This is a genomic window from Micromonospora sp. NPDC005252 (genome assembly GCF_042872475.1).
Classification (GTDB): domain Bacteria; phylum Actinomycetota; class Actinomycetes; order Mycobacteriales; family Micromonosporaceae; genus Micromonospora.
This window is the reverse complement of the sequence record NZ_JBIAKN010000005.1, coordinates 254,304-482,775: the sequence shown is the minus strand read 5'-3', so window position 1 is coordinate 482,775 and position 228,472 is coordinate 254,304. Positions and strand designations below refer to the sequence as shown.

Below are 228,472 nucleotides of genomic sequence, written 5' to 3'. Positions count from 1 at the left end.
AGACCCGCGACGGCATCTACGAGACGTCCCGGCAGTGCGTCGCCTGCCTGCTCGACCCGGAGATCCTGGCCTGGGTCAGTCCGGACCCGGACCGCCCGGAGTTCGTCCCGGAGGAGCACGTGCTCAGCCGCGACACGCTCTACCTGCTGTCCAAGGACGGCGGCGGCTCGGCCGCCGGAGTGATCGCCGGCCTGGCGGACGCCGTGGTCCGGGCCGGCGTGGTGGCCGCCGAGCGGATGGGCGGCCGGCTGGACCCGCCGATGACCGCCGTGCTGGACGAGGCGGCCAACGTGTGCCGCATCGCCGACCTGCCCGACCTCTACAGCCACCTCGGCTCGCGGGGCATCAGCGTGGTGACGCTGCTGCAGAGCTACCGGCAGGGGGTACGGGTCTGGGGCGAGGCGGGGATGGACGCGTTGTGGGGCGCCGCCACGGTCAAGCTGCTGGGCGCCGGGCTGGACGACGCCGATTTCGTGGACAAGGTGGCCCGTCTGATCGGCCAGCACGACGTCCGTACGCCAACCTACTCCCGGTCCCGCGACGGCTCGTCCCGGTCGGTGTCGTACCGGCAGGAGCAGGTGCTGCCGGCGGACCGGATCCGGGCGCTGCCGAAGGGCACCGCGCTGCTGCTGGCGACCGGCGTGCGGCCGGCGGTGATCCGGTTGCGTCCCTGGTACAAGGAGCCGGACGCCGGGCCGATCGCGGCGGCGGCCCGCGTCGAGGCGGAGGCGATCACCACGCGGGCGCGGGCGGCGGCCGGGCGCCAGCGGGCCGGGTGACGTGGTGTCGAAGCTGGCGGCCGCGCGGGCCGCGCACCAGACGGCGACGAACCGGTTCGGCGCCACCCAGATCACCTGGCTGATCATCTCGATGGTCGGGATGCTCCCGCTGGCCGCGATGGCGGCGCTGGCCCTGATCGTCCTGGTGGTCATCATCCTGCTCAGCGGTTCGCAGATGACCTCGTACTCACCGGACCCGGACAGCACGCTCGGCCCGGGCGCCGGCGGCAGCGTCCTCACCGAACTCGCCGGCGGCGACGGCCGCGGCGGGTTCAAGGAGTCGGGCGTGCCCGACGCGGACCTGGTCGCGCCGATCCGGGCGGCGGCCCGTGAGTGCGACCTGCTCACCCCCGTGATCCTCGCGGCCCAGATCGAGTACGCGTCGGACTTCGACGCGGACAAGGAGGGTCAGGACGGCCGCAAGGGGCTGTCCCAGCTCACCCCCGACGTGTTCGAGCGCTACGGCAAGGACGACGACGACAGCGGCGAGGCCTCGGCGCTGGACCCGGAGGACTCGATCCACGCCCACGCCCGGTGGTTCTGTCACCTGGCCGAGGAGACCCAGCGGATGCTGGACGAGAAGACGGTCGTCGGCGACCATCTCACGCTGACGTTGATGGCCTGGGACCAGGGCACGGAGGCGGTGAAGGCGCTGGGCGGCATGCCGGTCATCGTGCTGGACAGCTACCCGTTGCGGGTGCGCGGGCTGTTCGCCCGCTACACCATCGGCGGGACGGACACGTCCACCGCCTTGCCGACACCGACGGCGTCGCCGGGGGCCGGGGCGAAGAAGCGCGTGGTGACGGGGGACGAGGGCACGCTGCTGACCGGGTCGACGTTCGACACCATGTTCCCCGACCGCAACACTTTCTACACGTACGCCGGGCTCACCGACGCGATGGCCACGTTCCCCGACTTCGCCGGCACCGGCGACGAGGCGACCCGCAAGCGGGAACTGGCGGCGTTCCTGGCCAACGTGGACCACGAGTCCGGCGGCCTGGTCCACGTCGAGGAGATCGACCGGGCCGCGTGGGGCACCTACTGCGACGGCGGCCAGCCCTACGGCTGCCCGGCCGGCCGTAGCGCCTACCACGGGCGGGGGCCGATCCAACTCAGTTGGAACACCAACTACAAGGCGGCCGGCGACGCGCTCGGGCTGGACCTGCTCGGCAACCCGGACCTGGTGGCCACTGACCCGGCGGTGGCATGGCGTACCGCGCTCTGGTTCTGGATGACCCAGAGCGGCGCGGGCACGACCACCCCGCATGCCGCGATCACCGGCGGCGGGGGGTTCGGCGAGACGATCCGCAGCATCAACGGGGCGTTGGAGTGCGGCGGCGGCAACGCCGCGCTGGTGCGGGCGCGGGTCGACGCGTACCGGCGGTTCACCGCCGCGCTCGGCGTCGACCCCGGTGACGAGGGGACGCTGACGTGCTGACCGACGAGCCGCCGCCGAGGCCGTTCTTCATCCTCTACCTAGACGGACCCGAGTACGCCGAGGAGCTGCGCCGGCTCACCTCCTGGGTGGAGGGCCTGCTGCTCCCGGTCTACGGCGGCGAGGTCACCTCCGGCGCGCCCTGGTGCCCCCGCTGGCGGGAACACCCGGAGGCGATCGCCTACCTGCACGGGCTCTGGCTCGCCTGGCAGGAACGTACCGGCCCCCGGGCGGCGCCGACCGACCCGGCCCTCTGGCACCAGAACCACCTCTGGCCGACCATGGACGCGCTGCGCAACCCCAACGGACCGTTCGCCGGCTGCAAGCCCGGGGGACACCGGCCCAAGGACCGGCCCTACGTCGAGCGCGACGACTGAGCGACCCGCCGGGAGAACCGTCCGAAGGACGGCCGCCGGGGCGGCCGGCCGTCCTTCGGGCCGATGCCGCCTAGGTAGCGGTGGCGGCGAGCGTTGGTTGGATGCTCGGCATGACTGAGATCTGACCCGTCGCCTGGCCGCCCCAACCGATCCGGGCCGAGCGACTGGTGCTTCGCGCGTCCGAGGCCCGGGACCGGTCGACGTTCATCGAGCTGTTGGCGTCGCCGGAGGCACACCTACCTCGGTGGCCCCGGTCGTCGGACGAGCTTGAGTGCGAGCTGCCCGAGGTGCCCGCACGGTGGCGAGGGAGTTTCGTCGTCGACCTCGACAGGGCGATAATCGGCCGGGTCCCGCTTTGGCGCGCGACGGAGCATCGTCGTCCGGCGGCCCGTGGGAAAGGCCGATCTCGGTTACCTGTTCCTGCCGCCTGCCTGGGGTTTCGGGTACGCCACCGCGACGTGCGTGGCGGCGCTCGACTGGTTCGGCGGTGTCCTTCCCGGCGAGCCGGTGGTTGCTTACCACCCAGTCCGCCAGCGTCAACTCGATGCGCCTCGCGGCAAAGCTGGGGTTCACCGAGGTGGAACGGTTCCACGCCTGGGACGCCGAGCAGTGGCTCGGCGTGCGGCCCCCGGTGAAGCCGTCGGCCTGAGCCCGTCGTGGGGGGTCAGCCGGTGGGGCCGATCCGCTTGGCCAGGTCCACGAAGGACCGCCAGGACGCGGCGTCGACGTCGAACGCGAGCAACGGCAGGTCATCCTCGGTGGCGGCTTCGGCTTTGGCGCGTTTGACGTCGAGTTCGGCGATGACCGAGGTGTAGACGTCGGTCATGGCGGCGGCGAAGGAGTGGTCGAGGAGTTCCTGGATGTCTTTGAGGTCGGCGCCGGCGGCTTTGAGGTAGGTGGCGGCGCAGTGCCGCAGGTCGTGGGCGCGCAGGATGACGCGGGTGATGCTGGCTCTGGCCATGATCCGGTTGCCGGACTCGGACTTGACCTTTTTGATCACGGGTGTGTAGCCCTGGGTGGCCATCTGTTGGGTGACGCTGATCAGGGAGTTGTCGAGGTCGACGGCGGTGTCGGTGAGTCCGACGGCCTCGCCGCGGCGCAGGCTGCGGTGAAGGATGAGCGCGAACAGTGGGTAGAGGGCGATGTCGTGCTCCTCGGCGTGGTCGAGGAACGCGCCGCCTGTTGCGGGGTCCACACCATGACCGGTCGCTCGGAAGCCAAACACCGCAGCCTTCGACGTCCGCACCTGCCGCGAACCGAGCGCTACGCATTGTCGCCGCCGGGCTCGTTAATGCCTGCTCACAGTGTCACGCCCCGGTTGAGACTGTCAGGATCGTGTTTAAGAGGCCGGTTCGCGGAGGCAAGGAGAAGTCCACGGGCGGGCGAGGGTCGCAACAGGAAGAACTAGTACTCCAACGTCACTTGGCTTCGGCGTTGGGCGTGGCGCGGGCATGAGGACAGCCACCGCGTTGATCATCGATGGTTTGTGAGGACAACCGAAGATCGTGCGGTGGCCGTGTGCCACAGCGTAGACCCGACCGGGTGGCGGGTCATCCTGGACGAGGCGGTGACACGTGTCGCGGACCGGTTCGTGCGGGCGGAGCCCCGTCGGACCGCCGGGCAGTTCGTGGAAGGGCTGCTGTCGGGCGTGGAACGTAAGACCTGCTGGTCGTTGGCCGAACGGGCGGGTCACGACGATCCGCAGGCGATGCAGCGGCTGCTGCGTACGGCGGTGTGGGACGCCGACGCCGTCCGCGATGACGTGCGTGATTGGCTGATCGAGCAGCTTGGCCACCCCGAGGCTGTGCTGGTCACCGACGAGACCGGCTTCCTGAAGAAGGGCGTGTGCTCGGCCGGGGTGCAGCGGCAGTACACGGGCACCGCCGGCCGGGTCGAGAACAGCCAGGTCGGGGTGTTCCTGGCCTACGTGTCACCGGCGGGGCGGGCGATGATCGATCGCCGGCTCTACCTACCCGAGACATCCTGGTGCGATCGCCCCGACCGTCTCACCGCCGCCGGCGTCCCGGACGACGTCGGGTTCGCTACGAAGCCTGCCCTGGCCCGGCAGATGATCGCCGCTGCGCTGGACGCCGGTGTCCCGTTCGGGTGGGTGACTGGCGACGAGGTTTACGGCGCCGACCCCGGCCTGCGCGCTGACCTGGAACACCGCGGGATCGGCTACGTCCTGGCCGTCGGCTGCGACCGACGCGTGCACGTCAACGACGGCCGCACTTTGATCCGCGTCGACGACCTCGCCGACCGGATACCCACCGCCGAGTGGCAGCAGCACAGCTGCGGACCGGGAGCGAAAGGTCCCCGCGACTATCTGTGGGCCTGGGTCACCACCGCCACCAGCCCCGGTGAGCACCGGTGGCTGCTCATCCGCCGCAACCGAACCACCGGCGAGCTGGCCTTCTACCTGTGCGGGTCACCTCGCCTGGTGCCGCTGCACACCCTCGTGACCGTCGCCGGATCCCGCTGAAGCGTCGGGGAGTTGTTCCAAACCGGCAAAGGCCAGGTCGGCCTTGACCACTACCAGGTCCGCGGCTGGACCGGCTGGCACCGGTTCATCACCCTGGCCATGCTCGCCGTGGCCGTCCTGACCATCCTCGCCGCCACCACCGCGCAGCAGCCCGACCCCGACCCGGAGATCATCGCGTTGACCGTCGCCGAGATCCGCCGACTCCTCAACGCCTTCGTCCTCGCCCTGCCACTACCCCCAGCGCACACCCTGTACTGGTCCACCTGGCGACGAACATCCCAAGCCCGAGCCCGGCGATCCCACTACCAGCGCAGACTCGGCCACTTAGCTTGAGACTTACTCGTCTAGGGCTCGAGCGTGGCGGGCATGCTGAAGGCGGCGACGTGACGGGCACCGATGAAGGCGTTGCTCTCTACGATCTTCCCGTTCTCGATCCGGAGTACGTCGACGACCAGCGCCTCATAGTGCGGGCTGCCGGGCCGGCGGAGATAGTTGATCAGTGCCGGGCGCCCGTTGGCCGAGGTGGGGAAGGTACGCCAGTCGAGCGGTCGGCCGAGGAACTCCGCGGCCGCGTCGATCCCGACGACCGGCGGCTCGGGCGGCATCGTGATCCGTACGTCCTCGGCGAGAAGTGCCCGGACCGTCTTCGGGTCCCTCGCGTTGGCGTAGCGGCGCAGGATCTCTTCGTCCTCGCTGGTGAGCTGCGGGCGGCGCCAGTCCTGTGGGTCCGACGGAGCGCGCCGCCGGAGGGTGTGGCGGGCCCGCTGGAGGAGGCTGTTGACGGCCGCTACGGCGGTGTCGAGCGCGCCGGCGATCTCCTGCGGCGTCCAGCCGTAGACGTCGCGCAGCACGAAGGCCGCCCGCTGCCGCGGCGGCAGGTACATGAGCGCTGCGATCAGGGCCAGCTCGACGGTCTCCCGGGCGGCGAGACCGGTCTGCGGATCGTCGGCCAACAGGGCGTCTGGATAGGGACCGAGCTCAGTGGACCACTCCAGCGGGTCACCATACGGAACTGTCCGGTGACCGGCCGCCTTGCGGCTGTCGAGGAAGACGTTCGTGGCGATCCGGTAGAACCAGGTGCGCGCCGACGCCCGACCCTCGAAGCGGTCGCGAGCCCGCCAGGCATGCAGGAAGGCCTCCTGCACCAGGTCGTCCGCGTCGGTGACGTTCCCTGCAAGGCGGTAGCAGTGCACGTGTAGCTCGCGCCGGTGCTCGTCGAAGGCGCGCTGCAGCCAGACCGCCTGCTCGTCAGGCGAGTCGGACATGTGATCTCCCCGGGGCTGAATGGTCCTCACAACCGTACTGACGACCGCGGACCCCATCCGTCATCGGTCACCGATGACGATCGCCGACTCGGTCGTCTGTACCTGTGACCAATCCCCACCCCACGAAGGAGACAGCCATGACGGCAACCCCCGCGTCCAGCGCAGCCACGCCCCCGGTCGCCGACCGGGAGACCTGGCTGCGCGAGCGCAACGAACTGCTGGTCCGGGAGAAGGCCCATACCCGCGAAGGAGACGCGATCGCAGCCGCTCGTCGTCAGCTGCCGATGACCTTGATGCCGACGGTGACGGTCCAGGGCCCCGGCGGGGACACCCCGCTGGTGGAGGTTTTCGAGGGCCGCCGGATGCTCATCGCCTACTTCCACATGTGGCACGACGGCAAACCGTACGGGGATCAGTGTGAGGGGTGCACCTTCTCGACCTGTCACATGCAGATGCTGGACTACCTGCATGCCCGGGACGTCACCTACGCCGTGTTCTGCCAGGGCCCCTACGACGAAAGTGCCCCGTTCGCGGAGTTCATGGGCTACCCGTTCCCCTGGTATTCGGCGAAAGACTCCGACCCGGCTCTGGCCGACGGTCGCGAATTCGGGTTCATCGCCTGCTACCTGCGCGACGGCGACCAGGTCTACGAAACCTACTGGACCACCGGGCGGGGCGTGGAGGCGTTGACGACCAGCTACCACGCCTTGGACCTCACCGTGTACGGCCGGCAAGAGAACTGGGAAAACTCACCCCAAGGTTGGCCGCGGGTCAGTGGTCACCCGTGGCGGCTCAACGGCCGCCCCACCGCCCAATGGTCACGCCCCGCCGTTACGCCGGCGGTGACGTCCTGACGCTCACCGGTTGTGCAGTACGCGGGCGCGCTGCTGCTCCTCGCCTTCGCGGCGGCACTCGTCACCAGCGGTCCGACCGAGCCCGGCCCGGAGGTGGAGTGGCACCGTACGGCCGGGGCCGTGCTCATGGCGCTCGCCGTGCTGATGCATCAACACGGCGGGTCGATGGCTATCCACCACATGGCCGCCGGGTCCCGGATGGACCACGGCATCGTCACCGGCCATGACGCGGCGCTCGTGTTGCTACGCGCCGCCACGGCGGCTTACCTCTGCTGGATGGCGGCCGCACTCGTCCGGCTGCGCAATCGACCGATCACGGACCTGCTCCGTTGGGAGCACCTGGCCATGGGGGCAAGCCTCGCGGCCATGATCTTCTTCATGAGCTAGCCGAGTAAGCCAGCCGGCAGATCAAGTGACGTTGGAGTACTAGGCCGTAAGAGCGGGGGCTGGCACAATATGAGCACGGCCCGGAGGGATGTAACCCCGGTACTCAGACGATGCCCCGTCTGATCAGCGGAAACTATGTTCCGCCTCGCCCCGCAGGCGTCCATGACTCGCACTCCGGGCCGCGCCGAACCAGGATATGTCGGCAAGACAGCGCGCGCGGCGGGCGGAGCTTGCCGAGGCGAAATGATGACAGCCTGATCCGCAAGATCCGGAACATGTGCGGAATGACCGAGCGGCCCGTCAGCGACTCACTGCACATACACCGTGGTAGAAGAAGGGCGTGCGTGCTGAGGCTACTGCCTTTGAAAACCGTGTGTCGCGGCGGCAAGTCAGCCGAGACCGAGCGAGGGCCACGAACCCGCGCACCGACCGGTCCCAGCCGGGTACTTCGGCATCGAAGTCCGAGCTGCGGGCGTCGGTGAGGACGTCGAGGGCGAGGTCGGGTAGCTGGTCGCCGAGCCTGTACGCCAGCCCCACCGCCGCCGTGACCCGGACGACCGCAGCGTTCGCGGACAGCAGCTCGCGGAGGCGGGCGTCGACCCGCTCCGAGCCGACCGGGCAGTGGGCGAGGGTCAGGTTGGCGCTGGCCCGGGTGGCGGCGCGGGCCGCGTCACCCGGGACCGCCATGAGACCGGCCAGCGCTGCCTCGTCGGGCGCGAACCAGGCGAGTAGTTCGGCGGCGTACCCCACCAGCTGCGGGTCCGGATCGGTGAGCCAGCGGACGTACCGGTCGGTGTGCCGGGCTCCAGCATCGAAGGCGTTGGCCTCCCACGGGTGTGACCCCTTCGGGTCGATGGGCGTGAGCAGGGCGGCCAGTTCGGCACGCTGTGCGGGTCGTAGTGATCTACAACGAACAGCACGCCCGCACGGTGCTCCGTGACTATGAGGACCACTTCGACTGGCACCGGCCACACCAGGGCCTGGAGCAGCATCCACCCGACTACGACCCCGGCGGCGCGGTCGTCGCGATCGACAAGCCGATCCGCCGGCGCCGCATCCTTGGTGGCCTCATCAACGAGTATCACGGGGCCGCTTGATCCGCTCACAAATCCGCAGCTCATAGCCTGCAACACAATTTTTGGCACGGTACCGGGTGACACTCGCAGGGTCGGCCGCGTCCACGTCCACGCTGCCGCAGTGGGCACCACCGTGTTCGCCGGATCACCGCGGTGGGCCCGGACCGGACCCTTTCGTACGTGGGTCAGATGAGCCTGGTCTGCTTCGCTGTTAGCGCCTGGTGGAGCGGGTCGCCGCGCATGACGTGGATGGTGCCAGGGTCGACGATCGGTGACGGTGCACCGTATGCAGCGCCGAGGGGGTGCCCTCGGCGGCGAGCTGGGCTACCAGCTCGTCCGCGGCCGCGCCTGGTCCGCTCGACCTGGTCCGGGTGGCAGAAGATGTGCGTCAGGAAGTAGTCGATGTGGGGGTGCGGGTGGAACGCGGTCAGCGCCGGGACCCGGATGCCGAGGAAGCGCCCACCCATGCCCCTTTTAGCCTCTCCTCGCGCGATGCCCGGCGTGACCGCTGGTGATGTGAGAGTCGAGAGGCGCGTCAGCTTCTTTGTACCGTGGTCCCGGCTCGAATCGCCCGCGGTATCTCGGCGACATCGTCGACACGATCCAGCAGCGTGGCAAGTTCGTCGCCGGACGCGGGCGAGCTCAACTCGACCTGGTAGGTGATGCCGCTCGATATCCACGTCTGCGTGTCGAAACCTCCCTCGGCCGATACACGTACCCCGTCGATCCGGATGCCGAGTTCGCCTGCCTCCCGATATATGTCATTCAGGACGCAGCCAGCCGCGGCGAGGTGCAACAGGTGTGCCCCGGTGAAGTCCGCCTCGACCGTGACGCCCTCAGGTGTCCAGCGGTGAGGGAACCCGATCGCACCACCGTCATCTGATCTGAACGAGCCGGCGCCGACCACGACCGCGAATCGCTCCACCGGTTGCCCCTGTCCGTTTTGCCTCACCCGACCGGCTCATTGTCGCCCGTCACCAGCATCACCACCAGATACCGAGACATCCGCTTCTGCCGCGATCCGGCGCGAGCGCGACCACCCCAGCGGTGACGGATTGTAGTCGGCAGGGCGGTCCGTCATGCGACATGGGAAGGTGCTCGACAGACGTCGTCGCCCCTTCTGGAGCGTCGACCTCTGTACGCTCCAGCCGTACCTGCTTGTGCATTTGGACCCGTACGCCGACAGGACTGGTTGGCTGCCGGATGGGGCCTGTTCGGTGGGGCTGCTACTTCGGCTGGCCGGTGGCGGGCACCGGGACGGCCTGGCCGGGCACGCCGCGGGGGAGCAGGGGAGCCGGGCCCAGCAGGTGCTCCGGCGGCACATGGATGCGCAGGCTGTTGCACAGGTCGACCAGCTCCTTCTGCGTCACATTCATTCCGAGCACCTCGAAGTTGTAGCCCAGTCCCGTGAGCTGCTCCTGCATGTTCCCCACCGGCACATCCCTGGGAAGTACACCGAAGACCTTCGTGTCCTTCGGGGAGACCCGCACCGGCAGGAACTCCTCACCGACCTGGATCACTGCCGCGGTACCGTCCTCATTGGACGCCAGCCGCTCGATGTCGCGGCGGACCTGCCCGCCCTCCTCGCTCAGCACGACCTCACGCTCGATCCTGTCCAGGGCCGCGTCGACCTCGTCGGCCCTGGTGGGGAACTTTTCGCCGCGCAGCCGGGCCCGGTTGTTGCGGGCGCGCAGCACGTCACGGGCGTACGCGCGCAGCTCGGCGCGCTCAGCCTGGGACAGGGAACTGATGCCACCGGAGGCGATCTTCAACTCCCGGGCGGCGTGCCTGCCTGCCTTGGCCTCGAAGATGGCGACGATGATCAGCTCACCGTTCTGCCGGTGGGCCAGGATGCCGTCGGTGAGCTGGCGTCCCGACGCGTCGCGGATCATGTGGCCCGGGATGAACTCCAGCGTCTGGGGCGCGGGGATGTGGATGCCCAGGGCACGCGCCCCGGCGGGATCACGCAGCCACGCCGCGATCCGCGACTCCAGGAACTCCTCCAGCAGCTGCCCCTTCATCAGGTTAATGTTCGGGCCCTTCTCAACGACCCGCATCAGCGCCAGATGGTCCAGCTCGCTGAGCACTGCCGTGCCGCTGACGAGCTTCTTCAGTGAGTCGGCGACGTACGTGGCGATGGACATGCCCCGCGGGCTGCCCCGCTTGACGCCCATCCTCTCCAGCGCGGTGACGGCCCTCGCCGCCAGCGCCGAATCGACCTTCTTTCCCGCCGCGATCAGGGTCCGGGCCTCGGAGATGGCGAGGCGCCCAGTGACGTCCGAGCTGACCTTCTCACCCGCAGCCAGGGCGAGGCTCCACCGTGCGGCGCCGCGCCCGTACAGCCGCTCCATCCGCGCTGCGGTGTAGAGCGCCCGACCGCCCTTGACGAACCGGGAGGCGAACGGCAGCAGCACGCCCGCGGCGATGATGCACCGGTCGACCTCGGTCAGCTCGTAGCCGAAGATGTCGTACCCGAAGGCCGCCTCGAAGATCGCAACCGCGGTGCCGACGACCGGGATGAAGGCGATGCCGAACTCGACGACCTCCAGCACCGCCGGACGGTGTTCGACGGGCAGCGGGAAGGAGTTGGTGTCGGTGGGCTGCTGCTGGGCTATCCGCAGCGTGACCAGCAGGTCCTGGCGCTGTGCCAGCATCCGGCTCATACCCTCGGCCGCGGGCAGGGTGAGAAAGTCGTCGTCGCCCTGGTGTGCCATCACCCACGCGGCCAGGGTCTCCGCAATGGCGTCGAGGGCGTCGGGAACAGAAGGCGTGGGAGGCACCGGAGATCCTGGCACCGCCGACGCCCGGTTGTGTTCCTGTACCAGCAGTACGCGCTTGCGGGTGCGATCGACGACCAGGTGCGTGGGCATGGTGGCGCGTTCGCGCAGCATCCGCATCAGCGCCAGGTATTCGTTGTTCTTGGCGGTGAAGGCCTCCGGGGTCAGCTCACGGCGGCGCAGCGGGGCTGCCGCTTGCCGCCGCGCGGTGACCTTCCACAGCTCCGGGCCGGAGAGACCGCCCTCCTTGCGATGCTCGTATGCGGCAAGGGAGTCAGGCCGCCGAGCGAGATCCTCGGCCATGATGGCGACCCCGCCGCGCAGCACGGCCAGCTCGAAGGCGCTCGCCCTGCCGCCGGTCATGCCGGCCTCGAACTCGACACGAGCCGAGGTCAGCATTCGCCGGTAGGGGCCCAGGTCGATGGCCATCGAGTCAGGCTGGGTAGACGGGGAGTTCGGGGCCTTCCTGCAACCACACCAGCGTGGTCGGCACGGTGAACTCCCACGGGCTGCCCTCGGGCAACGCGCCGGCCAGGTCGTCGGTTTGCGCCCGCACCTCGTCGGCGACCGACTTGTACAGCGGGTCGTCGATGGTTGGCGGCTCGCCGCCGAGCCAGACCCGGTCGGCCAGCCGAGGGCTCCTGCGAGCCAGGAAGTACGCGACCGCCAGGTTGTATGCGGGCGATACCGGGACCACCACCCTGGCCGCGCCTGCCTGCTTGAACTGGGCGAACAACGGGTCGATGTCGGAGCGGTTGCTGGCCTCGGTCCACTTAGTCTTACGGCCCCAGAAGTACGGATAGAACAGGTAGGTCATCTGCGGCCAGTCGAAGGCCTGTTCGAAGAACTGGATGACCGGGCCCTCTGCCATCGCCTCGTACACGTCGACCTCGGGCAGCTTCGCCGGGGCGTCCGCCGGGTCCGTCATCGCGTTGTAGTCGCTGAGGTGACTGCCGGTCATCATGGTGACACACAGCTTCTTTAGCTCGGTGCGCTCGATCTCCCGATTGGTGGCCGGGTTGCGGCCCTGGATCACCACGGCCCCCTCCTGTGCGCCGGCCTGGGCCACCTTCTGGTCGTACGCCGTTTTCATGGCCAGGTAGGCTGTGCTGATCTTCTCGAAGGTTTTGTTCTGCCAGTCCTGCAGGTGCGCGTCGTTCCGGTAGCAGTTGATGCCGACGTTGACCGAGTACGCGTTGATGTCGTACCCGATGCAGCTGACCGCCATGGGCCCTGTCGGGTTGTCGAAGGTCTCCGAGGACTGCGCCCACCCCAGGGTGTGCACTCCGCCCTGCTTGACCGCGGTGCTGGCGATGAGTTCGGCGGCGTCGTCACCGATTTGGATCGAGAACCGTGGCCCGCCGACCACGTAGATCAGCGACACGTTGGCGATGTAGTAGATCATGGTGTAGCCGTCCGGCACGACCAGGTCCTTGAGCATCTTCGATACGGTCTTGCCGTTGTCGACGCCACTCTGCTCGAACGACGTCGCCGCGTACGTCCATTCCAGCGGCGGCGTGGTGATTCCCTGGGCGTTGTAGCGGCTGGCGAACGTCTGGTAGTTCGACTCGTCGAGGTCGGCGGCGGTCAGCGGCTGGTTCTTAGCGTTGACGAGCGGTATCGGCGGCTCAGCGCCCACCACGGTCTTCGGTCGCAGCTGCGAGGCGAGCCAATAGGCCGCCGGCTGCGGCACGATGAACTCCAGCATCAGCCGCCGGCCGTAGTTGTAGACCTGCGCCCGGTAGCGCTTGTCCACCCAGCGGTAGACGCCGGTGATGTGCGCGGCGCCCTGGGCGTTGTCGACGCCGTGGGTATTGGTCTCCTCGACCTCGTGGAAGGTCTTGGTGGTGCGCTCGGTCTTCACCTTCTTCTGAATCTTTGTGACGGAGCGGTCGACCACATCGCGGGCGAAGTTCGAGCTGCTTCTGGTCGACTCCTGCTTGGATGTCGCGTAGGCGAAGTCGCCGTGCGCGGTGGTGACGACCGGCCCGAAGGCGGCGGTCACCGTCACTCCGGCTTGCACGCTCATGTCCTCCTTGACGGTCCGGTCCGCCTCCTTCTTCAGCTCGAACCGGTCGGTGGACTGCTGGTCACGCTCGGTCTCGTTCACCTCCTCCGACGACTCGAAGTAAGTGGTCTCGACCCGGTCCAGCATGCGGTGCACCCGCTCGCGGTGCTCGCCCTTGAGCACGTTCTCTATGTGTGCAACTTCTCCCGGGGCGTACCCGAGCAGGGTCTGCTTGACCACCTTCAGGTCGCCGACGCCCAGTGGCCGGATCCGGCCACTGACATCCACGTCGGGGCTGGTGCCCGGGTCGGGGTCGGCATCGAAGATCGGAGGGAGGTCCAGGCCCGGCGCGATGGTGCCCACGTCGTGCAGATCGAGCGTGCCCGACAGCGCCCGGAACTCGCGCCGCAGCGCCGGGTCGTCACGCAGAGCGTCCACCCTCCGCAGCAGCGTGGTTAGGTGCGTTTGAGCGGTCGCGGTCGCCGTCGGCACCGCGGTGGCCTCCCCGATCCGTAGACGGGCCGCGACGCTCCGCGCTTCCTCGGGCAGGTTGCCATCGAATATCCGGGCCATGCTCGCCACGCGTCCCAGCGTGATCCGGTTGCGGAACACGTCGCCGTGCTGGGTTGGCTCCTCCGACAGCACCCGCTCGCGGATCGGCGCGGCGTTCGCCCGTACGGCGTCCAGCAGTGTGCGGGTCGCCGCGACCTCCCGCAGAAGCGCGCGGACCGGCTCGTCGGACACCTCGGCGTGCCCTGCCACCGAGGCGGAGCCGCGCCAGCGTGCGGTCTCGGGCGCCTCGACGACCGCGAGCTCCGCGGGCACAACCGGGGTGGCGCCCAGCGCGGTCACCGCGTCGGCGGCGGTGGTTGCCGCGTCGGCGCGCCACAGTGCGGCGAAGTGCAGTGCCCGCAGCGCGGCCGTCGGCGTCTCCAGGTCGGGTCCGGCCGCCGGGCCCTGACGATACGCCCGGTACAGCGCGTCCCAAGCCGTCCCGGCCAGCTCGGCGGCATCGCGGTCGGCCAAGGCGCGCACGTCACGCAGTTCCGCGTCCGCGTCGCCCAGCGGGTCGCCGCCGGGCTGCGCGCCGAAGTGGTCGGCCAGCGCGCGGGCCGCTTCGGCCAGCGCGGCCAGCCGCGGGTCCGGGTGCCGCGTGGACTCGCCATCATCGTTGCCGGCGAGCGACCCGCCGCCGGGGGCTCTGCGCTGGTCGGTGATCAGGCCGAGGGCCGCCTCACGTTGCCCGACCAGTTGCGGCGGACGTACAGCGACGAACTTGAAGGCATCGACGGTCTGACTGTCTGGCATAAGTCTGTTGTAGGACGTCGCGACGCGTGCGCACAGTGTCTGTCGGATAGCGGCCTCGCCGAGCCGACAACGGGCGAGGTCACCAGCGACGTGGACGGCACTGCCTGTCGTGCTCGACGGCCTTTCGCGATGATACTGACCGACCTGCTCGGAACGGCTCAGGTGCCAGGAATGACGCGCCGCCGCTGGTTGGCGAGGCTCAGGTCGGACCACTGCGTGACGGGTACTCCATCGGCGGTGGACCGATCGGACACCTCGAGGACCTTGTCGGCCGCAGTGGCCGCCAATTCGTCTGGAGCGTGCCGCGGCTCGCGGCGGTGCCTTCGCTGGCCCCGGGGGACACCGGACGCCCCAGCACCGCGGACGCGTCGGTCTACAGACCGGTGGTTGGAGCCGCTGGCGGTCGTGCAAGACAAGAGTTCGTCCGGACTTCTTGGCACGGGAAGCGCTTGACGATCCGCGGTAACGAGCCCGGTAGCGGAGGGGATCGCCATAGGTGGATGAGGCGGTGATCCACGGCATGGAACGGCATTTGTGTCCGCCGTTCTTGTCCCCTTCTAGGAATGTTTCAACCTATCCTGGCACGGCGTGACAGAATCGTTGTAAAACTGGGGGTCAAGGGGTCGTCGGTTCGAATCCGGAGGTCCCGACAAACTTAAAGCCCTGACCAGCGGAAACGCTGGTCAGGGCTTTAAGTTTGTCCATGGGATTTTGAACCGCCGCGGGCCCGCTGACGCCTCCATCCTCGTTGTGGGTCCGGATGCCGGTCAACGGCGCAGATCCCAGGGGCCGGAAAGAGTCGTGCAGCGTTCGTGGATGTCTAGGCGATTCCGAGGCCGCGGCGGCCGGTTTCGTTGAGGTCTTCGGGCTGGAAGCGGTTGGGCCATTCGCGCTCGTAGTCCTCGGCGGGGAAGTCCGAAGGGCTCGATCCGCTGAGGAACGCCTCGCGGACGTTGGCGGCGTACTTCTCGTTGCGGGGGCACCACGGTGCGGCGGGGATGTACATGACGTTGCCCCAGCCCTTCTGCGACTCGACCGGCGCGACACTATGGATCATGTCGGCGTGCCACCAGACCGAGTCACCGGCCTGCACGTCGGGGATGCCGGCCAGTGCCTCCATGAGCGGAGCGTGCCACTTGTGGCCAGCCGGGAAGACCTGGTTGACGGTGACGCCACACATGTCGTCGTCGGGGACGTCAGACAGCAGTGGGCGCAGCATCAGGTACGCCATAGCCTCGGGAATCGGCACGGTGTGCAGCACGCCCTGGTCGTGGGCCATGTCAGACAGGGCGGTCCAGCCCTGGAAGGTGCGGAATGCCGAGCACATGGTGGTGCCGGGGTACTGCGGGCCGTCGGTGCGGTGCGCGGCGTCCCACGGGTCGTACTGTTCGACGCTGCCGTCGAACAGGTGCCGGAACGCCTGCTGGTAGGCCCTGGTCATCCACAGGTCCAGGGTGCCGGGGTCGAGGTGGGTGCCTAGGCCGGCGGAGTCGGCGCCCTCGGGGCGGCGGCGGATGCGGTCGGGGTAAAGCGAATCCCTGTTCGGGTCGAACCACTGCACGCCGTCAGACTCCGACTTCCACTGGCTGTTGAGGAAGGCCTGGACGGCCGCCATCCGGTCGCTCTGGCGGGCCTGCATCTGTGCGGGCGACCAGTAGATCGGGTAGATCTCGGGCTTGGAGCCGACGCTGCCGAAGAAGTCGTCGCCGGGGCCGCGGTAGTTCTCGAAGAAGTTGTTGCTCTCGACGTAGTCGACGATGTCCTGGTCCCACGCGAGGGCCTGGTCGCGGTCGAAGTGGCCACGCACGACCAGGCAGCCGCGGCGGCGCAGCAGGTCGAGTTGCCCGGCGGTGACGGTGCAGTTCGCGATGTCGGCGTAGTCGATGACCGGCCAGACGCTCTCGCCGCGACGGCGGGCGGCGTTGATGTCATCGACGGCGGCCTGGACCCGCTGTTCGACGACGGCGAAAACCTCATCGACCGTACGCCCGGAGGCCTCGATCCGGGCGCGCAGCGCGGCCTTGATCTCCCGGGTGGCCGCTTTGAGGTCGGCGGGGGTCTGCTCCCAGTGCGGCAGTGTGGTGCTGGTCGACACGGCGTCTCCTTCTAGTTAGCCCCCATTACTTGAAAGACTTTACTGGGTCGAGCCTCTTCTAGGCAATAGCCCTGACTAGAATGTTGGCGTGGAGCCCACCTTGCCGTCGCAGGAGATCGTCCGGTCGCTCACCGACGAGCACGTGCTTCGCGCGTTGATGCAGCACCGTCGACTTACTCGCGCCGAGCTGGCCGTCGAGATCGGCATCTCCAAGCCGACCGCGGGGGAGAGCGTGCGCCGGCTGACCGAACGCGGCCTGGTGGCCGACACAGGTGAGCGCACCCCGGGTGGTCGCGGTCGCGGTCGGGTGGGCTCGTACTACGCGCTCGCGCCGGCGGTGGGCGTGGCGCTGGCCGTCGTTATCGCTCCGGAGGGTGTCGTGGCGGAGTGCCTGGACATCTACGGTGACACGGTGTCGCGCGCGGTCCGGCCGATCGACCGGCCGGCCCGCCCGAGCCAGGCTGCCGATGCGCTGGCCGCCGCGACCGTCGAGGTTCTCGCCGCAGCCGGCCGGCCGGCCCGGCTGGCCGTCGTCAGCGCGGCTGACCCGGTAGATCGCGCCACCGGCCGCCTGGTGCAGCTGCCCGACTCACCTTTCCTGGTCGGTGACCTCGACCCGGTCGCCGTCCTCGCGCCGCACGCGGGCGGCCCGGTCGTCGTCGACAACGACGTGAACTGGGCGGCGCTGGCCGAGCGGAACACCGCCCGCGACTTCGCTTACCTCTACTTGGGTGAAGGGCTGGGCTGTGCGATCGTCAGCGACGGCGAGGTCCGCCGCGGGCATACCGGCCTGACCGGTGAGATCGCCCACCTGCTGACCGTCGGGCCGGGTGGTCGCGCGGTCCGGTTGATCGAGGTCTTCGGCGAGCTGGGTCTGCGCCGCGACGGCTCGACCGCGATCGACGTCGAGCGGCTCCTCGACAGCGACCCCGCGACGCGGGAGCTCATCGGCCAGGCCGTTGCCGGTGTCGTCGCCGCCGTGGTCGCGCTTGCCGACCCGCAGGAGATCGTTGTTGGCGGTTCGTGGGGCCCTGCCCTGATCGGTAGCATCCGCTCGGCGACAACACCGATGCCGCGCGAGGTCCCCGTGCGGCCCGCCGTGCTGACCGGCGAGCCGGTTCTGGCCGGTGTGCGCGCGGAGGCGCTCAACCGCCTCCGGTCAGCCATCACGACGACCGACTGACCGGGCGTCCAGCCGAGCGGCGTGTCATCCAACACCGTGAACGTTCGTGGTCAAGGCACTAGATAGGCGCGGCAGCCTACGGTTGCGGGGTGAAGCTTGCCTACTATTCTGCCGCCGAAGGCGTCGACGTCGCGAGTGGCCGGGCAGACCTTTGTCACCTCGCTGACCTGGTAGCAAGCGGAGGCGAGCTGAGCCTTGCGCCGTCCGCTCACCCTCGGCATCTACGGGGTGTGCTCATCGAAGTGACGCAGGGCCCGGTCGTTATTGGTGTCGACGATCGCAGCTATCTCGGCATCCACGGTGGCGCGGAAAGCCGGTCGCTCCTCGCCGACCTGCTACGCGATGTAGCCAGCATGGACGACGGCGGCCACGTTCACCTGGAGTACTTCGAGGGTCACCATTTCCTGGCACCAGACAGCGTGCCGCTCATCGTCAACAGTCCGCATGGTGGGATGCCTCGGAGCTGATCAAGCGATGCCACGCACGAAACCGCCCCACAACATCATTTTTATTAGGAGTTGTAAGGCTACGTTTGTAGGCGTGCTGTAGATCGATGTGGAGCGTTGCGGGTCAGCTTGATGGGGTTCGCCGTAGTTCCGTCATTCGAGACCGGGCGCTGACCACATGGCCAGTTGAGCATGTTGAGGTTCTCGATGTTCAGGTACTGCTACCACGTCTCATCGTCGACGGCGCAGCCCGCTGTTTGCTCGCTGAGCGCCTACCGATCGGCGTGAGCGGCCGACGCTCCGCTCCTACCGCTCGGAGCGGCGACGCCGCTGCCTTCGTCGTGCCCCGGTCAGGCCCTCGAAAAGCCGAAGCAGTTCACGATGGTGCTAAGCGAGATTAAGGCAGCCCCTGGTGCCGCCGTTCGGGCGCGGCACCGTCGCCTCGGGCCGGCAGCAGACCGGGCGACGTGAGCGGGCGCTATCAGCTGTGTCGGCGACGCGTGAGCGACGACGGCGAGGTCAGCCGGCCGGGGTGGGGCTTGCCGGGACAGGTAGCAGGTTGCGCTCTGCGAAGACCTTCTTGGCGACGAGCGTGGCGTTGACGGCCCGCGGCACGCCGCAGTAGACCACCGCCTGCAGCAGCGCCTCGACTATCTCCGACGGCGTCAGGCCCGCGTTGAGTGCCCCGTTGACGTGCACTTCTAGCTGGGCCCCGGCATCACCGAGGCCGGTCAGAATGCCGAGGGTGAGCAGCTCCCGGTCCCGGCGCGCGAGCTGGGGCCGGACGTAGAGATCCCCGTAGGACCAGGCGACGGAGCGACGGCTGAGCTCGGGCGAGACGTCGGCGAGGGCTTCCAGGAGTCTTTGCGCGGCGCCGCCGTCGGCCTGTCGCAGCGCCTCAAGACCCCGCTCGTACTGCTCGTCCTCCGCCATGCTCACGCCCCACCTCTGCCAATCGTCCTGTCGGCTGGACCGGCGGGTACCCATTGCCGTGCCGGACAAACGGGTCGCGTCCCGCGCGTCGGTCGATAGGGGGCGCGGCCAGTGAGATCAAGGAGGAGGTCCTCCAAGCTGCTTTGCCGAACCAGGACGCCGCCCGAGATGAGGCCGACGCGCTCACCTCAGCCTGCGCGGCGTCGCGATGGCACCTCGAAGCAGGAGGCCGGCCCGACCCAAGGGCGTCAGGCGCTGATCAAGTTGACCGTGCTCGCTGACGGCTGCCGGCGGTGGCGTGCCAATATTAGGGGAGCAGGCTGGGGAGCAGACGGATGCACTGAGGAGTCGGCTGCTGGCCGAGTGTGCGGACCTCCCCGATGCCCGCCAGGGGCGGCTCGGCAGGGGCCGCCGCGCACCACGGCACAGCGGAGCATGTCGCCGCCTTTGGTCCGGGACTACGTCACCTCCACCTGACCGACGGCCGTCGCGACTGACAGGCCTCCGTGCCTGTCGCAATCAGCGCGATTGCAGCTCGGGCTCGTGATGGTTGAAGGGGGCGAGGCGGTGGTCCTGCTGAGGACGACCGGGCCAGCGCAAGACGTGTGTCCGTCGGGTCAGTGAATGCGGGGCGACGCGGTACGTCCTCAGCGGTACCCGTGTGGACGCCGTGCGCGAAGGAACACCGTGGCCATCGTGCGCCGCGTCGGCGTACCGGCCGCGGCCAGGGCGGTCATGTATGTGTCGAGACGCTCGCGATCGTCGTCGGTCAGGGCGGCGGCGATCGCTTCGCCGTACGTGGGGACCAGGGGGTTGGGTGCCACTCGCTTGAGTGCCTCCCAGTCCCCGATCGGGTCGGCGGGCACGTCGACCTGGGCGCGGTAGCTCAGCTCCACCGCCTCGAAGCCGGCGGATACTGCCCAGTCGACCAGGTCACGCTCGTCGAAGTCCATCATCGGTCGGGTGGTTTCCGCGGTGGTGCTCCGGTAGACGTCGCTGACCTTGGCGATCAGGTCGTTGACGGGCGAGTTGCCCAAGCCGAACAGATCATCGGGCCGGAGCCGCTCCGCGAAGCCGTTGATGGGCTCGAACAGGGACATCCGTCCGCCCGGCCGCAGGACCCGGAAGAACTCCGCGAAGGCGGCGGTCTTGCGGTCGGAGTAGATGAGCACCGAGCGAGTGGTCACGACGTCGACAGAGGCGTCAGCGATTCCGGCGAGGTCATCGGCCGGCGCGACCACAAAGTTGCACCGCTCGTCGCCACCGGCGGTGCGCCGGCACTCGTCGAGCACATCCGGTGAGACATCGCTGAAGATGACTCGGCCGTCCGGGCCGAGCCGATCCAGCGCGCCGAACGCGATCAGTCCCGTCCCGCAGCCCACGTCGAGGACCACGTCGTCGGCCACCAGCCCGGCTCCCTCAAGGACGCCATCACGGAACGCCGCCAGTTCCAGGGCGTTACGGGCGCGCAGGCCCGCGCTGTTGCCGTCCCGGCGGGCAAGGAGCCACTGGGCCCACTTGTCCCTCGCCACCGGGTCAGCGTAACCCCCGACGCATACCCGGACGATCGTTCGCGAACAGCGAGAACGTGGAGTCGGGCAACGCCACGCCGTCGTCGGTCGCCGCCAGGCGGTGGCGCCGGACGCTGTGACGCGGCATCACGTTGTGGCGCGGATCGTTGTCTCCGGCCGGACGACAGGCGTCAAGCCCGGCTCAGGCCGAGCGCCTCGTCCACCCGGTCCAGCACCGTCATGTCGTCGTGGCCGACGCCGCGCAGCAGGTCGATGGCGGTCGCCCGGATCTGTCCGACGATCATGGTGACCGGCAGCGGCGGATCGGACCGCAGCAGGCCCGCGGCGATCCGGACCGCTTCCAGGGCCACCGCGTCGGCCCGCTGCGCATGCCGGTCGGCGTCGGCGCCGCTCAGGTCGCTGGCCAGCGCCTCCCCGGCCGACCGTACGGCGGCGGTCAGCGCGCCAATCGCGGCGGCCAGCTCCGGCGGTGTGGCGGTGTGCCGGCGGGTCAGGGTCACAGCGGCCCGGGCCAGCACCCGGATGTTGCGGGCGGCGTAGTCGAGCTGCCGCAGCGTCCCTTCCACGTCGGCGAGCTTGCCCAGGTGCCGGCGGCGCAGCCCCAGCCGCAGCGTCTCACCGGTGGCGAGCACGGCGGTCTGCAGCTGGGCGACGCAGTCGTCCACCTGCCGGGCTTGGTCCAGCGCGGCGCGGGCGGCATCCTCGTCGCAGCCCTGCAGCGCCGCGTTCACCTCATCGAGCAGGTCGGCCAGGTCGGTGTAGCTGCACCGAGCCTGGGCCACCAGCGGCGCCAGCGGGTCGCGGGCGGTCATCAGCTGGCTGGCGGCCAACGCGACCGCGCCGCCGATGAGCGCGTCGACGAAGCGGAACGGCATCAGCGTCCCGTGCGGTGCGGCGACCACGACCAGGTACATGGCCGAGACGGTGGCCTGCACGACCAGGGCACGGCGGGCACCGATCACCACGAGCGTCGTGGTGGTCAGTACCAGCACCAGCAGGACCGTGCCGGTGCCCGGGCCCAGCGCGTACACCAGCAGCTCCGCGACGAGCACGGCGGCGGCCACGGCGAGCAGGATCTCGACGGTCTGCCGCAGCCGTCGACCGCGGGACTCACCGAGCACGACGAGCGCAGCGGTCGGGGCGTAGAACGGGTCCGGGTGACGGATCACCACCGCTGCCACGATCCAGGCGACCACCGCGGCGGCGGTCAGCTCGACCACGGTCATCCCGTCGCCCCGCAACCGCGCGACGGCGTCGCGCCCCCACGTCCGCACCGGTGATACCCCTTCCGCCCAGCGGACCGGGGACGGCCGCCGCTTGATCTTCCGCGAGAACGGGCACTACCCCGCCCGTGACCTGCTCAATCGTCAGGTGGTGGGCGGCACTTGGGATGGAAGGCCGGTCGCGGTCAGTCGTCTCCGTCGAACTCGGCCGCGTCGACGAGGCCGCCCAGGAACGTCTCGAAGTCGGGGGCGATGACGGTGATCTGGTAGTCCCACTCCTGGTCGACGTGTACGACCGTCGGCTCGCCGGGGGATCGGTAGTCGAGAGCGATCATGTCGTGGCCCGCTGAGGGGCAGTCGGCGATGTAGACGCCGATGTCGGGGTAGCCCCACTCCGTCGTCCAGAACGCGTTCCCGAGTTCGCCGCACAGGCTGAAGGAGGCGGTGTCACCGATCGCCGCCAGTGTGTACACCGCCACGTGGCCTGCCGACCAGGAGGTCCGGCTGGGCGAGGGGTGGGCGTCCCGGGCCAGCACCCCGCCGTTGTGGCGCCCGGCCAGGTCGACGTACGCAGCGGGTAGCTTGTGTCCGAGCTGCGCCTGCACCTCACGCAGAAGCTCGTCGGTGAGCGGGTTTTCCAACGGACCGGAGGTGTCGAAGATGATCGTGGGATCGAGCACTCGTCGACGGTAGTCGCTCTGCCAGGCTGAATTGACGGGCCCAGCTGGACGTCCGGCATGAGCGTGCCTGAACCTCGACGACTCGGCGTGCCAACGCCAGCGCGTCCACGCCGGGGCGGTACAGCGACGCCCACAACTGGGCGTCAAGCTCTACTGCGGCCCTCTCCCACGGCTGCGCTGGCTCCGCCGGCTTTCCCTTCTCTTCCTTGACCCGTCGGTACACCGCTCGCTCCCGGGCTCTCCTCGCGAGGCCCATGAGGTCCGTGATCAGAATGAACGGCCGACGGTCGATCGGAAACGCCCAGGGCATGGTCCGGTGTCGTCCTCCACCACCAGCAACCTGCTCACCCCGAAAATTAGCCTTTCCCCCGGATATCCGCCCGTCGTGGTCCTCAGCAAGTTTTCAGGCCGCATGCCGCACCTTGGTCGACGTCACCGGCCGCCGACCGCGGTCGTCCGAGCGTCGACTGGAGTTTTCATGGAGTACCTGGCAACGCGTTCGCGGGGCTGGCTGACCAAGGTGCCGGCGATCACCGCCACGTTCTGGGTCATCAAAGTCCTGTCGACCACGATCGGGGAGACGTTCGCCGACTACCTCTCCGTCAACGTGGGGCTCGGCCCGCTCGTCACCACCGCGGTGATGATCGCCGTGCTCGCCGCCGCGCTCACCGTGCAGTTCCGAACGCGCAAGTACACCCCGTGGATCTACTGGCTGTGCGTGGTGCTCGTCAGCATCGTCGGCACCCAGATCACCGACTTCTTCACCGACACCCTCGGCGTCAGCCTGTACGTCAGCACCGCGGTCTTCTCGGTCATCCTGGCCGTGGTCTTCATGATCTGGTATCGCCAGGAGCGCACTCTGGCGATCACCTCGATCGACACACCGCGGCGCGAGGGCTTCTACTGGGCCGCGATCCTCACCACGTTCGCACTCGGCACCGCGGCCGGCGACCTGGCCACCGAGGCGCTCAGCCTGGGCTTCCGCAACGGCACACTGATCTTCGGCGGCCTCATCCTGCTCACCTGGATCGGCAACCGCGCCGGCGCTTCCACCGTGCTGACGTTCTGGATCGCGTACGTCCTCACCCGCCCGCTCGGCGCGTCCCTGGGCGACCTGCTGACCCAGTCCAAGGACTTCGGTGGCCTCGACCTGGGCGCCAGCGCGACCAGCCTGCTGTTCTTCGCGGTCATCCTGGTGCTGGTTGGCCGGGAGCAGGTGCTGGCCAATCGGCACGGGGTGGCGGCCAAGGGTGACGGTCCGCTCGGCGGACGCCGCCCGGACTACGCCTGGGCGGCCGCCGGTGTCGCGGCTGTCGTCATCGCCGGCTTCGGCCTCAGCGCCCTCCGCCCGGGGGCAGGCAGCACGGACGCGCAGACCGTCACCGTCGCTCAGCCCGACGGGGCGACGCAGGCTGCGGCCCAGCCGGTGCACCCCACTACCCGCCTGGGAGACCTGACCGGCTTCGCCAGGATCGCCGGCGACATGCAGGCCATGGTTGCCCGTAACGACCTCGCGGGTGGCCGGACCCGCGCCAAGGACCTGGAGGTGCGCTGGGACGACGCCGAGGCCGGCCTCAAACCCCGCGATCCGGCGAGTTGGCACAGGCTCGACAGCGAAATCGATGCCGTCCTGACCTCGCTGCGAGCCGGACAGCCGAGCCCAGCCGACTGCTCCGCCAACCTGCGGGCCCTCACCACCACCCTGAACCAATTCGACGGCGTGTGACTCCACGCCGACCCAGGCCGCCGGCCCATCTCAGTGCCCCCGCTGGGATGGGCCGGCCCACGGCTTTCAGCACCTCTTAAATGCGCCACCCAGGGAGATTGGCCAGCGTGAACTATCAGCTCGTCGAACTGATCAACGGCGCCGCGGGTCGGGCCGACAGCGTAGACGACGTGATGGAGTTCGCCGCGACCTGGTTGATCTATCCGGGTCTCGCGGTCGCCGCCGTGCTCGGGGGCCGGGCCCTGCTCGACCGTCGGATCCGCCCGGTGGTCCAGCTCGGCGCCGCGCTCGTTCTGGCGTTCGGGTTCGCCGTCGTGCTCTCACACATCAGCGCCCAGGGGCGGCCGTTCCAGAGCCATCAGGTGCACCAGCTCATCGCGCACGACCCCGGTGTCTCGCTGCCCAGCGATCACGCAACGGCGGCGTTTACGCTGGCGTTCGGCGTGTACGCGTTCCTGGGCCGCCGCTGGGGTGTCGTGCTGGCCGTCGCGGCGCTGGCGATCGGTTTCGCCCGGATCTGGGTCGGCGTGCACTACCCGAGGGACATCGTCGCTGGGGCAATCATCGGCGGTGTGGCGGTCCTCGAAGTGGTGGCCGCCGCGCGGTTCGGGCTCGCGTTCGCGGCCACGAACAGGCAAGCGCACCAGAACGTAGAGCCCGCCTCTTCTCTCAATGCGTGGGTGCTCTGGTGAATCAGGGAACGATCTCCGCCGGACCCACGCTGGCCCGTCGTGCTGGTGGCGCTGGTCGCCCGGCTCGGGGAAAGCCGTGGGGGCGTGACGGCGTCGCTCCGGGCGATCCTGCAGCTGGTGGTCGTCTCGTTGCTGATCGCCGCCGTGCTGCGTTCCTGGTGGGCCACTGCCGGGTTCGTCGCGGTGAAGCTGCTGGTCGCCGGCGTCACCGCGGCCCGCAGGGTGAGCACGTTCCGGCTCGGGTGGCTCGCGATCATCCCGATCACGGCCGGGGCGCTGCCGGTCGGCGCGCTGATCGTCGGGGCCGGAACGATGCCGCTGACCGAGGTGGCGGTCCTGCCGATCGCCGGCATCCTGATCGGCGGCGCGATGACCGCGACGTCGCTGTCTGGCCGTCGGACTCCAATGAGTTACGGGATCGGAAGGGCGAGTACGAGGCGGCGTTGGCGCTCGGCTTCCTGCCTCGCGAGGCCGCGCTCGAGGTGTGCCGGCCTGTCGCCGGTCAGGCCCTGGACCAGACCCGGACCGTGGGTCTGGTCACGCTGCCCGGTGCTTTCGTCGGAGTGCTGCTCGGCGGTGGCTCCGCCGTGCAGGCCGGCGCCACTCAGCTGCTGGTGCTGATCGCGTTGCTGGCGGCGGAGGCGATCGTCGTCGGGCTCACTCTGGAACTGGTTGCCGGCGGGATGCTTCGTCGGCCGGTGGCTCCATAGCCGTCCGCGGCCGGGCCGGGCGGAGTTACAGGAACAGCACACCGGCCGCGTACGCCACCCAGACCGCGACCTCGAGCCAGGTGGCCGTGGGTGTGATGTTGGCTGAATACGGGCGACTCTCCACCAACTAGAGGTGCTCGCAGTATGGAGAACAGCGACGGCCAAGTGCGTGGCCCAGGTCCCGCAGGAGGGTGCCCAGCCGCTCGGTCTCCTCGGCGGTGGGCGGAGTGATGGCTGCGCCAGCCGCAATGTGCTCTCCGGCCTCGTGCAGCGTGACGTACAGATCTTCGGCGGTTGCGCGGTCCAGCCGCAGAACGATGTCATCCCGCATCCGCAGACCCTAATCGCGCTTCACGCTCCACCGCTTTGGCAGGGCCGGAATGCGCGGCTTTGCTGCTGACAACGCGCACGGCTGACAACGCGCACGGCGACGTCCACATATGCGGAGCCCCGCGGAGAGGCTTGAGTTGCTCGTGGGCTGGGGCGGCCGCAGCCGCCCCGATGACCCTACTGGCGTATCGGTGCGGATCGGGTTGGAGCTACGGGCGCGCTCGCAGGCGGCAGCGCCTGCCACGCAGCCGAGGGTCGACGCCGCGTGAGCACGGTTAAAGATCAGGCTAGGTCCCGCTCGTCCTGCCAGGTGCCGACCGGTGTGGCTTTCTGTGGTCCGTCTCTTGACTTCCCCTAAAGTCGGGCGTAAACAAAGCACAAGCAAAACGAAACGGCGGTGAAACAACAACATGTACGCCGAAGAACGACAGCAGGAGATCCTCCGCATCGCCCGAGAGATGGGCCGGGTCGAGGTGGCGGGCTTGGCCGACGGGCTCAACGTGACGTCGGAGACCATCCGCCGCGATCTCACCATCCTGGAGCGGGCCGGGGTGCTGCGTCGAGTCCACGGTGGAGCTATTCCGGTCGAACGGCTCGGGTTCGAGCCCGCGCTGGCGGCGCGTGACGCGGTGCTCATCGAGGAGAAGGAGCGCATCGCCAAGCTCGCCTTGAGCGAGGTGCCGGAGGAGGGCGCGATCATCCTCGACGCCGGCACCACGACCGCCCGGCTGGCCCAGCTGCTGCCGGTGGACCGAGAGCTGACCGTCGTGGTCAACTCGCCGGTCATCGCCACGACCCTCGGTACCTATGCCAACCTCAACGTCCTGCTGCTGGGTGGACGGGTCCGCGGGAAGACCCTGGCGACCGTCGACGACTGGGCGCTGTCGCCGTTGGCGGACCTCTACGTCGACGTCGCGTTCGTCGGGACCAACGGCATCTCGGTCGAGCGCGGGCTGACCACCCCGGACCCGTCCGAGGCTGCGGTGAAGCGGGCGATGGTTCGTGCGGCCCGCCGCACGGTGGTGGTCGCCGATCACACCAAGCTCGGCAACGATTACTTCGCCCGGTTCGCTGAGCTGGCCGACGTCGACCTGCTCATCACCGACAGCCGTGCCGACGTCGACCTGGTCGGTGACCTGGAGTCCGCGAATGTCCGGGTGGTACGCGCATGATCGTCACCGTCACCCTCAACCCCAGCCTCGACCGGGCCGTGGAGGTCGACTCACTCACCCGGGGCGAGGTCATCCGGGCTGCCACAGCTCACCTTGACCCCGGCGGCAAGGGCGTCAACGTATCCCGTGCACTGCTGGCCAACGGGGTGCCGTCGGTAGCGGTGTTGCCGTCCGGCGGTGACGAGGGCAATCAGCTCATCCGCCTACTCCAGGCGGAGGGTGTGGAGGTCCTCGCCGTGTCGATCTCCGGACGGACCCGTTCCAACATCACCCTGGCCGAGCCCGACGGCACGGTCACCAAAATCAACGAGCCTGGCCCGGCCATGTGCCGCGCCGAGTTCGACGAGGTGATCGACCGTGTGCTCGCCCGCGCCAGCGGTGCCGACTGGGCCGTGCTGTGCGGCAGCGTCCCGCCCGGCCTGCCCGCCGACGCTTACGCTCAGTTGTGCCGGAAGCTGCGCGCTGCCGGCGTCAGGGTCGCCGTCGATACCAGCGGTCCTGCCCTGCGCGAGGCCGCTCTGGCTGGGGCGACCCTGCTCAAGCCCAACCGCGACGAACTGGCCGAAGTGGTCGGCACCCCGCTGAAGGACCTCGGCGATGTGGTCGATGCCGCTCAGTGCCTGCGGGCATGGGGAGCCGGCACCGTCGTGGCCAGCCTCGGCGCTGACGGCGCTGTCCTGGTCAACGCCGAAGGGGTCCGCACCGGCACCTGTCCGGTCGCCCGGCCCCGTAGCACCGTCGGTGCCGGCGATGCGCTGCTCGCCGGGTTCCTCGCTGCGGGGGCGCAGGGTGCCGCCGCCCTCGCTGAGGGCCTGGCCTGGGGCGCCGCCGCGGTGAGCCTGCCCGGCAGCCGGATGCCCGGGCCGGCGGATCTGTTCCGCCACGACGTCACCATCCACACCTAGCCGGACGACCTTCTTCCCCCTGCGGCTGTCTGGACCGCCCCTCATGAAGGAGATACCCCCGTGACCTCCTCTTCCTACACACCAGAAGTAAAGGGCCAGGGCCCCAAAGCCACCGTGCAACGCCTCGGCGGCTACCTGGCCGCGATGGTCATGCCCAACATCGGCGCGTTCATCGCCTGGGGCCTGATCACCGCACTGTTCATTCCAACCGGCTGGCTGCCCAACAAGACCCTGGCGGAACTGGTCGGCCCGATCATCAGCATCCTGCTACCGGTGCTCATCGGCTACACCGGCGGCCGGCTGGTCCACGGCCAGCGCGGTGCCGTCGTGGGCGCGGTGGCGACCATGGGCCTCGTCGTCGGCGCGGACGTGCCGATGATCCTCGGCGCGATGATCATTGGGCCGCTCACGGCCTATCTCCTCAAGCTGTTCGACAGCCTGGTCGAGAACAGGATCCGCCCCGGCTTCGAGATGCTTGTCGACAACTTCAGCGCCGGCATCATCGGCGCCGCGATGGCCATCGGCGGCGTCTACGGCATCGGCCCGGTGGTCGAATGGCTCACCAAGCAGGCCGGCGCAGGCGTCGACTGGCTCGTCGGCAAGGACCTGCTGCCGCTGACCTCGGTGCTCGTCGAACCCGCCAAAGTGCTCTTCCTCAACAACGCCATCAACCACGGCGTATTCGGCCCGCTGGGCATCGCCGAGGCCGCCGACAAGGGCAAGTCGATCCTGTTCATGATCGAGTCGAACCCCGGCCCCGGCCTCGGTCTGCTGCTCGCCTTCATGCTCTTCGGCCCCCGCGCGCTGCGCCCCAGCGCTCCGGCCGCGATCATCGTGCAGTTCCTCGGCGGCATCCACGAGATCTATTTCCCGTACGTGCTGATGAAGCCGAAGCTGATCCTCGCCATGATCGCCGGGGGTGCGGCCGGCGTCGGCACCTTCGTGATCACCGGTGCGGGCCTGGTCGCCACCCCCTCGCCGGGCAGCATCTTCGCCTACCTCGCGGTCACTCCCAAGGGCGGCCACTTCGGGGTCATTCTCGGCGTCGTGATCGCCGCCGCCGTCACCTTCGCGGTCGCCTCGGCCCTGCTCGGCTTCGGGCGCGGCGAGCCCGCAGCGGACGCTGTCGGCCCGGACGAAGAGGTGGCTGTCCGCCCAGAGCAGGAAAGGGCTGTCGACCCCGACGAGACCCTCGACAAGCCGGCGAAGCAGGAGGTCTGAACAGATGCCCACCATCAACGGCACCGAAATCAAGAAGGTCGTCGTCGCCTGCGACGCCGGCATGGGCAGCAGCGTGATGCTGGCCAGCCAACTTCGGCGGCAACTGGCGAAGAACGCGGTGACCGTCGAGCACACCCCGGTCAACTCGATCCCGGCGGACGCAGACGTGGTCATCTGCCACCAGGGGCTCGCCGCGCGGGCCCGGGTCAGCGCACCCGACAAGGTGATCGTGCCGATCCAGGTGTTCATCGGCGACCCGGCCGTCACCAGGGTCGTGAACGCGGTACAGCGCGGTGGTGAGCTGAGTGGCTGAACTGCTGGCCCGTGACGCGATCCGGCTCGACGAGCGGGCCCGATCGCGGGACGAAGCGATCAGCCGCTGCGGCGCGGTACTCGTCGAGGTCGGCGCGGTCGCCCCGGCGTACGTGGACGCGATGCTCGCCCGCGAGCGGAGCGTCTCCACGTACATCGGGGAGGGCGTCGCCATCCCGCACGGCACGCTGAACAGCAAGGAGTCGGTCCAGCGCGACGCCCTCGCGGTGCTGCGCTTCCCGGACGGCGTCGACTGGGACGGCTTCGACGTGCGGGTCTGTGTCGCCATCGCCGCGGCCGGCGACGGGCACGTGGACATCCTGGCCCAACTCGCCTCGGTGTTGATGGACCCGGCGCAGGCGCAGCGGCTACGAGAGTCGACGAGCGCCGATGACGTGATCGCTATCCTCGAAGGGAACCCCTCGTGAAGGTTGTCCGATTCCACGCACCCGGTGACGTCCGCATCGAGGACGCGCCCGAGCCCACGCCGGGCCCCGCCGACGTGAAGATCCGCGTCCGCGCATGCTCCACCTGCGGCACCGACGTGAAGATCTCCCGCTTCGGCCACCACCACATCGCCCCGCCGCGCGTCATGGGCCACGAGATCGCCGGCGAGATCACCGAAGTCGGTGACGACGTCACGGGCTGGCGGCCGGGGGACCGGGTCCAGGTCATCGCCGCCATCCCCTGCGGTACGTGCGCCGAGTGCCAGCGCGGCCGGATGACCGTGTGCCCCAACCAGGTGTCGATGGGATACCACTTCGACGGCGGGTTCGCCGAATACGTGGTCGTGCCCCACAACGTCCTCGCCGTCGACGGGCTCAACCGGATCCCCGAGGGACTCAGCTTCGCCGAGGCGTCCGTCGCCGAGCCCCTCGCCTGCGTCCTCAACGGCCAGAACCTCGCCGGTGTGGGGGAGGGCGACGACGTGGTCGTCGTGGGCGCCGGGCCGATCGGCTGCCTGCATGTCCGCCTGGCCCGGGCGCGCGGCGCGGCCCGGGTGCTCCTCGTCGACCTCAACCGCGAACGCCTCGACCTGGCCGCCAACCTGGTGCAGCCGGACGCGGCGATCTGCGGCGCCGAGACCGACGTCGTCGACGCGGTGCTCAAGCTCACCGAGGGCCGGGGTGCCGACGTCGTCATTACCGCCACGGCCGCTGGCGCCGCCCAGGAGCAGGCGGTGCAGATGACCGCGCGGCAGGGCCGGATCAGCTTCTTCGGCGGCCTGCCGAAGGACAAGCCGGTCATCTCCCTGGACTCCAACCTCGTGCACTACCGCGAACTGACCATCGTCGGTGCCAACGGCTCCAGCCCGGAACACAACAAGGAGGCGCTGCGACTCATCGCCAACGGCTCCGTGCCGGTCGCCGATCTCATCACCCACTGCCTGCCGCTCGACCGCGCCCTCGACGCCTTCGGCATCGTGGCGCGCGGCGAAGCGATCAAGGTGACGATCGAACCGTAGGAGGATCCGTTGCCCACCAGAACAGTCCTCGTCGGCTCCGCCAGCGGGCTGCACGCCCGCCCGGCGGCGCTGTTCGTCGCCGAAGCGGCGAAGCAGCCGGTGCTGGTCACCATCCGCACCGGCGACAAAAAACCCGTGCCGGCCCGCAGCATGCTCGCCGTGCTGTCGCTCGGCGCCAGGAAGGGCACCGAGGTCACCCTGGAGGCCGACGGCGACGGCGCGCAGGCCGCCGTCGACACCCTGGCCGACCTCCTCGAACGTGATCTGGATGCCGTCGATGCGTGAACTTCGGGGAATCGGGGCCAGCCCTGGCGGTGCGGCGGGGCCGGTCTACCGGCTGGCTCCGCCGCCGGCCCTGCCGCCGTTGGCGGAGACCGTTGATCCCGCAGCCGAGAAGGCGGCCGTGCGGGAAGCGGTCCTCGCCGTCGCCGCCGACCTGACCCGTCGCGCCGACACCGCCCTGGACGCGACCGCCGCCGAGGTCCTGCGCGCCCAGGTGATGATGGCGCAGGACGAGACGCTCATCGACGCGGCCGACATCGCCATCGACGGCGGTGCGGACGCGCCGCACGCGATCACCGACGTGCTCGCCGTGCATCGGGCCGCCTTCGAAGCCGCGGGCGGGTACCTCGCCGAGCGGGTCAGCGACCTCGACGACCTGCGGGACCGGCTCGTTGCGGCGTGCCTGGGGCAGCCGATGCCGGGCGTGCCGGACCCTGGCCATCCGTACCTGCTCATCGCCCGCGACCTGGCACCCGCGGACACCGCCGGCCTCGAACCGGGCCTGGTGCTGGGCCTGGTCACTGCCGAGGGCGGACCGACCAGCCACACCGCGATCCTGGCCCGGACACTCGGTATCCCGGCCGTGGTCCGCTGCGCGGGCATCCTGGACGTGACCGACGGCACGCTGGCCACTCTCGACGGGGCGAGCGGCGTCGTGGTGGCCGGCGTCTCCGCCGACACGGTGACCACTGTCAACGCGGACCGACTCGCGGAGATCGAACGCCGCGCCCGCTCCCAGGGCCCGGGGCGGACCGCAGACGGCCATCCCATCGCGCTACTGGCCAACATCGGCTCCGCCCGCGACCTCACCGGCGAGGTGGAAGGCGTCGGCCTGTTCCGCACCGAGCTGCTCTACCTCGACCGCAGCGACCCGCCGTCGCACGAAGAGCAGGTCGCCGCGTACCGCGACGTCTTCGCCGCGCTGCCCGGCCGCAAGATCGTCGTACGCACCCTCGACGCCGGCGCTGACAAGCCGCTGCCGTTCCTGCGTCTGGCCGATGAACCCAACCCTGCGCTGGGCATCCGCGGCCTGCGGGTCGCGCGGCAGACACCCGCCGTACTCACCACGCAGCTGGCCGCGATCGCGACGGCGGCTGCGGCGGCGGACGTCGACGTGTGGGTGATGGCGCCGATGGTCGCCACGGCGGCGGAGGCGGCCGCGTTCACCGAGTCCTGCCGCGAGCACGGCCTGCCAACCGCCGGCGTGATGATCGAGGTGCCGGCCGCTGCCCTGCGTGCCAGCCAGGTGCTTCGCCACGCGGACTTCCTCAGCATCGGCACCAACGACCTCAGCCAGTACACGTTCGCCGCTGACCGCATGTGCGGCGACCTCGCTGACCTGCTCGACCCGTGGCAGCCCGCGCTGATCGCGCTCCTCGCCTCCTGCGCGGCAGCCGGCGTCGAGGCGGGCAAGCCAGTTGGCGTGTGTGGAGAGTCCGCAGCGGATCCCAATTTCGCTCTGGTGCTGGCAGGCCTGGGCATCACCAGCCTGTCCATGGCGCCCCGCAGCATTCCGGCGGTGCACGAGTCCCTGGCCGCGCACACCCTGGACGAGTGCCGCCAGATCGCCGGGGCGGCCCTTGCTGCCCCCAGCCCGGAGGCAGCCCGGGCGGCGGTGGCCGCGCTTCGCGCCAGCTCCGGTTGGGCGACGGCGTTTCCGTGCGGCGAGCCGGTCGTGGCCACCGGCGATTCGTCGTTCAGATCGTCCAGCCCCAGGGATCGCTAAGGGATGTCTCGTGACCCGACCTCCATCTCGGAAGTGTGACCGCTGAACCATCTGGTCGGGGTGGAGGGCATGGCCGGTCGTCAAGGACTGGTGCCGGCGAGGCCGGATTGGTGGGGCCGGATCGTCGGCAGGTACTCATCCGACGCCTGCGCCGCAGCCGAGGTGATCGGCTGCTCTACAGTCGGCTGCATCGGTCGACGGGAGGGCCCTTCATGGACGCAAGCGACGGGACGATGTTCCGTACGTCCGCCCGCCTCATGTTCCTGTTCAGGCTGGTGATCGGCTTGCTGGCCTGGGCTCTTGTCCAAGTCGTTCTATCACTCGTTGCTGGGCGGCCGCCTGCCGACCTGACGAACATCGTCGCGTCAGGCGTCCTCTACGCCGTCCTCCTCAGTGCTTTCTCGCTCGCCCTGCACCGAAGGAACTGGTCATCGGTCGACGTAACCGGTCCGGCGTTGAGGCTCGCCGAGCGGGGGCGGATGGCCGCTCTCCCGTGGCAGGCCATCCAGTCGGCGATGGTCCGCCGTCCTGGTCCGTTCGCCGTCCTTGAGGTCACTCTGCTCCCCGCAGCGGTCGTGCCGTCTGCCACGACACTTCGTCCACGGCTCCGTGCGGGACAGCCTGTCTACACGGTCAGCGTCGGCTTGCTTAGGCCCGCGACCGGCGTCCTGCGCGCCGAACTTGCCCGGCACCTGCCCCAGGTAGCCTCCCAATCCTGAATCCTGCCAAGCGAACGCCCCGTAACCCCGATGATCATCCGGTAAGGACGATCATCGAGGATGCCTGTGTGCAGGTGATCTCCGCAGCCCACCCGGAGTGGATCTTCCCGTTCACGGGTCTGCAGCCGGCCCCTTAGGTCGCCCGCAGCTGGGCTCTGCCGTACGGTCGACGCAGCAGGTCGCCGGGTCCGCGCCGGCGGATCGGGTGCGGGCCTGGGCGCGCTGGTGCTCTGGGGGACTCCAGCGGTACGCCTCGGCGAGCGTCTCCCGGCGGCGCCGGCGGAGGCGCCGATCAGCGGGACGCGGCGACGTCGCTCAGGATCCTCGCCAGCTCGTCCGGGGCGTCGCGCATGAGGTTGTGGCCGCCGGCCAGCGCGTGCGTGGTCCAGCGGGGGTCCTCGCTCAGCCTGCGGTAGGTCGGGGTGAACGGCGACTGGTCGGCCCACCCGGCGGCGTACACGTAGTCCCGGCGGCGGATGTGCGCCAGGTCGCCGGCGAGCCGTAGCGGTTGGAGCACGGAGGCGATCGGGTGTGCCGTCGCCCGGGCGTCGAAGAACGGCAGTGGCCGGGACGCACATCCCGTCTCGTCCACGTCTGCATACCATCTCCGAGTTGACCGAGCTGCGGCGGGATCGGGTTGGATTCGTCTTCCAGGCGTACAACCTGCTGGGCGCGCTGACCGTGGAGGAGGGAGAACGTCACGCTGCCATTGCGGCTGGCGGACGGGAAGACCGACAAGACGTGGCTGAGCCAGGTGCTCACCGCGCTCGGCATCAGCGAGTACGGCGGGCGGCGCCCCAGCGAACTCTCCGGCGGCCAGCAGCAGCGAGTCGCGGTCGCCCGCGCGCTGATCACCCGTCCGGACATGGTGGGCAGCGGACGAGCCGACCGGCGCGCTGGACACCCGATCCAGCAAACGGGTTCTGGAGTTGCTGCGAAACGTCGGTACGCCGGGAAGCTCGCGTCGCCGGCACGGCGTCGTGCCCTGCCCTGATTGTCGCCGCCCACGCCACGACAGCCGCTCTACCTGATGCCCGATGGTACGGGGTAGCGGTCCACCAGAGTGCCGACGCACAGGCGGCGGCACGGCGACGCCAGGGGTTGTGGCGGGTCGACACGGCCTGATGCGCGGGGCCGACCGTGGCGGTGCCGCGATCGAATTCGGTGGCGGCGGTCGCAGCGGACGTGCGAACCTCAAGACGCCGCACCGCTGCACCCAGGTGGAGCACGTCGGCCACAACGACCATGACGAGGAGTGACAATGCGAGCAGCTTCCACGCTCCGGACCCTTGACCGTCCTACCGTGGAGTTCTGCTTTGGCCTTGTTGAACCTTGGAATCGTCGCCCATGTTGACGCCGGAAAGACCAGCCTGACCGAGCGCCTGCTCTACGAGGCAGGCGCCGTGTCCCAGTTGGGCAGCGTCGACGCCGGCACGACACGGACCGACTCGATGGAGCTGGAGCGCCGGCGCGGCATCACCATTCGGGCGGCCGTCACGTCGATCGCCATTGGTGATCTGAGCATCAACCTGCTGGACACCCCCGGCCATCCGGATTTCATCGCGGAGGTCGAGCGGTCGCTGGCAGTGCTCGACGCCGCCGTGCTCGTGGTGTCCAGCGTCGAGGGGGTCCAGCCGCAGACCGTCGCCATCTGGCGGGCGCTGCGCCGCATCGGCGTACCGACGGTCTTCTTCCTGAACAAGGTGGACCGCCGCGGCGCCGACGTCGACCGGGTGCTGACCCAGGTACGCCAGCGGCTCGGGGCGCGTCCGGTCCTGCTCACCACGGTCACCGGCCAGAGCGGGCGCGACGTCCGGGTGCGGGCCGTCGGCCTCGACGCCGAACCGGTGCTGGAGGCGGTGGCGGAGGTCGACGACGCGGTGGCGGCGCGGTGGCTGACAGACGAGCCGGTACGCATCCGCGACGTCCGCCGTGCGATCCGGAACGCGGTGCGCCGCGCCGAGCTCACCCCGGTGGCGTGCGGTTCGGCGATCACCGGAGCAGGGGTACGGCAACTGTGCCACCTCCTCGCCGACCTGCTGCCGCGTGGCGAGCAGCGGGACGGGCCGCTGGCGGGCACGGTCTTCGCCGTCGATCGGGACGGCCACGGCCGGCGGGCATGGCTGCGATTGTGGTCCGGCCGTCTGCGGGTGCGAGATCGGGTGCAGCTGGCCGGGGCCCGCCCGCAGACGGTGACCCAGATCGCCGTCATCGAGCCCGAAGGCGTGCTGGTGCGCCCCTCGGTGTCCGCCGGTCAGATTGCCGCGGTGCGTGGCGTCTCGGCCCGGATCGGCCAGCACATCGGGGACCCGCCTCGGCGGCACGGCTATCGGTTTCCGCCGCCCACCCGGCAGGCGGTCGTCGAGCCGGTGAATCCGGAGCAGCGCCTGGCGATGTTCGCCGGCCTGGCCGAGCTGGCCGACGAGGACCCGCTGGTGGACCTGCGGCTCGACGAGCAGCAGGCGGAGGCGGTGATCCGTCTGCACGGGGAGGTCCAGAAGGAGGTGCTGGCCGCCCTCCTGGAGGACCGGTACGGCGTCCGGGTGCGCTTCTCCGGCACGCTGACGGCCTGCATCGAGCGGGTCGTCGGCACCGGAGCCTTCGAGGAGCGGGTGCACGAGCGCGGCAACCCGTACCTGGCCGGGCTCGGGCTACGGATCGAGGCCGCCCCGGTCGGGCACGGCATCGACTTTCGTCCCGGTGTCGAACCCGGCCGGCTGCCACCGGCATTCGTCGCCGCCACGGAGGAGGGCGTGCGGGCCGCGCTGCGGCAGGGTCGGCACGGCTGGCCGGTCACCGACTGTGTGGTAACCATGACGGCCTCCCGGTACCTCCCGCGACAGAGCAGGCCGCATCAGAAGTTCGACAAGTCCATCTCGACCGTGGCGGCGGACTTCCGCAACCTCGCCCCGGTCGTGGTCGCCGCGGCGCTGCGCCAAGCCGGTGCCCGGGTGTGCCAGCCGATCGAGCGGTTCGACGTCAACCTTCCCCAGCACGCGGTGGAGGCGGTGCTGGCGCTGCTCGTCAGGCGGGGAGGGGTGGTCCACGAGACCGCCGTCGCCGGCGGTTACCTCGAGGTGAGCGGCACCCTGCCGTCCTCCCGGGTGCCGCAGGTCGTCGCCGCTCTTCCCGACCTCACCGGCGGGGAGGCTGTCCTGACCACGACCTTCGACCACTACGCGCCGGTCACCGGCGAGGACCCGCCGACCTTGCCCCGGCGCGGACCGGACCCGGGCGACCGGGAGGCGTGGTTCCGTGCCGTACCGCGGTAGGCCGGCCGTTCCGACCGCGAGCGGGTTTCCACAGGTCAGGGCCTGTGGAAACCCTCCGCCGAACCGGTCGTCAGCGCTCCGCCGGTGATGCCAGCGCCGGCGATCGGGCAGGGCTGTCGTTCACTGCCCGAGAGGGCGGTAGCGGAGGTGTACGACGCCGTTTCGGAATCGGCGCTGATCGATCAGCTCAAGGTCGGTGCGTGTGCCGGTCGGCAGCCCTGGCTTGCCCCCGCCGACGACAACGGGCCAGATGAACAGCTGGCACTCGTCGACCAGCCCGGCCTTGAAAGCCTGCGCCGCGAGGTTGGCACCTCCTACGGTGAGATCGCTGCTGGCCGTCGCCTTCAGTTCGTGTACCGCGGCGGGGTCGAAACGGCGTTCGAGTCGGGTGTCGGCAGTTGACACCGCGGCGAGGGTCGTCGAGTAGACGACTTTGTTCGCCGCCTTCCAGACGCTCGCGAAGTCGGCCGTGAGGTCAGACTGCGCGGCCAGAGCCGGGTTGGTCTCCCAGTGGGCCATCGATTCGTACAGGCGCCGGCCGTAGAGGAACGTGCCGACGGACCGAAGGAGGTCGGTGTAGAGCACGAATAGCTCATCGTCCATCGGCAACCAGTTGAACGCGCCGCTTTCGTCCTCGATGTAGCCGTCAAGCGATACGTTGTTCACGTAGATCAGCTTCGCCATGCCTCTACCCCTCAATGATCAGCTGCAAGGACCTGGACATTCGCCAACGCGGCGTCCAGCTTGGTGAACGCCTGGCGCCAACCCTCCTCGCTGGGCTGTGTCAGGTGCTCGGGCAGCCACTGGCGGATCTCCAGTCGCGTCCGCCCGTCGGATTCGTCGTGGAACTCGACCCGCAACCTCGTCTCGAACGGCTCGATGCCCTCCTGCAGCCGGCCACTGACGTGCATGACGCCTTCGAGCAGTTCGCCGTCGGCGACGTCGGTGAGGTCGACGTGGACGTGGACGCGAAGGTCGGGTGTGGCCGCATTGACCTCCGTCCACCGTTGAAAGCCCCCGGGGCGTACGTCGAACTCGATCTCGTCGCGCGGTAGTGAGTTGCCGATCGGGCCCCACCACGCCGCCAGGTGGTCAGGGTCGATGAAGGCTTGGTAGACGAGCTCCCGTGGCGCGTCGAACACGCGAGAGATGACGAGCTGCGGAGTTTCGGCGTTCATTCGAGCTCCCGGGTGTCGTCGGCCATCTGATCCGTTGCCCGTCCGGCGGCCTGCACCGCGGCAAGGTGGGCATCGAGGCGGGTGAGGGACGAGTCCCAGAACCGCCGGTAGTGCTCGATCCAGTCGGCCGCCTCGCGCAGCGGGGCCGCCTCGAGGCGGCTCTCGCGCCACTTGCCCGACCGCGATCGCGAGATGAGCGCGGCGCGTTCGAGCACCTTCAGGTGCCGTGACACCGCTGGCATCGAGATGGAGAAAGAAGCGGTCAGATCGGTGACCGTGGCATCGCGTTCGGCCAGCTCGGCGAGGATTGCCCGTCGAGTCGGGTCGGCGAGCGCCGAGAACACCGCGCTGAGCTGGTCGGTGCCACCCACCCGAACCGCCTCCCTTCACTTAACGGACCTGTTAAGCGTATTGAGGTGCCGATGATGTTGTCAACGGATTCGTTCGCCTGGGCCGGCTCGGCTCCCGCCACCAGCGCTGACGTACGCCGGACGCGGACAGCCCCTTCAGTAGAGGTGGCGACTACTGCGTGAGGATCAGCTGTCCGAGTTCCTGGGTGCATCGGGTGAGCGCGACGTAGAGGCCGTTCCAACCGCGCGGCTCAGCGGCGATGCCCTGGGGTCAATGAGGAGCGTCGCGTCCCATTCCAATCCCTTGGACTGGGTCGCGGTGAGCACTGGCACATCACTCAGCACGGCCAGGAGTTCGGCGATGCGGTCGGCGGGAGCGATGACGCCGACCGTGCCGCCGTGCCACCGCTGCTGCAGCTGCCGCACTGCTTCGACGGCAGCACCAGCAAGATCAGCGGGTGCGATCGTGAGCTCCCAGGGGGCGATGCCGGAGGAGCGTACCGCCCGTGGCGGCGTGTTGTGGCTGCCAGCCTTCTTCAAGACCGGTTCGGTGAGGTCCATGACCTCGCGCGGGGTCCGGTAGCAGATGGTGAGTTCCGCGGCGGTCCAGCGGTCTCCGAAAACGGCCCGCACCGCTTGTGCCCAGCTGGTGTGCCGGTGGGCTGCCTCCGCCTGGTCGATGTCACCGACGGCGGTGATGGAGCGGCTGGGACAGCGCCGCAGAACCATCTGCCACTGCATCTCGGACAGCTCCTGCGCCTCGTCGATGACGACGTGGCCGTACACCCAGCCACGCTGCCGGCGAGCGCGGTCGGCAACGAACTCGCCCTGTGGTTGCGGGGCGTCGACCTCGCCGAGCAGGTCGGCAATGGTGTCGAGCAGGGGAATGTCGCTTGATGCCCATCCGGCGGGCTCGGCCGCGACGGCGGTGATCTCCTCGGGGGACAGCTGCGGGGCGAACCGGGCCAGCAGGGTGCGGTCGGTCAGGAGATCACCCAGCAGGGTTTCCGGGTCGAGGGTGGGCCACCATGCCTCGATGAACCGGGCGATGGTGGCGTCCTCGGCGATACGACATCGCGCAACTGTTCGATCTCCTCCTCGGAGAGCAACCCGTCGATGTCACTGCCGGTGGACGTCCGGGCGGAGTGGTGGTCATTCCCCATGTCCCTGTCGACGCGAGCGAGGATGTCCTCGAAGCCCTCCTCCATCTCGTCCATCAGCGCCTCGCGCTGCTCGGCGACGACATCGGCGAGTAGGTGATGCAACTGCTCGGCGAACGCCGCGCGGGCGCGGTGGTAGGGGCGTCCCTGCACCGCCGAAGCGAGGGCGTGCGCCACAGTTGTGGCTGCGATGACGTAGAACTCGCCCTCCCAGCGCAGCTTCAGCTCGCGGGGCCGGGGAAGCAGCGACGTGACGTAGTTTTCGAGCGCGGGCTGCCAGAGGGCGCGGCCCTTGATCTCGGCGAGAGGCCGGCTCTCGTCGCGGCCCACCTGAACGTCGGTCAGCAGGGTGTCGCAGGTCGCCGAGACGACGGCGGTCTCACCGAGCGCGGGTAGCACCTGGGCGATGTACTTGAGGAACCGCGGCGAGGGGCCCAGAACCAGGACCGCCTGGTCGGCCATCTTGCGGTGGGTGAACAGCAGGTACGCGACGCGGTGCAGGGCGACAACGGTCTTGCCGGTGCCGGGACCGCCCTGAACGATCAGTGGGCCGGTCGCCTCCGCCCGGACGATGTCGTCCTGTTCGCGTTGCAGCGTGGAGATCGCTGTCGACATGCGACCGGTGCGCCGCTGGTCGAGGGCGGCCAGGAGAGCGCCTTCGCCGACGAGTTCCGCCGTCGTGGTTCCGTCCAGAGGCTCGTCGTCCACGCCGACGACGACCGATCCCGTCGTACGGATGTGTCGGCGCCGTGCCTGACCCTGTGGGTCGACAGCCGTCGCGGTGTAGAACGGCCGAGCTGCGGGAGCGCGCCAGTCCACCAGCACTGGCTCGCTGCCCTCGCCGTCGTCGCGGAGACCGACACGGCCGACGTGGCGCACGGTGCCGTCAAGACCGTCGAGGCGGCCGAAGACCAGCCCTTCCTCTGCTCGCTGGAGCTCGTCGAACTGCTGGCGGAGCATGCGCTGCCGGGCCAGCGCCAATGCGTCCAGCGCCTCCGACGAAAGCTCGACCTGTAGCTGGTCGACCAGCTTGTCGCGCCGGGCCGTGGCCACGTCGAGAAACGCCTGTTCCTCGGCTATCGCGGATCGGCGCGCGACGCCCTCCGCGGTAGAGGTCGGTGGTTCGCTGACGCCAGCAGTGCCGTTGTTCAGAGCAGACTTCCGGCGCATTCGCAAGTCCTTGTATGGGTGTCCCTCGGCCCGGACGAGCCGCAGTGCGGTCGGCGGCAAGCATAGGTTTGTGTTTCCGTCATCGGCCAGGAAATCCGCCGGCAGGGAGGGGAATCTCAATACCTTGCAGTTCGGGTTCGCGTGTGCCCTCAATGAAGTGATCTCAGCAAAGGGTTGGACGGCACTGACGCTTCGCGAGCTGCTCGTCTTCGGGGCTGGTGGAGTCTGGCCGTGGGCCGGACTGGAGAGACGCTGCTGGTGACATCGGGCATGCTGTGGGTATGACTGAGGAACTGAGAGATCGTTCCGTGCCGTCCGGCGACACGGTGTCCGCTTCGCCATCAGTGATCTCTGTGATGCTGATCGTCGCGGATGCTGACGCTGCGGTCGCCTGGTACAAGGCTGCGCTGGGCGCGACAGAGCTGTGGAACCTTGGTGGCGTCGCCGGCCTTGAGATCAGTGGCGCGGCCTTCTTCCTCCATGAGGTCAATCCCGAGAACCCCACAGAGACCAGTCCCGGCCAGGCGGGGGTCACGAGCACCCGCATTGAGGTGTTCGGCGATGATCCCGACACCTTTATCGAGCGCGCCGTGGCCGCGGGCGCGATCGCCGGAGCGGGAATCGAGGATCACCACGTGCCCTGGGGGACGCACCGTCAAGGTGGCTTCACGGACCCGTTCGGCCACAAGTGGTCAGTAGGCGACAAGTCACCTCTGGGTCCGTTCCCACGCTGATTGGGCCGGCCCTTCGAATGCGACGCAGGATCGCGTACGGCGGCATGGCCTGCGGTCTGGCCAGCTCTTTAGCGAAGTGTCAATGCCGGAGCTGGAGTCCGGAAATGGGTCGACACGGAACCAACCGTCCAGAGCGGACGGTGCTGGACTCGGCGTGGAGTCCTCGGTAGAAGAAGGTCTGCCAAGATCTACTTCACCAGTCAGGACTCCACGTGATCGCTTATCGTGCCATGCTCGACGTCCCCAAGGGAACTCGTGCACCACCTTGCCCGGCTGCTGGCCACCGAACGCCGCGCCCGCGGCACCCGAAAGGGCACCAGGGCGATGACCTGCTTTCGTCAGGCGCTGATGGCGCTGGTCTGGTTCCGCAAAGGCGGGGACAAGACCCTGCTCGGCGCTGGATTCGCCGTGTCGAGGGCCACGGCGTACCGCTACATCGCCGAGGCCATCACGGTCCTGTCCGCTCAGGCCCCGGACCTACACACCGCCCTGCGGCGGGTCGCGGACGAGGGCTGGTCCCACGTGATCCTCGACGTCGGCGACATCGTCCGCGCCAGCCTCGTATTGACCCATTTCGAACACCGATACCTGCCCGATTCCCGCTGAGATCACCTCAATCAATCTCGATTCGTTCATTGACAGTCCGAGGGTCATCTGATCTCGCAGGAGTTTTACGGCACGGACGCCTTCGGCCGCAGCCTGGGCTACCTCAGCCAGCGGCCTGTGTAGCCACCGCGACCCACTCGGTACGGCCCGGCGGGTAGCCTGACACCGCAGCGCCCCTGTCCCTCGAAACGGGTCAAGCCCGTCAGCCGATCGTGGAAAGAACACTGGAGGTTCCGTGGCCAAGGGCTACTGGGTCAGTGCCTACCGCACCATTTCAGACCCTGAGAAGCTGACTGCCTACAACAAGCTGGCCGCTCCAGCCGTCCAGGCCGGGGGCGGGCGGGTCCTCTCCCGCGGCGGTCGAGTCGTCGCACACGACGCCGGAATCGCCGAGCGCACCGTCCTGATCGAGTTCGACAGCTTCGAACAGGCCGTCGCGGCACACGAGAGCGAGGCCTACCAGGAGGCGCTGGTCGCCCTCTCCGACGGCGTCGAGCGCGACTTCCGCATCATCGAAGGCATCGACTGACCGGGTCGACCGCGCCAACGCCAGCGATTTCACCTTTCTGAACGACTCCTGCGCGCGCGCGCCAGGCGTCGTTGCGGCGGGATGAGGGCTGACGCAACTCCTCTGGCGACCGACTCGTTGGTGACAAGGGGCGGACGGAGGCGGACGATGGCGGCGGGGCGGGGTGCCGAGCTGCTGCGCCCTCCCACCAGTTCGGGCCGTGCCACCTTCCTGGAGCTGTTCTTCGATCTGGCCTTCGTCGTTGCCCTCACCCGGGTCTCGCAACGATTCGCCACCTTGAGCGATGACACTGGCTGGGCGCTTGTCACCGGGTTCGGACGTACCCTGCTGCTCTTTCTGGCGCTCTGGCTGATCTGGTCGCACACCGCCTGGATCACCAGTCGCTACGAACCAGAGCAACCGATCATTCAAGCCGTCGTGGTCGGCACCATGTTCGCCGGCCTGATCATGGCGGTGACGTTGCCACGCGCCATGGAGGAGCGAGCGCTGCCGTTCACGGCCGCGTACCTGATGGTGATGGTGGTGCGGCCAGTGGTGATCGCCGCCGCGCTGCGTGGCCACCCGCGACGGCTGGTGCCGTTCCGGCTTGCCGTGTGGGCCTCGGCGAGCGCGCCGCTGTGGCTGGCCGGCGCGCTGGGCCCGGACCGACTCCGCCTGCCGCTGTGGGCTGCCGCACTCGCCATCGACTACCTCGCCTGGGCCCTGGGCTGGCCGCTGCCGTGGCTCGGGGTGTCGAAAGTAGGTCGGTGGCGGATCGAGGGGACCCATCTCGCGGACCGTTATCAACAGATGTTTCTCATCGCACTCGGTGAGTCGATTCTGGTTATCGGCGTGGTCTTCAGCGGCGCGGACTATTCCGCGGAGCGGGCCGCCGCCTTCGCGGTCGCGTTCGTCACCAGCGCGCTGCTCTGGCGGATCTACTTCTACCGCGCCGGTTTGCTGTTGACGCAGGCGTTCGGCCGAGCGGGTATGCCGGGCCGGCTGGGCGCGGTGTTGGAACGGACGCATCTGTTGATCGTGCTAAGCGTGCTCGTCACGGCGGTCGGCTACGAGCTGGTGATCGATCATCCGTTCGGGCAGCCGCGGCCCAGTTGGCTGCTGTTCGTGGTGGGCGGTCCGATGCTCTTCCTCGTCGCCCGTATGCGGCTGGAGTACGAGATCTTCGGCCGGGTTTCCCGACCCCCCATGATCGGCTTGGTGGCCCTGCTGCTGTTCACGCCGGCGTTGGCCCGTTGGACGCCGATGGCCGGGCTGAGCGTGGTGGCCGGAGTGCTGGCCCTGGTCGCGCTACTCGACGCGCTGCGAAGCCGGGGGCAGCCGCTGGAGGGTCCCGCCTCGCCGATCGGACGGGAGACGTCCCGAGATCGCGACTCCGAGGCGTGACGCGGCGGTCCTGCGCACCTGCTGCGCGGGCGGAACCACGTGGCGAGGACGGCGGCTGACGCGATCTCCGTGTCCAACACCGCCACGGCCGAAGCGGAGGCGAGGCGGTCGATCGCCGCGATGACCCGTGTCGCCGGGTAATCGCCCGGCGTGGCACGCACCGGGCGCGGATGCCGCACCTGCGCTGCTGTCACGGGTAGTGGCGAGCCCCACTCGATCAATAGTGGCCAGATAGAACGGTCGGTCTTGACGGCAGAAGTGTCGGTCGGTACGGTTCTCAGGGACAGAACGTTCGTTCCACCTGGCGCAGCCGGGTGCGCGGCTGTCCCTGAAGGAGAGCGCCATGCCTACCAAGATCACCCTCGTTATCGGTAATCCCGCCGACCCTGCCGAGTTCGAGAAGGTCTACGCCGACGTGCGTCGGGCCGCGGAGACATTCCCGAAGGTTCAGCGGGTCGAGTCAGCCAAGGTGTGGCCGAAGGAGGACGGCACGCCTACTCCCGCGTACCGGACGCTCGACCTGTACTTCGCCAGCTACGAGGACGCCTCCGCCGCGGTCGCGACGCCCGCTGCCGGCGCCGTCTTCGGTGGGCTCCAGGGCGCTCAGGTGGAGATCACGGGGCTGTTCTCCAACATCGAGTAGCACCGCCGTCTTGTCCCGGCGGTGGCCCGCACCCGCTGGGCGTCCCTCCGCTCCGGAATCACCGAGAGGATGACCATGACCACCCTTGCCGTTCCCGGCATCTCGACGACGGCCGCTGTCTTGCGGCGGTTGTATTTCGGCCGCTTCGCCTTCGCAATCGTCTGGGCTGCCGTGACGTTTCCACTCGCCCAGCACCTCAACCCCCTCACCGTCGCGCTGCTCGTGCTCTACCCGCTGTTCGACGTGGCCGCCGCCATCGTCGATGTCCGCGCGTCGCGGGCCACCGGATCGCCCACCCTGCTGTACGTGAACGTCGCGATCAGCCTGCTCGCCGCGGTGGGCCTGGGCATCGCCGGCGCGTCCGGCATCCCGGCGGTCCTGCGTGTCTGGGGCGCCTGGGCGGTCGTGGCCGGGCTGGTTCAGCTGATCGTGGGCGTCACCCGCCGCAAGATGGGTGGCCAGTGGCCGATGATCATTAGCGGTGGCATCTCCGTCATTGCCGGTGGATCGTTCTTCGCGGCTGCCTCCGCGGACAACCCGGCGCTGACCAACGCGATCGGCTACGCCATCCCCGGCGCTATCTTCTTCCTCATCGCAGCCATCCGCCTCGGCCGCGCCGCGAAGGGGAACTGACGTGCAGAACGCCACGTACGACGTCATTGTCATCGGCGCGGGGCCGGTGGGGGAGAACGTCGCCGACCGCGTCGTGCGGGGCGGCCTGACCGCCGCGATCGTCGAGCGGGAACTGGTGGGTGGTGAGTGCTCGTACTGGGCCTGCATGCCGACCAAGGCGTTGCTGCGCAGCCAGACGGCGCTCCGGGCGGCTCGTCAGCTGCCCGGAGCGCGCGAGGCGGTGACCGGCGATCTGGACGCGGCGGCCGTGCTGCGCCGCCGGGACTCCTTCGCCTCGCACTGGAAGGACGACGGCCAGGTGTCCTGGCTGAATTCGGCGGGGATCGCGCTGTATCGGGGCCAGGGGCGGATCAGCTCCGACCGGTTCGTCGAGGTGACCGGCGCGGACGGCGCCCCGACCTCGCTCACCGCCCGACACGCGGTCGTCATCGCGACCGGAAGTAGCGCGCTGGTGCCGGACATCGCCGGCCTGCATGAGGCGGCGCCGTGGACCAGCCGTGAGGCCGCCGCCGCGAGCGAGGTTCCCGGCCGGCTCGCCATCATCGGTGGTGGCGTGGTGGCCGCGGAGATGGCGACGGCGTACGCCGGCCTCGGATCGTCGGTGACGGTCCTCGCGCGGGACGGAGTGCTCACGCTGGCGGAGCCGTTCGTCGGCGAGCGGGTCACGCAGTCCCTGCGAGAAGCCGGCGTGTCCGTCCAACTCGGTGCCGAGGCCACCTCGGTGAGCCGCGGCGGCGACGGCACGGTGCACATCACGCTCACCGACGGCGACCAGGTCGAGGCCGACGAAATCCTCGTTGCGATCGGCCGTACGCCGAACACGCACGACGTCGGCCTCGACCGGATCGGCCTGAAGCCGGGCGCCTGGCTCACGGTCGACGACACCCTGCGAGTGGTCGACGGTGCCGGCGCGTTGATCGGCGACGGATGGCTGTACGCGGCCGGGGACGTCAACCGGCGGGTGCTCCTGACCCACCAGGGCAAGTACCAGGCTCGAGCGGTGGGCGACGTGATCGTGGCGCGGGCCAGGGGCGAAGCGCCAGACGAACGCCCGTGGGGTCGGCACGTCGCCACCGCCGACGCGCGCGCCGTGCCGCAGGTCGTCTTCACCGACCCGGAGGTCGCGTCGGTGGGGCTGACCGCAGCCGCCGCCGAGGCCGCCGGGCTGCGGACCCGGGTCGTCGACTACGACCTGGCCGCCGTCGCCGGGTCCGCGCTGCATGCCGACGGCTACCAGGGGCATGCCCGGATGGTCGTGGACGAGGACCGGCGGGTCATCGTCGGCTTCACCCTCGTCGGCCCGGACGTCGCGGAACTGCTCCATGCCGCGACGATCGCCGTCGTCGGTGAGGTCCCCCTGGAGCGGCTGTGGCACGCCGTTCCCGCGTACCCGACCGTGAGCGAGGTCTGGCTACGTCTGCTCGAGGCGTACGGCCGCTGACCCGAGCCGTTCGGCCGTGCTCGCCACCGCCGGCCGGGCACCCGTTGCGACGAGGCTCACGAACGGGCTCAACCGGTGGTGGCAACACGAAAGGAGCTGGGTCATCCCCTCACCGGGGGTGGCCCAGCTCGACGTCGTGCGGCAACGGTCGCGCGAGGACTAGCGGGCCGACTCTGCCGACTGACGCTCCGAGTTGATCCTGAGGAGTCCTTCGACACCGCGCAGGAAGGTCTCGGACACCAACGTGGGGTCGGAAAGGCATCCGGCTGCCATGGCGCCGTCCCGGAGCATGACGAAGTGGCGTGCCGCGGGATCCGCCGTTTCTTCGTGGACCTGTGCCATGAGCATGGTGATGGTGTCCAGGAACCATTGCCGGTGGGCCGTGAGTTCTTGGTGCACGGGATGGTTCGTGTCGGGGTATTCCGCTGCGGCGTTCAGAAAGGCGCACCCGCGGAACCCGGGGGACTGGATGTTCTGAGCGATGGAACCCGCGATGGCCAGGAGTGGATCGACCGGCGATCGGTTGGCGGCGATGGCCTCGTCGACCATGCCGCGCTCCAGCTGATGCACCTTACGTAGGTAGGCCAGGATGAGGTCGTCCTTGCTGGGGAAGTGCCGGTAGAACGTGGCCCTGGTCACCTTCGCCTCGGCGATGATCCGGTCGACGCCGACGGAGTGAATGCCCTCCGCGTAGAAGATTCTGATCGCCGTGCGGAGAAGCCTGAGCCGTGCCTCAGAGGGCCGGGCATCGGGTTCGTCGCGCGTCATCCCACCATCTTAGCGACAGAACGTTCGGTCTGATCTGTGCCTGCGATATTGGACGAGGCCCTCCGTTCGTCGATCCCACTGACGGCGCCCTCGTCGATGCGGGATTCTGGATGCGGCAAGCCGGAGCCGGGATCGCGGGCTGACGCGTATTGCCGGGGAAATGCTCCGTTGACCGTCCTTGTCGGCCCGGTCTGCGTATCGCCGGCGGTGGGCAGTGCGGCCTCTCGTGGCTGGCGGTCTGGCACTCTGTGCGGATGCGACGGGTCACCGTGCTGGGCAGTTCTGGCGCCTTCCCGAGCCGGGCCGTGCCTGTAGCGGTTTCGCGGTGGACTGGGACGGCTACCGCCTGGTGCTCGACCTGGGCTACGCCACGCTGCCGCGGCTGCTCGGGCACTGGCCAGACGGTGCGGTCGACGCTGTCGTCATCACCCATGAGCACCCCGATCACTGCGTCGACCTGCACGGACTGTTCCGGATGCGGTTCTACGGATCCTCTGCTGAACCACGGCTGGCGTTGTACTGCCCGCCGGGCGTGCTCGACCGGATCAGCGGCCTGGAGCCGGACGTCGACCTGCACGCGGTCTTCGACGTGCATCCGCTGCCCGGCACCTACCGGGTGGGACCCTTCGACCTGACCGGACTGTCCCTTCCGCACCACGTGCCCAACGCGGGCATTCGGATCGAGGCCGACGGGACAGCGGTGGCCTACTCCGGGGACACCGGCCCGACCCCCGTGCTGGCCGAGCTCGGCCGCGACGCCGATCTGTTCATCGTCGAGGCCACCGACCGCGACGGCGAGACCGACCGACCCACCCGCCATCTGATGACCTCCACCGAGGCCGGTCACTGGGCTCGCCGGGCGGGCGCCCGCCGCCTGCTGCTCACCCACTTCTGGCCGGGCAACGACCGGGCAGCCGCAGTGGCCGCCGCACAGCTGGAGTTCGACGGGCCTGTGCTGGCGGCCGAAGAAGGCCTCACCGTCCTGCTCGGCACACCAGATCCGGTGACGACCGGAAGCAGGTAGCCGGGATGAGTGCTCGTACGGTGGGATTCATCGGGCTCGGCATCATGGGCGTGCCCATGGCGACGAACCTCGTCAACGCGGGCGTCGACGTGGTCGTCTGGGCACGTACGCCCGGGCCCGTCGCGGAGCTCGTCGCCGCCGGAGCGCGCGCGGCCGACGACCTTCCGGGAGTGTTCGACGCGGCTGGGACGGTCATCCGAGGTCGAGGGCGCGACAGCGCGTAGTTCGTCGCACCGTGAAAGGGGTCCGGCGCGCTGCGGGCTCGCCGAATAGGCTTTGGCCATGAGTGGCGTGCTGAACCCTCCGCGCGACGCGGTGAATCCCCTTCGTCAGTTCACGATCGACCAGCTCCGGCAACGGACGAGCCTCAAGTGGCGGGAGTACCCCGACGACGTGCTGCCGCTCTGGGTGGCCGAGATGGACGTGCCGTTGGCCGAGCCGGTCGCCACCGCGATCACCGACGCTGTCGCGCGCGGCGACACCGGTTACACCGCCGGCACGGCGTACCCGCAGGCGCTGGCGGAGTTCGCCCGGCGGCGGTGGGGTTGGGACGGGCTGGCGGTGGAACGCACGGCGCTGGTGCCCGACGTGATGCACGGCGTCGTCGAGGCGTTGGGGTTGGTCACCGAGCCGGGGGACGCGGTGGTCGTCAACTGCCCGGTCTACCCACCGTTCTACGAGTTCGTGGCGCACGCCGGCCGCCGGATCGTGGAGGCACCGCTCGGCGGGGACCTGCGGATCGATCTCGGCACGCTTCAGGACGCATTCCGGCAGGCTCGTTCCGGTGGGCGGCCGGCGGCGTACCTGCTGTGCAGCCCGCACAACCCGACCGGCGTCCTGCACACCGCGGACGAGTTGGCCGCCGTCGCCCACCTGGCCGAGCGGCACGGGGTGCGGGTGATCGCCGACGAGATCCACGCTCCGGTGGTGCTCGGGGGAGCGCGCTTCGTGCCGTACCTCTCGGTGCCGGGTGCCGAGAACGGCCTGTCGCTGATGTCCGCCTCCAAGGGGTGGAACCTGGCCGGCCTGCGCGGTGCGCTGCTGATCGCCGGCCCGGCCGCGGCGGGAGACCTCGCCCGCGTTCCGTTCGGGGCCAGTGTCAGCACCAGCCACCTCGGCGTGATCGCCCACACCGCCGCCTTCCGCGACGGCGGCGAGTGGCTCGACGCCCTGTTGACCGGCCTGGACGACAACCGTCGGCTCCTCGCGGCGCTGCTCGCCGAGCATCTGCCCGCCATCGGCTACGAGCCCGGTCAGGCCACCTATCTCGCCTGGCTCGACTGCCGCGCGCTGGGCCTCGGTGACGACCCCGCGGCCGTGTTCCTCGACCGCGGCCGGGTGGCGCTCAACTCCGGTACGGCCTTCGGCACCGGGGGCGGCGGTCACGTCCGGCTGAATCTGGCCACCGCGCCGGAGTTGATCACCGAGGCGGTACGCCGAATGGCCCTCGCCGTCGCGGGATAGGCCACCCGCGACGCGGCCGACCGGAGGGTGCCCGTGCTACCGGCGGTTGCGGGCCTCGGCCTCGGTGTCGAGCAGGTCGTTGAGTGTCAGCGCGGAGTTGATCAGCGACAGGTGGCTGAACGCCTGGGGGTAGTTGCCGATCTGCTCCCCGGTCACGGCGATCTCCTCGGCGTAGAGGCCGAGGTGGTTGCTGAAGGTGAACATCTTCTCGAACGTGAGTCGGGCGTCGTCGAGGCGACCGGACCGGGCCAGCGCCTCGACGTACCAGAAGGTGCACATGTTGAAGGTGCCCTCATGGCCGGGGAGACCGTCGGGGGAGTGGACCGGGTCGTACCGGTGGACCAGGCTGTCGGAGACCAGCTCGCGTTCGATCGCCTCCAGGGTGGACTGCCACAGTGGGTCGCTCGGCGTGACGAAACCGACGGAGGGCATGGCGAGCAGCGCCGCGTCCAGCACGCTCTCGTCGTACGCCTGCACGAAGGTGCCGCGCTCCCGGTTGTATCCGCGGGCCATGACCTGGTCGTAGATCCGGTTGCGCTGCTCGGTCCAGCAGGTCATGTCCCCGGGCCGGCCGGTGCGGGTGGCGAGCCGGATGGCCCGGTCCAGCGCCACCCAGGACATCACCCGCCCGAAGGTGTAGTTGCGGGGGTGGTGGCGGCTCTCCCAGATGCCGGCGTCGCGCTGATCCCAGTTGTGGCAGAGCCAGTCGACGAGCCGGACGGTGCTCTTCCACACCTGGTGCGAGACGCGGATGCCCTGTTCGTCGGCGAGGTGCATGGCGTAGAGCGCCTCGCCGTGGATGTCGAGCTGAAGCTGGTCGGCGGCGCCGTTGCCGATCCGCACCGGCCGCGAGCCGCGGTAGCCCTCCAGATGGTCCAGCACCTCCTCGTGCAGGTCGGAGGAGCCGTCCACCCGGTACATGAGCTTCAGGGGATCCTGGTGGTCGCCGGCTTCGCGGATCCGCTCGTCCAGCCACGTCATGTACCGGCTGACCTCCTCGGTGAAACCGAGCCCGAGCAGCGCGTGCACCGAGAACGACGTGTCGCGTACCCAGGTGTAGCGGTAGTCCCAGTTGCGGGTTCCGCCGACCAGCTCGGGCAGCGCCGCCGTGGGCGCGGCGATCATCGCGCCCGTCGGGGCGTACGTCATGAGTTTCAGCGTGATGGCGGAGCGCTCGACCATCTCCCGCCACCGGCCGGTGTAGCGGGAGCGTTCGACCCAGCGCCGCCAGTAGTCCCGGGTCCACTCGAACACGCCCTGGATCTCCTCCGCCGGGATGACGCGCGGCTCGGTGCCGGCGGTCTCCAGGACCACGCCGCCGGTGTCGCCCTCGTTCAGGGTGCCGTACCCGACGAGGTCGTCGCCCTCAAGGCGGATCTCGCCGCGTTCGGAGATCAACCGGCCAGTGGGGTCCACCGGGTTGAACGTCAGCGTCGCCGACCGGCTGCGAAAGACGTAGCCGTTGCGGTAGCGCTCCAGCTGATGCGCTTCCCGGGCGTAGTCGAATCGCGGCCGGCACTCCACGCGGAAGCGCATGCTGCCGCGGACCATGGTGACGATGCGGACCAGGCGGTGCGCGTCGGTGACCCGCTCGCCCGTCACCGGCATGAAGTCCATCACCTCGGCCACGCCGTCCGCGCTGATGAACCGGGTGATCAGGATGGGCGTGCCGGGGAGGTAGAGCTGTTTGGTGACGTACCGGACGTCGTGTGGCGCGATGCGGAAGTAGCCGCCCTTGTCCTTGTCCAGCAGGGCCGCGAAGATGCTCGGCGAGTCGAAGCGCGGCGCGCAGAACCAGTCGACCGTGCCGTCACACGTCACCAGCGCGGCGGTCTGCAGGTCGCCGATGAGTCCGTGATCCTCGATCGCCGGATAGCTGTCCACGTCTCTCCCCGGTTTGGCTGCGTCCTGCGCATCGAACCTAGGGGGAGAACTGTCGGCTCAGGCGAGATTCACGTTCAGCCACCCTGTCGTGCGGGCAGGGGATCTCGGGCCCTGGGACACGGGAAGCCACCCCTCTCGCCAGGGCGGCCTGACCCCCTGGGCGGCGGCGTGCTACTCAGGGGCGGGGTCGTGGTGCGGGCCGAGGTGGCTGATCTCGTACCCGTCGGGGTAGCTCCTGGCTCTCATGCCCTCGGCGAACAGCGGTGTCGTCCGTGGCGACCCGCACCACCGCTGCAGCCGCGAGCGCGTCTTCAGCGCCACGTGCAGGCCGGCCCGGACTGGCCACGGCGGCGCGTCGACCCGCGTCGCGCGTCGCAGCGGCGCGTCGTACATGGCGCTGACCAGCGCGTCTCCCAGCGGTGCGAGCAGCCGGGGGAGCCGCGTGAGCAGCAACATCCGGGTCGCCCGCTCGATGGCCGCCGCCTCGTCGTTGGGCTGCAGGTGAACCTCGTCGTGCGCGTCGAACCAGGACTCGAACTCGGCGTACGACCCGGGGATGTCCGTGATGCCCATCCGCCGGCCCAGCTCCCGGTAGAACAGATACGTCGCCTGCCGCTCGTGGCAGCAGGGCGGGCGCCAGCCGTACTCCTGCAACCAGCGCGTCGGAATCACGACCAGGCAGCCGAGGACGTAGCGGAAGTCGTCGTTGCCGATGTCGTACGGGCGGTGGATCTGGTTGACGCGCCGCAGCGCGTCGCGGCCACGGGGTTGGTCGAAGCCGTTGAGCACCATCTCGTACATCAACAGGCCGGTGTCGTCGATGCGCTTCTGGGTGCGGTCGGTCAGCTCGCCGGTGGCGGTGTGCACGGCGGCGATGGCGGGGATGGAGAAGGACCGGTTGAAGGCGAGGTTGAGCCCGAGCTTCATGTCCCAGGGGAACTCGCGGCGCAGCATGGTCTGGTAGATGTCCAGGTAGTCACGCTGCGGTTCCAGCGTGCGGGTCCGCTTCAGGTTGTCGTAGCGGCCTCTCATCGGCGGGCCTCTCCAGACATCGGCACGGAACGTGAGTGTAAGCTCGCTCCAGTTTGGAACACAGACGGGCGGGGTGGGCATGGCGCACGGCGCCCGCGATGAGGTGCTCGGCCGCCTGGCCGAAGCGGTCGGGTCCGTCGCCGTCGCACACCCGACGCGGGTCGCCATCGACGGACCGCCCGCCGCCGGCAAGACCACCCTCGCCGACGAGCTGGCCGTCGTCCTGCGCGCACAGGGCCGCGACGTCATCCGCGCGACGATCGACGACTTTCTCTTCCCCCGGGCACAGCGCTATCCGCGCGGCGAGTACTCGGCCGAAGGCTGCTACTTCGACACCCACGACCACGAGGCGCTGAACCGGGTTCTGCTGGATCCGCTCGGCCCGGACGGAGACCGACGCTTCCAACACGCGGTCTACGACTCCACCACGGACACCGTGGTGTCCCCGCCGGTCGCGACCGCCTCGACCGACGCGGTGCTGCTCTTCGACGGCGTCTTCCTCATGCGCCCGGAACTGATCGACCGGTGGGACCTGCGCGTCTTCGTGTCGGTCGCGCTCGAGGCGACGGTGGATCGTGCCGTGGTCCGAGAGAGCCGGGTGTCATCCCGGGCCGACGTCGAACGGCGCTGGCGGGAGCGTTACATCCCCTCCCAGCAGCTCTACGACGCGACGGTCCGTCCGACCGATCATGCCGACATCATCGTGCACAACGACGACCCCCGGCAGCCGGTCTGGGAGACGCTGGACCGGTTCGCGAGCCGCTCTGAGCGCCCGCACAGTCGGTCAAGTCCACGCCGATAGTTGACTTGACGGCGGCGGCGCCGAGCCGCTGGTGATCTGACAGACGTGCCCCGGTCTGGCCCGAGTTTGCGTCAGTCCTCGTCCGTCGGGCTGGGGCGGTTCTTGGCGATCCAGGATCGAACAGCCTTGCCATCCCAGACGCGGCCCATGCTCAAGGTGGCGAGGGGGTCAGGGAATCCCTTGCGGCCCACGATGATCGTGGCACGCTGCTTGCTGATCCCGCCAAGCAAGTCGCGGATCTCATCCAGCCCAAGCAGCTCCACAATCTGACGGTATGAGCCCTGCGAATTGAACGAGGCCATACAGGGTGGGACAACGCCTTTGGGGGTTGCCCTCGTACAACCCCTTGTGATGCGATAGGTGAATACCCGACGCGTCACTTTTGCGGAATATCTGACGGCCGTTGCCCTGACCCTGGCTCGCAGACATAAGCCGGTGTGGTCGTGGATCAAGTGGCGCAACGTCTGCAAGTGCGGGAATGAGCTGCCCTGTCGAGCCAGGCACAAGGTTCCGACCAACCGGGGTCACTGGCCAGGTGAGAGCCGATGACCGCGCACGGACCGGTCCTCCCGCTGTGGCTGTGCGAGGCGTGTGACCGCCCCTGGCCATGTGCCATACGCCGGGTGGAACTGCTGGGGGAGTACGCCACGTCGCCGGTGGGTCTCCGGACTTACATGGGATCGCACCTGGTGGCAGCCGAGCAGGACATGTCCTGGGCTCCCACCGACGCTGTGTACCGCAGGTTCCTCGGATGGCTCGCATGAAGGCCGGCGACTTGTTGATCCTGGGGCGAGAAGCCAGCGGGCAGTTCATCCGCCCCATCCGGTTCCGCGTGATCCGCGTACTCGATTGGATCACCTACGACGGGTGGGTCTGGCTCGACGGGTACCAGCTCGACGATCGAGGCGACGCGGTGGCGCGACGGTCGATCTTCGTCATGGAGGAGGGGCTGCGATCCGCCCCGGCACCCGTCACGATCGGGCAACCGGGGCGGAAAAGGGTTCCCAGCCGTCGCGTTACGGCCTGAGCCGCATCGCCGGGTGTTGATGGACAGGTCCGGGCGTCGGGGTCGCCTCCGGGCCGCCCTCAGTACGGATAGCCCGGGACGTTGAGCCGCACGCTGTAGAGGCCGGAGTCGCCCCACGCACCCGAGGTGATGTAGAGGGTCTGCCGATCGGGCCCGCCGAAGGCCACGTTTGTCGTCCCGGAGAAGCCGGGCCGGATCGTGCCGAGCTGGGTGCCCGTGGGGGAGTAGACGTGGACCAGGGAGTCCCCGCCCGAGGCCCAGTACACGTTGCCGGCGCAGTCGATCGTGACGCCGTCCGGGCCGCCGATGTAGTTCACGAACACGCTGCGCGCGCCGGTGCTGCCGTCGGGCTGGACGGCGTACTTGTAGATCTTGTTCTCGGAGTAGGCGCCCACGTACAGCGTGGCTCCGTCCGGCGAGAGCGCGATGCCGTTGGGCTGGCGCAACTGGTCGTCCACCAGCGACACCTGGCCGCCGGAGACGCGGAAGACGCTGGTACGGCCGTTCATCTGGTCCGGGCGGTTGCCGCGCTGGAAGTTGGGGTCGGTGAAGTAGGTGACGCCATCGGACCGGACCGCGACGTCGTTGGGCGAGTTGAACGCCCGGCCCTGGTAGTTCGCCGCGACGGTGCTGCGGCTCCGGTCGCTCAACCGGTACGCGGACACGCTGCGCTGGTCGTGGGTGGCCGCGATGACCTGCTGGCCGTCGGCGCTGAGCGCCAGACCGTTGCTGCCGGCGTTGGCGATGAACGTGTCGAAGGTCGACGGCGGGGTGAACCGGCGGATCGTCGACGGCTGCACGTTGTACGGCCCGGTGCCGGCGGCCATGTCGGAGAAGAGCAGATAACCACCGTCGGCGACCCAGACGGGTCCTTCAAGGAAGTTGAAGCCGCTTCGGATCTTCGTCGCCGTCACGGAGCTGGACGGCAGCGGTGACCCGGACCCGGCCCCCGTCAGGCACGCTCCGGGCGGTGTGCCGGGCGGGCCGGCGAGCGCGACGGCGGCCGCGGTGTGAGCGCTCACAGGTGCGGCGGCGGGCAGCGGGGCGGCGCTGGCCGCGAGGCAGAGTCCGGCCAGGACGGCGATGGTGGGACGCCGGATCATCGGATGCTCCAATCGGCGTCGGCGGGTCGCGAGGACCGGCCGACGATCTCGGGGTCGCGGGGCGGGCACGGTGCTGGTGGGGCAGCCGGCCCGGTCCAGCTATTCCAGGTGGAAGGTGGCGGAGGCGCGTTCGGCGCTCGAACTGACCGCCTCCAGGTAGAGCAGACCGTCGCGGTGGCGGACGTAGCGCCCCGGGTAGTTCTGCGACTCCAACGAGAGCCCGGCGCTGTCCGCCAGGCCCGACCGGCGCTGGAAGCTCGCGTCGCTGGAGAAGACCGACGAGCCGTCGTTCCGCGCGATGGACAGGGCGAAGCCGTAGTGACGCAGGTAGTAGCCCGGGAAGTTGGTGGATTCCAGCGACACCGTTCCGCCGCCGGCCAGGCCGCTGACGATGCGGAACTGGCTGTCGGCGAGGTTGGTGACGTTCGGCTCGACTCGGGCCCGGTAGTCGTAGTGTCGGATGTAGCTGGTGGTCAGGTCGTGCGACCGCAGCCGGACCGGGGTAACCCCGTCGGGCACCGGGATGCCGAAGTTGGGGGTGCCGTCGGCGTTCCAGTACAGCTTCTGCACCCTGGTCCGTCGGTTCGGGTCGTTGAGCGGATCGCCGCTGATGTCCCGGTAGTTGCGGTCGTGATAGACCAGGATGTCGCTCTGCCCGTCCTCCGAGACGGTGAACGAATTGTGACCGGGACCGTACTGGCCGGTGGCCGCGCTGCTGGTGAACACCGGGTTGGGGCTCTTGCTCCAGGCGGCGGGGTCGAGCAGGTTCGCGGTGGCGGAGGCGCTCAGCATCCCGAGGCAGTAGTTGGCGTCGGTGGCGCTGGCCGAGTAGGTCAGGAAGAGGCGGCCGTTGCGCTGGATCACCGCGGGGCCCTCGGCGACCCGGTAGCCGCGGGTCTCCCAGTCGTACGTCGGCACGACGAGTCGGGTCACGGTGCCGGTGATCTGCCACGGGTTGGCGCCCATCCGGGCGAGGTAGACGTTCGAGTTGGTGGAGATGCCCGGCTCCTGCTGCGCCCAGGTCAGGTAGCGCACGCCGTTGGCCACGAAGGTCGAGGCGTCCAGGCTGAAGGTGTCCCAGGGTGTCGTGATCCGGCCGCGTTCAATCCACGAACCGGTCAGCGGATTCGCGTTGGCGTTCTCCAGCACGTACATCCGGATGCGCCACACGTCGTCGGTCCGGCCGGCGGCGAAGTAGACGTACCACCGGTTGTTGATGAAGTGGATCTCCGGCGCCCAGATGTGGGCGCCCATCTCTCCGCTGGTGTGCCGGCTCCAGATCGTCGTCTCCGCGGCCGTCGCCAACCCTTGCAGGGTGGTCGCACGCCGCAGCACGATCCGGTCGTACTGCGGCACGGTCGCGGTCAGGTAGTAGTAGCCGTCGGTGTGCCGGAAGATGTGTGGATCGGCCCGCTGGTTGGCCAGCGGGTTGGTGTAGCTCACGGCGGCTGCGGCGTGCGCCGGCCCGGCCATCGGCAGGCCGGCCGACACGGCGAGCACCACCAGCACCGCGGCCAGGACCGATCGGGGGCGTCGGGCGCCACCGCGGCCGGTACGCCCCGGGCCGGTGACTCGGCCGGCGGCGGCATCGGCTCGGTGGAGTCGCAGCGGCATCTGTCCTCCGTGACGTCTGTGCGCGAGAGCCGATCGGCCGCGAAAGCGGCGATCAACCCGCGGCACCCGCTGGGAAGGAACGCCCGCGGGCCGGGATCATGTCGAGCGCGTTGCGCCCACGTAACGGCCCTAAGTGTTGGCGCTAACATCGATGAGTGTCAAGATGTTCCGGACGCTGCGGCAGAGGGCGGTGCCGACCATGGCATCCAACGCGGCGGACAGATCACCACGATCGAGCGCGACGTGCGGCGGAACGGGACGTTTCGCGGTCGCGGAACGGGTAATCAGGCACGCCGGCGTGGCCGGCGGATGAACACTGTCACGGAGCAAGGGAGCGCGTGTCATGCCCGATCCGGAGCCCACCATCGTCCTCGTGCACGGCGCGTTCGCCGAGTCGGCGAGCTGGAACGGCGTGATCGAGCGGCTGGGCGCCGCGTACAACGTGGTGGCCGCCGCGAACCCGCTGCGCAGCGTCGCGGGCGACGCCGCGTACGTGCGGGACGTGGTACGTGGGATCGGCGGCCCGGTCGTCCTCGTCGGTCATTCGTACGGCGGCATGGTTATCACGCAGGCCGCGGCGGGCGACACAACGGTGCGGGCCCTGGTGTACGTCAACGCCTTCGCTCCGGACACCGGCGAATCGGCGCTGTCGCTGTCCGGGAAGTTCCCCGGCAGCACGCTCGCCGACACCCTGGTGCAGTACCCGGTGTCGACCGGCGGCAACGAGGTGGCGATCGGCCAGGACGCCTATCACGCGCAGTTCGCCGCGGACGTGTCGGGCGACCTTGCCGCGCTGATGGCCCGTACCCAGCGGCCGATCACCGAGCAGGCCCTGAGCGACGGGCTCTCCGGCGACCCCGCCTGGCGAGCCCTGCCCAGCTGGTTCGTGTTCGGCGACGCCGACATGAACATCCCGGCCGCCGCGCACCGGTTCATGGCCGAGCGGGCCGCCCCGCGGGGCCAGCGCGAGATCGTCGGTGGCTCGCACGCGATGGCGGTGGCCCGGCCGGGTGAGGTCGCCGAGTCGATCATCGAGGCGGTCCGGGCCACCTGAGTGGCCGACGCGACGCGACGGGTCACGTCGTAGCGAGCCGACCCGGGCCGGGCGCAGCGACTGATCAACCGCCGCGGCCGGTCGTCTCCCGGTTCGTCGTGGACGCACGGCGACGCCTCGGTGGGAAGGCGGCTATGGTGCCCGGGTGGTGATCGAGGGGTGGCACGGCTGGGTCGGCTCGTTCACTGGCGTCGTGCTCATCACGGTGGCCGCACTGCCGTTGGCCGCGCTGGCGGTGTGGGCTCTGGCCCGCCGTCGGCGTGCGAACGGCGCCCCGTGGGCGTGGCGAACGTCGTTGGCCGAGGTCGGCATCGTGTACGGGACGCTGCCGTGGGTCTGGATGATCATGTTGCCGGGCTCCCGGGCGGGTGCTGTTCCCGGGCGGCTGAGCCTGGTGCCGCTCCGTGACCTGTTCACCATCTTCTCCGACGGAGGGCTGCTGACGCTGACGGGTCAGGTCGTCGGCAACCTCCTGGTGTTCGCGGCGTTGGGATTCTTCGCTCCGCTGCGGTTCGCGGCACTGGCGTCCGTACCACGGATCGTGGCGCTCGCCGCGGGCTGCTCGGTCCTGGTCGAGGCCGCGCAGTACGTCCTGCGGTTGGACCGGGTGACGTCCGTGGACGATGTACTGCTCAACGCCGCCGGCGCCGGGCTGGCCGCGTTCGCGGCGCGCCGCTGGTGGCGCGGCAGGGCCGACACGGCGTCGGATCGGCCGCGATCGGTCACGGCGTCGCCACGCTGACCTCCGGGATCCGCCCCAGCGAGCCTTCGCGCGCGATGGTTTCGTCGACGTCCAGGCCCCGTGCGCTCACCGGGACACTCCGCCGGAGCCCGCCGCCAGTACCAAGCGGATTTCGCGGCTTCACGCACCGCTGCCGCCGGTCGTCTCCCGGTAGGCAGCGGCGATCCCGGCCAGCCCGCGGCCCAGCTCGGGGCCGCGTACCCCGGCGTAGCCGACGACCAGCGCCGGCGGTCGGTCGTCCGCACGCAGGGCGTAGAAGCGGCCGCCGCGGACCAGCACCGACCGGCGGCGGGCCGCCTGCACCAACGCCTCCTCGGCGCACCGCGCCGGCAGCACCAGGTACGCCTGGAGCCCGCCGTTCTGACCGAGGACGGTGACGTCGGGCAGGTGGCGGGAGACGAACTGCTGGACCGCCTGACGGCGTTTCTGGACGTCGGCGCCGAGTCGGCGCAGGTGCCGGTCGAACGCGCCGGTGTCGATCAGCCGGGCGAAGGCGAGTTGCTCCAGGCCGGAGCAGCCGATGTCCCAGCCGGCGCGGATCCGCTCGACGCGTGCGGTCAGGTCGGGCGGGGTGGCCAGCCAGCCGAGGCGCAGCGCCGGGGCGAGGACCTTGCTGGCGCTGCCGGCGTAGATCACCCGGTCCGGTGCGAGGCTCTGCAGCGCCGGCATCCGCTGCGCCGGGGCGACCAGGGCGGCGTCGAAGTCGTCCTCGACGAGGTAACCGTCCACCTCCTGCGCCCAGGCGACCAGGTGCGCCCGGCGTTGCGCGCTGAGCGTGACCCCGGTCGGGAACTGGCTGGCCGGGGTGACGAGCGCGGCGCGGACCCCGCTCGCGGCCAGCGCGTCGACCCGGATGCCGTCGCCGTCCACCGGGATGCCCACCGGACGCAGTCCGGCCTCGGCGATGAACTCCCACTCGCCCGGGTGCCCCGGGTCCTCCACCCCGATGGTGTCGTGGCCCCGGTCGCGCAACTCGCGGCAGAGCAGCGCGAGGCCCTGCGCGAAGCCTGACGTGATCATGAGGTGTTCGGGTCGGGTGCGGACGCCGCGGACCCGGCCGAGGTAGCCGGCGAGGGTGTGCCGGACGACGGGCAGGCCGGACGGTGGGGCGTACCCCAGCTCCCGGCGGCCGGCCGAGGTGACCACCGCGCTGACCGCCCGGATCCAGTCCTGGCGGGGGAAGGTGGAGTCGTGCAGGCCGCCGGTGCGCAGGTCGTGGACCGCCGCGGCGGGTGCACGGTCGTCCGGGGTGAGCGCCGAGCCGACGTCGGTACGCGTCGCCGCCACGGACGTGCCCGAGCCGTGCTGGGAGACGAGGTACCCCTCGGCGCAGAGCTGTTCGTACGCCTCGACGACCACACTGCGGGACACCCCGAGGTCGGCGGCGAGTTGCCGGCTCGACGGCACGCGGGTGCCGGGACGCAGCGTGCCCTCCTCGATCTGCGTACGAAATGCGTTACGGAGCTGCACCGCCAGCGTTTCACGTGATTGGGCATCTATTGACAGGCTTAGATTCAGGGACAAGTGGTCCGCTCCGAGATCGTCGAAGTGGTATGGACAGCGTGATCCGTGCCTGTGGAAAGTGTTGGCCGGGCGCGCAACCGCTCACTGACCGGCGAATCAGGGCGTACGTTCCGAGAATGTCCAATGCGGACGCCTCCACCGCCGGTGCCAGAGTGGTCGTGCGAGTCCTTTCGTCTGGGGGGAAGGGTCCGACCTGCCGCGTCGCCGGTGGGGTCAGCGCCAACGGTGGCGCGGAATCGGGCTGTTCAGAGGGGGTTCCGCAAGTGTCCCTATTGTCAACAGAGCTCGCCACGTGGCCCATCCCGTCGCATTCGGTGGCGGCGGCGCATACACCATTGACCAACTCAATTCCCATAGAGGTGACATCTGTCACACTGCCGTCGATCGATCCTTTGTCGCTCTATACGGCACTCGCGGAAAGTTGCACTGACAACGATCTGTATCTCTTCGAAAGCCTGGACGGCCCGGCGCAGGACCGGTGTGCGGCAGCCGTCGGCTGGGGTCTTCTCGCCGAGGTGCTGTTCATCGCCGACCGGCTGGAGGTGACCGCCGAGGGTGCGCTCGGCGACGCCGTGGCCGCCGTGCTGACCGCCGTCCTGGGTGAGCCGGTCCGGCACCGCGGCGCCCAGCGGGTCTGGCCGGTCGCCGGACCGAGCGAGGTGTGGGCCGCCGTCCGGGCCGTGCAGCGGGCGTTCGCGGTCCGCACCACAGTCCCCGCCGACAGCTTCGCCTTCGGTTTCCTCACCACCCTGGCGTACGAGGCCGCGCGGGACATGGACGAGCTCTGGATCGACCGGGTGGTCGACGACATCCCGCGCTGCACACTCGCGCTGTTCCGGCACACCGTCTGGTGGGACCTGCGCGCCGGCACGGTGCGGCAGCTCTGCGCCTCCGGCCCGCACCTGCCGCCGGACGACGCCGCCGCCCGGCTGCCGGACCTTCCCGGGCCGGCCGACGGCCACCCGGACGTGCCGGCCGCCCCGCCGCCCAGCCTGGTCCGGGACACCGTCGACGAGGAGACGTTCGCCGCCCGGGTGAAGCAGTGCCTGCGGCACATCGAGGTGGGGGACAGCTACCAGATCCAGATCGGCCACCGGATCGACGTCGAGACCACGCTCACGCCGCTGGAGGTCTACCGACGGCTGCGCCACCGCAACCCGTCGCCGTACATGTACCTGACCCCGTGGGCCGGCCAGACCGTCATCGGGGCGAGCCCGGAGCTGTTCCTGCGCATCGAACAGGGCCGACTGTCGATGCGGCCGATCGCCGGCACCGCGCCCCGGGCCACCGACCCGGAGACCGACCGCCGGCGGGTGGCCGAGCTGGCGGCCAGCGAGAAGGAACGGGCCGAGCACGTCATGCTTGTCGACCTGTGCCGCAACGACATCGGCCGGGTCTGCGTGCCCGGCACGCTCAGCGTCGACGCCATGTTCGACGTCGAGCCGTTCGCGTACGTGCACCACCTGGTCTCCACCGTCTCCGGCCAGCTCGCCGACGACGCCGACGTGTGGGCGGCGATCTGCGCCACCTTCCCGGCCGGCACCATGACCGGCGCCCCGAAGCTGCGGGCGATGGAGATCATCGACGGCTTGGAGGACGAGCCTCGGGGCGTCTACGCGGGCGCCGTCGGGCTCGTGGACGTCCGCGGGTACGCCGTGCTCGCGCTCTGCATCCGCACCGCCGTGCACGACGGCCGGCGCTACCGCACCCAGGCGTCCGCCGGGGTGGTCGCCGACTCCACACCCGGCGACGAGTGGCGGGAGACGCTGGCCAAGATGAACGCCACCTTCTGGGCCCTGACCGGTGCGGAGTTGCTGCCGTGAAGGTCCTGCTCGTCGACGCGTACGACAGTTTCACCCACATCATCGACCAGTACCTGCGGACGCTCGGCGCGCGGACCGTGGTGGTCCGCTCCCGAACGCGGACCAGCGACCAGCTCGCGGCCCTGCGACCGGACGCGGTGGTGCTCGGCCCCGGGCCGGGTCATCCCGCCGAGTCCGGGCACGTGGAGCTGGTGCACGCCTTCGCCGGCCAGGTCCCGCTGCTCGGCGTCTGCCTCGGCCATCAGGCGATCGGCCTCGCGTACGGGGGGACGGTCGCGGTCGCCCGGCACCTGATGCACGGCAAGACCAGCGTCGTCACGCACGACGGTCGAGGGGTCTTCGACGGCGCGCCCGCCCCGCTCACCGTGACCCGCTACCACTCGCTCATCGTCGCGGACCCGGCGCCGCTGGCCCTGCACGTCACCGCGCGGTCGTCCGACGACGGCTACGTGATGGGGGTACGACACCGGGCCCTGGCGGTCGAGGGGGTGCAGTTCCACCCGGAGAGCGTGCTCACCGAGGACGGGCTGCGCCTGTTCGACAACTTCCTGCGCAGCGCGTCGGCGACGCTGACGGCGGGTTCGTCATGACCGACCGGTCGGCACCCCTCGCCGTGGTCACCGGCGCGGCGGGCGGCATCGGTCGGGCCGTGACGGCGGCCCTGACCGAGTCCGGGCACCGCGTGCTCGGCGTGGACGTCGACCCGGCTGTCGACCCGGCGGCGTACGCCTCGCTGGTCGCCGACGTGGCCGTGCCGGAGCAGGTCGAGCAGCTCTTCGCGGAGATCCGCGAGCGGTACGGCCTGCCGGAGGTGCTGGTGAACAACGCCGGGGTCTACCACGCCCGAGCCTTCCTCGACTACGACCCGAAGACGTACGCGCAGGTGTTCGACGTCAACGTGGGCGCCGCGTTCTTCTGCACGCAGGCGTTCGCCCGCGCCCTGATCAGCGCCGGCCGGCCGGGCACGGTGGTCAACGTCGCCTCGATCAGCGGGCAGTCCGGCAGCCCGGACGCGGCGTACGGGGCGTCGAAGGGTGCGTGCATCGCGCTCACCCACAGCCTCGGCCGGTCGCTCGCCGAGCACCGCATCCGGGTCAACGCGGTCGCTCCCGGCCTGGTCGAGACCCCGATGGCCGCCCGGATTCCGGCGCAGCGTCGCGACGACTACCGGGCCCGGATTCCCGTCGGCCGGTTCGGCACACCGGCCGAGATCGCCGCGGCCGTCGCCTGGCTCGCCGACCCGGCCAGCAGCTACGTCACCGCCACGGTGGTGGACGTCAACGGCGGCCTGCACTGAGCCGCGTCACCGCCCGAGCGCCGATCGCACCGCAGCCGGCTCACCCCTGGAGAGGATCCCGACCATGTGGCTTCCGACCACCGGACCGGCGGCCGACTTCGCCGTCGACTACCTGGCCCTGCACAAGGCCTTCTACGACCGCACCCTCGATCCCGCCGAGCTGAACGCGTGGCGGGAACGCCAACTGCGCACGGTGCTCGACCAGGTGACGACCGGCTCGCCGTTCTACGCCCGGCACCTGGCCGACGTCGACCTCGCCACGATCACCCCGGCGACCCTCGACCGGCTGCCCTTCACGACGAAGACGCACCTGCGCGAGGAGATGCTCGACGTGCTCAGTCGACCGCTGGCCGACGGGGTCTTCTTCTACGAGACGACCGGCACGACGGGCCGCGCGACCCCGTGCCCCCGCGACGGTCGGGAGGTGGTGGCCAGCAACGCCCACGTCACCGAGTCCTGGGCGTCGATCTTCCGCCACCACTTCGGCGACCACCCGCCGCGGATCGGGCTGATGGGCCCGACCGAGGTGCACTCCTTCGGCGACACCCTCGGTGACATCGCCCGCAACGTCGGCTCGCTGAACGCGAAGATCTGGCCGTACTCGCCGGTGATCGGGTTCGCCAAGGCGTTGCAACTCATGAAGGACCTGGAGCTGGAGGTCGTCTGCTGCACGCCGGGTGTGGCCATGATGCTCGCCAAGGCGGCCGAGCACTACGGCTACCGGCTGCGTGAGGACTTCGCCGTGAAGCTGCTCTTCGTCACCGGCGAGATGTGCACCCCGGCGCTGGCCCGCAACCTGGAATCCGTCTGGGGCGCGGACGTCTACAACATCCTGTACGGCTCGCAGGAGGCGTTCGTCATCGCCACCGCCTGCCGCAACAAGCGGATGCACCTCTCCCAGACCAACTACCTGATCGAGGTGGTGGACCCGGAGACGGGCGCGTCGCACGGCCCACGCGGCAGCGGGGAACTCACCGTCACCATGCTGATCGACGGGGTGAAACCGCTGGTCCGCTACCGCACCGGCGACGCGGTCATCGTCGAGGCGTCCGACTGTGACTGCGAGATGGCCGGCGACCTCGTGCAGATCGTCGGCCGGACCCTGGACCGCATCGAGCTGGGCGGTCGACGCTTCACCGCCGGCCAGATCGAGACGGCCGTGTTGACCGGGGTCACCGGCTCCGGCGGCTACCAGGTGGTGATCGACCACGACCCGGCCGCCGGCGGCGACCGGCTGACCGTCCGCCTGGAACTGCTCAAGGACCTCGTCGACGACCCCGCCGGGGTGGCCGACGGCGTCCGGGAGCGGGCCGCCGCCGCGCTCGGCGTACCCGTCGAGGTGGAGCTGACCGACGGGCTCGACCCGATCGTCAGCACCGGCGCCTTCGTGAGCTGGAAGGCCGCCCGGATCGTCGACCGGCGGGTCGAGGCCGACCACGAGATCCAGGTGGCGCAGCGGATGGCGGGCAACCGTGGCTACACCACCTGAGACCGTCGCCGACGAGCGGGTGCCGGCGCTGCCCGGGCCGCTCACCGAGGCGTACGGGCGGCGCTGGCGCAGCGTGGTGGACGGCTGGGCGAGCCGGCCCGGCACCACGCTGGCTACGCTCGGCCCGCCCGGGACGTCCAGCCACCTGACCGCGGTGTTCCTCGCCGAGCGGCACGGGCTGCGCGTCGAGCTGTCCGACACCTTCGACGCGGTGCTCGCGGCGCTGGTGGACCGGCGGGTCGACCAGGCCCTCGTGCCGAGCGCCTATCAGGGGCTCACCCGCTTCCACTGGCACCGCGACCTGCGGCTGGAGGCGTACTTCGCCCAGGCCACCCCGGAGTACGGCATCGCGGCCCATCCGGACCGCGAGCCGGACGCCTCCGGTGGTCAGCTCGCCGTGGCCGCCCTCTGGGAGGTCCGGCGGATCTTCACCGACCTCGCGCCACCGGCCCTGCGGGACCGGTCGGTGCGGTGGGTCGACGCCGACTCCACCCAGCACGCCGCCGAGATCCTCGCCGCCGGCGGCGCCGACGTCGCCGTGACCAACGCGCCCGGGGTCGACGGCCACGGCCTGCGGTGGGTGGCCCGCCGTCCGGGCGCCGAGATCGTGTGGACCCTGTTCGGCCGCCGCTGAGACCAGACACCGAGAGAACCGGAGAGACGCCTCGTGTCCCGACGAATGCTGCTGCACCGCGCCACCGTCCAGGAAGGACTGGGGGTGCCCTCCCGACCGCGCCACAGCGTGCTGCTCGACGGCGAGCGCATCGTGGCCGTGCTACCCGAGGCGCAGGCGCCCCTGCACGACCCGGACATCGACGTCCTGGACCTCGACGGCCGGACGGTCATGCCGGGCATGACGCTCGGCCACACCCACATCGCGTACCTGAACGTGCTCGACGGTCGGGAGATGCTGTTCAAGTACAGCATCCCGGAGGTGACCCTCGGCGCCGCCGCCAACGCGGCGGCGATGCTGCGGCTGGGCTACACCGCCTTCGTCGGCGCCGGCTCGGTGGCCGGCATCGACATGGCGCTGCGCCGGGCGATCGACGCCGGCCAGCTGCCCGGCCCGCGCATCACCCCGTGCAGCCGGGACCTGATGGTGTCCGGTCCGCCGGAGCGCCGCAACCCGGCGGTCAAGCAGCGCATCCCGAGCGACCTCATGCGGCTGGCCGACACCCCGGAAGAGTTGATCGAGTACGTCGACACGGAGGTCAACCAGGGCGCGGAGATCATCAAGGTCTTCTCCACCGGGGACGACACGTTCCCCAACGGCCGCTCCCACGAGCTGCTGTTCACCGCCGAGGAGCTGGTGATCGCGGCGCGGGCGGCGCACGAGCGGGGGGTCCGCATCCGGGCGCACTCGCGCGGGCTGGGCGGCATCCGCAACGCCATCGCCGCCGGGGTCGACGTGATCGACCACGCCACGTACGCCGACGACGCGGCCCTGGAGGCGATCGCCGAGCGGGGCATCTTCGTGGTGCCGAGCCTGCACCAGCCGTACCGGCTGCTCACCACCGGCACGCGACATGGCAAGACCCCGGAGTACCTGGAGACGCTCGAGTTCCAGGCCGAGGTGGAGAACACCCTGCGCATCCTGCCGCTGATGGTGCAGATGGGCATCCCCATCGTGGCCGGCGACGACTTCGGGTTCGCCTGGACCCCGCACGGCCGGTACGCCGAGGAGCTGGAGACGTACGTGACCATGGCCGGCATTCCCGCGCCGGTGGTGCTGACCTGGGCCACGGCTAACGGCGCGCGGCTGGCCGGGCGCGGCGACGACGCGGGCACGGTGCAGCCGGGCCGGCTGGCCGACCTGGTCGTCACCGACGGCGACCCGGCCGAGGACATCACGGTGCTGGGCCGGTCGGAGGCGATCGAGCTGGTGCTGCTGGGCGGCCGGGTGGTCGCCGGGGACGCCGCCCGCTACCGCGCCGGGCAGCCGGCGGGAGTGGCGTGATGCGGCGGTCCGTGCCGGTCGTCCCGCTGCTCGCCGTCGGGGCGTTCGCCATCGGCACCGACACCTTCGTCGTCGCGGGGGTGCTCCCCGAGGTGGCCCGCACGCTGCGGGTGAGCGTCGCCTCGGCCGGGTGGGTGAGCACGGTTTTCGCCCTCGCGTACGCCGTCGCCGCCCCGGTGCTCGGCGCGCTGGCCGGCCGGCTGGAGCGGCGTACCGTGCTGGTGATCTCGCTGGTCGGGTTCACCCTGGGCAACGTCGCCTCGGCGCTCGCCCCCGACCTGCCGCTGCTGCTGCTGGCCCGGGTCCTCACGGCGGTCAGCGCCGCGCTCTACGTCCCCGCCGCCACCGCGTCGGCGGCCGCGCTGGCCCCGCCCGAGCGGCGTGGCCGGGCCATGGCCGTGGTGCTCGGCGGCCTCTCCGCGGCCACCGTGGCCGGGGTGCCGTTCGGCACCTGGCTCGCCGCCGACCTGCAGTGGCGGGCCACCTTCTGGCTGCTCGCCGCCCTCGGCGCCGCCTGCGCGGTGGCGGTGCTGGTCGGCCTGCCGAGGCTGGCGCTGCCGCCCGGCCCATCGCTGGCAGCCCGGCTCGCCCCGGTGCGCGAGAGCCGCGTCGGGTTGGCGGTGCTCACCACCGCGCTCTTCATGACCGGCGGCTACCTCGCCCTGACGTACGTCGGGGCGCTGCTCGCGCCGGCCACCGACGGCGACGGAACCCTGCTCGCGGTGCTGCTGCTGATCTTCGGTGTGCCGGCGGTCGCCGGGACGGTGCTCGGCGGGCGGGCCACCGACCGCTTCGGTGGCCTGCCGGTCCTGGTGGTCTCGATCACCGGGCTCGCCCTGGTGCTGGTCACGCTGCCGCTGACCCGGCAGGCGCTGCTTCCGGCCGCGCTGGCCATGGCGGCCTGGGGCGTCACCGCGATGGCCACGCAGCCGGCCCAGCAGCACCGGCTCTTCACGATCGCGCCGACCTCCGGGCCGCTGCTGCTGTCCCTCAACTCCTCGGCCACGTTCGTGGGCATCGCCCTCGGCGGCTTCCTCGGCAACCGGCTGTTGCGCCACGGCGGCGCGGAAGCCCTCGACCTGCTCGGGCCGGTCGGCGCCGCACTCTGCGTCCTGGCGGTGGGCACCACGCTGCTCGGCGCGCGGACCCGTGCCGGCAGTCGCGACGACCAGCCACCGACCGCCGGATTGGCCACACCGGATCACCCCGGATTGGCCACACCCGGTGGTCGTCGCGCTGCGTACGGTCGGACCGACAATCGGACCCGAACCTCACGAGGATCACGATGACCCAGCTCAGCGACGGTGCGGACACCCTCACCGTCCGCATCGACGACCGGGTGCTGACCGCAGTGCCGGACTACGTCCTCGGCGTGCTCGCCCTGCCGGCGATCGAGGTCGCCCCGGCGCCTCCCCGCGTGACGGCGTTGCTGACCGCCGCCGAGGACGCGCTGCACGCGGCCGGCCTGGACAAGGCGGGGGTGGCCGAGTTGCCGGGCATCGCCGCGTGGCGGGAGGCGTACCGGACGGTGGGGGTGAACCCGAACCGGTTCCCCTGCGCCGCCGAGTCGATCGCCCGACGGGTCGCCAGGGGCGACCGGCTGCCCCGGATCAACGCCCTGGTCGACCTCTGCAACGCCGTCTCGCTCGGCGCGGCGCTGCCGGTGGCCTCGTGCGCGGTCGACGGCATCACCGACCTCGTCGTCCGACCGGCCGACGGCACCGAGACGTTCCTGCCCCTTGGCGTGCCCGACGCGCCGGAGCGACCCGAACCGGGCGAGGTCGTCTACGCCGACGCCGACGGGCGGGCCCACTCCCGGCGCTGGAACTGGCGGCAGGGACACCTGGTCCGCACCGACCTGGGCCGGCACCGGCTACTGCTCACCGTCGAGTCGGCCCACCCCGGCGGCCGGGCGGAGGTGGTGGACGCGCTGGCCCGGCTGACCGCCGCCCTCGACGACCTGTCCGACGCCCCGCGGCAGGAGGCGGTGCTCGACGCAGGGACGACAAGCGCCGTCCTGCGTACCGCAGGCCCGCTCAGCTCCGCCGGCAACCACCAGGGGAGTCGTCCGTGAACCGCGCGATCCTGGTGATCTACCGGCCGGCGGCCGGCCGGTACGCGGCCCAGTTCCGCAGCGTGGTCGCCGCCGCCGCCGAGCTGGGCGTGACCACCGTGGCGCTGCTGCCGACCGGGCAGCCGGCCGCCGAAGCCGCCGGCCTGCCCTGCTACCACGCCGACCTCGACGACACCGAGGCCGTCCGCTCGGTCGTCGCGACGATCCTCGCCACGCACCCGGTGCGGCGCATCTTCCCGCTCTTCGAGGGTGACGTGCTGACCGCCGCGTACTGCCGGCGCGACCACGGCATCGACGGGCTCGACCCGGAGGAGGCCCTGACCTTCCGGGACAAGAACGTGATGCACCGCCGGGCCACCGAGCTGGGCGTGCCGGTGGCCCGTTCGTGCCGCCCGGAGACGGTGGGGGCGGTCGCCGAGTTCGCCGCCGAGGCGGGCTGGCCGGTGGTGATCAAGCCGTACGCCGGCTGGGCCTGCGGCGACACCCACCGGGTGGACTCCACCGAGGACCTGGCCCGGGTGTGGCCGCTGATCGCCGACGACCGGCACGACTACCGGGTGGAGGAGTACGTCCGGGGCGCCGAGTACCACGTCGACTCGCTGCTGCGCGACGGCGAGGTGGTCTTCGAGCAGCTCTCCCGCTACACGTACTCGGTCCTGGAGTTCCGCGACGAGCCCGGCGGCACGGTCTCCCGCAAGCACGATCTGACCCCTGCGGAGCGGCGCATCCTGGCCGCCAGCGCCACCGTGCTGCGCGGCTTCGGGATGCGTACCGGCGTGGCGCACGTGGAGTTCTTCCTCCGCGACGACGGCGAGGTCGTCTTCGGCGAGGCGGCCGCACGGGCCGGCGGCGGCTCGATCGTCCCCGCCATCCAGGCCGGCCGGGGGATCAACCTGGCGGGGGAGTGGTGCCGCCTGGAACTGGACCCGGAGCACGTGCCGGCGGCCACCCTCGGCCCGGAGATCGGCACCGAATACCTCTGCTCCGACCGGTACGGCCGGATCACCGCGATCACCACGGTCGACGAGCTGCGGGCGCTGGACGCGGTGCGCGACGCGGACGTGTGGAAGACCGTCGGGGACGTGCTCGCCGTGCCGACCGCCTCCAACGACGTGCTCGGCTGGTACGTCTGCGAGGGCCGGGACTTCGACGACGTCCGTGCCCGGTTCAAGGTCATCCGGGACTCCTTCGAGGTGCGCACCGAGCCGGTGGGGGAGCCGTCATGTGGCTGACCCGGTTCCGGGCCCTGCCGCGCCCGCTGCGGATGCTGGTCTACGCCTCCTTCATCAACCGGGCCGGCATGTTCGTGTTCCCGCTGCTCGCGGTCTACCTCGTGCAGAGCCGGCACCTCAGCACCGGCGAGGCGGGCGTGCTGATCTCCGTCGGCAGCACCGGCCTGCTCGCCGGTAGCCTGCTCAGCGGCCCGGTCTGCGCCCGGGCCGGCCGACGCGCCGCGCTGGTGTCGAGCCTGCTGCTCAACGCGGCCGGTTACCTGGGCCTCGCCCTGGTCAACGGTCCCACCTGGACGTACGCGGTGCTGCTCTTCGTCGCGCTGGTCGGGATGGGGATGTTCGCGCCGGCGGCGAACACGCTGATCGCCGACCTGACCGAGCCCGGTGAGCGGCCCTTCGCGTACACGGTCAGCTACCTCGCCAACAACCTCGGCATGGGGGTCGGCCCGCTGCTCGGCGGGTTCGCGGCGGCCTTCTCGTACCAGCTGATGTTCGCCGGGAACATCCTGCTCGGCCTGCTCGCGGCGGCGACCATCTGGCTCTTCGTGCCGGCGGACACCCGGCGTGCCCAGACGGCGTCGTCGACCGCGAGCACCGGACGGGCCGGGCTGCTGCGCGACCTCGACGTGGCGGTGCTGGTGCTCGTCTCGTTCTGCTACGTCGCGCCGCTGATCGGTCTGGAATACACGCTGCCCCTCGCGGTCACCACAGTGCTGCACTCGTCGGTGGCGCTGGTCGGGGCGGTCTACACCATCAACAGCGTCGTCGTGGTCAGCGCGAGCCTGCTGATCGAGAAGCGGATCAAGGCGTACTCGACCCGGGTCCTGCTGATCGTGGCGGGCCTGCTCTGGTCGACCGGGATGGCCGTCCTGGTGTTCGCGTTCTCGCTGCCCGCCGTGCTGATCTCCACTGTGGTCTGGACCCTCGGCGAGATCATCGCGTCGGTGGTGGTGCCCACCTACATCGCCGACCACGTGGCGGAGCACCGGGTCAGCGGCTTCATGGCCCTGAACGCCTTCGTGCTCAGCTCCGCCCGGTTGGTCGTGCCGATGGGTCTCGGCTTCGTCTGGCAGACCCAGGGACACCGTCCCGTTCTCCTGCTGCTCCTGCTGACCCCGGTGGTCGGCATGGTCGCGTTCGCAGCGCTGCGGATCCGACCGGCCGTCCGGCCCGTGCCGGCACTCGCCGAACCGGCCACCGCCAGTCCCTGACACCCCACCCCGCATCGGAAGAGGCCATGACCGCGACGAAGTTCGTGCTGCCCGAGAGTGACATCCCGACGACCTGGTACAACGTGGTTCCCGACCTGCCCAAGGGACTGCCCCCGATGCTGCACCCCGGCACCCGGGAGCCCATCACCGCGGCGGATCTCGAACCGCTCTTCGCCACCGGCATGATCGAGCAGGAGTTCACCACCGAGCGGGACGTGGACATCCCCGGGCCGGTGCTCGACATCTACCGGCAGTGGCGGCCCAGCCCGCTCGTACGCGCCCGTCGCCTGGAGCAGGCCCTCGACACGCCGGCCCGGATCTACTTCAAGTACGAGGGGGTCAGCCCGGCCGGCAGCCACAAGCCGAACACCGCCGTGCCGCAGGCGTACTACAGCAAGCTCGACGGCGTGCAGCGGCTGACCACCGAGACCGGCGCCGGCCAGTGGGGCAGCTCGCTCTCGATGGCGTGCGCGTACTTCGGCCTCGACTGCGAGGTCTTCATGGTGCGGATCAGCTACGACCAGAAGCCGTACCGGCGGGGGTTGATGGAGACGTTCGGCGCGTCGGTCACCGCGAGCCCGAGCGACCGTACCGGGGCGGGCCGGGCGGCCCTCGCCGCCGACCCGGACTCCACCGGCAGCCTCGGCCTGGCCATCTCCGAGGCGGTGGAGGCGGCGATGTCCAGCGGCGGCGCCGCCAAGTACGCCCTCGGTTCGGTGCTCAACCTGGTGCTGATGCACCAGACGATCATCGGGCAGGAGGCGCTGCTCCAGCTCGCGATGGCCGACGACTACCCGGACATCGTGGTCGGCGCGGCCGGCGGCGGCTCCAACTTCGCCGGGCTGGCGCTGCCGTTCCTGCGCCGCCAGTTGGGGGGCGGCCCGACGGTGCGGTTCGTCGCGGCGGAGCCGGCCTCCTGCCCGTCGCTGACCCAGGGCAGCTACGACTACGACTTCGGCGCCACCGCCGGGCTCACCCCGCTGGCCAAGATGCACACCCTGGGCCACGACTTCCACCCGCCGGCGATCCACGCCGGTGGGCTGCGCTACCACGGCATGGCGCCGATCGTCAGCGCGCTGCGGGACATCGACCTGATCGAGGCGCGGGCGGTGCCGCAGACCGCCTGCTTCGATGCGGGCGTGCTGTTCGCCCGCAGCGAGGGGATCGTGCCGGCCCCGGAGTCCACCCACGCGGTCCGGGTGGCGGTGGACGAGGCGCTGCGCTGCCGGGAGACGGGCGAGTCGAAGGCCATCGTCTTCTCCCTCTCGGGGCACGGCCACTTCGACATGCAGGCCTACATCGACTACTTCGCCGGAAAACTGACGGACTGACCTCGCAAGGGGGTGGGCGCCCCTGCGGCGTCCACCCTTCGCGACGAGCACCGGGGGTGCCATTGCACAGCGAAGCAGCGACCATCCTCGCCATCAACGGATCGGAACGGGCCGGTGGCAACACCGACCACGCCATCGCGTACGCGGGCAAGCTGATCGCCGAGCGGGGCGCGATCCTGCGCACCATCGCGCTACGCGAGCACCGCATCTCGCCGTGCAGCCCGTGCGGCGACTGCAACAGCCGTACCCTGCCCTGCCAGGTGGACGACGACGTCCCCGCCCTGGTGGAGCAGATGGCCAGCGCCGACGGGCTGATCTACGCGGCCCCGGTGCACGGCTTCGGCCTCGCCCACCTCATGCAGGTCTTCATCGAGCGGGCGGGCGTCGGCTATTTGCGTTTCACCCGGCCGCTGGCCGACAAGGTCGGCGGCATCATCGTCACCGGGCGCCGATACAGCGACTCGTCGGTGCACAACCAGATCGTCAACAACCTGCTGCTCAACCGGATGATTCTGGTGGGCAGCGGCTTCCCCGTCCTGCTGCGCAACACCACCGGCGCTCCCGGCCTGACCGACGTCGAGGGCGTCGACGCGCTGGAGCGGATGGTGCACCGGATGCTCGACATGGTGCAGCTGCTCAAGCGGCACCAGCGGGTCGACGGCGGTCCGGTCCTCCCGCGCCGCGACCGCAACGAGCGTGTTCCGCGGCCCCGCCGTACCGAAACCGCCCCAACCAGAGGAGATATCGAGAATGTCCACTGAGCAGGTCGCCGCGCCGGTCGGCATCGACTTCCCGGCCACCGAGTGGGAGAGGTGGGACAAGCCGGGAGCCGAGGGGCGCGTCAAGATCTCGTACGTCGGGGGTCAGCGTCTGCGCCTGCTGGAGCTGCCGCCGGGCTTCGACGAGCACCACTGGTGCCTGCGCGGGCACACCGGCTACGTCCTGCAGGGCGAGTTCACCATCCACTTCCGGGACCGGTCGGTGCCGTGCCGCCCCGGCATGGGCTTCGTCATCCCCGACGACGAGGAGCACCGGTCCCAGGGCAGCGACGCCGAGCCCAGCGTCGTCTTCGTGATCGACCAGGTCCCGCAGCCGTGAGCGATCAGCACCGGGTCGCGCCGCCGGCCGGCTCTCCGCCGGCCGGCGGCGCCGACGGCCCGGCCCGGATCGCCGAGCTGCGGGTCGCCATCGACGCGCTCGACCAGCGGATCATCGCCCTGCTGGCGGAGCGTACCCGGGTGGTGCAGGAGCTGACCGCGCACAAGACGGACGAGGCGACCGTCCGATCACCCGACCGGGTACGGCAGGTGCTCGGCCGGGTGCACGACCTGGCCACCCGGCACGGCATGCCGCCCGAGGTCGCGGTCGGCACCTACCGTGCGCTCATCGACGAGCTGACCCGGATGCAGCTCGACCTGCTGGCAGCCCGCCGTGCCACCGCGTCACTGGCGGAGGAGTGATGAGCCACCGCCCGCCCGTCGACCTGCGGCACGCCCTGGCCAGCCTCGACCCGCTCCCGGGCGAGCTGGTCCGCGTCGCCACGGAGCTGCCCGCCCGCTACGGCGTCTCCGCCCACTACGCCCGCTGGGCGGGTGCGCCCGCCGCCCCGCCCACCGGTGCCGGCCCGGCGGTGCTCTTCGACCGGGTACGCCCCGACCACGGCCCGACCCGGGCGGTGCTGATGGGCCTCTACGGCACCCGCCGGCGTGCCTCCGGTCTGCTCGGCTGCACGCCGGCCGAGCTGCCGCACCGGCTGCTCGCCGCGGTGGCCGCCCCCCGTCCGCCGGTGCCCGCCCCCGACGCGTCCCGCTGGCCGCGCGAGACGCTGCCGTTGGATCTGACCGCGCTGCCGGTGCCGGTCCTCACCGACGAGGACGCCGGGCCGTACCTGACCCTCGGCGCGGTGCTCGCCACCGACCCGGACACCGGGGTCCGCAACCTGTCCGTGCACCGGATGTGCGTGCAGGGGCCCGACACGCTGACCATCTGGATGGTCCCCGGACGGGACCTGGAGCTCGCGCACCAGGCCGCCCTGCGCCGGGGGCGTCCGTTGCCGGTCGCGATCCACCTCGGGCTGAGCCCGGCGGTGCTGCTGTCCTCCTGCTGCCCGACCTCGCTGGTCCCGCCGGACCTCGACGAGCTGGCGGTGGCCGGCGCGCTCGCCGGTCAGCCGGTGGAGCTGCTGCCCTGCGCCACGGTGGACGCCGAGTTCATCGCGCACGCCGAGTACGTCATCGAGGGCGAGTTGCTGGCCGACCGGGTGCCGGAGAGCGCGCACGGCACGGTGGCCACGCCGGAGTTCCTCGGCTACCAGGGTCGGGCGCATCCCTCGTTGCCGCTGATCCAGGTCACCGCGATCACCGCCCGGGAGAGCCCGATCCTGCAGGCGGTCTCCGGGCCTGGGCACGAGCAGTCGGTGCTGCTCGGCTTCGGGATGGAGGCCGCGGTGCTGGACCTGCTGCGCCGCCGGGGGACGCCGGCCCTGGCGGCGCACTGTCACACGGCGGGCGGCGGTCAGCTCATGGTGGTGCTCAAGTGGCCGGCCAAGCGCGGCCCGTCCGACGACGCCGCGGTACGCGCCGCCGCCGAGGCGGTGCTGGAGCAGTTCCGGATGGCCAAGCTGGTGCTGTGCGTGGGCGAGGACGTCGACATCGAGTCCGATCAGGACCTGTGGTGGGCGATGGTCACCCGCTTCCAGGCCGACCAGGACCTGCTCGTGCTGCCGGACCGGGAGGGCTTTCCGCTCGACCCGAGCCAGCACACCGGCTACTCCCCGTCGCTGTCGGCCGACGGGCGCACGGCGAAGGCGGTCTTCGACTGCACCGTCCCGTACGCCCAGAGCGCGCGCTTTTCCCGGCCCCGCTTCACCGAGCCGTCACATCCCGCACCGCGGCGGCCAGCAGCGCCACTCCCTCGGTGATCCTTGCGGTGGGCAGCGCCGCGTACCCGATCAGGAAGGTCGGCTCGGTCGGCGGGCGGGTGACGAAGTAGCCCGAGGCCGGGTAGACCCGTACGCCTCGCGCGGCGGCGGCGCGCACGATCTCGGCCTCGCCGACGTCGGGCGCGCCGCCCAGGGTCACCAGCACGTGCAGCCCGGCCGCCGTGCCGGAGATCCGCACCCCCGCGCCGAAGTGTTCGTACAGCGCCTCCAGCAGCCGGGCGCGCCGCTGCCGGTAGAGGCGGTCCATCCGGCCGATGTGCCGGGCGTACGCGCCGGAGGAGATGAACTCGGCAAGCGCCTCCTGGGTCAGCGTCGGGGTCAGCCGGTCGGTGATCCACTTGACGCCCAGGAATGACCGGACGAGATGTGGCGGCAACACCGCGTACCCGATGCGCAGCGAGGGGAAGAGGGTCTTGCTGAAGCTGCCGACGTAGACCACGTCGGCGTCCTGCGGGTCGGCGGCCAGCGACGGCAACCGCTCCTCGGCGAAGGTGAACTCGTTGTGGTAGTCGTCCTCCAGCACCGTGGCCCCGTGTTCGCGGGCCCAGCGCAGCAGCGCTCGTCGCCGCCGCTCGGACATGATGAACCCGGTGGGGAACTGGTGCGACGGGGTGACGTAGACCAGGCGTACCCGGGCCGGGTCGAGGCCGTGCGCGCGGACCTGGCACTCGATCTCGTCGACCCGCAGGCCCTCCTCGTCGACACCGACCGGCACCACCGCGGCCCGCGAATAGCCGAAGATCTGCCGCAGCACGGTGTGGCTCGGGTCCTCGATGATCACCACGTCGTCGGGGCCGACGAGCAGCCGGACCAGGATGTCCATGGCCTGGGTGGCGCCGCTGGTCACCACCGTGTTCTCGCGGGTGGCGTCCAGCGCGCGACTGCGCCGCAGCAGGGCGGTGATCTGGGCACGCAACGACAGCGCGCCCTCGGCCGGGCCGTAACCCAGGGCCACCGCGTCGGCCCGGCTCACCGCGTCGGCGAGCGACTGCCGCCACCGGGTCACCGGGAAGCTGGCCAGCGCCGGGGTGCCGTGCCGGAAGTCGTACGTCCCGTCCGGCCGGTGCATCGGCGCCGGTTCCCACGGCTTCCACAGCGCACTGCCGGCGTCGGTGGGCAGTGGGGGTTCGGGCCGCAGGTGCGCGCGGGCGGCGCGCGTGGCGGGTGGCGGCGTGTCGGTCAGCGCGGCGCTGACCCGTGTGCCGGAACCCCGCCGTGAGGTGAGCACCCCGTTGGCCCGCAGCAGCTCGTACGCCCGGGTCACCACCGTCCGGGAGACCCCGAGCTGGTGCGCCAGCTCGCGGCTGGGCGGAACCGTGTCGCCCGGGCGCAGCCGGCCGGCCCGCACGGACCCGCTGATCTGGTCGCAGAGCTGCTGCTGCAACGGAACCGAACTGTCGCGGTCCAGCGTGACGAGGAGCTGGTCAGAACTCACCTGCCCATGCTCCTCTGGACCCCGACGCGTACGTTGGCGAGCCGCAGTGCGTCAGCATCCGCGCTGGTGCGGCGGCCGGGGAGGTCGCTGCCGTCGATCCGGATCCGCATACCGCCGACTCTAGTTTTCCGATCTGCAAAAACACTTGGGCTGGGCTGTCGAAGTGGGGTCTGGTCGTTCGAGGGAGTGGTGAAGGGCCGGACAAGCCGACCCACCGCGAAGGGCAACGACGATGACCGAGCAGATGACCACCACCACGTCGGCCGCGACGACCTGCGACCCGGCGGTCCGGGTCACGAAATCCCTCCTGGCCTACGGCGTCATCGCCGGCCCACTGTATGTCGCGGTGTCGCTGATCGAGGTGTTCACCCGGGCTGGTTTCGACCCGACGCGGCACGCGTGGAGCATGCTCAGCAACGGCGACCGCGGTTGGGTTCACATCACGAACTTCCTGGTGAGCGGCCTGATGACCATCGCGTCCGCGGTCGGGCTGCGTCGGGTGCTGGGGACCGGGGCTGGGGCGCGCTGGGCGCCGAGGCTCATCGGCGGGTACGGCGTGAGCCTGATCGCCGCCGGTCTGCTGCGCGCGGACCCGGGTTTGGGTTTCCCGGTCGGCACCCCGGACGGCCCTGGCACGATCAGCTGGCACGGCTACGGTCACTTCGCTGCCGGTGCCATCGGGTTCAGTTGCCTGATCGCTGCGTGTTTCGTGCTGGCCCGCCGCTTCGCCGCCGAAGGCGCTGCCGGTTGGGCGTGGTCCTCGCGGGTCGTCGGCGTGGTGTTCGGCGCCAGCTTCCTGGGTCTGACCGCCGGTGCTGGCGCGTCCTGGAGCCTGCTCGCCTTCACTGGCGCGGTGCTGCTGGTTTCCGGTTGGCAGGCGGCCGTCGCGGTCAATCGCTACCGGCGCGCGTCGCACTGATTCAGCTCATCCGATGGACACTCGTTCCGATCCAACCCGCACTGACTACGACCAAGAGGAGAAGGCAATGCGTTATCTGGTGATTCTCAAGGCAGCCCAGCCCGACACCCCGCCGCCCGCAGAGCTGATGGAGGCCATCGCGAAGCTCGGCATGGACGCGACGAACGCCGGCGTGATGCTCGACATGGGCGGTCTGGCTCCCACCGTGGACAGCGCCCGGATCGACGTCACCGCCGGCGGGCTCAGCGTCGTCGACGGTCCTTTCGCCGAGGCCAAGGAGCTGATCAGCTACGTGGTGTACGACGTCCGTTCCAAGGCGGAGGCTGTCGAGTGGGCCGGCCGGTTCATGCGCCTGCACCGGGACCTGTGGGAGGGCTGGGAAGGCGAGGCTGAAGTCTCCCGGGTCTTCGGGCCGGAGGACTTCGCACCCCAGGGATGAGCAGGCGAGCACCTCGATGGTGGTTGGATCGGTAGCCATGACGGCTACCGATCCACATCGCGTTGTCGAGGCGGTCTGGCGGATCGAGGCGGCTCAACTCATCGCGAGTCTGACCCGGATCGTGCGCGACGTCGGCCTGGCCGAGGAGATCGCCCAGGACACCCTCGTCATCGCGCTGGAGCAGTGGCCGAGGCAGGGCGTACCGCGAGATCCAGGGCCATGGCTGATGGCCACCGCCAAGCATCGGGCGATCGACCTGGTCCGGCGCAGAGTCCGGTACGGCGAGAAGCTCGCGGAGATCGGCCGGGACCTGGAGATCGCCCCGGTCGACGAGCAGGAGGCCGTGGACGACGCGTTGGACGATCACGTCGGCGACGACCTGCTGCGGCTGATCTTCATTTCCTGCCATCCGGTGCTGTCGACGGAGGCGCGTACCGCGCTCGCCCTGCGGGTGCTCGGTGGCCTGACCACCGAGGAGATCGCCAGGGCCTTCCTCGTCGCCGAGCCGACCGTTGGGCAACGGATCGTGCGGGCCAAACGCACCCTGGCCGCCAAACGGGTGCCGTTCGAGCTCCCGCCACCGGATCAGCTCGCCCAGCGGCTGACCTCGGTCCTGGAAGTTCTCTACCTGATCTTCAACGAGGGATACTCGGCGACCGCCGGCGAGGACTGGATGCGACCGGACCTCTGCCGGGAGGCGTTGCGGCTGGGCCGAGTCCTGGCCGGGCTGATGCCGGATCAGGCCGAGGTGCACGGGCTGGTGGCGCTGATGGAAATCCAGTCGTCGCGAACGTGGGCGCGCACCGACGAGGCCGGTGCGGCGATTCTGCTCGGCGACCAGGACCGGGCCCGCTGGGACCGACTGCTGATCCGGCGTGGCCTCGCGGCACTGGCCCGGGCCCAGGAGATCGGCGGCGCGCTCGGACCGTTCGTGTTGCAGGCCGAGATCGCCGCCTGTCACGCTCGGGCCCGGTCGGCGCAGGAGACCGACTGGTCGCGAATCGCGGCGCTCTACCTGGTGCTGTCCTATGTCTGGCCGTCGCCGGTCGCCGAGTTGAATCGGGCGGTCGCGGTGGGAATGGCCCAGGGAGCGGCCGAGGGTTTGGACATTGCCGACAAGGTGCAGGCGAGTGGCGCGCTGGATCAGTACCCGCTGCTCCCCGCCGTACGAGCTGATCTCCTGGCGAGGCTCGGCCGGACTGCCGAGTCCCGGCAGGAGTACGCGCGGGCCGCCGCGCTGACCCGCAACGCCAAAGAACGGGAGATCTTCCGCGCTAAGTCGGAGGGCTGACCACCTCGTGCGCGGTTGTCGGGAGGGCCAGTCACCTCTTTTTAGGTGTCCAATGACATGCTCGACGCGGAGTGGCTGTGACGAGTGCCGTTTGCGGGCCGCGTCGTGCGTGGCGATCACCCCGGCGGTGGCCCACTGCCGCGCGCATTTGATGTGGTCCGGGTCGATCCGGTGGGTGTCTCCCAGCCCCGCCACCCGTTGCAGGGTCGCGGCGCTGACCGGGCAGGCGGCCTCGACGGTGGTGATCGGCGTGGCGGGCGCCGCGGTGCGGGTCGGTGACGGCACGCCGGGGTTGGTCGACGCCACGCCGGAGGCGGTCGTGGTGCCGGGAGTGGGTGACGGGCTGCCGGCCCCGGCCACCGGGCTGGGGTCGGCAGTGGCGCAGCCTGCCAGCCCCGCCAGGAGGGTGAGAGGCAGGAGCACGCGTGTGGTTGTCGGTTCATCGTTCCTCAAGGTCCGGTGCGAGCGGCGACATGCAGCCACACGTCCTCCGACCGAAGAGGTTGCGCCAGCCGCCAGGGCCGACGCCCGGATCGGACGGTCTCACCACCGGGCGGCTTCGGCGCGACGTCATCCGACGGGTGACGCCGCGCCGGACGGGAGGTCAGGTGCGGGAGCGGCGCAGCGCCAACCCGCCGAGGCCGAGGGCGGCCACCCCCACCACGAGGGCCACGTACGCACCGCCGCGTCCGTTGCCGGTGCCGATCCCGCCGTCCGAGGTCGCCACCACCAGCGCGCCGAGGGCGACGCCGATCAGCCCGGCCGCCAGGGCCACGGTGGCCCCGAGCAGCCCGCTGCCGGTGCCGACGCGGCTGGCGGGCCGGGCCAGGGCCAACGCGCCGACGATCACCCCCGCCAGGCCCAGCAGACCGCCCACGATCGCACCGAGTCGCCCGGCGCTCATGGTGGTGACGCTGGCCGCCAGCGGTGCGGACGAGGTGTACGCGGCGGCCGGCGCGGCCAGCCCGAATCCTCCGGCCACGGCGGACGCGGCAGCGGTGAGCACCAGTCGGGCCCGCGTCGGCCTTGCTGAGAGCAACATGTGCTTCTCCTTCGTCGTACGTCTCGTTGGTTGTCGTTCGATCCTGTCGCCGCTTCGACCGTCGGTCGTCCGGCAGCCGGAGGCATTCCGCGCTGCCGCCACCGGCGCAGGCGACTGCCGCGCACGGCGCGGATGGCGCCCGACTACCGCAGGTGCGGTAGGCGCCGGTCGTCCGCGCGCAGGAGTCGCCCGGGGCGTACCTCGGGCTAGGGTGCGCCCATGAGCACAGGGCGTGCCGGTGTCCGGGACTGGGCCATCGCCGTCGGCGTGGCGGCGGTGCTGCTGGTCGCCGGGCTGTCCGCGGACCACTCCACCCTCGACAGCGACCTGCTGGGTTATCCGCTGCTGGCGGCCAGCGGTCTGGCGCTGGCGGCGCGTCGTCGGTGGCCCGTCGCCGTCCTGGCCGTCACCGGGCTGTGCGCCGTGGGGTACCAGGCGGTCGGTTTCGACGTGCCGGCCGTCGCCTTCCTGTTCGCGGTGTACACCGGTGTGCGGGCCGGCCACCGTGTCGTCACGGTCGTCGCCGCCGTGCTGATGCTTGTCGCTCTGCCCCTCACGGCTCTCGCCCCGCCGCAGGACCTGCCGCTGGGCGAGGCGCTCGCACGGGCCCGGGGCGCGCTCGAGGTGGCGTGGCTGATCGCCGCAGGCGCCGCCGGTGAGGCGTTGCGGCAGGCCGAGCGGCGGGCCGACGAGGCCGAGCGCACCCGGGAGGAGACCGCGCGCCGCCGCGCCGACGAGGAGCGGCTGCACATCGCGCGGGAGCTGCACGATTCCCTCACCCACCAGATCTCGATCATCAAGGTGCAGGCCGAGGTGGCCGTCCACCTGGCCCGCCGACGCGGCGAGGCGGTGCCGGAGGCGCTGCTGGCGATTCGGGAGGCCGGCCGTGAGGCGAGCCGGGAGTTGCGCGCGACCCTGGAGGCCCTGCGGGACGACGGCAGGAACCCGCCGCGCGGCCTCGAACACCTGCCGGAGTTGGTGCAGCGGGCCCGGATGGCCGGGCTGGACGCGACGTTGACGGTCGAGGGCGAACGACAGGCCGTGCCGGCGGCGGTGGACCGGACGGCCTACCGGATCGTGCAGGAGTCCCTCACCAACGTCGCCCGGCACGCCGCCGCGGCCACGGCGTCGGTCCGCGTCGACTACCGTCCGGACGCCCTCGCGATCCGCGTCGACGACGACGGCACGGCCACGCTGGCCACCGTGCCAAAGCCCGGAGTCGGGCTGCTCGGGATGCGCGAACGGGTCACCGCCCTGGGCGGTCGCCTCCACGCGGCGCCGCGGGACGAGGGTGGCTTCACCGTCCACGCGGAACTTCCCGTCGGTCCGCCCGGATGATCCGCGTCCTGCTGGTCGACGACCAGGCGCTGCTGCGCAGCGGCTTCCGGGCGCTCCTCGACATCGAGGACGACATCGAGGTGGTGGCCGAGGCCGCCGACGGCCGGGAGGGGGTCGCCCTCGCCCGGCGTCACCTGCCCGACATCGCGCTCATCGACATCCAGATGCCGGTGCTGGACGGCATCGAGGCGACCCGGCTCATCGCCGCGGACCCGGCCCTGGCCGGGGTGCACGTCGTGATCCTGACCAACTACGGCCTCGACGAACACGTCTTTCACGCGCTGCGCGCCGGCGCCGCCGGCTTCCTCGTCAAGGACATCGAGCCGGAGGACTTCCTGCATGCCGTACGCGTCGCCGCGCGGGGTGACGCGCTGCTCGCGCCGTCGATCACCCGCCGGCTCATCGACCGGTACGTCGCCGAGCCGCGCCACCTGCGGGCCCCGACCGGCCTGCGGGAGTTGACCACCCGGGAACGCGAAGCCGTCGTCCTGGTCGCCCAGGGCCTGTCGAACGACGAGATCGCCACGCGGATGGTGATCAGCCCACTGACCGCCAAGACCCACATCAACCGGGCCATGGCCAAGCTGCATGCCCGCGATCGCGCCCAACTCGTGGTCGTCGCGTACGAGTCCGGCCTGGTGGCCCCGCGCCAGGACTGACCCTCGGCGGCTCGCCGCGGACCAGGGGGCTGCGAGCGGGCTTGCCGCGCGGGGTCCGGTCCGGCGCGTGCCATGATTGCGCCCATGGGCAAGCAGCAGCAGCACGTCGACGGGGCCGACCGGGACAGCGGGTCGGGCACCACGGCCGACCGTCCGACCGGTGGTGGGGCGGACGCGCGGCTCGCCGTCGCACACGACCCCACAACGCCACAGATGACCCTCATCGACCTGGCGTCCGATGCGTCGGTCGCGGTCCGCAAGGCGGTCGCGGCCCGGCCGGACGCGCCCGCGCAGGCCCTGCGGTCGTTGACCCGCGACCATGATCGTCACGTCCGGGAGGCCGTGGCGCGCAATCCCGCGACGTCGGTCGGCAATCTCCTGCGTCTGGTCAAGGACGCGGACCGGTGGGTCCGCTGGGCCGTCGCCGGCAACCCGGCCTGCGACGAGTCGGTCCGCCGGGTGATGGCAGCCGCACCCGACAAGGAGCTTCGGGGCCTGCTCGCCGAGACCCGCGAGTTGGAGCCCGAGCTGGCCGCCCGGCTGGTCGACGACGTCTCACCCGAGGTGCGGGAACGGCTCGCCACGCACACCCACGATCCGGACGCCATCGTCGCCCTGCTGGCCGACCGCACCGTCCGCGTCCGCAAGGGGCTCGCCCGCAACGCGCGGACCACCGCCGCGCAGCGCAGCGCCCTGGCCAGGGACCCGGCGGTCGACGTGCGGGCCGCGCTGGTCCGCGCGCTGGAGCTGAACGAGGAGGATCTGGCGGCCCTGGCCGACGACCGTTCGGTGCAGGTCCGGCTGGCGATGGCGACGTCCGAGATCATCCCGGCGCACGTCCGGCGGACGCTCGAAGGCGATCCCGACGACATGGTGGCCGCCGCGGCACGGGACTTCCGCCCCGGAGCCGGCAGCTCCCCGGTGGTGCGGGCTCCCCGCATCGGTTCCCGGCGTTCCGGCACCGGCCCGGGCCGCCCGGGCCGCGCCACGCGCTGAGGCCGGCTGCGTCCCGCGCTGAGGCCGGGTCGCGTCACCGTGCTGAGGCCGGCTCGCGCCGCGCGCTGAGGCTGGCTGCGCTACGCGCTGAGGCCGGCGGAGTTGCCGCGCGCTGAGGTCGGCCGGCCCTGCGGCGCCCGTCCGATCGAGCTACCGGCGGGACGCACCTGCCTGCGACGGGGAGGGCGGGGTGGCGTCGGAGCCGGTCGTGGACGGCGACGCCCCCTCGACCGGGAGGTCGCGGCCGGCGAGGCGGCGCAGAAGCTCCCGGATCTGGCGCTTGTCCGCGGCGGAGACCGTGTCATCGAGTAGCCGCCGGCGGATGGTGCCCATGTCCGCCTCGACCTCCGCCAGCACCCGGGGCGTCACGGCGGCGTTCGGCATCGCGAGCGGCCGGATCGCGGCGGCGATGGAGAGGTCGAGGGTGGCGCAGAGGCTGCGCACCTTCGCCAGCTCGGGGTAGCGCTGCCAGTCACCGGCGAGCCAGCGGAACAGCGTCGAGCGGCTGACGCCGGTGTGCTGCGCGATGTCGCCGACGGTCCAACCGTGCTCCTCGCGGGCGTCGTCGACGGCCTGGCGGACGAACTGCGCGAAGGCCATCTGAGGTGTCATGGGGTAGCTGTCCATCTCAGCCGTGCCCTCCCACCCGGAATCGCCTCGGTGTACCCGGCTCGATGGTCAGTTCTGCTTCCCCATTCCCGTGACGGCGGTACCACTGATCGTCCACCAGCTTCTGTGGTGGCGCAGCGGTGGCCGGCACGACGGCTTACTCGTTCGAGGTGGGTCGGGTACTCAACTGCCGTTCGTCGCGGCGGAGCGGGCCGGGCCTCGGGTCACCGGACGACGGCGGACGGTCGGGGTCCGCTGCGCCCCGTCGTCCCGAACGTGTCCGCCTGTCCCGTTCACGGGCTGTGATGGACACCGCAGCACGACCGCTGCGCCCCGTGATCTGGGTACCGTTCGTCGAATCAGGTACCGTCCCCTGTCACACCGTCTTCGCACCAACCTGGCTGCCCGTCACAGGGGAGCCGAACCGGAGGGACACTCGTGAGAGTCCGTAGCGCAGTCCGTCAGGCCGGCCTTGTCGCGGCGGTCGCCGCTCTGGCGTTGAGCGCGGGATGCGCCAAGAAGGATGACAGCGAGGTCCAGGCCAGCGGGGTCAAGCTGGTCGAGGCCGGCAAGCTGACCGTCTGCACCCACCTGCCGTACCCGCCGTTCCAGTCGAAGGACGCCAGCGGCAAGGTCACCGGGTTCGACGTCGACGTGATGGACCTCGTGGCCAAGGAGCTGGACGTCGAGCAGACGATCATCGACACGCCGTTCGAGGGGATCAAGTCCGGTCAGGACCTGAACACCGGCAAGTGCGACGCGGCGGCCGCCGGCATGACCATCACCGCCGAACGCCAGAAGGTGATGAACTTCTCCGACCCGTACTTCGACGCGACGCAGGCGTTGCTGGTCAAGACCGGGAAGCCGTACAAGTCGCTCGACGACCTGCGGGGCAAGAAGCTCGGCGTCCAGGCGGCCACCACCGGTCGTGACTACGCCAGGAAGTTCGAGAAGGAGAAGGGCCTGCAGCTGGTCGAGTTCGAGGATCTCGCCGCCCTGCAGCAGGCCGTCGCCAACGGCCAGGTCGAGGCCGCCGTCAACGACCTGCCGGTGTGGACCGAGTACCTCCGCAAGAACCCGGGTGGGTTCGAGGTGACCGCCGAGTTCGACACCGGCGAGCAGTACGGGTTCTCGGTGAAGAAGGACGGCAACCCGGAACTGCTCAAGAAGATCAACGAGACGCTGGCCAAGGCCAAGCAGGACGGCTCGTACGACGCGATCTACTCCAAGTGGATCGGCAAGCGGCCGAGCGCCTGATCGAAGCTCAGTGGGGAAGGGCGCGCGCGACGCGCGCCCTTCCCGTCGGCACACTCCGGGAAGGCAACGAGCCAACGTGAAGCTGCGACGCCGCCAGCGGGAACGACTGTCCCTCGGCATCCAGTACCTGGTCTTCGTCGCGATCATCGCCGCGGTGCTCTTCGCCGCGGACTGGGGCAGGCTCAAGGACGCGTTCTTCCGCGTCGACATCATCGAGTCGATGTTCCCGACGATCATCACCGTGGCGCTGCGCAACACGATCCTCTACACGTTGGGCGCGTTCGCCTTCGGCCTCGTGTTCGGCACCGTCCTCGCCCTGATGCGGCTGTCCCGGGTGGCGCCGTACCGCTGGCTGGCGACCGCGTACATCGAGCTGTTCCGGGGTCTGCCGGCGCTGCTGATCCTCTTCCTCGTCGGGTACGGCATCCCCATCGCCTTCCCGGAGCGGGAGATTCCCGGCGGCGTGTTCGGCTCGATCGCGATCGGTCTCGGCCTCACCGCCGCCGCGTACATGGCCGAGACCATCCGGGCCGGCATCCAGGCCGTGCCGAAGGGGCAGATGGAGGCGGCCCGCACCCTCGGCATGTCGCACTTCACCGCCATGCGCACCATCGTCATTCCGCAGGCGTTCCGGATCGTCATCCCGCCGCTGACCAATGAGCTCATCCTGCTCACCAAGGACTCGTCGCTGGCCTACGTGCTGGGCGTGACGGCGCAGACCATCGAGGTCACCAAGTTCGGCCGGGACATGCTCAACGACCGGGTGAACGCCACGCCGCTGCTGGTGGCCGGCCTCGCCTACCTGGTCATCACCCTGCCCCTGTCCCAGGTGGTGCGCCGCCTCGAACTCCGCTACGCCAAGGCCCGGTGACCCGCATGACGACCACCCCGTCCCGTCCCGCCGTCGAGATCCGCGACCTGCACAAGTCCTTCGGGCCGCTCGAGGTGCTCAAGGGCATCGACTTCCAGGTCGGCCAGGGCGAGGTCGTCTGCGTCATCGGGCCGTCCGGCTCCGGCAAGTCGACGCTGCTGCGCTGCGTCGACCTGCTGGAGGAGCCGACCGCCGGCACAATCTGGGTGAACGGCGTCGAGATGACCGACCCGGACGTCGAGATCGACGCGGTACGCCGGGGCATCGGCATGGTGTTCCAGTCGTTCAACCTGTTTCCGCACCTGACCGTGCTGAACAACCTCACCATCGCCCAGCGGCGGGTGCTGCGGCGCGGTCGCGCCGAGGCCGAGCGGATCGCGCGGGCCAACCTGGAGCGTGTCGGCCTGACCGACAAGGCCGACGCGTTCCCGGCGCAGCTCTCCGGCGGGCAGCAGCAGCGGGCCGCGATCGCCCGGTCGTTGTCGATGGAGCCGAAGCTCATGCTCTTCGACGAGCCGACCTCGGCGCTCGACCCGGAGCTGGTCGGCGACGTGCTCACCGTCATGCGGGGGCTCGCCGAGGACGGCATGACGATGATGGTGGTCACCCACGAGATGGCGTTCGCCCGGGACGTGGCGGACCGGGTCGTGTTCATGGACGGTGGCGTCGTGGTCGAGCAGGGGCCGCCGCAGGAGGTGCTGGGCGCGCCGAAGCACGAGCGGACGCGCGCGTTCCTCGCGCGGGTCCTCGACCCGACCCGGGTGGAGCGGCTCGGTCAGCCTGACCAGTCGCCCGAGCCGCCCGAGGCGCCCGGCCTGCCGACGGACGACCGGCACACTTTCTGAGCACTCCACATCGCCTGGTCAATCGACGTACGGCGTGATCTCGCGGTAATCTTCCTGCAATCAGACCTGTACTTTCGTCGATGGATTACATAAGTTGGGTTCATCCATCGAAAGTTCTGAGTCTTCCGAGCGAAGTCCGCGACGATCCTCACCTCAGTCGTGCTGCCGCCTTGTGCTCGGCGGTCGATGCACCCTGCCCTCGTCGCGTCTTCGCCCGGTCGGGAACGGAGACCCATGGACGATCACGCCGTTGGCTCCCATCGTCACCTGTCCCGCCGATCACTGATCGCCACCGGGGCGCTCGCCGCCGGGGCGCTGGGCGCGTCCGCGCCCACGCTCGGCGGCGCGTTCGGAGGCAGCCCGGCCCGGGCCGCCGCCGGAGTGACCAGGAAGGTCACCATCTACGCCGAGCAGTTGCCCGGCGGGCTGTTCGGGTACGGCCTCGCACCCGGGCAGGCCACCGTGCCGGGGCCCGTGCTGGAGATCTACGAGGGTGACACCCTGGAGATCACCCTGGTCAACACCACCACCCAGCGGCTGTCCATCCACCCGCACGGGGTGGACTACAGCACCGACTCGGACGGCAGCCCGTTCAACGACTCGTTCAACAACCCCGGCGAGACCCGGACGTACGTCTGGCGCTCCCACGAGATGGTGGCCGCGTCGGGTCGCCGGTACATGCCGGGCAGCGCCGGCTACTGGCACTACCACGATCACGCCATGGGCACCGACCACGGCACCGCCGGAGTCGCGAAGGGCCTGTACGGGGCGCTGATCGTCCGCCGCCGCGGCGACATCCTGCCGGAGAAGCAGTTCACTGTCGTGTTCCACGACATGACGATCAACAACCGGATGGCCCCGGACACGCCGATGTTCGAGGCGAACCTGGGCCAGCGGGTGGAGTGGCTCGCCATCGGGCACGGCAACCTGTTCCACACCTTCCACCTGCACGCGCACCGCTGGGCGGACAACCGCACCGGAATGCTGGAGGGACCGGCCGACCCGAGCCTGGTCATCGACAACAAGGACCTCAACCCGGGTAGCTCGTTCGGGTTCCAGGTGCTCGCCGGGGAGGGCGTCGGACCCGGCGCGTGGATGTACCACTGCCACGTGCAGAACCACTCCGACGGCGGCATGGCCGGGATCTTCCTGGTGCGCAACGCCGACGGCAGCATGCCCCCCGGCGCCGAGGAGGCGATCCACCGGTTCCAGGGCCACACCCACACGCATGCAAGCTGACCGAAAGTGGGGACGGGGATGACCAGAGACGTACGACGAGCCCTCGCCGCGGTAGCGGCCTTCGCCACACTGATTCCGGCCACGGCCACGGCCACGGCCACGGCGGCGACCGCCGCGCCGCGACCCGCGGCCGCCGCCCAGGCGGCCCAGCCGCCCAGAACAGCCGTGCTCGTATTCCACGGGCCGGTGGCCGAACAACAGGACCCGGTGTCGCGTGCCGTGGACACCATCCGACAGCTTGCGGCCAGTCATGACATCGATGTCACGGCCACCACGGACCCGGCGGTCTTCACCACGACCGGGCTCTCGGCGTACCGCAGCGTGGTCTTTCTCTCCGCGACGGGCGCCGCGCTCAACCGCGACCAGGAGTCGGCGCTCCAGGGCTACATGAAGGCCGGCGGGGGTTTCGTCGGCATAGCCGACGCCGCCCGCGCGCAGGTCGACTCCACCTGGTTCACCGGCCTGATCGGCACCCGCCCGGCGGGCGCCATCCCGGTTGCCGAGCCGGTGGCCGCGGTGACCGCCAGCGGCGAGAACCCGCCGAGCGAGACCAAGGAGAAGCTGACCGACGGCGACGCCAACACCAAGTGGCTGGTCCGCACCCCGACCGCGTGGGTGGCGTACCAGCTGGCCGCACCGAAGCGGATCACCGGGTACGCGCTGACGTCGGCCAACGACTTCGTCGGGCGGGACCCGAAGGACTGGACCCTGCAGGGCTCCACGGACGGCCAGACCTGGTCCGATCTGGACCGGCGCACCAACCAGACCTTCGCGGAGCGGTTCCAGACCCGGCGGTTCGACATCGCCACGCCGCAGGAGTTCAGCCGCTACCGGCTGAACATCACCGCCAACAGCGGCGAGCCGCTGATCCAGCTCGCCGACCTGCGCCTGTTCACCGGGACGGCCACCGCGCCGCCGCCGACCCCCGTGAACCGGGCGGTGGTCGACATCCTGGACCGTAAACACCCGGCCACCGCGTCGCTGCCGCTGACCCTCACCCGGTCGGACCGCTGGGACAACTGGGACCCGAACCCGATCGGCGCGGTGCACACCCTCGCCCAGGTCGAGGAACGGCACTACGACCCGGGGCCGGGCGCCAACGGCCCGTTCCACCCGGTGTCCTGGTGCCGGGACTACGACGGCGGGCGGTCGTTCTACACCGGCATGGGCCACACCGAGGGCAGCTACGGCGAGGAGGCGTTCCGCGCGCACCTGGCCGGGGCGCTGAACTGGACCACCGGGCGCGTACGCGGTGACTGCCAGGCGACGATCGCCGCGAACTACAAGGTGGAGCGGCTCACCGCCGCCAACCAGACCGGGCAACTGGACCAGATCGGCGAGCCGCACGGGCTCACCATCGCGCCGGACGGCACGGTCTTCTACGTCGGCAAGGCGGCCTGCCCCAGCGGCCCGATCGCGGACTGGAACGACCCGAACGTCGGCCTGGGCTGCGGCACCATCCACTCCTGGGACCCCCGCAGCAGGCAGGTGAAACTCCTCACCACCCTGCGGGTCATGGGCAACCGGGGCAGCGGCTCAGAGTTGGTGAAGAACGAGGAGGGCCTGCTCGGCATCGTGCCCGACCCGAAGTTCGCCGAGAACGGCTGGCTCTACGTCTACTGGATGCCACACGAGTCGATCGACCGGGTGAAACGGGTCGGGCAGCGCACCATCTCCCGCTTCACCTACGACCGGGCGGCCCAGACCATCGACCAGGGCACCCGCAAGGACCTGCTGCAGTTCCCGGTGCAGATCCACAGCTGCTGCCACGCCGGCGGCGGCATGGCGTTCGACGCGAAGGGCAACCTCTACGTCGGCTCCGGCGACAACAACTCCTCCGAGGGGTCGCAGGGCTACTCCGGCAACAACTGGACCCAGGAGTACCAGGGGATCTCGTTCCAGGACGCCCGCCGTACGTCGGGCAACACCAACGACCTCGCCGGAAAGATCATCCGGATCCACCCCGAGGCGGACGGCACGTACACCATCCCGGAGGGCAACCTCTTCCCGCCCGGCACCGAGAAGACCCGCCCGGAGATCTACGTGATGGGCGTGCGCAACATCGCCCGCCTCCAGATCGACCCGGAGCACCAGTGGCTGACCGCCGGCTGGGTCGGCCCGGACGCCGCGTCGCCCAGCCCCACGCTGGGCCCCGCCAAGTACGAGACCGCCACCATCATCACCTCGGCCGGCAACCAGGGCTGGCCGTACTGCATGGGCAACCGCCAGCCGTACCGGGACCGCAGCAGCACCGACGCGACAGTGCTGACCGGCTGGTACGACTGCGGCAACCTGAAGAATGAGTCACCGCGCAACACCGGGCTGGTGGACATCCCGGCGGCCCGGGACAACATGATCTGGTATTCGCCGGATGGCGGCGGCCCGGTCTTCCCGAAGCGCACCGACGGCAGCGGCCTCCCGACGTACGTCGCGGCCGACGCCACCTACACGCAGCCGTACCTGCGCGGCGGCGGGCAGGCCATCATGTCCGGCCCCACCTACCACCGCGACCGGGTCGATCCGAACAGCACTGTGGCGTGGCCGGCGTACTGGGACGAGAAGTGGTTCATCGGCGACGAGTCGAACGCCGCCAACCGGGTCGCGGTCACCGTCGACCCCGCCGGCGTGCCGACGGCCACCCCGCCGGTGTACGCCGAGTCGCTGCGGGCCATCATCCCCAGCGGCAACGGTGACACCCGGCTGCAGAGCTGGATGGACGCCAAGTTCGGCCCGGACGGCGCGCTCTACCTGCTCGACTACGGAGGCGGGTTCTTCAGCCTGCACCCCAACCAGAAGCTCATCCGGATCACCTACACCGGCGGTGCGCCCACCCCGGCACCGGCGGCGAACTCCGTCGCCGTGCAGAACAAGCCGTTGACGATCGCCTTCACCGGCTCCCGGTCCGGCGGCGTGAGCCACCGGTGGGAATTCGGCGACGGTGCCACGTCGACCGAGGCGGACCCCCGGCACACGTACGCCAAGGTCGGCACCTACACCGCGAAGCTCACCGTCACGTACGCCGACGGCGAGACGGCGACGGTGCAGACCACCGTCACGGCCGGCTGCGCGGTGCCGGACTCCCGGGGCACGGTGTGGCTCGGCGACACGGACACCGGTGTGCCCAGCCGCACGGTCGGGCAGGGGTGCACGATCAACGACCTGATCGACGACGAGAGCACCTGGCCCGACCACAACGCCTTCGTCCGGCACGTGAGCGCGGTGACCCGTGCGTTGCAGGACGACGGCCTGCTCAACGCCCGCGAATCGGGCACGCTCACCCGCCTGGCCGCCGCGTCCGAGGTCGGCCGGGACGGGCGCACCGGATACGAGCCGCTCTACGACGGCACCGCCGAGTCGCTGCGCGGTTGGCAGCAGGCGCCGACGGGATCGTTCAGCATCCAGCCGGACGGGGCCCTGCGTTCCAGCGGCGGCCTCGGCATGCTCTGGCACACCAAGGAGCTGGCGGACTTCTCGCTCAAGGTGCAGTTCCGCGACATCGCACCGGGCACCGGCCGCGCCAACACCGGCGTCTTCATCCGCTTCCCGGATCTGCGAACCCCGCTGGAACAGCGGCCACCGGGCAGCTGCGGCACGGTCGGGTCGGCCCGGACCTCGCCGGCCTGGATGGCGATCTACTGCGGACACGAGATCCAGATCTACGACGGGGAGACCGGCGAGCCGCAGAAGACCGGTTCGGTCTACAACTTCGACCCGGTGCCGCTCGCCCAGGCCGGCGTCACGCCGAAGAACGTGTGGAACGACTACGAGATCCGGGCGGTCGGGCAGCACTACACGATGATCCGCAACGGCGTGGTGATCAACGAGTTCGACAACACGCCGGGCAAGCAGTCGTCGCGGGCCGGCGACCCGCCGACCGACCTGCGGCAGTTCCTGTCCGGCTTCATCGGCCTGCAGAACCACGGTGACAACGACCTGACCGAGTTCCGCAACATCCGCGTGCGGGAACTCTAGGAGAGACGATGATCCGACGACTCACGGCCGCGCTGGCGGCGCTCCTGCTCACGGTCACGCCGTTGGCCGCGCCACCCGCCTCCGCCGCCCCGCGCGCCGCCGCGGACCAGGTGCTGACCTGGACCGCCGACGACAACATCACCCGCTACAAGTCCGTGCCCACCCAGGCGGTGGCCGGCGCGGCGACGATCATCTGGGAGAACAGCGCGGCCACCGGCAACACGACCGGAATGCCGCACACCCTGACCTTCGACACCAGCACCGAGGGCTACAACCACGACGTCACAGTCAACATCCTGGCCAGCCCGTTCGACGCCAACGACGGCCGCCACCAGGCGACCGTCACGCTGACCCCGGGCCGGTACCGCTACTTCTGCTCGATCCCCGGCCACAGCCAGATGGTCGGCGAACTGGTCGTCACCGACGGCGGGGGAGGCGGCGACACCACGCCGCCGACGGTCACCGCCGCCGTGTCCGGTGACCGCGACCAGGACGGCAACTACATCGGTACGGCGACGGTGACCGTCACGGCCACCGACGCGGGCTCGGGTGTGGACACGGTCGAGTACCAGGTCGACGACACCAGCTTCCAGCCGTACACCGCGCCGGTGCGGGTCACCGCGGTCGGCGACCACTCGGTGCAGTTCCGCGCCACCGACCAGGCCGGTAACACCAGCGCGGTCGGATCGGTGTCGTTCCGGGTCGTCGAGCCTACCGAGGAGGACACCACCGCGCCGGTGGTCACGGCCGCGCTGGCCGGCGACCGCGACGGCGACGGCAACTACGTCGGTACGGCCACCGCCACACTGACCGCCACCGACGCCGAATCGGGGGTCGCCACCATCGAGTACGCCCTCGACGGCGCGGCCTTCACCGCGTACACGAACCCGATCGTGGTGACCGCGGCCGGGATGCACATGCTGCACTTCCGGGCGACCGACGTCGCCGGCAACACCTCGGCGGAGCAGATGGCCCACTTCACAGTCGTCGCCCCGCCGGAGGAGGACGACACCCCGCCCACGGTGGCCGCCACGGTCACCGGCGAGCGGGACGCCGACGGCGCCTACGTCGGCGCGGCGACCGTCACCGTCACCGCGACCGACGCCGGCTCGGGCGTGGCGTCGGTCGAGTACGCGCTCGACACCGGCGGCTGGACCGCGTACGCCGGCCCGGTCACCGTCCGCACGCCCGGGGCACACACCCTGCGGTACCGGGCGACCGACACCGCGGGGAACGCCGCCGCCGAGCAGTCCACCACGTTCACTGTGGTGGCCGACGGCACCGACGCCTGCCCCGCGTCCGACACCCGGGCCACGGTGATCATCGACGGTGACGACACCGGCGTGGCCAACGCCGACACCGGCGACGGCTGCACCATCAACGATCTGATCGACGAACACGCCGACTACCCCGGCCACGCCGACTTCGTCCGGCACGTCGAGGCGGTCACCACCGCTCTGGTGACCGCCGGAACGCTGACCAAGCGGCAGCAGGGCGCCATCGTCCGGGCCGCGGCCCGATCGGACGTCGGCGCATGAGCACCCGAATCTCACCGACAGGGAGTACCACGATGCCCGGACGTACCGTCGCCAAGCTGGCCACCGTGACCGCCGTTATCGCCGCCTCGGTGCTGGCCGTGGCGCCTACCGCCCACGCCGACCTGGTCACCCACTGCATCGGCACCGGCGGTGCGGTGACCGTGCCCAACGACCTGCTCGTGCCGGCCGGTGAGTCCTGCGCGCTGACCGGCACCACGATCACCGGCAACGTCACCGTCGCCGCCGGCGCCAACCTGGTGGTCACCGGTGGTCGGGTCAGCGGTGAGGTACGCGTCGCCGCCGACGGCTACCTCGACGCCACCGAGACCAGCGTCGACGGCCAGGTGGTGCTGGCCGCCGGCGGGTACGGCGTCTTCCTGTCCGACGCCCAGACCGGTGCGGTGACCGTCCGGCCAAAGGGCTCGGCCACCATCGACAGTTTCCTGTTCGCCGAGGCGGCGACGATCGCCGGAAACGTCACCGTCGGCGCCGGTGAGGTCCGGCTCGACGGGGGCACCCAGGTGACGCGCAACGTCAGCAGCACCGGCACCTACTACACCGACGTGCACGACTCGTTCGTCGACGGCACCCTGTCGGTGCTCAACAGCGCCACCGGCAGTGTCGTGTGCGGCAGCGCGGTCCGGGGTCGGGCCACGTTCGCCGGCAACCTCGGCGGCGTCCAACTCGGCCCGAACGGCGGCCTGGACAGCTGCGCCTCCGGCGGCTACTGGGGCGCGGATGTCAGCGTCACCACCACCACCGGTGGCGTCACGGTCGACGACAACATCATCAACGGCCAGTTGACGGTGACGGGCAACAACCCGGCCGCGCAGGTGGCCGCGAACAACCGCATCCGGGGCGGCGTGACCGGCGAGCAGGCCGCGCCGACCGCCAACCGGGCGGCCCGGATGGCCGCCCCCGACCGGGAGGACGCGGGCGACGAGCGCGCCGAGCTCCGTCGTACCTCGGCGGTGCAGGAGGCCACCGCGGCCGGCGACGCCCGGCTCTAGGGGATCGACGCCCGCGGGCGTCGGGTCGGACGGCACACCGCGTCCGACCCGACCCCGCGGGTCACCGGGTGAGCGCCCGCGCGCCCTACCCCGCCCGCTGCGCCCCGATCGCCGTCGGGAGCCCGCTGCGGCCCCGGACGCCGAGCTTGACGTACGCCCGCTGAAGGTGGTTCTCCACCGTCCGCACCGACAACACCAGCTTGGCCGCGATCGCGGCATTGTCGTGCCCGGCCGAGGCCAGTTCGCAGATCTGTCGCTCCCGGGGAGTGAGCCCGTCCCGGTCCGACGGCCGAGGGCTCAACGGGGGCCAGTATCCGCCGCACCGCTCCCGCAGCAGGTCCGCGCGCCGGGCCAGCAGGTTGGCCCGGCGCTGGTCGCCTCGACGGTGGCACGCCCTCTCGGCGGCGACCACGGCCTCCAGCCCGAGCGTCAGGTAGCCGTTGGCCTCCAGGGCGCTGCCGACGCGTTCCAGCGCGGCCGGGTCGTCGGCGGCGAGCGCGTGAGCGTAGTCGGACCACAGCGCGAACAGTGGACTGTCACAGTCGGCGGTGACCGTGCACAGCCGCTCGGCGGTCGCGGTGCCGGGCTCCAGGCGAGACAGCAGGTGCAGGCACTCGACCGTGACCGTCGTCGCCTGCCCGGCACGCCCCTGCAACTCCCGCAGCGTCGCGACGGCCGTCGCCGGGTGGCCCTGCGCGGCGGTCAGCCAGGCCGCGGTCAACTCGGCGTCGATGGCCACCAGCCCGCCGCCGTGCGGGCCGCCGCCGTCGGTGCGATCGTCGAAGAGCTGCCGCAACAACCTCCCGCTCTCCGCCAGCTCACCCAACTGCGCCGCCACGTACGCGTTCGCCGACAGCACGTAGTCGCGGATCGGGAACAGCGTACGGTCGGCGGTGAGGGTCCGCGCCTCGTGCAGCCAGCGCATCGACCGCCGCATCTGCCCGGCGTGGTAGGCGCACTTGCCCAGTGAGAAGGCGAGCAGCCCGACCGCGTCCGCCGCGCCCCGCGTGACCGCGTCCCGGTAGTAGCGTTGGGCGAGCCGCTCGGCGTCGTGCAGTCGCCCGGACAGCAGCAGGGCCTGCACGTGGCAGGCCTGCGTCGCGGCACGCATCGTCGGCCAGGTCTCCGGGATGTCGACCTCTCCGGTGTCGAACATCCGCACCGCCTGCCCCGGCTGCCCGTCGAACAGCAGCAGGTACGGCAGCAACGCCGCGACGGCCGTCGCCAGCAGCGGGTCCCGGGGCCGGTCGGCGGCCAGGCGTGCCATCAGGGCACGCGCGCCCCCCGCGTCGCCGCCGAACGCCGCGATCCCCACCTCCGCCGCGAGCAACCCGGCGAGCGCGTCGGCGGGCAGGTCGTGACGGCCCGCGTCGATCACCTCGCGGGCGCGGTCGGGCCGTCGGTCACCCCAGTACATGTTCAGCGCCCGCAGCGCCGTCGCCTCGGCGCGGTCGCGCGCGTCGTCGAGGTCGGCCGCGGCGCGGGCCAGGTGCCGGTCGGCCTCGTCGCCGCGCCCCTGAGCCACCAACGCCCGGCCCACCTGCCAGTCGCCCCGCGCCGAGTCGACCCTGCGGCCCAGCCGCTCGGCCAGCGCCGCGTCGTGACGGCGCAGCGCGTACTCCGACGCGGCCAGCAGGTCGTCCGGATCGACCGGCAGATCGGCCTCGCAGCGCCAGGCCGCGATCCGTGCCCGGTCCTCGGTGCCGCCGCCGTCGACGCCCGCCAGCGCCTCGGCCAGGGTCCGGCGCAGCCGGCGGGCCCGCAGCTCCCCGGTGCGGTTGCGGACCACCTCGGCGTACAGCGGATGGCCGGTCTGCACCAGCACGCCCGTGTCATGCCGGACCAGGCGGATCAGGCCGCGCTCCTCGAGCCGTTCCGCGACGGGCGGGTCGACGGTCCGCTCGATCAGCGCCAGCGGAGCCGGCTCGGCGTGCGCGACGTACCGCAACGCCTCGGCCTCCTCCGGGCTGAGCGTGCCGAGGGTCTGTTCGATGAGGTCGGACAGGTGTGTGGAGCACAGCGACTCGGCGGGCCACGTCCACATCCCGTCGCGCTGGACGAGGCCACCGTCGCGCAACCCGCACCGGAGCGCCTCGCGCAAAAAGAGCGGGTTGCCCTGGCTGATCCGCCACAGCGCGCCGATCGTCAGACCGTCGACCGGGCCGCCGAGCCCCTCGCGGACCAGCACTGCGGTCTCGTCCGGGTCCAAGGGCGGCACGTGGACCCGGTCGACCGCGCGGAAGCGGTGCAGCGCCGCGACCGGCGCCGCGTGCAGGGCGTCACCCCGGACGCTCGCGACCACCCGCACGGTGCCGCCCGCGACGAGGCGTTCGAGGAGCGCCCCGGACGCGTCGTCCAGCCAGTTGAGGTCGTCCACCCCGACCACCACGCCCCGGCCCGCCGCGACCTCGCGCAGCCGGCGCTCGACGTCGCGAAAGACGTCGGCGACGCTCGCGTCCGACGGCTGGGGCAGCCGGCTGGCGAGCACGCCGAACGGCACGCCGCGCCAGCCCGGAGTGGCGGTGACCCGGAGCACGACATGTTGCCGTCGCAGCGCCTCAGCCAGCACCTCCTCCAGCAGCCGGCTCTTGCCCACCCCCGGATCGCCGGTGAGCAGGACGCCCCAACCCGCCGACGCGGTGAGCGCTTCGACCGCCCGGTCACGCTCGCGCGCCCGGCCGACGAACGGCCATCCGGCGTCCCCGTCGACGAAACCCCCTGATGCAGCCACGGAACCCCTTCAAACCGGCCGGGTGCCCGCCCCGGGCCCGGTCGCCATCTCCGTCCTCGATCCGCTCGCTCGGCCGGACCGTGTGTGCGCGGCGGTCTGGGTGGCGCGGGCCCCACCCTCACACACCCCCATCCGGTGGCGCCGTCAGCTTCCAGACATGCCTGCACACCTGACGCTCCGACCGCGCGGTTCGGTTGTCGTCCGCGTGACACCACCGGCCCGGGATGAGGTAGCGGCTACTCATGTGCCGGCACCCCCGTGGCCCGCACGCTGGTTTCTGCAAGCGACCGCCGGACAGGCCGACGGTCGTCGCGAAAGGAGCCACGAATGCCCATCACCGACATCGTCAGCAGCTGGAAGGACGAGTACCGCCGCGCCGCCTCGCCCGAGGCCGTCGAGACCCACCCGGCCGGTCTGGTCGAGCTGGACCGCGACCAGTTGGAGACCGTGGCCGGCGGCGCCGCCGCGACCACCGGCCACACCACGGCGTGCTGCCACTGCGTCTGCTGATCTTTCGAACCCTCGGGTCCACACGGGGTCCGGGCCTGGCCCGGACCCCGTCGTTCCGCCCACCCCACCGCCACGGGAGCCCCGCATGTCCGAACACCCGCACCGCGCCGCCGACGACCCGAGTGTCCGCGTCGAGCAGCGCCTCCTGGCCGCGCTGAGCATCGCCGAACGGCTGGCCGCGCCCGTGCCGACGGCCTCGCTGCCCGGCGAGCGGTCGCGGTGGCGGCTGTCGCGGTGGCGCAGCGCCGGCGCGTTCACCGACGACGAGGACTGGCGACGCCGGCTGGCGGCCGAGGGCATCGACGAGCAGATGCTTCTCGCTCTGCTCGACGAGACGCCCGAGCTGCTCGCCGCACGTCTTGACGGGACGCCGGCATGGATCGACGAACTGCTCGCCTGCTACGCGCGAGCGGCGGACGGGGAGATCGACCCCGACCTGCTGCCCGGCCGCCCGCTCGACGCCTGCCTCGTCCTGGTGGCGCCCCTGGTCGCACAGGCCCGCGCCCGGGTGGCACGTCAGGCTCGTCACCTCGCCGAGGACGCTGTGCCGCTGCCGGCCGACGCGGACCGGCTGGGACTGACCGGCCTGCTCGACGAACTGGTCGTGCTCCTCAGCCGGGCCGTCGTCCTGGAACTCAACATCGACCGGCTGCGCGGCACGTCGTCCGGGGCGACGCCGCAGGAGCGCTTCGTGGCGTTCTTCGGCCGGTACCGCGCCCCCGAGGCCGCCCTGGACCTGCTGGCCGACTACCCGGTCCTGGCCCGGCAGGCGTACGAGCTGACCCGCGCCTGGGCCGAGCGCACCGTCGAGTTCCTGCACCGGCTCCGCGCCGACGCGCCGACGCTCGCGGCGACCTTGCACTCCGGGGCCCCGCTCGGTCGCCTGGTCGAGGTCCAGGAGACCGGCGACCCCCACCGCGACGGCCGCCGGGTGCTGGTGGCGACGTTCGACAGTGGGCTGCGGCTGGTCTACAAGCCCCGCCCGGTTGCCGTCGAGGCCCGGTTCCAGCACCTGCTGGCCTGGCTCAACGACCGCGGCGCCGACCTGCACACCTTCACCGTGCTGCCGCGCGGCGAGTACGGCTGGGCCGCGTACGTCGACACCCGCGCGCCCGCCACGCCGGCCGGACAGCGCCGCTACGCCCACCGGTTCGGCGCCCTGCTGGCCCTGTTGCAGGCCATCGGCGCCACCGACTGCCACCAGGAGAACGTGGTCGCCCACGGTGAGCATCCGGTCCTGATCGACCTGGAGACCGTGTTCACTCCGGCGGTCGCCCGGTCCACGAGCGCCCGGGGCGGGGACGCGATCGCCGACTCGGTGCTCGCGGTCGGCCTGCTGCCTCGCGCCGACGAGGCCGCCGGACCGGTCGGCGACGGCTGCAGCTGCTCGGCGTGGCAGGACGAGGGGACCGACGAGATGCGGCTGTGCGCTCCCGGTCACCACCACGACGAGCCGGGCCGGCAGGACCCCGCCACCGCCGGCGCGGCGATCGACGTCGCCGCGCACCTGCCGCGGGTGGTGCAGGGGTTCGAGTCGATGACGCACCTCCTCGCCGCCGTCCGAGACGACCTGCTGGCCCCGCACGGGCCGCTCACCGCGTTCGCCGCCGACGAGATCCGCGTCGTGCTCCGCCCCACCCGCACGTACCTGCGGCTGCGCGACGCGGCGCTGCACACCGACGCGCTGCAGGACGGCCTCGACACCGAGCGGCTGTACGACTGGCTCTGGTCGGGGGTCGCGGACCTGCCGCTGCTGGCGGCCACCGTCGCGTCGGAGCGCGCCGACCTGGCACGCCGCGACGTGCCGATGTTCACCACCCGGGTGGACTCGCGTGACCTCTGGAGCAGCCGGGGCCAACGACTGCCGGGCCTGCTGGCCCGGTCCGGACTCGACGAGGCGCGTCGCCGGCTGGCCCGGCTCGGGCCAGCCGACCTGGCCCGGCAGCGCTGGCTGATCGAGGCCGCCTTCGCCGCCCGGGTGGACGGCACCGACGCGCCCCACGCGCGGGTGCGCTGGCGGCTGGCGGATCTGGCACCGGCGTCGACGCCCGCCCCGGCGGCCTACCTGGCCGCCGCGGCCGAGGTGGCGGACGTGGTGGCCGGTCTCGCCTGCCCCGGTGCCGAGCCGACCTGGTTCGGCCTCACGCCCTCGGCCGCCGACCCGGGCCGGTGGGCGCCGACGCCGCTCGGCCCGCACCTCTACGACGGCATCGCGGGCGTGGCGCTGTTCCTGGCCCACGCCGGCCGACTCACCGGTGAACGGCGATTCACCGACCTCGCCGGCCGGGCGGCTGCCGGGCTGGCGGCCCGCGTCCTCGACCAGCGGATTCCCGGTGACCGGATCGGCGCGTTCACCGGCTGGTCGGGCCTGCTCTACACCTTCGGGCACCTCGGGGCGCTGTGGCGGACCGACCGGTACGCGCCGGTGGTCGACGTGGCGTTGGCGCGGATCGTCGGGCTGGCCGCCGGCGAGCAGGCCCTCGACCTGGTCGACGGGTACGCCGGCGCCGTCCTCGCCGTCTCCGGCGCGGGTCTGGACCCCGACCGGGTCGAGCCCGCCCTGCGCGCGGCCGCCGGACGACTTCGCGCCGCCGCCGAGCACTACCCGCACCCGGCCCGTGGGGCCGCCGGCGACCTCCTCGGCGGGCTGTCGCACGGCTCCGCCGGCATCGCCGCCGCGCTGGCCCGCGCCGGGCAGGTGACCGGCGATCCCGCCTACACCGACGCGGCGGCCCGCGTGCTCGCGTACGACCGCAGCCTGTTTCGCCCCGAGCTGGCGAACTGGGCTGACCTGCGCCGGCCGGGGCAGAGCACGGTGACCTGGTGCCACGGCGCCCCCGGGGTGGGGCTGTCGCGGCTGCTGCTGCGCGACGCCCTCGGCCCCGACGAGGCGCTGGACGCGGAGATCGGCACGGCCGTCCGGACGACGCTCGCCACCGGCTTCGGTCGTAACCACGCGCTGTGCCACGGCGACCTCGGCAACCTCGACCTGCTGCTGACGGCCGCCCCCCAGCAGGCGGCGGCGCCCGCGGCGGCGGTCCTGCGCGACGGCCTCAGCGGTGGCTGGCGCTGCGCCAACCCGACAGCGCTCGCCACGCCGGAGCTGATGACCGGCCTGTCGGGGATCGGGCTCGCCCTGCTGCGGCTCGCCGCACCCGAACGGGTGCCGTCGGTTCTCCTGCTGGCGCCACCGGCGGACGCGCGCACCGGCGCGCTCGGCGTTCGGAGGCGACAGTGGGCCGCCTGACCAGCATCCCGGCGTGGTGGCGCCGGCAGCGGGTGCCGCTGGTGATGCAGATGACCGACACCGACTGCGGAGCCGCGTGTCTGGCCATGGTCGCCCGCCGGCACGGCGTACGCGCCTCGCTGGCGCGGGTGCGCGACAAGCTCGACGTCGGCCGCGACGGCGTCACCGCGCGGGCGCTGCTGACCGCGTCCTCCCGGTTCGGGTTGCGGGGCCGCGCGTTCCGCGCCGACGCCGCCCAGGTCGGGGAGCTGCCCCTGCCGGCCGTCGCCCACTGGGAGGACGCCCACTTCGTCGTGGTGGAGCACGTCGGCGTGCGGGGTGTTCGGCTCGTCGACCCGGCGCTCGGGCGTCGGCTGCTCAGCGCCGCCGAGTTCGCCGCCGGCTTCAGCGGCACGGTGCTGACCTTCACCCCCGACCCCGCGGCCGTGCCCGAGCCAGCCGTCTCCCGGCCCGGTCCGGTGGCCCGCTGGCGGCGCGCGCACCCGCTGCTGCGGCCCTTCCTGCCCCGGCTGGGCGCGGCGTTCGGCGTCTCCCTGGTGCTCCAGACCCTGGGACTGGCCCTGCCCCTGGCCACGACGGTTGCCTTCGACCAGATCATGCCGGCCCGGGAGACCGGCCTCATGCCGTACCTGGCGTTGGGCATCGGGGCGCTGGTGCTCACCCAGTTCGGCGTGGCCTACCTGCGCTCCCGGCTCCTGGTCACGTTGCAGGCCAGGGTGGACGCCGCGCTGATGACCCGGCTGTTCGGGCACCTGCTGCGGCTGCCGTACGCGTTCTTCCAGCAGCGGGCCAGCGGCGACCTGATGCAGCGGCTGTCCAGCAGCATCCTGCTGCGCGAACTGGTCACCACCCAGGTCCTGACGGCGGTCATCGACGGTGTGCTGGTGATCGCGTACTTCGGGGTGCTGGTGGCCAGGGACCTCACCTTCGCCGGGCTCGCCGCCGCGATCGGTGTCGTCCAGGTGGCGGCCGTCGCGCTGGTCAACGGCCGACTGCTGCGGCTGAGCCAGCGGCACCTCACCGTGCAGGCCGACGCGGAGAGCGCGTTGATGGAGGCGCTGTCGGGCATCGCGACGGTCAAGTCGATGGGCGCCGAGCGGCAGGTGTACGACGGTTGGCTGCGCCGCTACACCACCGCGCTGGACGCCGACATCGCCCAGAACCGGCTCTCGGCCACGGTCGCCAACATCACCGCGAGCGTCCAACTCGCCGGGCCGCTGGCGCTGCTGTGGCTCGGCACCGGTCGGCTCTTCGAGGGCGCCGGCCTCGGTGCGACCCTGGGCCTGCAGGCGTTGGCGCTGTCCGCGCTCATCCCGTTGGCCTCGCTGGTGAGCAGCGCGCAGGTGCTCCAGTCGGTCGTGTCGCACCTGCAACGCCTGCGGGACGTCTTCGCCGCCCAGCCGGAGCCCGCCGGGGACCCCGACCTGCCCGCGCCCCGCCTCACCGGCCGGATCAGCGTCCGCGACCTGAGCTTCCGCTACGACGGTGGCGCGGCGCCGGTGCTGCGGGAGATCTCCTTCGACGTCGCACCGGGGGAGAAGGTCGCCGTGGTGGGGCCGTCGGGCAGTGGCAAGAGCACCCTGGCCATGCTGCTGACCGGCCTCTACCGGCCCACCGGCGGGGAGATCCTGTTCGACGGGGTGCCCCTGTCGCGCATCGACCCGACCGCTCTGCGCCGCCAGTTCGGGGTGGTGTTGCAGGAGAGCTACCTGTTCCGCGACTCCATCCGGCGCAACATCAGCCTGGTGCATCCGGGTGCCGGCATGCCGGCGATCCGGGCGGCCGCCGAGGCCGCCGCGATCGACGAGGACATCGCGGCGATGCCGATGGGCTACGACACCCAGGTCGCCGAGCGGGGCCAGGCGCTCTCCGGTGGGCAGCGGCAGCGGCTGTCCATCGCGCGGGCCCTGGCGGGGCAGCCCGCCGTGCTCCTGCTGGACGAGGCGACCAGCCACCTCGACGTGGCCACCGAGCGGCGCGTCGACGAGGCGATCTCGGCGATGCGCTGCACCCGGATCGTGGTGGCCCACCGGCTGAGCACCGTCCGTAACGCCGACCAGATTCTCGTCGTCGCCGGTGGCCGGCTCGTGGAGCGCGGACGGCACGACGAGCTGCTGCGTGCCGGGGGCGTGTACGCCGACCTGGTCCGCTGCCAGTTGACCGACGACGAACCCGCCCACGCAGGAGGCGACGCATGGATACCCGTACCGTGACCGAGGCGCCGCAGCGCCCGGTCGTCTCCGCCGACGACCCGGGGCCGTTCCCGGCGCGGCGGATCCTCGTCGCCGCCTGCGGATCCGCGGACGTGCTGACGCTGCCTCAGTCGATCATGGTGATGCGCCACGCGTTGGGACTCGACGTGCGGGTCGTGCTCACTCCCGCCGCTGCCCGCTTCGTCCCGGCTGCTTCGTTCGCCCTCCTGACCGGACGCCCGGCGCTGACCGACGAGGAGGCGACGACCGACGTCGCGCACCTGACCCTGACCGGGTGGGCCGATCTGGTGCTCGTCATGCCCGCCACCGCCAACACCCTGGCCAAGGCGGCCCTGGGAATCGCCGACACCCTGGTCGCCACCTGCGTGCTGGCCGCCGCCGCTCCGGTCGTGCTGGTGCCGTCGATGAACGCGGCGATGTGGCAGCGCCCCGCCGTGCAGCGCAACGTGGCGCGGTTGCGCGCCGACGGGTACGGCGTGGTGCCGCCCGTTCCCGTGCTCGCGCTGAGCACCGGCACCCTCGCGGGCCGGGGGATGCCACCGGTGGAGGCGGTGCTGGAGTGGACCGCCGCCCACCTGCTGGCGCAGGGAGCGGGCCGTGGCTGAGGCACGCTCCGGGTACGGGCCGAGAATCGCCGCGGCGGCCACCGCGCTCGGCGCCGTCCTGCTCGTGGTGGCGGCCACCCCGTTCCTGCGCGCGTACGCCGACCCGGCCACCCACCGACCGGCCGCCGCGATCGGGGTCGACGCCGACCGGGCCGGCTGCGATCCGGAGCTGACCGACCGGATCAGTGGCGCCGGCCTCCACGTCGGCCCGGGGACCGCCGAGCCGTACGTCACCCGCGTCCGGTACGACCTGGTCCCACCGTCGTCCGGGCCGCACTTCGTGGTGCCCGCCCCGACCGTGCGCCGGTTCTATGTCACCCGTGACCGCCCGCCGATCGAGACGCTGGTCCACAACCTGGAACACGGCTACACCGTGCTGTGGTATGTCGAACCGCTCGCCCCCGACCAGATCGAGGCACTGCGGGCGCTGGCCCGGACGTTCGGCGACGACCGCTACGGCGGCAGGTTCGTGGTCGCGCCGTGGGACCTCGACTACGGGGCGTTCCCGGCCGGCCGGCCGCTGGCCCTGTCGCACTGGGGAGCGCAGGCCGGGTACCGGCAGTTCTGCGCCGCGGTCAGCGGCGCGGCCGTGCAGCGGTTCGTCCTGGCGCACCCGCCGCGCGACGCTCCCGAGCCGACCGGCATGTGACGCCGCCGACGGCGCGACGGTGCTGCCCGGCTCTGACCGCTGCACGCGACGGCGGCCGGTCACCTCGGGGTGGCCGACCGCTGTCGTCGTGGCGCGTCAGCCGGCTGCGGCCGTGCCGTAGAACGCGCTCGGATCGCCGGCGAGGGATGCCTTCACGTGGGCGCTCCACTCGTCGGCGAGGACCTCGAGTCGGCCGGCCTCGATGCCGTCGAGGGCGGCGTAGACGACGTCGGCGGGGTCCATCTTGTCGCCGTCGTAGTCGGCCATCATGTCGGTGTCGGCGGCGCCCAGGTGCAGTCCGGTCACCAGCGTGCCCTGCGCGGCCAGTTCGAGCCGGACGCCGTTGGTCAGGCTCCACTCGGCCGCCTTGGCGGCGCTGTAGGCGTTCGCCCCGTCGTAGGAGAACCACGACAACGCCGACAGGACGTTGAGGATGGCGCCGCCGCCGTTGGCACCCAGGACCGGGGCGAACGCGCGCACCATGTCGAGGGTGCCGTAGAAGTGCGTGTCCATCTCGGATCGGACCATGCGCAGGTCGCCGGTGACGAGGTTGGTCCGCGTGGTGATTCCGGCGTTGTTGACGAGCAGGGTCACGTCGGAGGCGACCGCTGCGGCGTCCCGCACCGCCTGCGGGTCGGTGATGTCCAGGCGGAGCCTCTCGACGCCGGGGATGTCGATCTGTTCGGGGTCGCGGGCCGTGGCGTACACCTTCGTCGCGCCGCGTTCGAGGAGTTGCCGGGTGAAGTGCCGGCCGATGCCACGGTTGGCGCCGGTGACCAGCGCGATCGAGCCTGAGATCCGCATGATGCCCTCTGCTTGGGTTGGACGAGGATTCGTACGCGACCTACGCTAAAACCTGACGTGGACGTGAGAGACAAGGTTGTGTGGCGGCTGTCACCGCCGTGGGGGAGGGGTCGTGCGGATCGGAGAACTGGCCGCCAGCACGGGTGTGTCGGTGCGCGCCCTGCGCTACTACGAGGAGCAGTCGCTGCTGATCCCCGAACGCAGCGGCGGCGGCCAGCGCCACTACGACGAGAAGGCGCTCGACCGCGTCCAGCTCATCCAGACGCTCTACGCCGCGGGTCTGTCCAGCAGGACGATCCTGGATCTGCTGCCCTGCGTCGACGCGAAGGTCAACACCCCGCAGTCCCGTGCCCTGCTGAACGCCGAACGCGACCGCCTCACCCGACAGATCGACCAACTCGTCCAGGTCCGGGACCGACTCGACGCGGTGATCAGCTCCAGCGAGAGCCCGGCCAGCGGCTGCGCCTATGCGGACGCCGCCCTGCGGTGATCGCCCCCGTGCTCCCCTGGGGGCCGCTCAGCGCGCCCCGACGACGGACTGTCGCACGATCGTGGGCGGGGCGCCGGGAGCGAGGTCGGGGATGCCGTAGCGCTGGTCGAGCACCTGCATGGCGGCGCCGGCGGCGATGACGTCCGCGCCCAGGCTGGACAGGGTCACCGTCGGCGTCAACCAGTCCGCGCGCGGCACGTCCGTGCGGACGGCCCGCTCGACCGCGGCGCGGTAGACCTCCGCGTGGCGCAGCAGATCCGCGCCGGCCAGCACCACGTGGGCGAGGTCGAGGGTCTGGAGCAGGTTGACGACGCCGACGGCGAGGACGCGGGCCGCGCGGGGGACGTCTCCCGCCTCGGTGGCGCGCAGGTGCACGACCTCCAGGCAGCCGTGGCGTCCGCAGACGCAGCGGGGCCCGTCCAGGTCGACGACAGTGTGCCCGAACTCGCCGGCGTTGGTGTGCGCGCCCCGGTGGGCGGCGCCGCCCAGCCGGAAGCCAGCGCCGATGCCGGATTCGACCATGATGAGCGCCGCGTCGCCGAACGTCGCGCCGTGCCGCCACGCCTCGGCGGTGATCCCGGCGGTCACGTCCTTGTCGAGGTGCACCGGCAGGCCCAGGTGCGCCTCGGCCAGCTCACGCAGCGGTACGTCGTGCCAGTGCCGCAGGCCGTGCGCGTCCCGGACCAGCCCGTGCGCGTGGTCGAGTGGGCCGATCATGCCGATGCCCACGCCGGTCAGCCGGCTCCGCAGCTCGGTGCCGGCGGTGATCGCGTCGATGCCGACCCGCAGGACGTCGAGGAGCTGCTCGGGGGTGAAGTCGCCGGGCAGAGGGCTGACCGTGGAGTGGTGCACGGTGCCGGCCAGGTCGACCAGGACCAGTCGCAGTGTGCGTCGGGCGACGTGCGCGCCGATCGCGTACCGGCTGTCGGGGACCAGCTCGTAGACGACCGCCGGCTTGCCGATGCCGGGGCGGCGGAAGCCGGCGGAACGGATCAGCCCGTCGGCGGTCAGGCGGGCGATGACCTTGGAGACCGCCTGCGGCGTCAGCCCGGTGGCGTCGACGACCGTCGACCGCTCGAACGTCCGCGCGGTGCGCCCCACGGCCATGACGAGCGCCTGGTTGTATCCGCGCAGGAACGTCACGTCGGCTGTGGTGCGCGTCATCTCACCAGCCTATTACGCAACGCTGTTGCTAAATTCGCTCGGTGAACGGACTGAGCAGAAATCAGCGCCTGGCGGCGTTGGCGGCCCTGGCCCTGGGCGGCGTCGCGGTCGGACTGACGGAGTTCGTGGCGATGGGTCTGCTGCCCGAGATGGCACGCGGCCTGCTCCCGCAGGAGTACGCCCGATCGTCGTCGAACGCGGTCGCCCAGGCCGGGTGGATGATCACCGCGTACGCGCTGGGCGTGGTCGTGGGCGCCCCGCTGATCGCCGCGCTCAGCGCGCGCCTGCCGCGCCGCAAGCTCGTCCTCGGCCTGCTCGTCCTCTTCGCCGTCGGCACGATCGCGTCCGCCACGGCCCCGACGTTCGAACTGGTGCTGGTGGCGCGGTTCGTCGCCGCGCTGCCGCACGGCGCGTACTTCGGCGCGGCCGGCCTGCTCGCGGCGACCCTGATGGGCCCCGGCAACGAGGCCCGGGGCTTCGCCACCGTGCTCGGTGGGCTGACCGTGAGCAACGTGGTGGGCGTACCGCTGATCACCCGGCTCGGGCAGGCGGTCGGCTGGCGTGCGGCGTACCTGGTGATCGCCGGGGTTTTCCTGCTCACGCTGCTGGCGGTGCTGGCGGTCGTCCCGGAGGTCGCCGCGGCGGCGGACGGTTCGCCGGCCGCCGAACTGCGCTCCCTGCGAACCCCGCAGGTCTGGCTGGTCGCGGCCACCGGGGCGATCGGCTTCGCCGGGTTCTTCGCGGTCGACTCCTACATCGCGCCGGTCACCACCGACGTCGCCGGCCTCTCCGCCGCGACCGTGCCGTGGGCGCTGGTCGCGGTGGGTCTCGGCATGACCGTCGGCAACGCCCTGGGCGGCTGGCTCGCCGACCGGGACCTCCGCCGCAGCATGATGATCGGCTTCGTCGCCATGATCGTCAGCATCGGTGTGTTCAGCCTCGTCGCGTCGAACCGCGTGGGCCTGTTCGTGGGCGCGTTCCTGGTCGGCGCGACGAGCCTCTACCTCGGTCCGGTCCTGCAGGCACGCCTGATCACGGTCGCCCCCGGCGCCCAACTGATGGGCGCGGCGCTCAACCAGTCGGCCATGAACATCGCCAACAGCCTGGGCGCGGCCCTGGGCAGCGTCGCCATCGCCGCCGGGCTCGGCTACCTCGCGCCGGCCCGGGTGGGCCTGGTCCTGGCCGTCGTCGGGCTGGGCCTGGGAATCGTCAGCTTCACCGCCGGACGTCGCCGCGAGCGGGAACCGGCCGCCCTCGCGGGCTGACGGCCCGCTCGGGCGCTCAGGTGACCGCTGCGGCGAGGAGGTCGCCGACAGCGGCGCGGACGGGATCGGGATTCGCCCAGGACCAGTTGGGGTGCGCCCGGTTGGTGAGCAGGGCGAGCACGAGCTTGCGGTCCGGATCGACCAGGAACGAGGGCCCTTGCCGGCGCCGGTGAAGCCGGGCAGGTAGTCGCGGACCGGCGCGTCCAGGTCGACGCGACGCTTCTCGACCTGCTGCAGCAGCAGGATCGCGGTGTAGACCTTGGTGACCGAGGCGAGGTCGAAGACGGAGTCGGGGCGCATCGCGACGCGTTGACCCGCCGCGAGGAGTTTCGGGCCGGCCGCGTAGCGCAGCGCCTCCCCGACGGCGGTGTGCACCGTCGTCCGTCCGTCGACCAGCACGACCGCGACCGCACCGGGAAAGCCGTGATGCTGGACGGTCTGCGGCGAGGCGGGGAGGTGACGCCGCAGCAGGGCCGTCAGCTGCGGGGCGTACTTGGCCTGATTGGCCGCCGTGGCCCCGCCGCCGGGCGACGGGGAGGCGCTCGGCGTACCCGACGGGGTGTTCCCGGCCGCGCCGAACCCCACCCTGTTCCCCGCGGCGTCGGTGGCGGTCCCCGCGTCTCCGGGGCCCGCCCCGCCCGGCCCGGTGCCGCCGCTGTCACCGCAGCCGGTGAGGGCGCCGGTCGCGGCCGCCAGGCCAGCTCCGAGCAGGGTACGACGTGCGACAGGCATGCCGGTGATGGTGACAGTACGGACGCGCCGCGCGCCAGCCGCGCTCAGACGAACGCCGACCGCGTCCAGCGACATGGTTGGTATCCGACACCCGGGCGGACGTGTCGGGGCGACGGTCGACGGTCGACGCTGTGCAACGATCGGGGCCACACCTCGTACCCCTTGGAGAGCACGATGTCCCTCTCCCCGGTTCGGGTCTTCGCCGCGTTGAACGCCGTGCGACCCCCCGACCAACCAACCCCGCGCCTGGGGAAGGCGGTGGTGGTCGGCGGCAGCGTCGCCGGGCTCCTGGCCGCCCGGGTCCTGTCCGACCACGCGGAGAGCGTGGTCCTCCTCGACCGGGACGACCCGCAGATGAGCGGCGCCCGACCCGGCGTGCCACAGGGGACGCAACTGCACGCGCTGCTGCCCGGCGGCCTGCTCCAGCTCGAGCAGCTGTTCCCCGGGTTCCGGCAGCGGGCGCTGGCCCACGGGGCGGTCGAGGCGCCGCCCGCCGCCCGGCGCAGCTACCTCGACGGCCGACGGAAGGTGGTCGTACCCGACGACGACGACAGCCTGGCCGGCAGCCGGCCCCTCCTGGAAGGGCTGATCCGTCAGCAGGTGCTCCGGCTGCCCAACGTCAAGACGGTCACCGCCCGTGCCACGGGTCTCGTGTTCGACGGCGACGCGGTCACCGGCGTCCGGTACGAGGTCGACCAGGTGCCCGGCGTCGAGGGCGCCGACCTGGTGGTGGACGCCATGGGGCGGTCCAGCCGGCTCTCCGACTGGCTGGAGCAGGCCGGCTGGGAGCGGCCCGCCACCCGTCGGATGTCCGTGCACCTCAACTACGCGACAGCCCTGTTCCGCCGCCCCGAGCAGTCTCCGGAGGCGACCGTCGTCCTCGCCCTGCACACTCCGCGGACCATGACGGACATCGCCGGCGCCGCCTTCTTCGCCATCGAGGACGGCCGGTGGATGGCCATGATGGCCGGCTACGGGAAGGACCGGCCGGGCCGCACCGCCGAGGACTTCGTCCGACGACTGCGGGAGCAGTTCCCGCCGGAGTTCGGCGAGGTCGCCGAGCAGGAGATGCTCGGCGACGTCCAGACCTACCACCACGCCGACAGCCGCCGGCGGGACTTCCACGCGCTTCGGCGGTTCCCGGCGCGACTCGTCAGCGTCGGTGACGCCGTCGCGTCGTTCAACCCGGTGTACGGGCAGGGGATGACGGCGGCGGCCCTGCACGCGGCCTGCCTGTCGGCGTACCTGAGCTCCGACCCGGACCTGAGCGAGCCCGCCCGCCACTTCCTCGCCCTGCAGAAGGTCGTGGTCGACGCCGCCTGGTCGACCTCGACCTCCGCCGACCTGGCGCTGCCGCACGTCGACGGGCCCTACCCGCGCGGCTACCGGGTCTCCAGCTGGGTCAGCCGGCAGATCCTCACGGCGACCGTCACGGACGTGGCGATCGCCCGCCGGTTCAACGAGGTCGTGTCCCTGCGGGAGCACCCGCTGTCGCTGGCCACACCCGGCGTGATCCTGGGCGCCCTGCGCGCGAACCGCCGCGCGGGCTGACGGTCGTGCGGACGCGCCGAGCGCCCGACGACGACGCCCGCCGTCGCCGATGTGCGGCGGGCGGGCGGCGTCCGGCGGTTGCGGGGGGCTAGCGCGCGTTGCCGCGCAGGATGTCGACGACGAAGCGGTGGTCGTCCAGCTGCGGAAGCCCGGAGACGCCCATCCAGCCCACCACGCCGGTGCCACGAACGCGCAGAGGCACGGCGCCTCCGGCCGCGGCGTAGCGTGCGGCCGGTAGGCCGAACTTCTCGGTGAGCGTCGTCTGCTTGTCCTGGCAGAGCCGGGCCATGTAGAGCGACGAGTGCTCGAACCGCATCACCACGCGCCCCTTGCGACGCAGCCACCCGTCGTTGTCCGCCGTCGAACCGGGCAGGCCACAGTGGAACAACTGCCGTCCGGTCCGCCACACACCTACGGAGACCGGGAGCCCTCGCTGGGCGGCGGCGGTGACGGCCCGCACGCCCAGCTCGTACGCGTCGGTCTCGGTCAGGCCCGCGAGCTCCAGCTCGTTCTCCTCGCGCTGCAGCTCGTCCAGCGTCGGCCACTGGTCAGATGACATGTGTTTCTCCTCGTCGAGCGTCGTTCACCAGGCGCAGGGCGCGTAGTCCTTCAGGAAACAGCCGTACAGGTCCTCGCCCTGCTCGCCCCGGACGATCGGGTCGTACACCCGGGCCGCGCCGTCGACGAGGTCCAGCGGGGCGTGGAACCCCTCGTCGGCCAGCCGCATCTTGGTCGGATGTGGCCGCTCGTCGGTGATCCAACCCGTGTCGACGCTGGTCATCAGGATGCCGTCGGTCAGCATCTCCTGTGCGCTGGTGCGGGTCAGCATGTTCAGCGCCGCCTTGGCCATGTTGGTGTGCGGGTGCCCCGGGCCCTTGTAGCCGCGACCGAACTGACCCTCCATCGCCGAGACGTTCACCACGTACTTGCGGCGGGCCGCCGCGGCGGCCATCGCCGGACGTAGCCGGCTGACCAGCACGAACGGCGCGGTGACGTTACACAACTGCACTTCCAGCAGCTCGACCGGGTCGACCTCCTGGACCCGCTGGACCCAGCTGTTCACCGAGTCGAGATCCGGCACCAGGCCGCCGGCGTCGATGGCGGTGGACGCCGCGATCCGCTCGGGCGACGCGGAGCCGCTGGTCAACGCCAGCGCGGTAAGCGCGTGCGGGGTGAGCGCTGTCGACTCCGGCCCGGCCGTGAGACCGCCGGCCGGGCCGCCCGGCTTGGCGAACGTGATCAGCTCCGGCAGGGGGCCGTCCGGCAGGGCCGCGGCCTCCGCGGCGACGAGCTGGGCGTACGCCCCGGGCGAGCGGCGCACGGTCTGCGCCGCGTTGTTGATCAGGATGTCGAGGGGGCCCTGGCTGCTCACCGAGTCGGCGAGGGCGATCACCTGGGCGGGGTCGCGCAGGTCGATCCCGACGATCCGCAGGCGGTGCAGCCAGTCCCCGCTGTCGGGCATCGCGGCGAAGCGGCGGACCGCGTCGTGCGGGAACCGCGTGGTCACCGTCGTGTGCGCGCCGTCGCGCAGCAGCCGCAGCGCGATGTACATGCCGATCTTGGCCCGGCCGCCGGTGAGCAGCGCGCGCCGGCCGGTCAGGTCGGTACGGGCGTCGCGGCGCTCCCGGTTCAGGGCCGCGCAGGACGGGCAGAGCTGGTGGTAGAAGGCGTCCACCTCGCGGTAGCGCTGCTTGCAGATGTAGCAGCCGCGCGGGTTGTGCAGGAATCCCGCAGTCGTGCCGGTGGTGGGGGAGGCGAGGGGGATGCCCTGGGTCTCGTCGTCGATCCGGCCGGGGGCGCCGGTGGCCGTGGCCTCCGTCACCGCCCGGTCGGCCGCGATGATGGCGTCGCGCCGCTCCTCGCGTCGCCGCTGCTTGATCACCTTGTAGAGCTTCGCGGTGGCCCGCTGCACCCGCACCACGTCCGGGTGGTCGGACGGGAGGGCCTCCAACGCCTCGAAGACGCTGAGACAGGTCTCCAGCCGGTCCCGGTCAATGCCGTCCTGACCGTTTTGGGCAATCTTGTCCACTGTCATGCGTCGCTGTCTCGTCCCGTTTCCTGTGCCGGATTCGCCGGTCCACCCCAAGTCCGACCCGAAACTGTACGCACCACGCCGTCCCGGACGCATCCCGCGCCGCGCTGCCCACCCGGGAGGACCCTCGCGCCGTCCGACACCCTGCTCGGTGTGGTGGTTGGCGTGGGGGATGCTGGTTGCGTGCAGATCACGATCCTCGGCCCCCTCGCCGTCGACGGCCGGCCGGTCCGGGGCGAGCGGTTGGCGGCGGTGCTCCGCGCACTCGTCGACGCGCGTGGCCGGGCGGTCTCCACCAGTCTGCTCGTGGACGCGGTGTGGGACGGGGCGCCGCCCGACGACGCGACCGGCGCGGTGCAGGCGCTCGTGTCCCGCGTACGCCGTCTCGGGCTGCCCGTGGTGGCGGTGCCGGGGGGATACCGCCTGCCCGCCGACGAGGTCACCGTCGACGCGGTCGAGGCGCGGGCGCTCCTCGATCACGGGCGTGCCGCCCTGCGGGCCGGCGACGCGCGGGCGGCCCGCGACTCGGCCGATCGGGCCCGTGCCCTGTTTCCCGAGGTACCGGAGATCGTCACCACCGAGGACACCCGCCTGTTCGCCGACGTCGCCGCGCTGCGCGCCGAGGCGGCGCTCGCCGGTGCGGGGCCGTACGACGAGGCGGACCTGCGCCGGCTCGCCGCCCGGACGCCCCCGGACGAGCCGTCCGCCGCCCTGCTCGTGCGGGTGCTCGCCGCGCAGGGGCGGGAGGCGGAGGCGTTGGAGGTGGTCGAGCGCCTCCGTGACGACCTGGCCGAGCGCTACGGCACCGACCCGTCACCCGTGATCAACCAGGTCCATCTGGCGCTGCTGCGCGGCGAGCTCACCGCGCCGGCCGTCGTCGCGCCACCCCGTCCGCCGGCGCGGATCGCCCTGCCCGCCGCGTGGCGCCGGCCGATGACCGCCCTCGTCGGCCGCGAGCGCGACGTCGAGGCCCTGGACGCGGCGCTGGACGAGTCGGCTCTCGTGACGATCGTGGCGGCCGGCGGCGCCGGCAAGACCCGCCTCGCGGCCGAGGTCACGCGGCGCACGGCGGCGGCCGGGCAGGCGGTACGCGTGGTCGAGCTGGCCGGGCTGCGCTCGCCCGACGAGGTGCTACCCACGGTGCTCGCGGCGCTCGGTGGCGCGGACACCTCGACGACCGGCGGCAACCTGGGCCTCGAACGGCGGGTGCTCAGCCCCGAGGAGCGGTTGCGGGCGCTGGCGCCGGACCTCGACGGGCTGGTCGTGCTGGACAACTGCGAGCATGTCCTCGACGCGGTGGCGGGCGTCGTCGCCGACCTGCTCGCGGTGACCTCCCCGGAGGTCGCGGTGCTCGCGACCAGTCGTGCGCCGCTGGGCCTGGCCGGCGAGTGGGTGCACCGACTGACCGCCCTGCCGGACTCCGACGCGCTCGGGCTGATCGAGTCCCGGGCGCGGGCCGGCGGCGCGGTGCCGACCTGGGACACCGCGCGGGCTCTCGCGCTGTGCAACCGGCTCGACAACCTGCCGTTGGCCCTCGAACTGGCCGCCGCGCGACTGCGGCACATGCCGATCGACGACGTGCTCGCCGGGCTGACCGACCGGTTCGCGCTGCTCGACGACGCGCTGCGGGGCCTGCCGGAACGGCACGCGAGCCTGTGGGCGATGGTCGACTGGAGCCGGGAACTGCTCGCCCCCGACGACCGTGCGCTGCTTGCGCGGGTCGCGGTCATCCCCGCGCCGTTCACCGCGGACCTCGCCGCCGCGGTCGCGCAGACCTCGGACGTGCGGCGGGGTCTGGCGAGGCTTGTCGAACAGTCCCTGCTGACCCTGGTCGAGGGGGACGGGCCACCCCGCTACCGGATGCTGGAAACCGTCCGCGAGTACGGCGAGGCCCGCCTGGACGCCGCCGGTGACCGGGGCGTGGCGATGGCCGGTCTGGTCGGCTGGGCCCGGGACGAGGCCGTCGGGCTCGCCGGTCGCCTCGTGGGCCCCGGCCAGGTCGAGGCGCTGGACCGTTGCGCCGCCGAGCAGGACAACCTGGTCGCGGGCCTGCGGTGGGCGCTGGAGCAGGACGACGAGCCGGCCGTCGTCGACGTCGCCACCGCGCTGCTGCACCTCTGGACGGTGCGAGGCCTGCACCTGGAGGTCCTCGCGTGGGGGCGCGGGCTGCTCAACGTCGACGAGCCGCAGCGGCGTCGACGCTCGGCGATCCTGCGGGGCCGGGCCAGCGGCCGGCCCCTGCCGCACGGAGACCGACTCGCCTGGACATGCGTATTGATCAGCGTGAACAGCGGCATCAGCGCCGACCTGCGGCCCGCCGTGCTCGCTCGGCGCGCGCTGCGGACGCTGCTCGCGGAACGACCCGCCGAGGTGTCGCCGCGGCTGACCGCATTCGCGGTGGCGTTGCCCGGCTTCGACGAGTCGGACCTGGAGCGGAGCCTGAAGAGCGCGACCGAGATGATCGCGCACCCGGACCCGTACGTGCAGGCGCTCGGCCTGATCGCCCGCGCGGCGGTACGGGAGAACAGCGGCCTGCCGGAGGCGTCGATCGACGACGCCGAGCAGGCGTACCACCGCTTCGAGGTCGCGGGCGACCACTGGGGCATGGCGATGGCCGCGGGTGCCGTCGGGCAGTTCCTGCTCCCCGGCAGGGAGGGACGGTCGGCCGAGTGGCTGGCGCGCAGCGTCCGGCACATGGAGATGATCGGCGCCCAGCAGGACGCGCGGTCGATCCGGGTGCGACTGGACGTGCAGCTCGCCCTGACCGGCGACGCGGACGCCGAGCGGCGACTCGGTGAGACGGCGACGCCGGGCCAGGCCGAGCAGATGGACGTCGCGCAGGCGCTTCTCGGCCTGGCGCACCTCGCCTGGCAGCGGAAGCGCTACGACGAGGCGCTCGCCCACGCCGACGCGGTGAACCGTACTCTCGCCGGCTGGACCGGACCGCCACCGCAGCCGCGCGTGATGGTGCGGGCCTCGGTGGCGGTCCTGTACCTGCGGGTGGCCGACGCGCGGGGGGCGTCGGGCACCGCCGCCGCCCAGGCGGCCACGTTGCTGGCGCTCGCCCGCGACGACGCGCTGAACTCGAAGGACCTGCCGGTGATCGGGGCGTGGGCGTCGGGCGGCGCGGAACTCGCCGCGTACCGGGACGACATCGCCACCACCCGCGAACTGTCCGCGCTCGCGAAGCGGCTCGGGACGCACATGGAGCTGTTCTTCCCGAGCGGGCGCAGCGAACGACTCGACGCCGCCCTCGGTGACGAGGAGCAGCGTGAGTCGTTGGTGTCCGCCTGGCGCGCCCGGCCGGTGGCCGCGGCCGTCACCCGGATCCGTGAGCTGATGGAGGACCTGCTCGTCTAGCCCGGCGTCAGACCTTCTTGCGGTACGCGCGCAGCGCCAGCGGCATGAACACCGCCACGAAGCCGGCGCACCAGGCGAGCGTCCACCACACGTGCGCGTCGAGCGGGGTGCCGAGGAACAGTCCGCGTACCGAGGCCACCAGGTGGGTCATCGGGTTGACCTTCACGAAGGCCTGCATCCAGCCGGGCAGGGTGTCGGTGCCGACGAACACGTTCGACCCGAAGCTCAGCGGCATGATCAGGGCGAACATCAGGCCCTGCACGGCACCGGGGGTGCGCACCTTCATCGACACGTAGACCGGCAGCCAGCTCAGGCAGAGCGCGAACAGCACCGCGAGCAGGCACCCGGCGATCGCCCGGAACGGGTCGGTGTCGATCCGGAAACCCATCAGGTAGCCGATCGCGAGGGTCGAGACCGTGACGATCACGTACCGGACGACGTCGCCCAGGACCGCGCCGACCAGCGGCGCGGAGCGGGGGATCGGCAGCGACCGGAACCGGTCGAAGATGCCCTTGGCGATGTCGGTGTTGAGGTTGACGCCGATCGCGATGGCCCCGGTGGCGATGGTCTGCGCCAGGATTCCGGGCAGCAGGAACTGCAGGTAGTCGTGGGTGGATCCGGCGACCGCGCCACCGAAGATGTAGACGAAGATGATGAGGAACAGCACCGGTTGCAGCGTGACGTCGATCAGTGCCTCGGGCGTCCGCCAGGTCTTGATGAGGCTGCGTTTGGCAAGCGCCAACGAGTGCCGCACGAGCCGGAACGGTCGCGGCTTCACCGCGGCCGTCGACAGCGCGGGGCTCGCGGTGGGTGGTGCGCCGACCAGGGTGCTCATGCCGCTACCTCCGTACGGGAAGTGGTGTCGTCCTCGGATGCCGTACGCCCGGTGAGGGTGAAGAACACCTCGTCGAGACTCGGCAGGTGCAGGGAGAGTTCGGTGACGGAGATGCCGGCGGCGGCGAACCGCGCGACGCTCTCGGTCAGGGCCGTGTCGTCGGTGACCGGCACCGCGAGCACGCCCTTGCGGGTCTCGTCGGCCTGGCCGCCCGAGCCGACCTCGGTCAGGATCGCCGCGGTCCGGGAGAGCTGCGCCGGGTCCGCGGGCCGGACTTCGAGGGTCTGCCCGCCGACGACCCGCTTGAGCCCCTCGGGCGTGTCGTGCGCGATGACCCGGCCGTGGTCGATCACCGTGATCGCGTCGGCCAGCGCGTCGGCCTCCTCCAGGTACTGGGTGGTGAGCAGCACCGTCGAGCCGTTGGCCACCAGCGAACGGACCACGTCCCACATGTCCTCGCGCTTGGCCGGGTCCAGCCCGGTCGTCGGCTCGTCCAGGAAGATCACGTCCGGCGAGCCGACGAGGCTGGCGGCCAGGTCCAGCCGCCGCCGCATGCCCCCGGAGTAGGTCTTGGCCGGTCGGCCGGCGGCGTCGGTCAGGTCGAACCAGTCGAGCAGTTCGGCGGCCCGTCGCCGGGCGCCGGCGCGACCCAACTCCAGCAACGTCCCGAACAGCTCCAGGTTCTGCCGCCCGGTCAGGTCCTCGTCGACCGAGGCGTACTGGCCGGTGAGGCCGATGCTCTGCCGGACCCGCTCGGCGTCGCGGACGACGTCGAAGCCGCCGATCCGGGCGCTGCCGGCGTCCGGGGTGAGCAGCGTGGAGAGGATACGCACGGCGGTGGTCTTGCCAGCGCCGTTGGGGCCGAGCACGCCGAGCACGGTCCCCCTGGGTACGGCGAGGTCCACGCCCTGTAGCGCCCTCGTCCTCCCGAATGTCTTGACGAGGCCCTCGGCCTCGATCACCAGGTCGGTTGTCATGTCCCAGAGCGTGCGCCGGTCGCCTGACACCGCGCCGACACCGCACCGACACCCCCGCCGACACGGGCCGACACCGGGGGCGGGCTCCAGAGGGCGACCGACGGCCCCGGGTCGCGATATGCTCGCGACGGCAGAGCGCCTGCCCGCGCCCGATGTGGTGGCCCACGCCCGACCACATGCTCGGGGCCAAGAGTCGCCGACTCCGCGCCGTCGTGTCGACCCCCGGTGTGTCCGTCACGCCGCCCGTTCGGTGAAGTGCGTGGGGCTGCACCGGAGGCGTCATGTCTGATCTCCCGTCCCGCCGTACCCCGGTTCCGGGCCGTGCCCGCAGGCGCGCCATCCGGGAGCAGGCGGCCCGCAGCGGCGTCGCCTATTCGGTGGCTGCCCGGCAGCTCGAATCGGTCGGTCTGGCACCCGGCGAGACCCTCGCCACGTACGGCCGGACGATCTATCCGATCGGCGTCGACCCGTACCGTCAACTCCTCGTCGACCGCCGCGAACGGCGCTCGTTCGACGAACGGCGGGCGGACACGCGCCGGGCGGCTGCCCTGCCGGAGGGCCGCGCCGCGCACCTCGTCGACCGTTTCCCGCCCAGCCGGGGCCCGGCCGGCACGGGAGTCGGCGGGCTCTACCACGGCGAGGGTCGGCAGGAGTTGCTCGCCATGCTGTACCTCGTGGTCGCGGCCGAGTCGCCGGGGCTGCTGCCCGAGGTGGGGGACGTCGCCTGGATCGCCGAGCTGGGCGAGGACACGGCGGTCGACACGGCCTGCGCCGACGCCGACCGCGAGGCCCGTCGGCTGCTCGACCGGGAGCCGGCGCGGCTGTGGTCGGCGATCGAGGAGGCGCTCGTCGCCGCCAAGGCCGGCGTCGACTGGCAGCTCCGCCAGGGCGCGATCCGCCAGGGCGCGCTGCTGCGCACGATGATGACACCGCGGCTGGGGTACGCGGGCGAGCCGTACGTGCCGGGACTGCCGATCACCGGCGTACGGCAGATCCTCGACGCGCTGCTGATCGTGGCCGACGACGGGCACGCTCCGGGCACCCGGGTACGTCGTGTCGCGGGGACGGACGACGCTCAGCTGGCCACGATAGTCGGCGCGCGGTGGGGTTCGGCCGGGCCGCCGGTGGGCTACCTCGTCTGGCCTGACCGCGCGACGACGCCCGTGTCCGTCCCGGCCGACGGCCTGGTCGTGCTGGCCGGTCAGGAGTCCGTCGGGCGGTGAGCCGGCCAGCGTCGGGTCCACGGTCCGGAATCCGGGGTTGGTCGCCTCGCCGGCCGCTGCCATACTGACGGTGGCGCCCGTCGATGTTAGTTGGGCCCGGGGGAAGCCCTCCGCAGAGCGCGGACGGTGGGGGTCGAAACCCGGAGGCCGCGATGGACCTTGTCCCCGACGCTGACGCCCTCTCCAGCCTGGTCGACCTGCTCGGCGCCGTGCTGCAACTGACCGCCGCGGTGGTCAGTCTCGCGGCGGTCGTCACCGCTCGCGGGCGTCGTCGCCGGCGGGGCGGGATCCATAACCCTGGGGTACGACCCAGAGAGGATGACCCGCAATATCCATGTTAATCAATACGATGACCGCTATCTCGATCAGGTGCGCTCACAAGGCGTGCCGTTCCGAAGCGGAGGATTGCATGGTTCACTGGCGTACCCTCACTGGCCTGGTGGCCGCCGCGCTGGCTGCGGCCAGCCTCACCCTCGCGGCGCCCGCTGCCGCGGCCGACAGCCCCGTCACGCCGAACGTCGTCGGCGGCACCCGCGCCGCGCAGGGCGAGTTTCCGTTCATGGTGCGGCTCTCGATGGGGTGCGGCGGGGCCCTCTACAGCTCCCGGCTGGTGCTCACCGCGGCGCACTGCGTGGGCTCGACCGGCACCAACACCAGCATCACCGCGACGCTCGGGACGGTTGACCTCCAGTCGTCCAGCCGGATCACCGTCCGGTCCAACTACGTCTACCGCGCTCCCGGCTACAACGGCGCCGGGAAGGACTGGGCGCTGATTCGCCTCGCCACCCCCGTGACCGGGCTGGACACGTTGAAGATCGCCACCACGACCGCGTACGACAGCGGCACCTTCACCATCGCCGGCTGGGGTGCCGCGCGCGAGGGTGGCAGCCAGCAGCGGTACCTGCTCAAGGCCACCGTGCCGTTCGTCAGCGACTCCACCTGCAACTCCAACTACGGCGGCGACCTCATCCCCGCCGAGGAGATCTGCGCCGGCTACGCCAGCGGCGGTACGGACACCTGCCAGGGCGACTCGGGCGGCCCGATGTTCCGCCGCGACGCCACCAACGCGTGGATCCAGGTCGGCATCGTCAGCTGGGGCAACGGTTGCGCCCGACCCAACTACCCGGGTGTCTACACCCAGGTGAGCTACTTCGCCTCGTCGATCGCCTCGGCCGCGGCGAGCCTCGGCGGCTGACGACCCGCTGACGGACGACCTCGGGCGGCTCGGACGACCACGGTCCGGGCCGCCCGAGGGTGTGGCGGCACCGGCTCGCGGCTCGGCCGCGGCGCGGTCTGCCCGCTGCAGTGCGGGGTGGCCGGTGCGGGCCGGAGTGGCCCAGCCGACAGATTCGGCGGGCCGCGCGCTGCGCGCCGTCGGAGGCGGCCATGATGGGTCGGTGCAGATCCTGTCCATCCAGTCGTCGGTCGCCTACGGCCACGTCGGCAACTCGGCCGCCGTCTTTCCCCTCCAGCGACTCGGGCACGAGGTCTGGCCCGTCCTGACGGTCCACTTCTCCAACCACACCGGGTACGGCGCGTGGCGCGGGCCGCTGCTGGCGGCCGCCGACGTGGCCGAGGTGATCGCGGGCATCGCCGACCGGGGGGTTCTCGGTGGCGCCGACGCGGTGCTGTCGGGCTACCAGGGCGATCCGGCGATGGGCGCCGTGATCCTGGACGCGGTGGCCCAGGTCAAGGCTGCCAACCCGGCCGCGGTGTACTGCTGCGACCCGGTGATGGGCGACATCGGCCGGGGCATGTTCGTCCGGCCCGGCATTCCGGAGTACCTGCGCGACACAGTCGTGCCGCGCGCCGACATCATCACGCCGAACCACTTCGAGTTGGACTTCCTGGCCGGCCGCACGACGTCCTCGCTGGCGGAGGTGCTGGAGGCCGTCGACGTCGTCCGTGCCACCGGGCCGCGGCACGTCCTGGTCACCAGCGTGCTGCACAGCGACGTCCCGGCGGGCGCGCTGGAGGTGGTGGCGGTCTCCGACGAGGGCGCCTGGGCGGTGACCACCCCGCTGCTGCCGATCAGTCCGAACGGCGGGGGTGACGTCACCGCGGCGCTGTACCTGGCGCACCTGTTGACCTCCGGCTCACCCGCGACCGCGTTGGAGCAAACCATCTCCTCCGTCTTCACCGTCCTGGAGGCGACCCTCGCGGCGGGCACCCGGGAGATCCAGCTGATCGCGGCACAGGACGCGATCGCCGAGCCGCCGGCGAGGTTCACCGCCCGCCGGCTGCGCTGACAGCCGTCCGCCGCTGCGAGCCGGCGCGGGCGGTCCGCCGCTGCGAGCCGGCGCGGGCGGTCCGTCACGTCGCCGCCGCGCGGGCGGTCCGTTGTGGCGGCTCAGCGCAGCGCGTCGTCGCGCAGCACCGCGTGCGCGCCGACGGTCTGATTGACGATCTGGGTCACCCGCACGTCGACGACGACGCTGGCCAGCGCCACCGCGTCCGGTCGGCTGAGGCCGTGCAGCCGTTGCAGCAGGGTCAGCATCCCATCGAGGGCCATGAACGTCGCGTCGTCGAGGGACGCTCCCACGCCCAGCGTCAGCCAGGCGTCGGCGGTGCGGGCCACCGGGCCGGTGACCGGGAAGTCGTCGCGGACGTCGAGGGTCAGCGTCACCTCGTCCATCGGGCACTCGATCGCCGTACCGCCGACCTCACCGTCGCCCTGCGCGGCGTGCCCGTCCCCCACCGAGAACAGCGCCCCGTCGACCGGGATCGGCAGCAGCAGGGTGCTGCCGGCGGTCAGGTCCTTGCAGTCCAGGTTGCCGCCCCAGGGCCGAGGCGGAATGGTGGAGTGCTTCCCCGGCTCGGCGGGCGGCATGCCGAGCACTCCCATGAACGGGCGCAGCGCCACCGTGTGGCCATGCTGGTTGCGGCCGGTCAACGCCACCGGGTCCAGCTCCCAGGCGTGCACCACGCCGTCGGCCGCGACGCCGTAGCGCTGGTTGAACCCGCTCGCCCACCCGCCGGCCACCGTCGTTCCCCAGGTGGCTGGGACGATCGCGTCGATGCGTACCGCGAGGGTCTGGCCGGCCCGCGCACCGCGGACCGCGACCGGCCCGGTCAGCGCATGCCCGTGATCGGGCCGGTGCTGCGGGGCCCGGGGCCGGTCCCGGTTCGCCCCGCCGGGGTACGGGCCGGCCGACCACCAGCAGTCCAGGGTGCGGTAGGTGACGGTGTCGCCGGGGTCGATGGTGAGGGCCGGCGCGAGGTCGGGGGAGAAGTGACCGTGCAGGGTGTCGTCGCCGGGTGCGAGGGTGTGTCGCATCTGCGCAGGCTACGTGCCGACGCCGCGCGGCGCGACCGCTGCGGGGCGGCCGACCGCGCCCGACGGCGGCTCGTGAGCCGGTGCGCGGCCGGCCCGAGCCGGGCCGGCCGCGCACCTCGGCCGTCGGTCAGTCGACGGTCGGCGCTGCCGTTCTGGCTGCCTCGGCCAGCGCCGCGGCTGCGCCGGCGTACGGGTTGTAGCTGTAGCTGCGCGCCAGCCCGGCCGGGACCGTGAAGTACTCGGCGGACAGCTTCGCCGGGTCGCTGGCCAGCTCGCCGCGGGCGGGCACGTCGTTGCCGTCGTCCCAGCCCCAGGGGGCGTTCGCGGAGTTCGCCGAGCAGCTCCAGGTGCCGGAGCCGCAGTCGCCGGAGGTGTCGCCGGCGAACGTGCCGAGGCTGGCGAACAGGTTCGCGTTGGTCCGCTGCGCCCACAGCCCCCCGGCGGCGAAGATGTCGACGAGCTGGTACCGCACGTCGCGGTCGTTGCCGCTGCTCGGCGTCTCGGCGACCGTGGACGGGTAGTAGACCAGGCCGTCGCCGTTGATGGCGTACTGCGGATATGCCTTCAGGCCGTGCCCCTGCGCCTCCTGCGCGGTCACCGGGTGCGTGAAGGAGTCGTGCGGTGAGGTCTGGAACTGCAGGGTGCCGTCGACGCTCTCGCGGCCGCTGGTCCAGGTGCTGCCGGCCGGCGTGTACGAGTAGAAGTCGCTGTGCGCGACAGTGACCGCGCCGCGCAGGACGCCGTACGGGGAGCCGTCGCGCTCGATCGCGAAGAGGACCCCCTCGCCGTCGTTCTCGTGTTCGGTCTCGAAGAACGGGTGATCGGTCCAGTCCCGAGGGTGGAAGAACAGGTACGTGATGTACCAGTGCGTGCTCGTCTCCACGACGGAGTAGTACGCGTGCGCCGCGAGCGAGGTGCCGGACTGGCCGGCGCGGTCCCAGTTGTTGCGCCCGTTGAGATCGCCGTCGAAGTCCACGGCGGTGAGATAGTCGGACTGGCCGCCCAGGGCGTGGGCACCGGTGGCGTCGACGTCCTGGTAGTGGACGGGCGCCCAGCGCAGGGCCAACTCGGCCCGGCTGACGGCGGCGGTGGCGGGTGCCGGCGCCGTGAGCGGGGCGACGGTCAGCGCCGCCGCGGCGGCCGTCGCGGTCAGTGCCCTCGCCACCCGGCTTCGCCGGTTCGTGCTGCTTCTGTCGCGCATGGTGTGCTCCCGCATCGAATTGACAGGCCACGATGGATGATCGTCGGCGGAGGGGTCCGGCACGTGTCCCTGCGGCGAGGAGCAGGCAGCCGCTTCTCGACGGGCTCGCGTCCGACGACCCGGTGCCGCCGCCGCTCACCGGTTGGCCAGATTGTATTGATGCCCATCGAATGCGATGCTGGGGGTCGGTCGCGCTCGGGAGCCAGCGCGCCCGTTCTTCTCCGGATCCGGGGACGCGCGAGGTGGCCACACCCCCCGCGCCGGGCAGTCCTCGTCAGCGGCCGCATGCCGATCGCCGTCGGGCGGCCGCCGTACGTCCGGCCCCGTAGGGTCGGTCGCCCATCCGCGACCGCGACGGCGACGGTTTCCCCGGAGGTACCGATGCTCCGCATCGTCCTGGCAGTCACGACCATGGCGCTGGCCGGCTGGGCCGGCACGACCGGCTCCGCCGAGGCAGCGCCGGCGCCGGCGGTCACGCCCACACCCACCCTGTCGCCGTCACCGACCCCGACCTGCCCGCCGGCCATCCCGATCAGCGCCTCGGTGACCGCGGTGACCACCACCAGCGTGACGTTGTCGTACTCGATCCTGTTCCGCCCGCCCTGCGGTTACGACCCGCCGATGACCGTCCGACTCTTCGCCAGCCGGGAGGACGCCCAACAGTGGCAGGCTCCGGTGGCGCAGGCCGTCACCGGGCCCGAGCGCAACGGGGTCGTGACCATCGGCCAGCTGACGCCCGACACCGAGTACTGGTACCGGTTCAGCGACGCCGAGGGCCGTCGGGACCCGTACCTGGTCGGACCGGCCCGGACCGCTCCGTTGACGGCGTGCCGGGCGACGGCCACCATCGACTCCCGCTGGGGCACCGGCTTCGTCGCCACGGTGACGGTGCGCAGCACCGGGACGCAGGCGCTGGACCGGTGGAGCGTCTCCTGGCGGTGGGCCGGCGACGAGCGCATCCAGACGGTCTGGGGCGGGGTCGTCGAGACGGTCGGCGCCGACGTCACGGTTCGCAACGCCTTCTACAACGGGACACTCGCGCCGGGCGGCGCGACGACGTTCGGCGTGCTCGTGACCACCAGCGCGGTCCCCGACGGGATGACGCTGGCCTGCGGCCGCTGACCGGTCACCCGGCCGTGGCCCGCGCCCGTCAGGGTTTGCGGGCCACGGCGCCGTAGGCGTCGATCCCCTCGGCGTCGGCGTCGTCCGGGCGCCACAGCGGGATCGGCACGAGGCCGGGCTCCACCATCGTCAGCCCGGAGAAGCAACTGGCGAGATCCTCCGGGCTGCGCAGGATGTACGGCACACCACCGTTATCGGCCAACCGCTGCGCGCCGGAGACCACCGCCGGGCTGGTGTTGGTGCCGTCCCAGAGCACCAGGTGGCTGCCGGACGCGGTCGCGTCCATCGTCCGCCCGACGATCGAACGCACCACGTCCAGGTCCGGCTCGTACCCCAGCACACCCATGAACATGACCGCGATCGGCTGGTCGAAGTCCAGCGTCCGCGCCGCCTCGGCGAGGATCCTCTCCGGGTCGTGGTAGTCGGCCGGAACGTACGTGGTGACGCCCTGCGGGGTCGTGCTGGCCAGCAACGCGCGGGCGTGCACGAGGACCATCGGGTCGTTGTCGACGTAGACGATCCGCGAGTCGGGCGTGACGTCCTGGGCGACCGCGTGGGTGTTCTGCATGGTGGGCAGGCCCGTGCCGATGTCCAGGAACTGCCGGATGCCCGCCTCGGCGGCCAGATGCCGTACGGCCCGCACCAGGAACCGGCGGGACTGCTGCGCCATCACGACGATCTCCGGGTAGACCTCGGCGACCGCGTCACCGGCCGCCCGGTCGGACTGGAAGTTGTCCTTCCCGCCCATCCAGTAGTTCCAGATCCGCGCCGCGTGCGGCACGTCGGGCTGAAGCGTCGTGGTGAGTTCGGCGTCCGGGCCGGCCATGCCAGGCTCCTATCGAGGGGTTCGTCGGGGTGGGTGGCACTCCGGATTGTCCACGATCGACGGTGCCGGCCCGGACCGGGTCACGGCGCGTCCACGACCTCCCGGCCCAGCGGCCAGAACGCCGCGGGGACGAGCTTGAAGTTGGCGACGCCGAAGGGGATTCCGATGATGGTGACGCAGAGCGCGATGCCCGCGAGGATGTGGGACAGGGCGAGCCACCAGCCCGCCAGCACCACCCACAGCACATTCGCCAGCCCGGAGCCGACGCCCGCGCCCGGCTTGGGCACCAGGGTGCGACCAAAGGGCCACAACGAGTAGACAGCGAGGCGCAACGAGGCGACGCCGAACGGGATGGTGATGACCAGGACGAAGCAGACCAGCGCGGCGAAGCCGTAGCCGATCGCCAGCACGAGGCCACCACCGAAGACGAGCCACAGGACGTTCAGGACGAAGCGAATCACCCCTTCAGCATGAGCGACGCGCGCCACCGGGGGCCCGGCCGCCGTCAGTCCGGCAGCCCGCCGCAGGCGACACCGTCGATCGTGCACGCCGTGGGCGTCGCGCCGACCGCCGCGCCGTTGACCCGGAACGTCACACGGACCGAGGCGCTGCCCGGCACCTGCCCGACGCTTCCGTCCGGCACGAACGTCCACACCGCGCCGTCCTGCGTGGCCCGCGCGCCCTGGACCGCGCTGACGCGCAGCGACTCCCGGGGCAGCGTGATGGCCAGCGTCCACTGCGTCACCGGAGCCGGCCTCGGATTGCTGACGGTCACGGCGGCGCCGTAGCTGAGCAGGGCCTGGTCCTCGATGGCGAAGTCGGCGCCGAGAGCGGCCGGGGTCGGCGACGCCGACGAGGGGGGCGCGGCCGGCGCGCTGGTCGGCGGCTCGACGGGCGGCGGGGCCGCGTTGACCGACGGCGGCGCGGACGTGGGCGTGCTGCTGGCCGCCGGCTTCGCCTGCCCCCGGGGTGTACCGGCCCCGGGGGTGCCCAACTGGTCCACCGACGGGGGCGGATCGAGGGTCACCGGCGCCAACTGCTCCGGCGTGCGCACCACACCGATGATGGAGATCACCGTCGCCACCACCACACCGAGCGCCGCGAGCACGGCGATCCAGGTGGCCCGTGACACATCGCCCCGGCCGGTGACCACCCGCCGTACGGCTGCGGCGGCGGCCACGATCCGGTCCAGCAGAATGATCGCCACAGTACGCCGTGGCTGCGGCGGTGTTGCCGGCACTGCCTCTCCCCTTCACTTCATTCCCGGACGCCAACCCGCGACCGCTGGGTCGCGGTGGCACCCGGCCGTCACAGGGCGCGCAACCCGACAAGTATCGACTCGAGCAGCTCCTGCGACGGCAGCTCCGACAGCGTCGGTGGTTCGTGCGTCTCGACCAGACCCGCCCCGAGCAGGTCACCGAGGAGGACCCGGACGGTGCCCAGGGGCAGATCCAGCTCGGCGCTGACCTCGGCCACCGACACTGGATGGTGACACAGCTCGACGATCCGCGCCTGTTCGGGGAAGAGTGCCGTGGGCGGTGTGGCCTGCCGCCGCGCGACGACCAGCGAGATGAGGTCGAAGCGGCCCCGCTCGGGTGCGGTGCGCCCACCGGTCATCGTGTACGGACGGGCCACCGGGCCGGCGTCGTCGTCGTACCACGCCTCGTCAGCGGAGCCGGCGCTGTGCACCAGAGTCCCCGCTTCTCGCCGCGGAGGCCGGGCCCAGGGTGATCGGCAGGTGCCGTTCGGCCTGCCCCACGAAGAGCGCGACCTCGTACGCCATGTCACCCACCTCGGTCTCGTCGCCGGCGATCCGGACGGTGAGGATCGTCCCGTTCGGAATGGTGGCGACGAACAGGAACGCCCGCGACATCTGCACGACGATCTGGCGCAGCCCGCCCGCGTCGCAGGTCCGGGTGGCGGCCAGCCCCAACGCCAGCAGACCGGCGACCACGCCGGAGATCTGTTCGGCCAGCTTCGGCTCCACCCGTCGGGAACCGCCGAGCGGGAGCCCGTCCGGGGAGAGCACGACGGCGAACTCCGCCCCGCGTACCCGGTCGACCAGACGGTCCAGCGCGTCGGTCAGGCTGTCCGCGGTGACCACTGCATGCGTCATCGATGTCTCCTCGTTGCTCTCGTGACCGGCAGCTCGACGGTGTCGGGGCCGGTGCTGCCGGGTTCGGGCCCGGTCGGCCCGGATTCGGGCCCGGCGGCCCGGGACTGGCGGACCCGCATCGGCAACTCGCCGGCACCGCCCGCCCGGCCCGCGTCGGGCGCGTGGGGCCCGCTGTGACCCGACCGGCGCGCGGGGCCGGGGACCGCCACGGCAGGTGCGCCGGTCACCGTGACCAGTTGCGCCGGCAGGTGCACGATCGCGGCCGTCCCGCCGCGCCGGCTGGGCCGCAACGTGACCCGGGCACCGCAGCGGGCGGCCAGCAGGGCGACGGTGTGCAACCCCGTGGCGTCGGCGGGCGGGTGGGTCGGCGGGTTCGTGAGCAGGTGGTTGGCCTCGCTCAGCGCTGTCGCGTCGAGGCCGGGACCGTCGTCGACCACCACGACCGCGCAGCCGTGCGGCCGGTGCTCACCAGCGACCCGGACGGTGGTGTCCGGGGGCGAGTAGGCCAGGGCGTTCTCGATCAGCTCGGCCAGCAGGTGTACGACGTCCGTGACGGCCGGCCCGGCGAGCGACCACGGCCAGTGCGGCGCGACCAGGACGCGGTGGTACTCCGGCACCTCGGCGACCGCGCCGCGCGTGACGTCGAGCAGGGGGACCGGGCGCCGCCAGCGGCGGGCCGGGGTCGCGCCGGCGAGGGTGATCACCTTCTCCACGTTGCGGCGGATCCGGGTGGTGAGGTGGTCGAGCTGGAACAGCTCGTCGGCCTCCTCGGCGCTGTGCTCCCGCCGCTGCATCGCGTCCAGCAGGTCGAGCTGATCGCGGAGCAGAACCTGGTTGCGCCGGGTGACCCGCAGGAACAGCTCCCCGGCGCGACGGTCCTCGACCGGCCGGCTGCCGGCCTGACCGCCGCCGGCCTGACCGCCGCCGGCCTGACCGCCGCCGGCCTGACCGCCGCCGGCCTGACCGCCGCCGGCCTGACCGCTGCCGGCCTGACCGCCGCCGGTCTGACCGGCGGGCGGCTGGTCGTCGGCGGGTGGGACCGGGGCCGGCTCGGGCCGGCTCGGGTCGGTGCCCGAGCGGGCCCGCTCGTCGGTCAGGCGGCGCACGGTGGCGGCCCAGCCGAGCAGCACCGCCAGCACGGCGATCAGCCCGAGCCCCACCACCGCGCCGGTCCGCCCGACGATCACCGCGGCGCCCGGCGTGGCCCGTTCGACGCTCCCGCGGGCGGTGGTCGTCACCAGCTCGTGCAGAGCGCCGAGGGCCGCGTCCGCCGCCGCCCGCCAGTCCGCCGCGCTGATCCCGCGCAGCGCGTCGACCCGGTCCGTCTGCAGCAGCGCGTCCTCCACGGCGAGTAGACCCGCGAACTCCGGGCCCGCCGCGAGACGCTGGTGCGCGCCCCGGCCGCCGGCCGGCAGGCCGGCCGCCGCCTCGGCGCGGGCGTACCGCTGGGTGGTCACCAGCTCGACAAGCCGGCGCCGCTCCTCGGCGTTGATCCGACCGCTCAGGACGGCCGCGCTGACCAGGGTGTCCTCCCGGGCGAGCAACTCGCGGGCGCGGGCCAGCGCGATCACCGCGCGGGTCTCGACCGCCAACCTGCTCTCGTACGCGCCCCACTCCGGTCCGTACACGTCGAAGGCGGCGTCGACGAGTTGGTCGTACCCGTCGATCGCCCCGGTGCGGTCGAGGTACCCGGCGTCCACCTGGGACCGGACGGCGCCCAGCCCGTTCAACCGCCGGACGAGCGCCTCGGCCCGGTCGCGTACCGCCCCGGCGCTGAGCAGGCGCAGATCGCGGCCGGTCGGAAACGCCCGGACGTCCGCCGCCGCCCGGTCGGTCACCTCGCGGGCGCCGGCCAGCGCGGTCCGCGCCGGCGCCGACCTGGCCAGCGACTCGGCGGTCACCCGGCGCTCGGTCTGCAGGCCGAGGATCAGCCGGTCGATGGGCTGGCCCAGGGTGTCGGCCAGGGTCCGCACCCGCAGCAGGTCGACCGCGTCCTGACCGGTCAGGTAGGCCGCGTACGACCAGAGCGTGAGCAGCACCGCCGCCGCGGCGACGAGCCGGATCCGCAGTCGCCGTTCGGGGGTGCGCGTCACGTCGCGCTCCGTCCGGTCCGCGGTGACCCGTGGCGCTTCCGGCTCATCGCGCCGACCGCTGCGGCCAGGGCTGCCCGGCGGCGTCGCTGGCCCGGTCGGCGACGACGGTCCGCAGCAGCGCCAGCAGCTCCGCACGGTTGGCGCAGTTCAGCCGGTTGCGCATGCGGGCCACGTGGTGCTCCACGGTCTTCGCCGAGATGAACAGCCGATCACCGATCTCCCGGTAGGTCAGTCCGGCCAGCACCAACTCGGCCACCTCGTACTCCCGGTCGCTGAGCCCTTGCTGGGTGGGGGCGGCGATGGCGCCCGCCGCCGGGGTGGCGCTCTCGCCGGCCGCCGGTAGCGGCCCACCGGTGGCGGCGGCCGGCCGGCCCTGGAGCACCCGGGCGCACTCCAGCAGGGTGGTCATCGCCCGCCGGTCGGAGGTGCGGATCGCGGCCTGCCCGGCGAGGCGCGCGCCGTCCCAGCACAGTCCGGTGTCGTGCAGGCCACGGGCGGCGGCCTCCACCCGCACCGGGTCGACCACGCCCCGCAGCACCTCGACCCAGCTCTCGGCGGCCGCGGCGACCACGGCGGCGTAGCGGCTGTGGTCCGCGGCGGCCAGCAGGGCGGTGACGTGGTCGTCGGCGGCCGCCGGCTCGCCGCTCAGGATGGCCGCGTGCAACCCGCTCCAGTGCAGCGGGACGCTCCACAGTGTGGGGGCGCCGAGCCGGTCGAGCAGCGCCCGGCCCTCCCGCAGGTACGGCGCCAACCGGGCGGCGTCGCCCAGCCGTGCGCCCGCGATGGCCAGTTCGCCCAGCGGCAGCAGCGTGAACAGGTCGACGGGATGGCGAACCACCGCCTCCAGGGCCTGGCCCCACCCCCGCTTGAGCGCACCGAGGTCGCTGGTGCGCCGGCCGATGCCCATCCGCAGCGCGGCGGCGAAGAGCAGGTCACGGGACTCCAACGGCCGCTCGTCGGCGGTCACCGTGGCGAGGCGTTCGGCCGCCGCGAGCGTCTGGCCCCGGACCATGAGGATCCAGGCCTGCAACAGCCGGTGCCGGCGGGCCATCAGCGGACCGCCGACTCCGGCCGCCTGCGCCCGGTGCAGCACCTGCTCGGCGATGTCCAGCTCGCCGGAGTGCACGGCGGTCAGGGCGGCCAGCGCGGCGGGACTGTCCGGCAGGAGCGCCGCCCGGCCGTCCGGCTCCAGCAGCGCGGCGGCCTGGACGAGGGCGGAGAGCGCCGCGCTCGGCGTGCCGGTGACGCTCTCGCGTACGCCCTGGGCCATCAGCCGGGCGGCGCTGGCGTGCAGGGTGGGCGGTTCGACGGCCGACCCGTCCACCGGCGGCCCGGCGGCGGTCAGATCGCCGGTGGCGAGCCCGCCGACGGTGGCGTACGCCAGCGACGAGGCGCTGCCCGACCACCGGTACAGCTCGACGCTGCGGCCGGTGTGGCCGCGGTGCGCCAGAGCGGTCGCGGCCACCACGGCCGCCTCGGCGCGGTCCGTCGGATCGGTGGCGGCCAGCAGCCGGTCCGCCAGGCGCAGCGCGTCGTCGAGGTTGCCGGCGAGCGCGGCGGCGAGAGCCTGCCGGGCGCTCGTCGGGTGCCCGGCCGCGGTGGCGGCGGCGAACAGGTCGGCGGCGAAGGCCGGCTCGTCGGCCAGCGCCTCCTGCGCCGCCGCGGCCAGCGTCGGGGCCGGGCAGTCGCCGAGCACGCCCACCGCGAGCAGCGAGCGCACCAGCGGCAGCACCGGGCCGCCCCGGGCGAGCTGCAACTCGGTGAGGCGACGCCAGACCGCGCTGCGCTCGGTGGCCGGGCTGAGCGTGGTGACGGCCCGCCGGACGATCGGCGTGAGCCGGCCGTCGGCGCCGATCAGCCCGGCGGCCCGGGTCGTGGCGATCAGCTCGTCGACCGCCTCCGGCTCCTGGTCGAGCAGCGGGCCGAGCATGGTCACCGGCAGCGGTACGCCGGCCGCGACCGCGAGCAGCAGCCGTCGTACGGCGGTGGGCTGGATCTCCAGCTCCGGTGCGAATTCGAGGACGACGGACCGGGGTGGTTCGGCCGGGGCGCTGGTCAGGCCCGGGACTGTGCGCAGGCCCCGGGTCAGCCGCTCGACGTCGCGGGGGACGCCACCGGTCTGCGTGTGCACGAAGTCGACCAGGTCGCCACGGTGGGCCAGCTCGGGCGCGGCGGCGGCGAGGTGGGCCGCGGTCTGCTCCCGAGCGTACGGGCCGAGCAGCACGGCCTGCCCTTCGCGGCGCAGCGCGTCGGTCAGCTCGGAGAGGGCCGCCGACCGGGGCCAGGGCCGGTGGGCGACGACCAGTCGGTGTCGACGGGTGGCGACCAGGCCCAGCAGCACGCCGATCCGCTCGTCGTCGAGCAGGTGCGCGTCGTCGACCAGCAGCAGCTCGGCCGGGTCGACGGGATCGCCCGGCTGCGGGACGCCCGTCCGCACGGTGACCCCGGCCCGTTGCTGGCTGCGCGTCAGCTCGGCGAGCAGCGCGGTCTTGCCGTGACCGGCGGGGCCGGCCAGCCCGACCAGGAGCGGGCCGGTCGGATCGTCGGCGACCCGGTTTAGCAGGGCCCGGGGTGCTCTGCCGAGCACCAGTCGGGACTCGACGACGTCATTCATGATCATTGTGGTCATCCTTCGCGTCCCCGGCTGAGCGTCAGTGCCAGGCGGGACGCCTTCGGCAGGTCGAGGGGGAGGATCCGGACCGGAGGGCGGGGTGGCGGCTCGCCCGGATCGGTGGCGTGGTCCCGGGGTCGTCGCAGGGCCGGGATGGTGGCCCGGCCGGAGCCGGCGACCGGTGCCGGATCGCGGACCGGAGTGGGGTGCCGGGGGCGGGGTGACACCACCTGGCAGGCCGCGCTCGCCGCCCCGATGGCGGCGGTCAGCTGCGCGTCCGGCTCCACCTCGACCGGGACCGGAAGCGCCGCGGTGATCAGCTCGGTGACCAGCGGGATGCGGGCCGAGCCGCCGGCCAGCAGGACGCCGTCGAGCTGCGTCGGCGTCAGGCCGGCGCCGTGCACGGTGCGCAACAGGAGGTCCACTGTGGCCTGCACGGTCGGGCGGATCATGGCCTCGAACTGCGCGCGGGTCACCGGTATCCGCGCCGGGCCGGTCGGCAGGCTCAGCACCACGTCGGCGGCCAGCTCGACGGTCAGCGCCCGCTTGACCCGGTCGCACTCGGCCGGCAGCCCGCGCAGGGCGGCGTGGTGCTCCCGACGGCCGGTGGCGGCCAGCTCCCGCGACAGCACGGTGCGTACGTGGCTGGCCAGCAGTTCGTCGAAGTCGGCGCCGCCGATCGGGTCGAGCCCCTGCGGGGTGCCGAAGCTCTCGTAGGTGCCGCGCGAGGTGCGCCGCACCAGGGCCGCCTCGAAACTGGCGCCGCCCAACGCGTAGACGGCGGCCGTGGTGCCCGCGAACCCGCGGGCCGCATGGCTCTCGGCGACCGTGACCGTACGCGGCAGCAGCGTGACGGTGCGCAGACCGAGGTCGACGAGCGCCCGGTGCAGCAGCTCCCGCCGGTACGGCCGCCAGGCCGCCGGGTGGCTGAGCACGACCGCCCCGGCCGGGCCGCCCTCCACGGCGTGCACCTGCTCCACCACCCACGCGGCCAGTTCCGCGGTGAGCGTCTGCGGCGCGCACGGCTCGCCGCCCAGCAGCAGGGGCACGTCGTCGCCGATGCGGCGGACGAAGTCCCTGGTGGTGCGGCTGCCGTCGTCGGTGACGGGCCCGCCGATGTGCAGGGCGCCGTCCTCGGCCAGGTGCAGCACCGACGGTACGAGGGGCGAGCCGGCGTTGAGCGGAACAGCCTCCGGGCGCGTCCAGGTCCGGCCGTCGCGCCGTGCGACGGCGGCGGCGGTGTTGGTGCTTCCGATGTCGATCCCCAGGACGTACGGCATCCGTCTCTTCTCTTTCCGCGAGTTGGCCGGCTGGTGGCGATGGCGTCGGCGCTGCCCGGCGACCCACCCCCGGCGAAACCCGCGGGCTCCTACGTTCGTACCAGAGATCGCTCCCCGGTCGGGACCCTAATCTGCCCGGGACGGTTTCCCCCAGTCCCCCTAACGGTGGAGCCGATCAAGGCCCTAACGCGGCCGGATCGGATGCGGGCCGAGCCCCGATGTCCGGGATCGGCCCCCGCAATAACGTCACTGTCGACGAACGACGGTCGCCGACGCCAATCCGAGGAGAACCGGCACATGGACTCGCAACAGACCCTCCACGACTTCGTGCTCGACCTGCTGACCAACCCCGACGCGCGGTCGGCCTTCGACCTCGACCCGGAGGGCGCGCTGCACTCCGCAGGGCTCAGTGACATCACCGCCGCCGACGTGCAGGACGTGGTGCCGCTCGTGGTCGACTACGCGCCGGGACAGGGCCTCGCGCCGATGGTTCCGGCCGTCGGGCAGCTCGGGTTCGACCCGCTGGTGACCGACACCACCGACGTGGTCGGCCAGCTGCAGAGCGTGGCGCAGCAGATCAGCATCACCAGCTCGCCCGCCGGGGTGGACGTCAAGGCCGGAGTGCTCGGCGCCATCGCCGTGGACCCGACGACCGTCGCCGCCGGGGTGACCGTGCTTCCGGGTCTCGGCCTGGGCGTCGGCCCGAGCGGCCTCGACACCGACCTGACCGGCGTGGCCGACGTGGCGCACACCCTCGACGCGGACGCGGTGCAGCCGGTCGACGGCATCGCCGACCCGGTGCTGGGCGGCGTGACCGGCACCGTCGGGGACCCGACCGGTGTACTCGGCGTCACCGACCCGGTGCTCGGCGGCGACGTGACCGGCGGTGTCCTCTCCGGCGTGCACGGTCAGGTCGACGGCATCGTCGGCTCCCTCGGTGTCCACGACACCCTGGGTGGCCTGGGCCTCGGGCACGGCGCCGTCGGCGGTGTGGTGCCGCCGGTCGACGTCCCGTCCGTGGTGGGCGGCGTCACGCACCACGTGGACAGTCTCCTCCCCGGTGTCACCGGCACGGTCGGTGACGTGACCGGAGGGGTCACCGACGGTGTGACCGGCGACCTGCACGACGGGGGGCCCGCCTCGTCGGACCACGGGCTGCTGGGCATCACCGGCGGTCTGCTCTGACGGGGATTCCCGTCGGAAGCGGGAGGCCGGGTCGCCTCGGGCGGCCCGGCTCTCTCCGGTTTCCTTTCCGGTCCCTCTTGATAATTGAGCCGAAATCCGCACACTTGGTGCGGTGATGGCGGGGATCTGGTTGGACGTACTGGACGAGATCGCCCGGACGTGCAACACACACGGTCGCGGCGACCTGCTTCAGACGGTCCGACAGAAGCGTGCCCAACTGCTGGACCCGAAGCTGCGCGTCCTGGTCGTCGGCGAGCCGAACCAGGGCAAGAGTCAGCTCATCAACGCGATCATCAACGCGCCGGCCTGCCCGGTCGGTGACGGACGTACCACCGTCCTGCCGACCGTGGTGCAGCACGCCGAGGCCGCCTCCGCGGCCGTGGTCCAGGCGCCGCCGGTGTCGGGACGGCCCGCCGGCGCCGCGGGTGCCCCGGCCGCGACGCTGGTCGAGCGGACCCCCTTGGCGCTCGACCAGATCGCGGCCGGGGTGTCCGGCACGCTCGGGCGGCGGCCGGGCGGCGGTCCGGCGTACGTCAAGATCGGGTTGCCCCGCGCGTTGCTCGCCGCCGGACTGGTGCTGGTGGACACTCCCGGCACCGACCAGGTCGCGGCGCTCGGTGGGGCCGCGGAGGTCGCCGCCTCCACCCGCGCCGACGCCGTGCTGCTGGTCTCGGACTCGACCCGGGAACTCTCGGTCGCCGAGCTGGACATGCTGCTGCACGTCACGCGCTCGCAGCCGAACGTGGTGGTGGTGCAGAGCAAGACCGATCTCGTGGCGGACTGGCGTGCGGTGGCCGAGCGCAACCGGCAGCACCTCGCCGACGCCGGTGTCGCGGCGCCGCTGATTCCGGTGTCGGCGACCCTGCGGCTGCGCGCGGCGACGACCGACGATCGCGGTCTCAACGCCGAGTCCGGCTTTCCGGCGCTGATCGCCCGCCTGCAACGGGACCTGACCGGCAAGGCCGATCACCTGGCGCGGGCGTCGGTGCAGGCGGTGGCCCGTACGGTGGTGGAGCAACTGGCCGCGCCGCTGCGCGCCGAGCTGGCGACGCAGGAGGCCGAGGAGCAGTCCGGGCCGATCTCCCGGCTGCACGCCGCCCAGCGGGAGGTCGACGAGCTGCGCCGCTGCTCCACCCGGTGGCAGAACACGCTCGCCGACGAGATGGCCGACCTGCTCTCCGACATCGAGTACGACCTGCGCGACCGCACCCGCCAGATCCTGCGGGCCGTGGACGAGGCGTTCGACGCGGCGGACCCCCTCGTCGCCTGGGACACCTTCGCCGAGTGGCTGGAGCGCAGTCTCGTCGAGGCCGCGGAAGCCAACCACGAGTGGCTGATCCAGCGCTGCGACTGGATCGCCCGTCGGGTGGCGGCCAACTTCAACCGGTACGGCTACGACGTGCTGCCGCCCTGGTCGATGACGATGCCGGCGGATCTCGGCGACCGGCTGCCGGACCTGGAGCGACCGAGGATCGACAAGTTCACCACCGGCCAGAAGTTGTTCACCGGCATGAAGGGCTCGTACGGCGGCATGCTGATGTTCGGCCTCGCGACGACCCTGGCCGGAATGCCGATGATCAACCCGGTCTCGGTAGGCATCGGCGCGCTCTTCGGCGGCAAGAGCATCCGCGACGAGGGCAAGCAGTTGCTGCGCCGCCGCCAGGCGACCGTCAAAACGGCCATCCAGCGGCATGTCGACGAGTTCTTCGTCCGGATGGTCCGGGACTGCCGCGACGCCACCCGCCAGGTGCAGCGGATGCTGCGCGATCACTTCACGGGGCTGACCGAGGAGTTGCAGGAGGCCATCGTGCAGTCGTTCCGCAGCGCGAAGCAGGAGGCCGACACCGATGTCGCAGTGCGCGAGCAGCGGCAACGGGAGATCCGGCTGAAGATGACCCGCCTGGCCGCGCTCTACGAGCAGTCCCAGCAGTTGACCGGCGCCCGGTCCACCCCGGTGCTGCTGGAGCCCCGGGCATGACCGTCGGGGTGCGGCTGGACGAGGCGGCGTGGGGACTGCTGCACCAGGCCATGGACGTCTACCAGCACGACGCGCGGGCCGTCGGGCGGTTGCGGCACCAGGTGGCGCGGTTGGAGCAGCCGCTGCGGATCGCGGTGGCCGGCCCCTGGCGTGCCGGCAAGTCGACGGTGCTGAACGCGTTGATGGGGGAGGAGGTCGCGCCGGTCGAGGGCGCGGACGGCGTCTTCACCTGGTACGAGGACGGCGCTTCGCCACGCGCCACCGCCTACCCGGTGGGCCAGCCTCCCCAGGAGCTGACGGTGGTCAAGTCGGCGACCGGGATGCGGGTGGATCTCGGCTGGCGGGTCGGGGAGGTGCGCGACATCGTGGTGCGGTGGCCGACGCGGGCGTTGCGGCAGGTGACGCTGATCGACACCCCGGCGCTCGCGGCGGTCGACGAGCAGGGCCACGCGCCGGTGCTGGATCGCGTCCTGCGGGACTCGGACGCGGTGCTGTTCCTGACCCGCGACGGCCGCGACAGTGATCTGCGGGTGTTGGAGTCCGCTCGGGACAGTGTCGTCGGGCAGGCCGCCCCGGTGAACGTGATCATGGTGTTGTCCCGGGCGGACGAGGTGGGCGGCGGCCGGATCGACGGGCTGCTCACCGCCCGTCAGCTGGCCCGACGGCACCACCGGGATCCCCGGGTGGGCGCGCTGGCGGTGAACGTGGTGGCGTGCAGCGGGGCGATCGGCCTCGCGGGCCGGATGCTGAGCGAGTCCGACTTCGCCGCGCTCGCGGCGCTGGCCGGGGCGTCCCGCGCCGAGCTGGAGGCCCACCTGCTCTCCGCCGACCGTTTCGTCCGGGGCGAGCTTCCGGTGCACCTGGACTCCGAGGTGCGCGGCGGTCTGCTGGATCGGTTCGGGCTCTTCGGGATCCGGCTCGCGACGACCCTGGTGCGCGGTGGGTTCGACACCCGGGTGGCGTTGTCGGCCGAGCTGATCCGGCGCAGTGGGCTCACCGAGCTGCGGGAGTCGATGACCCGCTGTTTCGTCGATCGTCGCGACACGCTCAAGGCGCGCTCGGCACTGGCCGCGGTGGAGGCCCTGGTCCGGGCCGAGCCGGTGCGCGGGGCCGACGAGTTGGTCGGCGCCATCGAGCAGATCCTGGCGGGTGCGCACGAGTTCCGGGAGCTGCGCCTGCTGGTGGCGCTGCGCAACGCCCGTCTCGGTTTCGACGCCGAGTTGGCGGCCGAGGCGCAGCGGCTGGTGGGCGGCGAGGGGGTTGGTCTGGCCGCGCGGCTCGGTGTGGAGCACGAGGCGACAGTGCAGCGGCTCTGGGAGGTCGCCGCCGACGCCCAGTGGCGGTGGCGGGACCGGGCGGAGGATCCTTCGCTCCCGCTGGCCCAGCGCCGGGGCGCCGAGGTCGTGGTCCGCAGTTGCGAGGGGATGCTGGCCGAGCTGGCCGCGGGCGGTCGCTGAGCGCCGCCGGCCCTGGGCGCCCACCCCGGACGCCCCGGTCGGCGTGTTTCCTTCCGGTCAACCCATTGACAGGGCCGTGGTCGCGCGGAAGCATCTGCCCAACATCCACGGTTCTGCCCTCGCTTGTCACGCACGTCCGATGACAACGATGTCAGGTCCGACCCGTCCGTCCACGATCGACAGCAGCAGCCACCGTCCCCTTCCGCCCAGACGTACGACGTACTCGACCGGATCGAGTCGAAAGGCCCCGCCCCCATGCCGTATCTCCCTCGTGCGCGCACCGTGTCCCTCCGGATGGCAGCCGCGACCACCGCCGCCCTGCTGCCGCTGGGGCTGGTCGTCGCCGCGCCCCTGGCCAACGCCGCGCCCAGTGCCGCCCCACCGGGCTCCTTCAGCTCCTCGTTCGAGTCGGCCGACCCGCAACCCGCCACCAGCACCGTGGAGGTCGACAGGTCGGGCCGGCCCGTGCAGGGCAACCTGAGCGGATCGAGCAGCGCGAACCTGCCCGGCAGCCTGCTCGGCCAGGTCGATGCCGTGACCGCGAGCGCCCAGAACCCGCCGAACGAGATCGCGGCGAACCTCGCCGACGGCAACCCGTCGACCAAGTGGCTGGCGTTCGAACCGACCGGCTGGGTGACGTACCGGCTGGCGAAGCCGGCGGTCGTGGCGCGGTACGCGCTGACCTCTGCCGACGACGAACCGACCCGCGACCCCCGCGACTTCACCCTCCAGGGCTCCACCGACGGCAACACCTGGACGGACCTGGACCGGCAGACGCAGCAGCGCTTCGCCAAGCGGTTCGCCACCAACACGTACCGCGTCTCCAACACGACCGCGTACGGCTGGTACCGGCTGTCCATCTCCGCGAACTCCGGTAACTCCCTGACCCAGCTCGCCGGCTGGGACATCAGCGACGGCTCGGACGTCCGCCCGCCCGCCACGCCCATGGTCACCGGCGTCGGCCCCGGGCCGGTCGGCGGCTACACGACGAAGCCGAGCGCCGGCTTCACCGGGCTGGCCGCGCTGCGCTACTCCGGCGGAGCGGAGGCCGACGGCCGCTCGTACGCGACGAACAGGCTCTTCGACGTCGACATCCCGGTCGGGCCGAACACCCGCCTGTCCTACCGGATCTTCCCCGAGTTCACCGGCCAGGACGCCCGGTACCCGTCCACCTACGCGGCCGTCGACCTGCACTTCACCGACGGCAGCTACCTCAGCGGACGGTCGGCGGTGGACCAGCACGGTTACGCGCTGACGCCGGCCGGCCAGGGCGCGTCGAAGGTGCTCTACGCCGACCAGTGGAACGCGGTGCGCGCCGACATCGGCGCCGTCGCCCGGGGCAAGACGATCGACCGCGTCCTGCTCGCCTACGACAACCCGCAGGCGACCGGGGAGACCCGGTTCCAGGGCTGGCTCGACGACGTCGAGGTGACCGGTTCGCCGGCGGCGATCGACGGCTCCCGGCTGACCAACTACGTCGACACCCGGCGCGGGACCAACTCGACGGGCGGGTTCTCGCGCGGCAACAACCTGCCGATCACCGCGGTGCCGAACGGCTTCAACTTCTTCACCCCGGTGACCGACGCGACCTCCGACTCCTGGGAGTACGAGTACCACCGCGCCAACAACGCGGCCAACCTGCCCACGTTGCAGGGCCTCGCGATCTCCCACGAGCCCAGCCCGTGGATGGGCGACCGCAACCAGATGTCGGTGATGCCGGTGGCCGGCGACGGCCCCCTCACCGGGTCACCCGCCAGCCGCGCGCTCGCCTTCCGGCACGACGACGAGACGGCACAGCCGGACCTCTACCGGGTCACGACGCAGAGCGGTCTGGTGGCGGAGATGTCACCCACCGACCACGCCGGGATCATGCGGTTCACCTTCGGCCCCGGCCCGGCGACCGGAAGTCTCGTCTTCGCCAAGGGCACGTTCACCATCGGCGCCGACGGCACCTTCACCGGCTGGGTCGACAACGGAAGCGGCCTGTCCGCCGGGCGCAGCCGCATGTTCGTCTCCGGCGCCTTCGACCGCGCGCCGACGACGTCCACCGCGACGTCCGCCACCTTCGACGTCTCCGCCGAGCGGCAGGTGACGATGCGGATCGCCACCTCGTTCCTCTCCGTCGACCAGGCCCGCCGCAACCTCGACCTGGAGGTGACCGGCCGGAGCTTCGATGCGATCCGCGACGCCGCCACCGCCGCGTGGAAGGACCGCCTCGGCCGGGTCGAGCTGCGGGGCGCGACCGAGACCCAGCTGGTCACCATGTACTCGAACCTGTACCGGCTGAACCTGTACCCGAACTCCCAGTCGGAGAACACCGGCACCGCCGCCGCACCCCACTGGCAGTACGCCAGCCCGGTGTCCGCGCCGACCGGCACGTCGACCGCCACCCGGACCGGCGCGAAGATCGTCGACGGCCAGATCTACGTCAACAACGGCTTCTGGGACACCTACCGCACCGTATGGCCCGCCTACTCGCTGCTCTACCCGGACGTCGCCGCCAGGATCTCCGACGGTTTCGTCCAGCACTACCGTGACGGCGGCTGGATCGCCCGCTGGTCGTCGCCCGGTTACGCCGACCTGATGACCGGCACCAGCGCGAACGTGGCTCTCGCTCAGGCGTACCTCACCGGGGTCAAGCTGCCCGACCCGCTCGCGGCGTACGACGCGGCCGTCAAGGACGCGACCGTCGCGTCCGGGCGCGGCGCGGTCGGCCGCAAGGGCATCGAGACCTCGCTGTTCCTCGGCTACACGCCGACCTCCACGGGGGAGTCGGTGTCGTGGGCGCTGGAGGGCTACATCAACGACTACGGCATCGGCAACATGGCCGCCGCCCTGGCGAAGGACCCGGCCACGCCGAAGTCGCGGCGGGACCAGCTCAAGGAGGAGTCGCGGTACTTCCTGGAGCGTGCCCGCAACTACGTCCACCTCTTCGATGAGAAGACGAAGCTCTTCCAGGGCCGCGACGCCTCCGGCACGTTCCTCGCCGGTGACCCGCTGGACTGGGGTGGCGTCTACACCGAGACCAACGGGTGGAACTTCGCGTTCACCGCACAGCAGGACCCGCAGGGCCTGATCAACCTGTACGGCGGGCAGAAGGCCCTGCGCGACAAGCTCGACACCTTCTTCGCCACCCCGGAGAACGCCGACCGCCCCGGCGGCTACGGCGGAATCATCCACGAGATGCTCGAGGCTCGCGCGGTGCGCCTGGGTCAGCTCGGCATGAGCAACCAGCCGTCGCACCACATTCCGTACCTGTACGACATCGCCGGCGCGCCGGCGAAGACGCAGGCGATCGTGCGCGAGATCATGCAGCGCCTCTACGTCGGAAGCGAGATCGGCCAGGGCTACCTGGGCGACGAGGACAACGGGGAGATGTCGGCCTGGTACGTCCTCAGCTCGCTGGGCATCTACCCGTTGCAGGCGGGCTCGACCCACTGGGCCATCGGCTCGCCGCAGTTCACCAGGATGACCGTCCACCGCCCGACCGGCGACATCGTGGTCAACGCCGCGAACAACAGCACCCGCAACGTGTACGTGCAGAGCGTCAAGGTCAACGGCAAGAAGCAGCGCGAGGTGTCCGTCGACGTGTCCGCGCTCGCCCGGGGCGCCACGATCGACTTCCAGATGGGACCGAACCCGTCGTCCTGGGGCACCGGCCGCGACGACGGGCCGCCGTCGTTGACGAAGGGTGACGCGGCACCGGAGCCGTTGCAGGACGTCACCGGACCCGGTCTGGGCACCGCCACCGCCAGCGGCGGCCAGGACGCGTCGAAGCTGTTCGACGACTCGTCGACCACGCAGCTGACCGCGTCGTCGGGCACGCCGCAGATCAGCTGGGCCTCCCGTGGCGGCCGCCAGAAGCCGACGTACTACACGATTACCTCCGGCGCGGACGCCGGTGACGCGGCGGACTGGCGGCTGCAGGGATCCACCGACGGTCTCACCTGGAGCACCCTGGACTCCCGCGCGGGCGAGGTGTTCCGCTGGCGCAACCAGACCCGGCCGTTCCGGATCGACAAGCCGGGGCGGTACTCCCAGTTCCGCCTCGTCGTGACGAAGACCGTCGGCGCAGCGCAGCCGACCCTCGCCGAGATCGAGCTGCTCGCCGGCGGCGACCTCGACCTGGGCGGCGGCGACATCACGGTGACCGCCACGGACGGCGCGCACGCGCTCTCCGGCGCACCCGCGACGGTGGCGCTGGCCACGGTCACCGGCGGCGCCGCCGACGACTACTCGGCGACGATCGACTGGGGTGACGGCTCACCGGCCACCGAGGGCACCCTGACGCTGAGTTCACGGGCCGTCTACCGCGTCAGCGGCGAACACACCTACGCCACGCCCGGCTACCACCAGGCGAACGTCACCGTCACCGACGGCACCAGCCAGGGCTCGGTGACGGTCGGCGTCGACGTCGCGTACGCGCCACAGAACGGTCTCGCCGCGGCGTTCGACACCGTGTGCGTCGGCGACGAGGGCACCCTCGCGGCGGACTGCGACGCGAAGTCGTGGGCGTACTCGCGGGCCGCCCTGGCCGCGGCCGGCGTGACCCAGGGTCAGCGGCAGCAGGTGCCGGGCACGGCGCTGGGCTTCACCCTGCCGCAGATCCCGGCCGGGCAACCGGACAACGCCACCGGCAACGGCGCGACGATCGCTCTGCACCTGCCGTCCGACGCCCGGACCATCTCGTTCATCGGCGCCGGCACGCAGGGCAACCAGAGCACCGCCGGCACGGTGACGTTCAGCGACGGCAGCACCGCCAGCATCCCGATCCAGTTCAGTGACTGGACGCTGGGCGGCAACGCCAACGGCACCCCGTCGTACGGCAACATCGTGGTCGCGAAATCCGCGTACCGGCTGAGCGGCACGAGCCGCGACGGCGCGCAGCCGTTCCTGTTCGCCACCACGCCGTACCAGATCCCGGCGGGTAAGACGCTGGTCTCGGTGACCCTGCCGACGCAGACCGGCGATCCCCGCTCCGCGGGCCGGATCCACGTGTTCGCCGTCGCCGACGACGGCACGCCGGCCGCCGCGCTGGCGACCACCGCCCCCGCCGACCAGAGCGTCGACGCCGGGCAGGTCCTCGCGGCGAACCTCGGGTCGGTGACCGGCGGTGTCCCCGGCGCGACCGGCTACCGCGCCCGCGTCCAGTGGGGCGACGGCACGGTTCCGGACGACGTGACGGTCGGCGCGGCCGGCGCGCTGAGCGGCCAGCACACCTACGCGCGGGAGGGCACCTACACGGTGCACGTCACGGCGTGGGACACGCTGTCGAGCAGCACCACCACCTTCACCGTTACCGTCCGGCGTGCCGGGCCGCAGCCGACGCTCGCGGTGTCCGGGGCTCAGCCGGTCGTCGCCGGTGACGCGGTCACGGTCGACGGCAGCGGGTTCGCCGCCGGCGAGCGGGTGACGGTGGTTCTGGCCGCCGGCACGACGCGGAGCGTGACGGTCTCGGCGTCCGCGACGGGCACGGTCCGCGCCTCCGTCGCGACGTCGGGGGACACGACCCCGGGCCGGTACGCCGTCAGCGCCACCGGCGCGTCCTCGGGTACGCCGGCGACGGCCACCGTCCAGGTGACCGCGCGTCCGGCGGGCCCGGCCTACCAGCCGCGGGTGTCGCTGCCCACGACGTCCGGACCGCGCGGTATGTCGATCACGGTCGACGGTTCCGGGTTCGCGCCGAACGAGGCGATCACGGTCAGCGTCAGCGACGGTCGTGCGGTCGGCACGGTACGCGCGAACGGCGACGGCGTGGTCTCCGGCGCGACCGTCACCGTTCCGGATTCGGCGCAGCCGGGCGTGACCAGTGTGACGCTGTCCGGCGCCACGTCGGCGACGGCGGTGTCCCGACCGTTCACGGTCACCGGCGCGAAGTAAGCCGGGAACAACACAGTCGGGGGGGGGGGGGGGGCGCGGCCGCCCCCCCCCCCCCCGGGGGGGCCCCCCCCCCCCCCCCCCCCCCCGCCCCCGCCGGGCCGCCGGGGCGGGGGCGTGGGGCCGGGGGGCGGCCCCCGGGGGGGGGGGGGGGTGCCCCCCCCGGTCCCGGCCCCCGGCCGCACACCCCCCCCCCACCCCCGCGGGGGGGGGGGGGGCGCCCCCCCCCCCCCCCGACACCCGTTCTGGGCCCGCCCGATCTCGACCCCGAGACTCGCGCGCGTCACGCGTCGTGGTCGTGCGTCGCGGGTCGCGCGGCCGCCGGTCTTGCGTGGCCCTGTCGCCCGGCGCGGCGGGCGAGGGCGCGTCGCCCGTGAGGCACATACCTCAGAGTCATATTCATACCTCTGCGGTATGTCGCTCACCGGTCTGTACGCCTGCCGGCAGCCCGACCCCACCGCTTCCATGCCGCCCCGAATCTGGGGCAGCTCTACAGGGGCCGTGGTCGACAGTCGTCACCCGCTCGCGGGTGCCGGAGGCGCGCTCAGGCGGAGCCGCCACCGTGGGCCCTGGCCGGTGAGCCGGACGACCGCCAACGGCTCGACGTCCAACTGCCGGTACGTCGCCAGCGGTAGTCCCAGGGCGTGCACGACCGCGACCCGGATCACGAGCGGGTGGGTGACGGCCGTGACCCGTCGGCCGAGGCCGCGCTGTTGGTCCAGCCAGCGGCCGACGCGCTCGCGTAGGGCGGCGACGGACTCGCCCCCGTGCGGCGCGGCGTCCGGGGTGGACAGCCACTCGTGCAGCGCGTCGGGCTGCGCGGCGCCGATCTCCTTCAGCGACCGGCCGGTCCAGTCGCCGTAGTCGCAGTCGGCCAGCGCCGTCTCCACAGCGGGCGCGAGACCGAGGGCGTACGCGGTCTGGACGGCCGCCGCCGCGGGGCTGGACAGGCAGGCGTCGGTGTCGCCCGACGGCGCCCGCCGGCCCAGCACGGTGGGGGACAGGGCGAGGGCGGCGCTGCGGCCACCCTCGTCCAGTGTGTCGTCCCCGCCGAACCGGGCCCGCCGCAGGGCGGCGGTGTGACCGTGGGCGACCAGCCGCAGGCTGGTGGCGTTCACCCGGCCAGTCGTGCGTCGGTTACCGCGCGCTGCCGGTGCATCAGGGCGGCGAAGAGCAGGCCGATCCCGGTCCACAGCACCACCTGGGTGCCGAGGGAGGCGAGCCGGAAGCTCCACAGCAGCGTGGCGGGGAAGTCCCCCGGGACCTCCTGGAACGACGGCAGCACCACGTAGGCCACGCCGGTGACCAGCAGGAACCCGCCGACCGCCGCGGCGGCGCGCAGCCACACCGGCGCCTGCTCGCCGACCGACCGGTAGCCCAGCGAACCGGACCAGACCGCCACCAGGCCGAGGACCACCAGCAGCAGGTAGGTGACCGTGCGCTGGTTGATGGTGGCCGGGTCGCCGACGGCCGGCGGGTTCGGCGGGTACTTGAGGAACGGCACGATCACCGCGCCGAGCAGCGCGCCGCCGGCCAGCAGCAGGCCGGACCACCCGTCGTCAACCGTGCGCCGCCGCCGGTTCAGCAGGACGTACGCGGTGGCCAGCAGGCCACCCATCGCGGCCCCGAACAGGGCGGTGGCCAGGAACAGCCCGCCGTGCTGGCCGTTCCTGCTGACCAGAGCGTCCTCGTCGTGCTGGTGCCCCCCGGTGGCGGGTTCGGCGTGTGCCGCCGCCTCCTCGATGGCGATGGCCGCCTCGACGTGGGGTTCGCCGACGACGTAGGCGAACGTTCCGGCGAGCAGGCCGGCCACCAGGCCGGCGAGCAGCCCGCGCAGGAGAACCGTGACGAACGTGGGTGCGGTGCCGGTGCCGCTCAGTGGCACGGGACACCGAGCAGGTGCCGGCCGTCGTGCATCAGCTCGTGCAGGTACGTCCCGCTGCGCGAGACCGCGCCCTGGTCGAAGGCGACGAGATAGGCCAGCAAGGTGAGCACGGCGACGGTGGCCAGGACCGTCCACAGGAGACGGGTCGGGGCAGCGGGGTGCACCAGCGGCTGGCTGGACGTGGAACTGGACATGCGTGCACGAACCTCCTCGGGGATGACGCGTCCCCATCGCAAGGCTGCGGACGACCGAGCGTCCTGGCTCGCGGCCCCGGGGTCGGGGACCGCTCACAGTGGCGCGACCGCGCCGGATTCTCACCGGCTTCCCTCGCGTCGCCGCAGATAGTGGGTCGACCGTATCGGTGCCGGTTCGGTCGGTCAAGCCGACGGCGGTGTCCGAACGCGACCCCGCCGGATGCTCGCGCGTCTGCCGTCGCCGACGGATCGACGACGGCCGTCAGCGGCGACCGCGACACGCCCGGACCCGACATGTGGGGTGTGACAAACCCAGTCGCCCCTATATATGGTGTCGACCGCAGCTGGTTCGGCCACTCATCCCAGGGCGGCCGAGGCAAGAGGGAACCCGGTGGAATTCCGGGACTGCCCCGCAGCGGTGAGTGGGAACGACAGCCGTCATCAGCACTGGGCCGCCACCTGGCCTGGGAAGCGACGGCCAGTAGGGGACCGGGTGAACCCCGGTCGTGCCCGCGAGTCCGAAGACCTGCCAGCGCGCCGCGTACCCGCATCCGGGTGGGCGGTGGTCCGAGGCCGCGTGGGACGGCCGACGCCTTTCGGATCCGCGCCGCCGGCGTGGCGTCCGCCGGTGTCGGTCTCCTCGTGCCGAGGGCCATCAGGTCCTCAAGCTCGCGAGGAGTGAGTGGTGACAGTTACCGAGGTAGCCGCGGCCGGCGGCGAGACGGCCCTGCGGCGTACGCCGGGGCAGGTCCGCGAACGCGGCGGCGCCAGCGAGCCGGTGGACGTGCGCAGGCTCGTCGCCGAGGTCGAGCGCTGGGCCGACGACCTGCCCGACGTCGACCCGCTGCGGGTGGCGACCCGCACGATCAGCGGCCTGTACGACGGCGCGACGACAGCCGAGCTGGACCGGCTGACCATCCAGACCGCTGCCGAGATGATCGGTACGGAGCCGCAGTACTCGCGCCTCGCCGCCCGGCTGCTGGCCAGCCACATCGACCGGGAGGTACGCCGACAGGGCGTCACCTCGTTCAGCGCGGCGATCCGGACCGGCCACGCGCAGGGGCTGATCGGAGACGAGACCGCCGCGTTCGTCGCCGCGCACGGCAGCTTGCTCGACGACGCCGTCGACGCCGACGGCGACCGCCGCTTCGAGTACTTCGGGCTGCGTACGGTCTACGACCGGTACCTGCTGCGCCACCCCACCAGCCGGCTGGTGCTGGAGAGCCCGCAGTACTGGCTGCTGCGGGTGGCCTGCGGCCTGTCCCGTACGCCGGACGAGGCGGTCGACTTCTACCGGCTGATGTCCAGCCTGGCCTACCTGCCCAGCTCACCCACGCTGTTCAACTCCGGCACCCGGCACACGCAGATGTCCTCGTGCTACCTCGTCGACTCGCCGCGCGACGAGTTGGACTCGATCTACCAGCGCTACGCCCAGGTCGCGAACCTGTCCAAGTTCGCCGGTGGCATCGGCATCGCGTACTCCCGGGTCCGGTCCCGGGGCGCGCTGATCCGCGGCACCAACGGGCAGTCCAACGGGATCGTGCCGTGGCTGCGTACGCTCGACGCGAGCGTCGCCGCGGTCAACCAGGGCGGCCGGCGCAAGGGCGCGGCCTGCGTCTACCTGGAGCCGTGGCATCCGGACATCGAGGAGTTCCTGCAACTGCGGGACAACACCGGCGAGGACGCCCGGCGTACCCACAACCTAAACCTCGCCAACTGGATCCCGGACGAGTTCATGCGCCGGGTCGAGGCCGACGAGGTGTGGTCGCTGTTCGACCCGGACGAGGTTCCCGAGCTGCCCGACCTGTGGGGGGAGCGGTTCGACGCCGCGTACCGGGCGGCCGAGGCACAGGGCCGCTACGTGCGGCAGGTGCCGGCGCGGGAGCTGTACGGGAAGATGATGCGCACACTGGCCCAGACCGGCAACGGCTGGATGACCTTCAAGGACGCGGCCAACCGGCTGTGCAACCAGACGGCCGAGCCGGGCAACGTGGTGCACCTGTCCAACCTGTGCACCGAGATCATCGAGGTGTCCAGCGACGCCGAGACCGCGGTGTGCAACCTCGGCTCGGTGAACGTCGCCGCCCACCTGACCGGGAGCGGCATCGACTGGCCGCGACTGCGCGCCACGGTCCGGACCGCTGTGACGTTCCTCGACCGGGTCATCGACATCAACTACTACCCGACATCGCAGGCGGCGGCGAGCAACCCCCGTTGGCGGCCGGTCGGGCTCGGGCTGATGGGCCTGCAGGACGTGTTCTTCGCACTGCGGCTGCCGTTCGACTCGCCGGCCGCGCGGAAGCTGTCCACCCGGATCAGCGAGGAGCTGTACCTGACCGCGCTGGAGACCTCCGCCGACCTGGCGCGTGAGTTCGGCGCCCATCCGGCGTACGCCCAGACCCGGGCCGCGCGGGGCCAGCTCCAACCCGACCTGTGGGGTGTCGAGGGTACGCAGACCGCGCGCTGGGCCGCGCTGCGCCAGCGGGTCGGGGAGTACGGGCTGCGCAACTCGCTGCTGGTGGCGGTCGCGCCGACCGCGACCATCGCCTCGATCGCCGGGTGTTACGAGTGCATCGAGCCGCAGGTCTCGAACCTGTTCAAGCGCGAGACCCTGTCCGGGGAGTTCCTCCAGGTCAACACGGCCCTGGTCCGCGAGCTGAAGGCGCGTGGCCTGTGGACCGAGCAGATCCGGTCGGCGATCCGGCGCGCGGAGGGGTCGGTGCAGGACGTCGTGGAACTCCCGGCCGACGTGCGGGAGCTGTTCCGCACCGCGTGGGAGCTGCCGCAGCGGGCGCTGATCGACCTGGCCGCCGCCCGCGCCCCGTTCATCGACCAGTCCCAGTCGCTGAACCTGTTCCTGGCCTCGCCCACCATCGGCAAGCTCTCCTCGATGTACCTGTACGCCTGGAAGACCGGGCTGAAGACCACCTACTACCTGCGCTCCCGTCCCGCCACACGCATCCAGCAGGCCACCGTCACGCCCGCCGCCGTCGCCCTCGTCACGCCGTCGACGAGTGACGCCGAGGCGCTGGCCTGCTCGCTGGAGAACCCCGAGTCGTGCGAGGCGTGCCAGTGACCGTCTCCGACACCGCCGCCGACGCGAGGACCACGCACATGCTGCTCGACCCCGGGATGGATCTCACTCTCCGCCCGATGCGCTACCCGCACTTCTTCGACCGGTTCCGCGCCGCCATCCGCAACACCTGGACGGTCGAGGAGGTCGACCTGCACGCCGACCTCGCCGATCTGGACAGGCTGTCGCCGGCCGAGCGGCACCTGGTCAGCCGCCTCGTCGCGTTCTTCGCCACCGGCGACACGATCGTCGCCAACAACCTCGTGCTCAACCTGTACCAGCACGTCAACAGCCCGGAAGGCCGCCTCTACCTGTCGCGGCAGCTGTTCGAGGAGGCCGTGCACGTCCAGTTCTACCTCAACCTGCTCGACACGTACGTGCCCGACGAGACCGAGCGGTTCGCCGCCTTCGCCGCCATCGAAAACATCCCCTCGATCCGCCGCAAGGCCGAGTTCTGCTTCCGCTGGATCGACTCGCTGGGGGAGTTGCGCGAGCTGCGGACCCGGGACGACCGGCGCGCGTTCCTGCTCAACCTCATCTGCTTCGCCGCCTGCATCGAGGGATTGTTCTTCTACGGCGCGTTCGCGTACGTCTACTTCCTGCGCTCCCGCGGCCTGCTGCACGGCCTGGCCTCCGGCACCAACTGGGTCTTCCGCGACGAGTCGATGCACATGGCGTTCGCGTTCGACGTGGTGGACACCGTGCGTGCCGAGGAGCCCGACCTGTTCGACGACGATCTCGCCGACCAGGTTCGCCAGATGCTCACCGAGGCCGTCGAGTGCGAGGTCCAGTTCGCCGAGGACCTGGTGGGTCAGGGCGTGCCCGGTCTCACCCGGGCGGACATGCGGGAGTATCTCCAGCACGTCGCCGACCGCCGTCTCGTCCAGCTCGGGATCGCCCCGCACTACGGGTCCGCCAACCCGTTCGCCTTCATGGAGTTGCAGGACGTCCAGGAGCTGTCCAACTTCTTCGAGCGGCGGGTGTCGGCGTACCAGGTGGGAGTGACCGGGACGGTGGCCTTCGACGACGACTTCTAGGACCCCCACCCCACCCCCTCCCCACCCCGTCGACCAGGAAGTTGCTGCTCCCCTATCGGCGTGTCAGGGGCACCAAATTCATGATCAACGTCGGCGGCGGGCGAGGTGGGGATGGGGTGGGGGTGTTCTTGGGGGTGGAGTGACCCTCAGGCGGGGGAGCAGGTCGGAGTGATGGTCGGCGGACTGGTGGTGGCGCTCGTGCTGAGGTAGCCCGCGGTGGTGGACGTTCCCGGCGCGAGCTGCCCGTTGTAGGCGGCGTTCGCGACGGTCACCTGGTTGCCCGTCTGGGTGAGGGTGCCGTTCCAGACCTGTGACACCGTCTGCCCACTGGGGAGGGTGAAGGTGACCCGCCACCCGGCGAGCGACGAGGCCCCGGCGTTGGTGACCGTCAGCCGTCCTTCGAATCCGCCCTGCCACGTGTTGACCACGGTGTTGGTCACCGCGCAGGACTGCCCAGCCGGGACCGTCGGCGTCGGCGTCGGCGTGGGAGTGGGCGTCGGGGTGGGGGTCGGAGTCGGCGTCGGAGTCGGCGTCGGAGTCGGCGTCGGAGTCGGCGTCGACGTCGCGGTGGGGGTCGGGGTGGGCGTCGTGGTGCCGGCGGGCTGGAACTGCCACCAGTTGAAGTTGAACAGGTTGCCGCTGCCGCCGGTGAAGCGCAGGTACAGGTCCTGGGTCCCGGTGGCGCCGCTGACCGGGCAGGAGATGGTCTGCCAGGTCTGCCACCCGCCGGTGCCCGGCACCGCGCAGCTGCCCACCCGGGTGCCGGTGGGGCTACCGAGGCGCAGTTCGATCGTGCCACCGGACGTGGCCGAGGCGACCCGGGCGGAGAAGGACGTCGCGCCCGTACCGAAGCCCACGCCCTTGACCTTGATGTAGTCCCCGTTCTCGATGAACCCGACGTTCATCCCGCCCTCGCTGGCCGGCTCGGTCTCGATGCCGGAGCCCCAGGCGATGGTCTCGGCCTCCTGCCGCCCGTACGGGTTCAGGGTGCCGATCTGAGGGGCGCCCGTCGTGGTCATGTTGATCGTCGGGATGGTGCCGTTGGTGTTGTAGGTGAACTTCTCCACGGCCACCGAGCGGGTGTAGCCGCCGCCACCGGGCAACGCTCCGTTGTGGTAGAAGAAGTACGAGCCGCCGTTGAAGTCGATGACTCCGGGGTGGTTGGTGAAGCTCGCGCCCTGGCGGGGCATGACCGTCCCGCGGTAGGTCCAGGGGCCGGTCGGGCCGGTCGCGGTCGAGTAACCGATGAACTCGGAGCAGCACTCCGCCGCGAACACGTTGTAGTAGATACCGTTGCGCTTGTAGACCCACGGGCCCTCTTCGTAGAGGGTCGGCCGGCTCGCGTTCCCCGTCCGGGTGCCGAACCCGGCGGTGGTGAGCGGAATCTTGGTGGCGCTGCCGCTGTAGGAGATCATGTCCGCGTTCAGCCGGACGTACCACAGGTTCGGGTTGCCCCAGTACAGGTACGCCTGGCCGTCGTCGTCGATGAAGACGGTGGGGTCGATCTCGCCGTTGCCCACCAGCGGACGGCCGATGGCGTCCCGGAACGGCCCGGTGGGGCTGTCGGCGACCGCGACGCCGATGGCCATCGAGTTGGTCGCCCGGGCGGTCACCGGCACGTACCAGTAGAACTTGCCGTTGCGGGCGACGACCTGGCCGGCCCACGCGTTGGCGCTCGCCCAGCTGAAGGTGCTGAGGCTCAGGGGCGAGCCGTGGTCGGTCCAGTTGACCATGTCGGCCGACGACCACACCCGCCAGTCCTTCATGGTGAAGTACGTGGAGCCGTCCTCGTCGTGGCCGGTGTAGAGGTAGACCCGTCCGTTGTGCACCAGGGGAGCCGGGTCGGCGGTGTAGATGTGCTGGACGATGGGGTTGTCCGCGTGGGCGGCCGTGGCCGGCGTCAGCGTCGAGATGAGCAGCAGGCTCACGAGCCAGGCGACGCCGCGCCGGAGCCGGTTCTTCGTCCGTGGTGGCGGTGTGGGGTGCATCGGTACCTCCAGGGTGGGTCACGACGGGCGGGCACGGTTCGCCGCTCTCGCTGGCGGGTGCCGCGTGTCGTCGCGGGTCGCTTCGGGACCTCGGTGGTGGCCGTGCCGCGAGAGCGGCAGGAGGGATCGGGGGTCCACCATGGCTCCCGCGCGCGGCGTCCCGCCGTTGTCAACGGCGGTGGTCAACGTCCCTGAGGGAGGCCCGGACACCCACCAGCGGGCGTTGGTCATGCGCGACTCCATCGACCTCGGCGGATCGAGTGGAGCGGTGAAGCGTGCCCTTCGCCTCTGCGGCCCGAGGGTAGTCTGTTATCGCTAACATTCTCAAGCGATGGATAAATCTGGATTTCCGCGCCGCCGTCGCAGGCCGGTCGGACCGGGGTCGCCAACGTCCGGCGACCGGGTCGTCAGCGCTGCAGCCGCGTCGGGCTGCCCGGCCCGCTGCGCCGGACGAGCCACGCCTCGGTGATGTGCGTGAACATCGCCTGCGCGGCGCCGTCGGGGTCGTGGGCGGCGATGCGCTCGTAGATGCGCCGGTGGCCCTGGTTCGACGCCACGCACATGGCCCGCTCCGGCTGGCCCATGTAGCGCGCGGTGTTGACGACCTGGCTCTCCAGGGACCGGACGACGCCCCGGGCGATGCGGTTGCCCGACGCCTGCATGACCGTGTCGTGGAAGGCGCGGTCGTGCTCCTGGTAGGTGACGTGGTCGTCCACCAGTTCGTCCATCCGGTCCACCAGGGCCCGCAGCCGGTCGACGGTCTCCTCGTCGGCGAGCCGCGCGGCCACGTTGGCCATGTCGGACTCCAGCACCCGCCGGGTGACCACCAGGTCGTCGAGGATCGCCAGGGTGTCGTCCTCGGCGATGGTCGCCGCGAGGACGAGTTCGTCGAGCATGTCCCACGCCGAGGGCGGGGTGACCAGCGTTCCGCTGCCCTGGCGGACCTGCACGAGCCCCTTCTCCTGCAGGATCTTCACCGCTTCCCGGATGACCGTCCGGCTCACCGAGAAGGTCTCGCAGAGCACCGGCTCGGGGGGCAGCGGTGTTCCCGAGGGGTGAACTCCCTGGACGATCCGGGTCACCAGCTCGGCGGTGATCGCCTGAGCCAGGTTGGCCGGGCGACGGGCCCAGGTCGGTGCCGCCCCGCCGTTGACGGTCGACTGGTTCGATGTCGTCACGTTCACCTCCGCGTAGCCGCGGGAGCGGGCCCACGAGTCCGCCCCCAGTGTACGGGCAACCGTTGACGTCAGACGTCATACGAGTTACGTTCTCGTCAATCTTGCATCGACGGCCGGTCCCTCGGCCACTCCCCATATGAAGGTGAGCAACGATGAAGCAACGAGCAGTGTGGTCCGCGGTCCTCGTTGCAGGGCTGGCCCTGACTGGCTGTGGAAGCGCGACAGGTTCGGGTTCATCGTCCGGAGGCTCGGACAAGAAGTTGGTCGTCTGGGACTGGAAGTCCGGCGAGGCCAGCTCCGCGCAGTACGTGGAGAAGGCCAAGGCCGACTTCGCCAAGAAGCACAAGGACGTCAAGGTCGAGTTCGTGGCCCAGCCGTTCGATCAGTACTACACGCTGCTGGGCGCGGCCATCCAGTCGGGCAAGGGGCCGGACGTCATCCTGTTCAACGGTGGCGGTCAGATCCGCGACCGGGTGGACTCGCTCCAGCCGCTCGACGAGTACGTGAGCGAGGACCGGCAGCGGCTGGCCGGCTGGGAGGCGTTCGCCAAGGACGGCAAGACCTACGCCGCTCCGGTGACCCTGCAGGGCCACCCGATCTACTACAACAAGGCGCTCTACGAGCGTGCCGGCCTCGACCCGGCGAAGCCGGCCACGACGTGGCAGGAGTTCATCGCCAACTGCGCCACCATCACCAAGGCCACCGGCGCCAAGTGCTTCGCCGTCGGCAACAAGGAGGGCATCGGCATCCAGTTCTTCCTGTCGGCCCTGGCGTCGGGCGTCCTCACCCCGCAGGAGTACGACAACTGGATCGCCGGCAAGCGCGACTGGAACTCGCCGAACGTGAAGCGGATCTTCGAGCTGTGGAAGGAGACCGGCACCGCGAAGCTGAACAACGACGGAGCCAACTCCACCGCGATGTTCAACGACGCCTTCGCCGTCTTCCAGTCCGGTAAGGCCGCCCACATCATCGGTCTGATGTCGGACATCGGGCACTGGAAGGACTTCAACGAGTTCATCACGCCGGAGAAGCTCGGCGTCATGATGGCCCCGACCGTGACCAGTGGTGCCACCCCGAGCCTGCCGTACGACGGCGGTATCGGTTACGCGGTCGCGAAGTGGACCAAGGACCCGAAGGTGGCCGCCGACCTGGTGCGCTCGCTGACCTCCACCGACGCCCTGAAGGCGTTCTACGCCAACGCCGGCGCGATCACGGCCGACACGACCATCGACGTGTCGCAGGCTGGGCCGGCCGTCACCACGATCGTCGGCGCGCTCAAGACCGGCAAGCCGGCGCCGCACGTGGCGCTCTCCTCGAAGGCGCTCGACCTGATGGGCAGGCTCTCCCAGCAGCTGCTCAGCGGGTCGATCAGTGTCGACGAGGTCGTGAAGCAGATGGCCGCCGTGGACACGGCGGGCTGATCTCGTGTCGATCGGTAAGTCGCTCTCGTCGGTCCGTTCGGCCTCGGCCGGGCGGACCGACGGGTTGCCACCCGTACCATCGCCGTCTCGTGGCCGCGCCGTTTCCCGGCGCGCCGCCAGCGGCCGTCGCGCCGAGCTGCTCGCGCCCTTCGTGCTGGTCGCCCCGGCCGTCCTGATCCTCGTGCTGCTGCGGCTGTGGCCGCTGCTACTCGGCGTCAACTTCTCCTTCACCGGCGACGGCGACCGCGACGGGGCGATGGTCGGCTTCGACAACTACGTCGACCTGCTCCACGATCCGCTGTTCCAACAGGCGCTGCGCAACGTGGGGCTGCTGGTGCTGCTCCTGCCGGTGGCGGTGGCCATCCCGGGCCTGCTCGCCACGTTCATCTACCTGCGCGTGCCGGGGCACCGGTTCTACCGCAGCGTCTACTTCTTCCCGGCCGTGCTGTCTCCGGTCATCGTCGGCGCGATCTTCAACCTGCTGCTCTCGTTTGACGGTCCTGTCAACGTTGTCCTGTCCTCGGTGGGCATCGGGCCGGTGGACTGGCTCGGTGATCCGGACGTCGCCATGTTCGCGGTCGTCGGCGTACACGTGTGGGCGACCTTCGGCATGGCCCTGGTCGTGTTCCTCGCGGGCTTCGCGACCCTGGACTCCGCGCTGCTGGACGCCGCGCGGGTGGACGGCGCGTCACTGGCCCAGGTCATCTGGCACGTGATCATCCCCAGCCTCTCCCGCACCATCCAGTTCGTCTTCGTGACCACGATGATCGGGATGCTGACGTCCATGTTCGGCCTGCTCTACGTCATGACCAGTGGCGGCCCGGAGGGCTCGACGTACCTGCCGGAGTACTACATCTGGATCCAGCAGGGGCAGATGAACCGGCCGGCGCTCGCGTCGGCCGCGTCCACCGTCCTCTTCGTCATCATGCTCGTCGTCGGGCTGGTGCAACTCAAGCTGCTCCGACGAGCGGGGAGGGAAGACTGATGTCCCGCGTCCGACTGGGCAGATGGTTGCTCGTGATCCCGATGGGGCTCCTCGCGCTCGCGACGATCTACCCGCTGCTGTTCACCGCGAACGTCGCCATGAAGACCCGCCGGGAGTACATTCTCGACCGGTTCTCCCTGGCGGACGCGCTGCGCTTCGAGAACATCACCACCGCGTGGACCAGCGTCGGCATGGGCCGCTACGCCGCCAACTCGGTCCTCGTGGTGGCCTGCTCGGTGTTCCTGCTGCTGCTGTTCGGGTCGATGGCCGGCTTCGCGCTGAGCCAACTGCGCTTTCGGGGCTCGACGGCGCTGTTCATCGGCTGCCTCGCGGCGCTCTTCATCCCCTTCCAGGTGATCATGGTGCCGCTGGCCCGGGTCATGGCGGACAGCGGTCTCGTCGACACGTACCCGGGGCTGATCCTCGCGTACGTCGCGCAGTTCCTGCCCTTCACGGTCTTTTTGATGACCAGCTACTACAAGACCATCCCGGCGGAGATCGTCGACGCGGCCCGGATCGACGGCAACACCGTGTACGGCGTCTATCGGCGGATCATGCTGCCGCTGGGCGCTCCGGCGCTGCTCTCGGTCGGCATCCTCAACACGCTTTTCTGCTGGAACGACGTGCTCATCTCGCTGCTGCTGATGCCGTCGGCCGACCACCGCACCCTCATGGTCGGGGTGACCTCGCTGCGGGGGCAGTACTCCGAGGACATTCCGACGTTCGCCTCCGGGGTGCTCATCGCCGCGATCCCCGTCCTGGCGGTCTACCTGTTCCTTCAGCGCCAGATCGCCGACGGCGTCTCCGCTGGTTCCACGAAAGGCTGACATGCGCATCACCGGGTATCGAACCCTGACGACGGTCCAGGAGTGGGGCCGGCCCGTCGGCGACGCCAACGGCGTGTTCCCCGACGGCGTCACGACGGTGCCGATCACCATCGTCGAGACCGACGGGGGGATCAGCGGCGTCGGCCTGGGCCCGCACGTGGAGATCGACAAGATCTTCCCGGCCATCGAGGGGGAAGATCCCCGCGCGGTGACCAGCCTGTACGACCGGATGCTCCGGCACACCTTCAAGGCCGGTCACGGCGGGCTGGTGTTCGGGACGATCGGCGCACTGGACACGGCCCTGTGGGACATCAAGGCGCAGCTCGCCGGTGAGCCGCTCTGGCGGCTGCTCGGCGGGCGGGACCGACGCGTCCCGGCCTACGCGTCCGGCCTCGACATCGGTCTGACCGACGACGAGCTGGTCGCGGAGTACGAGGTCTACGCGGGGTACGGCCTGCGTGCCGCGAAGCTCAAGGGCGGCCTCGACATCGAGCGGGACCGGCACCGGCTCGCGCTGGTGCGGGAGGTGCTGACCGAGGCGGGCCACGGCCGGCGGCCCGGTCTGATGCTCGACGTCAACGAGGCGTGGTCGCGCAAGCAGGCCGTCCGGCACGTGGCCGAGCTGGAACGCACCCTCGATCTGATCTGGATCGAGGAGCCGGTCCGCCGCTGGGACGCCGAGGGTCTGGCCGCCGTCGGCCGGGGCGTCCGAGCGTCGATCGCCACCGGCGAGAACCTCACCGGGCTGGAGCAGTACCGTCCGCTGATCGGGGCGGGCGCGGTCGACATCGTCCAGATGGCCGCCGTCTGGGGTGTCACCCACTTCCTGCGGGTGGCGGCCCTGGCGCATGCCCATGACCTGCCGGTCAGCCCCATCGGCAACATCCCGGTCGGGCTGCTGCACGCCGCTACCTCGGTGCCGAACCACCTGGTCAGCGAACTACAGGATCTGCGGCCGCCGGCGGGCATCGGCCTCGACCTGCACGTCGAGGACGGCGCCTTCATTCTCGGCGACACACCGGGCCTGGGCATCCGGGTCGACGAGGCGGTGATCGCGGCGGCCGGACAGCGGGCCGGCAGCCCTGCCGCCGGCAGCCCGAACGTCCGACCGGAGCGGGCGGGCAAACGCCTGCTTGCGGTGGCCGAGCACATGCCCACCGTCGCACCGGTCCGGGTCGAGGCCCTGCTCGCCGATGCCGTCGGGTCCCAGAACGACGTGGCGCCCCTGCGGCATTGAGCCGGCCCGCCCGCAAGCGACCGCTGGACCAGGATTGGTCGGATGATTACCGTGTCGATGGCGCCGACACGACGGATGCGGATCTGGCCGCCCCTGGCATACGCACCCGTACGAACCAACGACGTTGAGACGGAGCAGCAGTGAAGGCAGTTGTCTACCGGGGTGCGCGTGATCTCGGGATCGAAGACCGTGCCCCAGAACCGCCGGGCCCCGGCCAGGTGCGGATCGCGGTGGCGTACACCGGGATCTGCGGCACGGACCTGCACATCTTCCACGGCGACATGGACGCCCGGGTGGGCGCGTCGGCGGTGCTTGGACACGAGATGTCGGGCCGCGTCGCCGCGCTGGGCGACGGCGTCACCGGGCTGACCGTCGGGCAGCCCGTCACCGTGATGCCAACCCGCGCCTGCGGGCAGTGTGCGGCGTGCCGCCGCGGCAATTCGCACATCTGCCACGCGATGGACTTCCTCGGCATCGACTCGCCCGGCGCGATGCAGTCGTCGTGGACGGTGCCGGCCGAGTTGGTGCTTCCGCTCCCCGACGATCTGCCGCTGGACCACGCGGCGCTCGTCGAGCCGGTCGCGGTGGCGGTGCACGACGTCGGACGGGCGAAGGTGGCGTCCGGAGAGCACGTGGTCGTCGTCGGCGGCGGTCCGGTGGGCGTCCTCATCGCGGCCGTCGCCCGGGCGCGTGGGGCACAGGTCCTGCTCGCCGAACCGGACGGCTTCCGGCGCGGGGTCGCGTCGGGGATCGGGATCGAGGCCGTGGATCCGGGGCCGACCGATGTGGTGGCGCTCGTCAACGAGCGGACCGGGGGCGCGGGCGCGGACGTCGCGTTCGAGGTGTCCGGTTCCGCCGCCGGGGTCGGCACGGCCGTGGATGTGCTGACCACCCGGGGCCGGCTGGTGATGGTGGCGATCCACCCGCAGCCGCGTCCGGTGAACCTGCACCGGTTCTTCTGGCGCGAGCTGGAGCTGCTGGGCGCGCGGCTGTACCAGCGCGAGGACGTGGTGGAGGCGATCCGGCTGGTCGCGGCGGGCGTCATCCCGGCCCGGGAGCTGATCTCCCGGGTGCTGCCCGTGGCCGGTGTCACGGACGCGTTCACGGCTCTGGAGGGTGGCGGCGGCGTCATGAAGGTGCTGCTCGACTGGCGGGAGGAGGGCCGATGAGCGCCCTGTTCGACCTGACGGGACGTACCGCGTTGGTGACCGGCGCCCGGCGGGGGATCGGCCTGGCGATGGCGGAGGCCCTGGCGGTGGCCGGCGCGGACATCATCGGGGTGTCGGCGCAGTTGGAGTCCGAGGGCAGTGCGGTGCAGCAACGGGTCGAGGCGGCCGGTCGCCGGTTCACCGGCATCCGGACGGACCTGGGCGACCGGGCCGCGGTGTACCGGTTGGCCGAGGAGGCCGCGGCGGTGGCGCCGGTGGACATCCTGGTGAACAACGGCGGCACGATCGCCCGGGCGCCGGCCGCCGAGCACCCCGACGAGATGTGGGACCGGGTGTTGCAGGTGAACCTGTCCAGCCAGTTCGTGTTGAGCCGGGAGATCGGTCGGCGGATGGTCGACCGGGGCCGCGGAAAGATCATTTTTACCGCCTCGCTGCTGAGCTTCCAGGGCGGCATCAACGTCGCGAGCTACACCGCGGCGAAGTCCGGCCTCGCCGGGCTGACCAGAGCCCTGTCCAACGAGTGGGCGGGCCGAGGGGTGAACGTCAACGCGATCGCGCCCGGCTACATCGCCACCGACAACACCCAGGCGCTCCGCGACGACCCCGCGCGCAACGACGCGATCGTGGGCCGGATCCCGGCCGGCCGGTGGGGACGCGCCGACGACCTGGCCGGCGCCACAGTGTTCCTGGCCGCCGCGGCCTCGGACTACGTGCACGGCACCGTCCTGCCCGTCGACGGCGGGTGGTTGGGCCGATGACGCAGCAGACCTCGCCGGCCGGCCGCCCCGGCATCGTCGACGCGCACCACCACCTCTGGGTCCGTGCGCGACACCCGCAGCCCTGGATCGACCCGGACACGATGGCGGCGATCGACAACGACTTCACCCCGGCGGATCTCGCCCCGGCGGCGCGGGCCGCGGGCGTCACCGAGACCGTCGTCGTGCAGTCCATCGCCTCCGTGACGGAGACGGAGCACCTGCTGGGCATCGCGGCCGACGACCCGCTCATCAGCGGGGTCGTCGGCTGGGTCAACCTCACCGCCGACGACATCGACGAGCGCCTCGACCGGCTCCGCACGGCACGCGGCGGAGAGCGGTTGGTCGGCATCCGGCACCTGGTCCAGTCCGAACCCGACCCGGCGTACCTCGACCGACACGACGTCCGGCGGGGCATCGCGGCGGTCGGCGCGGCCGGTCTCGCCTACGATCTGCTGGTCCGCGACCACCAACTGCCGGCGGCCACCCGGCTCGTCCGCGACCTGCCCGAGGTGTCGTTCGTCCTGGACCACCTCGCCAAACCGGCGCTCGGCACGGGGAGCCTCGGCGACTGGCCGGCCAACCTGCGGGCGCTCGCCGCCCAACCGAACGTCACCGCGAAGCTCTCCGGTCTGGTGACCGAGGTGGACGGATCATCCTGGACGGCCGACGACCTGCGGCCCGCCGTCGACCACGCGCTCGACGCGTTCGGACCGGCCCGGCTCATGTTCGGCTCGGACTGGCCGGTGTGCCTGCTCGCCAGCTCCTACACCCGGTGGGTCGCCGTGCTCGCCGACCTGGTGGCACCACTCGGTGACGAGGAGCAGGCGGCGATCTGGCGGGAGACCGCCCACCGCGCGTACCGGCTGGAGGCGTCATGACGGACCGAGCGCTGCCCCGCCGGCCGGCGATCCGCCTCACCACGCTGGGCTTCGGCGCGGCGCAGGGCGGCAACCTGTTCCGGGCGACGTCCGACGACGAGTTCGCCGCGGCCGTCGACACCGCCTGGGCCGCCGGCATCCGGTACTTCGACACCGCGCCGCACTACGGCCTCGGCCTGTCCGAACGGCGGCTGGGCGCCGCGCTGCGGTCCCGGCCGCGCGACGAGTACGTGGTCTCGACGAAGGTCGGGCGGCTGCTCGTACCCTCGCCGGAGACCGCGGGGGAGCGCGATTCGCAGGGCTTCGACGTGCCGGCCGAACTGCGGCGGGTCTGGGACTTCAGCCGCGACGGCGTACGCCGGTCGTTGGAGGCCAGCCTGGAACGCACCGGCCTGGACCGCGTGGACGTGGTGTACCTGCACGACCCGGACGAGCACTGGGAGCAGGCCGCGTCCGAGGCGGTACCCGCGCTGGTGGAGCTGCGCGACCAGGGCGTCATCGGCGCGATCGGGGCCGGCATGAACCAGTCGGCGATGCTGGCCCGGTTCGTCGCGGAGACCGACATCGACGTGGTCATGTGCGCCGGCCGGTACACCCTTCTCGAACAGGGCGCGCTCGACGACCTGCTGCCCGCCGCGCAGGCCCGTGGGGTCGGCGTGGTGATCGCCGGGGTCTACAACTCGGGGCTGCTGGCCCGCGACCAGCCACCGGCCGACGCGGTCTACAACTATCAGCAGGCGCCGCCGGAGCTGATCGAGCGGGCGCGGCGGATCGCGGCGGTCTGTCAGGCGTACGGCGTCACCCTGCCGCAGGCGGCGTTGGCGTTCGTCCGTCGGCATCCGGCCGTGGTCTCGACAGTGGTCGGCCTGCGCGACGCAGCCCAGGTGACCGAGACCCTGCGCCGGTCGGACGCGGACGTGCCGGAGCAGCTCTGGGCGGCGCTGCGCGACGCCGGGCTGCTCGGCGGGTGACGACCCACAGTTGAACGCGGTGCGCCGGCCACCCGATCCGAGGATCGGGTGGCCGGCGCCCTGTCGCAGCTACCTACCGTCCGGTCGTTAGACCGCGCTGAACCGCCACTGCTGGTTGGTGGCGCTGTGGCAGCCCCACTGCAGCAGCCGGGCCCCGTCGGCCGTCGAGGCGCCGTTGACGTCCAGGCAGAGCCCGCTCAGCGCGCTCTTGACCGTGTAGATCCCGGCGGTGCCGGTCGCCGTCACGGTGAACTTCTGCTGGTTGGCGTTGGTGCAGGTGCTGTGTTGCAGGAAGGCACCCTGTGCGGTGGACCCGCCGGTGACGTCGAGGCACTTGCCGCTGTGCACCGCCTTGAGGTAGACGGCGCCGCCACCAGCGTCCACCGCCTGCCACTTCTGGTTGTTACCGCCGGTGGCCGCCCACTGCACGACCTGGGCGCCGTCGGCGGTGGAGTTGCCACTGACGTCCATCAGCTTGCCGCTGTGCTGCGCCGTGAGGGTCCAGGTGCGGCCGGCGATCCCTCCGCCGTCGGTGCCGGGGACCCCCACGCCGTTGCCACCGAAGGTGAACGCGTCGAGGTCGAACCAGTTGGACGAGCTGCCCTTGAACACCATGTAGAGCGTGTGCGTCCCGGACAGGGCCGCGACGCTCACCGCCGGCGTGGACTGGTAGTTGTCCCAGCCACCGGTGCTGGGCACCGTCGTGGTGGCCAGCAGCGTGCCGGTCGGCGAGTCGGCCCGCAGCTCGATGGAACCCCCACCGCTCGGTGACGACAGCCGGTAGCTGACGGTGCTGATGCCCGACAGGCTCATCGGGTTGAACGCCACCCAGTCGTTGTTGGAGATGTCACCGACGCGCTTGCCGCTCTCCGCGGCGGCCTGGTCGACGATCCGCACGCCGGACTGGCTGCTGAAGTACTCGGCCTGCTTGTGCTTGGGTTGCAGGATCGCCTGCGCGTAGCCGGTCAGCGGCGCCGCGCCACCCGAGCCACCGTTGTCGGTGTAGCGGGCGTTGAGCACGTAGTACAGGTTCGCGCCCTCGGGGTGCCCACCGAGCAGGTCGGTGGAGATGGTGCCCGAACAGCCCGGGTACTCGGTGGTCTCGTGCGCGTGGTCGTCGTGACCGAGTGCCGGGTTGACGAACACCTTGGTGCAGTCGATGGCCGCGCCGCCGGGGTCGGAGACACTGACCGTGTACGAGACCTTGTCGCCGAAGTTCAGCATGCCGCCGTTGGGCGGCACCGTGATGGTGACGACCGGGGCGGTGTTGCCGACGGTGATCTGCACATTGGCGAAGCCGGTCTTGCCGGTGTTGTCGGTGACCTTCAGCTGCGCGGTGTAGTTGCCGTTGGTGGTGTAGGTGTGTGCCGGGTTGGCTGCCGTGGACGTGCCGCCGTCACCGAAGGTCCACTGGTAGCTGAGGGTGTTACCGGCGTCCGGGTCCGCCGTGCCGGCGCTGCTGAACTGGACGGTCAGCGGGGCGCTACCGCTGGTGGGCGTGCCGACGGCCTTCGCGATCGGTGAGCGTCCACCCTGGATGTAGTCGATGCGGTAGAGCCCGGAGTCGTTGTTGCCGCCGCCGAAGTTGGAGCCCCACTCCAGCAGGTACAGCGAGCCGTCCGGGCCGAACTCCATGTCCATCGGCTTGTTGAAGTTGCCGCCGGGCATGAACGAGTTGGTCCGGGTGACCGCCGTCGACGAGTCGAAGTGCGTCTCCTTGATGTAGTTGCGCGACCACTCGTAGAAGAAGTGCACGCCGTCGTAGTAGGCCGGGAACTTCGTCGCCGACGGGTTCGCCGCGTTGTAGCGGTAGACCGGCCCACCCATCGGCGCCGACCCGCCGGAGCCCAGTTCCGGGAAGGTCGTCGAGGCGGGATAGCCGTACCACATGTTGGGCGCGACGATCGGCTTGAGGTTGACCAGGCCGGTGTTGTTGGGCGAGTTGTTGACCGGGGCGTTGCAGTTGAACTTCGCCCCGACGACGCCGGTGTCCGGGTTGAACGGCGCGTACGGCTGGTTGTCGCCGTGGCAGAAGGGCCAGCCGTAGTTGCCGGCGGCCTTGATCACGTTGAGCTCGACGAGCCCCTCGGGGCCCCGGTTCGTCGTCGGCGGGTTGCGGTCGGGGCCGTAGTCGGCCAGGTAGACCCAGCCGGTGGACGGGTCGATCGAGAAGCGGAACGGGTTGCGGAAGCCCATGGCGTAGACCTCGGGTCGGGTCTGCGCCGTGCCCTGGGGGTAGAGGTTGCCCGTCGGGATGGTGTAGCCACCGCTGGCCGACGGCCGGATGCGCAGCAGCTTGCCGCGCAGGTCGTTGGTGTTGCCGGCGGATCGGGCGGCGTCCAGGTTGGCCTTGCCCGACCGCCAGTCCAGCGGGGCGTAGCCCTGCCAGTTGGGGTCGAGGTTGGGCGGGGTGTCGTCGCCGGTGCCGATGTAGAGGTTGCCGTCCGGGCCGAACTCGATGTAGCCGCCGGTGTGGCCGGGCTCGGCGAAGGTCCGGTCGCGGGTCGCCGGGATGTCGATGATCCGGGCCTCGCTGGCCAGGTTCAGGGTGTCGCCGGTGAGCGTGTAGCGGGAGACCCGGTTGACGTCGGTCGTGCTGCTCGCCGGCGAATGGTAGACGTACACGTACCCGTTGCTGGCGAATGCCGGATCCAGCGCGACGCCGGTGAGGCCGTCCTCACCGCCGGTGTAGACGCTCAGCGTGGCGGCGGTGACGGTGCTGTTCGTGCTCGGCTTGAAGAGCTTGACCTGTCCGCCGCGCTGGACGTAGAGCACGCGGCCGTCGGGCAGCACCGCCAGCGCCATCGGGTCGGCGGTGTTGTCGTCCAGGGTGCGCTTCTCGAAGTTGCTCCAGACGGTGCCGCCGCAGTCCCCGGGCTGGTTGCCGGCGGCCCACTTGACGCCACCGAGGACGTGGTTGCGGAAGTTCGTCTCGCTGTACGACTCGATCGCGTGGCCCATCGCGGTGGCCCACACCCGGCCGCCACCGGCGTTGCGACACCACGAGATCGGGTGGTCCGGGCCCATGGCCCGGGAGCCCGGGTTGTACGTGCGCTCGTCGGCGGTCACCAGGACGTGCACGTTGCCACGCGGGTTGGAGTCGAAGTTGTACCACTCCTCGCTGCGGTTCCAGCGGTCCGGCAGGCCGACCGTCGACGGGTGCTGCTTGTCGGCGACGATGGCGGTGCCGGGGAGCACGCCGGGGGAGTGCTCGGGCATGTGGGCGCCGCCGTTGAGGGTCTGGTCCCACCAGGGGTACTCACCCTCGATGCCCATGTCCAGGGCGTTGTGGATGCCCACGATGCCCTTGCCGCTGGCCAGGTAACCCTCCACGGCCTGGCGCTGGGCTGCCGAGGTCCAGACCATGCCGGAGGTCTGGAACATGATGATGACGTCGAAGGTGGCGAGGTTGGCGGGCGTGAAGACACTCGCGTCCTCGGTCGCCACCAGCTCGAAGTTGTTCGCGGCCGCCTGCTGCTGGAACATGGAGATTCCGGCCGGGATCGAGTCGTGCCGGTAGCCGACGGTCTTGGTGAACAACAGGGCGCGGAAGGCCGGGGCGGCCGACGCCGGCGGGGCCAGGCCGAGGGCCAGTAACAGGCCGACGATCATTCCTATGATCATTGTGGGGCGACGCATGCCGTCTCCTAGGTCTGGGCGGGCAACTCCGTTTGCGCGCACGGGTCCGGCGCGCGTCAGGTTGTGCCTGGGCGCGCGTGGGCCACGAATGTGCTGGTCGCGGTCGTCGTGCCGTCCGCCGAAACGGCAGTCAGCCCCGCAGGACGTCACACAGCGTGACGTGGGCTGTGTGTGCGTCCCTGGTCTGCGAGGTCAGGATGGGCTATCCACTGATAGGTGTCAATGTAACGTCGAGCGTCTGATGTTACCTCCGAGTAGGAGTGGTCGGGTCTGAGCCGCCTGAGCCGGCAGTCGAGCCGATCGAGTGCCGGGCCTGGCAGTCGCCGCAGATCGAGGATTGCGGACCCGCATCCAAACATCTATCTTCATACGTGTGATGTTTCCTCGATGTCAAGGAAATGTTTGCACCATAAAAACGCAAGTTCTGCAGCAGCCTGCGAAAGTACGTCGCTCAGCGCATCGAACGGCCTACCGGCCGCTGTGCCGACCTCGTCGATGACTACTATCTGTAAGGGCTATCGGGATGTCAGACCCACCACCGGCACCGCTGCTGGCCCTGCGGGGCATCGGCAAGTCCTTCCTCGGCGTGCGCGTCCTCGACGGTGTCGACCTCGACGTGGCGCCGGGCGAGGTGCATGCGGTCGTCGGTGAGAACGGCGCCGGAAAGTCGACGCTCATGAAGATCATTTCGGGTGGGTACGCCCCGGACGAGGGCACCGTGGAGTTCGCCGGCGAGCCGCGCGCGTTCCACGGCCCCCGCGACGCGCAGCGGGCCGGCGTCGGCATCATCCACCAGGAGTTCAACCTCCTGCCCGAGCGCACCGTCGCGGAGAACGTCTATCTGGGCCACGAGCCGGTCCGGCGCGGGCTGGTCGACCGCCGCGAGATGCTCGACCGCACCCGGCGCCTGCTCGCCTCGATCGGGGAGACCGCGCTGCCAGCCGACTCCCGGGTGGGGCGCCTCGGCGTCGCTCAGCAACAGGTCGTCGAGATCGCCAAGGCGCTCGCCCTGGACGCGCGGCTGCTCATCATGGACGAGCCGACCGCGGCGCTTGCAGACCAGGAGGTCGAGCTGCTCTACGGTCTGGTCCGTCGGCTCCAGGAACGCGGCATCGGCCTGCTGTACGTCTCGCACCGGCTCACCGAGGTCTTCGACCTGTCCAGCCGGATCACGGTCCTCAAGGACGGCCGCCGGGTGACCACCGTGGACACCGCGCGGACCAGCACGGACGAGCTGGTGCGGCACATGGTCGGCCGCGAGCTGTCCAACTACTACCCGCCGCGGGCCGACCCCGGCGATCGCGGGCCGGTGCGACTCACCGTCCGCGGCGGGGGCAACCGGAAGCTGCGGGGGGTGGACCTCGAGTTGCGCTCCGGCGAGGTGCTCGGCGTCGGCGGCCTGCAGGGTTCCGGACGATCGGCGCTGGCCCGTGCGCTCTTCGGGGTGGCCCCGTTCACGACCGGCGACGTCGAGCTCGACGGCGAGCCGGTGCGGCTGCGCTCGCCGCGTGCCGCGATGCGGGCGGGCATCGCGTACGTCACCGAGGACCGCAAGGGTGAGGGCATCGTGGCCCGGCAGTCGGTGCTGGACAACGCGCTGCTCGCCAGCCGGGCCGTGTTCGCCGCGAGGTCCGGTCGCGCCGCCCGGACCGCACGCGTGCGTGAGCTGCTTGACGCCGTGGAGGTCCGTGCCGCCGGTGACGACCAGGAGATCCGCTTCCTCTCCGGCGGCAACCAGCAGAAGGTCGTCCTGGCCCGATGGCTCGCGCTGACACCACGGATCCTGCTCTTCGACGAGCCGACCCGGGGCATCGACGTGGGCGCGAAGTCGGCCATCCATGATCTCGTCCGCCGCCTCGCGACTGACGGCGCGGCCGTCCTGATGATCTCGTCGGAGTTACCGGAGCTGCTCGGCATGAGCGACCGGATCGTCGTCCTGCGGGACGGCCGGATCGCGGGCGAGCTGCCCGCCGGCGCGACCGAGGAGGACGTCGTCGCCCTCGCGGTCGGCGCCGTCCGGGAGGCCGCCGCGTGAGCGCGAGGAGTGAGCCGGGTGTGCGAGCCCCGCAGTCGCGAATGGAGGCGGCCCGATGAGCGCGAGGAGTGAGCCGGGTTTGCGAGCCCCGCAGTCGCGAATGGAGATCGCTCTGTGACCGCCCTGTCGCTTCGTCCGGCTCGACGTGCCGTACCGGGCGTGTTCGTGGCCCTGGCCCTCACCCTGGTCATCGGCTGGCTGGTCGTCATGCTCGATGGCGGCCAGCTCTTCAACCAGTCGACGACGGTGAGTCTGCTGCACGTCGCGGCCGGCCTCGGGCTCGTCGCCGTCGGGCAGACCCTGGTCATCCTCGGCGGTTCGCTCGACCTCTCGGTGGCGTTCGTGATCAGCCTGAGCACCCTCGTGGCGGCCGAGGCGATGAACGGCAGCGACGGCGCGTTGCTCCCGGCGATCGGGCTGGCGCTCGCGGTCAGCGCCGCCGTCGGGCTGCTCAACGGTGTGCTCGTCACCAAGCTGCGGATCAACGCGTTCATCGCGACCCTCGGCGTCGGGTTGCTGCTCAAGGGCTATCTCGACAACGGCTATGACGGCCCGGCCGGCGAGAGCTCCCCGGCTCTCGTGCGGACTCTCGGGTACCAGCGGATCGGGCCGGTCCCGGTGTCCTTCCTGCTGCTGCTCGCTGTGACCGCGGTGGCGTGGTTCGCGCTGGCGCGTTCCCGCTTCGGCCACCACCTCATCGCCGTCGGCGGCGATCCGGAGGTCGCCCGGCTCTCCGGCGTCCGCAACGACCGGGTCCTCATCACCGCCCACGTGCTGTGCTCCCTCTGCGCCGGCCTGGCCGGCGTCTACCTGGCCAGCCGACTCGGCTCCGGCGCCCCACGGGTGGGCACCGAGGGGCTCTACGACCTGGAGTCGATCGCCGCGGTGGTCCTCGGCGGCACCGCCCTCGCGGGCGGGCGCGGGGGAGTGCTCGGCACGGTCGGCGGCGTGCTGCTGCTCGCCAGCATCGACGCGGTGTTCAACCAACTCGAGGTCGACGCGTTCTTCAAGCAGGTGATCCGCGGCGTGATCATCATCGCCGCGGTCGCCGTCTACGCCCGACGGGCCATGCGAAAGGCGGGGTCCTGACCATGCGGGTCGCCGAACGTCGTCCGCTGCCGCTGCGGATCCGCACCGACGGGATCGCGCCGATCGTCGCGCTCCTGGCGGTTCTGCTGATCCTCGTCGCGTTCGTCCAGCCCGACTTCCTCGCGCCGTCGTCGCTGATGTCGTTCCTCGGGCGCTCCGCGCCGATCATCCTGCTCGCCGCCGGTCAGTACTTCGTGATCGTCTGCGGAGAGTTCGACCTCTCGGTCGGCTCCCTGGTCACGGCGCAGGTCGTCGTCGCCGCCCGGCTCATCGACAGCGATCCGTCGCGCACCTGGCCGGTGGTCCTGCTGCTGCTCGCCGGCGGCGCGCTCGTCGGGCTGGTCAACGGTCTGGTCACGACGGTGCTGCGGGTGCCGTCCTTCATCACCACCCTCGGCATGTTCCTGATCCTCGTCGGCGCCGTGTACCTGTGGTCCGACGGCGCTCCGAAGGGCGGGCTCTCCGAGGAGTTCCGCCGCTTCGGCCGACGGTCCATCGAGGACGTGCCGCTGCTGGGCCGGATCCCGTACGCGCTGCTCGTCCTGGTGGTCGTCGCCGCGATCGCCGTCGTGCTGACGCGCTCCGACTTCGGTCGTACGCTGGTCGCCGTCGGCGACAATCCGCGCACCGCCGAGCTGAGCGGCGTACGGGTCGCGCGCACCAAGACGATCGCGTTCATGCTCAGCGGCCTCGCGGCGGCGGTCGCGGCGATCCTCCTGGGCGGGTACAGCGGTGTGTCGTTCCAGGCCGGCGTCGGGCTGGAGTTCGGCGCGATCACCGCGGTCGTGCTGGGTGGGGTCGCCCTCGGCGGCGGCCGCGGCTCGGTCGTCGGGGCGATGCTCGGTGCCCTGACCCTCGAGACGCTCTTCGCGCTGATGAACTTCACCGGCGTCTCCGGTGCCCTCAGATCGACCGTCCAGGGCGTGATCATCCTGCTCGCCGTGGCGGTCTCGTCCCTGCGTTCCTCCTCCTCCAGATAAAGGTGATTCGATGAGACGAACCATGACCGCTCTGGCCGCGGCGAGTGTCCTGGTGCTCGCGGGATGCGCCACCGACGAGCCGACGGCGTCACCCTCGGGCACCGCCTCCGCGGCGGCCGGGTCGGGGACCGGGGAGCAGTCCAAGTTCTTCGTGCAGGCCGACTACGACAATGAGCTGGCCCTGCTCGACGCCGCCCCGACGGGCCCGGCCGACAAGCCGTGGGAGCAGGTGCTCAACCCGAAGATGGTGGACACCGCGAAGTTCAAGAAGCCCGGCAAGCACAAGATCTGCTTCTCCAACGCGGCGCTGAACAACCCCTGGCGGCAGGTCGGCTTCAAGACCATGCAGGCCGAGGTCGAGGCGCAGCGGAGCCGGATCAGCGAGTTCGTGCACATCGACGCCGAGGGCAAGGACCAGAAGCAGATCGCCGACATCAACGACCTGCTCGGCAAGAAGTGCGACGCCCTCATCGTCTCGCCGAACACCACCGCCACCCTCACCCCGGCCGTCGAGGCCGCCTGCCAGGCGGGCCTTCCGGTGGTCGTCTTCGACCGGGGGGTCAACACCACCTGCCCGGTGACCTTCATCAACCCGGTGGGCGGCTACGGCTTCGGCCACGTGGGCGCGGAGTTCGTCAGCCAGAAGATGAAGCCCGGCGGCAAGCTGCTGGCCCTGCGCATCCTGCCCGGCGTCGACGTGCTGGAGACCCGCTGGTCCGCCGCGAAGATCGCGCTGGACAAGGCGAAGGTCGACGTCGTCGGCGTGGAGTTCACCGACGGCGACCCCGCCAAGACCAAGAAGATCGTGAACGACTACATCCAGCGGTACGGCACGATCGACGGGGTCTGGATGGACGCCGGAGCGGTAGCCGTGGCGGCGGTCGAGGCGTTCCAGGACGCTGGCAAACCCGTACCGCCGATGAACGGCGAGGACCAGCTCGACTTCCTGAAGCTGTGGAAGGACAAGAAGCTCACCGCCATCGCGCCGACCTACCCGACGTACCAGTGGCGGACGCCGATCATCGCCGCGCTGAGCATTCTCGACGGAACCCAGGTCTCCAACCCGTGGAAGCTGCCGCAGCCCACGATCACCCAGGACAACCTGGACCGGTACCTCGACGCGAGCATGCCGCCGCTGCACTACGCGATGTGCGGCTGCCGCGACCTGCCCGGCTACCCCCAGCGCTGGAAGTAGGTTCGCGGTGTACGCCATCGGCGTCAACCCCTGGGTGTGGGCCTCGCCGGTCGACGACGAGGCCCTCGCCCGGCTGATCCCGCGGATCGCCTCCTTCGGGTTCGACGCGGTCGAACTGCCGATCGAGCAGCCCGGCGACTGGGATCCGGTCCGCACGCGGGACCTGCTGGCCGCGCACGGCCTCGTCGCGGCCGGGGTCTGCGCGGTGACCCCGCCCGGGCGGGACCTGGTGGATGCCACGCCGGCCGTCGTCGAGTCGACCGTCGGGTACCTCATGGGGTGTGTGGCGAGCGCGGCGGCGGTCGGCGCGCCCTGTGTCGGCGGCCCGGTGTACGCGGCGGTCGGCCGCACCTGGCGGATGTCGGCGGCGGCCCGGGCGGCCTGCTACGCCGACTTCCGGCGGGCTCTCGCGCCGGTCGCCGACCGGGCCGGCGAGTGCGGCGTGAGCATCGGCGTCGAGGCGCTGAACCGCTACGAGACGAGCGTGGTCAACACCGTCGAGCAGACGATCGAGCTGATCGACGGCCTGCCCCCGAGCGTCGGCATCATGATCGACACGTATCACATGAACATCGAGGAGGCCGACCCCTACGCCGCCCTCGCGCTGGCCGGTCCGCACATCAAGCACGTCCAGGTCAGCGGCACCGACCGGGGCGCGCCCGGCGCGGATCACTTTGACTGGCCCCGCTTCTTCTCCGTCCTGCGGGACACCGGTTACCGGGGCGCGGTCTGCATCGAGTCGTTCACGGCAGACAACGCGACAATCGCCACCGCGGCGTCGATCTGGCGGCCCCTGGCCCCCTCCCAGGACCGCCTCGCCGTCGACGGCCTGCACCACCTACGGAAGGTCGTCGCCTGACCTGGCGTCGGCACGCCCACGTTGTTAGCGCTAACCACCACCCGCCACCCTCCGAACCCGCCTCGTCGAGGCGTCCCCCACCCCCACCACCACAGGAGACCGTCCCGTGTCCCTCTCATCCATCTCCGTGGCGCGCAGGCTCTTCGCCGGCGCCGCCACGGCGGCACTGACCGCTCTGGTCGCCGTGACCGCCTCGGCCACACCGGCCTCCGCGGCGACCACCACCCTCTACGCGTCCCCGTCCGGCAGCGGCAGCACCTGCTCCGCCAGCCAGCCGTGTTCGCTGGCCGGCGCGCAGGCAGCGGTACGGACGCTCAACAGCTCGATGTCCGGCGACATCGTCGTGGAACTGGCCGACGGCGTGTACCGGCTGACCTCGCCGATGCGGCTGACCGCCGCCGACTCCGGCACCAACGGCTACCAGGTGATCTGGCGGGCGGCGGCCTCGGCCCGCCCGACGATCAGCGGCGCGCGGGCGGTCACCGGGTGGTCGCTCGTCGACTCCGGAAAGAACATCTGGCGGGCCAGCGTCCCCGCCGGGCTCGACAGCCGCCAGCTCTACGTCAACGGCGCCGTCGCCACCCGGGCGCGGACGGCCGTGAACCGCGCCGACTTCACCTTCACCACGTCGGGCATGCGGTTCAGCAACAGCGCGCTGAACTACCTCAACAACCTCGGCAACCAGAACCGGGTCGAGGTGGAGAGCGTCGGCTCGTTCACCGACCGGTACTCGCCGGTGCAGAGCATCAGCGGCAACTTCCTGACCATGCAGCAGCCGGCCTGGAACAACAACACGTTCGGCTTCGACACCCTGTCCCGCCCGCACCGGGCCGGCCCGTTCTACCTGGCCAACGCGTACGAGTTCCTCGACTCGCCGGGCGAGTGGTATCTCAACCCCGGCAGTGGCCAGCTCAACTACATCCCGCTGGCCGGGCAGAGCATGAGCTCCGTCAGCGTGGAACTGCCGCAGCTGCAGTCCCTGGTCAACGTCGGCGGCACCTACGACGCGCCCGCGCACCACATCTCGTTCAGCGGTATCACCTTCACCGGCACCAGCTGGCTCGGCCCGAGCAGCAGCAACGGTTTCGCCGACCAGCAGACCGGCGCGCACATCGTCGGCACCTGGGCCCGCCCGTCCGACGCGTTGACCTCCTGCCAGGAGGGTTGCCCGCTGTTCGAGGCCACCCGCCCGAGCTGGGCCCAGATGCCGGCCGCCGTGCAGGTCTCGGCCGCCAACACCATCGCCTTCAGCGACTCCCAGTTCGTCAACCTGGGGCAGACGGCCATCGGTATCGGCAATGACGCCAACGCCCACGCCAGCGGCGTCGGCCTGGGCGCCAGCAACATCACTGTCACCCGTTCCGAGATCGCCCGCAACTCGGCCGGCGGCATCGTGGTCGGCGGCGTGCGCGCCGACGCCCACCACCCCGGCGACCAGCGGATGGTCAACCGGAACATCACCATCAGCAACAACCGGGTGCACGACCTCGGCCTGGAGTACCGCGGCGTGGTCTCGATCCTGACCACCTACGTGAACACCGCGCTGGTCTCGCACAACGAGGTCTACAACATGCCGTACACCGGCCTCTCGGTCGGGTACGGCTGGGGCGCCAACGACGCCGGCGGCAGCAACCACTACGCCAACCGGGGTCTCTACAACTACCAGCCCCGCTACTCCACGGCGACCACCGCCGCCAACAACCAGGTCATCGGCAACTACATCCACGACGTGATGCAGCAGATGACCGACGGCGGCTGCATCTACACGCTGTCGGCGAACCAGGGCGGGACCATCAACGAGAACTACTGCCTGCGGACCAACGGCTGGTTCGGGCTCTACTTCGACGAGGGCTCGCGCTACTACACCGCCCGCAACAACGTGTTCTCCTCCACCGGCACCTGGGCCACCGCCAACTACTACTACGCCGAGAACATGGGCAACTTCACGGTCACCAACAACTGGTCGACCAACGGCAGCACGAACGTGACCAACGGCGACCGCGGCAACGTCGTCAACGGCAACGTCACGGTCTCGAACGGCAGCTGGCCGTCCGGCGCGCAGACGGTGATCAACGCTGCCGGCGTGCAGAGCGGCGGCAGCACCAACCCGCAGAACGTGCAGCTCGTCGGCGTCCAGTCGGGTCGCTGCGCCGAGATCGGCAACTCCAGCACCACCAACGGGACGCAGGCCCAGCTCTGGGACTGCATCAGCGGCGCCGCCAACCAGCGGTGGACCCACACCGCGAGCCGGCAGCTCATGGTGTACGGCACCAAGTGCCTGGACGCTTCGGGTCAGGGCACCACCAACGGCACCGCCGTGGTGATCTGGGACTGCAACGGCCAGGCCAACCAGCAGTGGAACGTCAACGCCAACGGCACGATCACCGGCGCGCAGTCGGGTCTGTGCCTGGACGCCAACGGCGCCGGGACGGCGAACGGCACGAAGCTCATCCTCTGGGCGTGCAACGGCGGCACCAACCAGCAGTGGCAGCTGCGTAGCTGACATCTGGTTCGCCCCGGCCGGCCGCACCCCGGCCGGGGCGCCCCGGCAGCAGGCCGCCGGCAGATCGGGGCCCGCCATTTGCTGCCGGTCATCGACCAGCAGAAGTGTTAACGCTAACCCAAAACAGGTATCGCCCGCCCCCGCGGGCGTACCCCAGCATGGGAGTGAATTCATGGAAACCAACGGTGCGCTTCATCCCGCCGCTCCACCGAAGCGTCGCTGGCGGTCGGGGCTGGCCGCGGTGGCGGCGACCCTGCTCGCCGCCGGCGCCCTCGTCGGGGTGAACGCGGCGCCCGCGGCGGCGGCGACGGTGGACACCAACGCCTGGTACGTCCTGGTCAACCGCACCAGCGGCAAGGCGTTGGACGTGTATGGCCAGGCCACCAACGACGGCGCGCGGATCACCCAGTGGACGCGCAACAACGGCAGCAACCAGCAGTGGCAGTTCGTGGATTCCGGCGGCGGTTTCTACCGGTTGAAGTCGCGCCTCTCCGGCAAGGTCCTCGACGTCAGCGGCGCGTCGACCGCCGACGGGGCGGCGATCGTGCAGTGGACCGACAACAACGCGGCCAACCAACAGTTCCGGCTGGCCGACTCCGACGCCGGAAACGTCCGGTTGATCGGTCGGCAGAGCGGCAAGGCCGTGGAGGTCCAGGGCGCCTCGACCGCCGATGGCGCCAACGTCGTTCAGTACGCCGACCTCAACGGCGCCAACCAGCAGTGGCAGCTGGCCAGGGTGTCGGGTGACACCGGGACCGGTGGAGGATGCGGCAAGAGCCCCACGCTGGCCAACGGCACCCACACGATCCAGAGCAACGGCAAGAGCCGCAGCTTCATCCTGCGGCTTCCCGCCACCTACTCCAGCAGCACCCGCTATCGGTTGATCTTCGCGTTCCACTGGCGGGGCGGCACCGCGGCCGAGGTCAACTCGGGCGGCACGAGTGGGACGCCGTGGTCCTACTACGGGCAGCAGGAGCAGTCGAACAACACGGCGATCCTCGTCGCGCCGCAGGGCCTCGGCAACGGCTGGGCCAACTCCGGCGGCGAGGACATCACCTTCGTCGACGACATGATCCGGTTGATCGAGGGCGACCTCTGCGTCAACACGGCGCAGCGTTTCGCGCTCGGTTTCAGCTACGGCGGTGGCATGAGCTACGCGCTGGCGTGTGCGCGGGCGAACGTGTTCCGGGCGGTGGCGGTGTTCAGCGGCGCCCAGCTCAGCGGGTGCAGCGGCGGCACCCAGCCCATCGCGTACTTCGGTCTGCACGGCATCACCGACTCGGTGCTTCCCATCTCCTCGGGGCGGTCGTTGCGGGACACGTTCGTCCGCACCAACGGCTGCGCCGCGCAGAGCCCGCGGGAGCCGGCCTCGGGCAGCCGTACGCACATCACCACCGCCTACTCCGGGTGCCGGGCCGGATATCCGGTGCAGTGGGCGGCGTTCGACAACGGCCACATGCCGGGGCCGGTGGACGGCACGTACGCCGAGAGCGGCATCACGACCTGGACCAAGGGCGAGGTGTGGCGGTTCTTCGCGCAGTTCTAGCGGTCCCGCTCGGCGACCGCGACACTGTCGCGTCGACGCCTGGACGTCGACGGGCGGCACGTCGAAACATGGAAGTAGTTGAATTCGACGAAACGGCTCCGTAATATGGCCGGCGTCTGCTGTTAACGCTAACAGTGGGCGCGTAGACATTCATGATGCCCGCCTCATCCGGGCGGCTGTCCCTGAAGGACGGCATCACGAAAGGATGCTCCCGCATGAAGCGAATCGTCCGAGCCCGGCACTGGGGGCGGGCAGCGGCGGCCGGGCTGCTCCTGGCCGCCGTCCTCGTGGGCCTGCGCGCCCCGGTGGCCCAGGCACTGGAGAACGGCGTCGCCCGGACACCCCCGATGGGGTGGAACAGTTGGAACTCGTTCGGTTGCAACATCAACGAGGGGCTGATCCGGCAGACGGCCGATGCGATGGTCAGCAACGGCATGCGCGATCTGGGCTACCAGTACGTCGTGGTCGACGACTGCTGGTTCAACCCGAACCGCGACAGCTCCGGCAACCTGCAGGGCGACCCGACCCGCTTCCCCGGCGGCATGAAGGCGCTCGGCGACTACCTGCACGCCCGAGGGCTGAAGTTCGGCCTCTACCAGGTGCCGGTCGACAAGACCTGCGCCCAGTACTTCAACAGCTACCCGGGCGCGACCGGCAGTCAGGGCCACGAGGCACAGGACGCCCGGCAGTTCGCCGCCTGGGGCGTCGACTACCTCAAGTACGACTGGTGCTCCCCGAACGGCAGCATCAACGAGCAGGTCACCACGTTCGCGAAGATGCGTGACGCGCTGGCCGCGACCGGCCGGCCGATCGTCTACAGCATCAACCCCAACAGCATCCACGCCAAGACCGGTCCGCAGCGCAACTGGGGCGACGTGGCGAACATCTGGCGGACCACCGAGGACATCACCAACGCGTGGGACACCGGGCAGACCAACGGCTACCCGATGGGCATCCAGAACATCATCAACGTCAACGTCCCCCTGGCGCCCTACGCGCGACCGGGTGCGTTCACCGACCCGGACATGATGGAGGTCGGCCGGGGCGGCATGAACGACACCGAGATGCGCAGCCACTTCGCGATGTGGGCCGTCATGGCGTCGCCGCTGATCGCCGGCAACGACGTGCGCAGCATGAACTCCGCGACGCAGACCATCCTCAAGAACGGCAACCTGATCGCCATTAACCAGGACTCCCTCGGGTTGCAGGCCAGCCAGGTCTCGTTCGACGGCACCCGCCGCGTGCTCGCCAAGCGGCTGGCCAACGGTGACGTCGCCGTCGCCCTGTTCAACCAGGGCGGCTCGACGACGACGATCTCCACCACGGCCGCCGCGGTCGGCAAGTCCGGCAGCTCGTTCACCCTGGTGGACGCCTGGAGCAACGCCACCACCACCAGCACCGGCAGCATCTCCGCCAGCGTCCCGGCGCACGGCACTGTGGTGTACCGGGTCAGCGGCGGCGGCACCAGCACCCCGCCGCCGACCACGCCCCCGCCCGCGACCACCTCCTTCGCGCTGGCCAGCGTCGCCTCGGGCCGCTGCCTGGACATCCCGCAGAGCAACACCACCAATGGCACCCAGCCGGTGATCTGGGACTGCAACGGGGCCGCCAACCAGCGCTGGACGGCCAACGGGCAGACCCTCCAGTCGCTCGGCAAGTGCCTGGACGCGCCCACCAACGCCACGGCGGGCAGCAAGGTCCAGATCTGGGACTGCAACGGCGGGGCCAACCAGCGGTGGACCCTCAACGCGAACGGCACGATCAGCGGGGCGCAGTCCGGCCTGTGCCTCGACGTCAACAACAACGGGACCGCCAACGGCACCACGGTGCTCCTCTGGTCCTGCACCGGGGCCGCCAACCAACGCTGGACCCAGCGCTGACGGCAGTACCGACAGGTCCGGGCCGGGGCGGAGTCGCCCCGGCCCGGACCTGCGTCGTCGCGGTCCTGCGGCCGGTCGCTGACCGTCCGCCGGCGACCGGGTCGGGCGTGGTCGCGGTGGGCCCGCGAATCAGGTCGCGGCGACCGTCCCCGCCGCCTGGATGGTCAGCCCGGTCGACGCGTCGTAGCGCACCGGAATGGGGTCGGTGAGTTCACCGACGAACGACCCGTCGACGTGGTCGAGGAAGCCGATGAGCGACCAGTCGTCGGCCGGTCCGGGGACCAGCCGGGGCGCGTACAGGTGCGGGTGGGTGACCGGCCGGGCGGCCGCGATGTCCCACGGCCCGCGGACGCTCCGCCCGGTCGCAACCCAGATCCGGTGGTCGTCGCGTCGGGCGCTGGCGGTCGCGTCGGTGGAGAACAGCAGCAGGGGCTGCCCGTCGACGACCGCGACCTGGGGCACCTCCAGGTGACCGAACCCCGCCGGCGTCGACAGCGGCGGTCGGACGGTCCAGGTGAGCAGGTCGGGGGAGGTGGCGTGGCCGACGACGCCCCGCGTGTCCGCCGTTCCCGTGTTGGCGCGTGCCGTGATGAGCATGTGCCAGCCGTCGCCGTCCGGGTCGGGAAACACCCAGGGGTCGCGCCACGCCTGCTCGTACCACAGGTCGGTGTCGAGCAGTTCGTACCACGTCGGGTCGGCCTGCACGACCGGACCGGAACCGTGACGATGCCAGGTGATCAGGTCGTCGGAGACGGCCAGACCGATCCGTTGGACGAGCCCGTCCTCGGCGCGGGAGACCCCGGTGTAGTAGAGGTACCACCGCCCGTCCGGGCCGCGGACGGTGCACCCGGTCCAGGTCGCGAGGTCGTCCCAGGCCGGCGCGTCGGCGGGGACCACGGCGTCGGCGACCAGACGCCACGTGTGCAGGTCCGTCGAGACGGCGTGGCCGATCGAGGCGCGGCGGTGGCGGCGGTGCGGGTCGTGCAGGGCGCGGGACGCGCGCAGGAAGAACACGTGCCAGAGGCCGTTGTCGTCCCGCGCGTACCAGCTGTCCCACACCCAGTGGTCGGCTAGACGAAGCATGGCCGGAAACGTAGCACTAAACCGGTTTAGCTGACGAAGGCGTCGACCCCGCCGACGTCGTAGGGCGCTCGGGTCAGCCGGCGGGGGGCGCGAGGGACCGGCGTCGGCGCAGCGGCATCGCGACGAGTGACGGCTCGGCGGCGCCACCGTCGAGGAGCAGCTCGACCGCGCGCCGCCCCATCTGCTCGTGGGGCAGCGCCGTGGTGGCCAGGCTGGGGCGCAGCCAGGCGGCGATCGGGTCGTCGTCGAACGAGATCACCGAGATGTCGTCCGGGACGCTCAGGCCCGCCTCGCCGAGCGCCTGGTAGGCGCCGAAGGCCAGCCGGTCGTTCATGCAGATGACCGCGCTGGGTCGCGACGGCCTGCTCAGGAGCCCGCGCATGGCGGCGTAGCCGTGCTCGGGCAGCCACTCGGTGCAGAAGCACTCCGCGAGGAGGCTGACGCCCGCGTCGCCCAGCGCCTGCTGGATGCCGCGCAGGCGGGCCCGGGCGGCGAGGGAGACCTCCGGGTCGCCCTCCTTGAGCCGGTTGCGGCCGATCAGCGCGATGGCGTCGCGGTGGCCGTGCTCCAACAGGGCTGTGGCGACGGAGCGACCGGCCCGGTCGTCGTCGGGAAGGACGCAGGGCAGGCCGTCGGCGCTGGTGGCGTTGAGCAGCACCACCGGGCCGCCGAGGATGGCCGGGGGCACCGTCAGTCGCCGGGTGGCCATGGCGGCGTAGATCACTCCGTCGACCTGTCGGTCGAGCATGGCCTCGATGGCGTACTGCTCGAACGTGGCGTCACCCTGCGTCTCGGTGATGAGCAGCACGTGGTCACGCTCGCGGGCCGCGTCGAGCGCGCCGCGGATGAGACCGCCGGCGAAGCGGGTGGTGGCGACGATGTCGGAGACGAACGCGATGGTCGCGGTCTTGCGGGTACGCAGGCTGCGCGCCGCGAGGTTGGGACGGTAGCCCAGCTCCTCGGCGGCGGCGAACACGCGCTGGTGTGCCTCGGCCGAGAGCCGCGTGCCCTCCCTGCCGTTGAGCACCATCGACGCGGCGGTCTTGGACAGCCCGGCTCGCCGCGCGACGTCGGCCAGGGTTGCTCTGTTGCGGCCCATCAGTCCTCCGAATCAGGCGCGGTGCCACGGGCCCCGCTCCTGCCCATCATGATGCGTCGGCGCCCGGACTCTGGCCCCGGTCGGGTCGGGCGTCGTGTGAAGTCGATGTTTCCGGACCGTTGCCAGGTTGTCCTTGACAGCCTCCCGTGTCACGCGCATGCTCTGCTAAATCAGTTTAGCGACCACTTTTGGCGCGTCTGGAGACGTCGTCGGCCGCCGTGCTGAGGGTCAACGGTGGCCGGAACGTCTGCTGCGGCCGGGCGACCGCCACGACGTACCTGTCGTGGCTGTTCAGCCGGTCCCGGTGGTCCCGGTGGAGCCGTCGCGCGGCCCTGGGTCGCGGGACGCGCGGAGGAATCTAGGAGTCATAAAATGGCAGAATTGCTGACGAAAATCCCGCGACGCAGAGCGGTCATCCTCGCGCCGTTGCTGGTGATCGGGCTCGCCGCGACGGCGTGCAGCGCTCCGGGAGCCGACCGGTCGTCGACCGCCGGGCCCGACGCCGCCGTCAAGACCGACCTGGGCACCGCGCCGATCAAGCTGGAGATGTACGCGGAGACCGGCTTCCCGCTGGCCAAGGCGCTCGCCGACGAGTTCACCAAGCAGCACCCGAACGTCACGTTCGCCATCCGCGAGGACCAGTTCACGGTGATCGTGGAGAACGCGCCGCGCGTCATGGCCTCGGACAACGCGCCCGACATCATCCGGCTGCCCACGATGGTCGACCTGGTGAAGGACGACCTGCTCAAGAACCTCGACCCGTACGTCAGCGCGTACGGCTGGGACAAGTTCCCGGCCTCGCAGCTCATGCAGTTGCGCGTCGGCGACAACACCCGGGGCACCGGCTCGCTCTACGGCATGGGGCTCGGCTACAGCGTCACCGGCGTCTTCTACAACAAGAAGCTGGCCAGCCAGGTCGGCATGACCCAGCCGCCGGCCACGGTCGCCGAGTTCGAGCAGCTGCTGGCGAAGGCGAAGACCAGCGGGGTCCAGCCGATCATGCAGTTCAACAAGAACACCGCGGGAATCAACTTCCCGCACCAGGCGCTGCAGAACCAGTTCGGTGACCCGGCCCAGGTCGCCGACTGGATCTTCCAGAAGCCGGGGGCCACCTTCGACACCCCGGCCGCGTTGAAGGCCACCCAGACCATCCAGAAGTGGGCCCAGGCCGGCTACTTCCCGAAGGACGCCAACGCTCTGGACTACGCGGGCATGGTGGGGCAGTTCCAGAAGGGCAACGGCCTGTTCATGTTCAACGGCGACTGGGAGTCGGCCAACCTGGACAAGGCGATGCCCGGCAACGTGGGCTTCTTCCTGTTCCCGGCCGAGACCGCCGGTGGCAAGCACGTCGCGATGTCCGCCCCCAACACCTTCGGCGTCTCCGCGAAGGCCAAGAACCCGGACACCGCCGCGTACTTCCTGAACTGGGTCCACACCAACGCCAAGGCGCGGGAGATCGCCGTGACGGTCGGCGGTTCCAGCCCGGGCGGCCCGAGCGACCTGCCGGTGCCGGCCGCCGCCCCGAACACGGTGCTGGCCGAGACCCTCAAGGCGGCGCAGCAGCTCGGGGCCGAGAACGGCGCGGTGGACTTCACCGCCAACGCGACCGGCGGCATCTTCGCCGCCGCGATCACGCCGGAGATGCAGAAGCTGGTCGCCGGCCAGCAGACGCCCGAGGGATACGTGAAGGCGGTCCAGGCCGAGTACGCGAAGGAACTGTCCCGATGACGTCTGCCCTCGGCAGCGCACCAACCGGGCGGGACGACCAGGTGTCGCCGACGGGTCGTCCCGCCCGTTCCACGTCCACGCGGGCCCACCGACGCCGGTGGGCCCGCGCGGCCGGGACCGGCTGGTTGTACGTCCTGCCCGCCCTGCTGATGTACGCGGTCTTCGTCCTGCGCCCCCTCGCCCTGACCGTCCAGTACTCGTTCTACGACTGGAACGGGATCGGCGTCGCCCGCTGGGCGGGCCTGGACAACTACGTCACCGTGTTCACCGACAGCGACCTGCTGAAGATCATCTCCAACGCGATCATCCTGATCGTCTTCTTCAGCTTCATCCCGGTCGCGCTCGGGCTGCTGGTGGCGAGCATGGTCCGCCGGATCACCACCGGCGCGTTCGGGACGGTCGTCCGGACGATCCTGTTCCTGCCACAGGTCATCCCACTCGTCGCGGCCGGCATCGCGTGGAGTTGGCTGCTCTCGACCAACGGGCTGGTCAACCAGGTGTTGCGCGCGCTCGGGTTGGGTGGCCTCGCCCGCGCGTGGCTCGGCGACTTCGACACGGCGCTGCCCGCCGTCGGGGTGATCGGCGCCTGGGTCCTGCTCGGTCTCTGCACGATTCTGCTGGTCACCGGCATGAGCAAGATCGACCCGGCGCTCTACGAGGCCGCCCGGCTGGACGGCGCGGGGCCGGTCCGTGAGTTCCTCGCGGTGACCCTGCCCAGCCTGCGCCAGGAGATCGGGGTCTGCCTCACCGTCACGATCATCGCCGCCCTGGCGAGCTTCGACATCGTCTACATCTCCACCAGCGGAGGCCCGGGTCTGCAGACCACCGTTCCCGGCCTGGAGATTTACCGCCTCGCCTTCTCGCAGCGTCAGGTCGGACTGGCCTCGGCGCTCGCCGTCGTGCTCATGCTGCTGGTGCTGGCGTTCGTGCTGCCGATCCAGCGACTGACCCGCAAGGAGAAGCCGTGAATTTGAGCCGACGTGAGCAGGTGACCGGGCGAGTCTTCCTGATCGCCCTGATCCTCGTCACCCTGCTGCCGTTCGTGAGCATGCTCTCGGCCGCCCTGCAACCGCGCGGCACCGTACCCGACGGGCTGGCCTGGCCGTCCGACCCGCAGTGGGGAAACTTCGCCGACGCGTTCACCGCCGCCAACATGGGCGCGCTGCTGCGCTCCAGTCTGCTCATCGTGGCCGGCGTCGTACCGGTGTCGGTCCTCATCGCCACCATGGCCGGCTTCGGGCTGGGCCAGTTGCGGGTGCCCGGCGGCCGGCTCGTCTTCGGCCTGCTGCTGCTCGGACTCACCCTGCCGTTCGAGGCCGTGGTCACCCCGCTCTACTACCAGATGCAGGACCTCGGGCTCCTCAACACCCGGTGGGCCATCATCCTGCCGCTGATCGGCCTCTACATGCCCTTCGCGGTGTTCTGGATGCGTGCCCACTTCGCCAACGTGCCGGTCGAGTTGTCCGAGGCCGCCCGGGTGGACGGCAGCAGCACCTGGCAGCTGTTCTGGCGGGTCCAGGTGCCGCTCGCCCGACCGGCCATCGCGTCGCTGACGATCCTGATGTTCCTGTGGACGTGGAACCAGTTCCTGCTCGCGATCGTCCTCGTCGACGACGCCACCAAACGCACGATGGCCGGGGCGCTCGGCGCTTTCCAGGGCCAGTGGGGCACCGACCTGGTGCTGCTGTGCGCTGGTTCGCTGCTGATCCTCACCCCTACCCTCATCGTGTTCCTGATCTTCCAGCGACAGTTCATCAAGGCCCTGATCCAGGGCTCACTGAAGGGATAGGCAGTGGCCACGCAGATCCACGGCGACGTCGACGAACGCTACGGGCGCGTCGCCGACGCGTTCCGCGACAACTTCACCTCCCGGGGCGAGGTCGGCGCCGCGGTCACCCTCTACGTGCGGGGCCGCAAGGTCGTCGACCTGTACGGCGGGCTGGCCGACACCCGCACCGGACGGCCCTGGACGGCGCACACGCCGGCCGTCGTCTTCTCCTGCACCAAGGGAATCCTGGCGATCTGCGCGTACCTGCTGGCGCAGCAGGGGCGGCTGGACCTCGACGCGCCCGTGACGCGCTACTGGCCGGAGTTCGGTCAGCACGGCAAGGCGGACATCCCCGTACGCTGGCTGCTCACCCACCAGGCCGGCCTGCCGGCCCTGGACCGGCCCCTGACCCTCGACGAGGTGCTCGCCTGGGACCCGGTCGTCGCGGCGATCGAGGCGCAGACGCCGCTGTGGCAGCCGGGCACCGCGCACAGCTACCACTCGATGACCTACGGGTGGCTCGTCGGCGAGGTCATCCACCGCGTCACCGGCCAGCTTCCCGGCGCGTACTTCCACGACACCCTCGCGCGGCCGCTGGGACTGCGGACCTGGCTCGGGCTCCCCGCCAGCGAGCGCGACACCGTCGCCTGGGATCTCGCGCCACCGCCGGACGCCGATCCCTTCGTCGACCCGGTCGCCGAACGGGGCATCACCATGGGTGGCGCGTTCGCCTTCCCCGCCGACGCCGACGGTCTGGTCAGCTTCAACGACCCCGCCATCCAGGCCGCCGGCGTCCCGGGCGCGGGCGCGGTGAGCACCGCGGACGGCCTGGCGCGGCTCTACGCGGCCTGCGTGTCCGACCTGCGGGGTGGCCCCCTGCTCACCGGGGCGTCGGTGGACGACGCGGTCGTCGTCCGCTCCCAGGGTCAGCAGCGACACGGCCCGCCCGACACCGGCCAGCGCTGGGGCGGCGGCTTTCTGCTGCACTCTCCGCCGGCGCGGCCGCTGCTCGGGGAGCGCAGCTTCGGCCACGACGGCGCCGGAGGAAACCTCGCCTTCGCCGACGCGCACCACGAGGTGGGGTTCGGCTACGTGGTCAACCAGATGTACTCCGCGGGCGACGAGCGCGCCAACCGGTTGACCGCTGCCGTCCGCTCCAGCCTGGACGCCTGAGCCGGCCGGCTGCGGTGTGAGTCGGCGCCGCACGGGGTAGGCAGGACGTCGACGGCGGCCACGCAGCGAGATGCCGCCACGATCCGACGGGGTGACCGACTGTGCGCGACTCCCACCTGCCGGCGGGTGCCGGCCGACACGGACGTCGGCGATGACCGAGCCGCCGGTGGATCCCGCGCAGGCGCTGGCCGAGTTGAGCCGGATCAAACTCGACGAGATCAGCCTCGACGACATGCTGCGCCGGGTGGCCACGCTGGCCAACCGGAGCGTTCCCGGCGCCAGGGAGGTCTCGGTCACCCTGGTCCGGGATCGCGCGGGTTGGACCGCCGCGTTCACCGGCGATCTGGCCCGCGAGCTGGACGAGCGGCAGTACGAGCAGAATCGGGGCCCGTGCCTGGACGCCTCCGCCAGCGGCGACACCATCTCCCTGCCGGACATGACCGTCGAGCAGCGCTGGCCGCAGTGGGCACAGCGGGCGCGTGAAGTCGGCGTGGGCAGTTCGTTGTCGATCGGGCTGCCGATCCAGGAGTCGGTGGTGGGGGCGCTCAACGTCTACGGCGGCACGGCGAACGCCTTCGATCCGCCGGCGATCGCGGTCGCGGAACACTTCGCCGCGTACGCGGCGGTGGCGCTGGCCAACGCCCACCTGTACGACAGCGCCGCCACCCTGGCCGAGCAGTTGCGGGAGGCGATGCGCAGTCGGGCGGTGATCGAGCAGGCCAAGGGGATCATCATGGGGGAGCGGCGGTGCACGCCGGACGAGGCGTTCGCGTTGCTGTCGAAGATTTCCCAGGACACCAACCGCAAGGTGCGTGACGTCGCGGAGGCCCTGGTTGCCAGGGTGGTCCAGAGGACTCGGGTGTGAGCAGGCGCCGACCTGCGCCGGACGTCCGTCGCGGTCACCGCCTGGGCCCCGCCGTGGGTGCACCTCGCGCTGCTGCTCCTGCTTCTTGGCGTACGGGCGGTGGCGCGGCGACGTCGACGACGCCTGGCCGGCCCGCTGGCGCTGGCCCGGGAGCAGGACGGCCAGGCGTCCGTACGCCGTCCATCTGATCTTCTGGTAGTACGGCACCCCCGGGGCGCGCGGCACGTCCGCGACGCCCCGGGGGTGCCGGGGTGGTGAGCTGAGAGGGGACGGATCAGCTCGCGGTGCAGGTGGGGGTGCCGGACGGGCTGGCACCGGTGCCCTGGAAGCCGAACTCGGTGCTGGCTCCCGCGCCGACCTGGCCGTTGTAGTCGACGTTGCGGAAGTCCACGATGCCCGACGAGCCGCTGGCCTGCGCGCTCCAGGTGTTGGTGACTGCGGTGCCCGAGGGCAGCGTGATCCGGACCGTCCAACCCCGCAGGGCCGTCGAACCGGCGGTGACCTTGACGGTGGCGACGAAGCCGCCGTTCCAGGAGTTCAGCGACACCGAGGCCGAGCATCCGGCACCGGTCGGCGGCGGGGTCGTGGGCGGCGGGGTCGTGGGCGGCGGAGTGGTCGGCGGCGGGGTGGTGGGCGGCGGGGTCGTGGGCGGCGGGGTGGTCGGGGTGGGGGTTCCGCCGGAGTTCAGGGCATTGAGGACCGAGGTGTACGCCGCCTTCTTGTTGCCCGAGCGGTCGAACAGCAGAGGGTTGTCGTTGCCGCGCCACGAGTCGCTGTCCCGGACACCCCACACCGTGATGCCGGTGCAGCGGGGAATGGCCAGGCAGGCCCGCGTGACCTGGGCGTAGGCGTTGGCCTGGTTGGAGCCCTGGGTGATGTCCAACTCGGTGATCTGCACGTCGACGCCGAGGTCGGCGAAGCGCTGCAGGTTGGCCTGGTAGTCACTGGGCACCGAGGTGCCCAGGTGGGACTGGAAGCCGACGCAGTCGATCGGCACGCCGCGGGACTTGAAGTCGCGCACCATGTTGTAGATGCCGGTGGACTTCGCGTTGATGCCGTCGGTGTTGTAGTCGTTGTAGCAGAGCTTGGCGCCCGGGTCGGCGGCGCGGGCGGCGCGGAACGCGGCCTCGATCCAGTCGTTGCCGGTGCGCTGCAGGTTCGAGTCCCGTCGGCCGCCGCTGCCGCCGTCGGCGAAGGCCTCGTTCACCACGTCCCAGGCGTAGATCTTGCCGCGGTAGTGGGTGGCGACCTGGGTGACGTGGTTGATGGCGGCGTTGCGCAGCGCGGTGCCGGACATGCCCTGCGCCCAACCCGGCTGCTGCTGGTACCACAGCAGCGTGTGGCCGCGGACGATCATGCCGTGCGACTGGGCGTGGGCGACGATCTGGTCCCCGCCGCTGTAGCTGAACCGACCCTGCTGCGGCTCGGTGGCGTCCCACTTCATCTCGTTCTCGGGAGTGAGCTGGTTGAACTCCCGGTTCACGATGGTGGCGAACTGGCTGTCGGACAGCTTGAAGGCGGGTACCGCCGCACCGTAGTAACGGCCCTTCTCGGCCGCCGAGGCACCCAGAGTGGTGCCGGCGTTGGCGGCGGAGGTCACCGCCACCGTCGCGGCGACCGCCGCGAGGGTGGCCGCGAGCGGCATCAGCACCCGACGGCCCCGGAACCGGGGTCGCGGTGCGCGTTCGTCGGGGATCTTGTCCATGGTCCTGCCTTTCGAGGTGGTGGCGGCCGGAGTCGAGGGTCGCTGCCAGACCGGCGGTGGGCTGCCCGTGGGAAACCGCTCGGGGTGGATGTGGGCGGGCCCGGGGACGGTGCGACAGGTCGCCAACGGCGATGCCTGAGGGCGGACGTCATGACGGAGCGACCGCGTGCGCGGACGCGGGAACACGGCGTACGCCGGACAGGTGTGGCTCGGACAGGTCACCGACCGTCGACCGGGTCGCGGGACCCGATGCCCTTCGAGGTGCCGGTGACTCCGAGCGGGAGGGACGTGCCCTCGACTCCGTGGCGGAACATAGCATGTTATCGATAACATGCTCAAGGTGAGCGGTGGCCGGGCAGCGAGCATCTCCGGCGATGACGCCCGCGCGGCGAGTTCCAGGCGTTACCGCTAACACTGGCCTGATCCGACGGCGGGTCGATGGTGGACGAAGGGCGTTCGCCGCAGCCCTTTGCCAGCAACGCTTTTTTGGTCGGACGTATGGTGCGCGAAGCGTGCATAACGATGCCACAACATGCCTGTAAGACCTTGGCAACATGAGTGTGACCGTGGGAAGGTAACGCCTGATCGCAGGAAACATCCGATCTATCGCGCAGGCGCTGCGGGGAGGCCCGTGTGTGACGTCCTGGGGAGGTCCGGTTGCTGAGGAATGCGTCGATCACCGGCGGGGACGCGTGTCGAGCCGGGGACACAGTGGACGAGAGCCGGGCCCGGCGATGAGTGCGGCCGAGGCGACCGCGGAGCCCCAGGGCGGCGCGCTCAACGACTGGTTGCGGGAGCGCATCTCGCACGCGCTCAGTGAGTTCACCGCGGCCACCGCGCTCGTCGTCCTGTTCATCGCGTTGAGTTTCGCCAGTCCCTACTTCCTGACGGCTGACAACCTGTTCAACATCGGCGCGCAGACCGCGGTGATCGCCATCATCGCCGCCGCGCAGACGATGGTCATCATCACCCGGGGCATCGACCTGTCGGTCGGCTCGGTCGCCGCTCTCGCCGGAGTGGCGGGAGCGATGGTCGTCCGTGACCTGGGTTTCCCGCTCCTGGCGGCGACGGCGGTCGCGATCGGTGTCGGTGCCCTGGCCGGGCTGCTCAACGGGCTGCTGGTGACCGTCGCCCGGATACCCCCGTTCATCGCGACGCTGGGGACGATGTCGGTCGGCCGGGGCCTGGTCTTCATCATCACCGGGGCGGTCGGCGTCTACGGTCTGCCCCGATCGTTCCAGCTGCTCGGCAACGGCGAGATCATCGGTATCCCGTTCGCTGTGGTGATTACCGCGGTGGTCGCCGTCGGGGTCGCGTTTCTGCTCTCGCAGACCCGCTTCGGGCAGTACACCTACGCCATGGGGTCCAACCTGGAAGCCGCCCGCCGCTCCGGCATCGGGGTCGGCCGCCACCTGACGTACGTGTACGTCCTGGCGGGTGTGCTGGTCGGTCTGGGTGGCATGATCGCCGCCTCCCGGGTCAACTCCGGCCAGCCGAACTACGGTATATCGCTGGAACTCGACGTCATCGCCGCCGCGGTCATCGGCGGCGCCAGCCTGTTCGGAGGGCAGGGCCGGATCGTCGGGACCATCATCGGCGCCTTCCTCATCGCCCTGGTCCGCAACGGCGCCGTCCTGCTCGACATCAGCATCCACTACCAGCAGGTGATCGTCGGCCTGATCATCTGGGCCGCCGTCTACTTCGACCAGTACCGCCGTCGGCGGCTGGAGTCACGGGGCTGACATGCCGTTCCCGGAGTTCGACAGAGGAAGGACGCACACCATGTCACACACCACCACCAGCCGACGGCCACGAGGGCGTCTTCTGCGCGCACAGGTCATCGTCGCCGTCGCCGCGGCGACCGCTCTGCTCAGCGCGTGCGGCGGAGTCGAGGTCCGCGACGGAGGCGACGGCGCGACCAAGGACGCGGCCGGGCCGCTGAAGCTCGCCGTCGTGCCGAAGGCTGTCGGGGCCGACTACTGGAACACGGTGAAGGCGGGCGCCGAGTGCGCCGCGCAGCGCGCCGGCGACGTCACGGTCCAGTGGGACGGGGTGACGACCGAGACGGACGTCGAGGGCCAGGTCAACCTGATCCAGAACTTCGTCACCAAGAAGGTCGACGGCATCGTCTACGCGGCCACCGACTCCCGGGCGTTGGCGCCGGCCACCGACCAGGCGCTCGGCGCCGACATCCCGGTCGCGATGATCGACTCGGGCACCAGCCCCCAGCCGTCGAGCGTGCCGCTCTTCGCCACCGACAACAAGGCGTCGGCCGTCGAGGCGGCCAAACTGCTCGCCACCGAACTGGGCCCCGGCAACCACGACGTGGCGCTTGTGGAGTTCCAACCCGGCTCGCAGACCAACACCGAGCGGGTCGACGGCTTCAAGGCCGGCCTCGCGCAGTTCCCCAACCTCAAGCTGGTCGGGCAGCAGCCCAGCCGCAGTGACGTCAACGAGGCGCGGCGGGTGACCGAGAACATCCTCACCGCGAACCCCAACCTCGCCGGCATCTTCGCGGCCAACGAGCCGAGCGTGCTCGGCGCCGCGCAGGCCATCCAGGCGGCCGGCAAGTCCGGCAAGGTGGTCATCATCGGTTGGGACGCCGCCCCCGACGAGATCGCGGGGCTGCGCAGCGGTCAGATCTCGGCGCTGGTCGTGCAGAACCCGTTCAAGATGGGCTACTTCGGCGTCGACAAGATGGTCAAGCACCTTCGGGACAAGGCGCCGCTGGCGTCGGCCGACACCGGCGTCACGTTCGTCACCAAGAAGAACATCGACTCGGCGGAGATCAAGGCGGTGCTCGAGCCCAGCTGCGCCAACCCTCCGGTGCAGTGATGGACGCCGCCCCGACGACCACCGTCGAGACCGACCAGCCGGCCGCCGACGAACCGCCGGTGCTCGAAGCCCGTGGCATCGTCAAGCGGTTCGGCCACGTCGAGGCGCTGCGCGGCGCGGACTTCACCGTCCACAAGGGCGAGGTCGTCGCCCTCATCGGCGACAACGGCGCCGGAAAGAGCACGCTGATCAAGACGCTGTCCGGTGTGCACCCGCCCGACGAGGGTGAGATCCGGGTGGGCGGTCGTCCCGTCCACTTCGCGACGCCGGTGGACGCCCGGCGCGCGGGAGTGGAGACCGTCTACCAGGATCTCGCGGTCGCCGACGATCTCAGCGTCGCCGCCAACCTCTACCTCGGGCGGGAGATCCTGCGCTCCGGGCCGCTCGGCCGGCTGGGGCTTCTCGACAAGCGCGCCATGCGGCAGGGGGCCGCCGCGGCGCTCGCCGAGCTGGGTGTGCGGATTCCCCGGGTCACCACGCCGATCGCGATGCTGTCCGGTGGGCAGCGGCAGTGCGTGGCGGTGGCGCGGGCGATCATCTGGGCGACGAACGTGGTCATCCTCGACGAGCCGACCGCGGCGTTGGGCGTCGTGCAGACCGGGCGGGTGCTCGACGTCGTCCGCCGGGCCCGTGACGCTGGCATGTCGGTGGTGCTGGTCAGCCACAACATGCCGCAGGTGCTCGAGATCGCCGACCGGGTGGAGGTGCTGCGCCTGGGCCGACGGGCGGCCCGGCTGCGTGCCGACGAGGTCACCACCGACGACCTGGTCGCGGCGATGACCGGGAGCACCGGCGCGGAGCGGGACGAGCGGTGACGGCGGTCGCCCGCCCGTGACCGAGCGCGAGGGGCCGGCATCGGTTCCGTTGGCGCGCGGAGCGGGCGGGCGATCACTGCGCCTGCGCGTCGACGCCCGTCTCACCCTCGTCGGGCAACCCCTGTAGCGACTCCTCCACACCGATCAGGTGGTTGGCCATCCGGGTGCGGGCCCGCTCCGGGTCGCGCGCCCGGAGGGCCTTGAGGATCGCCACGTGCTCGTCGTGGGTACGCCGGTCCGCGCCCTCCTCGTGCAGGCTCCGCCAGAGTCGCCCGCGCAGGGTGCGCCCGGCGAACGCCTCGATCAGGCCGATGAGCACCGGGTTGTCGGCGTGTGCGGCGATGATCCGGTGGAACGCGATGTCGATTTCCATGATCCGCTCATGGTCCTGCGGCGACCGACCGGCGATCCGGGCTGCCTCGTCGAGCAGCTCCCCGGCCTGGGCGAGGGCCTCGTCGGTGATCCTGGTCGCCGCCAACCGGGCGGCCTCGCACTCCAGCAGGCGGCGGACGGTGTGGATGTGCCGCCCGTCGCCCTGCCCCTGGAAGTCGACGACGAAGCCCATCGGGGCCAGCAGTTGCGGCGCGTCGAGGTTGGTGACGTACGTGCCGTCGCCCTGGCGGATGTTGACGATGCCGAGGATCGACAGCGCCGACATCCCCTCGCGCAGCGATCCCCGCGAGACGCCGAGGGACTCGGCGAGGTCCTTCTCGATGGGCAGCCGATCCCCGGGCTTGAACGTCCCTTCGAGGATCATCCGCTTGATGCCGTTCACCACTTCGTCGGTGCGGGACATGACACCTCCTAGCGGCCGGCGGGGGTGGCCGGCCCACCCGCGATCACGTACGGCTCCGGAGATGACACCGTAGCCGGGTCTGCCGCGGCCCAGTAGAGGCCGTCGGGGAACCGGTACCGCGCGATCGACTCGGGGTGCATCCGGGTGGAGTAGCCGGGCGTGCTGGGCAGAACGTAACCGCTGCCCCAGCCGGTGTCCCGGACGACACACGGGTCGGTGAAGTGCTCGTGCAGGTGGTCGACGAACTCGGTCACGCGGCCGGTGAGATCCCCTGAGATGGCGACGTAGTCGAGCACCGACACGTGTTGGACCATCTCACAGAGCCCGACACCGCCAGCGTGCGGGCACACCGGGACGTCGAACTTCGCGGCGAGCAGCAGCACGGCGACGATCTCGTTGATGCTGGCCAGCCGGCCGGTGTCCAACTGGCAGAAGTCGATGGCCTCGGCCTGGAACAGCTGCTTGAACATCACCCGGTTGTGGCAGTGCTCGCCGGTGGCGACGCCGACGGGAGCGACGGCACGGCGTACGGCCGCGTGGCCCAGGATGTCGTCCGGGCTGGTCGGTTCCTCGATCCACAGTGGTGAGAACTGGGCGAGGGCCTTGACCCACTCGATGGCCTGGTCGACGTCCCACACCTGGTTGGCGTCGATCATCAGGTTGCGCTGCGGGCCGAGGATCTCCCGGGCGATCCGGCACCGCCGGATGTCGTCGTCGAGGTCGGCGCCGACCTTGAGCTTGACGTAGCCGTAGCCGGAGTCGACGGCCTCCTGGCACAGCCGGCGCAGCTTGTCGTCGCCGTAGCCGAGCCAGCCCGCCGAGGTGGTGTAGGCCGGGTAGCCGGTGCGCGCCAGCTCGGCCAGACGGTCGGCCTTCGTGCTCTGCTTGGCGCGCAGGATGGCCAGTGCCTCGTCCCGGGTCAGCGCGTCGGACAGGTAGCGCAGGTCGGCGATGTCGACGAGTTGCTCGGGGGACATGTCGGTGAGCAGCCGCCACAGCGGCTTGTCCGCGAGTCGCGCGGCCAGATCCCAGGCCGCGTTCAGCACGGCCGCCAGCGACAGGTGGATGACGCCCTTCTCCGGCCCGAGCCAGCGCAGCTGGGAGTCGGAGGTGAGCAGGCGGTAGACGGCCCCCATGTCGGCGGCCATCGTCGTCACGTCCATGCCCACCAGGCGGTGGGCCTGGTGCACCGCCGCCGCGACGACGATGTCGTTGCCCCGGCCGATGGTGAAGGTGAGGCCGTGACCGGCGAGCGGTGCGCCGGCGCTGTCGAGGCCGTCGGTGTGCAGGATGACGTAGGCCGCCGAGTAGTCGCCGTCCTTGTTCATGGCGTCGGACCCGTCAGCGGTCAGCGAGGTGGGGAAGCGGACGTCCTCGACGGTGACGCCAGTGATCTGCGGCATGCGCTCCTCGCCCGACTAGGCTAAAGATCTGATGATCATTTGGAGTATACGGAGGCTCGATCGGCTGCGTCAACGACATCGATCGACCCGTGCCAATATAGATCTAATGTTTTACGCTCTCTGGCGGCGTCCGGTTACCGCGTCCGTTCCTCGCCCGCCGGGGCGTCCGCCCGGCCGGATGGACGGATCGACACGGCGAGGGCGCGACGGGTTCCGTGTGACACCGGCGCTGCTTGCCGACCCTCCCGCAGGGGCGGTCGACCTGCTCTGCCGCGCTGCGGGCCGCGTCGGCCGGCACCGCCCCGGCCGGGGCCGGGTGGTTGTCGTGAACATCGGCCGGGGCCCGATGAAGATTAGATGTTCACCCCGATGGCCGACGTCGGCTCAGGCCGGGCTCACCGGTGCCGCTGAGGCGATACATCACATCTATGTGGACGCCGTTGCCGTCGGTGAGTCCCGTCCTGGTGCCGGCCGGCGGTGGCGTGTGTCGGCCTTGTCCGTGCTCAGCCGAGGGTGGCCAGATCGGCGACGAGCTGCTCCACCCGGGTCCGGATGTCGTCGCGGATCGGGCGGACGGCGTCGACGCCCCTGCCGGCCGGGTCGTCGAGCTTCCAGTCCTCGTAGCGCTTGCCGGGAAAGACCGGGCAGGCGTCGCCGCAGCCCATGGTCACGATGACGTCGGAGGACTCCGCGGTGGCGTACTCCAGGAGGGTGGGGGTCTGGTCGGTGATGTCGATGCCGACCTCGCGCATGGCCTGGACGGCGGCGGGGTTGATCGTCTCGGCCGGGGCGGAGCCGGCCGAGCGAACCTCGACGGTGTCGCCGGCGAGGTGGCGCAGCCAGCCGGCGGCCATCTGGGAGCGGCCGGCGTTGTGGACGCAGACGAACAGGACGCTGGGTTTGTCGCTCATCGTGACGCCTCTCGGTCAAGGGGTGGGGTGAAGAAGCGGCGGCGTGCCCGGAGCGAGACGTGGACGAGGCCGACCAGTACGGGCACCTCGATCAGCGGCCCGACGACCCCGGCCAGCGCCTGACCGGAGGCCACGCCGAAGGTGCCGATCGCGACGGCGATGGCGAGTTCGAAGTTGTTGCCGGCGGCGGTGAACGCGAGGGTGGTCGTGCGCGCGTAGCCGAGGTCGAGCGCCCGGCCGAGAGCGTAGGAACCGGCCCACATCAGCGCGAAGTACACCAGCAGCGGCAGGGCGATACGGGCGACGTCGAACGGCCGGCCGATGATGGCGTCGCCCTGAAGGGCGAACAGGATCACGATGGTGAACAGCAGCCCGTACAGGGCGGCGGGGCCGACGCGGGGCAGGAGGCGGGATTCGTACCACTCGCGACCCCGGGCGCGCTCGCCGAGGCGGCGGGTGAGGTAACCGGCCAGCAGCGGGATGCCGAGGAAGATGAGCACGTTGCGGGCGATCTCCCAGACCGAGACGCGCAACTCGGCGCCCGGCAACCCGAGCCAGCCGGGCAGCACCGACAGGTAGAACCAGCCGAGCAGGCCGAAGGCGAGGACCTGGAAGACGGAGTTGAGCGCGACCAGGACCGCCGCGGCCTCGCGGTCGCCGCACGCGAGGTCGTTCCAGATGACGACCATGGCGATGCACCGGGCGAGGCCGACGATGATCAACCCGGTGCGGTACGCGGGCTGGTCGGCCAGGAACACCCAGGCCAGGGCGAACATCACGGCCGGGCCGACCAGCCAGTTGAGGACCAGCGACGAGACCAGCAGGCGGCGGTCGCCGGTCACGGTGTCGAGCCGGTCGTAGCGGACCTTCGCCAGCACCGGATACATCATGACCAGCAGGCCGATCGCGATCGGCAGCGAGATACCGCCGACCGCCACCGCCTCCAGCGCGTCGTCGAGCCCGGGGATCAGGCGGCCGAGCAGCAGCCCGACGACCATGGCCAGCCCGATCCAGACCGGCAGGAACCGGTCGAGTCGGGAGAGGCGACCGACGACGGCGCTCGCGGCCGGGTCGGCCTGGCGGGTGGCGGTGCTCACGAGCATTCCGACCGGGCGGCGGGAGCGGGGCCTGCCTCGGTCGGGACGACGGTGAGCAGCGCGGCGAGTTGGTGCAGGACCGTCGGCCGGGCGCGGTAGTAGACCCAGGTGCCGCGACGCTCGGCGTCGACGAGCCCGGCCTCGCGCAGCGTCCTGAGGTGGTGCGAGATGGTCGGGCCGGTCAGGTCGAACGCGGGGATGAGGTCGCAGACGCAGATCTCGCCGCCCTCGGCGGAGGCGATCATCGACATGAGCTGCAGGCGGACCGGGTCGCCGAGGGCCTTGAACGCGGGGGCGAGCGCGGCGGCGGTCTCGGCCGGCACACGCCGTTCGGACAGGGGCGGACAGCACAGCACGTCCACGGCCGCTTGTTTCGACATCAGTCTAGGTTGACAGACATCTAATCAGCGTGCAACTGTCTGATTCGACAGACGTCGAGACAGTCTCTCCCCGTCCGAGACCGGAACGGAGCCCGCCGATGGCCGACCTGACCACGCGCCCGATGACCGCCGGCGACGCCGACCGCGTCCTGACGATCTACCAGGCGGGCCTCGACGGCGGTGACGCCAGCTTCGAGACCACCGCGCCGACCTGGGGGGCGTTCGACGCCACCCGGCTGACCGCGCACCGCTTCGTGGCCGTGGACGGCAGCCACGCCATCCTCGGCTGGGTCGCCGTCACACCGACATCGAGCCGCCCGGTCTACGCCGGAGTGGTCGAGCACTCCGTCTACGTCGACCCGGCGGCCCAGGGGCGCGGGGTCGGCCGGCTGTTGCTCGACGCGTTAATCACCTCGACCGAGGCGGCCGGCATCTGGACCATCCAGTCCGGCATCTTCCCGGAGAACACCGGCAGTCTGGCCCTGCACCGGCGGGCCGGGTTCCGTGTCATCGGCGTCCGGGAGCGGATCGGCCGCCACCATGACCGCTGGCGCGACGTGGTTTTGCTGGAACGCCGCAGCCCCACCATCACCTGACAAGGAGTTACCCGATGAACGCCCTGGACAGCCTTCCCGTCGTGGTCGTCGGCGCTGGCCCGACCGGCCTCGCCGCCGCCGCCCATCTGCACGAACGCGGCCTGCCCTTCATCGTCCTGGAAGCGGGCGACACCCCCGGCGCCGCCGTCGCCCAGTGGGGCCACGTGCGGGTCTTCTCGCCCTGGCGCTACAACATCGACCCGGCCGCCCGCCGGATCCTCGACGACGCCGGCTGGCTCGCCCCCGACCCGGAGGCCCTGCCGACCGGGGCGGAGCTGGTCCGCGCGTACCTCCAGCCGCTCGCGGAGCTGCCCCAGCTCAAGCCGCACGTCCGCTACGGCGCCCGGGTCCAGGCGATCAGCCGCCTCGGCCTCGACCGGCTGCGCACCGCAGGCCGCGACACCACGCCGTTCCTGGTCCGCCTCGCCGACGGTGACGAGCTGCTGGCCCGCGCCGTGCTCGACGCCTCCGGCACCTGGGGCACCCCGAACGTCCTCGGCGCGTCCGGCCTGCCCGCCCGGGGTGAGGCCGACGTGGCCGCGTACCTCGAACACGCGCTGCCGGACGTGCTCGGCGCCGACCGGGACCGCTTCGCCGGCCGCCACACGCTCGTCGTGGGCGCCGGTCACTCCGCGGCGAACACCCTGCTGTCCCTGGCGGACCTGGCCGCCACCGAGCCGGGCACCGAGGTGACCTGGGCGATCCGCACCACCTCGCCCGCGCGCACGTACGGCGGCGGGGACGCCGACGCCCTGCCGGCGCGCGGAGCTCTCGGCGCGCGGCTGCGGGGGCACGTCGACGCGGGCCGAGTCCGGCTGCTCACCGGCTTCTGGGTGCACGCCCTCACACCGGCCGACGGGCGCGTCCGGGTGGTCGTCCGGCACGCCGACGGGGGCGAGGAGTCGGTGCTCGTGGACCGCGTCGTCGCGGCCACCGGGTTCCGCCCGGACCACTCGATCACCGCCGAGCTGCGGCTGGACCTCGACCCGGTGCTCGGCGCGACCCGCGCGCTCGCCCCGCTGATCGACCCGAACGAGCACTCCTGCGGCACCGTGCCTCCGCACGGCATCGACGAGCTCACCCACCCGGAGGTCGGCTACCACGCCGTCGGCATGAAGTCCTACGGTCGGGCGCCGACGTTCCTCATGGCCACCGGCTATGAGCAGGTCCGCTCGGTCGTCGCCGCCCTGGCCGGAGACTGGGCCGCCGCCCGCGACGTCCAGCTCGACCTGCCCGAGACCGGCGTGTGCTCCAGCAACGCCGCCGACTCGGTGAGCGGCGACAGCTGCTGCGGCCCGACGCCGGCCGCCGAGCCGGCCCGACGCGGGCTGGCCACCGGCGTCTCCGGCGGGCTGCTCAGCCTCGTCGCCGTCGACACCGCGCCCGCCGATGGCCAGGCCGGCGGCTGCTGCGCCAGCTGACGTCCCCGCGACGGCGGCGTCCGCCGGCCCCCGGGCCCGCGGGCGCCGCCACCGTCACCGGCGGCTGGCGCAGGCGACGCAGGTACGCGCCGACGGGCGGGCGGCGAGCCGCTCGGCGGGAATCGGGCGCAGGCATCGTTCGCAGACGCCGTAGCTGCCGGCGTCGACGCGGCTCACCGCCTCGTCCAGTTCGGCCAGGCGTCGACGTGCCGCGTCCAGGACGGCACTGAGCTGTGCCCGTTCGAACGCGATCGTGCTGCCCTCGGGGTCGTGTTCGTCGTCGGCGTTCGACGACCGGGACGCCTCGAACAGGCTCCGCAGGTCGCCCTCCAGCGCGGCGGCCTCAGCGGCGGTCTCGTCGCGCCGCCGGAGGAGATCCGCACGAATCGCGCGGGATTCGGTGTCCATGGCGGTTCCAGGCTACGCCCGGTGCCGCGCACCGGGGTCTACATGAAGTTGCGGGTGTGCAGGGCGGAGAGCGCGGCCGCCTCGTCCGACCGGAAGCCCAGCCGGACGAGTCGGCGCTGGCGGCCCTGGTCCATCGCCTGTTGCAGAGCACGCACGTGGTCGAAGCCGGCGGCCACGTCATCGGGGTCCCACCCGCCCGCCGCGAGCAGCACCAGCGCGTCGAAGACGTCCGCGTTGAGGCCCGCGGTGTCGGCCAACGCGTCGTGACGACGGTGGATCGCGGCACGGAGTCGGTCCCGCAGCAGCGGGTCGACCGTCGCCTGGTGCTCCAGATGGGCCATGCCGAACACCACGTGCCGGCGCTCGTCCTGCATCGCCAGCCAGCAGATCCGGCGGGTCACCGGATCGGGAGCGTGCCGCACCAGGAACCCCAGCAGGTCGACGAAGCTGCCCTCGCCGAGCACGGAGAGCAGGAACGACGCCAGGGCGAAATCGGACTCGGCGACGAGCGTGAAGAGCGACTGCCGGCCACTCGCCGAGGACGTGCCCAGCTCCGCGCCGCGCAGCAGCGCCCGCCGGCTGAAGACCTCCATGTGCCGGGCCTCGTCGGCCACCTGCACCGCGAGGAGCTGCACCACCTCCCGAAAGTGCGGGTGGATACGGCCGATGAACCGGGCCGGTACGACGAGAGCCGCCTGCTCGTTCTCGACCAGGTAGGTCATGACCTGCACGACCGCGGCCTCGACATCCGCCGGCAGCGCGAACGCGTCGTCCCACGGCACCGCCGTCTGCGGGTCCCACTGCCGTGCGGCGGCCTGCGCGTACAGCGCGGGGGCGATGTCGGCCCACACCAGATCGCGGTCGTCCAGGTCGAAGCGGGCCTCGGGCCCGCCGGCCTCCAGCAGCGCGCCACGGGCACCGAGCCCCCAGCGTGGCGGTGGATGGCTGCTCAGCGCCGAGGGCAGGGCAGGCCCGGCCCGCTCCGCGCCGAACCAGCGGTCGTCGTCGGCGGCGCCCCGGACGACGACCGCCACCAGGCGACTCCGGTCCGCGGGATCGGGCCATTCGACCCGGTGACCCCGGCTTCGGCACCACGCCGGCAGGTGCACCCCCAACGCCGCATCGGTGCCGGAGACCGCCACCCGGCCGCCGGGCGGCAACCCGGCCAGGGCGCGCTGTACCAACAGGTGCGCGCCACGGCCGAAGCCGAGGCCGCCGAGATCGATCTCGACGTCGGCGGTCACGGCCGATAGTCCGCGGCGGTCACCCGCCCGTCGGGGGCGTAGAACCCGCTCGCGTCGACCGCCTCGGCGAGGGCGTCGTACCCGGTCGTACGGCCGTCCTGCCAGGCCGTCAGGCCCTCCAGGTCGAGCAGCGGGCGCACCTGCGGATCGGCGTACGACATGCCGCGCAGCAGGGTGCCGAAGAGCCGGACCCCGTCGGACGCCGGCTCGCGCACCGTCATGTTGCAGTGGTCGTACCGCCCGGTCTGCGCGACGATCCGGGTGCCCTCGGGTGGCAGCGTGCCCTCCTGAACGAACATCAGGTGGTTGGCGTCGATCATGCAGGCGGCGTCGACCTCCCCGGCCGCCAGGGCGCGCGCGGCGTCACGTTCGCCTCCGACGTGGTCACCGTGCAGCCCGACACCGACGTCGAACCGGCGCACGTCGACCCGGACTCCGGCCGCGGCGAGGTGGCCGAGCGGGATCAGCGTGGCCTGCGGACTGTCCACCGCGCCGGTCGCCACCACGCTTCCGGCGAGATCCTCGACCCGGTGTACCGGCGAGTCGGCGCGCACCACCACGACCGAGGTGAGGTCCCGGTCGGTGTCGCGCATCGTGAGCGCGCGCACGGAGCCGCCAGCGGCCGTGGCCAGCCGGTCGGCTCGCAGCCACGCGAGCGGAGAGTTCCACGCGGCGTCGATGCGGCCGGCGACAAGGTCCTCGACCTGTCGCTCGTAGTGCGAGTAGAGGACGAAGTCGAAATCCAGGCCGTGACCGCGCAGCCAGCCGCGAAAGCCCTCCCAGATGGTGACGACCTTGGGGTCGTACGCGACCGCGCCCATCAGGACCGACGGCGCCGGCATCAGCGGTTGGCCTCGTCGAGCAGCGGCAGGCCGGTGGCGACGCGGCCCACGAAGTCGTGCAGAGCGTCAGTGGTCGGTGCCATCACCCGGGCGGCTCGCGAGTCGCGGAATCGGCGCTCCAGGCCCAACTCCTTGCGAAAGGCGCTGCCACCGCAGAGCCGCATCGCGCCGTCGGTGACGTCCGCGACCGTCTCGCCGGCCAGGGCCTTGACCTGCAACACGCGCAGCGTCGCGTCGTCCCGGCCGGTCTCCAGCGCGGTGAGGGTGTCACCGAGGAAGGCGCGCAGGGCGTCGGTGCGGATCTTCAACTGGGCGAAGTCGCGTCGGGCGACGGGCGCGTCGCGAAGCGCCGCGCCGGTGTGCGTGAGCGTGGTGCCGGTGAGGTGCCGGCCCGCCTCGGCGACGGCGCTGTCGGCGAGGCCGAGACAGAACGCCGAGTTGAGCACCAGGAACCAGGGGAGTACGGCGCCGAGCGCGGTGTCGAGGCCGGTGCCGTCGGTGCCCAGCATCGCGTCGGCGGGGACCACCACGCCCTCGGCCGTCATCGGCCGGGAGCCGTTGCCGCGCAGGCCCAGCCCGTCGAAGTCACCGGCGACGCGGAGCCCGGCGCTGTCGGCCGGAACAAGCCACAGCGTCATCGGCCCGGCCCCCGACGCCAGCGCAAGGCTCGACCAGACGTAGCTGTCGGCCTCGCCCGCCGCGGTGACCCAACTCTTGCGGGCGTCGAGTCGCACCGCGGCATCACCGGACGCCGTCGCCGACCCGGTGGGCGACCAGAAGTGGCTGCGGGATCCGAACTCGGAGAACGCCAACGTGGTCAGGTGACGGCCGGCGGCGATGGCCGCGCGAACCTCGTGCGGGCCGTGCGCCTCGATGACGGCGGTCGCCGCGTAGTGCATCAGAACCACCATCGCCGTGGACCCACACTCGGCGGCCAGCCGTTCGATGACGTCGGCGACCGCGCGCATGCCCTGGCCGCCGCCACCGACCTCGGGGGAGGAGGCCAGGCCGAGCAGGCCCGCCGTGGCGAGGGCATCGACGCCCTCGCGGGGGAAGGCGCCGTCCCGGTCGACGGCCTCCGCCTGCGGGCGGATCACCTCGTCGATCACGGTGGTGAGTGTGGTCAGGACGTCGGTGCGGGACTGGAAACTGTCGACACTGGCCGTCATGCGCGGTGCCCCTTCATTCGGACCGGCGGGACCGCCATCGAGACTAGCCGATCCGGCCGTCATGATCGAGAGTGTGGTCTCACCGTCGGGAGGGGGTGTCCTCGCGGTGCGGCCGGGCGTGCGTGTCGTCCCGGTCGATCCGCAACTCCCGCTCCAACTCGGCGATGACCGCCCGCAGGTCGTCCAGCCGCTGGGTGAGCGCGATGCGGTCCACCTCGTCGGGTACGCCGTCGCCGTCCTCGTCGTAGCCGGGGGCCAACCGCTCGGTCATCTCCAGGCGGCGGGCCTCCTCCATCGAGTTGACGATGACCGCGATGAGGATGTTGAGCAGCAGGTTGACGGTGATCACCACGTAGCTGACGTAGTAGAGCAGCGTCCACGGCGAGATGGCCAGGCCCTGCTCGATGAGGTCCGGCAGTGTCTCCAGCGAGAGCAGCACGAACAACGTCAGCAGCGACCGGCCGATGTCGCCGTACTCGTCCGGGTACCTGTCGCCGAAGATCAGCCAGCCGGCCATCCCGTACACGTAGAGCGTCACCACGGCCAGGGCGAGGAACCCGCCGACGCCGGGCAGGCTGCGCCACAGCGCGGACACGATGGTCCGCAGGCCCGGCGAGAACCGCACCAGCCGGACCATCCGGGCGACCCGCACCACGCGCAGCAGCGCCGAGTCACCGTGCAGGCCCGGAACGAAGATGGCCGCGATCACGACGAAGTCGAAGACGTTCCAGCCGTGCCGGAAGAAGTCCTGCGGACGTCGGCCGTAGGCCGCCAGCCGGATGCCGATCTCGACGACGAAGACGGCGCGGAAGAGCACCTCCAGCCCGTGCAGCGCCCGGGTCGCGGGGACCAGACCGTCGTACGTCTCCAGTCCGAGGACGATCCCGTTGGCGAGGATGACGACGACGATGCCGATCTCGAAGGGGCGGGAACGGGCGAGCCGTGCGCAGGCGTCGGCCAGCGCGGGCCGGTCGCGCTGGGGTGTGGACGGTGCGTCTCGCTGCGCGGGCGCGGGCGGTCCGCTCATCAAGCGGCCGACCCGTCGGTGTGCGCCGAGGCGGCGTCGTGGGCCCACCTCGCATCGTCGGGCTGGCGGTGCGGGGGCATGGTCACCACCCTAGTCACGACGCACAGCCGGTACGCCATCGTCGAGGCCGCCATCGCCCTGGCCGACACCGGCGGGCGGGTGACGCAGGCGTACACCCTGTCACCCGCCCGATCGACGAACCGTGAGGAGACCGCGGCCGGTCAGGCCCGCGCGGCCCGGATGGCGTCGCGCAGCGGGGTGCTCGGCCGGCCGATCAACCGGCTGAGGTCGTCGCTGTCGGTGGCCAGCTCGCCGATGGCGATCGAGTGGTCGAGGGCGGCGACGAACCCGGCGGTGCCGGCGTCGAGCCCGACGTTCTCCAGCGCCGAGGCCAGCTCGGCGGCCGACAGGTCGCGGTGGACGACAGTGGTGCCGGTCACCTCGGTGACGGCGTCGGCCAGCTCGTCGAAGGTGAACGCGGCGCCGCCCAGCTCGTAGACGGCGTTGCCCTCCTCGTCCCGGGTCAGCGCCGCCGCCGCGGCGGCCGCGTAGTCGGTCCGGGGCGCGGCGGAGACCTTGCTGCCGCCGGTGGCGCCGAGGATGGTGCCGCTCTGCAGGTACTGCGGCAGCTGGTCGGTGTAGTTCTCGGTGTACCAGCCGTTGCGCAGCACCGTGTACGGCAGGCCCGACGCGGCCAGGACCTCCTCGGTGGCCTTGTGCTCCGGTGCGAGCGGGTTCGTGGTCGTGTCGGCCTTCAGGATGCTGGTGTAGACCACGCGGCCGACCCCGGCGAGCGTGGCGGCCTCGATGACCGCGGTGTGCTGGGCGGTCCGCTGCCCGGGCGTGTCGCCGGAGATGAGCAGCAGGCGGCGTACGCCGGCCACGGCGCCGGGCAGCGTCGTCGGGTCGTCGTAGTCGGCCCGGCGGACCTCGACCCCGCGCGCGGCCAGGTCGGCGGCCTTCTCCGGGCTGCGGACGATCGCGGCGATCTCGGTGGCGGGCACGCCGGCGCCGAGCAGGTGCTCGATCACCAGGCGACCCAGCCGGCCGGTGGCGCCGGTGACGGCATACGTGGGCATGGGGACCTCCGATTGACGGTGACGAAACGTAAGCACTTACGAATCTACAGCACAAGCTCTCAGGTAAGCGTCGGGTAAGCTGGTGACATGAGCGACATGCCGGCCCGGGACCCGGCGGGGCCTACCCAGGAACTCGTCAGTGATGTCTTCGCGCGCGGCTGCACCTCCCGTGCCGCCTTCGAGAGCGTCACCTCAAAATGGGCCTCGCTCGCTCTGCTCGCGCTCGGTGAGGGCAGTTACCGGTTCAACGCGCTGCGGCGGCGCATCGACGGGGTGAGCGAGCGGATGCTCTCCCAGACCCTGCAGACTCTCGAACGCGACGGCATGCTCACCCGCGAGGTGCTCACCGCGATCCCGCCGCGCGTCGAATACTCGCTGACCCCTCTCGGCGCCCGGGTCGCCGATCAGTTGCGCGGCCTCGCGGACCTGCTGGAGGCCTCGGTGTCCGAGGTGCAGACCGCCGGCGAGCGGGAGCGGGGCTGACCCGAGCCGGAGTCCGCCGAGGCGGTCAGCGGTAGCTGATCAGTTCCAACAGCGAGCCGTCGGGGTCGCGGAAGTAGACACTTCTGCCCGGTCCGCGTCCGCCGTGGCGGTCCACCGGCCCGGCCTCCACCTCGACGCCGTGCCGCCGCAGGTGGTCGAGGATCTCGTCGGCGGTGCCCGGCCAGACGAGACAGAGGTCGCTGCCCCCGGCCTCGACGGGACGCCGGGCGACCAACGCGCCGACGTCCAGGCCCGGACCGTGCACGTTGAGCTGCTGGTCGCCGAACCGGTACGCGACCCGACCATCGGGTTGGTCGACGATCTGGGCGCCCAGGACATCCCGGTAGAAGGCGGTGGACCTCGCCCAGTCGGTCACCGCGATGACACAGTGGTCGAGCCGTAAACCGTCCGGCATGGCACCGAGCTTACGGCCGGGCCGTCCGGACGTGGGGCATGCGGCGCGGTCAGGCGCGGAGCGTCTCGCGAGGCGGCACGCCGTAGCTGGCGTGGTAGCGGGCGGTGAACCGGCTGTGGTTGGCGAACCCCCAGCGACTCGCGATGGCCGACACGGTCTCCTGTCCGGGGTCGGCCCGGACCAGGTCGTGGTGGGCCCGATCGAGCCGGATCCTGCGCAGGTACGCCATCGGGGTGGTGCCGAGATGGCGGCGGAAGGCGAGCTGCACCGCGCGCTGGGAGACGGCGGCGGCGCTGGCGATGTCGGCGGCGCTGATGTCCCGGTCGGCGTTCTCCTCCATGAATGCGACGGCGCGGCGCAGGGTGGCGGTGCTGGCGTCGCGGCGGTCCTCGGCGGTCTCGTCGGTGAACGCCGTGTTGGGGAAGATCGCGAGCGCTGCCGCGGCGAGCATCCGTGCGGCGTTGCCGATCACCAACGGCTGGGCGCTGGCGCTCGGGATGCTCGCCACGACATCGCTGACGTAACTGGTGGTTCGGTGCCACTGCCGGGCGAGCGGCGCGTTGACTCCGCCGAGGTCGGTGAACCGGATCTGGCCGGGCCTCCGGGCCGTGGCGGCGGTCGCCACCTGCGTCAACACGCCGAGGTCCAGGACGCAGAGTTCCACCTCGCCGGGGTCCCACCGCACGTGGACCGGCTGACCGGGACGGGTGACGAGAAAGGCGTCGCCGGGGCCGACCTGTTGGGGCACTACCTGCTCACGGCGTTGCTGGCCCACCAGGTGGGGCCGGACGCTTTGGTCCGCGTCGGGGCGCTCCTCGGCACCGTCCGGCGCTATCTGCCCGCCCCGCGGCCACCCGCGCACCGCAACGGGGGCCCCGAGCCCCGGCGACGCGACGTGCGAGCGGACAACAGCGTCGTGGGCCGGTACCGACGGACCACGCTGCCCGAGCACCTGCCCAGTCCGCCGAGCTGGACCTGCACCGGATGTGGCCGCGAATGGCCCTGCGGCACCAAGCAGAGCCAGCTGCTCGCCGAGTTCGGCGGGGCGCGTGCCGCGCTCGCCGTCTACCTCGGGTCGTGCCTCGTGGCCGCCGCCCAGGATCTGCCGACGCTGCCCCTGCCCCGAGTACGACTCCGCTTCCTGGGCTGGCTGCCACGCGCCCGGATCTGACGACACGCGCACGCCCCGCTGTCGGCGCGTGACCCACCGCCGCGCCTCGCGCGCCCTTCAACGGGCTCCGCGAGGGTGTTCATCGTGCACCCGCCCGTCGTACGGCGGACGTTCACCAACCTCTTCGAGGCTTCTTGATCGAAAGAGCATTCGCTTGATCGAGGAGAGGCTCTCACGTGCGAGACAAGCAAGCCGAAGAGATCGAGCACGCGCAGTTGTCGCGGCGCAAGCTGGTCAAGTACGCCGGCGTCGGCGCGACGCTGGCCGCCGCCAGCCCGCTGGTCGGCGCGGGCGCGGCGTGGGCCGACGAGGAGCGCCGACCCGGCGACGACACGAGCGACCGGGGCAACGCCAAGAACCGGTCCTGGCGCGCTGGTGACCACCACGTGCACTCCGAGTACAGCGGCGAGTTCGACACCGCGAAGAGCCCGATCGTCTTCCACAAGGGCGCGGACGCGGTCTACCCGATCGTCACCAACGCGATCATGGCCAAGAACTTCGGTCTGACCTGGGCGATGTGCACCGACCACGGTGGACCGACGCACTCGAAGGTGAACATCGAGCAGGCGTACCCCGACCTGTTGCGCTCGCGCAAGCTGGTCCCCGAGGTGCTCCAGTTCTGGGGCATGGAGTTCGACGCGCCCTCGCTGGACCACCACACGCTGATGATCCCGCGCCACGACGACGAGGCGAAGCAGCTCTTCGAGCTGGAGAGCCGGTTCGCCAAGTACGACGCGTTCCCCACCGACCCGGCCCGCGACACCGAGGCCAAGATGGTGGAGTTCCTCAAGGTCGCCCGGGGCATGCCGCACAAGCCGCTGGTGATCGCCCACCACGCCTCCCGGTCGGCGCCCGGCCTCGGTGTCTACGGCCAGGACACCCCGCGGGAGTTCCGCAACGGCAACAACGCCGCGCCCGACGTCTACGTCGGCTTCGAGGGCGCGCCCGGCCACCAGGCCGGTCCGCTCAACGGCGGCAAGCGCGGCGGGTACGGCAACCACCCCACCTACGGTGGCTTCGACCAGATGACCGCGCGGGTCGGTGGGCTCTGGGACTCGCTGCTCGGTGAGGGCCGGCGCTGGTGGATCACGGCGACGTCGGACTCGCACGTGCACTGGACGCGCGGCGGCTCGGACTTCTGGCCGGGCGAGTACAGCAAGACCTACGTGTACGCCCGCCAGGACTACGGCGACATCATGGACGGCCTGCGCAACGGCCGGATCTGGGTGACCACCGGCGACCTGATCCGCAGCCTCGACGTGACCGCCAGATCCCAGGGGCAGACGGCCGAGGTCGGCGAGACCATCACGGTCAGTCGCCGCAGCCGCACCGACGTCGAGATCGAGATCACGTTCCGTCCGCTGGACGGTGTGAACGGCAACGGGGACCGTCCCGAGGTCCGTCGGGTGGACCTGATCGTCGGCCAGATCACCGGGCCGAGCGCCAACCCGGACGCCGACACCAACCCCACCACCACGGTGGTGGCCCGGTTCGGCCCGCGGGACTGGCGTCGCCAGGGTGCGGACTACGTCATCCGGCACACCCTGCGCAACGTCGAGGCCGACACCTACGCGCGGGTGCGCGGCACCAGCACCGACGAGGCGGAGCCGCTCGCCGACGGGCTGGAGAGCCCGTGGGACGACCTGTGGTTCTACTCGAACCCGGTGTTCGTGCACGTGCGCTGACCCGTCGCCGCAGGCGACGCTGCCGCCACACGGTGGGCCCGCCGGCACTCCTCGATGCACGATGGTCGGGGAGCGGCCGGCGGGCCCACCTCGCCGTTCGACCGTCCGGTCAGCCGTCGCTGCGGCCGCGCGACCGGGCGGCGCGCGGCCGACCGTGCTCGGACGCTGCGCCCGGCCGGCTCGGCATCGGCGCAGCGGGTTCGGGCCGCACCTCGGCCACCGCCTGGCAGAGATCGCGCAGGGGGTCGATCGCCTGGGTCGAGCAGGCGACCCGTTGCAGCAGTGCGCGCAGGGTCGCCGACTCGGTCGGCGTGAGCGCCCCCAGCAGGTGCGCCTCGACCTGCCGCAGCGCCTCGCGCCGCTGCTCCCAGGCCGCCCGCCCGGCGTCGGTGACGTCCACCAGCCGGCTGCGCCGGTCGGCCGGGTCCGCCCGCCGGGCGACGAACCCCGGGCGTTCGAGGTCGTCGATCAGGTACGTGAGCACCGTCCGGTCGATGCCCAGCTCCTCGGCGATCGCGCCCTGGTTGCGGGCCGGCCCGGTGGCCGCGGCGGTGAGCACCTGATAACCGCGTGGGCCGCCGGGGAAATCGGTCAGGGTGTGCTCGGCTGCCCGGACGTAGCCCCGGAAGACGATCCCCAGCATCCAGCCCAGATCGTCGTCGAGGGGATCGGGCCGGTCCGGCCGGTCGCTGGCACCCGTCATGCTCCGACAATAGCGCAGAACAGCCAACCTTGTTGGCAACAGATGTTCTGTCTGGCATAAGGTCGAGGCCACGACGCATCGTCCGACGCGTCGCGGACGACGGGAGGCTCGCACGATGAGCGACTACGGCCACGACCTGGTCTTCGGATCGTTCACCACGCCCGGCAACGACGATCCGGACCGCACGGTCGGGCTCGCGGTCCTGGCCGAGCAGGTCGGGCTGGATCTGGTCACCTTCCAGGACCATCCGTACCAGCCGCGATTTCTGGACACCTGGACGCTGCTGAGCTTCGTCGCGGCGCGGACGGACCGGGTGCACCTGTCGGCGAACGTCACCAACCTGCCGCTGCGCCCGCCCGCCGTGCTCGCCCGCAGCGTCGCCAGCCTCGACCTGCTCAGCGGCGGTCGGGTCGCGCTGGGTCTCGGCGCGGGGGCGTTCTGGGACGCCATCGAGGCGATGGGCGGCCGGCGGCTGACCCCCGGCCAGGGCGTACGGGCGCTGGAGGAGAGCATCGACGTCATCCGGCAGACGTGGGACGTCCAGGCGCGCGGCGGCGTGCGGGTCGACGGCGAGTTCCACCGGGTGGTCGGCGCCAAGCGCGGCCCCGCCCCCGCCCACGCGGTGCCGATCTGGCTCGGGGCGTACAAGCCGCGCATGCTCGCGCTCACCGGTCGTCGGGCCGATGGCTGGCTGCCCTCACTGGACTACCTCCAGCCCGGTGACCTGGCCAGGGACAACAAGATCATCGACGATGCCGCCCAGGAGGCGGGCCGCTCGCCCCGCGACGTCCGCCGGCTGCTCAACATCTCCGGCACCTTCTCGTCGGCCGGGGGCGGCCCGTTGCACGGGCCCGCCGAGCAGTGGGTGCGGGAGTTGGTCGAGTTGGTGCTGGGCGAGGGCGTCGGCACGTTCATCCTCGCCAGCGACGACCCCGACGACCTGCGCCGGTTCGCAGGCGAGGTGGCCCCCGCCGTGCGCGAACTGGTCGCGGCCGAACGCGACAGTGGCGCGGCGTCGACGCGTACTCCCGCCGAGCCGGTGGTGGCCGCGGAGCCGGCGGCGCTCGTCGCGCCCTCCGCGCGGCCGACCCGCGCGAGGGTGACCGCCGGGGCCTTCGCGGTGGTGCCGACCCCGGACGACGGCCGGCGGCTCAGCGACCGGCAGGTCTGGGACGAGTCGGCCCGTCCCACCGGGCCCGCGCCCGACCCGACGCGCACCTACACCGCCCACGAGCAGGCCACCGGCCAGCACCTGGTGCAGGTGCACGACGGCCTGCGCGGCGAACTGGCCCAGATCCACGACCTGATCGAGCAGGTCGCGGCGGGCGAGATCGACGCCGGCGTGGCGCGATCGCAGATCAACACGATGACCATGCGGCAGAACCGGTGGACGCTCGGCGCCTACTGCGAGTCCTACTGCCGCATCGTCACCACCCACCACACCATCGAGGACCAGGCCCTCTTTCCGCGGCTGCGGCAGGCCGACCCGCGGCTGCGCCCGGTCGTCGACCGGCTGGAGCAGGAGCACCACGTCATCCACGACGTGCTGGAGGGGGTCGACAAGGCGCTGGTCGCGTACGTCGGGGCGCCGGACGGCCTGGCCGAGCTGCGCGCCGCGGTGAACCTGCTGACCGACGCCCTGCTGTCGCACCTGAGCTACGAGGAGCGGGAACTGGTCGAGCCGCTGGCCCGCCTGGGGGTGAGCTGAGCGGCGGAACCGGCGTTCCCGGGGGTTGCTCCGCAGGATCTGAGAGGCTACTTTCGAAACATGTCTCTCAAGAATCCGTACGGGGATTTCGAGATCACCGAGCCGCAGGCGCTGCGGGCGCTGGCGCATCCTGTCCGGTTGGCCATCCTCGACCGGCTCCAGCAACACGGCCCGGCCACGGCCACCGGACTGTCGCCGCACGTCGGCGCCACGCCGTCGGTGGTCAGCTGGCACCTGCGCCACCTCGCGACGTTCGGCCTGGTCACCGATTGGGACGGCGCCACCAGCAAGCGGGAACGCTGGTGGCAGGCAGCCGCCCGGGGGTTCCGCTTCTCGCTGCCCGACGACGCCGAGGGGCAGGCCGCGGCCCGGCAGTTGCGCGGCGAGATGTTCGCCCGCTATGCCGAGGCACCCCAGCAGTGGCTGCTGCACGACGAGCCTCGGCTGAACACCGAATGGCGCGGGCTGGCCGGGGTGGCCGACACCCGCTTCGTCGCCACACCGGACGAGCTGCGACACCTGGAAGAGGCGATCGAGGAGCTGCTCGCCCCGTACGTGCGGCGCAAGGACGACGAGACGACGCCGGACGGCGCCCAGCTCGTCCGGATGCTGCGCTACCTGCTGCCCGGATCCAGCGACGATTCGCCCGCGTCATGACGGCCGTCGACGCCCCGCCCGCACCGGCGCTGGGCCGCGACCGGCGGTTCCGCACCTTCTGGATGGGTGAGACGATCTCGGCGTTCGGCGACCGGATCAGCGAACTGGCCCTGCCGCTGATCGCCGTCTCCCTGCTCGCCGCGACGCCCGTGCAGGTCAGCGTCCTCACCGCGCTGATCTGGCTGCCCAACCTGCTGGGCCTGTTCCTCGGCGCGTGGGTGGACCAGCGCACCCACAAGCGTCGACTCCTGATCATCGCGGACCTCGCCCGCGCGGCCGTGCTGCTCAGCCTGCCCGTGGCCTACCTGTTCGGCGCGATCACCCTCACCCAGCTCTACCTGGTGGCGCTGCTCAGCGGCGCCGGGGCGGTGCTGTTCACCCTGGGACAGCAGGCGTTCTTCGTCGCCCTGGTGCCGCGGTCGGCGTACGTGGACGCGAACAGCAAACTCAGCGTGAGCCGGTCCCTCTCGTTCATCGCCGGCCCGGCCGTCGGCGGTGGGCTCGTCCAGGCGCTCAGCGCGCCGGTGGCGGTCCTCGTCGACGCGGTGTCCTTCCTGGCCTCCGCGCTGCTGCTGCGGCGCATCCCGGTCACCGAGTCGCCTCCGCCGCCACGGCGGACGTCCACCCTCGGCCTGGTCCGCGAGGGCCTGGTGCTGGTGCTGCGCCACCCGGTGCTGCGCGCCGCGCTCGGCTGCACCACCACCGTCAACTTCTTCACCTTCATCGCCGCGGCGCTGCTGGTGCTCTACGCCAACCGTGAACTCGGCCTGTCGGCCGGCGCCATCGGCGTCGCGTTCGGCATCGGCGCGCTCGGCGGACTGGCCGGCGCGGCCCTGGCGCCTCGCCTGTCGCGGGCCATCGGGTTGGGCCGTACCGCGATGATCGGTGTTGTGGTCTTTCCCGCGCCGCTGGCGTTGACGGCGCTGATCGCCGGCCCGACCTGGGCGAAGGTGGCCATGCTGGCGGCCATCGAGATGGTCTCCAGCGTCGGCGTGATGCTGATGGACGTCAACCTCAACGCCCTGCTCACCGCCGTCACACCCGACGACGCGCGCGGTCGCCGGGCCGGCGCGTACAGCGCCGTCAACTACGGCATCCGGCCGCTCGGCGCGCTGGTCGGCGGCGCGCTGGGCACCACCCTCGGGCTGCGGCCGGCCCTGGTCGTCGCCGGAGTGGGCGGCGTGCTCGCCGTCCTGTGGCTGCTCGCGTCCCCGGTACGCCACATCAGGACCCTCGACGACCCCGCGACCTGACCTGCCGGGCCGGCCCGCCGAGACCGTCGTCGCCCGCGCGGTCAGCCGATCTCGGCCACCAGCAACCGGGCCAGCTCGGCGGGTTGGGAGAACATCGGCCAGTGGCCGGTGGCCATCGTGACCAGCCGCCAGTGCTCGCTGGTCAGCAGCGCGGACACGGTGTCGTTGGGCTCCGGTCCGTCGAGCAGACACTTGACGTACGTCGTCGGCAGCTCGCCCAGCGGACGGGCCAGCACGGCCGGTTCGGTCAGCGTGGCGCCCGGGTGCGGGGTGGCGCCCTTGAGCAGCCGCGCGATCTGCTCGTCGGTGAGCCCCTGGCCGTCGAACTCGGCCGCGTCGGGCGGCGGCCAGTCGCCGCCGTTGTCGGCGAGCACCGACTCGAACGCCGCCTGACCCTGCCACCAGCCGGACGCGAACGACCCGCCGTCGACCGGCACCTCCGCGTCGACGTAGACCACCCGGGTCAACCGGTCGCCGATCCGCGCGGCGGCCTGACCCACCGGGATGCCCGCGTAGCTGTGCCCGACCAGCACCACGTCGCGCAGGTCGCGCCGCTCGATCTCGCCGACGATGTCCTGCACATGGGTCTGCTGCCCGGCGGGCACGCCAGGCCTCTCGGCGAGGCCGGAGAGGGTCAGGGGACAGGTCTGGTGGCCGGCGGCCCGCAGCCCCGGCACCACCTCGTCCCACGCCCACGACCCCAGCCACGCGCCGGCCACCAACATCACATTCGCCATGTCCGGAACCCTAGCGCCGACCTCTGACAGCCCGGCGCGTCACGACCAGGTCCGGGACTGGGCGTCGAACACCTCAGGTGGGCTCTCGACCGGCAGCACACAGAGCAGGTGCCCGCCGGGCGCCCGCAGAATCCGACACTCCAACCACTGCGACACCTCGGTGGCGCCCAGGCCGACCAGCCGAGCGGTCTCGGCCGCCACGTCGTCGGTCTCGATGTCGAGGTGGTAGCGCGGCGCGTCGTCGACGGCCTGGACGGCGGTGACCAGGCCCGGCAACGCCTCGTGCAGACCGACGAACTGCGGCTCGGCCGGATGGGTCCGGGTGCCGACGCCGAGTGCCGCCGACCAGAACTCCGCCGCCCGCGCGGCCTCCGCCTCGGGCGCGTCGATCAGCAACGCGTACACACGGCTTCGATGCATGCGAGGCAGGATATCGAGGACTCTCACCCACCGCCCGTCGCGCCGAGGCGAGCGGCGATCTGAGCCGGTAGCGGGTAGGGACTCTCGACCGGCAGGTGGTCCGTCGCCGCTCGCTCATCGCCTGCCCGCACCAGCTCCCGTACACGGTGGACGGTTGGGGTGATGTCCGTGACGGCCACGATCCAGTCGTCGACGTACCGGGCGACCGCCGTACCGGACAACCCGACCTGCAGCGACCGATGGGGCAGCGCGGCCATCCGCACCGTCCGTTCCGGGTCCCACTGCACCCGTACCGGGCTGCTCTTCAGCTGCCGCGACCAGGTCGCCCGGTCACCGTGCACGTCCCGGTCGTAGTGGCTCAGACAGGCGTGCGCCAGCGCCCACTCGAAGCCCTCCCGCGCGATGTCGATCGACAGCACGCGCTCCTGGCCGGGCTTGGTGGCCCAGCCGCAGCGGTACATCATCCACCGGAACGACGGCTTGATCCAGGTCATGCGGTCCCGCTTGAAGGGGGCCACGAAGCGGCCGGCGGCCACGGCCGGCAGCGCGACCTCCGGGGGGTACGCCTGGTACACGGTGATCGTGTCGGCCGAATGGCGAGCGCGGATCTGACGGGCGGGAACGGACACGCCCCGATTCTCACCGATCGGGCCTCGACCGCTCCACAGCAATACCGCCCTCAGGCGTGGTCGCGCGGGGGCGGACCGGCGTCGACCGGCATCCGGTAGATCCGGACCGGATAGTCGACGGCCGAGTGGCCGCCGTTGAGCCCGGCGGTCAGGTGCAGCTGGGCCGCCGGCAGCCAGAGGTGACCCTCGGCGTCGAGCCACATCGCGTCCACCCAGGCCAGGCGCGGGTCGGCGACGAGCGTACGGACGCTGCGGTCCGGCCCCACAGCGAGCACGCGACGTCGCTCCACATCGCTGACGTAGATGGTGCCGAGCGCGTCGATGGCCGTGCCACCGGTGCTGGGCGTGTCCCACCAGGGCTCGACCCGCCGGGCCAGCTCCTCGGCGGACAGCGTCGGGTCGTCCAGCCAGCGGGTGCCGATCCGGGACATCCCACCCGAGGCCGGCTGGTAGTACAGCCACCGACCGTCCGGCGACACCTCCAGCTGGTCGGCGTTCAGGCACACCTCGGCGCCGCCGGGATCCCGCAGCGCCCGGCCGTCGGCGACCACCGGCCCGCCCACGGTGCTCGGGTGCCCGTCCAACACCCGTCGGCACCGGCCCGAGTCGAGGTCCAGCACGATGAGGCCGGGCGTGCCGGCGTCGGTGAGGTACGCGGTGCCGCCGTGAAACCGGACGTCGTCGACGTAGCTGCGCGGACGCACCGCGTCGTCGAGGTGGTAGACCCGGTCCACCCGGTCAGCGTCGACGTCGACGGCGATCAGCCGCGCGCCGCCGGGCACCTGCTCCCCGCCAAGCTGCGGCGACCCCGAATCGATGATCCACAGTCGGCCGTCCGGGCCGGCCCGCAACCCGTTGACGTGCACGAACGCTCCGTCCGGCGGTTGGTCCGGCTCGTTCCACGCGGCGTCCGGGTACGGGTTGCGACCGCCGTCCGGCAGCGCCTCCGCCACCTGCACCCCCGGCCCGTCCGCCGACGGGTAGCTCAGGAAGACCCGCCCCCGCAGGGTGGTCACACCCGTGCACACCCGATCCTCGACGAGCACGGGTGTCAACCGAGGATCCTCCTCGGTCCCAAGCCTGGACATGGGCCGCTCCTCGCTCGACGGGCGGCGTCGCCGATTCCCGTCGGTGATCCGCCACCGTTGGCGCGGTATCCCCGAGCCGACCCGGGCGAAACGCCGGCCTCGCCGGGTGCGCTCAGCCGGGCCGGTCGACCAGTGCGGCGAGCCGTTTGGGCGCCTGCACGCAGTAGCTCTCGGTGAGCAGCTCGCCGACCTCGTTCCAGTCCGTGTCCTCGTCCAGGATCATGCCCAGCACGTTCGGGCTCCAGTCCGGCTTGTAGAGGGGTGCCCGACGCTCAGCAGACCGGCGATCTCGTCGAGCGGCGATCGGAAGACCAACAGGCAGGCTGGCCGGTCGAGCGCGGCGGCGCGCGCGTGCACCGCCTGACGGTCGGGGTCGACGGTGAGCACGTGGGCGAAGGTGCGCCGGCGGATCCGCCAACGGGTGCCCACCCAGGCCGGCTCCTCGTAGGTCTCCGGCAATCCGCGGCAGATCGGGCGCAGCCGGTCGAGAACCTCGGGGTCGACGTCTCCGGGTGCGGTCACGGGCAGGACCCTATTCGGCGGGTACGACATTGACGCCCGCCGGCGGGCGGTGGTGTGCTCCCGGCGGATCGGTCAGGATGGGTCGGGGCGACGCCGGGCCGCCGCCCCCGAACCGACACACCCGAGCCCCGCCGAGGAGTTCCGTGCCGTCCACCCTGCTCTCCCGCCGTGACCTGGACTTCCTGCTGCACGACTGGTTGCGGGTGTCGCAACTCGCCGAGCGCTCTCGCTACGCCGAGCACTCCCGGGAGACCTTCGACGACGCGCTGGACCTCGCCGAGCGGGTGGCCACCGAGCAGTTCGCCTCGCACAACCGGGCCGCCGACCTTGCCGAACCGACGTTCGACGGGCAGCGGGTGCGGCTGATCCCGCAGGTGCGCGCGGCGTTGGACAGCTTCGCCGAGACGGGTCTGCTCACGGCCGGGCTGGACGCCTCGGTCGGTGGCCTGCAACTGCCGCAGGCCGTCGCCGCCGCCTGCTTCGCCTGGTTCCAGGCGGCCAACGTGGCCACCTCGGCGTACCCGATGCTGACCCTGGGCAACGCGAAGCTGTTGTTGGCGCACGGCAGCGCCGAGCAGGTCGACACGTACGTCCGACCCATGCTGGAGGGCCGGTTCTTCGGCACCATGTGCCTGTCCGAGCCGCACGCGGGCAGCTCGCTGGCCGACATCACCACCCGGGCCGAGCCCCAGCCGGACGGGACGTACCGGCTCTTCGGCACCAAGATGTGGATCTCCGGCGGTGATCACGAGCTGGCCGAGAACATCGTCCACCTGGTGCTGGCGCGGATTCCCGGCGGGCCGCCCGGGGTGAAGGGCATCTCGCTGTTCATCGTGCCCAAGGTGCTCGTCGAGCCGGACGGATCGCTCGGCGACCGCAACGACGTGGTGCTCGCCGGGCTCAACCACAAGATGGGCTTCCGGGGGACCACCAACACCCTGCTCAGCTTCGGCGACGGCGGCCACACCCCGGCCGGTCGCTCCGGCGCCGTCGGCCATCTGGTCGGCGTGCCGCACCAGGGGCTCGCCCAGATGTTCCACATGATGAACGGGGCCCGGATCGGTGTCGGCGCCGGTGCCATGGCGCTGGGCTACACCGGCTATCTCAAGAGCCTGGCGTACGCCCGCGAGCGGCCGCAGGGCCGGCCGGTCGACGCGAAGGACCCGGCGGCGCCGCAGGTGCCGATCATCGACCACCCGGACGTACGGCGGATGCTGCTGGCGCAGAAGAGCTACGTGGAGGGTGCCCTGGCCCTGGTGCTCTACTGCGCCCGGCTGCTTGACGAGGAGCAGACCGCCCCGGAGCAGACCGACCGCGAGCGGGCGCACCTGCTGCTGGACGTGCTCACCCCGATCACCAAGAGTTGGCCGTCGCAGTGGTGCCTGGTCGCCAACGACCTGGCGATCCAGGTGCTCGGCGGCGCCGGCTACACCCGCGACCACGACGTGGAGCAGCACTACCGGGACAACCGGCTCAACCCGATCCACGAGGGCACCCACGGCATCCAGGCGCTGGACCTGCTGGGGCGCAAGATGACCATGCGCGACGGCGCGGGCCTGCTCCTGCTGGCCGAGAGGATGGGCGACACCGTCAGCCGGGGCCGCCGGGCCGGGGGCGAGGCGGCCGAGCTGGCCGACCGGCTGGCCGGCGCGGTGGATCGGGTCGTCGCGGTCACCCGCCGGCTCTGGTCCGGCGGTGATCCGGTGCTCGCCCTGGCCAACGCCAGCGTCTACCTGGAGGCGGTCGGGCACGTGGTGATCGCGTGGATGTGGCTGGAGCAGGTGCTGGCGCTGCCGCCCCAGGAGGGTGGCGACGCCTTCCACGCCGGTAAGCGGCAGGCCGCCCGCTACTTCTTCACGGCCGAGCTGCCCCGGACGGGCCCGCAGTTCGACCTGCTGGACAGCCTCGACCGGACCACGCTCGACATGCGCGCCGACTGGTTCTGAACGGCCCCGGCGTCACCGTCGGCGGGTCTGGTGGTGCATGGCCTGCCGTCCCTTGACCACGCCCAGGATGATCACGATCACCAGCGCGATCAGACCGATGATGATCAGCCAGCGGACCGCCTCGAGGATCAGCCCGAGCAGAATCAGCACGCCGGCGACCACACCGACGACCCAGAGCAGGGCACGCATCGCGACCTCCCGTAACCCGGCCGCGGCGCGAGATGCGGCGACCCGGGCTCCACGTCCCCGATTCCGCCAACCTCAAACGCCATCCCCAGGCGGAGTCAGCGGCGGGCGACGTAGACCGTGTTGGCGGACTGGCCGCCGGTCAGCGGGTTGGCGAACGGCACGACATGAGCCCGCGCGGTCGCGAACACCTCCGTGAGCGCCGCGACGAACTCGTCGTCCGGCGGGTCGTCCGACCACAGCGCGAAGACGCCCTCCGGTCGTAGCAGCGCGGCGAGTCGGCGTAGCCCGTCCGGCGCGTAGAAGGGGGCGTGGCTCGGGTGCAGGACGTTGCGCGGCGAGTGGTCGACGTCGAGCAGGACGGCGTCGTACCGACGTCCGGGCGTCTCGGCGTCGAACCCGTCGTCACCGGCCACGGCGGCGAAGAAGTCGGCTCGCGCGAACCGGGTCCGGGGGTCCTCGGCGAGCCCGGCCGCGAACGGCAGCAGTCCCCGCCGGTGCCAGTCGATGACGTCCTCGATGGCCTCCACCACGAGGAGTGTTCGCACCCGTGGGTCGGCCAGCGCGGTGCACGCGGTGTAGCCCAGCCCGAGGCCGCCGACCACCACGTCGAGGGCGTCGCCGGTCAGTTCGGCCAGGCCCAGCCGGGCCAGCTCGATCTCGGCGACGGGGAAGAGGCTGGACATCAGGTACTCGTCGTCGAGCTTGACCTCGTACACCTCGACCTGCAGCGCCGGATCGCGGCGCCGCCGCAGGCTGATCGCGCCGATCGGGGTCTCCCGCCAGGCCAGCTCCTCGAAACGCGCGCCCACGGGTGCCCTCTCGCCGCCGGATTCGTCCCCGGATGGTACCGGTCGGGGCCGGGCCCGCCACGCAGGGTCCACGGGACATCGACGCAGCGCATATCCTGTGGCCCGGTCGAACCAGCGGAAGGGACCTCATGCCGTCGCGGCAGGATCAGCTGCACTCCTACCAGTTCAGCGTCCAGCGGGCGGTCGCCGCACTGGTGATGCGGGAGACCGACCCCGCCCAGTCACCGTTTCGGCGGCTGGCGGGCGCGGGCCTGGCCAGCGTCCTCGTCGCGGCGATCGGGCTCGGGGGTTCGGCGCTCTACGGCCTGTTCGCCGGCGGTGGCAAGGGGTGGCGCGACCCCGGCGCGGTGATCGTGGAGAAGGAGTCCGGCGCCCGGTTCGTCTACCGGGAGCAGAAGCTGCACCCGGTGCTCAACTACGCGTCGGCGTTGCTGATCGTCGGCGCGGACCGGTCGAAGACCGTGCTGGTCTCCCGACGCTCGATCGACGACGTGCCGCGCGGCCTGCCCCTGGGCATCGCCGACGCGCCGGACTCGCTGCCCGCTCCGGGCCGGCTGGCGACGTCGGCCTGGACGGTCTGCTCGACGGCCGGCGGCGAGGACCCCCGCTCCGCGCTGCTGATCGGCACCGATCCCGACGGCGGTCGGCCGCTGGGCGACGACGCGCTGCTGCTGCGCCACCCGGACGGCGGCCTGCACCTCGTGTGGCACCAGCGCCGGTACCTGGTCCGCGATCCCAACCGGGTGCTGGCCGCGCTGGCGACCACCCGGACGCGGGCGGTGCCGGTCGCGCCGGCCCTGCTCAACGCGCTTCCCGCAGGCGTCGATCTGGCCCCGCTGGCGCTGCCCGGCGAGGGTCGACCCGCCACCCGCGTGCCGGGCGCCACGATCGGTCAGGTCTACCTGGTGCGCAACTCCGGCGGCGGCCGGCAGTACGCGGTGGCGCTCGACGACGGGCTGGCCGGGATCACCGAGTTGCAGGCCGGGCTGCTGCTGGCCCGCACCGGGCAGGGGGAGTCGGAACCGATGACGCTGGGCCGGTTCGCCGCGCTGCCCACGCTGCCCGACCTCGCCCCGAGCGGCCCGACCGCGCCGCCGCCCGTGCCGCCCCCGCTCGCCAGCTCCGACGACGCGGCGATCTGCGCCCGGGTCGGGGACGACGGCGGCACCGGCGAGGTGCTGCGGGGCGTACGGCTGCCGGACCTGGCGGCCGTCCCACGGACCGCGTCGAGCGGCGGCGCGGCGCTGGCCGACCACGTGGTGGTGCAGCCGGGTGGCGGCGCGGTGGTCGAGGCCGCCGCGGCGCCCGGCGCGTCCGGAGGCGCGGTGTCCGTGGTCACCGACCTGGGCCGGCGGTACGTGCTGGCCGACCGGGAGGTGCTGGCGATGCTCGGCTACCGCGACGTGCGACCGGTGCGGCTGCCCGCCGGCCTGGTCAGCCTCGTGCCGGCCGGCGCCACCCTGGACCCGGCCGCGGCCCGGGCCGTCGCCGCCCCCTCCTGACGCCGGTCGGGCGTCAGGCGGCCGGGCGGCGCAGGATGCTGACCGCGAACGGCGCGTCGTCGCGCCATGGCCGCAGATCCCAGGTGGCGAAGCGGTGCTCCAGGCGCAGCCCGGCGGCGACCGCGTCGGCGTCGAACGCGGTCAGCGGGTAGCCGCGTTCGGTGCCGAAGCCCACCGCCAGCACGCCGTCGGGGCGCAGGTGCCCGGCGAGTCGGCGCAGCACCTCCGGCTCGGTGCCGGCGGCGACGAAGGCGAGGACGTTGCCGGCCAGGACCGCCGCGTCGAACGGCTCCGCCTCCCCGAGCGCCGGCAGGTCCAGTTCGGCCAGGTCGGCGACCAGCCAGCGGGGGCCGGGGTGGTCGGCGCGGGCGGCCTCCACCAGCGCTGGGTCGGCGTCGACCCCGACCACGGTGTGCCCACGCTGGGCCAGCGCGGCGCCGACCCGGCCGGTGCCGCTGCCGGCGTCGAGGATCCGCGAGCCGGGCGCGACGAGCGCGTCGACCAGCCGGGCCTCGCCGGCCAGGTCCGCTCCCTCGGCGGCGAGCTTGCGGAACCGGTCGATGTACCACTGCGAGTGCTCCGGACCGGTGTCGGTCGCCCAGCGGGTCGGGTTGGCCATACGGCCACCGTAACCGGGCCGGTCGGGGCGCGACGGGTCGGTCCGGTAGGCGTACCGATCGGTGGCAGCTCAGCGGCGACGGGGTCGGCGTGTCGGGCCGCTGGGCTGCCACCGATCAGGGAACCGGTCAGCCCTTCTCCGCGCCGCTGGTCAGGCCCTCGGTGAGCAGCCGCTCGCTGGCGAAGAAGAGGATCACGATGGGCAGGGTGAGGACGACCGACCCGGCCATCAGCACCGTCTTGGGCACCTCCACGCCGTCGGCGAGCAGTGACAACCCCAGCGACACCGTCCACCGGTCCGGCTTGTCGACCAGGAACAGCAGGGCGAAGAGGAACTCGTTCCAAGCGATCATGAAGTCGTAGAGCGCGACCGCCATGATCGATGGCGCGGCGAGGGGCAGGCTGACCCGGCGGATGATGCCGAGTCGGCCGGCGCCGTCGATGGCCGCCGACTCCTCCAGACTGACCGGGATGGTCTCGAAGTAGTTCTTCAGCATGTAGACCGACACCGGCAGGGTCTGCGAGATGTAGACCAGCACCAGGCCGAACAGCGAGCCGCGCAGCCCGGCGAGGCTGAAGACCACGAACAGCGGGATCGCGATGACGATCGACGGGAACAGGTAGACGGCCAGGAACAGGAAGTCGACCTGCCGCCGGCCGAAGAACCGCAGCCGGGCCACCGCGTACGCGCCGGGGATCGCGACGAGCAGCGTGAGCACTGTCGCCGCGACGGCGACGAGGCCGCTGTTGCGGATGAAGGTGAGGAATCCCTGGCCGCCGTCGTCGGTGGCCTTGAGCACCTCGGCGTACGTGGCGACGGTCAACTCGCCGAAGCCGACGACCAGCGAGCCCGGGTCGAGTAGCAGCCGCTCGATGGGGCGCACCGAGAGCACGAGCATGTAGTAGAAGGGAAAGACGGTGACGACCAGGAACGCGGCGATCACCAGGCGGCGCAGCCAGCGCAGGCTCACCGTCTCGACCATGTCCCGGTCCATCAGCCGACCCTCCGTCCGAAGAAGCGCAGATAGATCAGCACGAACACGATGAGCACCACGGCCAAAACGACCGCCTGCGCGGCAGCCGCGCCGATGTCGGTACGGGCGGTGAGGAACTCGTACACCCGGACGCTGACCACCTCGGTGCCGGCGGCCCCGCCGGTGAGCAGGTAGACGTCGTCGAACTTGTTGAACGTCATGATGAAGCGCAGCACCCCCAGCAGGGCGATCACCGGCAGCAGCTGCGGCAGCAGGATGTGCCGGAACCGCTGGGTGGGCGTGGCCCCGTCGACGCGGGCGGCCTCCTCCAGCTCACCGGGCACCGCCTGGAGCCGGGCCAGCAGGAACAGGAACGCGAACGGGAAGTAACGCCACGCCTCGAACACGATGACCGTGGCCAGCGCGGTCGACTCCTGGGTGAGGAACGGCACGGGCGCGTCCCAGCCCAGCAGGCGCTGACCCCAGTGGTTGACGATGCCGAGCTGCGGGTCGAGCATCACCTGCCAGACGAAGGTGACCGCGACCACCGGCGCCACGTACGGCAGCAGCATGGAGGCCCGCACCAGCGTGCGGCCCCGGAACGGCCGGCGCACCACCAGCGCGGCGACCAGACCGAGTGCGATCGACCCCACGGTGCCGCCGATGCTGTAGAGCAGCGTGACCCACAGCGTGTCGGCGAAGCCGGGGGTGTGCAGCACCCGGTCGATGTTGTCCATGGTGAACTCGCCGAACAGCCCGGTCTTGCGCAGGGTGGCGAGCCGGACCCGCTGGAAGGCGAGCACCACGGTCCAGATGATCGGAATGCCGATGACCGCGATGGTGACGAGCAGGGTCGGCGCGACAAGCGCCAGCCCGGCACGGGACTCGCGGCGGCGCAGCGTCAATGGTCGGCGGCGGGGCGGCTCCGGCCGCTCCCTGGTGGGGGAGCGGCCGGTGTCGGGGGCGGCGGTGGTCAATTGACGCCCGCCTTGATCGCCTCGACGTCCTTCCTGGCCCGGCCGGCGGCGGCCGCCGCGTCGGTCTTGCCGGAGGTGAGGTCGCCGAGCACCTTGGGCACCGGCAGCTCGCCGAGCATGGCGCCGACCAGCTTGCCCTGCCCCTGGCTGAGCCCCCACCGCCCGAAGGTGTCCGGGCTGCTGCGCAGGGTGGCCAGCACCTCGTCGCCGTACACGTCGGCGAGGGGCAACTTGGCGTCCACGCCTGCCTGGCTGGTGTTCCAGGCGGTGAGGAACGCCTCCGGCTCGGCCGGGGTGCCCTTGCGCACCGGGAATCGACCCTCGGGGGACATGCCGAACCAGCGCGGGTAGCCGTCACCGAGCATGTACTCCACGAAGGACTTCGCCGGGTCGGCCGCCGCGCCGTCGAGCACGGCCCACGAGCTAATCTCGCCGTACTGCGCGGGTTCGGTGCCGTTGGGGCCCTTGATCGCGGTGACGAACCCGCTGTTCTTGGCCAGGAACGTCGGGTCGGCCTGGCACTGCGGGCAGGTCGGCTTGGCGTCGTTGCGGAGCCCGGCCAGCTCGTCGAGGATGAACGGCGACCAGATCACCATGGCCGCCTTGCCCGCGAAGTAGGTGGCCCGCGTGGTGTCCACGTCCTGCGCGCCCTTCACCGAGCTGGTGCGGATGAGGTCGCCGTAGAAGCGGAACGCCTCGACGCACTGCGGCGAATCGAGCGTCACCGCGCCCGAGTCGTCGGTGAGCTGGCAGCCGTTGGCCAGTGCCAGGTGCTCGAAGGTCTGCTGGGTGAACACGTCGCTGGGCGAGGTCGCCGCGGTGATGCCGGCGACGCCGCCGGTGTTCAGCTTCGCCGCGGCGGTGGTGATCCGTTCGTACGTGTCGGGGGCGGGCAGGCCGGCGGCGGCGAACAGGTCCTTGCGGTAGACGAGCAGTTGCCCCCACCCGTCGCTGGGCACGGAGAGCTGCTTGCCGTCGTCGGAGGTCAGCTCCAACGCTCGCGGAGAGAACGTCTGTCGGCCCAGCTTGTCGACGACCTCCGCGTTGGCCGAGGCGTGCAGCAGCTCGTTGCCGGCGAGCGTCCGGATGCCGGCCAGGGAGACCGAGCCGACCACGTCGGGCAGGTCGCCGGCGGCGGCGTTGGCGGCGATCAGGGAAGGAAACTGGTCCTCGTTGACGGTCACGAGGTCGACCTGAATCCCGGTCTTGGCGGTGAAGTCCGCGATGATCGCCTTGGTGGCGGTGACGCGGTCGGCGACGTCCTCCAGGCTCCAAACAGTGATCTTTTTGCTGTTGCTGTCTGATCCGTCATCTCCGCAGGCCAGCAGGGTGGACGCGGTCAGTGCCATGATCAGGGTGGTGGCGAGTATCCGCCTCGGAGGTGCTGACATCGGTGGCACTCCTCTCGAAGGGTACATGCCGGATTCAACACCTTCGATTGATCAATAACAAGACATATTGCGATTTTGTGTCTATCCTGGAGCCCAGTGCTACCGGGATGTGACACATGGGCAACTGGGTGGTCTCTCTCGCCGGGCCTCGACGGATCAGCCTCGAGCCCTGCCCGCCGGATCCGCTCGGCCCGGGCCAGGTCCGGGTCCGCACCTGCTACTCGGGCATCTCCGCCGGCACCGAGCTGACCCTCTACCGGGGCAGCAATCCCCGGCTCAGCAAGGACTGGGACGACGCCGCCCGCATGTTCGTCCCCCGCCAGACCCCCGTGCCGTACCCGCTGATCGGCTTCGGCTACGAGGAGGTCGGCGAGGTCGTCGAGGTGGCGCCGGGCGTCGTCGACCGGCACCCGGGGCAGCTCGTGTGGGGCATCTGGGGGCACCGGGCCGAGGCGGTGCTCGCCGCCGACGCGGTCCGGCCGCTCCCCGCCGACCTGGACCCGCTCGCGGCGGTCTTCGCCCGGCCGGGCGCGATCGCGCTCACCGCCGTGCTCGCCGGCGACCTGCACCTGGGCGACTGGGTCGGCGTCTTCGGGCAGGGCGTCATCGGGCTGCTCGCCACCCGGCTCGCCGTGCTCTCCGGCGCCCGGGTGGTCGCCGTCGACCAGGTGCCCGGCCGGCTTGCGTACGCCACCCGCTACGGCGCGCGGTCCACCGTGGATGTCGCAACCCAGTCTGCCGCCGCCGTGCTGCGCGCGGCCACCGACGGCCGGGGCGCGGACGTCTGCCTGGAGCTGTCCGGGGCGTACCCGGCGCTGCACGAGGCGATCCGCTCCACCGCACACGCCGGCCGGGTCGTGGCCGCCGGCTTCTACCAGGGCCAGGCCGACGCGCTCGGCCTCGGCGAGGAGTTCCACCACAACCGCATCCAGTTGGTGGCCGCCCAGGTCTCCGGGCCCACCCCCGCGCCGGGCATGGCCGGCCGGTGGACCGGAGACCGGGTCGCGCAGACCTTCATGGACCTGGTGGCTGAGCGCAGCGTCGACCCGTTGCCGCTGGTCAGCCACATCGTCGACGCCAGCGCGGTCGCCGACGCCCTCGCGCTGCTCGACCGCGGCGCCGGTGACGTCCTCCAAGTGGTGTTGAGGTTCTAGATGACCACCATCGCGCTGGCCTGCCAGGAACAGCTCCTGCCGGGCACCAACCTGATCCAGAAGTACGCCCTCGCCACCGCGCTCGGCTACCAGGGCATCGAGCTGCGCGGACGCGGTGACCTCGCGTTCGCCGACCGACTGCCCGAGCTGCGCCGGGCCCGCGCCGCCGGGGTGGTGATGCCCACCGTCTGCGTCGAGATGGACCACTTCATCGGCGACTTCGACCCCGCCCGGTCCGCCGACGCCGTGCGCAACCTGCGCTCCCAGCTCTCGGTCATCGCCGAGCTGGGCGGCGTCGGGGCGATGACCCCGGCCGCGTGGGGCATGTTCTCCCGGCGGCTGCCGCCGTTCGAGCCGCCACGCCCGCCGGCCGGCGACCGCCAGGTGCTCCTCGACGCCCTCGGCGAGCTGGGCGAACACGCCCGCGCCGAGGGGGTCACCCTCTTCCTCGAACCCCTCAACCGGTACGAGGACCACATGGTCAACCGGCTCGACGAGGCGGTCGCCCTCTGCGCCGCGCTCGGGCTGCCCTCGGTGCGGGTGGTCGCCGACACCTTTCACATGAACATCGAGGAGGACGACGTGCACCGGGCGCTGCGCGCCGCCGCGCCGTACCTCGGGCATGTGCAGGTCAGCGACTCCAACCGGTACCAGCCGGGCACCGGGCACCTGGACTGGCCGGCGCTCGTGCGGACCCTGCTGGAGCTGGACTACCGCGGCTGGCTGGCCCTGGAGTGCCGGCTGCGCGGCGACCCGGTCCGGGCCCTGCAACAGGCCGCCGCGGTGCTGCGGCACGCGCTGCCCCGGCAGGCCGCCGCATGACCGCCGGCGCTGTCCCCACCCGCACCGGTGGTCCGACCGATCTGGCCGGGCTGCGGCGGCTCGCCATCGCCACCCTCGACGCCAACTGGGAGCACGACCACACCGTCCCGTCGCGCACGCTCTACCCGCACCAGTGGAGCTGGGACTCCGCGTTCATCGCGATCGGGTTGGCCCACGTGCGTCCCGAGCGGGCCTGGCAGGAGCTGACGAGCCTGTTCCGGGCGCAGTGGGCCGACGGGCGGGTGCCGCACATCGTCTTCAACCCGGCGCCGCGCGTCGGCGCGTACTTCCCCGGGCCGGAGCTGTGGCGCTCGTCCGACGTCGAGGGCGCGCCGACGATGGACACCTCCGGCCTGGTCCAGCCGCCGGTGCACGCGCTCGCCGCGCTGCTGGCGTACCGGCGATCGCCCGATCCGGCCGGGCTGGCCGCGCTGGGCCGGCTCTACCCGGCGCTGGTCGCCCAGCAGCGGTACCTGGCGACGCGGCGGGACGTCGCCGGCGACGGCCTGGTGTGCGTCGTACACCCGTGGGAGTCCGGTCTGGACAACAGCCCCGCCTGGGACGAGCCGATGGCCGCGGTCGACGCCGACGCGGCGGTCATGCGCGCGTACCGTCGGCACGACACCGCGCACGCCGACGCCGCGCACCGCCCCACGGACCTGGACTACGCGCGCTACCTGGCGATCGTCGCGGCCTACCGCGACCACGGCTACGCCGACCGCGACCTGGCCGACGGCCATCCGTTCCTGGTGGAATGCCCGCTGTTCAACGCGGCGTTCGGGGCCGCCGAGCACGCGCTGGCCGAGATCGCCGCGCTGATCGGCGCGGACCCGGCCCCGCACCGGGTCCGCGCGGACCGCGTCACCGAGGCGTTGGTACGCCGGCTGTACGACCCGGGCACCGGCACGTTCCAGCCCCGCGACCTGCGCACCGATCGGCTCGTCGGCGCGCGCACCGTGCTCGGGCTCGCGCCGCTGATCCTGCCCGGCCTGCCCGCCCGGCAGGTCGACGCGCTGGTCGTCGAGGCCCGGTCGCCGCGCTTCGGGGTGGCCCGGTGGATGGATCGGCCGTTGCCGACCTACGACCGCACCGCGACCGACTTCGAACCGCTGCGCTACTGGCGCGGGCCGAGCTGGCTGAACATCGGCTGGCTGGTGCGGCGCGGCCTGCTGACCCACGGGCATCCGGAGCTCGCGGCCGGCCTGCGCCGCTCGATGATCGACCTGGTCGCGGGGGCGGGCTGCCATGAGTACTTCCACCCCGACACAGGTGCCGGGCTGGGCTCGCCGGCGTTCGGCTGGACCGCCGCGCTGCTGCTCGACCTGCTTGCCGACTGAGTCTCGCTTGCCCGGCACCGGGTGGTAGCGTGCCCGCTCTCAGCGGGGCGGGAGGCGCGCGTGCGCGAGATCGACAAGGTGGCCTGGATCCTCATCGAGGACGGACGGGTGCTGAGCACCCGTTCGCAGGGCAAGGATGTGTGGTACCTGCCCGGCGGCAAGCGCGAGCCGGGGGAGAGCGACCTGGAGACCCTGCGCCGGGAGATCGACGAGGAGCTGAGCGTCGAGGTCGACGTGCCAAGCGCGGTGCACCTGGGCACGTTCAGCGCGCAGGCGCACGGGCACGCGACCGGGATCACCGTGCGGATGACCTGCTACCGGGCCGGATACCGGGGGCGATTGCGGCCGGCCAGTGAGATCGCCGAGATGGCCTGGCTCGGGTACGCCGACCGGCACCGCACCTCCCCGGTCGACCAGCTCATCTTCGATCACCTGCTGGCGGCGGACCTGCTGCGCTGACGGCTGCTCTGGCGTGCTGACCGGCTGCGCTGCGGTGCGGACGGCGCCGTTTGGCGTCGGCGGCCCGGGGTAAGCGCGCGGCGTGACCGACAGCGCGGGCGGCGACGGGTTTCCGCATTTCATCGACGCGGTGTCCCGACGGTCCGGCCTGCCGACCGAGCAGGCCGCCGCGCTCGCCCGCGCGGTGCTTGCGACGATGGCCGAACGAGTCACCGGCGGCCCGCCGGATGATCTCACCGGACACCTTCCCGACGAGGTCGACGACTACCTGGACGGCGCGTCGCCGATCCCGCCCGCGGACCTGTCGAGCCCGTCTGCGGATGTGGCGGGTCTGCCTGCGGACCCGGCTGGCTCGCCAGTGGACCTGGCTGGCTCGCCCTCGGTCCTGGGGCCTGGTTCGGTTACCGGCCCGACCGACGGCGTTGACGGGCTCGAGACCGGTGTGGGCCTCGACGTCGGCGGGCCTGTCGCGACGCCGCCACCAATGGACGCCGGCCCAGCGGAGTTCCTGCGCCGGGTGGCCCAGCGCGCCGGGGTGGACCCCGCCACGGCACGGGCCGGTACCGGAGCGGTCTTCGCGACCCTGCGG

General features: G+C 71.6%; 199 protein-coding genes, 7 pseudogenes and 2 riboswitches (2 of these 208 only partly in view). Of the genes and pseudogenes, 126 read left to right on the top strand and 80 right to left on the bottom strand.

The window, feature by feature from the left end; all coding sequences use genetic code 11:
* The 3 genes in view from ACFYPH_RS18325 to ACFYPH_RS18315 are tightly spaced (at most 4 nt apart) and all read left to right on the top strand, a layout consistent with a single transcriptional unit that may run on beyond the window.
* Positions 1-779: the 3' end of a type IV secretory system conjugative DNA transfer family protein gene (locus ACFYPH_RS18325; protein ID WP_387183095.1), read on the top strand. 970 nt of this gene lie to the left of the window's left edge; the window shows 779 of its 1,749 coding nt (coding positions 971-1,749); its start codon lies off the left edge, out of view; the stop codon is at positions 777-779.
* A 4-nt stretch (positions 780-783) separates the two neighbouring features.
* A complete protein-coding gene (locus ACFYPH_RS18320) occupies positions 784-2,217 on the top strand; it encodes a glycoside hydrolase family 19 protein (RefSeq protein ID WP_387183092.1) in 1,434 nt (477 codons plus the stop codon).
* Positions 2,211-2,591, top strand: coding sequence for a DUF4913 domain-containing protein (locus ACFYPH_RS18315; RefSeq protein WP_354855682.1), 381 nt, complete (start codon positions 2,211-2,213; stop codon positions 2,589-2,591). The genes ACFYPH_RS18320 and ACFYPH_RS18315 overlap by 7 nt, the downstream gene beginning before the upstream one ends.
* A 664-nt stretch (positions 2,592-3,255) precedes the next feature.
* On the opposite strand, the gene ACFYPH_RS18310 is transcribed toward ACFYPH_RS18315, so the two are convergent.
* Positions 3,256-3,786: a tyrosine-type recombinase/integrase gene (locus ACFYPH_RS18310; protein ID WP_354855680.1), complete on the bottom strand. Its 531-nt coding sequence runs from the start codon at positions 3,784-3,786 to the stop codon at positions 3,256-3,258.
* Positions 3,787-4,158: 372 nt separating this feature from the next.
* On the opposite strand from ACFYPH_RS18310, the pseudogene ACFYPH_RS18305 reads away from it, so the two are divergent.
* A pseudogene (locus ACFYPH_RS18305) lies at positions 4,159-5,406 on the top strand (IS701 family transposase).
* 11 nt (positions 5,407-5,417) lie between these two features.
* Here ACFYPH_RS18305 and ACFYPH_RS18300 read toward each other — a convergent pair.
* Positions 5,418-6,338 (bottom strand): RNA polymerase subunit sigma-70, encoded by a 921-nt coding sequence (locus ACFYPH_RS18300; protein ID WP_387183089.1) that lies wholly within the window; start codon positions 6,336-6,338, stop codon positions 5,418-5,420.
* Positions 6,339-6,475: 137 nt separating this feature from the next.
* On the opposite strand from ACFYPH_RS18300, the gene ACFYPH_RS18295 reads away from it, so the two are divergent.
* Together ACFYPH_RS18295 and ACFYPH_RS18290 are read left to right on the top strand one after the other, a co-directional pair.
* Positions 6,476-7,192: a DUF899 family protein gene (locus ACFYPH_RS18295; RefSeq protein WP_355065884.1), complete on the top strand. Its 717-nt coding sequence runs from the start codon at positions 6,476-6,478 to the stop codon at positions 7,190-7,192.
* 12 nt (positions 7,193-7,204) lie between these two features.
* Complete coding sequence (locus ACFYPH_RS18290) at positions 7,205-7,579, top strand: hypothetical protein (protein ID WP_387183086.1); 375 nt, start codon at positions 7,205-7,207, stop codon at positions 7,577-7,579.
* Between the two features lie 300 nt (positions 7,580-7,879).
* On the opposite strand, the gene ACFYPH_RS18285 is transcribed toward ACFYPH_RS18290, so the two are convergent.
* Positions 7,880-8,329 (bottom strand): hypothetical protein, encoded by a 450-nt coding sequence (locus ACFYPH_RS18285; RefSeq protein ID WP_387183083.1) that lies wholly within the window; start codon positions 8,327-8,329, stop codon positions 7,880-7,882.
* 137 nt (positions 8,330-8,466) lie between these two features.
* Between ACFYPH_RS18285 and ACFYPH_RS18280 the strand changes: the two genes are divergently transcribed.
* Complete coding sequence (locus tag ACFYPH_RS18280) at positions 8,467-8,676, top strand: transposase (RefSeq protein ID WP_387183081.1); 210 nt, start codon at positions 8,467-8,469, stop codon at positions 8,674-8,676.
* Positions 8,677-9,190: 514 nt separating this feature from the next.
* Here ACFYPH_RS18280 and ACFYPH_RS18275 read toward each other — a convergent pair.
* The 4 genes from ACFYPH_RS18275 to ACFYPH_RS18260 all read right to left on the bottom strand — a co-directional run bounded on the left by ACFYPH_RS18275 (position 9,191) and on the right by ACFYPH_RS18260 (position 16,843).
* Positions 9,191-9,580, bottom strand: coding sequence for an OsmC family protein (locus ACFYPH_RS18275; RefSeq protein WP_354855674.1), 390 nt, complete (start codon positions 9,578-9,580; stop codon positions 9,191-9,193).
* A gap of 301 nt (positions 9,581-9,881) precedes the next feature.
* Positions 9,882-11,861 carry a pre-toxin TG domain-containing protein gene (locus tag ACFYPH_RS18270; RefSeq protein WP_387183078.1) on the bottom strand — a complete coding sequence of 660 codons (1,980 nt, stop codon included), beginning with the start codon at positions 11,859-11,861 and terminating at the stop codon, positions 9,882-9,884.
* 4 nt (positions 11,862-11,865) lie between these two features.
* Positions 11,866-14,748, bottom strand: coding sequence for a hypothetical protein (locus tag ACFYPH_RS18265; protein ID WP_387183075.1), 2,883 nt, complete (start codon positions 14,746-14,748; stop codon positions 11,866-11,868).
* Positions 14,749-15,568: 820 nt separating this feature from the next.
* Complete coding sequence (locus tag ACFYPH_RS18260) at positions 15,569-16,843, bottom strand: DUF1479 domain-containing protein (protein ID WP_354855669.1); 1,275 nt, start codon at positions 16,841-16,843, stop codon at positions 15,569-15,571.
* Between the two features lie 88 nt (positions 16,844-16,931).
* On the opposite strand from ACFYPH_RS18260, the gene ACFYPH_RS18255 reads away from it, so the two are divergent.
* Positions 16,932-18,026, top strand: a complete 1,095-nt coding sequence (locus ACFYPH_RS18255; protein ID WP_387183072.1) for an ROK family transcriptional regulator — start codon at positions 16,932-16,934, stop codon at positions 18,024-18,026.
* Positions 18,027-18,115: 89 nt separating this feature from the next.
* Positions 18,116-18,493 (top strand): hypothetical protein, encoded by a 378-nt coding sequence (locus tag ACFYPH_RS18250; RefSeq protein ID WP_387183069.1) that lies wholly within the window; start codon positions 18,116-18,118, stop codon positions 18,491-18,493.
* A 498-nt stretch (positions 18,494-18,991) separates the two neighbouring features.
* Here ACFYPH_RS18250 and ACFYPH_RS18245 read toward each other — a convergent pair whose 3' ends face one another.
* The 4 genes from ACFYPH_RS18245 to ACFYPH_RS18230 form a co-directional block, all read right to left on the bottom strand.
* Positions 18,992-19,405 carry a carboxymuconolactone decarboxylase family protein gene (locus tag ACFYPH_RS18245; RefSeq protein ID WP_354855690.1) on the bottom strand — a complete coding sequence of 138 codons (414 nt, stop codon included), beginning with the start codon at positions 19,403-19,405 and terminating at the stop codon, positions 18,992-18,994.
* Between the two features lie 647 nt (positions 19,406-20,052).
* A complete protein-coding gene (locus ACFYPH_RS18240; protein ID WP_387183066.1) occupies positions 20,053-20,937 on the bottom strand; it encodes a class I SAM-dependent methyltransferase in 885 nt (294 codons plus the stop codon).
* Positions 20,938-21,107: 170 nt separating this feature from the next.
* Positions 21,108-22,211, bottom strand: coding sequence for an FUSC family protein (locus ACFYPH_RS18235; RefSeq protein WP_355065899.1), 1,104 nt, complete (start codon positions 22,209-22,211; stop codon positions 21,108-21,110).
* 134 nt (positions 22,212-22,345) lie between these two features.
* The gene (locus tag ACFYPH_RS18230; protein WP_387183063.1) at positions 22,346-22,840 is read right to left on the bottom strand and encodes an SMI1/KNR4 family protein; all 495 of its coding nucleotides are present in this window, start codon (positions 22,838-22,840) and stop codon (positions 22,346-22,348) included.
* Between the two features lie 478 nt (positions 22,841-23,318).
* On the opposite strand from ACFYPH_RS18230, the gene ACFYPH_RS18225 reads away from it, so the two are divergent.
* The 4 genes and pseudogenes from ACFYPH_RS18225 to ACFYPH_RS18210 all read left to right on the top strand — a co-directional run bounded on the left by ACFYPH_RS18225 (position 23,319) and on the right by ACFYPH_RS18210 (position 25,968).
* Positions 23,319-24,566: a hypothetical protein gene (locus ACFYPH_RS18225; protein WP_363935869.1), complete on the top strand. Its 1,248-nt coding sequence runs from the start codon at positions 23,319-23,321 to the stop codon at positions 24,564-24,566.
* A gap of 107 nt (positions 24,567-24,673) precedes the next feature.
* Positions 24,674-25,258 carry a phosphatase PAP2 family protein gene (locus ACFYPH_RS18220; protein WP_387183060.1) on the top strand — a complete coding sequence of 195 codons (585 nt, stop codon included), beginning with the start codon at positions 24,674-24,676 and terminating at the stop codon, positions 25,256-25,258.
* Between the two features lie 39 nt (positions 25,259-25,297).
* Positions 25,298-25,600, top strand: a pseudogene (locus ACFYPH_RS18215) (ABC transporter permease); the annotation flags it as partial.
* Between the two features lie 101 nt (positions 25,601-25,701).
* A complete protein-coding gene (locus tag ACFYPH_RS18210) occupies positions 25,702-25,968 on the top strand; it encodes an ABC transporter permease (protein WP_355065907.1) in 267 nt (88 codons plus the stop codon).
* Positions 25,969-26,095: 127 nt separating this feature from the next.
* On the opposite strand, the gene ACFYPH_RS18205 is transcribed toward ACFYPH_RS18210, so the two are convergent.
* Positions 26,096-26,299, bottom strand: coding sequence for a hypothetical protein (locus tag ACFYPH_RS18205; RefSeq protein ID WP_355136548.1), 204 nt, complete (start codon positions 26,297-26,299; stop codon positions 26,096-26,098).
* A gap of 409 nt (positions 26,300-26,708) precedes the next feature.
* Here ACFYPH_RS18205 and ACFYPH_RS18200 point away from each other — a divergent pair, with 409 nt between their 5' ends.
* The 9 genes and pseudogenes from ACFYPH_RS18200 (at position 26,709) to ACFYPH_RS18160 (ending at position 34,100) form a co-directional block, all read left to right on the top strand.
* Complete coding sequence (locus ACFYPH_RS18200; RefSeq protein ID WP_354855661.1) at positions 26,709-27,470, top strand: DeoR/GlpR family DNA-binding transcription regulator; 762 nt, start codon at positions 26,709-26,711, stop codon at positions 27,468-27,470.
* Positions 27,467-28,375: a 1-phosphofructokinase gene (pfkB, locus tag ACFYPH_RS18195; protein ID WP_355065909.1), complete on the top strand. Its 909-nt coding sequence runs from the start codon at positions 27,467-27,469 to the stop codon at positions 28,373-28,375. Before ACFYPH_RS18200 ends, pfkB begins: the two co-directional genes overlap by 4 nt.
* 60 nt (positions 28,376-28,435) lie before the next feature.
* Positions 28,436-29,596, top strand: coding sequence for a PTS mannitol transporter subunit IICB (locus ACFYPH_RS18190; protein ID WP_354855659.1), 1,161 nt, complete (start codon positions 28,436-28,438; stop codon positions 29,594-29,596).
* Positions 29,597-29,600: 4 nt separating this feature from the next.
* Complete coding sequence (locus tag ACFYPH_RS18185) at positions 29,601-29,909, top strand: PTS lactose transporter subunit IIB (protein WP_354855658.1); 309 nt, start codon at positions 29,601-29,603, stop codon at positions 29,907-29,909.
* Positions 29,902-30,336 carry a PTS sugar transporter subunit IIA gene (locus ACFYPH_RS18180; RefSeq protein ID WP_355065911.1) on the top strand — a complete coding sequence of 145 codons (435 nt, stop codon included), beginning with the start codon at positions 29,902-29,904 and terminating at the stop codon, positions 30,334-30,336. The genes ACFYPH_RS18185 and ACFYPH_RS18180 overlap by 8 nt, the downstream gene beginning before the upstream one ends.
* Positions 30,333-31,373 carry a zinc-dependent dehydrogenase gene (locus ACFYPH_RS18175; RefSeq protein ID WP_355065913.1) on the top strand — a complete coding sequence of 347 codons (1,041 nt, stop codon included), beginning with the start codon at positions 30,333-30,335 and terminating at the stop codon, positions 31,371-31,373. Before ACFYPH_RS18180 ends, ACFYPH_RS18175 begins: the two co-directional genes overlap by 4 nt.
* Positions 31,374-31,382: 9 nt before the next feature.
* Positions 31,383-31,658 carry an HPr family phosphocarrier protein gene (locus tag ACFYPH_RS18170; RefSeq protein WP_354855655.1) on the top strand — a complete coding sequence of 92 codons (276 nt, stop codon included), beginning with the start codon at positions 31,383-31,385 and terminating at the stop codon, positions 31,656-31,658.
* Positions 31,651-33,270: pseudogene (gene ptsP, locus ACFYPH_RS18165) on the top strand (phosphoenolpyruvate--protein phosphotransferase); the annotation flags it as partial. The gene ACFYPH_RS18170 and the pseudogene ptsP, both read left to right, overlap by 8 nt.
* A 323-nt stretch (positions 33,271-33,593) precedes the next feature.
* Positions 33,594-34,100, top strand: a complete 507-nt coding sequence (locus tag ACFYPH_RS18160; protein ID WP_387183053.1) for a hypothetical protein — start codon at positions 33,594-33,596, stop codon at positions 34,098-34,100.
* 292 nt (positions 34,101-34,392) lie between these two features.
* Here ACFYPH_RS18160 and ACFYPH_RS18155 read toward each other — a convergent pair whose 3' ends face one another.
* Positions 34,393-34,692, bottom strand: a complete 300-nt coding sequence (locus ACFYPH_RS18155) for a hypothetical protein (RefSeq protein ID WP_387183050.1) — start codon at positions 34,690-34,692, stop codon at positions 34,393-34,395.
* 17 nt (positions 34,693-34,709) lie between these two features.
* Between ACFYPH_RS18155 and ACFYPH_RS18150 the strand changes: the two are divergent.
* Both ACFYPH_RS18150 and ACFYPH_RS18145 read left to right on the top strand, forming a co-directional pair.
* Positions 34,710-35,044 (top strand): annotated as a pseudogene (locus ACFYPH_RS18150) (ABC transporter ATP-binding protein); the annotation flags it as partial.
* A gap of 378 nt (positions 35,045-35,422) precedes the next feature.
* A complete protein-coding gene (locus ACFYPH_RS18145; RefSeq protein ID WP_354855653.1) occupies positions 35,423-37,372 on the top strand; it encodes a translation factor GTPase family protein in 1,950 nt (649 codons plus the stop codon).
* A gap of 120 nt (positions 37,373-37,492) precedes the next feature.
* Here ACFYPH_RS18145 and ACFYPH_RS18140 read toward each other — a convergent pair whose 3' ends face one another.
* The 4 genes from ACFYPH_RS18140 to ACFYPH_RS18125 all read right to left on the bottom strand — a co-directional run bounded on the left by ACFYPH_RS18140 (position 37,493) and on the right by ACFYPH_RS18125 (position 39,686).
* Positions 37,493-38,056, bottom strand: a complete 564-nt coding sequence (locus ACFYPH_RS18140; RefSeq protein ID WP_354855652.1) for a dihydrofolate reductase family protein — start codon at positions 38,054-38,056, stop codon at positions 37,493-37,495.
* A gap of 11 nt (positions 38,057-38,067) precedes the next feature.
* Positions 38,068-38,550, bottom strand: coding sequence for an SRPBCC domain-containing protein (locus tag ACFYPH_RS18135; RefSeq protein WP_387183047.1), 483 nt, complete (start codon positions 38,548-38,550; stop codon positions 38,068-38,070).
* The gene (locus tag ACFYPH_RS18130; RefSeq protein ID WP_355065921.1) at positions 38,547-38,921 is read right to left on the bottom strand and encodes a metalloregulator ArsR/SmtB family transcription factor; all 375 of its coding nucleotides are present in this window, start codon (positions 38,919-38,921) and stop codon (positions 38,547-38,549) included. Before ACFYPH_RS18130 ends, ACFYPH_RS18135 begins: the two co-directional genes overlap by 4 nt.
* Positions 38,922-39,086: 165 nt before the next feature.
* On the bottom strand, positions 39,087-39,686 hold the full coding sequence (locus ACFYPH_RS18125) for a hypothetical protein (protein ID WP_387183044.1): 600 nt from the start codon (positions 39,684-39,686) through the stop codon (positions 39,087-39,089).
* Here ACFYPH_RS18125 and ACFYPH_RS18120 point away from each other — a divergent pair.
* Complete coding sequence (locus ACFYPH_RS18120; RefSeq protein WP_355065925.1) at positions 39,675-39,797, top strand: hypothetical protein; 123 nt, start codon at positions 39,675-39,677, stop codon at positions 39,795-39,797. The genes ACFYPH_RS18125 and ACFYPH_RS18120 overlap by 12 nt on opposite strands.
* A gap of 86 nt (positions 39,798-39,883) precedes the next feature.
* Here the strand turns inward: ACFYPH_RS18120 and ACFYPH_RS18115 are convergent, their stop codons facing one another.
* The gene (locus tag ACFYPH_RS18115; protein WP_387183041.1) at positions 39,884-41,383 is read right to left on the bottom strand and encodes a HelD family protein; all 1,500 of its coding nucleotides are present in this window, start codon (positions 41,381-41,383) and stop codon (positions 39,884-39,886) included.
* Between the two features lie 128 nt (positions 41,384-41,511).
* Here ACFYPH_RS18115 and ACFYPH_RS18110 point away from each other — a divergent pair, with 128 nt between their 5' ends.
* The 7 genes from ACFYPH_RS18110 (at position 41,512) to ACFYPH_RS18080 (ending at position 47,199) form a co-directional block, all read left to right on the top strand.
* On the top strand, positions 41,512-41,964 hold the full coding sequence (locus ACFYPH_RS18110; RefSeq protein ID WP_387183038.1) for a VOC family protein: 453 nt from the start codon (positions 41,512-41,514) through the stop codon (positions 41,962-41,964).
* Positions 41,965-42,219: 255 nt separating this feature from the next.
* Entirely contained in the window at positions 42,220-42,570 is a 351-nt protein-coding gene (locus tag ACFYPH_RS18105; protein WP_355136564.1) for a transposase family protein, read from the top strand.
* Between the two features lie 235 nt (positions 42,571-42,805).
* Positions 42,806-43,099: a DUF1330 domain-containing protein gene (locus tag ACFYPH_RS18100; protein ID WP_354855645.1), complete on the top strand. Its 294-nt coding sequence runs from the start codon at positions 42,806-42,808 to the stop codon at positions 43,097-43,099.
* Positions 43,100-43,246: 147 nt separating this feature from the next.
* Entirely contained in the window at positions 43,247-44,482 is a 1,236-nt protein-coding gene (locus tag ACFYPH_RS18095) for a low temperature requirement protein A (protein WP_387183035.1), read from the top strand.
* Positions 44,483-44,825: 343 nt separating this feature from the next.
* The gene (locus ACFYPH_RS18090) at positions 44,826-45,125 is read left to right on the top strand and encodes a hypothetical protein (RefSeq protein WP_387183032.1); all 300 of its coding nucleotides are present in this window, start codon (positions 44,826-44,828) and stop codon (positions 45,123-45,125) included.
* Between the two features lie 75 nt (positions 45,126-45,200).
* Positions 45,201-45,758 (top strand): hypothetical protein, encoded by a 558-nt coding sequence (locus ACFYPH_RS18085; RefSeq protein WP_354855642.1) that lies wholly within the window; start codon positions 45,201-45,203, stop codon positions 45,756-45,758.
* A gap of 1 nt (position 45,759) precedes the next feature.
* Positions 45,760-47,199: a dihydrolipoyl dehydrogenase family protein gene (locus ACFYPH_RS18080; RefSeq protein ID WP_387183029.1), complete on the top strand. Its 1,440-nt coding sequence runs from the start codon at positions 45,760-45,762 to the stop codon at positions 47,197-47,199.
* Between the two features lie 159 nt (positions 47,200-47,358).
* Here ACFYPH_RS18080 and ACFYPH_RS18075 read toward each other — a convergent pair whose 3' ends face one another.
* Positions 47,359-47,967, bottom strand: a complete 609-nt coding sequence (locus ACFYPH_RS18075; protein ID WP_354855640.1) for a helix-turn-helix domain-containing protein — start codon at positions 47,965-47,967, stop codon at positions 47,359-47,361.
* A 325-nt stretch (positions 47,968-48,292) separates the two neighbouring features.
* On the opposite strand from ACFYPH_RS18075, the gene ACFYPH_RS18070 reads away from it, so the two are divergent.
* The 3 genes from ACFYPH_RS18070 to ACFYPH_RS18060 are packed head-to-tail and all read left to right on the top strand — an operon-like array spanning position 48,293 to position 50,455.
* Positions 48,293-48,991, top strand: a complete 699-nt coding sequence (locus ACFYPH_RS18070; protein WP_387183026.1) for an MBL fold metallo-hydrolase — start codon at positions 48,293-48,295, stop codon at positions 48,989-48,991.
* A gap of 5 nt (positions 48,992-48,996) precedes the next feature.
* Positions 48,997-49,215 (top strand): NAD(P)-binding domain-containing protein, encoded by a 219-nt coding sequence (locus ACFYPH_RS18065; protein ID WP_355065939.1) that lies wholly within the window; start codon positions 48,997-48,999, stop codon positions 49,213-49,215.
* A gap of 58 nt (positions 49,216-49,273) precedes the next feature.
* Positions 49,274-50,455: an aminotransferase class I/II-fold pyridoxal phosphate-dependent enzyme gene (locus ACFYPH_RS18060; protein WP_355065941.1), complete on the top strand. Its 1,182-nt coding sequence runs from the start codon at positions 49,274-49,276 to the stop codon at positions 50,453-50,455.
* A gap of 36 nt (positions 50,456-50,491) precedes the next feature.
* Here the strand turns inward: ACFYPH_RS18060 and ACFYPH_RS18055 are convergent, their stop codons facing one another.
* Entirely contained in the window at positions 50,492-52,339 is a 1,848-nt protein-coding gene (locus ACFYPH_RS18055; protein WP_355065943.1) for a glycoside hydrolase family 15 protein, read from the bottom strand.
* A 171-nt stretch (positions 52,340-52,510) separates the two neighbouring features.
* On the bottom strand, positions 52,511-53,371 hold the full coding sequence (locus ACFYPH_RS18050; protein ID WP_387183022.1) for an oxygenase MpaB family protein: 861 nt from the start codon (positions 53,369-53,371) through the stop codon (positions 52,511-52,513).
* 79 nt (positions 53,372-53,450) lie between these two features.
* Here ACFYPH_RS18050 and ACFYPH_RS18045 point away from each other — a divergent pair, with 79 nt between their 5' ends.
* The gene (locus tag ACFYPH_RS18045; protein WP_387183019.1) at positions 53,451-54,173 is read left to right on the top strand and encodes a cytidylate kinase family protein; all 723 of its coding nucleotides are present in this window, start codon (positions 53,451-53,453) and stop codon (positions 54,171-54,173) included.
* Between the two features lie 71 nt (positions 54,174-54,244).
* On the opposite strand, the gene ACFYPH_RS18040 is transcribed toward ACFYPH_RS18045, so the two are convergent.
* The gene (locus tag ACFYPH_RS18040) at positions 54,245-54,436 is read right to left on the bottom strand and encodes a hypothetical protein (RefSeq protein ID WP_354855634.1); all 192 of its coding nucleotides are present in this window, start codon (positions 54,434-54,436) and stop codon (positions 54,245-54,247) included.
* Positions 54,437-54,924: 488 nt separating this feature from the next.
* On the opposite strand from ACFYPH_RS18040, the gene ACFYPH_RS18035 reads away from it, so the two are divergent.
* Positions 54,925-55,200, top strand: a complete 276-nt coding sequence (locus tag ACFYPH_RS18035; RefSeq protein ID WP_387183016.1) for a hypothetical protein — start codon at positions 54,925-54,927, stop codon at positions 55,198-55,200.
* 59 nt (positions 55,201-55,259) lie between these two features.
* On the opposite strand, the gene ACFYPH_RS18030 is transcribed toward ACFYPH_RS18035, so the two are convergent.
* Positions 55,260-56,303 carry an SMP-30/gluconolactonase/LRE family protein gene (locus tag ACFYPH_RS18030; protein ID WP_387183013.1) on the bottom strand — a complete coding sequence of 348 codons (1,044 nt, stop codon included), beginning with the start codon at positions 56,301-56,303 and terminating at the stop codon, positions 55,260-55,262.
* A 99-nt stretch (positions 56,304-56,402) separates the two neighbouring features.
* The gene (locus ACFYPH_RS18025; protein ID WP_387183010.1) at positions 56,403-57,917 is read right to left on the bottom strand and encodes a family 43 glycosylhydrolase; all 1,515 of its coding nucleotides are present in this window, start codon (positions 57,915-57,917) and stop codon (positions 56,403-56,405) included.
* A 343-nt stretch (positions 57,918-58,260) separates the two neighbouring features.
* Here ACFYPH_RS18025 and ACFYPH_RS18020 point away from each other — a divergent pair, with 343 nt between their 5' ends.
* Both ACFYPH_RS18020 and ACFYPH_RS18015 read left to right on the top strand, forming a co-directional pair.
* Positions 58,261-58,971 (top strand): alpha/beta hydrolase, encoded by a 711-nt coding sequence (locus ACFYPH_RS18020; protein WP_354855631.1) that lies wholly within the window; start codon positions 58,261-58,263, stop codon positions 58,969-58,971.
* 145 nt (positions 58,972-59,116) lie between these two features.
* The gene (locus ACFYPH_RS18015) at positions 59,117-59,713 is read left to right on the top strand and encodes a VanZ family protein (protein WP_354855630.1); all 597 of its coding nucleotides are present in this window, start codon (positions 59,117-59,119) and stop codon (positions 59,711-59,713) included.
* Between the two features lie 120 nt (positions 59,714-59,833).
* On the opposite strand, the gene ACFYPH_RS18010 is transcribed toward ACFYPH_RS18015, so the two are convergent.
* Positions 59,834-61,183, bottom strand: coding sequence for a PLP-dependent aminotransferase family protein (locus ACFYPH_RS18010; protein WP_363937020.1), 1,350 nt, complete (start codon positions 61,181-61,183; stop codon positions 59,834-59,836).
* Positions 61,184-61,752: 569 nt separating this feature from the next.
* On the opposite strand from ACFYPH_RS18010, the gene ACFYPH_RS18005 reads away from it, so the two are divergent.
* The 15 genes from ACFYPH_RS18005 (at position 61,753) to ACFYPH_RS17935 (ending at position 76,571) form a co-directional block, all read left to right on the top strand.
* Positions 61,753-63,060: an anthranilate synthase component I family protein gene (locus ACFYPH_RS18005; protein WP_387183006.1), complete on the top strand. Its 1,308-nt coding sequence runs from the start codon at positions 61,753-61,755 to the stop codon at positions 63,058-63,060.
* A complete protein-coding gene (locus ACFYPH_RS18000) occupies positions 63,057-63,650 on the top strand; it encodes an aminodeoxychorismate/anthranilate synthase component II (RefSeq protein ID WP_354855627.1) in 594 nt (197 codons plus the stop codon). The genes ACFYPH_RS18005 and ACFYPH_RS18000 overlap by 4 nt, the downstream gene beginning before the upstream one ends.
* The gene (locus ACFYPH_RS17995; protein WP_354855626.1) at positions 63,647-64,357 is read left to right on the top strand and encodes an SDR family oxidoreductase; all 711 of its coding nucleotides are present in this window, start codon (positions 63,647-63,649) and stop codon (positions 64,355-64,357) included. The genes ACFYPH_RS18000 and ACFYPH_RS17995 overlap by 4 nt, the downstream gene beginning before the upstream one ends.
* Positions 64,358-64,421: 64 nt before the next feature.
* Positions 64,422-65,846, top strand: coding sequence for a phenylacetate--CoA ligase family protein (locus ACFYPH_RS17990; RefSeq protein WP_387183002.1), 1,425 nt, complete (start codon positions 64,422-64,424; stop codon positions 65,844-65,846).
* Positions 65,830-66,480 carry a prephenate dehydratase gene (locus ACFYPH_RS17985; protein WP_354855624.1) on the top strand — a complete coding sequence of 217 codons (651 nt, stop codon included), beginning with the start codon at positions 65,830-65,832 and terminating at the stop codon, positions 66,478-66,480. The genes ACFYPH_RS17990 and ACFYPH_RS17985 overlap by 17 nt, the downstream gene beginning before the upstream one ends.
* A gap of 33 nt (positions 66,481-66,513) precedes the next feature.
* Positions 66,514-67,803 carry an amidohydrolase family protein gene (locus ACFYPH_RS17980; protein WP_387182999.1) on the top strand — a complete coding sequence of 430 codons (1,290 nt, stop codon included), beginning with the start codon at positions 66,514-66,516 and terminating at the stop codon, positions 67,801-67,803.
* Positions 67,803-69,092: an MFS transporter gene (locus ACFYPH_RS17975; protein WP_387182996.1), complete on the top strand. Its 1,290-nt coding sequence runs from the start codon at positions 67,803-67,805 to the stop codon at positions 69,090-69,092. Before ACFYPH_RS17980 ends, ACFYPH_RS17975 begins: the two co-directional genes overlap by 1 nt.
* Positions 69,089-69,877, top strand: a complete 789-nt coding sequence (locus ACFYPH_RS17970; protein WP_387182993.1) for a B3/4 domain-containing protein — start codon at positions 69,089-69,091, stop codon at positions 69,875-69,877. The genes ACFYPH_RS17975 and ACFYPH_RS17970 overlap by 4 nt, the downstream gene beginning before the upstream one ends.
* The gene (locus ACFYPH_RS17965) at positions 69,874-71,109 is read left to right on the top strand and encodes an ATP-grasp domain-containing protein (RefSeq protein ID WP_363938735.1); all 1,236 of its coding nucleotides are present in this window, start codon (positions 69,874-69,876) and stop codon (positions 71,107-71,109) included. The genes ACFYPH_RS17970 and ACFYPH_RS17965 overlap by 4 nt, the downstream gene beginning before the upstream one ends.
* On the top strand, positions 71,100-72,320 hold the full coding sequence (locus tag ACFYPH_RS17960; protein WP_387182990.1) for an MFS transporter: 1,221 nt from the start codon (positions 71,100-71,102) through the stop codon (positions 72,318-72,320). The genes ACFYPH_RS17965 and ACFYPH_RS17960 overlap by 10 nt, the downstream gene beginning before the upstream one ends.
* Positions 72,321-72,346: 26 nt before the next feature.
* A complete protein-coding gene (locus ACFYPH_RS17955) occupies positions 72,347-73,651 on the top strand; it encodes a TrpB-like pyridoxal phosphate-dependent enzyme (RefSeq protein WP_387182987.1) in 1,305 nt (434 codons plus the stop codon).
* A 56-nt stretch (positions 73,652-73,707) separates the two neighbouring features.
* Positions 73,708-74,412, top strand: a complete 705-nt coding sequence (locus ACFYPH_RS17950; protein ID WP_355065970.1) for a flavodoxin family protein — start codon at positions 73,708-73,710, stop codon at positions 74,410-74,412.
* Positions 74,402-74,749: a cupin domain-containing protein gene (locus ACFYPH_RS17945; RefSeq protein WP_355065972.1), complete on the top strand. Its 348-nt coding sequence runs from the start codon at positions 74,402-74,404 to the stop codon at positions 74,747-74,749. Before ACFYPH_RS17950 ends, ACFYPH_RS17945 begins: the two co-directional genes overlap by 11 nt.
* Positions 74,746-75,111, top strand: coding sequence for a chorismate mutase (locus ACFYPH_RS17940; RefSeq protein WP_355065974.1), 366 nt, complete (start codon positions 74,746-74,748; stop codon positions 75,109-75,111). The genes ACFYPH_RS17945 and ACFYPH_RS17940 overlap by 4 nt, the downstream gene beginning before the upstream one ends.
* A complete protein-coding gene (locus tag ACFYPH_RS17935; protein WP_387182983.1) occupies positions 75,111-76,571 on the top strand; it encodes a UbiD family decarboxylase in 1,461 nt (486 codons plus the stop codon). The genes ACFYPH_RS17940 and ACFYPH_RS17935 overlap by 1 nt, the downstream gene beginning before the upstream one ends.
* On the opposite strand, the gene ACFYPH_RS17930 is transcribed toward ACFYPH_RS17935, so the two are convergent.
* Positions 76,516-78,027, bottom strand: coding sequence for a PLP-dependent aminotransferase family protein (locus ACFYPH_RS17930; protein ID WP_387182979.1), 1,512 nt, complete (start codon positions 78,025-78,027; stop codon positions 76,516-76,518). The genes ACFYPH_RS17935 and ACFYPH_RS17930 overlap by 56 nt on opposite strands.
* Before the next feature lie 232 nt (positions 78,028-78,259).
* Here ACFYPH_RS17930 and ACFYPH_RS17925 point away from each other — a divergent pair, with 232 nt between their 5' ends.
* From ACFYPH_RS17925 to ACFYPH_RS17915, 3 genes are all read left to right on the top strand, one after another.
* Positions 78,260-78,946: a DUF998 domain-containing protein gene (locus ACFYPH_RS17925; RefSeq protein ID WP_355065980.1), complete on the top strand. Its 687-nt coding sequence runs from the start codon at positions 78,260-78,262 to the stop codon at positions 78,944-78,946.
* 67 nt (positions 78,947-79,013) lie between these two features.
* Positions 79,014-79,385, top strand: coding sequence for a YciI family protein (locus tag ACFYPH_RS17920; RefSeq protein WP_355065982.1), 372 nt, complete (start codon positions 79,014-79,016; stop codon positions 79,383-79,385).
* Between the two features lie 37 nt (positions 79,386-79,422).
* Complete coding sequence (locus ACFYPH_RS17915; protein ID WP_355065983.1) at positions 79,423-80,676, top strand: RNA polymerase sigma factor; 1,254 nt, start codon at positions 79,423-79,425, stop codon at positions 80,674-80,676.
* 604 nt (positions 80,677-81,280) lie between these two features.
* Here the strand turns inward: ACFYPH_RS17915 and ACFYPH_RS17910 are convergent.
* A complete protein-coding gene (locus ACFYPH_RS17910; RefSeq protein ID WP_355065985.1) occupies positions 81,281-81,718 on the bottom strand; it encodes a DUF6223 family protein in 438 nt (145 codons plus the stop codon).
* 219 nt (positions 81,719-81,937) lie between these two features.
* Between ACFYPH_RS17910 and ACFYPH_RS17905 the strand changes: the two genes are divergently transcribed.
* The 3 genes from ACFYPH_RS17905 to ACFYPH_RS17895 all read left to right on the top strand — a co-directional run bounded on the left by ACFYPH_RS17905 (position 81,938) and on the right by ACFYPH_RS17895 (position 84,711).
* A complete protein-coding gene (locus tag ACFYPH_RS17905; protein ID WP_355065986.1) occupies positions 81,938-83,056 on the top strand; it encodes a histidine kinase in 1,119 nt (372 codons plus the stop codon).
* The gene (locus ACFYPH_RS17900) at positions 83,053-83,715 is read left to right on the top strand and encodes a response regulator transcription factor (protein WP_355065988.1); all 663 of its coding nucleotides are present in this window, start codon (positions 83,053-83,055) and stop codon (positions 83,713-83,715) included. Before ACFYPH_RS17905 ends, ACFYPH_RS17900 begins: the two co-directional genes overlap by 4 nt.
* A gap of 84 nt (positions 83,716-83,799) precedes the next feature.
* Positions 83,800-84,711, top strand: coding sequence for a hypothetical protein (locus tag ACFYPH_RS17895; RefSeq protein WP_387182973.1), 912 nt, complete (start codon positions 83,800-83,802; stop codon positions 84,709-84,711).
* A 234-nt stretch (positions 84,712-84,945) separates the two neighbouring features.
* Here ACFYPH_RS17895 and ACFYPH_RS17890 read toward each other — a convergent pair.
* Positions 84,946-85,338, bottom strand: a pseudogene (locus tag ACFYPH_RS17890) (multiprotein-bridging factor 1 family protein); the annotation flags it as partial.
* A 420-nt stretch (positions 85,339-85,758) separates the two neighbouring features.
* On the opposite strand from ACFYPH_RS17890, the gene ACFYPH_RS17885 reads away from it, so the two are divergent.
* From ACFYPH_RS17885 to ACFYPH_RS17855, 7 genes are all read left to right on the top strand, one after another.
* On the top strand, positions 85,759-86,577 hold the full coding sequence (locus tag ACFYPH_RS17885; RefSeq protein WP_387182970.1) for a basic amino acid ABC transporter substrate-binding protein: 819 nt from the start codon (positions 85,759-85,761) through the stop codon (positions 86,575-86,577).
* A 76-nt stretch (positions 86,578-86,653) separates the two neighbouring features.
* The gene (locus ACFYPH_RS17880) at positions 86,654-87,448 is read left to right on the top strand and encodes an amino acid ABC transporter permease (RefSeq protein ID WP_354862518.1); all 795 of its coding nucleotides are present in this window, start codon (positions 86,654-86,656) and stop codon (positions 87,446-87,448) included.
* Between the two features lie 5 nt (positions 87,449-87,453).
* On the top strand, positions 87,454-88,293 hold the full coding sequence (locus ACFYPH_RS17875; protein ID WP_387182967.1) for an amino acid ABC transporter ATP-binding protein: 840 nt from the start codon (positions 87,454-87,456) through the stop codon (positions 88,291-88,293).
* A gap of 234 nt (positions 88,294-88,527) precedes the next feature.
* Positions 88,528-89,532: a multicopper oxidase domain-containing protein gene (locus ACFYPH_RS17870; protein WP_387182964.1), complete on the top strand. Its 1,005-nt coding sequence runs from the start codon at positions 88,528-88,530 to the stop codon at positions 89,530-89,532.
* An 18-nt stretch (positions 89,533-89,550) separates the two neighbouring features.
* Positions 89,551-93,504 (top strand): ThuA domain-containing protein, encoded by a 3,954-nt coding sequence (locus ACFYPH_RS17865; RefSeq protein ID WP_387182962.1) that lies wholly within the window; start codon positions 89,551-89,553, stop codon positions 93,502-93,504.
* A gap of 8 nt (positions 93,505-93,512) precedes the next feature.
* Positions 93,513-95,042: an OmpL47-type beta-barrel domain-containing protein gene (locus ACFYPH_RS17860; RefSeq protein WP_387182959.1), complete on the top strand. Its 1,530-nt coding sequence runs from the start codon at positions 93,513-93,515 to the stop codon at positions 95,040-95,042.
* A gap of 32 nt (positions 95,043-95,074) precedes the next feature.
* Positions 95,075-96,052, top strand: a complete 978-nt coding sequence (locus ACFYPH_RS17855; RefSeq protein ID WP_387182956.1) for a hypothetical protein — start codon at positions 95,075-95,077, stop codon at positions 96,050-96,052.
* Positions 96,053-96,137: 85 nt separating this feature from the next.
* Here ACFYPH_RS17855 and ACFYPH_RS17850 read toward each other — a convergent pair whose 3' ends face one another.
* Positions 96,138-98,783: an AAA family ATPase gene (locus ACFYPH_RS17850; protein ID WP_387182953.1), complete on the bottom strand. Its 2,646-nt coding sequence runs from the start codon at positions 98,781-98,783 to the stop codon at positions 96,138-96,140.
* 327 nt (positions 98,784-99,110) lie between these two features.
* On the opposite strand from ACFYPH_RS17850, the gene ACFYPH_RS17845 reads away from it, so the two are divergent.
* The 5 genes from ACFYPH_RS17845 to ACFYPH_RS17825 all read left to right on the top strand — a co-directional run bounded on the left by ACFYPH_RS17845 (position 99,111) and on the right by ACFYPH_RS17825 (position 106,007).
* The gene (locus ACFYPH_RS17845; protein WP_363941554.1) at positions 99,111-99,293 is read left to right on the top strand and encodes a mersacidin/lichenicidin family type 2 lantibiotic; all 183 of its coding nucleotides are present in this window, start codon (positions 99,111-99,113) and stop codon (positions 99,291-99,293) included.
* A gap of 85 nt (positions 99,294-99,378) precedes the next feature.
* Positions 99,379-102,540, top strand: a complete 3,162-nt coding sequence (locus ACFYPH_RS17840; RefSeq protein WP_387182950.1) for a type 2 lanthipeptide synthetase LanM family protein — start codon at positions 99,379-99,381, stop codon at positions 102,538-102,540.
* Positions 102,528-104,753 (top strand): peptidase domain-containing ABC transporter, encoded by a 2,226-nt coding sequence (locus tag ACFYPH_RS17835; RefSeq protein ID WP_363940101.1) that lies wholly within the window; start codon positions 102,528-102,530, stop codon positions 104,751-104,753. The genes ACFYPH_RS17840 and ACFYPH_RS17835 overlap by 13 nt, the downstream gene beginning before the upstream one ends.
* Positions 104,735-105,358 carry a flavoprotein gene (locus tag ACFYPH_RS17830; RefSeq protein ID WP_355066004.1) on the top strand — a complete coding sequence of 208 codons (624 nt, stop codon included), beginning with the start codon at positions 104,735-104,737 and terminating at the stop codon, positions 105,356-105,358. The genes ACFYPH_RS17835 and ACFYPH_RS17830 overlap by 19 nt, the downstream gene beginning before the upstream one ends.
* The gene (locus ACFYPH_RS17825) at positions 105,351-106,007 is read left to right on the top strand and encodes a DUF3105 domain-containing protein (RefSeq protein ID WP_355066006.1); all 657 of its coding nucleotides are present in this window, start codon (positions 105,351-105,353) and stop codon (positions 106,005-106,007) included. Before ACFYPH_RS17830 ends, ACFYPH_RS17825 begins: the two co-directional genes overlap by 8 nt.
* Before the next feature lie 96 nt (positions 106,008-106,103).
* On the opposite strand, the gene ACFYPH_RS17820 is transcribed toward ACFYPH_RS17825, so the two are convergent.
* Positions 106,104-106,811 (bottom strand): SDR family oxidoreductase, encoded by a 708-nt coding sequence (locus ACFYPH_RS17820; protein WP_387182946.1) that lies wholly within the window; start codon positions 106,809-106,811, stop codon positions 106,104-106,106.
* Between the two features lie 112 nt (positions 106,812-106,923).
* On the opposite strand from ACFYPH_RS17820, the gene ACFYPH_RS17815 reads away from it, so the two are divergent.
* The gene (locus ACFYPH_RS17815) at positions 106,924-107,301 is read left to right on the top strand and encodes a MerR family transcriptional regulator (protein ID WP_354862476.1); all 378 of its coding nucleotides are present in this window, start codon (positions 106,924-106,926) and stop codon (positions 107,299-107,301) included.
* A gap of 27 nt (positions 107,302-107,328) precedes the next feature.
* On the opposite strand, the gene ACFYPH_RS17810 is transcribed toward ACFYPH_RS17815, so the two are convergent.
* Positions 107,329-108,465, bottom strand: coding sequence for an ROK family protein (locus tag ACFYPH_RS17810; protein ID WP_387182943.1), 1,137 nt, complete (start codon positions 108,463-108,465; stop codon positions 107,329-107,331).
* A 41-nt stretch (positions 108,466-108,506) separates the two neighbouring features.
* Here ACFYPH_RS17810 and ACFYPH_RS17805 point away from each other — a divergent pair, with 41 nt between their 5' ends.
* A complete protein-coding gene (locus tag ACFYPH_RS17805) occupies positions 108,507-109,730 on the top strand; it encodes an MFS transporter (protein ID WP_387182941.1) in 1,224 nt (407 codons plus the stop codon).
* A gap of 162 nt (positions 109,731-109,892) precedes the next feature.
* On the opposite strand, the pseudogene ACFYPH_RS17800 reads toward ACFYPH_RS17805, so the two are convergent.
* Positions 109,893-110,462, bottom strand: a pseudogene (locus ACFYPH_RS17800) (serine hydrolase domain-containing protein); the annotation flags it as partial.
* Between the two features lie 174 nt (positions 110,463-110,636).
* Between ACFYPH_RS17800 and ACFYPH_RS17795 the strand changes: the two are divergent.
* Entirely contained in the window at positions 110,637-112,013 is a 1,377-nt protein-coding gene (locus ACFYPH_RS17795; RefSeq protein WP_387182938.1) for an FAD-dependent oxidoreductase, read from the top strand.
* 88 nt (positions 112,014-112,101) lie between these two features.
* Here the strand turns inward: ACFYPH_RS17795 and ACFYPH_RS17790 are convergent, their stop codons facing one another.
* Positions 112,102-112,572 (bottom strand): heme-degrading domain-containing protein, encoded by a 471-nt coding sequence (locus tag ACFYPH_RS17790; RefSeq protein WP_387182935.1) that lies wholly within the window; start codon positions 112,570-112,572, stop codon positions 112,102-112,104.
* A gap of 24 nt (positions 112,573-112,596) precedes the next feature.
* Positions 112,597-114,048, bottom strand: a complete 1,452-nt coding sequence (locus ACFYPH_RS17785; protein ID WP_387182932.1) for an SDR family NAD(P)-dependent oxidoreductase — start codon at positions 114,046-114,048, stop codon at positions 112,597-112,599.
* Positions 114,049-114,228: 180 nt separating this feature from the next.
* Between ACFYPH_RS17785 and ACFYPH_RS17780 the strand changes: the two genes are divergently transcribed.
* Positions 114,229-117,405, top strand: coding sequence for a BTAD domain-containing putative transcriptional regulator (locus ACFYPH_RS17780; protein WP_387182929.1), 3,177 nt, complete (start codon positions 114,229-114,231; stop codon positions 117,403-117,405).
* Positions 117,406-117,412: 7 nt separating this feature from the next.
* On the opposite strand, the gene ACFYPH_RS17775 is transcribed toward ACFYPH_RS17780, so the two are convergent.
* Both ACFYPH_RS17775 and ACFYPH_RS17770 read right to left on the bottom strand, forming a co-directional pair.
* Positions 117,413-118,240 carry an ABC transporter permease gene (locus ACFYPH_RS17775; RefSeq protein WP_387182926.1) on the bottom strand — a complete coding sequence of 276 codons (828 nt, stop codon included), beginning with the start codon at positions 118,238-118,240 and terminating at the stop codon, positions 117,413-117,415.
* Positions 118,237-119,217: an ATP-binding cassette domain-containing protein gene (locus ACFYPH_RS17770; RefSeq protein ID WP_387182923.1), complete on the bottom strand. Its 981-nt coding sequence runs from the start codon at positions 119,215-119,217 to the stop codon at positions 118,237-118,239. The genes ACFYPH_RS17775 and ACFYPH_RS17770 overlap by 4 nt, the downstream gene beginning before the upstream one ends.
* Before the next feature lie 281 nt (positions 119,218-119,498).
* On the opposite strand from ACFYPH_RS17770, the gene ACFYPH_RS17765 reads away from it, so the two are divergent.
* The 3 genes from ACFYPH_RS17765 to pdxY all read left to right on the top strand — a co-directional run bounded on the left by ACFYPH_RS17765 (position 119,499) and on the right by pdxY (position 122,689).
* On the top strand, positions 119,499-120,440 hold the full coding sequence (locus ACFYPH_RS17765) for a hypothetical protein (RefSeq protein ID WP_387182920.1): 942 nt from the start codon (positions 119,499-119,501) through the stop codon (positions 120,438-120,440).
* Between the two features lie 409 nt (positions 120,441-120,849).
* Complete coding sequence (locus tag ACFYPH_RS17760; RefSeq protein WP_355066030.1) at positions 120,850-121,635, top strand: serine protease; 786 nt, start codon at positions 120,850-120,852, stop codon at positions 121,633-121,635.
* A 202-nt stretch (positions 121,636-121,837) separates the two neighbouring features.
* Entirely contained in the window at positions 121,838-122,689 is an 852-nt protein-coding gene (gene pdxY / locus ACFYPH_RS17755) for a pyridoxal kinase PdxY (protein ID WP_354863366.1), read from the top strand.
* Between the two features lie 101 nt (positions 122,690-122,790).
* Here the strand turns inward: pdxY and ACFYPH_RS17750 are convergent, their stop codons facing one another.
* On the bottom strand, positions 122,791-123,717 hold the full coding sequence (locus tag ACFYPH_RS17750) for an acetamidase/formamidase family protein (RefSeq protein ID WP_354863365.1): 927 nt from the start codon (positions 123,715-123,717) through the stop codon (positions 122,791-122,793).
* A gap of 127 nt (positions 123,718-123,844) precedes the next feature.
* Positions 123,845-124,918: a hypothetical protein gene (locus ACFYPH_RS17745; protein ID WP_387182915.1), complete on the bottom strand. Its 1,074-nt coding sequence runs from the start codon at positions 124,916-124,918 to the stop codon at positions 123,845-123,847.
* 381 nt (positions 124,919-125,299) lie between these two features.
* Between ACFYPH_RS17745 and ACFYPH_RS17740 the strand changes: the two genes are divergently transcribed.
* Positions 125,300-126,040 (top strand): cellulose binding domain-containing protein, encoded by a 741-nt coding sequence (locus tag ACFYPH_RS17740; protein WP_355069221.1) that lies wholly within the window; start codon positions 125,300-125,302, stop codon positions 126,038-126,040.
* Between the two features lie 28 nt (positions 126,041-126,068).
* Here ACFYPH_RS17740 and ACFYPH_RS17735 read toward each other — a convergent pair whose 3' ends face one another.
* From ACFYPH_RS17735 to ACFYPH_RS17700, 8 genes are all read right to left on the bottom strand, one after another.
* Entirely contained in the window at positions 126,069-126,866 is a 798-nt protein-coding gene (locus ACFYPH_RS17735; protein ID WP_363940437.1) for an SAM-dependent methyltransferase, read from the bottom strand.
* A gap of 80 nt (positions 126,867-126,946) precedes the next feature.
* Positions 126,947-127,327, bottom strand: coding sequence for a YccF domain-containing protein (locus ACFYPH_RS17730; protein WP_354863332.1), 381 nt, complete (start codon positions 127,325-127,327; stop codon positions 126,947-126,949).
* Between the two features lie 44 nt (positions 127,328-127,371).
* The gene (locus ACFYPH_RS17725) at positions 127,372-128,073 is read right to left on the bottom strand and encodes a cellulose binding domain-containing protein (protein WP_387182911.1); all 702 of its coding nucleotides are present in this window, start codon (positions 128,071-128,073) and stop codon (positions 127,372-127,374) included.
* 101 nt (positions 128,074-128,174) lie between these two features.
* Positions 128,175-128,555: a DUF742 domain-containing protein gene (locus ACFYPH_RS17720; RefSeq protein ID WP_354863330.1), complete on the bottom strand. Its 381-nt coding sequence runs from the start codon at positions 128,553-128,555 to the stop codon at positions 128,175-128,177.
* Positions 128,533-128,982 (bottom strand): roadblock/LC7 domain-containing protein, encoded by a 450-nt coding sequence (locus tag ACFYPH_RS17715; protein WP_355069227.1) that lies wholly within the window; start codon positions 128,980-128,982, stop codon positions 128,533-128,535. The genes ACFYPH_RS17720 and ACFYPH_RS17715 overlap by 23 nt, the downstream gene beginning before the upstream one ends.
* Positions 128,979-131,075, bottom strand: coding sequence for a nitrate- and nitrite sensing domain-containing protein (locus ACFYPH_RS17710; protein WP_387182908.1), 2,097 nt, complete (start codon positions 131,073-131,075; stop codon positions 128,979-128,981). Before ACFYPH_RS17710 ends, ACFYPH_RS17715 begins: the two co-directional genes overlap by 4 nt.
* A gap of 43 nt (positions 131,076-131,118) precedes the next feature.
* On the bottom strand, positions 131,119-133,695 hold the full coding sequence (locus tag ACFYPH_RS17705) for a LuxR C-terminal-related transcriptional regulator (protein WP_355068762.1): 2,577 nt from the start codon (positions 133,693-133,695) through the stop codon (positions 131,119-131,121).
* Between the two features lie 5 nt (positions 133,696-133,700).
* The gene (locus tag ACFYPH_RS17700; RefSeq protein ID WP_387182905.1) at positions 133,701-134,966 is read right to left on the bottom strand and encodes an Hsp70 family protein; all 1,266 of its coding nucleotides are present in this window, start codon (positions 134,964-134,966) and stop codon (positions 133,701-133,703) included.
* Positions 134,967-135,263: 297 nt separating this feature from the next.
* Here ACFYPH_RS17700 and ACFYPH_RS17695 point away from each other — a divergent pair, with 297 nt between their 5' ends.
* The 4 genes from ACFYPH_RS17695 to ACFYPH_RS17680 all read left to right on the top strand — a co-directional run bounded on the left by ACFYPH_RS17695 (position 135,264) and on the right by ACFYPH_RS17680 (position 145,466).
* Positions 135,264-136,151, top strand: coding sequence for an IniB N-terminal domain-containing protein (locus ACFYPH_RS17695; protein WP_387182902.1), 888 nt, complete (start codon positions 135,264-135,266; stop codon positions 136,149-136,151).
* Positions 136,152-136,266: 115 nt separating this feature from the next.
* Positions 136,267-138,129 carry a dynamin family protein gene (locus tag ACFYPH_RS17690; RefSeq protein WP_387182899.1) on the top strand — a complete coding sequence of 621 codons (1,863 nt, stop codon included), beginning with the start codon at positions 136,267-136,269 and terminating at the stop codon, positions 138,127-138,129.
* Complete coding sequence (locus ACFYPH_RS17685; RefSeq protein ID WP_355068759.1) at positions 138,126-139,586, top strand: GTP-binding protein; 1,461 nt, start codon at positions 138,126-138,128, stop codon at positions 139,584-139,586. The genes ACFYPH_RS17690 and ACFYPH_RS17685 overlap by 4 nt, the downstream gene beginning before the upstream one ends.
* Before the next feature lie 294 nt (positions 139,587-139,880).
* Complete coding sequence (locus ACFYPH_RS17680; RefSeq protein ID WP_387182896.1) at positions 139,881-145,466, top strand: GH92 family glycosyl hydrolase; 5,586 nt, start codon at positions 139,881-139,883, stop codon at positions 145,464-145,466.
* A 512-nt stretch (positions 145,467-145,978) separates the two neighbouring features.
* Here ACFYPH_RS17680 and ACFYPH_RS17675 read toward each other — a convergent pair.
* From ACFYPH_RS17675 to ACFYPH_RS17665, 3 genes are read right to left on the bottom strand one after another with little or no spacing between them, the layout of a single operon-like run.
* On the bottom strand, positions 145,979-146,581 hold the full coding sequence (locus tag ACFYPH_RS17675) for a histidine phosphatase family protein (protein ID WP_355068755.1): 603 nt from the start codon (positions 146,579-146,581) through the stop codon (positions 145,979-145,981).
* On the bottom strand, positions 146,578-147,348 hold the full coding sequence (locus ACFYPH_RS17670; RefSeq protein WP_355068753.1) for a CbtA family protein: 771 nt from the start codon (positions 147,346-147,348) through the stop codon (positions 146,578-146,580). Before ACFYPH_RS17670 ends, ACFYPH_RS17675 begins: the two co-directional genes overlap by 4 nt.
* The gene (locus tag ACFYPH_RS17665) at positions 147,339-147,542 is read right to left on the bottom strand and encodes a CbtB domain-containing protein (RefSeq protein ID WP_039906051.1); all 204 of its coding nucleotides are present in this window, start codon (positions 147,540-147,542) and stop codon (positions 147,339-147,341) included. Before ACFYPH_RS17665 ends, ACFYPH_RS17670 begins: the two co-directional genes overlap by 10 nt.
* A 58-nt stretch (positions 147,543-147,600) precedes the next feature.
* A riboswitch (cobalamin riboswitch) is annotated at positions 147,601-147,674 on the bottom strand.
* A gap of 196 nt (positions 147,675-147,870) precedes the next feature.
* Positions 147,871-148,091, top strand: a riboswitch (cobalamin riboswitch).
* A gap of 178 nt (positions 148,092-148,269) precedes the next feature.
* Here ACFYPH_RS17665 and ACFYPH_RS17660 point away from each other — a divergent pair.
* Both ACFYPH_RS17660 and ACFYPH_RS17655 read left to right on the top strand, forming a co-directional pair.
* Positions 148,270-150,618 carry a ribonucleoside-diphosphate reductase subunit alpha gene (locus ACFYPH_RS17660; RefSeq protein ID WP_387183151.1) on the top strand — a complete coding sequence of 783 codons (2,349 nt, stop codon included), beginning with the start codon at positions 148,270-148,272 and terminating at the stop codon, positions 150,616-150,618.
* Between the two features lie 38 nt (positions 150,619-150,656).
* The gene (locus ACFYPH_RS17655) at positions 150,657-151,652 is read left to right on the top strand and encodes a ribonucleotide-diphosphate reductase subunit beta (protein WP_354859910.1); all 996 of its coding nucleotides are present in this window, start codon (positions 150,657-150,659) and stop codon (positions 151,650-151,652) included.
* 146 nt (positions 151,653-151,798) lie between these two features.
* Here the strand turns inward: ACFYPH_RS17655 and ACFYPH_RS17650 are convergent, their stop codons facing one another.
* Both ACFYPH_RS17650 and ACFYPH_RS17645 read right to left on the bottom strand, forming a co-directional pair.
* Positions 151,799-153,640, bottom strand: a complete 1,842-nt coding sequence (locus ACFYPH_RS17650; RefSeq protein WP_387182891.1) for a family 43 glycosylhydrolase — start codon at positions 153,638-153,640, stop codon at positions 151,799-151,801.
* Positions 153,641-154,047: 407 nt separating this feature from the next.
* The gene (locus ACFYPH_RS17645) at positions 154,048-154,818 is read right to left on the bottom strand and encodes a FadR/GntR family transcriptional regulator (RefSeq protein ID WP_354859888.1); all 771 of its coding nucleotides are present in this window, start codon (positions 154,816-154,818) and stop codon (positions 154,048-154,050) included.
* Positions 154,819-154,970: 152 nt separating this feature from the next.
* On the opposite strand from ACFYPH_RS17645, the gene ACFYPH_RS17640 reads away from it, so the two are divergent.
* The 8 genes from ACFYPH_RS17640 to ACFYPH_RS17605 all read left to right on the top strand — a co-directional run bounded on the left by ACFYPH_RS17640 (position 154,971) and on the right by ACFYPH_RS17605 (position 163,064).
* Positions 154,971-156,239, top strand: a complete 1,269-nt coding sequence (locus ACFYPH_RS17640; protein WP_355136676.1) for an extracellular solute-binding protein — start codon at positions 154,971-154,973, stop codon at positions 156,237-156,239.
* 4 nt (positions 156,240-156,243) lie between these two features.
* Complete coding sequence (locus ACFYPH_RS17635; RefSeq protein ID WP_355136678.1) at positions 156,244-157,224, top strand: sugar ABC transporter permease; 981 nt, start codon at positions 156,244-156,246, stop codon at positions 157,222-157,224.
* Positions 157,224-158,051 (top strand): carbohydrate ABC transporter permease, encoded by an 828-nt coding sequence (locus ACFYPH_RS17630; protein WP_355136680.1) that lies wholly within the window; start codon positions 157,224-157,226, stop codon positions 158,049-158,051. The genes ACFYPH_RS17635 and ACFYPH_RS17630 overlap by 1 nt, the downstream gene beginning before the upstream one ends.
* A gap of 1 nt (position 158,052) precedes the next feature.
* Entirely contained in the window at positions 158,053-159,288 is a 1,236-nt protein-coding gene (locus ACFYPH_RS17625; RefSeq protein WP_354859897.1) for a mandelate racemase/muconate lactonizing enzyme family protein, read from the top strand.
* Positions 159,289-159,428: 140 nt separating this feature from the next.
* Complete coding sequence (locus ACFYPH_RS17620; RefSeq protein ID WP_387182885.1) at positions 159,429-160,457, top strand: zinc-binding dehydrogenase; 1,029 nt, start codon at positions 159,429-159,431, stop codon at positions 160,455-160,457.
* On the top strand, positions 160,454-161,215 hold the full coding sequence (locus ACFYPH_RS17615) for an SDR family NAD(P)-dependent oxidoreductase (protein ID WP_355068740.1): 762 nt from the start codon (positions 160,454-160,456) through the stop codon (positions 161,213-161,215). The genes ACFYPH_RS17620 and ACFYPH_RS17615 overlap by 4 nt, the downstream gene beginning before the upstream one ends.
* Positions 161,212-162,093 (top strand): amidohydrolase family protein, encoded by an 882-nt coding sequence (locus ACFYPH_RS17610; protein ID WP_355068738.1) that lies wholly within the window; start codon positions 161,212-161,214, stop codon positions 162,091-162,093. Before ACFYPH_RS17615 ends, ACFYPH_RS17610 begins: the two co-directional genes overlap by 4 nt.
* The gene (locus ACFYPH_RS17605; RefSeq protein ID WP_387182881.1) at positions 162,090-163,064 is read left to right on the top strand and encodes an aldo/keto reductase; all 975 of its coding nucleotides are present in this window, start codon (positions 162,090-162,092) and stop codon (positions 163,062-163,064) included. The genes ACFYPH_RS17610 and ACFYPH_RS17605 overlap by 4 nt, the downstream gene beginning before the upstream one ends.
* Positions 163,065-163,151: 87 nt before the next feature.
* Here the strand turns inward: ACFYPH_RS17605 and ACFYPH_RS17600 are convergent, their stop codons facing one another.
* Positions 163,152-166,676, bottom strand: coding sequence for a ThuA domain-containing protein (locus tag ACFYPH_RS17600; protein WP_387182878.1), 3,525 nt, complete (start codon positions 166,674-166,676; stop codon positions 163,152-163,154).
* Between the two features lie 550 nt (positions 166,677-167,226).
* On the opposite strand from ACFYPH_RS17600, the gene ACFYPH_RS17595 reads away from it, so the two are divergent.
* The 8 genes and pseudogenes from ACFYPH_RS17595 (at position 167,227) to ACFYPH_RS17560 (ending at position 178,790) form a co-directional block, all read left to right on the top strand.
* Positions 167,227-168,738, top strand: a complete 1,512-nt coding sequence (locus ACFYPH_RS17595) for a sugar ABC transporter ATP-binding protein (protein WP_387182875.1) — start codon at positions 167,227-167,229, stop codon at positions 168,736-168,738.
* A 114-nt stretch (positions 168,739-168,852) separates the two neighbouring features.
* The gene (locus tag ACFYPH_RS17590; protein WP_387182872.1) at positions 168,853-169,827 is read left to right on the top strand and encodes an ABC transporter permease; all 975 of its coding nucleotides are present in this window, start codon (positions 168,853-168,855) and stop codon (positions 169,825-169,827) included.
* A gap of 2 nt (positions 169,828-169,829) precedes the next feature.
* Positions 169,830-170,807 (top strand): ABC transporter permease, encoded by a 978-nt coding sequence (locus ACFYPH_RS17585; RefSeq protein ID WP_354857244.1) that lies wholly within the window; start codon positions 169,830-169,832, stop codon positions 170,805-170,807.
* A 10-nt stretch (positions 170,808-170,817) separates the two neighbouring features.
* Entirely contained in the window at positions 170,818-172,002 is a 1,185-nt protein-coding gene (locus ACFYPH_RS17580) for a substrate-binding domain-containing protein (protein WP_363938896.1), read from the top strand.
* A gap of 7 nt (positions 172,003-172,009) precedes the next feature.
* The gene (locus tag ACFYPH_RS17575) at positions 172,010-172,861 is read left to right on the top strand and encodes a sugar phosphate isomerase/epimerase family protein (protein ID WP_387182868.1); all 852 of its coding nucleotides are present in this window, start codon (positions 172,010-172,012) and stop codon (positions 172,859-172,861) included.
* Positions 172,862-172,967: 106 nt separating this feature from the next.
* Positions 172,968-175,364, top strand: a complete 2,397-nt coding sequence (locus ACFYPH_RS17570; RefSeq protein ID WP_387182865.1) for an RICIN domain-containing protein — start codon at positions 172,968-172,970, stop codon at positions 175,362-175,364.
* A gap of 172 nt (positions 175,365-175,536) precedes the next feature.
* Positions 175,537-176,907 (top strand): annotated as a pseudogene (locus ACFYPH_RS17565) (RICIN domain-containing protein); the annotation flags it as partial.
* A gap of 218 nt (positions 176,908-177,125) precedes the next feature.
* Positions 177,126-178,790 carry a glycoside hydrolase family 27 protein gene (locus ACFYPH_RS17560; RefSeq protein WP_387182862.1) on the top strand — a complete coding sequence of 555 codons (1,665 nt, stop codon included), beginning with the start codon at positions 177,126-177,128 and terminating at the stop codon, positions 178,788-178,790.
* A gap of 129 nt (positions 178,791-178,919) precedes the next feature.
* On the opposite strand, the gene ACFYPH_RS17555 is transcribed toward ACFYPH_RS17560, so the two are convergent.
* Both ACFYPH_RS17555 and ACFYPH_RS17550 read right to left on the bottom strand, forming a co-directional pair.
* Positions 178,920-180,020 carry a family 43 glycosylhydrolase gene (locus ACFYPH_RS17555; protein ID WP_387182859.1) on the bottom strand — a complete coding sequence of 367 codons (1,101 nt, stop codon included), beginning with the start codon at positions 180,018-180,020 and terminating at the stop codon, positions 178,920-178,922.
* On the bottom strand, positions 179,947-180,972 hold the full coding sequence (locus tag ACFYPH_RS17550; RefSeq protein WP_355067467.1) for a LacI family DNA-binding transcriptional regulator: 1,026 nt from the start codon (positions 180,970-180,972) through the stop codon (positions 179,947-179,949). The genes ACFYPH_RS17555 and ACFYPH_RS17550 overlap by 74 nt, the downstream gene beginning before the upstream one ends.
* A 372-nt stretch (positions 180,973-181,344) precedes the next feature.
* Here ACFYPH_RS17550 and ACFYPH_RS17545 point away from each other — a divergent pair, with 372 nt between their 5' ends.
* The 6 genes from ACFYPH_RS17545 to ACFYPH_RS17520 all read left to right on the top strand — a co-directional run bounded on the left by ACFYPH_RS17545 (position 181,345) and on the right by ACFYPH_RS17520 (position 186,764).
* Positions 181,345-182,700 (top strand): ABC transporter substrate-binding protein, encoded by a 1,356-nt coding sequence (locus ACFYPH_RS17545; protein WP_387182855.1) that lies wholly within the window; start codon positions 181,345-181,347, stop codon positions 182,698-182,700.
* Positions 182,697-183,668 (top strand): sugar ABC transporter permease, encoded by a 972-nt coding sequence (locus ACFYPH_RS17540; protein ID WP_354857226.1) that lies wholly within the window; start codon positions 182,697-182,699, stop codon positions 183,666-183,668. The genes ACFYPH_RS17545 and ACFYPH_RS17540 overlap by 4 nt, the downstream gene beginning before the upstream one ends.
* Positions 183,665-184,489 (top strand): carbohydrate ABC transporter permease, encoded by an 825-nt coding sequence (locus ACFYPH_RS17535; RefSeq protein ID WP_387182852.1) that lies wholly within the window; start codon positions 183,665-183,667, stop codon positions 184,487-184,489. Before ACFYPH_RS17540 ends, ACFYPH_RS17535 begins: the two co-directional genes overlap by 4 nt.
* Before the next feature lie 3 nt (positions 184,490-184,492).
* On the top strand, positions 184,493-185,641 hold the full coding sequence (locus ACFYPH_RS17530) for a serine hydrolase domain-containing protein (protein WP_387182850.1): 1,149 nt from the start codon (positions 184,493-184,495) through the stop codon (positions 185,639-185,641).
* A 151-nt stretch (positions 185,642-185,792) separates the two neighbouring features.
* Positions 185,793-186,506 (top strand): GAF and ANTAR domain-containing protein, encoded by a 714-nt coding sequence (locus tag ACFYPH_RS17525; RefSeq protein ID WP_387182847.1) that lies wholly within the window; start codon positions 185,793-185,795, stop codon positions 186,504-186,506.
* Between the two features lie 57 nt (positions 186,507-186,563).
* Positions 186,564-186,764: a hypothetical protein gene (locus ACFYPH_RS17520; protein ID WP_387182844.1), complete on the top strand. Its 201-nt coding sequence runs from the start codon at positions 186,564-186,566 to the stop codon at positions 186,762-186,764.
* 16 nt (positions 186,765-186,780) lie between these two features.
* Here the strand turns inward: ACFYPH_RS17520 and ACFYPH_RS17515 are convergent, their stop codons facing one another.
* On the bottom strand, positions 186,781-188,211 hold the full coding sequence (locus tag ACFYPH_RS17515; protein WP_387182841.1) for an endo-1,4-beta-xylanase: 1,431 nt from the start codon (positions 188,209-188,211) through the stop codon (positions 186,781-186,783).
* Positions 188,212-188,945: 734 nt separating this feature from the next.
* Here ACFYPH_RS17515 and ACFYPH_RS17510 point away from each other — a divergent pair.
* Genes ACFYPH_RS17510 through ACFYPH_RS17500 form a run of 3 tightly spaced genes read left to right on the top strand, consistent with a single transcriptional unit; the run spans position 188,946 to position 191,861 of the window.
* Positions 188,946-189,953 (top strand): ABC transporter permease, encoded by a 1,008-nt coding sequence (locus ACFYPH_RS17510; protein ID WP_354857216.1) that lies wholly within the window; start codon positions 188,946-188,948, stop codon positions 189,951-189,953.
* Between the two features lie 40 nt (positions 189,954-189,993).
* Entirely contained in the window at positions 189,994-191,046 is a 1,053-nt protein-coding gene (locus tag ACFYPH_RS17505; protein WP_354857214.1) for an ABC transporter substrate-binding protein, read from the top strand.
* Positions 191,046-191,861 (top strand): ATP-binding cassette domain-containing protein, encoded by an 816-nt coding sequence (locus tag ACFYPH_RS17500; RefSeq protein WP_354857211.1) that lies wholly within the window; start codon positions 191,046-191,048, stop codon positions 191,859-191,861. Before ACFYPH_RS17505 ends, ACFYPH_RS17500 begins: the two co-directional genes overlap by 1 nt.
* Positions 191,862-191,934: 73 nt before the next feature.
* Here the strand turns inward: ACFYPH_RS17500 and ACFYPH_RS17495 are convergent, their stop codons facing one another.
* The 5 genes from ACFYPH_RS17495 to ACFYPH_RS17475 all read right to left on the bottom strand — a co-directional run bounded on the left by ACFYPH_RS17495 (position 191,935) and on the right by ACFYPH_RS17475 (position 196,448).
* Positions 191,935-192,657 carry a FadR/GntR family transcriptional regulator gene (locus ACFYPH_RS17495; RefSeq protein WP_354857210.1) on the bottom strand — a complete coding sequence of 241 codons (723 nt, stop codon included), beginning with the start codon at positions 192,655-192,657 and terminating at the stop codon, positions 191,935-191,937.
* 8 nt (positions 192,658-192,665) lie between these two features.
* Complete coding sequence (locus ACFYPH_RS17490; RefSeq protein WP_387182835.1) at positions 192,666-194,060, bottom strand: enolase C-terminal domain-like protein; 1,395 nt, start codon at positions 194,058-194,060, stop codon at positions 192,666-192,668.
* 503 nt (positions 194,061-194,563) lie between these two features.
* Positions 194,564-194,971 (bottom strand): arsenate reductase ArsC, encoded by a 408-nt coding sequence (locus ACFYPH_RS17485; RefSeq protein ID WP_354857206.1) that lies wholly within the window; start codon positions 194,969-194,971, stop codon positions 194,564-194,566.
* Complete coding sequence (gene arsB / locus ACFYPH_RS17480; protein WP_387182831.1) at positions 194,968-196,074, bottom strand: ACR3 family arsenite efflux transporter; 1,107 nt, start codon at positions 196,072-196,074, stop codon at positions 194,968-194,970. The genes ACFYPH_RS17485 and arsB overlap by 4 nt, the downstream gene beginning before the upstream one ends.
* Complete coding sequence (locus ACFYPH_RS17475) at positions 196,065-196,448, bottom strand: metalloregulator ArsR/SmtB family transcription factor (RefSeq protein ID WP_355067451.1); 384 nt, start codon at positions 196,446-196,448, stop codon at positions 196,065-196,067. Before ACFYPH_RS17475 ends, arsB begins: the two co-directional genes overlap by 10 nt.
* A 98-nt stretch (positions 196,449-196,546) precedes the next feature.
* Here ACFYPH_RS17475 and ACFYPH_RS17470 point away from each other — a divergent pair, with 98 nt between their 5' ends.
* Both ACFYPH_RS17470 and ACFYPH_RS17465 read left to right on the top strand, forming a co-directional pair.
* Positions 196,547-197,044: an N-acetyltransferase family protein gene (locus tag ACFYPH_RS17470; RefSeq protein ID WP_355067450.1), complete on the top strand. Its 498-nt coding sequence runs from the start codon at positions 196,547-196,549 to the stop codon at positions 197,042-197,044.
* 14 nt (positions 197,045-197,058) lie between these two features.
* Positions 197,059-198,465: an NAD(P)-binding domain-containing protein gene (locus ACFYPH_RS17465; protein ID WP_387182827.1), complete on the top strand. Its 1,407-nt coding sequence runs from the start codon at positions 197,059-197,061 to the stop codon at positions 198,463-198,465.
* 54 nt (positions 198,466-198,519) lie between these two features.
* Here the strand turns inward: ACFYPH_RS17465 and ACFYPH_RS17460 are convergent, their stop codons facing one another.
* The 6 genes from ACFYPH_RS17460 to ACFYPH_RS17435 form a co-directional block, all read right to left on the bottom strand.
* Positions 198,520-198,873: a TraR/DksA C4-type zinc finger protein gene (locus ACFYPH_RS17460; RefSeq protein WP_355067447.1), complete on the bottom strand. Its 354-nt coding sequence runs from the start codon at positions 198,871-198,873 to the stop codon at positions 198,520-198,522.
* A gap of 38 nt (positions 198,874-198,911) precedes the next feature.
* The gene (locus tag ACFYPH_RS17455) at positions 198,912-200,117 is read right to left on the bottom strand and encodes a ferritin-like domain-containing protein (protein WP_387182824.1); all 1,206 of its coding nucleotides are present in this window, start codon (positions 200,115-200,117) and stop codon (positions 198,912-198,914) included.
* Positions 200,114-200,959, bottom strand: coding sequence for a PhnD/SsuA/transferrin family substrate-binding protein (locus tag ACFYPH_RS17450; protein WP_363936311.1), 846 nt, complete (start codon positions 200,957-200,959; stop codon positions 200,114-200,116). Before ACFYPH_RS17450 ends, ACFYPH_RS17455 begins: the two co-directional genes overlap by 4 nt.
* Positions 200,959-202,128 carry an acyl-CoA dehydrogenase family protein gene (locus ACFYPH_RS17445; protein ID WP_363936314.1) on the bottom strand — a complete coding sequence of 390 codons (1,170 nt, stop codon included), beginning with the start codon at positions 202,126-202,128 and terminating at the stop codon, positions 200,959-200,961. Before ACFYPH_RS17445 ends, ACFYPH_RS17450 begins: the two co-directional genes overlap by 1 nt.
* Positions 202,129-202,207: 79 nt before the next feature.
* Positions 202,208-203,155, bottom strand: a complete 948-nt coding sequence (locus ACFYPH_RS17440) for an ion transporter (RefSeq protein WP_355136722.1) — start codon at positions 203,153-203,155, stop codon at positions 202,208-202,210.
* Between the two features lie 221 nt (positions 203,156-203,376).
* The gene (locus tag ACFYPH_RS17435) at positions 203,377-204,234 is read right to left on the bottom strand and encodes an SDR family oxidoreductase (protein ID WP_387182821.1); all 858 of its coding nucleotides are present in this window, start codon (positions 204,232-204,234) and stop codon (positions 203,377-203,379) included.
* 87 nt (positions 204,235-204,321) lie between these two features.
* Between ACFYPH_RS17435 and ACFYPH_RS17430 the strand changes: the two genes are divergently transcribed.
* Entirely contained in the window at positions 204,322-204,717 is a 396-nt protein-coding gene (locus tag ACFYPH_RS17430; RefSeq protein ID WP_354857180.1) for a helix-turn-helix domain-containing protein, read from the top strand.
* A gap of 25 nt (positions 204,718-204,742) precedes the next feature.
* On the opposite strand, the gene ACFYPH_RS17425 is transcribed toward ACFYPH_RS17430, so the two are convergent.
* Together ACFYPH_RS17425 and ACFYPH_RS17420 are read right to left on the bottom strand one after the other, a co-directional pair.
* Positions 204,743-205,132, bottom strand: a complete 390-nt coding sequence (locus ACFYPH_RS17425; RefSeq protein ID WP_354857177.1) for a VOC family protein — start codon at positions 205,130-205,132, stop codon at positions 204,743-204,745.
* 49 nt (positions 205,133-205,181) lie between these two features.
* Positions 205,182-205,817 carry a helix-turn-helix transcriptional regulator gene (locus tag ACFYPH_RS17420; RefSeq protein ID WP_354857175.1) on the bottom strand — a complete coding sequence of 212 codons (636 nt, stop codon included), beginning with the start codon at positions 205,815-205,817 and terminating at the stop codon, positions 205,182-205,184.
* On the opposite strand from ACFYPH_RS17420, the gene ACFYPH_RS17415 reads away from it, so the two are divergent.
* The gene (locus ACFYPH_RS17415; protein WP_387182817.1) at positions 205,818-206,303 is read left to right on the top strand and encodes a hypothetical protein; all 486 of its coding nucleotides are present in this window, start codon (positions 205,818-205,820) and stop codon (positions 206,301-206,303) included. It begins immediately after the preceding gene.
* A 176-nt stretch (positions 206,304-206,479) separates the two neighbouring features.
* Complete coding sequence (locus ACFYPH_RS17410; RefSeq protein ID WP_387182814.1) at positions 206,480-207,988, top strand: phosphoesterase; 1,509 nt, start codon at positions 206,480-206,482, stop codon at positions 207,986-207,988.
* Positions 207,989-208,097: 109 nt separating this feature from the next.
* On the opposite strand, the gene ACFYPH_RS17405 is transcribed toward ACFYPH_RS17410, so the two are convergent.
* Entirely contained in the window at positions 208,098-208,691 is a 594-nt protein-coding gene (locus tag ACFYPH_RS17405) for a MarR family winged helix-turn-helix transcriptional regulator (RefSeq protein WP_354857169.1), read from the bottom strand.
* A 115-nt stretch (positions 208,692-208,806) separates the two neighbouring features.
* Between ACFYPH_RS17405 and ACFYPH_RS17400 the strand changes: the two genes are divergently transcribed.
* From ACFYPH_RS17400 to ACFYPH_RS17390, 3 genes are read left to right on the top strand one after another with little or no spacing between them, the layout of a single operon-like run.
* Positions 208,807-210,399 carry an LLM class flavin-dependent oxidoreductase gene (locus ACFYPH_RS17400; RefSeq protein WP_387182811.1) on the top strand — a complete coding sequence of 531 codons (1,593 nt, stop codon included), beginning with the start codon at positions 208,807-208,809 and terminating at the stop codon, positions 210,397-210,399.
* A gap of 60 nt (positions 210,400-210,459) precedes the next feature.
* Complete coding sequence (locus ACFYPH_RS17395; protein WP_387182808.1) at positions 210,460-211,056, top strand: ArsR/SmtB family transcription factor; 597 nt, start codon at positions 210,460-210,462, stop codon at positions 211,054-211,056.
* Positions 211,053-212,309 carry an MFS transporter gene (locus ACFYPH_RS17390; RefSeq protein WP_387182805.1) on the top strand — a complete coding sequence of 419 codons (1,257 nt, stop codon included), beginning with the start codon at positions 211,053-211,055 and terminating at the stop codon, positions 212,307-212,309. Before ACFYPH_RS17395 ends, ACFYPH_RS17390 begins: the two co-directional genes overlap by 4 nt.
* 41 nt (positions 212,310-212,350) lie before the next feature.
* Here the strand turns inward: ACFYPH_RS17390 and ACFYPH_RS17385 are convergent, their stop codons facing one another.
* From ACFYPH_RS17385 to ACFYPH_RS17365, 5 genes are all read right to left on the bottom strand, one after another.
* Positions 212,351-213,046 (bottom strand): alpha/beta hydrolase, encoded by a 696-nt coding sequence (locus ACFYPH_RS17385; protein WP_355067428.1) that lies wholly within the window; start codon positions 213,044-213,046, stop codon positions 212,351-212,353.
* 39 nt (positions 213,047-213,085) lie between these two features.
* The gene (locus ACFYPH_RS17380) at positions 213,086-213,466 is read right to left on the bottom strand and encodes a VOC family protein (RefSeq protein ID WP_387182802.1); all 381 of its coding nucleotides are present in this window, start codon (positions 213,464-213,466) and stop codon (positions 213,086-213,088) included.
* A gap of 23 nt (positions 213,467-213,489) precedes the next feature.
* Positions 213,490-214,095 carry a DUF4291 domain-containing protein gene (locus tag ACFYPH_RS17375; protein WP_387182799.1) on the bottom strand — a complete coding sequence of 202 codons (606 nt, stop codon included), beginning with the start codon at positions 214,093-214,095 and terminating at the stop codon, positions 213,490-213,492.
* 50 nt (positions 214,096-214,145) lie between these two features.
* Positions 214,146-215,183 (bottom strand): L-dopachrome tautomerase-related protein, encoded by a 1,038-nt coding sequence (locus tag ACFYPH_RS17370; protein WP_363936333.1) that lies wholly within the window; start codon positions 215,181-215,183, stop codon positions 214,146-214,148.
* 219 nt (positions 215,184-215,402) lie between these two features.
* Complete coding sequence (locus ACFYPH_RS17365) at positions 215,403-215,705, bottom strand: hypothetical protein (protein WP_387182796.1); 303 nt, start codon at positions 215,703-215,705, stop codon at positions 215,403-215,405.
* A gap of 143 nt (positions 215,706-215,848) precedes the next feature.
* Between ACFYPH_RS17365 and ACFYPH_RS17360 the strand changes: the two genes are divergently transcribed.
* Positions 215,849-217,651, top strand: a complete 1,803-nt coding sequence (locus ACFYPH_RS17360) for an acyl-CoA dehydrogenase (protein WP_354857149.1) — start codon at positions 215,849-215,851, stop codon at positions 217,649-217,651.
* A 12-nt stretch (positions 217,652-217,663) separates the two neighbouring features.
* Here the strand turns inward: ACFYPH_RS17360 and ACFYPH_RS17355 are convergent, their stop codons facing one another.
* Together ACFYPH_RS17355 and ACFYPH_RS17350 are read right to left on the bottom strand one after the other, a co-directional pair.
* Positions 217,664-217,840, bottom strand: a complete 177-nt coding sequence (locus ACFYPH_RS17355; protein WP_355067416.1) for a hypothetical protein — start codon at positions 217,838-217,840, stop codon at positions 217,664-217,666.
* Positions 217,841-217,935: 95 nt separating this feature from the next.
* Entirely contained in the window at positions 217,936-218,649 is a 714-nt protein-coding gene (locus tag ACFYPH_RS17350; protein ID WP_354857144.1) for a spermidine synthase, read from the bottom strand.
* A 128-nt stretch (positions 218,650-218,777) separates the two neighbouring features.
* Between ACFYPH_RS17350 and eccB the strand changes: the two genes are divergently transcribed.
* The gene (gene eccB / locus ACFYPH_RS17345) at positions 218,778-220,151 is read left to right on the top strand and encodes a type VII secretion protein EccB (protein WP_387182791.1); all 1,374 of its coding nucleotides are present in this window, start codon (positions 218,778-218,780) and stop codon (positions 220,149-220,151) included.
* Positions 220,152-220,164: 13 nt separating this feature from the next.
* Here eccB and ACFYPH_RS17340 read toward each other — a convergent pair whose 3' ends face one another.
* The 4 genes from ACFYPH_RS17340 to ACFYPH_RS17325 form a co-directional block, all read right to left on the bottom strand.
* Positions 220,165-220,770, bottom strand: coding sequence for a class I SAM-dependent methyltransferase (locus tag ACFYPH_RS17340; RefSeq protein ID WP_354860046.1), 606 nt, complete (start codon positions 220,768-220,770; stop codon positions 220,165-220,167).
* A gap of 127 nt (positions 220,771-220,897) precedes the next feature.
* Positions 220,898-221,764, bottom strand: coding sequence for a carbohydrate ABC transporter permease (locus tag ACFYPH_RS17335; RefSeq protein WP_355136754.1), 867 nt, complete (start codon positions 221,762-221,764; stop codon positions 220,898-220,900).
* On the bottom strand, positions 221,764-222,720 hold the full coding sequence (locus ACFYPH_RS17330; protein ID WP_355067410.1) for a sugar ABC transporter permease: 957 nt from the start codon (positions 222,718-222,720) through the stop codon (positions 221,764-221,766). Before ACFYPH_RS17330 ends, ACFYPH_RS17335 begins: the two co-directional genes overlap by 1 nt.
* Entirely contained in the window at positions 222,717-224,111 is a 1,395-nt protein-coding gene (locus tag ACFYPH_RS17325) for an extracellular solute-binding protein (RefSeq protein ID WP_363936343.1), read from the bottom strand. Before ACFYPH_RS17325 ends, ACFYPH_RS17330 begins: the two co-directional genes overlap by 4 nt.
* A 116-nt stretch (positions 224,112-224,227) precedes the next feature.
* On the opposite strand from ACFYPH_RS17325, the gene ACFYPH_RS17320 reads away from it, so the two are divergent.
* From ACFYPH_RS17320 to ACFYPH_RS17300, 5 genes are all read left to right on the top strand, one after another.
* Complete coding sequence (locus ACFYPH_RS17320) at positions 224,228-225,265, top strand: zinc-binding alcohol dehydrogenase (RefSeq protein ID WP_355136761.1); 1,038 nt, start codon at positions 224,228-224,230, stop codon at positions 225,263-225,265.
* On the top strand, positions 225,266-226,087 hold the full coding sequence (locus tag ACFYPH_RS17315; protein ID WP_354860033.1) for a sugar phosphate isomerase/epimerase family protein: 822 nt from the start codon (positions 225,266-225,268) through the stop codon (positions 226,085-226,087).
* On the top strand, positions 226,084-227,424 hold the full coding sequence (locus ACFYPH_RS17310; protein ID WP_355067402.1) for a hypothetical protein: 1,341 nt from the start codon (positions 226,084-226,086) through the stop codon (positions 227,422-227,424). The genes ACFYPH_RS17315 and ACFYPH_RS17310 overlap by 4 nt, the downstream gene beginning before the upstream one ends.
* Positions 227,425-227,484: 60 nt before the next feature.
* The gene (locus tag ACFYPH_RS17305) at positions 227,485-227,883 is read left to right on the top strand and encodes an NUDIX domain-containing protein (protein WP_387182784.1); all 399 of its coding nucleotides are present in this window, start codon (positions 227,485-227,487) and stop codon (positions 227,881-227,883) included.
* An 82-nt stretch (positions 227,884-227,965) separates the two neighbouring features.
* Positions 227,966-228,472, top strand: partial view of a DUF2267 domain-containing protein gene (locus ACFYPH_RS17300; RefSeq protein ID WP_387182781.1) — the 5' portion only. It continues 111 nt past the right edge of the window; only the first 507 of its 618 coding nucleotides appear in the window; the start codon lies at positions 227,966-227,968; the stop codon falls past the right edge of the window.

What these genes read in the sequence shown, in the direction of transcription:
- ACFYPH_RS18300 (WP_387183089.1), bottom strand. Translation starts at nt 6,338, where the DNA reads ATGTCCGACTCGCCTGACGAGCAGGCGGTCTGGCTGCAGCGCGCCTTC.
- ACFYPH_RS18295 (WP_355065884.1), top strand. Translation starts at nt 6,476, where the DNA reads ATGACGGCAACCCCCGCGTCCAGCGCAGCCACGCCCCCGGTCGCCGAC.
- ACFYPH_RS18270 (WP_387183078.1), bottom strand. Translation starts at nt 11,861, where the DNA reads ATGGCCATCGACCTGGGCCCCTACCGGCGAATGCTGACCTCGGCTCGT.
- ACFYPH_RS18265 (WP_387183075.1), bottom strand. Translation starts at nt 14,748, where the DNA reads ATGCCAGACAGTCAGACCGTCGATGCCTTCAAGTTCGTCGCTGTACGT.
- ACFYPH_RS18245 (WP_354855690.1), bottom strand. Translation starts at nt 19,405, where the DNA reads ATGGCGGAGGACGAGCAGTACGAGCGGGGTCTTGAGGCGCTGCGACAG.
- ACFYPH_RS18225 (WP_363935869.1), top strand. Translation starts at nt 23,319, where the DNA reads ATGGAGTACCTGGCAACGCGTTCGCGGGGCTGGCTGACCAAGGTGCCG.
- ACFYPH_RS18205 (WP_355136548.1), bottom strand. Translation starts at nt 26,299, where the DNA reads ATGCGGGATGACATCGTTCTGCGGCTGGACCGCGCAACCGCCGAAGAT.
- ACFYPH_RS18200 (WP_354855661.1), top strand. Translation starts at nt 26,709, where the DNA reads ATGTACGCCGAAGAACGACAGCAGGAGATCCTCCGCATCGCCCGAGAG.
- pfkB (WP_355065909.1), top strand. Translation starts at nt 27,467, where the DNA reads ATGATCGTCACCGTCACCCTCAACCCCAGCCTCGACCGGGCCGTGGAG.
- ACFYPH_RS18185 (WP_354855658.1), top strand. Translation starts at nt 29,601, where the DNA reads ATGCCCACCATCAACGGCACCGAAATCAAGAAGGTCGTCGTCGCCTGC.
- ACFYPH_RS18160 (WP_387183053.1), top strand. Translation starts at nt 33,594, where the DNA reads ATGGACGCAAGCGACGGGACGATGTTCCGTACGTCCGCCCGCCTCATG.
- ACFYPH_RS18140 (WP_354855652.1), bottom strand. Translation starts at nt 38,056, where the DNA reads ATGGCGAAGCTGATCTACGTGAACAACGTATCGCTTGACGGCTACATC.
- ACFYPH_RS18135 (WP_387183047.1), bottom strand. Translation starts at nt 38,550, where the DNA reads ATGAACGCCGAAACTCCGCAGCTCGTCATCTCTCGCGTGTTCGACGCG.
- ACFYPH_RS18110 (WP_387183038.1), top strand. Translation starts at nt 41,512, where the DNA reads ATGACTGAGGAACTGAGAGATCGTTCCGTGCCGTCCGGCGACACGGTG.
- ACFYPH_RS18095 (WP_387183035.1), top strand. Translation starts at nt 43,247, where the DNA reads ATGGCGGCGGGGCGGGGTGCCGAGCTGCTGCGCCCTCCCACCAGTTCG.
- ACFYPH_RS18090 (WP_387183032.1), top strand. Translation starts at nt 44,826, where the DNA reads ATGCCTACCAAGATCACCCTCGTTATCGGTAATCCCGCCGACCCTGCC.
- ACFYPH_RS18085 (WP_354855642.1), top strand. Translation starts at nt 45,201, where the DNA reads ATGACCACCCTTGCCGTTCCCGGCATCTCGACGACGGCCGCTGTCTTG.
- ACFYPH_RS18075 (WP_354855640.1), bottom strand. Translation starts at nt 47,967, where the DNA reads ATGACGCGCGACGAACCCGATGCCCGGCCCTCTGAGGCACGGCTCAGG.
- ACFYPH_RS18065 (WP_355065939.1), top strand. Translation starts at nt 48,997, where the DNA reads ATGAGTGCTCGTACGGTGGGATTCATCGGGCTCGGCATCATGGGCGTG.
- ACFYPH_RS18060 (WP_355065941.1), top strand. Translation starts at nt 49,274, where the DNA reads ATGAGTGGCGTGCTGAACCCTCCGCGCGACGCGGTGAATCCCCTTCGT.
- ACFYPH_RS18050 (WP_387183022.1), bottom strand. Translation starts at nt 53,371, where the DNA reads ATGAGAGGCCGCTACGACAACCTGAAGCGGACCCGCACGCTGGAACCG.
- ACFYPH_RS18045 (WP_387183019.1), top strand. Translation starts at nt 53,451, where the DNA reads ATGGCGCACGGCGCCCGCGATGAGGTGCTCGGCCGCCTGGCCGAAGCG.
- ACFYPH_RS18035 (WP_387183016.1), top strand. Translation starts at nt 54,925, where the DNA reads ATGGCTCGCATGAAGGCCGGCGACTTGTTGATCCTGGGGCGAGAAGCC.
- ACFYPH_RS18030 (WP_387183013.1), bottom strand. Translation starts at nt 56,303, where the DNA reads ATGATCCGGCGTCCCACCATCGCCGTCCTGGCCGGACTCTGCCTCGCG.
- ACFYPH_RS18025 (WP_387183010.1), bottom strand. Translation starts at nt 57,917, where the DNA reads ATGCCGCTGCGACTCCACCGAGCCGATGCCGCCGCCGGCCGAGTCACC.
- ACFYPH_RS18020 (WP_354855631.1), top strand. Translation starts at nt 58,261, where the DNA reads ATGCCCGATCCGGAGCCCACCATCGTCCTCGTGCACGGCGCGTTCGCC.
- ACFYPH_RS17995 (WP_354855626.1), top strand. Translation starts at nt 63,647, where the DNA reads ATGACCGACCGGTCGGCACCCCTCGCCGTGGTCACCGGCGCGGCGGGC.
- ACFYPH_RS17990 (WP_387183002.1), top strand. Translation starts at nt 64,422, where the DNA reads ATGTGGCTTCCGACCACCGGACCGGCGGCCGACTTCGCCGTCGACTAC.
- ACFYPH_RS17975 (WP_387182996.1), top strand. Translation starts at nt 67,803, where the DNA reads ATGCGGCGGTCCGTGCCGGTCGTCCCGCTGCTCGCCGTCGGGGCGTTC.
- ACFYPH_RS17970 (WP_387182993.1), top strand. Translation starts at nt 69,089, where the DNA reads ATGACCCAGCTCAGCGACGGTGCGGACACCCTCACCGTCCGCATCGAC.
- ACFYPH_RS17960 (WP_387182990.1), top strand. Translation starts at nt 71,100, where the DNA reads ATGTGGCTGACCCGGTTCCGGGCCCTGCCGCGCCCGCTGCGGATGCTG.
- ACFYPH_RS17955 (WP_387182987.1), top strand. Translation starts at nt 72,347, where the DNA reads ATGACCGCGACGAAGTTCGTGCTGCCCGAGAGTGACATCCCGACGACC.
- ACFYPH_RS17945 (WP_355065972.1), top strand. Translation starts at nt 74,402, where the DNA reads ATGTCCACTGAGCAGGTCGCCGCGCCGGTCGGCATCGACTTCCCGGCC.
- ACFYPH_RS17935 (WP_387182983.1), top strand. Translation starts at nt 75,111, where the DNA reads ATGAGCCACCGCCCGCCCGTCGACCTGCGGCACGCCCTGGCCAGCCTC.
- ACFYPH_RS17925 (WP_355065980.1), top strand. Translation starts at nt 78,260, where the DNA reads ATGACCGAGCAGATGACCACCACCACGTCGGCCGCGACGACCTGCGAC.
- ACFYPH_RS17920 (WP_355065982.1), top strand. Translation starts at nt 79,014, where the DNA reads ATGCGTTATCTGGTGATTCTCAAGGCAGCCCAGCCCGACACCCCGCCG.
- ACFYPH_RS17915 (WP_355065983.1), top strand. Translation starts at nt 79,423, where the DNA reads ATGACGGCTACCGATCCACATCGCGTTGTCGAGGCGGTCTGGCGGATC.
- ACFYPH_RS17910 (WP_355065985.1), bottom strand. Translation starts at nt 81,718, where the DNA reads ATGTTGCTCTCAGCAAGGCCGACGCGGGCCCGACTGGTGCTCACCGCT.
- ACFYPH_RS17905 (WP_355065986.1), top strand. Translation starts at nt 81,938, where the DNA reads ATGAGCACAGGGCGTGCCGGTGTCCGGGACTGGGCCATCGCCGTCGGC.
- ACFYPH_RS17900 (WP_355065988.1), top strand. Translation starts at nt 83,053, where the DNA reads ATGATCCGCGTCCTGCTGGTCGACGACCAGGCGCTGCTGCGCAGCGGC.
- ACFYPH_RS17895 (WP_387182973.1), top strand. Translation starts at nt 83,800, where the DNA reads ATGGGCAAGCAGCAGCAGCACGTCGACGGGGCCGACCGGGACAGCGGG.
- ACFYPH_RS17875 (WP_387182967.1), top strand. Translation starts at nt 87,454, where the DNA reads ATGACGACCACCCCGTCCCGTCCCGCCGTCGAGATCCGCGACCTGCAC.
- ACFYPH_RS17870 (WP_387182964.1), top strand. Translation starts at nt 88,528, where the DNA reads ATGGACGATCACGCCGTTGGCTCCCATCGTCACCTGTCCCGCCGATCA.
- ACFYPH_RS17865 (WP_387182962.1), top strand. Translation starts at nt 89,551, where the DNA reads ATGACCAGAGACGTACGACGAGCCCTCGCCGCGGTAGCGGCCTTCGCC.
- ACFYPH_RS17860 (WP_387182959.1), top strand. Translation starts at nt 93,513, where the DNA reads ATGATCCGACGACTCACGGCCGCGCTGGCGGCGCTCCTGCTCACGGTC.
- ACFYPH_RS17855 (WP_387182956.1), top strand. Translation starts at nt 95,075, where the DNA reads ATGCCCGGACGTACCGTCGCCAAGCTGGCCACCGTGACCGCCGTTATC.
- ACFYPH_RS17845 (WP_363941554.1), top strand. Translation starts at nt 99,111, where the DNA reads ATGCCCATCACCGACATCGTCAGCAGCTGGAAGGACGAGTACCGCCGC.
- ACFYPH_RS17840 (WP_387182950.1), top strand. Translation starts at nt 99,379, where the DNA reads ATGTCCGAACACCCGCACCGCGCCGCCGACGACCCGAGTGTCCGCGTC.
- ACFYPH_RS17830 (WP_355066004.1), top strand. Translation starts at nt 104,735, where the DNA reads ATGGATACCCGTACCGTGACCGAGGCGCCGCAGCGCCCGGTCGTCTCC.
- ACFYPH_RS17820 (WP_387182946.1), bottom strand. Translation starts at nt 106,811, where the DNA reads ATGCGGATCTCAGGCTCGATCGCGCTGGTCACCGGCGCCAACCGTGGC.
- ACFYPH_RS17810 (WP_387182943.1), bottom strand. Translation starts at nt 108,465, where the DNA reads ATGACGCGCACCACAGCCGACGTGACGTTCCTGCGCGGATACAACCAG.
- ACFYPH_RS17795 (WP_387182938.1), top strand. Translation starts at nt 110,637, where the DNA reads ATGTCCCTCTCCCCGGTTCGGGTCTTCGCCGCGTTGAACGCCGTGCGA.
- ACFYPH_RS17790 (WP_387182935.1), bottom strand. Translation starts at nt 112,572, where the DNA reads ATGTCATCTGACCAGTGGCCGACGCTGGACGAGCTGCAGCGCGAGGAG.
- ACFYPH_RS17785 (WP_387182932.1), bottom strand. Translation starts at nt 114,048, where the DNA reads ATGACAGTGGACAAGATTGCCCAAAACGGTCAGGACGGCATTGACCGG.
- ACFYPH_RS17775 (WP_387182926.1), bottom strand. Translation starts at nt 118,240, where the DNA reads ATGAGCACCCTGGTCGGCGCACCACCCACCGCGAGCCCCGCGCTGTCG.
- ACFYPH_RS17770 (WP_387182923.1), bottom strand. Translation starts at nt 119,217, where the DNA reads ATGACAACCGACCTGGTGATCGAGGCCGAGGGCCTCGTCAAGACATTC.
- ACFYPH_RS17765 (WP_387182920.1), top strand. Translation starts at nt 119,499, where the DNA reads ATGTCTGATCTCCCGTCCCGCCGTACCCCGGTTCCGGGCCGTGCCCGC.
- ACFYPH_RS17760 (WP_355066030.1), top strand. Translation starts at nt 120,850, where the DNA reads ATGGTTCACTGGCGTACCCTCACTGGCCTGGTGGCCGCCGCGCTGGCT.
- ACFYPH_RS17750 (WP_354863365.1), bottom strand. Translation starts at nt 123,717, where the DNA reads ATGCGACACACCCTCGCACCCGGCGACGACACCCTGCACGGTCACTTC.
- ACFYPH_RS17745 (WP_387182915.1), bottom strand. Translation starts at nt 124,918, where the DNA reads ATGCGCGACAGAAGCAGCACGAACCGGCGAAGCCGGGTGGCGAGGGCA.
- ACFYPH_RS17740 (WP_355069221.1), top strand. Translation starts at nt 125,300, where the DNA reads ATGCTCCGCATCGTCCTGGCAGTCACGACCATGGCGCTGGCCGGCTGG.
- ACFYPH_RS17735 (WP_363940437.1), bottom strand. Translation starts at nt 126,866, where the DNA reads ATGGCCGGCCCGGACGCCGAACTCACCACGACGCTTCAGCCCGACGTG.
- ACFYPH_RS17715 (WP_355069227.1), bottom strand. Translation starts at nt 128,982, where the DNA reads ATGACGCATGCAGTGGTCACCGCGGACAGCCTGACCGACGCGCTGGAC.
- ACFYPH_RS17705 (WP_355068762.1), bottom strand. Translation starts at nt 133,695, where the DNA reads ATGATCATGAATGACGTCGTCGAGTCCCGACTGGTGCTCGGCAGAGCA.
- ACFYPH_RS17700 (WP_387182905.1), bottom strand. Translation starts at nt 134,966, where the DNA reads ATGCCGTACGTCCTGGGGATCGACATCGGAAGCACCAACACCGCCGCC.
- ACFYPH_RS17695 (WP_387182902.1), top strand. Translation starts at nt 135,264, where the DNA reads ATGGACTCGCAACAGACCCTCCACGACTTCGTGCTCGACCTGCTGACC.
- ACFYPH_RS17690 (WP_387182899.1), top strand. Translation starts at nt 136,267, where the DNA reads ATGGCGGGGATCTGGTTGGACGTACTGGACGAGATCGCCCGGACGTGC.
- ACFYPH_RS17685 (WP_355068759.1), top strand. Translation starts at nt 138,126, where the DNA reads ATGACCGTCGGGGTGCGGCTGGACGAGGCGGCGTGGGGACTGCTGCAC.
- ACFYPH_RS17680 (WP_387182896.1), top strand. Translation starts at nt 139,881, where the DNA reads ATGGCAGCCGCGACCACCGCCGCCCTGCTGCCGCTGGGGCTGGTCGTC.
- ACFYPH_RS17665 (WP_039906051.1), bottom strand. Translation starts at nt 147,542, where the DNA reads ATGTCCAGTTCCACGTCCAGCCAGCCGCTGGTGCACCCCGCTGCCCCG.
- ACFYPH_RS17655 (WP_354859910.1), top strand. Translation starts at nt 150,657, where the DNA reads ATGCTGCTCGACCCCGGGATGGATCTCACTCTCCGCCCGATGCGCTAC.
- ACFYPH_RS17650 (WP_387182891.1), bottom strand. Translation starts at nt 153,640, where the DNA reads ATGCACCCCACACCGCCACCACGGACGAAGAACCGGCTCCGGCGCGGC.
- ACFYPH_RS17640 (WP_355136676.1), top strand. Translation starts at nt 154,971, where the DNA reads ATGAAGCAACGAGCAGTGTGGTCCGCGGTCCTCGTTGCAGGGCTGGCC.
- ACFYPH_RS17630 (WP_355136680.1), top strand. Translation starts at nt 157,224, where the DNA reads ATGTCCCGCGTCCGACTGGGCAGATGGTTGCTCGTGATCCCGATGGGG.
- ACFYPH_RS17625 (WP_354859897.1), top strand. Translation starts at nt 158,053, where the DNA reads ATGCGCATCACCGGGTATCGAACCCTGACGACGGTCCAGGAGTGGGGC.
- ACFYPH_RS17615 (WP_355068740.1), top strand. Translation starts at nt 160,454, where the DNA reads ATGAGCGCCCTGTTCGACCTGACGGGACGTACCGCGTTGGTGACCGGC.
- ACFYPH_RS17610 (WP_355068738.1), top strand. Translation starts at nt 161,212, where the DNA reads ATGACGCAGCAGACCTCGCCGGCCGGCCGCCCCGGCATCGTCGACGCG.
- ACFYPH_RS17605 (WP_387182881.1), top strand. Translation starts at nt 162,090, where the DNA reads ATGACGGACCGAGCGCTGCCCCGCCGGCCGGCGATCCGCCTCACCACG.
- ACFYPH_RS17600 (WP_387182878.1), bottom strand. Translation starts at nt 166,676, where the DNA reads ATGATCGTCGGCCTGTTACTGGCCCTCGGCCTGGCCCCGCCGGCGTCG.
- ACFYPH_RS17595 (WP_387182875.1), top strand. Translation starts at nt 167,227, where the DNA reads ATGTCAGACCCACCACCGGCACCGCTGCTGGCCCTGCGGGGCATCGGC.
- ACFYPH_RS17585 (WP_354857244.1), top strand. Translation starts at nt 169,830, where the DNA reads ATGCGGGTCGCCGAACGTCGTCCGCTGCCGCTGCGGATCCGCACCGAC.
- ACFYPH_RS17580 (WP_363938896.1), top strand. Translation starts at nt 170,818, where the DNA reads ATGAGACGAACCATGACCGCTCTGGCCGCGGCGAGTGTCCTGGTGCTC.
- ACFYPH_RS17560 (WP_387182862.1), top strand. Translation starts at nt 177,126, where the DNA reads ATGAAGCGAATCGTCCGAGCCCGGCACTGGGGGCGGGCAGCGGCGGCC.
- ACFYPH_RS17550 (WP_355067467.1), bottom strand. Translation starts at nt 180,972, where the DNA reads ATGGGCCGCAACAGAGCAACCCTGGCCGACGTCGCGCGGCGAGCCGGG.
- ACFYPH_RS17545 (WP_387182855.1), top strand. Translation starts at nt 181,345, where the DNA reads ATGGCAGAATTGCTGACGAAAATCCCGCGACGCAGAGCGGTCATCCTC.
- ACFYPH_RS17540 (WP_354857226.1), top strand. Translation starts at nt 182,697, where the DNA reads ATGACGTCTGCCCTCGGCAGCGCACCAACCGGGCGGGACGACCAGGTG.
- ACFYPH_RS17525 (WP_387182847.1), top strand. Translation starts at nt 185,793, where the DNA reads ATGACCGAGCCGCCGGTGGATCCCGCGCAGGCGCTGGCCGAGTTGAGC.
- ACFYPH_RS17515 (WP_387182841.1), bottom strand. Translation starts at nt 188,211, where the DNA reads ATGGACAAGATCCCCGACGAACGCGCACCGCGACCCCGGTTCCGGGGC.
- ACFYPH_RS17510 (WP_354857216.1), top strand. Translation starts at nt 188,946, where the DNA reads ATGAGTGCGGCCGAGGCGACCGCGGAGCCCCAGGGCGGCGCGCTCAAC.
- ACFYPH_RS17505 (WP_354857214.1), top strand. Translation starts at nt 189,994, where the DNA reads ATGTCACACACCACCACCAGCCGACGGCCACGAGGGCGTCTTCTGCGC.
- ACFYPH_RS17500 (WP_354857211.1), top strand. Translation starts at nt 191,046, where the DNA reads ATGGACGCCGCCCCGACGACCACCGTCGAGACCGACCAGCCGGCCGCC.
- ACFYPH_RS17495 (WP_354857210.1), bottom strand. Translation starts at nt 192,657, where the DNA reads ATGTCCCGCACCGACGAAGTGGTGAACGGCATCAAGCGGATGATCCTC.
- ACFYPH_RS17490 (WP_387182835.1), bottom strand. Translation starts at nt 194,060, where the DNA reads ATGCCGCAGATCACTGGCGTCACCGTCGAGGACGTCCGCTTCCCCACC.
- ACFYPH_RS17485 (WP_354857206.1), bottom strand. Translation starts at nt 194,971, where the DNA reads ATGAGCGACAAACCCAGCGTCCTGTTCGTCTGCGTCCACAACGCCGGC.
- arsB (WP_387182831.1), bottom strand. Translation starts at nt 196,074, where the DNA reads ATGCTCGTGAGCACCGCCACCCGCCAGGCCGACCCGGCCGCGAGCGCC.
- ACFYPH_RS17475 (WP_355067451.1), bottom strand. Translation starts at nt 196,448, where the DNA reads ATGTCGAAACAAGCGGCCGTGGACGTGCTGTGCTGTCCGCCCCTGTCC.
- ACFYPH_RS17470 (WP_355067450.1), top strand. Translation starts at nt 196,547, where the DNA reads ATGGCCGACCTGACCACGCGCCCGATGACCGCCGGCGACGCCGACCGC.
- ACFYPH_RS17465 (WP_387182827.1), top strand. Translation starts at nt 197,059, where the DNA reads ATGAACGCCCTGGACAGCCTTCCCGTCGTGGTCGTCGGCGCTGGCCCG.
- ACFYPH_RS17460 (WP_355067447.1), bottom strand. Translation starts at nt 198,873, where the DNA reads ATGGACACCGAATCCCGCGCGATTCGTGCGGATCTCCTCCGGCGGCGC.
- ACFYPH_RS17450 (WP_363936311.1), bottom strand. Translation starts at nt 200,959, where the DNA reads ATGCCGGCGCCGTCGGTCCTGATGGGCGCGGTCGCGTACGACCCCAAG.
- ACFYPH_RS17445 (WP_363936314.1), bottom strand. Translation starts at nt 202,128, where the DNA reads ATGACGGCCAGTGTCGACAGTTTCCAGTCCCGCACCGACGTCCTGACC.
- ACFYPH_RS17440 (WP_355136722.1), bottom strand. Translation starts at nt 203,155, where the DNA reads ATGAGCGGACCGCCCGCGCCCGCGCAGCGAGACGCACCGTCCACACCC.
- ACFYPH_RS17435 (WP_387182821.1), bottom strand. Translation starts at nt 204,234, where the DNA reads ATGCCCACGTATGCCGTCACCGGCGCCACCGGCCGGCTGGGTCGCCTG.
- ACFYPH_RS17430 (WP_354857180.1), top strand. Translation starts at nt 204,322, where the DNA reads ATGAGCGACATGCCGGCCCGGGACCCGGCGGGGCCTACCCAGGAACTC.
- ACFYPH_RS17425 (WP_354857177.1), bottom strand. Translation starts at nt 205,132, where the DNA reads ATGCCGGACGGTTTACGGCTCGACCACTGTGTCATCGCGGTGACCGAC.
- ACFYPH_RS17405 (WP_354857169.1), bottom strand. Translation starts at nt 208,691, where the DNA reads ATGACGGGTGCCAGCGACCGGCCGGACCGGCCCGATCCCCTCGACGAC.
- ACFYPH_RS17400 (WP_387182811.1), top strand. Translation starts at nt 208,807, where the DNA reads ATGAGCGACTACGGCCACGACCTGGTCTTCGGATCGTTCACCACGCCC.
- ACFYPH_RS17395 (WP_387182808.1), top strand. Translation starts at nt 210,460, where the DNA reads ATGTCTCTCAAGAATCCGTACGGGGATTTCGAGATCACCGAGCCGCAG.
- ACFYPH_RS17390 (WP_387182805.1), top strand. Translation starts at nt 211,053, where the DNA reads ATGACGGCCGTCGACGCCCCGCCCGCACCGGCGCTGGGCCGCGACCGG.
- ACFYPH_RS17385 (WP_355067428.1), bottom strand. Translation starts at nt 213,046, where the DNA reads ATGGCGAATGTGATGTTGGTGGCCGGCGCGTGGCTGGGGTCGTGGGCG.
- ACFYPH_RS17380 (WP_387182802.1), bottom strand. Translation starts at nt 213,466, where the DNA reads ATGCATCGAAGCCGTGTGTACGCGTTGCTGATCGACGCGCCCGAGGCG.
- ACFYPH_RS17370 (WP_363936333.1), bottom strand. Translation starts at nt 215,183, where the DNA reads ATGTCCAGGCTTGGGACCGAGGAGGATCCTCGGTTGACACCCGTGCTC.
- ACFYPH_RS17355 (WP_355067416.1), bottom strand. Translation starts at nt 217,840, where the DNA reads ATGCGTGCCCTGCTCTGGGTCGTCGGTGTGGTCGCCGGCGTGCTGATT.
- eccB (WP_387182791.1), top strand. Translation starts at nt 218,778, where the DNA reads ATGCCGTCGCGGCAGGATCAGCTGCACTCCTACCAGTTCAGCGTCCAG.
- ACFYPH_RS17340 (WP_354860046.1), bottom strand. Translation starts at nt 220,770, where the DNA reads ATGGCCAACCCGACCCGCTGGGCGACCGACACCGGTCCGGAGCACTCG.
- ACFYPH_RS17335 (WP_355136754.1), bottom strand. Translation starts at nt 221,764, where the DNA reads ATGGACCGGGACATGGTCGAGACGGTGAGCCTGCGCTGGCTGCGCCGC.
- ACFYPH_RS17325 (WP_363936343.1), bottom strand. Translation starts at nt 224,111, where the DNA reads ATGTCAGCACCTCCGAGGCGGATACTCGCCACCACCCTGATCATGGCA.
- ACFYPH_RS17320 (WP_355136761.1), top strand. Translation starts at nt 224,228, where the DNA reads ATGGGCAACTGGGTGGTCTCTCTCGCCGGGCCTCGACGGATCAGCCTC.
- ACFYPH_RS17315 (WP_354860033.1), top strand. Translation starts at nt 225,266, where the DNA reads ATGACCACCATCGCGCTGGCCTGCCAGGAACAGCTCCTGCCGGGCACC.
- ACFYPH_RS17310 (WP_355067402.1), top strand. Translation starts at nt 226,084, where the DNA reads ATGACCGCCGGCGCTGTCCCCACCCGCACCGGTGGTCCGACCGATCTG.